Annotated in this window: 233 protein-coding genes and 3 pseudogenes (2 of these 236 cut by a window edge); 108 read left to right on the top strand and 128 right to left on the bottom strand. The window is 60.5% G+C overall.

What is annotated here, in order from left to right; genetic code table 11:
* Positions 1-188, bottom strand: the 5' end (the start) of a protein-coding gene (locus tag GH665_RS22975) for an MFS transporter (protein WP_153139197.1). 226 nt of this gene lie to the left of the window's left edge; only the first 188 of its 414 coding nucleotides appear in the window; it begins with the start codon at positions 186-188; its stop codon lies off the left edge, out of view.
* 375 nt (positions 189-563) lie between these two features.
* On the opposite strand from GH665_RS22975, the gene GH665_RS22970 reads away from it, so the two are divergent.
* Positions 564-1,043 (top strand): Lrp/AsnC family transcriptional regulator, encoded by a 480-nt coding sequence (locus GH665_RS22970; protein ID WP_153139195.1) that lies wholly within the window; start codon positions 564-566, stop codon positions 1,041-1,043.
* Between the two features lie 109 nt (positions 1,044-1,152).
* Positions 1,153-2,352, top strand: a complete 1,200-nt coding sequence (locus tag GH665_RS22965; RefSeq protein WP_343038760.1) for a methyl-accepting chemotaxis protein — start codon at positions 1,153-1,155, stop codon at positions 2,350-2,352.
* Between the two features lie 177 nt (positions 2,353-2,529).
* Here the strand turns inward: GH665_RS22965 and GH665_RS22960 are convergent, their stop codons facing one another.
* A complete protein-coding gene (locus GH665_RS22960; protein WP_246216327.1) occupies positions 2,530-2,988 on the bottom strand; it encodes a GNAT family N-acetyltransferase in 459 nt (152 codons plus the stop codon).
* 278 nt (positions 2,989-3,266) lie between these two features.
* Between GH665_RS22960 and cqsA the strand changes: the two genes are divergently transcribed.
* Positions 3,267-4,556: an alpha-hydroxyketone-type quorum-sensing autoinducer synthase gene (cqsA, locus tag GH665_RS22955; protein WP_153139191.1), complete on the top strand. Its 1,290-nt coding sequence runs from the start codon at positions 3,267-3,269 to the stop codon at positions 4,554-4,556.
* 19 nt (positions 4,557-4,575) lie between these two features.
* On the opposite strand, the gene GH665_RS22950 is transcribed toward cqsA, so the two are convergent.
* Positions 4,576-5,604 (bottom strand): response regulator, encoded by a 1,029-nt coding sequence (locus GH665_RS22950; protein ID WP_246216326.1) that lies wholly within the window; start codon positions 5,602-5,604, stop codon positions 4,576-4,578.
* Entirely contained in the window at positions 5,601-6,947 is a 1,347-nt protein-coding gene (locus tag GH665_RS22945) for a sensor histidine kinase (RefSeq protein ID WP_246216325.1), read from the bottom strand. The genes GH665_RS22950 and GH665_RS22945 overlap by 4 nt, the downstream gene beginning before the upstream one ends.
* A 434-nt stretch (positions 6,948-7,381) precedes the next feature.
* On the opposite strand from GH665_RS22945, the gene GH665_RS22940 reads away from it, so the two are divergent.
* Positions 7,382-8,056: a hypothetical protein gene (locus tag GH665_RS22940; protein ID WP_153139189.1), complete on the top strand. Its 675-nt coding sequence runs from the start codon at positions 7,382-7,384 to the stop codon at positions 8,054-8,056.
* 91 nt (positions 8,057-8,147) lie between these two features.
* Here the strand turns inward: GH665_RS22940 and GH665_RS22935 are convergent, their stop codons facing one another.
* A complete protein-coding gene (locus tag GH665_RS22935; protein ID WP_153139187.1) occupies positions 8,148-9,068 on the bottom strand; it encodes a LysR family transcriptional regulator in 921 nt (306 codons plus the stop codon).
* Between the two features lie 132 nt (positions 9,069-9,200).
* Between GH665_RS22935 and GH665_RS22930 the strand changes: the two genes are divergently transcribed.
* Positions 9,201-9,974, top strand: coding sequence for an SDR family oxidoreductase (locus GH665_RS22930; protein ID WP_153139185.1), 774 nt, complete (start codon positions 9,201-9,203; stop codon positions 9,972-9,974).
* A 106-nt stretch (positions 9,975-10,080) separates the two neighbouring features.
* Here the strand turns inward: GH665_RS22930 and GH665_RS22925 are convergent, their stop codons facing one another.
* The 4 genes and pseudogenes from GH665_RS22925 to GH665_RS22915 form a co-directional block, all read right to left on the bottom strand.
* On the bottom strand, positions 10,081-10,464 hold the full coding sequence (locus GH665_RS22925; protein WP_153139183.1) for a nuclear transport factor 2 family protein: 384 nt from the start codon (positions 10,462-10,464) through the stop codon (positions 10,081-10,083).
* Between the two features lie 29 nt (positions 10,465-10,493).
* A pseudogene (locus GH665_RS39150) lies at positions 10,494-10,598 on the bottom strand (aldo/keto reductase); the annotation flags it as partial.
* Between the two features lie 86 nt (positions 10,599-10,684).
* Positions 10,685-11,071 (bottom strand): ester cyclase, encoded by a 387-nt coding sequence (locus GH665_RS22920; protein WP_153139180.1) that lies wholly within the window; start codon positions 11,069-11,071, stop codon positions 10,685-10,687.
* Between the two features lie 129 nt (positions 11,072-11,200).
* Positions 11,201-12,628 carry a cytochrome P450 gene (locus GH665_RS22915; protein ID WP_153139178.1) on the bottom strand — a complete coding sequence of 476 codons (1,428 nt, stop codon included), beginning with the start codon at positions 12,626-12,628 and terminating at the stop codon, positions 11,201-11,203.
* Positions 12,629-12,710: 82 nt separating this feature from the next.
* On the opposite strand from GH665_RS22915, the gene GH665_RS22910 reads away from it, so the two are divergent.
* Positions 12,711-13,649: a helix-turn-helix domain-containing protein gene (locus tag GH665_RS22910; RefSeq protein WP_153142244.1), complete on the top strand. Its 939-nt coding sequence runs from the start codon at positions 12,711-12,713 to the stop codon at positions 13,647-13,649.
* 30 nt (positions 13,650-13,679) lie between these two features.
* On the opposite strand, the gene GH665_RS22905 is transcribed toward GH665_RS22910, so the two are convergent.
* Both GH665_RS22905 and GH665_RS22900 read right to left on the bottom strand, forming a co-directional pair.
* On the bottom strand, positions 13,680-13,910 hold the full coding sequence (locus GH665_RS22905) for a hypothetical protein (protein ID WP_153139176.1): 231 nt from the start codon (positions 13,908-13,910) through the stop codon (positions 13,680-13,682).
* A 107-nt stretch (positions 13,911-14,017) separates the two neighbouring features.
* A complete protein-coding gene (locus GH665_RS22900) occupies positions 14,018-14,266 on the bottom strand; it encodes a hypothetical protein (protein WP_153139174.1) in 249 nt (82 codons plus the stop codon).
* A gap of 560 nt (positions 14,267-14,826) precedes the next feature.
* Here GH665_RS22900 and GH665_RS22895 point away from each other — a divergent pair.
* The gene (locus GH665_RS22895; protein ID WP_153139172.1) at positions 14,827-15,228 is read left to right on the top strand and encodes a hypothetical protein; all 402 of its coding nucleotides are present in this window, start codon (positions 14,827-14,829) and stop codon (positions 15,226-15,228) included.
* A 21-nt stretch (positions 15,229-15,249) separates the two neighbouring features.
* Here GH665_RS22895 and GH665_RS22890 read toward each other — a convergent pair whose 3' ends face one another.
* From GH665_RS22890 to GH665_RS22855, 8 genes are all read right to left on the bottom strand, one after another.
* Positions 15,250-15,852: a TetR/AcrR family transcriptional regulator gene (locus GH665_RS22890; protein WP_153139170.1), complete on the bottom strand. Its 603-nt coding sequence runs from the start codon at positions 15,850-15,852 to the stop codon at positions 15,250-15,252.
* Positions 15,853-15,973: 121 nt separating this feature from the next.
* Entirely contained in the window at positions 15,974-17,221 is a 1,248-nt protein-coding gene (locus GH665_RS22885; protein ID WP_153139168.1) for an MFS transporter, read from the bottom strand.
* 97 nt (positions 17,222-17,318) lie between these two features.
* Positions 17,319-17,765, bottom strand: coding sequence for a MaoC family dehydratase (locus GH665_RS22880; protein WP_153139166.1), 447 nt, complete (start codon positions 17,763-17,765; stop codon positions 17,319-17,321).
* 16 nt (positions 17,766-17,781) lie between these two features.
* Positions 17,782-18,954, bottom strand: a complete 1,173-nt coding sequence (locus tag GH665_RS22875; RefSeq protein ID WP_153139164.1) for a thiolase family protein — start codon at positions 18,952-18,954, stop codon at positions 17,782-17,784.
* On the bottom strand, positions 18,951-19,406 hold the full coding sequence (locus GH665_RS22870) for a Zn-ribbon domain-containing OB-fold protein (protein ID WP_153139162.1): 456 nt from the start codon (positions 19,404-19,406) through the stop codon (positions 18,951-18,953). Before GH665_RS22870 ends, GH665_RS22875 begins: the two co-directional genes overlap by 4 nt.
* Positions 19,403-20,560 (bottom strand): thiolase family protein, encoded by a 1,158-nt coding sequence (locus tag GH665_RS22865; RefSeq protein ID WP_153139160.1) that lies wholly within the window; start codon positions 20,558-20,560, stop codon positions 19,403-19,405. The genes GH665_RS22870 and GH665_RS22865 overlap by 4 nt, the downstream gene beginning before the upstream one ends.
* Positions 20,557-22,521 (bottom strand): acetoacetate--CoA ligase, encoded by a 1,965-nt coding sequence (locus tag GH665_RS22860; RefSeq protein ID WP_153139158.1) that lies wholly within the window; start codon positions 22,519-22,521, stop codon positions 20,557-20,559. Before GH665_RS22860 ends, GH665_RS22865 begins: the two co-directional genes overlap by 4 nt.
* Before the next feature lie 232 nt (positions 22,522-22,753).
* The gene (locus GH665_RS22855; protein WP_153139156.1) at positions 22,754-23,545 is read right to left on the bottom strand and encodes a GntR family transcriptional regulator; all 792 of its coding nucleotides are present in this window, start codon (positions 23,543-23,545) and stop codon (positions 22,754-22,756) included.
* A 318-nt stretch (positions 23,546-23,863) separates the two neighbouring features.
* Here GH665_RS22855 and GH665_RS22850 point away from each other — a divergent pair, with 318 nt between their 5' ends.
* From GH665_RS22850 to GH665_RS22805, 10 genes are all read left to right on the top strand, one after another.
* A complete protein-coding gene (locus GH665_RS22850; protein WP_153139154.1) occupies positions 23,864-24,691 on the top strand; it encodes an SDR family NAD(P)-dependent oxidoreductase in 828 nt (275 codons plus the stop codon).
* A gap of 22 nt (positions 24,692-24,713) precedes the next feature.
* Positions 24,714-25,358 carry an L-fuculose-phosphate aldolase gene (locus GH665_RS22845; RefSeq protein ID WP_153139152.1) on the top strand — a complete coding sequence of 215 codons (645 nt, stop codon included), beginning with the start codon at positions 24,714-24,716 and terminating at the stop codon, positions 25,356-25,358.
* Between the two features lie 123 nt (positions 25,359-25,481).
* Positions 25,482-26,501 carry a sugar ABC transporter substrate-binding protein gene (locus GH665_RS22840; protein WP_153139150.1) on the top strand — a complete coding sequence of 340 codons (1,020 nt, stop codon included), beginning with the start codon at positions 25,482-25,484 and terminating at the stop codon, positions 26,499-26,501.
* A 111-nt stretch (positions 26,502-26,612) separates the two neighbouring features.
* Positions 26,613-28,136, top strand: a complete 1,524-nt coding sequence (locus tag GH665_RS22835; RefSeq protein ID WP_217361900.1) for a sugar ABC transporter ATP-binding protein — start codon at positions 26,613-26,615, stop codon at positions 28,134-28,136.
* Positions 28,133-29,185, top strand: a complete 1,053-nt coding sequence (locus tag GH665_RS22830; protein ID WP_153139148.1) for an ABC transporter permease — start codon at positions 28,133-28,135, stop codon at positions 29,183-29,185. The genes GH665_RS22835 and GH665_RS22830 overlap by 4 nt, the downstream gene beginning before the upstream one ends.
* A gap of 38 nt (positions 29,186-29,223) precedes the next feature.
* Positions 29,224-30,180: an ABC transporter permease gene (locus GH665_RS22825; RefSeq protein ID WP_217361942.1), complete on the top strand. Its 957-nt coding sequence runs from the start codon at positions 29,224-29,226 to the stop codon at positions 30,178-30,180.
* Between the two features lie 17 nt (positions 30,181-30,197).
* Positions 30,198-31,172: a carbohydrate kinase family protein gene (locus GH665_RS22820; protein ID WP_153139143.1), complete on the top strand. Its 975-nt coding sequence runs from the start codon at positions 30,198-30,200 to the stop codon at positions 31,170-31,172.
* Between the two features lie 16 nt (positions 31,173-31,188).
* On the top strand, positions 31,189-31,950 hold the full coding sequence (locus tag GH665_RS22815) for an SDR family NAD(P)-dependent oxidoreductase (RefSeq protein ID WP_153139141.1): 762 nt from the start codon (positions 31,189-31,191) through the stop codon (positions 31,948-31,950).
* A 51-nt stretch (positions 31,951-32,001) separates the two neighbouring features.
* The gene (locus GH665_RS22810; protein ID WP_153139139.1) at positions 32,002-33,423 is read left to right on the top strand and encodes an aldehyde dehydrogenase family protein; all 1,422 of its coding nucleotides are present in this window, start codon (positions 32,002-32,004) and stop codon (positions 33,421-33,423) included.
* Positions 33,424-33,454: 31 nt separating this feature from the next.
* Positions 33,455-33,703 (top strand): hypothetical protein, encoded by a 249-nt coding sequence (locus tag GH665_RS22805; protein WP_153139137.1) that lies wholly within the window; start codon positions 33,455-33,457, stop codon positions 33,701-33,703.
* A 23-nt stretch (positions 33,704-33,726) separates the two neighbouring features.
* Here GH665_RS22805 and GH665_RS22800 read toward each other — a convergent pair whose 3' ends face one another.
* Positions 33,727-34,644: a LysR substrate-binding domain-containing protein gene (locus tag GH665_RS22800; protein WP_153139135.1), complete on the bottom strand. Its 918-nt coding sequence runs from the start codon at positions 34,642-34,644 to the stop codon at positions 33,727-33,729.
* A 178-nt stretch (positions 34,645-34,822) separates the two neighbouring features.
* Between GH665_RS22800 and GH665_RS22795 the strand changes: the two genes are divergently transcribed.
* From GH665_RS22795 to GH665_RS22785, 3 genes are all read left to right on the top strand, one after another.
* Positions 34,823-35,521, top strand: coding sequence for a pirin family protein (locus GH665_RS22795; RefSeq protein ID WP_153139133.1), 699 nt, complete (start codon positions 34,823-34,825; stop codon positions 35,519-35,521).
* Positions 35,522-35,569: 48 nt separating this feature from the next.
* Positions 35,570-35,992 (top strand): DoxX family protein, encoded by a 423-nt coding sequence (locus GH665_RS22790; RefSeq protein WP_153139132.1) that lies wholly within the window; start codon positions 35,570-35,572, stop codon positions 35,990-35,992.
* A 251-nt stretch (positions 35,993-36,243) separates the two neighbouring features.
* Positions 36,244-37,011, top strand: a complete 768-nt coding sequence (locus GH665_RS22785; protein ID WP_343038759.1) for a pirin family protein — start codon at positions 36,244-36,246, stop codon at positions 37,009-37,011.
* 122 nt (positions 37,012-37,133) lie between these two features.
* On the opposite strand, the gene leuD is transcribed toward GH665_RS22785, so the two are convergent.
* From leuD to GH665_RS22770, 3 genes are read right to left on the bottom strand one after another with little or no spacing between them, the layout of a single operon-like run.
* Positions 37,134-37,748, bottom strand: coding sequence for a 3-isopropylmalate dehydratase small subunit (leuD, locus tag GH665_RS22780; RefSeq protein ID WP_153139129.1), 615 nt, complete (start codon positions 37,746-37,748; stop codon positions 37,134-37,136).
* On the bottom strand, positions 37,745-39,163 hold the full coding sequence (gene leuC, locus GH665_RS22775) for a 3-isopropylmalate dehydratase large subunit (RefSeq protein WP_153139127.1): 1,419 nt from the start codon (positions 39,161-39,163) through the stop codon (positions 37,745-37,747). Before leuC ends, leuD begins: the two co-directional genes overlap by 4 nt.
* A gap of 36 nt (positions 39,164-39,199) precedes the next feature.
* On the bottom strand, positions 39,200-40,093 hold the full coding sequence (locus GH665_RS22770; protein ID WP_153139125.1) for an alpha/beta fold hydrolase: 894 nt from the start codon (positions 40,091-40,093) through the stop codon (positions 39,200-39,202).
* 116 nt (positions 40,094-40,209) lie between these two features.
* Between GH665_RS22770 and GH665_RS22765 the strand changes: the two genes are divergently transcribed.
* The 3 genes from GH665_RS22765 to GH665_RS22755 all read left to right on the top strand — a co-directional run bounded on the left by GH665_RS22765 (position 40,210) and on the right by GH665_RS22755 (position 43,317).
* A complete protein-coding gene (locus tag GH665_RS22765; RefSeq protein WP_153139123.1) occupies positions 40,210-41,100 on the top strand; it encodes a LysR family transcriptional regulator in 891 nt (296 codons plus the stop codon).
* A gap of 141 nt (positions 41,101-41,241) precedes the next feature.
* The gene (locus tag GH665_RS22760) at positions 41,242-42,201 is read left to right on the top strand and encodes an MBL fold metallo-hydrolase (RefSeq protein ID WP_153142241.1); all 960 of its coding nucleotides are present in this window, start codon (positions 41,242-41,244) and stop codon (positions 42,199-42,201) included.
* Between the two features lie 18 nt (positions 42,202-42,219).
* Positions 42,220-43,317: a CobW family GTP-binding protein gene (locus GH665_RS22755; RefSeq protein ID WP_153139121.1), complete on the top strand. Its 1,098-nt coding sequence runs from the start codon at positions 42,220-42,222 to the stop codon at positions 43,315-43,317.
* Here GH665_RS22755 and GH665_RS22750 read toward each other — a convergent pair.
* Together GH665_RS22750 and GH665_RS39145 are read right to left on the bottom strand one after the other, a co-directional pair.
* Positions 43,305-43,763, bottom strand: coding sequence for a cupin domain-containing protein (locus GH665_RS22750; RefSeq protein WP_153139119.1), 459 nt, complete (start codon positions 43,761-43,763; stop codon positions 43,305-43,307). The two genes, GH665_RS22755 and GH665_RS22750, sit on opposite strands and share 13 nt — an antisense overlap.
* 103 nt (positions 43,764-43,866) lie before the next feature.
* Positions 43,867-44,070, bottom strand: a complete 204-nt coding sequence (locus GH665_RS39145) for a DUF6434 domain-containing protein (RefSeq protein ID WP_167530994.1) — start codon at positions 44,068-44,070, stop codon at positions 43,867-43,869.
* Between the two features lie 245 nt (positions 44,071-44,315).
* On the opposite strand from GH665_RS39145, the gene GH665_RS22745 reads away from it, so the two are divergent.
* Positions 44,316-44,744: a shikimate kinase gene (locus GH665_RS22745; RefSeq protein WP_153139117.1), complete on the top strand. Its 429-nt coding sequence runs from the start codon at positions 44,316-44,318 to the stop codon at positions 44,742-44,744.
* A 1-nt stretch (position 44,745) separates the two neighbouring features.
* Here the strand turns inward: GH665_RS22745 and GH665_RS22740 are convergent.
* Positions 44,746-44,970, bottom strand: a pseudogene (locus tag GH665_RS22740) (helix-turn-helix domain-containing protein); the annotation flags it as partial.
* 199 nt (positions 44,971-45,169) lie between these two features.
* On the opposite strand from GH665_RS22740, the gene GH665_RS22735 reads away from it, so the two are divergent.
* Positions 45,170-46,141 (top strand): LysR family transcriptional regulator, encoded by a 972-nt coding sequence (locus GH665_RS22735; RefSeq protein WP_167530993.1) that lies wholly within the window; start codon positions 45,170-45,172, stop codon positions 46,139-46,141.
* 2 nt (positions 46,142-46,143) lie between these two features.
* Here the strand turns inward: GH665_RS22735 and GH665_RS22730 are convergent, their stop codons facing one another.
* The 7 genes from GH665_RS22730 to GH665_RS22700 all read right to left on the bottom strand — a co-directional run bounded on the left by GH665_RS22730 (position 46,144) and on the right by GH665_RS22700 (position 54,147).
* The gene (locus GH665_RS22730; protein WP_153139113.1) at positions 46,144-47,622 is read right to left on the bottom strand and encodes a M81 family metallopeptidase; all 1,479 of its coding nucleotides are present in this window, start codon (positions 47,620-47,622) and stop codon (positions 46,144-46,146) included.
* A 36-nt stretch (positions 47,623-47,658) separates the two neighbouring features.
* Entirely contained in the window at positions 47,659-48,822 is a 1,164-nt protein-coding gene (locus GH665_RS22725) for an iron-containing alcohol dehydrogenase (RefSeq protein WP_153139112.1), read from the bottom strand.
* Between the two features lie 23 nt (positions 48,823-48,845).
* Positions 48,846-50,237 (bottom strand): aldehyde dehydrogenase family protein, encoded by a 1,392-nt coding sequence (locus GH665_RS22720; RefSeq protein WP_153142240.1) that lies wholly within the window; start codon positions 50,235-50,237, stop codon positions 48,846-48,848.
* Between the two features lie 24 nt (positions 50,238-50,261).
* The gene (locus GH665_RS22715) at positions 50,262-51,659 is read right to left on the bottom strand and encodes a glutamine synthetase family protein (protein WP_153139110.1); all 1,398 of its coding nucleotides are present in this window, start codon (positions 51,657-51,659) and stop codon (positions 50,262-50,264) included.
* A 320-nt stretch (positions 51,660-51,979) separates the two neighbouring features.
* Positions 51,980-52,912 carry an alpha/beta hydrolase gene (locus tag GH665_RS22710; RefSeq protein WP_425496068.1) on the bottom strand — a complete coding sequence of 311 codons (933 nt, stop codon included), beginning with the start codon at positions 52,910-52,912 and terminating at the stop codon, positions 51,980-51,982.
* Positions 52,913-53,058: 146 nt separating this feature from the next.
* Positions 53,059-53,691, bottom strand: coding sequence for a glutathione transferase (yfcF, locus tag GH665_RS22705; protein WP_153139108.1), 633 nt, complete (start codon positions 53,689-53,691; stop codon positions 53,059-53,061).
* A gap of 141 nt (positions 53,692-53,832) precedes the next feature.
* Positions 53,833-54,147, bottom strand: coding sequence for a monooxygenase (locus tag GH665_RS22700; RefSeq protein ID WP_153139106.1), 315 nt, complete (start codon positions 54,145-54,147; stop codon positions 53,833-53,835).
* Between the two features lie 175 nt (positions 54,148-54,322).
* Between GH665_RS22700 and GH665_RS22695 the strand changes: the two genes are divergently transcribed.
* The gene (locus GH665_RS22695) at positions 54,323-54,901 is read left to right on the top strand and encodes a TetR/AcrR family transcriptional regulator (protein WP_153139104.1); all 579 of its coding nucleotides are present in this window, start codon (positions 54,323-54,325) and stop codon (positions 54,899-54,901) included.
* 91 nt (positions 54,902-54,992) lie between these two features.
* Here the strand turns inward: GH665_RS22695 and GH665_RS22690 are convergent, their stop codons facing one another.
* Complete coding sequence (locus tag GH665_RS22690; protein ID WP_153139102.1) at positions 54,993-55,916, bottom strand: LysR family transcriptional regulator; 924 nt, start codon at positions 55,914-55,916, stop codon at positions 54,993-54,995.
* 113 nt (positions 55,917-56,029) lie between these two features.
* On the opposite strand from GH665_RS22690, the gene GH665_RS22685 reads away from it, so the two are divergent.
* The 3 genes from GH665_RS22685 (at position 56,030) to GH665_RS22675 (ending at position 58,624) form a co-directional block, all read left to right on the top strand.
* Complete coding sequence (locus GH665_RS22685) at positions 56,030-57,280, top strand: MFS transporter (RefSeq protein ID WP_153139100.1); 1,251 nt, start codon at positions 56,030-56,032, stop codon at positions 57,278-57,280.
* A gap of 330 nt (positions 57,281-57,610) precedes the next feature.
* Positions 57,611-58,189: a cysteine hydrolase family protein gene (locus tag GH665_RS22680; RefSeq protein ID WP_153139098.1), complete on the top strand. Its 579-nt coding sequence runs from the start codon at positions 57,611-57,613 to the stop codon at positions 58,187-58,189.
* Positions 58,190-58,315: 126 nt separating this feature from the next.
* Entirely contained in the window at positions 58,316-58,624 is a 309-nt protein-coding gene (locus tag GH665_RS22675) for a DUF4148 domain-containing protein (protein WP_153139096.1), read from the top strand.
* Positions 58,625-58,697: 73 nt separating this feature from the next.
* Here GH665_RS22675 and GH665_RS22670 read toward each other — a convergent pair whose 3' ends face one another.
* Positions 58,698-59,150, bottom strand: coding sequence for a GNAT family N-acetyltransferase (locus GH665_RS22670; RefSeq protein ID WP_153139094.1), 453 nt, complete (start codon positions 59,148-59,150; stop codon positions 58,698-58,700).
* 137 nt (positions 59,151-59,287) lie between these two features.
* Between GH665_RS22670 and GH665_RS22665 the strand changes: the two genes are divergently transcribed.
* Entirely contained in the window at positions 59,288-59,722 is a 435-nt protein-coding gene (locus GH665_RS22665; protein WP_153139092.1) for a RidA family protein, read from the top strand.
* Between the two features lie 39 nt (positions 59,723-59,761).
* On the opposite strand, the gene GH665_RS22660 is transcribed toward GH665_RS22665, so the two are convergent.
* Positions 59,762-60,118 carry a cupin domain-containing protein gene (locus tag GH665_RS22660; RefSeq protein ID WP_153139090.1) on the bottom strand — a complete coding sequence of 119 codons (357 nt, stop codon included), beginning with the start codon at positions 60,116-60,118 and terminating at the stop codon, positions 59,762-59,764.
* A gap of 162 nt (positions 60,119-60,280) precedes the next feature.
* Positions 60,281-60,838, bottom strand: coding sequence for a sugar O-acetyltransferase (locus GH665_RS22655; RefSeq protein ID WP_153139088.1), 558 nt, complete (start codon positions 60,836-60,838; stop codon positions 60,281-60,283).
* Between the two features lie 86 nt (positions 60,839-60,924).
* Between GH665_RS22655 and GH665_RS22650 the strand changes: the two genes are divergently transcribed.
* Positions 60,925-61,566 (top strand): MAPEG family protein, encoded by a 642-nt coding sequence (locus GH665_RS22650; protein ID WP_153139086.1) that lies wholly within the window; start codon positions 60,925-60,927, stop codon positions 61,564-61,566.
* A 46-nt stretch (positions 61,567-61,612) separates the two neighbouring features.
* On the opposite strand, the gene GH665_RS22645 is transcribed toward GH665_RS22650, so the two are convergent.
* The gene (locus GH665_RS22645; protein WP_153139084.1) at positions 61,613-62,917 is read right to left on the bottom strand and encodes an adenylosuccinate synthase; all 1,305 of its coding nucleotides are present in this window, start codon (positions 62,915-62,917) and stop codon (positions 61,613-61,615) included.
* A gap of 142 nt (positions 62,918-63,059) precedes the next feature.
* Here GH665_RS22645 and gcvA point away from each other — a divergent pair, with 142 nt between their 5' ends.
* Positions 63,060-63,959: a transcriptional regulator GcvA gene (gene gcvA / locus GH665_RS22640; protein ID WP_153139081.1), complete on the top strand. Its 900-nt coding sequence runs from the start codon at positions 63,060-63,062 to the stop codon at positions 63,957-63,959.
* A gap of 245 nt (positions 63,960-64,204) precedes the next feature.
* Positions 64,205-65,536 (top strand): carotenoid oxygenase family protein, encoded by a 1,332-nt coding sequence (locus tag GH665_RS22635; protein ID WP_153139080.1) that lies wholly within the window; start codon positions 64,205-64,207, stop codon positions 65,534-65,536.
* Positions 65,537-65,613: 77 nt separating this feature from the next.
* Here the strand turns inward: GH665_RS22635 and GH665_RS22630 are convergent, their stop codons facing one another.
* The gene (locus GH665_RS22630) at positions 65,614-66,498 is read right to left on the bottom strand and encodes a LysR family transcriptional regulator (protein ID WP_153139078.1); all 885 of its coding nucleotides are present in this window, start codon (positions 66,496-66,498) and stop codon (positions 65,614-65,616) included.
* 127 nt (positions 66,499-66,625) lie between these two features.
* On the opposite strand from GH665_RS22630, the gene argC reads away from it, so the two are divergent.
* On the top strand, positions 66,626-67,561 hold the full coding sequence (argC, locus tag GH665_RS22625; RefSeq protein ID WP_153139076.1) for an N-acetyl-gamma-glutamyl-phosphate reductase: 936 nt from the start codon (positions 66,626-66,628) through the stop codon (positions 67,559-67,561).
* A gap of 97 nt (positions 67,562-67,658) precedes the next feature.
* On the opposite strand, the gene GH665_RS22620 is transcribed toward argC, so the two are convergent.
* On the bottom strand, positions 67,659-68,777 hold the full coding sequence (locus tag GH665_RS22620) for a saccharopine dehydrogenase family protein (protein WP_153139074.1): 1,119 nt from the start codon (positions 68,775-68,777) through the stop codon (positions 67,659-67,661).
* A gap of 188 nt (positions 68,778-68,965) precedes the next feature.
* On the bottom strand, positions 68,966-69,454 hold the full coding sequence (locus tag GH665_RS22615; RefSeq protein WP_153139072.1) for an NUDIX domain-containing protein: 489 nt from the start codon (positions 69,452-69,454) through the stop codon (positions 68,966-68,968).
* 198 nt (positions 69,455-69,652) lie between these two features.
* On the opposite strand from GH665_RS22615, the gene GH665_RS22610 reads away from it, so the two are divergent.
* The 3 genes from GH665_RS22610 (at position 69,653) to GH665_RS22600 (ending at position 71,546) form a co-directional block, all read left to right on the top strand.
* Positions 69,653-70,552: a DapH/DapD/GlmU-related protein gene (locus GH665_RS22610; protein WP_153139070.1), complete on the top strand. Its 900-nt coding sequence runs from the start codon at positions 69,653-69,655 to the stop codon at positions 70,550-70,552.
* An 83-nt stretch (positions 70,553-70,635) separates the two neighbouring features.
* Positions 70,636-70,854, top strand: coding sequence for a DUF7661 family protein (locus tag GH665_RS22605; RefSeq protein WP_153139068.1), 219 nt, complete (start codon positions 70,636-70,638; stop codon positions 70,852-70,854).
* A gap of 128 nt (positions 70,855-70,982) precedes the next feature.
* On the top strand, positions 70,983-71,546 hold the full coding sequence (locus GH665_RS22600) for a cysteine hydrolase family protein (protein ID WP_153139066.1): 564 nt from the start codon (positions 70,983-70,985) through the stop codon (positions 71,544-71,546).
* A gap of 89 nt (positions 71,547-71,635) precedes the next feature.
* Here the strand turns inward: GH665_RS22600 and GH665_RS22595 are convergent, their stop codons facing one another.
* Complete coding sequence (locus GH665_RS22595; protein WP_153139064.1) at positions 71,636-72,397, bottom strand: SDR family oxidoreductase; 762 nt, start codon at positions 72,395-72,397, stop codon at positions 71,636-71,638.
* 79 nt (positions 72,398-72,476) lie between these two features.
* A complete protein-coding gene (locus GH665_RS22590; protein ID WP_153139062.1) occupies positions 72,477-73,691 on the bottom strand; it encodes an MFS transporter in 1,215 nt (404 codons plus the stop codon).
* A gap of 135 nt (positions 73,692-73,826) precedes the next feature.
* Here GH665_RS22590 and GH665_RS22585 point away from each other — a divergent pair, with 135 nt between their 5' ends.
* Entirely contained in the window at positions 73,827-74,828 is a 1,002-nt protein-coding gene (locus GH665_RS22585; protein WP_153139060.1) for a LysR substrate-binding domain-containing protein, read from the top strand.
* Positions 74,829-74,856: 28 nt separating this feature from the next.
* Here the strand turns inward: GH665_RS22585 and GH665_RS22580 are convergent, their stop codons facing one another.
* The gene (locus tag GH665_RS22580; protein ID WP_153139059.1) at positions 74,857-75,690 is read right to left on the bottom strand and encodes an oxidoreductase; all 834 of its coding nucleotides are present in this window, start codon (positions 75,688-75,690) and stop codon (positions 74,857-74,859) included.
* A gap of 94 nt (positions 75,691-75,784) precedes the next feature.
* On the opposite strand from GH665_RS22580, the gene GH665_RS22575 reads away from it, so the two are divergent.
* Complete coding sequence (locus tag GH665_RS22575; protein WP_153139057.1) at positions 75,785-76,756, top strand: AraC family transcriptional regulator; 972 nt, start codon at positions 75,785-75,787, stop codon at positions 76,754-76,756.
* Here the strand turns inward: GH665_RS22575 and GH665_RS22570 are convergent.
* The 7 genes from GH665_RS22570 to GH665_RS22540 form a co-directional block, all read right to left on the bottom strand.
* Positions 76,748-77,281 (bottom strand): P-loop nucleotide/nucleoside kinase family protein, encoded by a 534-nt coding sequence (locus GH665_RS22570; RefSeq protein ID WP_153139056.1) that lies wholly within the window; start codon positions 77,279-77,281, stop codon positions 76,748-76,750. The two genes, GH665_RS22575 and GH665_RS22570, sit on opposite strands and share 9 nt — an antisense overlap.
* A 99-nt stretch (positions 77,282-77,380) precedes the next feature.
* A complete protein-coding gene (locus tag GH665_RS22565; RefSeq protein ID WP_153139054.1) occupies positions 77,381-79,612 on the bottom strand; it encodes a TonB-dependent receptor in 2,232 nt (743 codons plus the stop codon).
* A gap of 272 nt (positions 79,613-79,884) precedes the next feature.
* Positions 79,885-80,415 carry an AAA family ATPase gene (locus tag GH665_RS22560; protein WP_153139052.1) on the bottom strand — a complete coding sequence of 177 codons (531 nt, stop codon included), beginning with the start codon at positions 80,413-80,415 and terminating at the stop codon, positions 79,885-79,887.
* Between the two features lie 100 nt (positions 80,416-80,515).
* Positions 80,516-81,886, bottom strand: a complete 1,371-nt coding sequence (locus tag GH665_RS22555) for an MFS transporter (protein ID WP_153139050.1) — start codon at positions 81,884-81,886, stop codon at positions 80,516-80,518.
* A 156-nt stretch (positions 81,887-82,042) separates the two neighbouring features.
* The gene (locus tag GH665_RS22550; protein WP_174771748.1) at positions 82,043-82,654 is read right to left on the bottom strand and encodes a pyridoxamine 5'-phosphate oxidase family protein; all 612 of its coding nucleotides are present in this window, start codon (positions 82,652-82,654) and stop codon (positions 82,043-82,045) included.
* Positions 82,655-82,821: 167 nt separating this feature from the next.
* Positions 82,822-83,286, bottom strand: a complete 465-nt coding sequence (locus GH665_RS22545; RefSeq protein ID WP_153139047.1) for a RidA family protein — start codon at positions 83,284-83,286, stop codon at positions 82,822-82,824.
* 142 nt (positions 83,287-83,428) lie between these two features.
* Positions 83,429-84,214, bottom strand: a complete 786-nt coding sequence (locus tag GH665_RS22540) for an AraC family transcriptional regulator (protein WP_153139046.1) — start codon at positions 84,212-84,214, stop codon at positions 83,429-83,431.
* 128 nt (positions 84,215-84,342) lie between these two features.
* Between GH665_RS22540 and GH665_RS22535 the strand changes: the two genes are divergently transcribed.
* Both GH665_RS22535 and GH665_RS22530 read left to right on the top strand, forming a co-directional pair.
* On the top strand, positions 84,343-85,197 hold the full coding sequence (locus GH665_RS22535; protein WP_153139044.1) for an alpha/beta hydrolase: 855 nt from the start codon (positions 84,343-84,345) through the stop codon (positions 85,195-85,197).
* 470 nt (positions 85,198-85,667) lie between these two features.
* Positions 85,668-85,895 carry a hypothetical protein gene (locus GH665_RS22530; RefSeq protein ID WP_153139042.1) on the top strand — a complete coding sequence of 76 codons (228 nt, stop codon included), beginning with the start codon at positions 85,668-85,670 and terminating at the stop codon, positions 85,893-85,895.
* A gap of 127 nt (positions 85,896-86,022) precedes the next feature.
* On the opposite strand, the gene GH665_RS22525 is transcribed toward GH665_RS22530, so the two are convergent.
* Together GH665_RS22525 and GH665_RS22520 are read right to left on the bottom strand one after the other, a co-directional pair.
* Positions 86,023-86,490, bottom strand: coding sequence for a response regulator (locus tag GH665_RS22525; protein ID WP_153139040.1), 468 nt, complete (start codon positions 86,488-86,490; stop codon positions 86,023-86,025).
* A gap of 220 nt (positions 86,491-86,710) precedes the next feature.
* Positions 86,711-87,832 (bottom strand): sensor histidine kinase, encoded by a 1,122-nt coding sequence (locus GH665_RS22520; RefSeq protein WP_153139038.1) that lies wholly within the window; start codon positions 87,830-87,832, stop codon positions 86,711-86,713.
* Positions 87,833-87,960: 128 nt separating this feature from the next.
* Here GH665_RS22520 and GH665_RS22515 point away from each other — a divergent pair, with 128 nt between their 5' ends.
* Positions 87,961-88,341, top strand: coding sequence for a response regulator (locus GH665_RS22515; RefSeq protein ID WP_153139036.1), 381 nt, complete (start codon positions 87,961-87,963; stop codon positions 88,339-88,341).
* A 2-nt stretch (positions 88,342-88,343) separates the two neighbouring features.
* On the opposite strand, the gene GH665_RS22510 is transcribed toward GH665_RS22515, so the two are convergent.
* Positions 88,344-88,850, bottom strand: coding sequence for a GNAT family N-acetyltransferase (locus tag GH665_RS22510; protein ID WP_153139034.1), 507 nt, complete (start codon positions 88,848-88,850; stop codon positions 88,344-88,346).
* Between the two features lie 264 nt (positions 88,851-89,114).
* Between GH665_RS22510 and GH665_RS22505 the strand changes: the two genes are divergently transcribed.
* From GH665_RS22505 to GH665_RS22490, 4 genes are all read left to right on the top strand, one after another.
* Positions 89,115-89,684 (top strand): cysteine hydrolase family protein, encoded by a 570-nt coding sequence (locus GH665_RS22505; RefSeq protein WP_153139032.1) that lies wholly within the window; start codon positions 89,115-89,117, stop codon positions 89,682-89,684.
* Positions 89,685-89,949: 265 nt separating this feature from the next.
* Positions 89,950-90,615, top strand: coding sequence for a glutathione S-transferase family protein (locus tag GH665_RS22500; RefSeq protein WP_153139030.1), 666 nt, complete (start codon positions 89,950-89,952; stop codon positions 90,613-90,615).
* 166 nt (positions 90,616-90,781) lie between these two features.
* The gene (locus GH665_RS22495) at positions 90,782-92,026 is read left to right on the top strand and encodes an MFS transporter (protein WP_153139028.1); all 1,245 of its coding nucleotides are present in this window, start codon (positions 90,782-90,784) and stop codon (positions 92,024-92,026) included.
* Positions 92,027-92,063: 37 nt separating this feature from the next.
* Entirely contained in the window at positions 92,064-92,795 is a 732-nt protein-coding gene (locus tag GH665_RS22490; RefSeq protein ID WP_153139026.1) for a class I SAM-dependent methyltransferase, read from the top strand.
* Between the two features lie 114 nt (positions 92,796-92,909).
* Here GH665_RS22490 and GH665_RS22485 read toward each other — a convergent pair whose 3' ends face one another.
* Positions 92,910-93,815: a LysR substrate-binding domain-containing protein gene (locus GH665_RS22485; protein ID WP_153139025.1), complete on the bottom strand. Its 906-nt coding sequence runs from the start codon at positions 93,813-93,815 to the stop codon at positions 92,910-92,912.
* Positions 93,816-93,980: 165 nt separating this feature from the next.
* Between GH665_RS22485 and GH665_RS22480 the strand changes: the two genes are divergently transcribed.
* The 4 genes from GH665_RS22480 (at position 93,981) to GH665_RS22465 (ending at position 96,293) form a co-directional block, all read left to right on the top strand.
* A complete protein-coding gene (locus tag GH665_RS22480; protein WP_153139023.1) occupies positions 93,981-94,520 on the top strand; it encodes a sugar ABC transporter in 540 nt (179 codons plus the stop codon).
* A gap of 13 nt (positions 94,521-94,533) precedes the next feature.
* Positions 94,534-94,860, top strand: a complete 327-nt coding sequence (locus GH665_RS22475) for a hypothetical protein (RefSeq protein WP_153139021.1) — start codon at positions 94,534-94,536, stop codon at positions 94,858-94,860.
* A gap of 21 nt (positions 94,861-94,881) precedes the next feature.
* Complete coding sequence (locus tag GH665_RS22470) at positions 94,882-95,727, top strand: MBL fold metallo-hydrolase (protein WP_153139003.1); 846 nt, start codon at positions 94,882-94,884, stop codon at positions 95,725-95,727.
* Between the two features lie 158 nt (positions 95,728-95,885).
* A complete protein-coding gene (locus tag GH665_RS22465) occupies positions 95,886-96,293 on the top strand; it encodes a GFA family protein (protein WP_153139001.1) in 408 nt (135 codons plus the stop codon).
* Positions 96,294-96,503: 210 nt separating this feature from the next.
* On the opposite strand, the gene GH665_RS22460 is transcribed toward GH665_RS22465, so the two are convergent.
* Both GH665_RS22460 and GH665_RS22455 read right to left on the bottom strand, forming a co-directional pair.
* Entirely contained in the window at positions 96,504-96,797 is a 294-nt protein-coding gene (locus tag GH665_RS22460) for a hypothetical protein (protein WP_153138999.1), read from the bottom strand.
* Positions 96,798-97,094: 297 nt separating this feature from the next.
* Positions 97,095-97,736 (bottom strand): TetR/AcrR family transcriptional regulator, encoded by a 642-nt coding sequence (locus GH665_RS22455; protein WP_246216322.1) that lies wholly within the window; start codon positions 97,734-97,736, stop codon positions 97,095-97,097.
* A 265-nt stretch (positions 97,737-98,001) separates the two neighbouring features.
* On the opposite strand from GH665_RS22455, the gene GH665_RS22450 reads away from it, so the two are divergent.
* Positions 98,002-98,871 (top strand): SDR family NAD(P)-dependent oxidoreductase, encoded by an 870-nt coding sequence (locus GH665_RS22450; RefSeq protein ID WP_153138997.1) that lies wholly within the window; start codon positions 98,002-98,004, stop codon positions 98,869-98,871.
* A gap of 176 nt (positions 98,872-99,047) precedes the next feature.
* Here GH665_RS22450 and GH665_RS22445 read toward each other — a convergent pair whose 3' ends face one another.
* Positions 99,048-99,956 (bottom strand): PDZ domain-containing protein, encoded by a 909-nt coding sequence (locus GH665_RS22445; protein WP_153138995.1) that lies wholly within the window; start codon positions 99,954-99,956, stop codon positions 99,048-99,050.
* A gap of 871 nt (positions 99,957-100,827) precedes the next feature.
* Here GH665_RS22445 and GH665_RS22435 point away from each other — a divergent pair.
* Positions 100,828-101,271: a MerR family transcriptional regulator gene (locus GH665_RS22435; protein ID WP_153138992.1), complete on the top strand. Its 444-nt coding sequence runs from the start codon at positions 100,828-100,830 to the stop codon at positions 101,269-101,271.
* 8 nt (positions 101,272-101,279) lie between these two features.
* On the opposite strand, the gene GH665_RS22430 is transcribed toward GH665_RS22435, so the two are convergent.
* Positions 101,280-101,699, bottom strand: a complete 420-nt coding sequence (locus GH665_RS22430) for a nuclear transport factor 2 family protein (protein WP_153138991.1) — start codon at positions 101,697-101,699, stop codon at positions 101,280-101,282.
* Between the two features lie 680 nt (positions 101,700-102,379).
* Between GH665_RS22430 and GH665_RS22425 the strand changes: the two genes are divergently transcribed.
* Positions 102,380-103,297, top strand: a complete 918-nt coding sequence (locus GH665_RS22425) for a DMT family transporter (RefSeq protein ID WP_153142236.1) — start codon at positions 102,380-102,382, stop codon at positions 103,295-103,297.
* Positions 103,298-103,427: 130 nt separating this feature from the next.
* On the opposite strand, the gene GH665_RS22420 is transcribed toward GH665_RS22425, so the two are convergent.
* From GH665_RS22420 to GH665_RS22405, 4 genes are all read right to left on the bottom strand, one after another.
* On the bottom strand, positions 103,428-104,303 hold the full coding sequence (locus GH665_RS22420; protein WP_153138989.1) for a class I SAM-dependent methyltransferase: 876 nt from the start codon (positions 104,301-104,303) through the stop codon (positions 103,428-103,430).
* Positions 104,304-104,370: 67 nt separating this feature from the next.
* A complete protein-coding gene (locus tag GH665_RS22415; protein WP_153138987.1) occupies positions 104,371-104,745 on the bottom strand; it encodes a VOC family protein in 375 nt (124 codons plus the stop codon).
* A gap of 32 nt (positions 104,746-104,777) precedes the next feature.
* On the bottom strand, positions 104,778-105,500 hold the full coding sequence (locus GH665_RS22410) for a helix-turn-helix transcriptional regulator (protein ID WP_153138985.1): 723 nt from the start codon (positions 105,498-105,500) through the stop codon (positions 104,778-104,780).
* 203 nt (positions 105,501-105,703) lie between these two features.
* Positions 105,704-107,173 (bottom strand): MFS transporter, encoded by a 1,470-nt coding sequence (locus tag GH665_RS22405; RefSeq protein ID WP_153138984.1) that lies wholly within the window; start codon positions 107,171-107,173, stop codon positions 105,704-105,706.
* A gap of 142 nt (positions 107,174-107,315) precedes the next feature.
* Here GH665_RS22405 and GH665_RS22400 point away from each other — a divergent pair, with 142 nt between their 5' ends.
* On the top strand, positions 107,316-108,170 hold the full coding sequence (locus GH665_RS22400; RefSeq protein WP_153138982.1) for a LysR family transcriptional regulator: 855 nt from the start codon (positions 107,316-107,318) through the stop codon (positions 108,168-108,170).
* On the opposite strand, the gene GH665_RS22395 is transcribed toward GH665_RS22400, so the two are convergent.
* On the bottom strand, positions 108,158-109,042 hold the full coding sequence (locus GH665_RS22395; protein ID WP_153138980.1) for an SDR family oxidoreductase: 885 nt from the start codon (positions 109,040-109,042) through the stop codon (positions 108,158-108,160). The two genes, GH665_RS22400 and GH665_RS22395, sit on opposite strands and share 13 nt — an antisense overlap.
* A 105-nt stretch (positions 109,043-109,147) precedes the next feature.
* Between GH665_RS22395 and GH665_RS22390 the strand changes: the two genes are divergently transcribed.
* The gene (locus GH665_RS22390; protein ID WP_153142235.1) at positions 109,148-109,567 is read left to right on the top strand and encodes a winged helix-turn-helix transcriptional regulator; all 420 of its coding nucleotides are present in this window, start codon (positions 109,148-109,150) and stop codon (positions 109,565-109,567) included.
* On the opposite strand, the gene GH665_RS22385 is transcribed toward GH665_RS22390, so the two are convergent.
* A complete protein-coding gene (locus GH665_RS22385; RefSeq protein WP_153138978.1) occupies positions 109,521-110,360 on the bottom strand; it encodes a helix-turn-helix transcriptional regulator in 840 nt (279 codons plus the stop codon). The genes GH665_RS22390 and GH665_RS22385 overlap by 47 nt on opposite strands.
* Before the next feature lie 115 nt (positions 110,361-110,475).
* On the opposite strand from GH665_RS22385, the gene GH665_RS22380 reads away from it, so the two are divergent.
* The gene (locus GH665_RS22380; RefSeq protein ID WP_153138976.1) at positions 110,476-111,555 is read left to right on the top strand and encodes an alcohol dehydrogenase catalytic domain-containing protein; all 1,080 of its coding nucleotides are present in this window, start codon (positions 110,476-110,478) and stop codon (positions 111,553-111,555) included.
* A 139-nt stretch (positions 111,556-111,694) separates the two neighbouring features.
* On the opposite strand, the gene GH665_RS22375 is transcribed toward GH665_RS22380, so the two are convergent.
* From GH665_RS22375 to GH665_RS22360, 4 genes are all read right to left on the bottom strand, one after another.
* On the bottom strand, positions 111,695-112,384 hold the full coding sequence (locus GH665_RS22375) for a type 1 glutamine amidotransferase domain-containing protein (protein WP_153138974.1): 690 nt from the start codon (positions 112,382-112,384) through the stop codon (positions 111,695-111,697).
* A 65-nt stretch (positions 112,385-112,449) separates the two neighbouring features.
* The gene (locus GH665_RS22370; RefSeq protein ID WP_153138972.1) at positions 112,450-112,917 is read right to left on the bottom strand and encodes a MerR family transcriptional regulator; all 468 of its coding nucleotides are present in this window, start codon (positions 112,915-112,917) and stop codon (positions 112,450-112,452) included.
* A gap of 83 nt (positions 112,918-113,000) precedes the next feature.
* Positions 113,001-113,900 (bottom strand): acetoacetate decarboxylase family protein, encoded by a 900-nt coding sequence (locus GH665_RS22365; protein ID WP_153138970.1) that lies wholly within the window; start codon positions 113,898-113,900, stop codon positions 113,001-113,003.
* A 177-nt stretch (positions 113,901-114,077) separates the two neighbouring features.
* A complete protein-coding gene (locus tag GH665_RS22360; protein ID WP_153138968.1) occupies positions 114,078-114,515 on the bottom strand; it encodes a MerR family transcriptional regulator in 438 nt (145 codons plus the stop codon).
* Between the two features lie 175 nt (positions 114,516-114,690).
* Here GH665_RS22360 and GH665_RS22355 point away from each other — a divergent pair, with 175 nt between their 5' ends.
* The 7 genes from GH665_RS22355 (at position 114,691) to GH665_RS22325 (ending at position 119,985) form a co-directional block, all read left to right on the top strand.
* A complete protein-coding gene (locus tag GH665_RS22355; protein WP_153138966.1) occupies positions 114,691-115,524 on the top strand; it encodes an alpha/beta fold hydrolase in 834 nt (277 codons plus the stop codon).
* Positions 115,525-115,688: 164 nt separating this feature from the next.
* Positions 115,689-116,921 carry an NADH:flavin oxidoreductase/NADH oxidase family protein gene (locus GH665_RS22350; protein ID WP_153138964.1) on the top strand — a complete coding sequence of 411 codons (1,233 nt, stop codon included), beginning with the start codon at positions 115,689-115,691 and terminating at the stop codon, positions 116,919-116,921.
* 168 nt (positions 116,922-117,089) lie between these two features.
* The gene (locus GH665_RS22345) at positions 117,090-117,641 is read left to right on the top strand and encodes a dihydrofolate reductase family protein (protein WP_153138962.1); all 552 of its coding nucleotides are present in this window, start codon (positions 117,090-117,092) and stop codon (positions 117,639-117,641) included.
* Positions 117,628-118,161: an SRPBCC family protein gene (locus GH665_RS22340; RefSeq protein ID WP_153138961.1), complete on the top strand. Its 534-nt coding sequence runs from the start codon at positions 117,628-117,630 to the stop codon at positions 118,159-118,161. Before GH665_RS22345 ends, GH665_RS22340 begins: the two co-directional genes overlap by 14 nt.
* Positions 118,139-118,477, top strand: coding sequence for an ArsR/SmtB family transcription factor (locus GH665_RS22335; RefSeq protein ID WP_153138959.1), 339 nt, complete (start codon positions 118,139-118,141; stop codon positions 118,475-118,477). Before GH665_RS22340 ends, GH665_RS22335 begins: the two co-directional genes overlap by 23 nt.
* A 151-nt stretch (positions 118,478-118,628) precedes the next feature.
* On the top strand, positions 118,629-118,757 hold the full coding sequence (locus GH665_RS39470; protein WP_281357283.1) for a type 2 periplasmic-binding domain-containing protein: 129 nt from the start codon (positions 118,629-118,631) through the stop codon (positions 118,755-118,757).
* 340 nt (positions 118,758-119,097) lie between these two features.
* A complete protein-coding gene (locus GH665_RS22325) occupies positions 119,098-119,985 on the top strand; it encodes an SDR family oxidoreductase (RefSeq protein ID WP_153138956.1) in 888 nt (295 codons plus the stop codon).
* 209 nt (positions 119,986-120,194) lie between these two features.
* Here GH665_RS22325 and GH665_RS22320 read toward each other — a convergent pair whose 3' ends face one another.
* From GH665_RS22320 to GH665_RS39465, 5 genes are all read right to left on the bottom strand, one after another.
* Entirely contained in the window at positions 120,195-120,704 is a 510-nt protein-coding gene (locus GH665_RS22320) for a DUF2867 domain-containing protein (RefSeq protein WP_153138954.1), read from the bottom strand.
* A 39-nt stretch (positions 120,705-120,743) separates the two neighbouring features.
* Positions 120,744-121,232 (bottom strand): DJ-1/PfpI family protein, encoded by a 489-nt coding sequence (locus tag GH665_RS22315; RefSeq protein WP_153142234.1) that lies wholly within the window; start codon positions 121,230-121,232, stop codon positions 120,744-120,746.
* Positions 121,233-121,967: 735 nt separating this feature from the next.
* Entirely contained in the window at positions 121,968-122,603 is a 636-nt protein-coding gene (locus GH665_RS22310; RefSeq protein WP_153138952.1) for a bleomycin resistance protein, read from the bottom strand.
* Positions 122,604-123,131: 528 nt separating this feature from the next.
* Complete coding sequence (locus tag GH665_RS22305) at positions 123,132-124,370, bottom strand: FAD-dependent monooxygenase (protein ID WP_281357405.1); 1,239 nt, start codon at positions 124,368-124,370, stop codon at positions 123,132-123,134.
* Between the two features lie 35 nt (positions 124,371-124,405).
* Positions 124,406-124,618, bottom strand: a complete 213-nt coding sequence (locus GH665_RS39465; protein WP_281357404.1) for an FAD-dependent oxidoreductase — start codon at positions 124,616-124,618, stop codon at positions 124,406-124,408.
* Positions 124,619-124,929: 311 nt separating this feature from the next.
* Here GH665_RS39465 and GH665_RS22300 point away from each other — a divergent pair, with 311 nt between their 5' ends.
* Positions 124,930-125,364, top strand: a complete 435-nt coding sequence (locus GH665_RS22300; protein WP_153138950.1) for a hypothetical protein — start codon at positions 124,930-124,932, stop codon at positions 125,362-125,364.
* 373 nt (positions 125,365-125,737) lie between these two features.
* Here GH665_RS22300 and GH665_RS22295 read toward each other — a convergent pair whose 3' ends face one another.
* The 3 genes from GH665_RS22295 to GH665_RS22285 form a co-directional block, all read right to left on the bottom strand.
* A complete protein-coding gene (locus tag GH665_RS22295) occupies positions 125,738-126,460 on the bottom strand; it encodes a transporter substrate-binding domain-containing protein (RefSeq protein ID WP_153142233.1) in 723 nt (240 codons plus the stop codon).
* Positions 126,461-126,620: 160 nt separating this feature from the next.
* The gene (locus GH665_RS22290) at positions 126,621-126,965 is read right to left on the bottom strand and encodes a DoxX family protein (RefSeq protein WP_153138948.1); all 345 of its coding nucleotides are present in this window, start codon (positions 126,963-126,965) and stop codon (positions 126,621-126,623) included.
* A 2-nt stretch (positions 126,966-126,967) separates the two neighbouring features.
* Positions 126,968-127,891, bottom strand: coding sequence for an NAD-dependent epimerase/dehydratase family protein (locus tag GH665_RS22285; RefSeq protein ID WP_153138945.1), 924 nt, complete (start codon positions 127,889-127,891; stop codon positions 126,968-126,970).
* 129 nt (positions 127,892-128,020) lie between these two features.
* Between GH665_RS22285 and GH665_RS22280 the strand changes: the two genes are divergently transcribed.
* Both GH665_RS22280 and GH665_RS22275 read left to right on the top strand, forming a co-directional pair.
* The gene (locus tag GH665_RS22280; RefSeq protein WP_153138944.1) at positions 128,021-128,626 is read left to right on the top strand and encodes a TetR/AcrR family transcriptional regulator; all 606 of its coding nucleotides are present in this window, start codon (positions 128,021-128,023) and stop codon (positions 128,624-128,626) included.
* A 128-nt stretch (positions 128,627-128,754) separates the two neighbouring features.
* A complete protein-coding gene (locus GH665_RS22275; RefSeq protein WP_167530992.1) occupies positions 128,755-129,600 on the top strand; it encodes an MBL fold metallo-hydrolase in 846 nt (281 codons plus the stop codon).
* 60 nt (positions 129,601-129,660) lie between these two features.
* Here GH665_RS22275 and GH665_RS22270 read toward each other — a convergent pair whose 3' ends face one another.
* Complete coding sequence (locus GH665_RS22270) at positions 129,661-130,560, bottom strand: LysR family transcriptional regulator (protein WP_246216320.1); 900 nt, start codon at positions 130,558-130,560, stop codon at positions 129,661-129,663.
* A gap of 233 nt (positions 130,561-130,793) precedes the next feature.
* Here GH665_RS22270 and GH665_RS22265 point away from each other — a divergent pair, with 233 nt between their 5' ends.
* Both GH665_RS22265 and GH665_RS22260 read left to right on the top strand, forming a co-directional pair.
* Complete coding sequence (locus GH665_RS22265) at positions 130,794-131,558, top strand: SDR family oxidoreductase (protein ID WP_153138938.1); 765 nt, start codon at positions 130,794-130,796, stop codon at positions 131,556-131,558.
* A gap of 73 nt (positions 131,559-131,631) precedes the next feature.
* Positions 131,632-132,423, top strand: a complete 792-nt coding sequence (locus tag GH665_RS22260) for an SDR family NAD(P)-dependent oxidoreductase (protein WP_153142232.1) — start codon at positions 131,632-131,634, stop codon at positions 132,421-132,423.
* A 132-nt stretch (positions 132,424-132,555) separates the two neighbouring features.
* Here the strand turns inward: GH665_RS22260 and GH665_RS22255 are convergent, their stop codons facing one another.
* On the bottom strand, positions 132,556-133,296 hold the full coding sequence (locus GH665_RS22255) for an SDR family NAD(P)-dependent oxidoreductase (protein WP_153138937.1): 741 nt from the start codon (positions 133,294-133,296) through the stop codon (positions 132,556-132,558).
* Between the two features lie 122 nt (positions 133,297-133,418).
* Between GH665_RS22255 and GH665_RS22250 the strand changes: the two genes are divergently transcribed.
* Together GH665_RS22250 and GH665_RS22245 are read left to right on the top strand one after the other, a co-directional pair.
* Positions 133,419-134,309, top strand: a complete 891-nt coding sequence (locus tag GH665_RS22250) for a LysR family transcriptional regulator (protein WP_153138935.1) — start codon at positions 133,419-133,421, stop codon at positions 134,307-134,309.
* 40 nt (positions 134,310-134,349) lie between these two features.
* Positions 134,350-134,625: pseudogene (locus GH665_RS22245) on the top strand (SDR family NAD(P)-dependent oxidoreductase); the annotation flags it as partial.
* 114 nt (positions 134,626-134,739) lie between these two features.
* Here GH665_RS22245 and GH665_RS22240 read toward each other — a convergent pair.
* Both GH665_RS22240 and GH665_RS22235 read right to left on the bottom strand, forming a co-directional pair.
* On the bottom strand, positions 134,740-135,225 hold the full coding sequence (locus GH665_RS22240) for a hypothetical protein (RefSeq protein WP_153138931.1): 486 nt from the start codon (positions 135,223-135,225) through the stop codon (positions 134,740-134,742).
* Between the two features lie 219 nt (positions 135,226-135,444).
* Positions 135,445-135,819, bottom strand: coding sequence for a nuclear transport factor 2 family protein (locus GH665_RS22235; RefSeq protein WP_153138929.1), 375 nt, complete (start codon positions 135,817-135,819; stop codon positions 135,445-135,447).
* Between the two features lie 103 nt (positions 135,820-135,922).
* On the opposite strand from GH665_RS22235, the gene GH665_RS22230 reads away from it, so the two are divergent.
* Positions 135,923-136,861, top strand: coding sequence for a LysR family transcriptional regulator (locus GH665_RS22230; protein ID WP_153138927.1), 939 nt, complete (start codon positions 135,923-135,925; stop codon positions 136,859-136,861).
* 59 nt (positions 136,862-136,920) lie between these two features.
* Here GH665_RS22230 and GH665_RS22225 read toward each other — a convergent pair whose 3' ends face one another.
* Together GH665_RS22225 and GH665_RS22220 are read right to left on the bottom strand one after the other, a co-directional pair.
* A complete protein-coding gene (locus tag GH665_RS22225; RefSeq protein ID WP_153138925.1) occupies positions 136,921-137,139 on the bottom strand; it encodes a hypothetical protein in 219 nt (72 codons plus the stop codon).
* 605 nt (positions 137,140-137,744) lie between these two features.
* On the bottom strand, positions 137,745-138,215 hold the full coding sequence (locus GH665_RS22220; RefSeq protein WP_153138924.1) for a hypothetical protein: 471 nt from the start codon (positions 138,213-138,215) through the stop codon (positions 137,745-137,747).
* Between the two features lie 1,235 nt (positions 138,216-139,450).
* Here GH665_RS22220 and GH665_RS22215 point away from each other — a divergent pair.
* The gene (locus GH665_RS22215) at positions 139,451-140,701 is read left to right on the top strand and encodes an IS256 family transposase (RefSeq protein WP_153134964.1); all 1,251 of its coding nucleotides are present in this window, start codon (positions 139,451-139,453) and stop codon (positions 140,699-140,701) included.
* Between the two features lie 226 nt (positions 140,702-140,927).
* On the opposite strand, the gene GH665_RS22210 is transcribed toward GH665_RS22215, so the two are convergent.
* Both GH665_RS22210 and GH665_RS22205 read right to left on the bottom strand, forming a co-directional pair.
* Entirely contained in the window at positions 140,928-143,201 is a 2,274-nt protein-coding gene (locus tag GH665_RS22210; RefSeq protein ID WP_153138922.1) for a xanthine dehydrogenase family protein molybdopterin-binding subunit, read from the bottom strand.
* A 1-nt stretch (position 143,202) separates the two neighbouring features.
* The gene (locus GH665_RS22205) at positions 143,203-143,751 is read right to left on the bottom strand and encodes a (2Fe-2S)-binding protein (protein WP_246216319.1); all 549 of its coding nucleotides are present in this window, start codon (positions 143,749-143,751) and stop codon (positions 143,203-143,205) included.
* A gap of 150 nt (positions 143,752-143,901) precedes the next feature.
* On the opposite strand from GH665_RS22205, the gene GH665_RS22200 reads away from it, so the two are divergent.
* A complete protein-coding gene (locus tag GH665_RS22200; protein WP_153138920.1) occupies positions 143,902-144,798 on the top strand; it encodes a LysR substrate-binding domain-containing protein in 897 nt (298 codons plus the stop codon).
* Between the two features lie 8 nt (positions 144,799-144,806).
* Here the strand turns inward: GH665_RS22200 and GH665_RS22195 are convergent, their stop codons facing one another.
* Positions 144,807-145,712 carry a LysR substrate-binding domain-containing protein gene (locus GH665_RS22195; protein ID WP_153138918.1) on the bottom strand — a complete coding sequence of 302 codons (906 nt, stop codon included), beginning with the start codon at positions 145,710-145,712 and terminating at the stop codon, positions 144,807-144,809.
* A 242-nt stretch (positions 145,713-145,954) separates the two neighbouring features.
* On the opposite strand from GH665_RS22195, the gene GH665_RS22190 reads away from it, so the two are divergent.
* From GH665_RS22190 to GH665_RS22155, 8 genes are all read left to right on the top strand, one after another.
* Positions 145,955-146,920 carry an amidohydrolase family protein gene (locus tag GH665_RS22190; protein WP_153138916.1) on the top strand — a complete coding sequence of 322 codons (966 nt, stop codon included), beginning with the start codon at positions 145,955-145,957 and terminating at the stop codon, positions 146,918-146,920.
* Positions 146,920-147,846, top strand: a complete 927-nt coding sequence (locus GH665_RS22185; protein WP_028195848.1) for an amidohydrolase family protein — start codon at positions 146,920-146,922, stop codon at positions 147,844-147,846. Before GH665_RS22190 ends, GH665_RS22185 begins: the two co-directional genes overlap by 1 nt.
* A gap of 91 nt (positions 147,847-147,937) precedes the next feature.
* Complete coding sequence (locus tag GH665_RS22180; protein WP_153138914.1) at positions 147,938-149,335, top strand: UbiD family decarboxylase; 1,398 nt, start codon at positions 147,938-147,940, stop codon at positions 149,333-149,335.
* Complete coding sequence (locus GH665_RS22175) at positions 149,332-149,946, top strand: UbiX family flavin prenyltransferase (protein WP_153138911.1); 615 nt, start codon at positions 149,332-149,334, stop codon at positions 149,944-149,946. The genes GH665_RS22180 and GH665_RS22175 overlap by 4 nt, the downstream gene beginning before the upstream one ends.
* 50 nt (positions 149,947-149,996) lie before the next feature.
* The gene (locus tag GH665_RS22170; protein ID WP_153138909.1) at positions 149,997-151,106 is read left to right on the top strand and encodes a CobW family GTP-binding protein; all 1,110 of its coding nucleotides are present in this window, start codon (positions 149,997-149,999) and stop codon (positions 151,104-151,106) included.
* Positions 151,107-151,195: 89 nt separating this feature from the next.
* Entirely contained in the window at positions 151,196-152,542 is a 1,347-nt protein-coding gene (locus GH665_RS22165; protein ID WP_153138907.1) for a nucleobase:cation symporter-2 family protein, read from the top strand.
* A gap of 90 nt (positions 152,543-152,632) precedes the next feature.
* A complete protein-coding gene (locus GH665_RS22160; protein ID WP_408270176.1) occupies positions 152,633-154,012 on the top strand; it encodes an isoxanthopterin deaminase in 1,380 nt (459 codons plus the stop codon).
* A gap of 42 nt (positions 154,013-154,054) precedes the next feature.
* Complete coding sequence (locus GH665_RS22155) at positions 154,055-154,786, top strand: maleate cis-trans isomerase family protein (protein ID WP_153138903.1); 732 nt, start codon at positions 154,055-154,057, stop codon at positions 154,784-154,786.
* Positions 154,787-154,894: 108 nt separating this feature from the next.
* Here GH665_RS22155 and cyoD read toward each other — a convergent pair whose 3' ends face one another.
* The 7 genes from cyoD to GH665_RS22120 form a co-directional block, all read right to left on the bottom strand.
* Complete coding sequence (gene cyoD / locus GH665_RS22150) at positions 154,895-155,227, bottom strand: cytochrome o ubiquinol oxidase subunit IV (protein ID WP_153138902.1); 333 nt, start codon at positions 155,225-155,227, stop codon at positions 154,895-154,897.
* Positions 155,228-155,836 (bottom strand): cytochrome o ubiquinol oxidase subunit III, encoded by a 609-nt coding sequence (cyoC, locus tag GH665_RS22145; RefSeq protein ID WP_046572161.1) that lies wholly within the window; start codon positions 155,834-155,836, stop codon positions 155,228-155,230.
* Positions 155,836-157,845, bottom strand: coding sequence for a cytochrome o ubiquinol oxidase subunit I (cyoB, locus tag GH665_RS22140; RefSeq protein WP_153138900.1), 2,010 nt, complete (start codon positions 157,843-157,845; stop codon positions 155,836-155,838). The genes cyoC and cyoB overlap by 1 nt, the downstream gene beginning before the upstream one ends.
* A gap of 3 nt (positions 157,846-157,848) precedes the next feature.
* Positions 157,849-158,742 carry a ubiquinol oxidase subunit II gene (gene cyoA, locus GH665_RS22135; protein ID WP_153138898.1) on the bottom strand — a complete coding sequence of 298 codons (894 nt, stop codon included), beginning with the start codon at positions 158,740-158,742 and terminating at the stop codon, positions 157,849-157,851.
* Between the two features lie 306 nt (positions 158,743-159,048).
* Positions 159,049-159,495: a PPC domain-containing DNA-binding protein gene (locus GH665_RS22130; protein ID WP_153138897.1), complete on the bottom strand. Its 447-nt coding sequence runs from the start codon at positions 159,493-159,495 to the stop codon at positions 159,049-159,051.
* Positions 159,492-160,025, bottom strand: a complete 534-nt coding sequence (locus GH665_RS22125) for a hypothetical protein (protein ID WP_144193063.1) — start codon at positions 160,023-160,025, stop codon at positions 159,492-159,494. The genes GH665_RS22130 and GH665_RS22125 overlap by 4 nt, the downstream gene beginning before the upstream one ends.
* A gap of 184 nt (positions 160,026-160,209) precedes the next feature.
* Positions 160,210-161,109 (bottom strand): LysR family transcriptional regulator, encoded by a 900-nt coding sequence (locus GH665_RS22120; protein WP_028195858.1) that lies wholly within the window; start codon positions 161,107-161,109, stop codon positions 160,210-160,212.
* Positions 161,110-161,301: 192 nt separating this feature from the next.
* Between GH665_RS22120 and GH665_RS22115 the strand changes: the two genes are divergently transcribed.
* A complete protein-coding gene (locus GH665_RS22115; protein ID WP_153138895.1) occupies positions 161,302-162,444 on the top strand; it encodes a sigma-54-dependent Fis family transcriptional regulator in 1,143 nt (380 codons plus the stop codon).
* A 72-nt stretch (positions 162,445-162,516) separates the two neighbouring features.
* Here the strand turns inward: GH665_RS22115 and GH665_RS22110 are convergent, their stop codons facing one another.
* On the bottom strand, positions 162,517-163,422 hold the full coding sequence (locus tag GH665_RS22110; protein WP_153138893.1) for a DMT family transporter: 906 nt from the start codon (positions 163,420-163,422) through the stop codon (positions 162,517-162,519).
* A gap of 144 nt (positions 163,423-163,566) precedes the next feature.
* Here GH665_RS22110 and GH665_RS22105 point away from each other — a divergent pair, with 144 nt between their 5' ends.
* Positions 163,567-164,379 (top strand): AraC family transcriptional regulator, encoded by an 813-nt coding sequence (locus GH665_RS22105; RefSeq protein WP_425496052.1) that lies wholly within the window; start codon positions 163,567-163,569, stop codon positions 164,377-164,379.
* 75 nt (positions 164,380-164,454) lie between these two features.
* Here the strand turns inward: GH665_RS22105 and GH665_RS22100 are convergent, their stop codons facing one another.
* Positions 164,455-166,041, bottom strand: coding sequence for an acyl-CoA synthetase (locus GH665_RS22100; protein ID WP_153138891.1), 1,587 nt, complete (start codon positions 166,039-166,041; stop codon positions 164,455-164,457).
* Between the two features lie 67 nt (positions 166,042-166,108).
* Entirely contained in the window at positions 166,109-167,275 is a 1,167-nt protein-coding gene (locus GH665_RS22095) for an acetyl-CoA acetyltransferase (RefSeq protein WP_174771747.1), read from the bottom strand.
* Positions 167,276-167,668: 393 nt separating this feature from the next.
* Here GH665_RS22095 and GH665_RS22090 point away from each other — a divergent pair, with 393 nt between their 5' ends.
* The 3 genes from GH665_RS22090 to GH665_RS22080 all read left to right on the top strand — a co-directional run bounded on the left by GH665_RS22090 (position 167,669) and on the right by GH665_RS22080 (position 171,468).
* The gene (locus tag GH665_RS22090) at positions 167,669-168,688 is read left to right on the top strand and encodes a TRAP transporter substrate-binding protein (RefSeq protein WP_153138887.1); all 1,020 of its coding nucleotides are present in this window, start codon (positions 167,669-167,671) and stop codon (positions 168,686-168,688) included.
* 6 nt (positions 168,689-168,694) lie between these two features.
* Positions 168,695-170,575 carry a TRAP transporter large permease gene (locus GH665_RS22085; RefSeq protein ID WP_153138884.1) on the top strand — a complete coding sequence of 627 codons (1,881 nt, stop codon included), beginning with the start codon at positions 168,695-168,697 and terminating at the stop codon, positions 170,573-170,575.
* A 92-nt stretch (positions 170,576-170,667) separates the two neighbouring features.
* A complete protein-coding gene (locus GH665_RS22080; RefSeq protein WP_246216317.1) occupies positions 170,668-171,468 on the top strand; it encodes an SDR family NAD(P)-dependent oxidoreductase in 801 nt (266 codons plus the stop codon).
* 64 nt (positions 171,469-171,532) lie between these two features.
* Here GH665_RS22080 and thrS read toward each other — a convergent pair whose 3' ends face one another.
* From thrS to GH665_RS22050, 6 genes are all read right to left on the bottom strand, one after another.
* On the bottom strand, positions 171,533-172,738 hold the full coding sequence (gene thrS / locus GH665_RS22075) for a threonine--tRNA ligase (protein WP_153138882.1): 1,206 nt from the start codon (positions 172,736-172,738) through the stop codon (positions 171,533-171,535).
* Between the two features lie 246 nt (positions 172,739-172,984).
* Positions 172,985-173,935, bottom strand: coding sequence for a DMT family transporter (locus GH665_RS22070; RefSeq protein ID WP_153138880.1), 951 nt, complete (start codon positions 173,933-173,935; stop codon positions 172,985-172,987).
* On the bottom strand, positions 173,935-174,426 hold the full coding sequence (locus GH665_RS22065) for a putative molybdenum carrier protein (protein WP_153138878.1): 492 nt from the start codon (positions 174,424-174,426) through the stop codon (positions 173,935-173,937). Before GH665_RS22065 ends, GH665_RS22070 begins: the two co-directional genes overlap by 1 nt.
* Positions 174,427-174,522: 96 nt before the next feature.
* Positions 174,523-176,067: a glutamine-hydrolyzing GMP synthase gene (guaA, locus tag GH665_RS22060; protein ID WP_153138876.1), complete on the bottom strand. Its 1,545-nt coding sequence runs from the start codon at positions 176,065-176,067 to the stop codon at positions 174,523-174,525.
* 1 nt (position 176,068) lies between these two features.
* A complete protein-coding gene (locus GH665_RS22055) occupies positions 176,069-176,698 on the bottom strand; it encodes a phosphoribosyltransferase family protein (protein WP_153138875.1) in 630 nt (209 codons plus the stop codon).
* A 196-nt stretch (positions 176,699-176,894) separates the two neighbouring features.
* Entirely contained in the window at positions 176,895-177,335 is a 441-nt protein-coding gene (locus GH665_RS22050) for a DMT family transporter (RefSeq protein WP_153138873.1), read from the bottom strand.
* 202 nt (positions 177,336-177,537) lie between these two features.
* Here GH665_RS22050 and punR point away from each other — a divergent pair, with 202 nt between their 5' ends.
* The 3 genes from punR (at position 177,538) to GH665_RS22035 (ending at position 179,420) form a co-directional block, all read left to right on the top strand.
* Positions 177,538-178,440: a DNA-binding transcriptional activator PunR gene (gene punR, locus GH665_RS22045; protein ID WP_153138871.1), complete on the top strand. Its 903-nt coding sequence runs from the start codon at positions 177,538-177,540 to the stop codon at positions 178,438-178,440.
* A 124-nt stretch (positions 178,441-178,564) separates the two neighbouring features.
* Positions 178,565-179,050: a GNAT family N-acetyltransferase gene (locus tag GH665_RS22040; protein ID WP_153138868.1), complete on the top strand. Its 486-nt coding sequence runs from the start codon at positions 178,565-178,567 to the stop codon at positions 179,048-179,050.
* Between the two features lie 43 nt (positions 179,051-179,093).
* On the top strand, positions 179,094-179,420 hold the full coding sequence (locus GH665_RS22035; protein ID WP_153138867.1) for a low molecular weight protein tyrosine phosphatase family protein: 327 nt from the start codon (positions 179,094-179,096) through the stop codon (positions 179,418-179,420).
* A 34-nt stretch (positions 179,421-179,454) separates the two neighbouring features.
* Here the strand turns inward: GH665_RS22035 and GH665_RS22030 are convergent, their stop codons facing one another.
* Positions 179,455-180,039 (bottom strand): flavin reductase family protein, encoded by a 585-nt coding sequence (locus tag GH665_RS22030; RefSeq protein ID WP_153138864.1) that lies wholly within the window; start codon positions 180,037-180,039, stop codon positions 179,455-179,457.
* A 188-nt stretch (positions 180,040-180,227) separates the two neighbouring features.
* Between GH665_RS22030 and GH665_RS22025 the strand changes: the two genes are divergently transcribed.
* Together GH665_RS22025 and GH665_RS22020 are read left to right on the top strand one after the other, a co-directional pair.
* On the top strand, positions 180,228-180,884 hold the full coding sequence (locus GH665_RS22025) for an aspartate/glutamate racemase family protein (protein WP_153142229.1): 657 nt from the start codon (positions 180,228-180,230) through the stop codon (positions 180,882-180,884).
* Between the two features lie 6 nt (positions 180,885-180,890).
* Complete coding sequence (locus tag GH665_RS22020; RefSeq protein ID WP_153138862.1) at positions 180,891-181,700, top strand: aminoglycoside phosphotransferase family protein; 810 nt, start codon at positions 180,891-180,893, stop codon at positions 181,698-181,700.
* 31 nt (positions 181,701-181,731) lie between these two features.
* Here the strand turns inward: GH665_RS22020 and GH665_RS22015 are convergent, their stop codons facing one another.
* The 3 genes from GH665_RS22015 to pdxR are packed head-to-tail and all read right to left on the bottom strand — an operon-like array spanning position 181,732 to position 183,834.
* Positions 181,732-182,061, bottom strand: a complete 330-nt coding sequence (locus GH665_RS22015) for a hypothetical protein (protein ID WP_153138861.1) — start codon at positions 182,059-182,061, stop codon at positions 181,732-181,734.
* Entirely contained in the window at positions 182,030-182,239 is a 210-nt protein-coding gene (locus GH665_RS22010) for a hypothetical protein (RefSeq protein ID WP_153138859.1), read from the bottom strand. The genes GH665_RS22015 and GH665_RS22010 overlap by 32 nt, the downstream gene beginning before the upstream one ends.
* Positions 182,240-182,286: 47 nt before the next feature.
* Positions 182,287-183,834 carry a MocR-like pyridoxine biosynthesis transcription factor PdxR gene (gene pdxR / locus GH665_RS22005; RefSeq protein ID WP_153138856.1) on the bottom strand — a complete coding sequence of 516 codons (1,548 nt, stop codon included), beginning with the start codon at positions 183,832-183,834 and terminating at the stop codon, positions 182,287-182,289.
* A 107-nt stretch (positions 183,835-183,941) separates the two neighbouring features.
* Between pdxR and GH665_RS22000 the strand changes: the two genes are divergently transcribed.
* Positions 183,942-184,682: a GNAT family N-acetyltransferase gene (locus GH665_RS22000; protein WP_153138854.1), complete on the top strand. Its 741-nt coding sequence runs from the start codon at positions 183,942-183,944 to the stop codon at positions 184,680-184,682.
* Between the two features lie 99 nt (positions 184,683-184,781).
* Here the strand turns inward: GH665_RS22000 and GH665_RS21995 are convergent, their stop codons facing one another.
* Together GH665_RS21995 and GH665_RS21990 are read right to left on the bottom strand one after the other, a co-directional pair.
* Positions 184,782-185,318 carry a GNAT family N-acetyltransferase gene (locus GH665_RS21995; RefSeq protein ID WP_153138853.1) on the bottom strand — a complete coding sequence of 179 codons (537 nt, stop codon included), beginning with the start codon at positions 185,316-185,318 and terminating at the stop codon, positions 184,782-184,784.
* A 144-nt stretch (positions 185,319-185,462) separates the two neighbouring features.
* A complete protein-coding gene (locus tag GH665_RS21990) occupies positions 185,463-186,329 on the bottom strand; it encodes a LysR family transcriptional regulator (RefSeq protein ID WP_153138850.1) in 867 nt (288 codons plus the stop codon).
* 124 nt (positions 186,330-186,453) lie between these two features.
* Here GH665_RS21990 and GH665_RS21985 point away from each other — a divergent pair, with 124 nt between their 5' ends.
* From GH665_RS21985 to GH665_RS21965, 5 genes are all read left to right on the top strand, one after another.
* A complete protein-coding gene (locus GH665_RS21985; protein WP_153138848.1) occupies positions 186,454-187,401 on the top strand; it encodes an AEC family transporter in 948 nt (315 codons plus the stop codon).
* A gap of 117 nt (positions 187,402-187,518) precedes the next feature.
* Entirely contained in the window at positions 187,519-188,367 is an 849-nt protein-coding gene (locus GH665_RS21980; RefSeq protein WP_153138846.1) for an AraC family transcriptional regulator, read from the top strand.
* A 166-nt stretch (positions 188,368-188,533) separates the two neighbouring features.
* Positions 188,534-189,499, top strand: a complete 966-nt coding sequence (locus GH665_RS21975) for a quinone oxidoreductase family protein (RefSeq protein WP_153138845.1) — start codon at positions 188,534-188,536, stop codon at positions 189,497-189,499.
* 55 nt (positions 189,500-189,554) lie between these two features.
* Complete coding sequence (locus GH665_RS21970; protein ID WP_046573155.1) at positions 189,555-189,731, top strand: DUF1427 family protein; 177 nt, start codon at positions 189,555-189,557, stop codon at positions 189,729-189,731.
* Between the two features lie 220 nt (positions 189,732-189,951).
* Positions 189,952-190,530, top strand: coding sequence for a DUF4337 domain-containing protein (locus tag GH665_RS21965; protein WP_153138843.1), 579 nt, complete (start codon positions 189,952-189,954; stop codon positions 190,528-190,530).
* 57 nt (positions 190,531-190,587) lie between these two features.
* Here GH665_RS21965 and GH665_RS21960 read toward each other — a convergent pair whose 3' ends face one another.
* The 5 genes from GH665_RS21960 to GH665_RS21940 all read right to left on the bottom strand — a co-directional run bounded on the left by GH665_RS21960 (position 190,588) and on the right by GH665_RS21940 (position 193,866).
* Positions 190,588-191,865 carry an RNA polymerase sigma factor gene (locus GH665_RS21960; RefSeq protein WP_153138841.1) on the bottom strand — a complete coding sequence of 426 codons (1,278 nt, stop codon included), beginning with the start codon at positions 191,863-191,865 and terminating at the stop codon, positions 190,588-190,590.
* Positions 191,866-191,869: 4 nt separating this feature from the next.
* On the bottom strand, positions 191,870-192,277 hold the full coding sequence (locus GH665_RS21955; RefSeq protein ID WP_153138839.1) for a VOC family protein: 408 nt from the start codon (positions 192,275-192,277) through the stop codon (positions 191,870-191,872).
* Positions 192,278-192,331: 54 nt separating this feature from the next.
* The gene (locus GH665_RS21950) at positions 192,332-192,859 is read right to left on the bottom strand and encodes an SRPBCC family protein (RefSeq protein WP_153138838.1); all 528 of its coding nucleotides are present in this window, start codon (positions 192,857-192,859) and stop codon (positions 192,332-192,334) included.
* 86 nt (positions 192,860-192,945) lie between these two features.
* On the bottom strand, positions 192,946-193,362 hold the full coding sequence (locus tag GH665_RS21945) for a YciI family protein (RefSeq protein ID WP_028195881.1): 417 nt from the start codon (positions 193,360-193,362) through the stop codon (positions 192,946-192,948).
* Between the two features lie 156 nt (positions 193,363-193,518).
* Positions 193,519-193,866: a YciI family protein gene (locus GH665_RS21940; protein WP_153138836.1), complete on the bottom strand. Its 348-nt coding sequence runs from the start codon at positions 193,864-193,866 to the stop codon at positions 193,519-193,521.
* Positions 193,867-194,129: 263 nt separating this feature from the next.
* Between GH665_RS21940 and GH665_RS21935 the strand changes: the two genes are divergently transcribed.
* The 6 genes from GH665_RS21935 to aspA all read left to right on the top strand — a co-directional run bounded on the left by GH665_RS21935 (position 194,130) and on the right by aspA (position 202,107).
* Positions 194,130-194,285 carry a glycine zipper 2TM domain-containing protein gene (locus GH665_RS21935; protein ID WP_408273819.1) on the top strand — a complete coding sequence of 52 codons (156 nt, stop codon included), beginning with the start codon at positions 194,130-194,132 and terminating at the stop codon, positions 194,283-194,285.
* A gap of 244 nt (positions 194,286-194,529) precedes the next feature.
* The gene (locus tag GH665_RS21930) at positions 194,530-196,488 is read left to right on the top strand and encodes a hypothetical protein (protein ID WP_153138832.1); all 1,959 of its coding nucleotides are present in this window, start codon (positions 194,530-194,532) and stop codon (positions 196,486-196,488) included.
* Positions 196,489-196,749: 261 nt separating this feature from the next.
* Positions 196,750-197,661 carry a LysR substrate-binding domain-containing protein gene (locus GH665_RS21925; RefSeq protein WP_153138830.1) on the top strand — a complete coding sequence of 304 codons (912 nt, stop codon included), beginning with the start codon at positions 196,750-196,752 and terminating at the stop codon, positions 197,659-197,661.
* A 178-nt stretch (positions 197,662-197,839) separates the two neighbouring features.
* Positions 197,840-199,129 carry a dicarboxylate/amino acid:cation symporter gene (locus GH665_RS21920; RefSeq protein ID WP_153138828.1) on the top strand — a complete coding sequence of 430 codons (1,290 nt, stop codon included), beginning with the start codon at positions 197,840-197,842 and terminating at the stop codon, positions 199,127-199,129.
* The gene (gene cuyB / locus GH665_RS21915) at positions 199,126-200,595 is read left to right on the top strand and encodes a cysteate racemase (protein ID WP_153138826.1); all 1,470 of its coding nucleotides are present in this window, start codon (positions 199,126-199,128) and stop codon (positions 200,593-200,595) included. The genes GH665_RS21920 and cuyB overlap by 4 nt, the downstream gene beginning before the upstream one ends.
* Positions 200,596-200,688: 93 nt before the next feature.
* Complete coding sequence (gene aspA, locus GH665_RS21910) at positions 200,689-202,107, top strand: aspartate ammonia-lyase (RefSeq protein ID WP_153138824.1); 1,419 nt, start codon at positions 200,689-200,691, stop codon at positions 202,105-202,107.
* A 59-nt stretch (positions 202,108-202,166) separates the two neighbouring features.
* On the opposite strand, the gene GH665_RS21905 is transcribed toward aspA, so the two are convergent.
* The 4 genes from GH665_RS21905 to GH665_RS21890 form a co-directional block, all read right to left on the bottom strand.
* Positions 202,167-203,879, bottom strand: a complete 1,713-nt coding sequence (locus GH665_RS21905; protein ID WP_153138822.1) for a hybrid sensor histidine kinase/response regulator — start codon at positions 203,877-203,879, stop codon at positions 202,167-202,169.
* Between the two features lie 199 nt (positions 203,880-204,078).
* Positions 204,079-204,297 carry a hypothetical protein gene (locus GH665_RS21900; RefSeq protein WP_153138820.1) on the bottom strand — a complete coding sequence of 73 codons (219 nt, stop codon included), beginning with the start codon at positions 204,295-204,297 and terminating at the stop codon, positions 204,079-204,081.
* A complete protein-coding gene (locus tag GH665_RS21895; protein ID WP_153138818.1) occupies positions 204,297-204,647 on the bottom strand; it encodes a hypothetical protein in 351 nt (116 codons plus the stop codon). The genes GH665_RS21900 and GH665_RS21895 overlap by 1 nt, the downstream gene beginning before the upstream one ends.
* Positions 204,644-204,958: a hypothetical protein gene (locus GH665_RS21890; protein WP_030099364.1), complete on the bottom strand. Its 315-nt coding sequence runs from the start codon at positions 204,956-204,958 to the stop codon at positions 204,644-204,646. Before GH665_RS21890 ends, GH665_RS21895 begins: the two co-directional genes overlap by 4 nt.
* A gap of 330 nt (positions 204,959-205,288) precedes the next feature.
* On the opposite strand from GH665_RS21890, the gene GH665_RS21885 reads away from it, so the two are divergent.
* Together GH665_RS21885 and phoU are read left to right on the top strand one after the other, a co-directional pair.
* Positions 205,289-206,206, top strand: coding sequence for a CHAD domain-containing protein (locus GH665_RS21885; protein WP_153138816.1), 918 nt, complete (start codon positions 205,289-205,291; stop codon positions 206,204-206,206).
* A gap of 363 nt (positions 206,207-206,569) precedes the next feature.
* On the top strand, positions 206,570-207,268 hold the full coding sequence (gene phoU, locus GH665_RS21880; RefSeq protein ID WP_153142228.1) for a phosphate signaling complex protein PhoU: 699 nt from the start codon (positions 206,570-206,572) through the stop codon (positions 207,266-207,268).
* A 57-nt stretch (positions 207,269-207,325) separates the two neighbouring features.
* On the opposite strand, the gene GH665_RS21875 is transcribed toward phoU, so the two are convergent.
* The 6 genes from GH665_RS21875 to GH665_RS21850 all read right to left on the bottom strand — a co-directional run bounded on the left by GH665_RS21875 (position 207,326) and on the right by GH665_RS21850 (position 214,821).
* Positions 207,326-207,685, bottom strand: a complete 360-nt coding sequence (locus GH665_RS21875; RefSeq protein ID WP_153138814.1) for a copper-binding protein — start codon at positions 207,683-207,685, stop codon at positions 207,326-207,328.
* Positions 207,685-210,888 (bottom strand): efflux RND transporter permease subunit, encoded by a 3,204-nt coding sequence (locus GH665_RS21870; protein WP_153138812.1) that lies wholly within the window; start codon positions 210,886-210,888, stop codon positions 207,685-207,687. Before GH665_RS21870 ends, GH665_RS21875 begins: the two co-directional genes overlap by 1 nt.
* A complete protein-coding gene (locus GH665_RS21865) occupies positions 210,885-212,426 on the bottom strand; it encodes an efflux RND transporter periplasmic adaptor subunit (RefSeq protein ID WP_153138809.1) in 1,542 nt (513 codons plus the stop codon). Before GH665_RS21865 ends, GH665_RS21870 begins: the two co-directional genes overlap by 4 nt.
* An 11-nt stretch (positions 212,427-212,437) precedes the next feature.
* The gene (locus GH665_RS21860) at positions 212,438-213,733 is read right to left on the bottom strand and encodes a TolC family protein (protein WP_153138807.1); all 1,296 of its coding nucleotides are present in this window, start codon (positions 213,731-213,733) and stop codon (positions 212,438-212,440) included.
* 92 nt (positions 213,734-213,825) lie between these two features.
* Positions 213,826-214,188, bottom strand: coding sequence for a hypothetical protein (locus GH665_RS39140; RefSeq protein WP_153138805.1), 363 nt, complete (start codon positions 214,186-214,188; stop codon positions 213,826-213,828).
* A gap of 159 nt (positions 214,189-214,347) precedes the next feature.
* On the bottom strand, positions 214,348-214,821 hold the full coding sequence (locus tag GH665_RS21850; protein WP_153138802.1) for a hypothetical protein: 474 nt from the start codon (positions 214,819-214,821) through the stop codon (positions 214,348-214,350).
* A gap of 894 nt (positions 214,822-215,715) precedes the next feature.
* On the opposite strand from GH665_RS21850, the gene GH665_RS21845 reads away from it, so the two are divergent.
* Together GH665_RS21845 and GH665_RS21840 are read left to right on the top strand one after the other, a co-directional pair.
* Positions 215,716-216,189, top strand: a complete 474-nt coding sequence (locus GH665_RS21845; protein ID WP_153142227.1) for a GNAT family N-acetyltransferase — start codon at positions 215,716-215,718, stop codon at positions 216,187-216,189.
* Between the two features lie 36 nt (positions 216,190-216,225).
* Positions 216,226-216,576 carry a DOPA 4,5-dioxygenase family protein gene (locus tag GH665_RS21840; RefSeq protein ID WP_106356221.1) on the top strand — a complete coding sequence of 117 codons (351 nt, stop codon included), beginning with the start codon at positions 216,226-216,228 and terminating at the stop codon, positions 216,574-216,576.
* A 39-nt stretch (positions 216,577-216,615) separates the two neighbouring features.
* Here the strand turns inward: GH665_RS21840 and GH665_RS21835 are convergent, their stop codons facing one another.
* From GH665_RS21835 to GH665_RS21815, 5 genes are all read right to left on the bottom strand, one after another.
* Entirely contained in the window at positions 216,616-216,927 is a 312-nt protein-coding gene (locus tag GH665_RS21835; RefSeq protein WP_028195892.1) for a high-potential iron-sulfur protein, read from the bottom strand.
* Between the two features lie 39 nt (positions 216,928-216,966).
* Positions 216,967-217,656 (bottom strand): nitroreductase, encoded by a 690-nt coding sequence (locus GH665_RS21830; RefSeq protein ID WP_153138801.1) that lies wholly within the window; start codon positions 217,654-217,656, stop codon positions 216,967-216,969.
* A gap of 121 nt (positions 217,657-217,777) precedes the next feature.
* Complete coding sequence (locus GH665_RS21825) at positions 217,778-218,500, bottom strand: PepSY-associated TM helix domain-containing protein (RefSeq protein ID WP_153138799.1); 723 nt, start codon at positions 218,498-218,500, stop codon at positions 217,778-217,780.
* Entirely contained in the window at positions 218,497-219,180 is a 684-nt protein-coding gene (locus GH665_RS21820) for a Fe2+-dependent dioxygenase (protein ID WP_030099359.1), read from the bottom strand. Before GH665_RS21820 ends, GH665_RS21825 begins: the two co-directional genes overlap by 4 nt.
* 77 nt (positions 219,181-219,257) lie before the next feature.
* Positions 219,258-221,450 carry a TonB-dependent receptor gene (locus GH665_RS21815; protein WP_153138797.1) on the bottom strand — a complete coding sequence of 731 codons (2,193 nt, stop codon included), beginning with the start codon at positions 221,448-221,450 and terminating at the stop codon, positions 219,258-219,260.
* 450 nt (positions 221,451-221,900) lie between these two features.
* Here GH665_RS21815 and GH665_RS21810 point away from each other — a divergent pair, with 450 nt between their 5' ends.
* On the top strand, positions 221,901-222,722 hold the 5' portion of the coding sequence (locus GH665_RS21810) for an aldo/keto reductase (RefSeq protein WP_153138795.1). 174 nt of this gene lie beyond the right edge of the window; only the first 822 of its 996 coding nucleotides appear in the window; its start codon is at positions 221,901-221,903; its stop codon lies beyond the right edge, outside the window.

The following is a 222,722-nucleotide window of genomic DNA, read 5'->3' as shown; positions in this document are numbered from 1 at the left end:
CCTCGCCACACGATCTGTATCGGGGAAGACATTGATTTTTCGACGTGCACGGCACCACGCGGCGATTCACCTACACTGCGACGCAACCAGAAACCGAAAATGCCGATGATTGCAGTACCTGGTACAAACGGCACACGCCATCCCCAATCCGGGCCGTCGAAGGTGAATTGCGATGTGTTGGAACTCATAGAAAAGACGTTTGACAAGGGGAACGGAAACCTCGATCGCTTGAACAGATATCGACTCGCTAGTCACACCGCAATGCGGCCTGAAACGCTGCACTCCTCAGTGAATCAACCGATCGCTGCTATCGCCGCAATGAGCTTGTGTAGCGGTAATCAAGTCGGCGAGGCTGACCGGAATCGTGTCGTCTGCATACGCTGGCGAGACCAGCGTACATAGCCTCCCGATGGATAGAAGGCGCCCGGTTCACATGCTCTGTTTCGCGCTTTCCGTATCGATGATTGATGCTACGATTGTATGGACGCACCGAGAAATCCAAAAAAACTATCCGGGCCGATAAGCGTCGAAGAATTTCTTCGTCTCGCTTTTTGAGAAATCCAATGACTACTCAAGCTAATTCGCTGGATGATTTCGATTTGCGGATCCTTGCGATCCTCCAGCGTAACAATCAGATCAGCAACCAGTTGCTTGCCGCGGAAATCGGATTGAGTCCACCCGCGTGTATGCGACGAGTCAAACGGTTGCGAGACGAGAAGTACATTCAGCAGGACGTGTCGGTCGTCGATCCGAATAAGGTCGGCTTGCCGCTGATGATGCTGGTGATGGTTCAGGTTGAACGGGAGCGTGTTGATCTGCTCGATGAATTCAAGCGCTTTCTCAAGTCATTGCCTGAAGTTATGCAGTGTTACGTCGTCACCGGGCGGGCGGACTTTGTCATCATGATCTCGATGCGTGACATCGATCACTATGAAGAATTCTCGACGCGTGTGTTTAGACAGAACCCAAATATTCGCCACTTCGAAACCATGGTCGTGATGTCGAAGGTCAAGGTTGGACTATCGCTGCCGCTTGATATCTAACAACGGCCAGGCGACGTGGCCGGAAAGCTTCACGCCAATGACATGACTAGTTCCAGTTTGGTGTATCCCCACTTCTGGCACCGCTGCCCTCCCTCCCGGCGATGCACGTATGCGGTGCGTCGCCCGCCATCGCCGATTGTGTCTGCACCATGACATGCATCGTCAAACGTTTGCGAGGTGCATGCCCACGGCCGTAACGCCCGTGGAATCAACCCGGCCCGATGCTTGCTTTTATGTAGGCACAACAATCTTCAGCCACGGGGGCCATGCCATGTCGAATCCACTCGAAATCGTCGAGCTGACGCATCACGTCAGGAAACTCGCGACGGGAAAAATCTCCGATATCAACGACATCAATCGCGAGACCACCTTTCTCGCCCTCAACGCCTTGATCGAGGCGGCGCGCGCCGGCAATGCGGGCCGCGGCTTCGCGGTCGTGGCGAATCAGGTCAAGCATGTGTCGGCGCGAATCGGCGAAATCACCACGGTGCTCAATCGCGAACTCGCCGGCTCGCTGACCAGGCTGACCGATCTCGGCGACAGCATGATCGAACGGCTACGTTCGCACGAAGGTCAGCGTTGCGCCGACCTCGCGCTGAATATGATCGACGTGATCGACCGCAATCTGTACGAGCGCTCGTGCGACGTGCGCTGGTGGGCCACCGATTCCGCGGTGGTCGATTGCCTCGCCAATACGAGTGTCGACACGCGGGCGTACGCCTCACGCCGTTTGTCGGTGATTCTCGACAGTTATACCGTGTACCGTGATTTATGGATCATCGACGCGGCGGGCAACGTCGTCGCGAATGGCCGGCCCGATACGTACGCGGTGCACGGCCGCAACGTGGCCGAAGCCGGCTGGTTCCGCGACGCAATGAAAACGCCTTCGGGCGCGGACTTTGTTGCGGGCGATATCGAAGAACTCGCGCTTCTGAAGCACGCACACGTCGCGACCTACGCGACGGCAATCCGCGAAAACGGTGCGGTCAATGGCGCGCCGCTCGGTGCGCTGGTGATCTTTTTCGATTGGGCGCCCCAGGCGTCGGCCGTCGTCAAAGGCGTGCGGCTCACGGATGAGGAATGGCGGCGCACGCGCTGCATGATCGTCAACGCACAGCATCGCGTGATCGCGAGTTCGGACGACAAGGGTGTGCTCGACGAACAGTTCCGTCTGAATACCGGCGGCCGTCCTGCGGGCTTTTATCAGCTAACTGATGGGCGTACCGTATCGTTCGCCGCCACTCCAGGCTACGAGAGCTATCGTGGCTTGGGGTGGTATGGCGTGATCGTGCAGTCGCCGCCGGCTTGAGCCGTTGTCACGCACGCGCAACCGATGCGCTGCCGTGGGATCGCCCCGACAATCAGCGCGCGTAGCTGATCGGTGTACCCCCGCACGGATGCGGGACGATGCCCATCGGTATGCCCTGGATGTGCTCAAGCGTATTCGGGCGCATCAGTTCGGCGGAAATCGTCAGATGCCCGGTTGTCAGAAATCCCGGCTATCGCGCGCTTCGGGATTTCTAAGGTAGTAAATATCCCACTCCGTTTCTTCAATCTTCAGGAAACCATGCCGCTGATAAAAGCGGTTTGAGTCGCTATTGCGAAGCGCACCGACCTTGACCGGAATCGATCGGGAATCGGCGCTGGCAAAGATGGAATCGAGTACTGCCGAGCCGATTCCCCTGCCCTGATATTCCGGGCGGATATAGAGGTGCTCGAGTGTCAGATGATGGTCGGCGGGTTTCGCTACGACAAAGCCCACCGATACGCCATCGACAATAACGAACCTGCAGAACACGGGATCGAACGACGACAGGAATCGATCTCTCGCCCGCTGCGGATCGAAGCGGCCGATACGCTCCAGACTCTCCCGCATGGCCTCGATGCGTATCTGTACCAGCGCCTCGGCATCGCTGTGCGTTGTACCCGCGAATGTCACATTCACTTTCCTGTCCTTATCAGCGGTATGTCGGCTTATGCCGTCTCAATCTAAAAACGCCCGTGATTACCAGCGATTCCGGCATAAGCATCGCCCGATCGATTCTGGCCGGACACGGTTTTATGCTGAATGAATAAAAAGTCCACCGCAGGTTGCGTCGATTCACCGGGCCGCTGCTGAATTACTCGCAGATGCAGCAGTGACATGACACACGCGGAAAAACGAGTGGCTCACTATGGGTCTGCTGTCCGCTATGGGCAGTAGCTAACCTTTAAGGAGCCAAAATGAAAGCCGTTTTTGACCGCTTGGGAAAGAACCAACCCTCACCATCGCTCCCGGCCTTTGTGGCGTCGCGCGTCGAGCAATATTACAGCGAGCGGGTAACGGATACGTGGGGAGGCGGCCACATCATGCGTGGCCGCATTCCCGGACCGGATGCGTTGCATCTGTCGAGTAACGACTATCTCGCGATCGCGCGCCACCCCGACATCATCCGCAGTATGAGCCGGACATTGCGCTCAGACGGCAACGGACTATTGATGTCGGGCATCTTCCTGCACGGCGATTGCCCGCAACTGAAGTTCGAGAACCGGCTGGCGGCGTTCATGCATGCAGAGGCGGGCGTACTGTGTCAGTCCGGCTATGCGGCGAACATCGGGCTGATCCAGTCGATCGCTTCGGCACGAACACCGGTCTACGTAGACATGATGGCGCACATGTCGTTGTGGGAAGGCATCCGCTGTGCGGGCGCGGTTCCGGTCCCGTTCAGGCATAACGACGCGGCGCATCTCGAACAGCAGATCGTGCGGTACGGGCAAGGCGTCGTGCTGGTCGATTCGATTTACAGCACGAACGGTAGCGTATGCCCGCTTGTCACGTTCGCGGAGGTGTGTGACCGGCATGAGTGTGTGTTCGTGGTCGACGAGTCGCATTCGCTCGGCACGCATGGTCCGCGTGGCGCGGGACTGGTTGTCGAACTTGGACTCGAGTCTCGCGTCGCGTTCCGCACCGCAAGTCTTGCCAAGGCGTTTGCCGGCCGCGCCGGATTCATCAGTTGTCCGGTCCGTTTCCAGGAGTACTTCAAGTTCGAATCGAATCCTGCGATCTTCAGCTCCACGCTGTTGCCTCACGAGATTAGCGGACTGGACGCGACATTGTCGGTGATTGAAGGCGCCGATCGGCGGCGCAGGAGACTCGCCTCGAATGCCGCGTGGCTGCGGGAACGGTTGACGTCGCTTGGATATAACCTGAATGCCAGTGAGAGCCAGATCATCGCGCTCGAAGCAGGTACGGAACAACGCACGATCCTGTTACGCGACGCATTGGAATCGCGGGGCATTTTCGGTTCCGTGTTTTGCGCACCGGCAACGGCGCGCAATCGTGCACTGATCCGCTTGTCGATCCACGCTGCGCTGACCGACGCCCAGATCGAAAGGCTTGTGAGCGTTTGCCGTGACATTCGCAGCGAGGTTGAGCTCGACAGTTGGCCCTCCAGCCGTCGTCTCGGCGAGCGGCCGTCGTCCCGCAAACATAGCCACGAGCAAAGCACCGCGGATAGTGCATTAGCAGTCTGATAGCGGCATGACATGGAGTTTACGTGAGTGAACTCCATGTCTTCTGTATGTCGCGGTCCAGCCACTCGAGGTAACGGTCGTAACTCAGCACGTGGCCCAGATCAAACCCGGGCGGGTTGGGAATCACGGCATAAACGTAAGGCCGTTGCCCCGTAAACTGTGTTGCCGGGTGCATATAGCTTTCCCACGCAATGCCGTCCGTGGGGAAGTACCCGCTGGTTTGCCAGAAGTACGGCAAGCTCCGGCCGCTGTCCAGGGCTTCGAAAAAAGCCGCTGGCGCGCCTTGTACGTCGGCTATTTCTCGCACACCCCGCAGCGTTTCGTTCGTGTGGACAATCAGCAGATAGGACTTGCCGGCGCTGTCGAACATGAGCAGCCCGTTTGGCGAGTAGGAAAGGTAATGCTCGACAATACCGAGCGATTCAAAGAGTTCTTTTACCCGCGCACCCAGCGCTTCGTCACGCAAGAACGTATATTCCGACGTCACCAGCGTGTCGAGAATGGACTGGCACCGGTTGTCGAAGTACGCATGCTGCATATCCCGCACCGCGCGATTTAAGGCGCTGATGGCCGATGTGTCCTGCTTGCGAATGAAACGATGAATGATGCCTTCGTTGAAGCTCTCCACCGCGATACGCTCGTCCGCCTTTCCGGTCAGCATGATCTTGCGTACTGCGGGGTCCGTTATGCGACGGCAGAATTCGAGACCATTCAGCCCTGGCATGTCGTAATCCACGACGACAACCGACGCCGCCTGAAACCGGTCGTTATCGAACACCTGATTGCGGACGGCGTCGACACTCATTGCGATGACCTGATGAGCCTCGTCCTCGTCGGTTCGGTCCCGGTACGGCGCGAAGATCTGTTCCTCAGGCGCACCGTGACGAGGGCGTTCATTCACGAAGTGCAGCGCTTCCCTGGACGAACTGAAGAGCCGGAAGGCAAGGTTCGGTTCGAGTTGCAGACACAGATTCGACAGGAATGCCGAACTGTCGTCGACGAACGTGACCGTCGTCGGAAAGTAGAATGGTTTGATCGTATCCATCATGATGGCTTGGGAAAGGTCAACACAAACTCGGTATACACAGACTCGACAGACGTACAGTCGATGGAGCCGCCCATTACACGCATGACGTCGCGACAGAATGCGAGGCCGATGCCGGTGCCGACGGAGGCGTCATCCGCTTCGGCCGACGACGTATAGAAGCGCGTGAAGATGTGAGGAAGTACATGGGGCGCAATGCCTACACCGGTATCGCGAAAGAGGAGCCGGTTCGCACGCGCGCCAGGTGCAAGCCGGATCGAGATCAGCGCGCTATCGACATCTGCCATGCCGCGGAACGCATTTTTCAGCAGGTTGAAAAGCACATGGACCACCAGCATGCTCGAACCTTCGAACGTGAAGTCATTGATGAGATCCGTGAGTACCTGTTGCTGCTCTCCCTCGCGAAACGGATAGCGGGCGAGCGCGGTCTCCACGCATTGTCTGATCGAGCAGTCTGTGATCTGTTGGGAGTGCCCATCGGTAAACCGCGCGTTCGCGAGCAGCATGTCAATAATGGTATTGGAATGAACCGCCTCCTGCTCAATACGGGAGAGTACGCCGTCCATGGAATGAAGGTGAACGGAGCGGATCCTGGGCACGCGCAGCCCGCTGTCCTGAGCGATCCCGTATGTTTCGAGCAGCAACGGCAGGTAGCTTCCGAGGCCGGCGGCGCCGGCGCGAATGGCGAGTAGCGGCGTACGCAGTTCATGAGCAATGCTGCCGGCGGTCGCCAGCATGGCCCGTTCCTGTTCGACCCGGATGCGCTCCGTGTCATAGTTTGCGATGGCGCCGATCGCTATCGCAAACGAGAAAATCGCCAGATGAACAAGGTACGACGTGTTCATACTGACAACGTCGGTTGTTGCCCAATAGGCGAGGTACGCAAGCGCAATGCCGAGCAGGAAGTTGAGCAGCAGCATGAGCCAGTCGAGCAGCAACACCATCACGAATGCAGCGATCAGCGCACTTTCGACCCACACGTTCGAGCCATTGTTTTTCAACAGCATGAACGTGAAAAAGAATGGCAGTGAGTAAAAGATTGTCGCGTACCAGTAGTACGGCATGAGCTTTTTCGCCCACGACGGCCAGCGGTCGGAAAATACAATGGGAATAAACAGCGCGGAGCCGATCAGCCGCAGCGGCAGGTTTTCGTACGGCTGCGGAAAAAGATCGTGCCAGATGTAGTAATAAAGCGGGAAACCGACGATCGCAATGATCGAGAACGGGCGCATCCGGCGGCTCACGTATTGCAGGTTTCGCAAGGCAGGAGCGAACACCTGGGCAACGAATAGACGGATCGGCACCAACGTGCGGGCGCCCCGCGGGGGATTTCTCGTTGCGTGCATTATTTCCAGAATAAAAGATTTACCGCGTCTCTCAGGCAAGGTTCCGGCGTTGAAACTTTTGATGCTTCACGCCGCATCATCTGGATTATGCAGCGCGCGCATTTGTCTGCCCCAATTTACCAACCTGTCGAAGTCAATTGCCACGGCCGAAGCACAAATCTTGACCTAAGGCGACGCCGATGTCACGGCAAATAATTGCCTCCAGGCGCTTTGCGAACCGTCGCCCGGGTGATCGTCTTGTGACCATGGGACGAATGATCCGGCATCTATGCGCATTGAATCGGTTGATGGTTCGCTCGTTATGGAGGCTGGCATCACCCGGTAGTTTCATCGCTATATGACGCGATCCATTCACCTCGGAACGGTTGATTGCGCAGATGGTCGAATTCGATTCGCGTCTGTTCAACCCGTATCCGTACATAGGAGGGGTAGGCATGAAAGCAATCGAAAGCAGGCGTTCGTCCGTGCATTTCGGCTCCCTGGCGACCGTCTGCCTGCTGGCGGCAGGGTTTGCCGCTTCAACCGGTTCCGCGGCCGCTGCGGAGTCCGCCCTTCTGCCTCAGGATGCGCCTCACTACAGGCCCGGGGACAACTGGACCTATCAGTGGTCCGACCTGCTATCCCGAACGAGCAGAACCACCACGCAAACCGTGACGTCCGTCCATGCCGATGGGAGCGCCTCTCTTCAGATAGGGCCCGGAGGCAGGCAACTGGAACTGACCCCAGAAGCCAACGTAATTCCCAACGGGGCCGCGCCGAACGCCTGCGGTATCGCGCTTCATTTTCCGCTGCGAGCCGGAACGCACTATGAGGCGGACTGCCAGGCAGTCGGTGCAGCCGGCGCGACGGTGCTGCGGCGAGCCCAGTGCGAAGTGGAAGGTGTGGAGGAGATCAAGACAAGAGCAGGCTCGTTCTCCGCGATCAGGATCAGAATGAAGGGCGTCTGGACGCCGCAATCTGGCGCCGGAGGTGGGCCGATGGAAGAGACGCTGTGGTACGCCCCAAGCGCCAAGCGCGTCGTCCGCGAGGAGTTTCAAGGCCGCATGGGTGGAAAGGGTGTGCCCGCAACCACCGCAACCGAACTGGTGCGTTACGCGGTAAAACCGTAGCACGCGTCCTTCCATGTGACCACTCGCTCGACCCGCGATATGAGTGCGGCCCGGGCGGCGCGGGGCTAGCCCGCTACTGCAATCGGCGGCTTCATTTTCTTCCACCCGAATCGCCAACGAGCTGAGCTTTCAACAGCGCGTCGAGCCAGTCGGCGAACACCTGAACCCGGCGCGACAGATGTTGCCGATGCGGATAGAGCAGGTTCATGGGCATGGGCGCGGCCCGGTATTCAGGCATCACCTCGATCAGTTCGCCCGCACGCAGATGCTGCTGCACGTCGTAGGCAGGAATCTGGATCAAACCGAGTCCTGCAAGACAGCACGCGATATACGCCTCCGCGCTGTTGACGCTCACGCGGCCTCGCGTGGCCACCGTCCTTGCGGTCTCGCCGTCGAGCCATTCCCACTGCGCAATGCGTCCGCTCGAAGGCGACGCGTACTGAACGATCTGGTGAGCCGTCATATCGCCGGGCGTGGAAGGCGTGCCGTGATGGGACAGGTAAAGCGGACTCGCCACATTGATCAGCGGCAGATTGCCAATGGGACGCGCGATCAGGCCGGAATCGTGCGGCTTACCTACGCGCAGCGCGCAGTCGACGCCTTCTTCAACGAGATCTATCGTGCGATCGGTCAGGCTGAGTGTGATGTCGATCTTCGGATAGGCGCCGAGGAATTCCGGCAGCGCCGGTGCGATGATCAACCGGCCTATACGGCCCGGCACATCGATGCGCAGCATGCCGCCCGGCCCTACCGAGGTCTGCCGGAACAGGTTCTCGGTCTCCTCGACATCGGCGATCAGGCGCAGGCAGCGCTCATAGAGCGCGGCGCCGTCCTGTGTCGGCGACACCTTACGCGTGGTCCGGTGCAGCAGGCGTGCGCCGATCCGTCCTTCCAGTTCCTGGATCGCCGCGGATACCGACGAGCGAGGCAAACCTAATGTGTCCGCCGCGCGCGTGAAATTCGCACATTCGACAACGCGTGCGAAGACGCGAAACAGGTCAATACGATCCACGCTCGCTCCCACCACTGTTCGACTTTTCTGACCAGTGATGTCAGAAACAGTAGGTTTAAATGAATTTCCTGGAATATATCATCCAACAGGATGAGAGGCTGCATCGGGCGGCTTCGGCACTGGGGATGAACCATGGCAGACCACAGCATCAAAGGCAAAACCGTCGTCATTGCGGGCGGGGCGAAGAATCTCGGTGGCTTGATTGCGCGGGATCTTGCTGCCCAGGGCGCCAAGGCGGTCGCGATCCACTACAACAGCGCGAGTTCGAAGGCGGCAGCGGACGAAACACTTGCCGCGATCAAATCGGCAGGTGCCACGGCCGTCGCTTTCCAGGCCGATCTGAGTTCGGCCGGCGCGGTCGAGAAGCTGTTTGCGGATGTTGTCGCCGCGGTCGGCCGCCCTGATATCGCAATCAATACGGTAGGCAAGGTGTTGAAGAAGCCGTTCGTCGACATCACCGAGGCCGAGTACGATGAAATGACGGCGGTGAATTCCAAGTCTGCGTTTTTCTTTCTCAAGGAAGCCGGCAAGCACGTCAACGACAATGGCAAGATCGTCACGCTCGTCACGTCGCTGCTTGGTGCATTCACGCCGTTTTACGCGGCCTACGCGGGCACCAAGGCGCCGGTTGAACATTTCACGCGCGCGGCAGCCAAGGAGTTCGGCGCGCGCGGCATCTCCGTGACGGCCATCGGCCCGGGGCCTATGGACACGCCGTTCTTCTATCCCGCCGAAGGCGCGGACGCGGTGGCGTACCACAAGACCGCCGCCGCGCTCTCGCCGTTCTCCACGACAGGTTTGACCGACATCGAGGACGTGGTGCCCTTCATCCGCCATCTGGTCAGCGACGGATGGTGGATTACGGGGCAGACCATTCTGATCAACGGCGGTTATACGACCAAGTAGGCGAGCGAGCCGACACGCGCTTGCGATAGAGGAGCCGCGCTGGTTCTGCAGCAAGCGCTAGCGATGTCGTGGCCGGCAAGCATGTTGTTAATTGCCGGCCTCCACTTCACACGATTTTCTGGACCCACTGGCTGCGCCAGGCCGGCGCTTCGAAGGGATCGGAAAAGTACTGGGTCTCGTGAACGACCTTGCCGTCACGGAACTCCATGATGCTCACCGTGTAGGCCGCTCGCCCCTGATAGGTGATGCTGTATTCCGTGACCCAGAGATTGCCTTCTCCTTGAATTCGCCTGACCTCGAAACCGGACGGCTTGTCTGGATGATGACCCCGCAGCGCCTGCAAATTCACTCGCCCAACGATTCGCTCACCTGATTGTGGATAGTCACAGATGGCGTCGTCATCGTAGATATCGTGTTCCGCGTCGAGATCGCCGGCCGCCGATGCCTGCCAGTGTGCATTCAGCGCTTCACGTACGGTTTCTTCGTGCATGGCATGCCTCCGATATCGGTCACGTCAAGCTATTGCGGACGTCGCGGAATAAACCCGGGGCTGCCGGTCTTGACGACTTCGTTGAACCTCTGCCGCGTCTCAATCCGGTTAATCTCGTCGAACGCGTCGGCCGGGAATTTCTTGCCTTGCGACGAAGGACCAACGCTTGGGCCTGTTGGCCCCCGTTACCGCCGATAACCCATTAACTGGCGGACCCTGATTACAGTTGTGCTTCGATCGCGCTTTTGTCGAGCACCGACCATACCTCTGCGATCTTTTCGCCGCGAAATCTGTAGAACACGTTCTCCGCAAAAGTGACTCGCTTGCCGCCGACGTGCAATCCGAGGAAAGTATCCTGGGGTGAGCAGTCGAACCGCAGACGGCTCGCGACGAAAGGCGGCTCGGTCACCAGCAGTTCGATGTCGAAGCGCAAGTCCGGTATCTCGCTGACGTCCCGCTCCAGCATTTCGCGGTAGCCCGACAAGCCGAACGGTCGACCGTTGTGGCTGACGTTGTCATCGACGAACTGGCCGAGCGACGCCCAATCCCGCCGGTTCAGGCAATCCAGGTAGTTGCGGTAGAGCACGCTCAGATCCGGTTCGCTCACGATGGCCTCCTTATCGCCTGATGGCTCAGACCAGTCACGATCGTAGACCAAAAAGGCGTGAAGGGTCCGTTGCCCGCGTGGGCGGCACCGATCGCGATGCCGGCAAAGGACAACGTCGAATGCCTCAGATCAGCTTGCCCCAGCAGCAGCCGGTGCGAGTGCCAGGTGCACCGGCTGATCTGCCCGCAGGGTAACGTTCATGACGGGGCTCGGATGCGCCATGCCATCGGGAACGGACAGGGTAAAGCGCTGCAGGATCATGGCCGCGATAACCGTCATCTCGGCCATCGCAAGGTGTTGCCCAAGGCAAACGCGTGGACCCGCACCGAACGGCAGATAGGCGCCGCGCGGAATTCGCGCTGCATCGGCCGCAAAGCGCTCCGGTTGGAAAGCCGCGGGCTCCGGGAACCATCGCGGGTCGTGATGCAATAGTTGAACCGGCAGCATGAACAACGTGGCGGCGGGGAAATGCCAATCACCCAAAGCGATCGGCCCCGACGCGCGACGGCTGATCAGTACGGGTGCGGCGGGGTAAAGGCGCAGCGTTTCCTCAAGGGTTTGCGTCAGATAACGCAGTGCTGGCAGCGTGTCCGTCGTTGGCGTGCCGCCGCACAGCGCCGTCTCGACTTCGTGACGCGCGGCAGCCTGTACCGCCGGGTTCGACGCCATGCACCACGCCCACCAGATCAACGTCCGCGCCGTGGTCTCGTGTCCGGCGAGAAACGTCGTCATGCATTCGTCACGCACCGCCTGCAACGGCCATTTCTGAGGATCGTCCCGATGCAGGCGCAGAAGACGGGACAGCAGATCGTCGGGCCACGCGTCCTCCGGTGAACTCACGCGAGCCTGCAGATGACGATCGATCAAGCCCTTGAGCACCGCAAGGCTTTGTCGCTTGCCGCGTTTCCAGGGTACCCAGTCAGGCGAACTCACGGGCCAATAGAACTCGGCGTTGGCTGCCTCGCTGGTGGTGCGCATCGCCTGGTCCACATCTCGCGCCTCCTCGCCGATTTCATCCGAGAACGTCATCCGCAAGATGACGTCCATCGTCAGAGACGTCAGCGCGCTTTCGATGGGCCAGTGGCGGTCGTGAACCGGCCACTGCGCAAGTGCGTTACCGGTCGCGGCGGCGATGGTCGAAACAAACGTCTGCACGGCCTTCGGGGTGAAGCTCGGCTGCAGCGCGTGCCGCTTGTCGCGCCACGCGTCGCCTTCGGCGATCAGCACGCTGTGCCCGTGCAGTTGCGCAAATACATGCGTGGCCCGCTCCCAGCGACGCAGCGAATCGTGGTGCGTCACCAGCAACTCGCGCACGAGTTGCGGATCGGCGACCATGACCGCATGCTCCGGCCAGAGACGCAGATGCACCACGTCGCCAAACGCCTGTCGCCATTCGGCGAGCGCACCCAGCAAATCGCGCGACATGCGGCGCAAAAGCCCCCAGCCGGTCAAGGCCGCACGCGGCCCGGGCGGCCATACGCCGAGTGGGTGTCGTACAGGCGCGGGGGGCTGCGCGTCCGCGTGGAATGGGCAAGGGGATGAAGGTCGGGTATCCATGTGCGGCATTGTCCATGCGGGCGGCAGGTACGTCTTGAACGCAAACGACATCGACAGACATCCCACGCTATACTTTCCGGCCATGTCCGCCAATCCGATACCCACATTGCCGCCGTGCCCCGCCCTGGCCGACCGTGCCACCCGAGTGTTCGACGACGGCAAGAGCCCTCATTCACGGCTATATCTCCCACCCGCCGCCCTGCAAGACGCCATCGTGGCAATCATCTGCCGGGACACGCTTGGTTTCGAACTGAATGATGCCCAGCGTTTAAGCCATTTTCCAGCGTCGCAGCTCGTATGCCTCTCGTGGTACCGGGATCTCGATGCAGGGCTTGTGGAGCAGACCCCGGACGGCTCACTGTGGCGCCCGTTCGGTACAGCACTCACACTTTCGGGCAGTCAGTCCACGCCGACTGCAAGCTGGGCGCCGACAACCGGACATGGCGGCATGGTGTGTTTCAGCGCAGACGCGGCCCAGGCGTTACTCGGCGTCGAACTATCCGCCGTCAACGATCGTTTTCTTTCTGCTCCCGACCTGCTGGGCGATACCTGGCGGCCCTTCCTTGATGCGTTGCTCAACGCCAACGACGACGCCGCTACGCTGGCAGTGCTGGAACAGCATCTCGCGCCGCGCTGGCTAACGGTTCGCGGACGAGGTTCCGCGATTGCCTCGCTACGTCAGGCCGGCCGTCACTGGGTCGGGCGTCTCGCGAGGCAAGCCAGTGAATGGCGGCAAACGCATAGTCCGCGTCAGGTAGAACGCCGCATCAAATCGTACAGTGGGCGATCGTTGCGCGAGTGGCAATCGCTTGTGAAAACAGAAGGCGTGTTCTTCGCTGCACGGGAGAAGTACGAGACAGGACAAGCTTTCGATTGGGCCGCGATCGCTCAGGACGAAGGCTTTGCCGACCAGGCTCACCTGAGCCGTGCAGTGAAGCGCATCACCGGCTTCTCACCGAGCGAATTCGCGCAACGTTTTATCGAAGACGAATCGTTCTGGATGTATCGGTTGTGGGTATAACCTGGGCGGGCCTGACATGACGGGATCGCATCAAACAACCTGGTCAGTAATCCGAACGTGAGCATCGGTAATATGGAACCCATGCTTCTCGATGTCGTCGAGACACTCGCCCGCGCGGACACCCGGGGTCGGTTCGTCCCGGCTCAGCTCCACTGACTTGAATGCAACCCACGGAGCGAACTTGTCCGGCAGATTCGCCGCCGTGGCGTCTGCCGTAAAACCGAACACCCGACCGGGTCCTCGAAAAATATGCACAAGCATGTCGCTCACTCCTGCGATGGACGAATACGTTTGTCAAATTGGGTAGGTGTGTGGCGGCGAATCAACCTGGTGCGATCTACTTGTGCTCATTCGGAGACCGCGAGGATTCAGTCTTTGCCCCACCGCCAGCGAGGCGGCTCCCCCTTGAGCCAGCATACGGCCAGAAGGGCAGCACTCAATAGCACGACAAACAACGCGAAAATGAAAGGCTCCTGGTCCGGACGAAAGAAGCGGGCATCCAGACACATCAGCACAATGTACACGACCAGCACGACCCATCCTTGCCAGCGCGACGGGAAGCCCCAACCCCAACCGTAGCGTTTCGCTGGAAACCAGTACCTATTCGCAGCTGACATTGAGTGATCCTCCATCCCGGACGTTGGAAAAATTCTATTCCGCGCGAGGTTTGCTGTCATTTCGCCGACGCCCGGACCCATTGCGAGATGGAGGCCGAGCACCGATGGGGCTGATAGCGGTGCCCCCGCTCTTGTGCCGCTCAGCAAACCAGGCGATACCGGCCTGCATGCGATCGACCCACGAGATCGGCCGAAATCCTTGTTCCGTCAGCAGACAGTGCATTTGATCCGCTGTGACAAGAAAACTCGTTTCGGCCTCGCGAGCCCACGGAACGGGACAATGCTGCGGGGCATCGGATGCCGCGATGACATCGAAGATCGTCAACTGGCCTCCCGGGCGCAACATGAAAGAGGCAGTCTAATGCCGGAACACGACAGACTATGGCGCCATAGACGACAACCGGCGCGAAACGTCTTTTGCTGTATTCGAATCGCGCTTCGAACCTGGCAATTGTCTGGCAACGTCAGGTCCGGCAACGTCAGCCTGGCTTCGCTTTCTGACCTCCTGGGCAAGATGCCATTACAATCCAGCACTTCTAGCCGAAACGGTAATTTGCGCCATGAGACTCCTTCGTGCATCGACATTCGCAGTGGTTATCGCGGCCGCCAGTACGGCCGCGATAGCCCAGACATCCGGAAGCACCGCTACCCCCAAATTGCAGTGCGCCATTGGGTATGTCACCGGTATCGGGGGCGCGGAACAGAGCTTCCGCGAATACATTGCGACGCCGGATCGAGACAAATATCGTTACCTCGCCGACAACCCGATTCAATGCAAGGTCTCCGACGAAGGCCGCGCATCGGGCTGTACCGGCGTCACCAATCTGCGGAATGAAAAGGTCAGCGTGTACGATGATATCGACAACGAGACGATGGCCGTGGTGGCGCGCGTGGAACTCGACCACGGGACATATCCGGTGATTATCGATGTGCGAAGGAAGGATGTGCGCTGCGAGGAATGAATGGCCTCATCGCGTTAAGACCTACGCGACAGGCCCCTGAATGTCGAGCATCCTCAGCGCCATTTCATTAAGACGCTCTGCAATGCTAGCCGGTGTCAGACGGCCATCCGGTTTCATCCAGAGATAGCTGTAGAAATACATGCCCAGCACGCCTTTCAGCACGATCGGATCGTACGGGCGGAACAGGCCGAGATCCGCGCCATCCACCATTGCGTCGCGCCACACTTTCTCGTACTTGCCGTGCAGTGCCAGCACTTCCGAGCGGCGAGGTTCCGTCAGCGACTGGATCTCGCGAAAACACACCGTCAGTTCAGCCTGATGTGAAGCGATCTTCAGGACGAGCTGCTTGCCGAGCATGCGCACCCGCTGCGCGGGGTCCGGCTCCCCGCGCGCGACTCGCTCCCCGAAATCCGCCAGGTCGGCGATGTATTCCTTCGAGATGTCGTAAAGCAGATCTTCTTTACTCTTGATGTGGTGATACAGCGCGCCGCGGCCAAGTTGAACCGCATCGCCGAGTTCGCTGATGCCGATAGCGTGATAGCCGCGCTCCGCAAACAGACGCGCGGCGACTTGCAGGATGCGTTCGCGTTGCGACTGACCAGCCGACCGTTCAACGGTATCCATGTTCTGTTCTCCCCTCCCTTCTGCCCAGCGCACGTTGCGCCTCCGTTGCGCCTCTTTTGAACTCACCGCAGGCGTAAGTCCAAGCTTCGAACGTTCAAGCTTCGAACTTCGATTGTACCGGTCAGTCCAGCGACCTGCCAGTCCGCCTGAGCGCGGGCCAGAATCCCCACAAACCCAATAGCGGACCGGGCAGCAGCAGCCATGCGGAATCGAGGCCGAGACGTTCGAACAGCGCCGTGGCGAGCGCAATCGATACCACGGTGAGCGCGAAACCGATCGAATTCTGGATGGCGAGCGCACTGCCCACCCACTCTCGCGGACACGCCTTCACCGAGAGCGCCGAAAACTGCGGCGAGTCGGCAATGACCGCCGCCCCCCAGACAAGCAGTACGGTGAGCAGCGCGCCCGCAGGCAGCGTGCGCCATCCGCACACGAACACCACACTGCACAAGCCCGACAACGCCAGTGCGCCCGCCGCCACGCGAGCGCTGCCGATACGGCGCGAGAGCGCGCCGCCGAGAATACAGCCCAGTGCACCGCAACCGATGATCAGAAACGACAATCCCGGCACGCCGCCGACATGAAAGTGCTGCGCGAGCGCGGCTTTCGCGACATAGAGCGGCACCACGGTCCAGAACGCGTACAACTCCCACATGTGACCGAAATAGCCGAAAGCCGCCGCACGGAACTGTGGCAGGCGAAACGCGGACAACACGCCCCGGCCACCGTCGTGCGTTTGCTCGCGCGCGGCCGCGAGCGTCTTCAGATGCGGACCGTCGCCAAGGAGATAAATCAGCGCAGCACCGCCCAGCGCGAGGACCGACGAAGCGAGAATGACCTCCTGCCACGGCAGGTTTGTACCGATGAGCCGCAGGCCATGCGGTAACGCGGTGCCGAGCGTCAGCATGCCGACCAGTTGAGCGAGCGCGGCGCCCGCACGCTCGGGTGCCCAGCTTAGGATCAGTTTCATTCCCAACGGGTAAATGCCGGCGAGCGAAACGCCAACCAGAAAGCGGAATATGACCGCCGAAACCAACCCGGAGGAGAGCCAGGCGAATCCCGCGTTGAACGCAGCGCCCGCGATCGCGCTGCACACGAAGATCGTGCTTGCGCGAAAACGGTCCGCGCATCCGGTCAGCGACAGGGTCAACGTGCCGAGAATAAAACCAAGTTGCACTGCACTTGTCAGCAACCCGATATCCGATGCGCTGATATGCCATGCCCGCATCAGATCGGCGGCGGCACTGTTAGCGCTGAACCACAGCGACGTGCCAAACAGTTGGGCGAGCGAGATCGTCGCCACGGGTCCAGGCCATCGAGTCAGCACATGATGAAGCGATCGCCCGCTGACTGGTTTTGACAGGTTCATTATTGGCGTAGGTACCTGCTAAAGCAAAAGATAGCGATCCGCACACACGGGCGCCGGAGCCGATTCGGCTGATGCCGGTTAGCGCGGCGCGTGCTCGCTAGTCTTTCAGAAGCGCAGTGGTATACGTGGTCGCGGTACCGCTGACGCAGACATCGCCCTTCTGATTCCTGATCGATATCTCGATCGTACAGATCGGCTTATCCTCGCGAACCGTGTTGAGCTCGACGCGCCCAGTAATGGTATCGCCAACATACACCGCTTTCGAGAATTTCAACTCCATGCCGAGAAAAACGGTACCGGGCCCCGGCAGATCTTCGGCGACGAGCGCATTCAGAATGCCGGTCGTCACGCCGCCCTGCACGATCAAGCCGCCGAACATCGAGTCACGCGCCAGCGCTTCGTCGTAATGCAGCGGGTTGCGATCGCCCGAAATCTCGGTGAACAGTTCAATGTCGCGCATGCTCATCGTCTTGTTGCGCTCCGCTACCGCGCCCACGGCGGGCATGCCGCGAATCGTGCCGGTCCATCCATTCCTGTCGCTCATTTCCGCTCCTTCGTGTTCATTGAAAATCGGTGTTCTCGATCAACACCGCCAGACCTTGCCCGCCGCCTCCGCATAGCGAAGCGATGCCACGCCGCGCACCGCGCCGCCTGAGTTCCAGCGCCAGCGTAAGCAACAGGCGAAAACCGGATGCGCCGAGTGGATGACCAATCGCGATCGCGCCACCGTTCACATTCACGACGTCCGTCGATAAACCCAGTTCGCGCGCCGATGCAATCGCCACCGCCGCAAACGCTTCGTTGATCTCGTAGAGATCGATATCCGATGCACGCAGGTTCTGTTTTTTCAGCAGCAATCGGATCGCCGCCGCCGGCTTCAGATGCAAGGTCGCATCTGGCCCAGCCACCCAGCCCCAGTCGACGATACGGGCAAGCGGTTCGCGTCCTTGCCGGGCGACGACCGCGCCGCTCACTACAATGCCGGCGCTCGCACCATCGGACATCTGCGAAGCGTTGGCCGCCGTGATCGTGCCGTCAGGAGAAAAAGCGGGTTTCAGCGCGGACATTCCGGCTAACGAGACATCGCCGCGAATGCCCTGGTCCGATGACACGAGCACGCCGCCGCTCGATATCGGCACCAGCTCGTTTTCCTCGCGAAACGCCATGCTCCTCGCCGCGCGCTGCTGTGACAGCATGGCCCATTCATCCTGTTCCTGCCGGCCAATACAGAGCGCCCGGTTGCACTGCTCGGATAAGTCGCCCATCGAAAGACCAGAGATCGCGCAACTCAGGCCGTCGTTATGCAACGCACTGCGCAGCGGCGCGTCCGGTGGATCGAATTCGCCCGGCGCGAGCCGCGCGGCGCGGGACATCGAATCGAATCCGCCCACCAGGTAATGGTTTCCTTCTCCGCCGCGTATCCGGCGTGTTGCGTCGCACACTGCCTCAAGACTCGCGAGACACACGCTGTTGAGCGTGAGTGCGGGTGTCGACGGATCGACGCCGCCCCGCACCGCCGCAATGCGTGCCGGATTCTGCCCGAGCCCCGCCTGCACGACCACGCCGAACAGCGCCGCATCGGGCCGTGCGGCCAAAGGATGGCGCGCGACCATTTCACCGATCACATGCTGTCCAAGTTGCAACGAATCGAGCGCGGCCAATGCGCCACGATACTTTCCAAACGGGGTACGCACGCCGTCCAGCAGATAGGCCTCTCGCGCATCACAGCTCATGCTTCGTTGCTCCCGGCTGTCGATCCGATGGACCCAGTTTGCAGGCGGAAGAACGGCAGGATGTGCTGGCCAACCTGCGTACAACTCACCTGCACGAATTGGCCGACCTGAACTGTTTCAATGCCTACACCGGCCATCTGACTCAGCATCGTCGGTCCCTCCTTAAGCTCGATCAGCGCGATCACGTACGGCGCGGCCTCGGTCCACGCAAAATGGCCCGGCCGATGAATGATCGAGAAACTCTTGATAACGCCTTCACCACTGGCGCGTCGCCATGTGGTTCGCTCACTCCAGCAATGCGGGCAAAAGGCACGCGGATAAAAGAAGTATTGCGCGCACGCGTCACACTGCTGCAACGCCAGTTCTCCTTCGCGTGCCGCAGCCCAGAACGGTGCACTGATATGGGTTGTTATCGGGCCGGGAACGACCAGGCCGTCATAGGATTCGATCACGAGTCAGCTCCCAGAACGAGTGCGGTCGCTTCACTGACAGTCGCGCCGTTGCCGGTAACAAGCGCCGTCTGCGCATTGGCGATCTGCCTCGCGCCTGCCTCGTGACGCAGTTGCCGGACCGCCTCGACAATATGCGTCATGCCGCCCGCCAGATCCGCCTGTCCGCAGCCAAGCTGGCCGCCGTGCGTGTTCAACGGAAAGTCGCCGGCGTGGCCGAACGTATGCTCGTCCATCCAGTGGCCGAACTGTCCCGGTGCGCAGAGGCCGGCGTCCTCGATCGTCAGTGCGACCATGATCGTGTAGCAATCGTAGAACGACAGCAGGCTCATATCGGCGGCGCTCAGTCCGGCACGTGCCAACGCGTGTTGCATCGCGGGTTTCAACGGCCCCGAGGTCAGTGAAGGTGCCTGACTGATCGCGCGATGCGTGAGCTTTTCGCCGGCGCCCAACAGATGCACGGGGGGATGCTTCAGCGCTTTCGCGCGCTCCGCACTGACCACCACGACCGCCGCGCCGCCTGCCACCGGCATCACGATCTCAAACAGATGCAACGGACTGGCGATCACCGGCGACGCCAGCACCTCCTCGACGCTAGCCGGCTGGCCGTAGAAAATCGCATCGGGATTGAGCTGCGCATTCTGTCGAGCGAGCGACGCAATGCGCGCGAACTGCCGCGGCGTCGAGCCAAATTCAGCCATGTGCCGCTGCATGGGCAACGCGTAGGAAATGTTGGCGCCAGACGCGCCGAACGGCACATCAAACTCACGGATTGGATTGCGATTCGGCGAACGCGGCTGTTCCGCTTCGCGCACATTCGCGAGAACGCAAACCACTGCGTCGCACATGCCGGCGGCAATCGCAGCCGCCGCACGCCATACCATGCCCGCACCACTGGCGCCGCCCAGGTCCACCACGTTCGACATACGCGGCTGCAAGCCGAGATATTCGGCAACGGTGGCCGGCACATGCTGCGGCGTTTCACCAACCTGCGGACCGACCAGCAGGCCGTCGATCGCGTCCTTGTCCAGACCGGCATCGGCAACGGCAAGCCGGACTGCTTGCGCAATGAATTCGAGCGTCGTGGCGCCTTCGGTGCGCCGCATCGGCTTCAACTCACCGATGCCGGCGATTGCGCCCATCGATCGACGGTTCATGCGTGCTCCTCGATACGCAGCGCGGCATACTCGTCGAGACAGTCGGGGTTGGCAAGCGAACCGAGGTTCTTCACGGGCTTGCCGGCGACGATCGAGCGCGCCGCCCCTTCGACCCGCTTACCGTTGATCGTATAAGGCACGGCGCTCACCTGATACACATGACGTGGTACGTGACGCGGCGACGCCTTCTGGCGTACTTCGCTGCGCAGTCTGGCGATGAACCCATCATCCATCGCGTAGCCGTCCTTCATCACTACGCAAAGCACGACTTCTTCGTCGTCGGGAATCGCGCGGCCGAACACGATGCAGTCCTGAATCTCCGGCTGCGCCTCGACGACACGATAGATCTCCGCCGTGCCGATCCGCACGCCGCCGGGCTTGAGCGTCGTGTCCGTACGCCCGTAGATGATCACCGAGTCGCGCGCCGTCTGCTCGGCCAGATCGCCATGCGTCCAGATACCTGGGCGTGCTTCATAGTAGGCGGCGTGGAAACGCGCGTTACCGTTTTCACCCCAGAAGGTCAACGGTGCGCTCGGGAATGGCTCCGTGCAAACGAGATCGCCCTTGCGCCCGATCACCGACGCCCCGCGTTCGTCGAGCACGTCGACCGCCATGCCGAGTCCCTTGCACGCAATTTCGCCGCGCCGTACCGGATGCAGCGGCGACCCAAGCACGAAGCAACCGATGATCTCCGTGCCGCCCGAAATCGACGCGAACATCATGTCCTTGCTGACCGCCCGATAAAGCCAGTCGAACTGTTCCGCCGACACCGGCGCGCCGGCCGACAACACGCTGCGCAACCCGCTCAGATCATGCAGCCGACCCGGCTCGTACTGCGCTTCGGCAAGCGACGCAAGATAGCGCGGGCTTGTGCCGAAGTGCGTGACCCCGGCTTTTTCGGCGACACGCCACAACACGCCATGGTCGAGGCCGTCGTCCCGTTTGACGATCGGCGCACCGTCGTACAGCACCACGGCCGCATGACTCGCCAGGCCCGAAATTACCCAGTGATACATCATCCAGGCCGTATTCGTGTACCAGCTCATCACGTCGCCGGGACGCACGTCGCAATGGAGCATGTGCTCCTTGCGATGTTGCAGCAGCACCCCTCCCGTTGTGTGCACGATGCCCTTCGGCAATCCGGTCGTGCCCGAGGTGAACATCACGTACAGTGGGTGCGCGAACGGTACGCGTTCGAATGTGAGCGTCGCGCCGGCGTTATCGCACATGGCCTTCCAGGTCTGGCAGTTCACGCCGCAGGCCGCCAGCGGACCGGGTTCGTCGGCGGTCACGACCAGATGCTCGAGACCGCCGAGTCCCTTCATCACCAGCGCGAGATTTTCGTCGAGTGAAAAACGCTTGCCGTTGTAGACGTATGAGCGCGCGGCGATCAGCACCTTCGGATTCACCTGGCCCGCGCGGTCGATAATGCCGGGCGCGCCGAAGTCCGGTGAACAGGACGCCCACACTGCACCGAGCGAAGCTGTAGCGAGCAACGCGACCAGCGCGTCCACATTGTTCGGCAAAATGCCCGCGACACAATCGCCGCGCGCCACGCCTAGCCGTCTCAACCCGGACTGCGCCCGTGCAACGAGCGCGCGCAGTTCACCCATCGTGACGCGTCGTAAGTCGCCGTCTTCGCCTGCTTCGATCACGGCCAGACGCGTGTCGTCGCCACACAGCAGATTCTCGGCAAAATTGAGCGACGCCTGCGGATACCAACGCGCACCGAACATCTCGCTCTCGCCCGCACGCTCGAGCGCAATGTCTCCGCGCTCGCCGATCACACCGGTGAAGTCCCAAACCGCGTTCCAGAAAGCGTCGAGTTCGCTGATCGACCAGCGATGCAGCGTGGCGTAGTCGGCCGGATCGAAACCATACGCAGTCGCGAAGCGCGCGAGGTTCGAGCGCGTCAGTTCGTCATGCCCTGGTTGCCAGAGCGGCGCGGTATCGCTGTTCATACGTCTCCAATGAATGTCTGCGACGGCTTGAATCGTGGGCACGGCGTTGATCGGCACATCACAGTCTTTCGGCCAAATATGGACCGACTGATCGGTACAGTAAATCGCGCGCTTCGCCCTGTCAAAACATTTTGCGCCCGGGTTTACGACAAGCTGCCGTGCGGATTACCGAATTGCCTGGCTCACCACGACGCATGCGCCGTCGCGAGCCAGGCGCCGGAACCGCGGACGGCTACGCCCCGGCGCGAGCGTGCGCCGTCACGTGGATCCTGCTGTATGCGGTGCTGTAGAGGCACTTGTAGTACTCGAGCGGCAAGCGGTCGCCCGTGCGGCCAATCGACTCGATCGCGACAACCGCCTGACCGTCCGACAGTTGCAGCAGCGCCGCCTGCTCCGCGGTGGGAACGGCCGCCTCGAACCAGCGCTCGGAAAAATCGATGCGCAAGCCGTAGCGCTCGGACATCACGTCATAGGCGGAGACGTTATCGGCGATCAGCGCCTCGAGACCCGGCACGCGATGTCCGGCCAGCACCAGCCATGACAATGCGGTGGGCACGTCGTCGACCGAGTACAGCCGGTAGAGCCGCAGAACGTCCGCGCCCGGCGGCAACGCAAGCACCTCGCGCTCGTGCTGCGTCGGCTTGTCGCGCGACAGGGACAGCACGTGCGTCGTAACCCGGTGCCCACGGCTGATTTCGCCGAACAGGCTCTCGTTCATCGAAGCGAACTCCACGTCCGTTTTTCGGGGCGTGACGTAAATGCCCTGCCGCGGCACTTTGGTGATGAGACCGGTTTTGACCATGGCGTCGAGCGCGAGCCGAACGATCGGCCGCGAGACGCCTAGCAATTCGCACAGGTTCTGTTCCGACGGCACGCGCGCGTTCGGGCCAATGCCCGGATGGCCGATGGCGGCCTCGAGGGTGTTCTTGACCTGCACCCAAAGCGGCAACGGGCTGTCGCGATCGAGTGCGTGCGCTTCGCGCAACAGGTCGTGGAGATCGATGTTTTCAGAGGTAACTGACATGACTGACCAAGATGGATTCGCTTCGATTATCCGGCATACGGAACAACCCTGAGCCTTGCAAAACCCGAAAAAAGCGTCTTGACTTTGCTCCGGCCACCGACCATTATTCTGGTTATAACCAGCTGGTACTAACCACGTCAAGCACTGAATTCGGTAGTCTCACCCCGTCGTCATCCAGTAGATCGAAAGCGTCCCGTTGCCATGGCATGACCGGCATTCAAGCGCAAACTGGCGACCTAATCTGTACCGTTCGGTCGGTACAGAAATTAGGGCGAATCATCGAGGAGCGAGACCCGTCGGCATCGATACGAGGAGATCATGAGCAGCAGGCAAGTTGAAACCGGACAAGTCGTCAGCATCGAAAACCATGCCACCAGCTACCGGAGCCGATTCGCTCTCGACGGGCTGATCGCGGTTGTAACAGGCGGCGCCAGCGGGATCGGCCTCGAATCCGCCCGGGCACTGGCGCAATGCGGCGCACGCGTCGTCCTGCTCGACCGCGATACCCAATCATTGGACCGCGCCGTTCAGACCTTGCGCGACGAACAACTTGCGGCATCGGCGCATGCCGTCGATGTCACCGACCCGGCCGCGCTGCAAAGCGTGGCTGACCGGGTGGTCAGCGAGCACGGACAGGTCGATGTGCTGGTGAACAGCGCAGGCATTGCCCGCCTCAACGCAGCCCTCGATACGCCGGATGAAGAATGGCGGCAGGTGATGGACATCAATGTGAACGGTCTTTTCTGGGCCTCGCGTGCGTTCGGCAGGCACATGGTTGCGCGCCGCTCGGGCAGCATCGTGAACCTCGGCTCCATGTCCGGACTGATCGTCAACCGGCCGCAAACCGCGGCCTCCTATATGACCAGCAAGGGTGCCGTTCACATGCTGACCAAGGCGCTGGCCACCGAGTGGGCGCGCGACAACGTCCGCGTGAATGCACTGGCGCCCGGCTATATCGGCACCGAAATGACGCTTGCCATGCGCGCACGGCCCGAACTCTTCGACGTGTGGATGGACATGACGCCGATGGGCCGCTGCGGTGAGCCCGGCGAAGTGGCTGCGGCGGTCGTCTTTCTCGCCTCTCCCGCGTCCTCGTATATGACGGGTTCCATCGTCCCGGTAGACGGTGGCTACACCTCCTGGTAATTCCGGCTAACAGGCTCACTCCATGAACCACAACGACATCCAGAAACGCCAGGCGATCATCGACGCGTGCCGCCGCATGAACGCACTTGGCATCAACCAGGGCACGTCGGGCAACATCAGCGTACGCGAACCCGACGGCATGCTCATCACGCCGACCAGCATGCCCTACGACGCGATGACGCCCGAGGACATCGTGTATATGACGCTGGACGGCGAATGCCAAGGCACGCGCCAGCCATCGAGCGAATGGCGTTTCCATCTGGACATTCTGCTCGCGCGCCCCGACGTCAACGCGGTCGTGCACGCGCACCCGCCGTATAGCACGTCGCTGTCGATCCTCGAGCAACGCATTCCGCCGATCCACTACATGGTGGCCGTCGCGGGCGGCAGCGACATTCGCTGCGCCCCCTATGCGACGTTCGGCACAGACGAACTGTCGGCCAACGCGGTCGCCGCGCTGCAGGACCGTAAGGCTTGTCTACTCGCGCACCACGGCATGATCGCCACCGGCACCTCGCTCGAGAAGGCCATGTGGCTGGCGGTTGAAGTGGAAACACTCGCGCGTCAGTATTTGACCTGCCTGCAGATCACCGAACCGCCGCTGCTGTCCGAGCAGGAAATCGAGCGGGTTATTTCGCGGATGGCGAACTATGGTCATCAGGATTAGCTGTTGAAATAAAGCAGAAATAAAGCACCGCGTCACACGTCAGGAAAAGGATGTCTAACCAAGGCCTCGCTTCATTCTCAAGCAGGCCACAACACCAGACACGTTCACAATCAGGAGACAGGCATGAAAACTATTAAGGCCGCCGCACGACGCACGCCGGGTGCCTTGCGCATCGCTTCATTCGCGACACTGCTCGCGCTCGCGTCCGGCTTGCTCGCTCAGGCAGCCCACGCGGAGCCGTCGCTCGCGGGCAAGCGCATTGGCGTATCGATTACGGGCACCGATCACTACTGGGACCTGATGGCATTTCGCGGCGTGCAGGACGAGATCAAACGTCTGGGCGGCACGGCCATCGCGCTCGATGCCGGCCGCAAGGATCAGACGCAGATCGCACAACTGCAAACCCTGATCGCGCAGAAGCCGGATGCGATCGTGGAGATTCTCGGCAACGTCAGCGTGCTGAATCCATGGCTCGCGAAGATCCGCGCGGCGAACATCCCGCTCTTTACCGTCGACACCGCTACGCCGTATTCGCTGAACGTCACCACCTCGAACAACTATTCGCTGGGTTCGGAAGTCGCGCTACAAATGGTTTCGGACATGGGTGGCAAGGGCAACGTGCTGGTGTTCAACGGCTTCTATAGCGTGCCGGTCTGCAAAATCCGCTATGACCAGATGAAGTACGTGCTGAGCGCCTACCCCGATGTGAAGATCATCGAGCCCGAGTTGCGCGACGTGATTCCGAACACGGTTCAAAGCGCGTATTCGAACGTCACCGACATGCTGACCAAGTATCCGGCGAAGGGCTCGATCAACGCGATCTGGGCGTGCTGGGACGTGCCGCAGATCGGCGCGACGCAGGCGGTTCAGGCGGCCAAACGCAACGAGGTGCGCACCTACGCGATCGACGGCAGCCCGGATGTGATCAAGATGGTCGCCGACCCGAATTCTCCGGCCGGCGCGGTAGGCGCACAACGTCCGTATGAAATCGGCCGCGCGTCGGCCATGAATGTCGCTAAATATCTGTCGGGCCAGAAGGTGCCGCCGTTCACGTTCGTGCCGTCCGTTCTCGTCAGCAAGGAGAATGCAGCCACAACGTCCAGGCCGCTGCTCGACGACGCCGCCAAGGTCGGTGCGAAGTAACCGCAGGAGCCCGCGCCGGACGTCATGCATGCGTTCGCGTCCTATCACGGCGCGCAAGCATGGCAGAGATCCGGCGTCGCCCTCGCGGCCACGCGATTTAAGGAGGGAAGTATGCGCACAGGCGAACAGCGCATTGCCATTTCAATGAAAAACATCGGGAAACGGTTCGGCGCCGTGCAGGCACTCGCCGACGCGAATCTCGAAGTGGCGTGCGGCACGGTTCACGGTTTGGTGGGCCAGAACGGCGCCGGCAAGTCGACGATCATCAAGGTACTGGCCGGCATCGTCACGCCGGACAGCGGCAGTATCGAGATCATGGGCGAGCCGGTCGGCCGCCTGAATCCGGCGAGCGTCGAACGGCTCGGAGTCCACTTCATCCATCAGGACCGCTTGCTGGTGCCCACGGCCACCATTGGCGAGGCCGTTTTCCTGTGTCATGAGCCACGCGCCGGCATCTTCATCAGCCGGCGCACGATGGACCGCCGCGCCGCCGAATTGCTGAAGACGTACTTCGATCTGGAACTCGATCCGGGTCTGCTCGTGCAGGACCTGACCACAGCCCAGCAAAAGATCGTTCAGATCACCCGCGCACTCGCCCAGAAGGCTCGCGTGCTGGTGCTCGACGAACCCACGGCGGCGCTCGTCAAGAAAGAAGTGGACAGTCTCTTCACGGTGCTGCGCCGCTTGCGCGACGACGGCATCGCGGTGATTTTCATTTCGCACTACATGCAGGAAATCGAATCGCTGTGCGACACCGTCACCGTGATGCGCAACGGCACGGACGTCGGCGTCGTCTCGCCGAAACAGACGCCGATGGACGACATCATTTCGATGATGATCGCGCGCGACGTCGGCGAAATGTTCCCGCCCCGCGAGTGCGAGATTGGCGCGCCGATGCTCGAGGTTGCGAACCTCACGCGCGAGGGCAGTTTTGCCGACATCAGCCTGACCGTGCGGCGCGGCGAGATCGTCGGCCTGACCGGCCTGCTCGGCTCCGGCGCGAAGGATATCGTGCAGTGCCTGTTCGGCCTCAAACAGCCGGATAGCGGCACGATTAGCGTGGCAGGCCAACCTGTCACCCTCGCCTCGCCGATGCAGGCCGTAAGCCACGGCATCGCCATGCTGCCCGAGGACCGCCGCGCGCACGGCGTCGCGCTCGGCCTTTCGGTACGGGAGAACGTCAGTCTCGCGAGCCTCGGCCGCTACAGCCAGCTTGGCTTCATGCGGCGCGGCAGCGAACGCTCCATTGTCACGGATCTGATTCGCGAACTATCGATCAAAACACCCGGCGGCGAAACGCTGGTGCGCAATCTGTCGGGCGGCAACCAGCAGAAGGTGGCGATCGCCAAATGGCTGAGCTGCCAGTCCAAAGTCTATGTGCTGGACGAGCCCACCGTCGCGGTGGATGTCGCCGCGAAAGTCGAAATCTACACGCTGCTGAACCGGCTCGCCGGGGAAGGCGCGGCCATCCTGATGCTGTCGTCCGACCTGCTGGAGCTCTCCGATTTCTGCGACCGCGTGCTCGTGGTGTATCGCGGCGCGCTCGTCGGCGAGTACAGCGGCGCGCGGCTCGATAGCGATCATCTGCTGGCGGCATCGTCGGGCGCGCAGCTCAATGAAGGAGCCACCGTATGACCGCCATTCAGCGTCCTCTCGTGCATGATCCGGCAGACGCCGGCGCCGACGGTAGCGCCGGCGTGGCCACGCCGCGCCGCGCACGCCGCCGGTCGATAGGCGCATTCGCGATCCGTATCGGCGCGGTCGCGACTTTCGCCCTGATCCTGCTTTACTTCGCCGTGCTGGCGCCGGGCTTTCTGATGCCCGGCAATCTGATCAACATCGTCGAGCAGTCCGCGATTCTCGGTGTGATGGCATTCGGCATGTCAGTCGTCATCATTGCGGGCGGCTCGAACGTCACCGAGGGCGGCATTGACCTCTCTATCGCTGCGAACATGGGTGTCTGCGCAGCCGTGTTCGCCAAGCTCCTGACGCTCGGCTATTCGGACGGTACCGCCTTGATCGCGGTCGCGGCGGTAGGCCTTGCGATCGGCGCGCTCAATGCCGTGGCGGTGGTATGGCTCGGCATCCTGCCGTTGCTCGCCACACTCGCGGTCATGAACATCGCGGCGGGCGTCGAGTTGACCGTCACGCAGAACACCGTGCTGAGCGTGACGTCGCCGTTGATCACCGTCATGAGCTCGTGGTCGCTATTCGGCATCTCCGCGCTCGCGTGGATTCTCATCGCCGTCTCGCTGTTCATGATTGCGCTCGTCCACTTCACCAGCTTCGGCTTACGTCTCTACGCGGTGGGCGGACATCCGGAGGCGGCACGCGCGGCGGGCATCGGCGTATCACGCTACGTGATGTTCTCCTACCTGTTCAGCGGACTGAGCGCGGCGATCGCCAGCGTCCTGATGGTTTCGCGGCTGAGTTCGAGCACACCCGGATCAGGTGACATGCTGCTGAGCGTGCTCGCCGCCGCGCTGCTCGGCACGGTGTTCTCGCGCCGTTTCGTGCCGACTATCGGTGGCACGATCCTGAGCGTGCTGTTCATCGGCTGCCTCGCGAACGGCTTCCAGCTGCTCAACGTCTCGAGCTACTGGGTCAACGGTTTTCAGGGCGCGTTGATCCTGCTGGTGGTCGCCACGACCTCTTTCGCCCGCAAACCGGAGAGTGGACGATGAGCACAACGCCTACCCCAGCGGACATCCCGTCCCGCCACATGCAGCAAGTGCGCAGCCTGCTCGGCAATTACGCGCTGCTGTTCGTGTTTATCGGGATCTGCATCGTATTTTCGATTGTCACGCCGACCTTCCTCGCGCCGGCGAACCTGTTCAATGTGCTGGTGAACAATGTCGTGCTGCTCGCGATCGTCGCGCTCGGCCTGACCCTTGTCGTATCGTCCGGCGGGATCGACCTGTCGGTCGGCGTTGCAGTCGACCTGTCGAGCATGGTGTTCGTGATGCTGCTCGCCGCAGGTTACGGCAGCGTCGTCGGCGTCGCGGCTGGTCTCGGCGCGGCGGCCATGGTCGGGCTGATCAATGCGGTGCTTATCACGCGCTTCAAGATCAGCCCGTTTCTCGCCACGCTCGGCATGCTGTTCATCGGCCAAAGCACACAACAGCTCGCCACGGCGGGCGGCCAGCCAATCTACCTGATCACTGGCGAACCCGCGCACCAGTTCGATCAGATCGCGCGCACGGCGCTGCTGCATGTGCCGACTCCGGCCTGGGTACTGCTAGCCTGCTCGGTCGTCGTCTTTCTCGTTCTGCACCGTTCGGTGTTCGGACGGCAAATCGTCGCGCTCGGTGTGCAACCTGGCGTCGCGCGGTATTCGGGCATTCGCGTCGCCCGTCAGCTTTCATGGGTCTACGTGGCCTGCGCGCTGCTCGCGGGCATCACCGGCATCCTGCTGTCGGCTACCGTCAAATCGTATGTGCCGCTGTCCGGCAACGCGTTCCTGCTCGACGCTATCGGCGCGACCTTTATCGGCACGACACTGAGCCAGGAACGCCGTCCGAGCGTGATCGGCACTCTGCTCGGCGTGCTGATGCTGGCCGCCATGAAGAACGGCTTGCTGCTGGTGGGATGGAACTTCTACTGGCAACAGGTTGGAATCGGCATTCTGGTTTTCGTCGTGCTCGCGGCCAGTTTCGCAATGCGCCGCCGCTCACACTAAATATAAGAGGATAGACAGTGACTACTTTCGATGTCAGTTCAATCGGCTTTCACGTCCTCGACGTGCTTGGCCGCCCTGTCACCGCGATTCCGCCGGGCGGCCGCGCGGCGTTCATCGACGAAATCTGCATGACGGTGGCCGGCACCGCCGGCGCCACCGCGGTTGCGTGCGCGATCCTCGGCATCAAGACACGCTCGGTGACCACCGTGGGCGACGACGACATGGGCGACTTCCTCGTGTCGAAGATGCGGAACTATGGTGTCGACTGCTCGCTCGTCAAACGCACGTCGTCGGTGCAAACATCCGCGACAATCCTGCCGGTACGCCCCAATGGCGAGCGGCCCGCGCTTCACGTACCGGGCAGTGCGACGGTGTTCGAAGTCGCGCCAGACGATCTCGACACCGCGCTTGATGCACGCATCATTCATGTGGGCGGCACCGGCCTGCTGAAAGCGTTCGACGGTGAGCCGACCGTTGCATTGCTGCGTCGTGCGAAGGAGCTGGGGCGGATCACCACGTTCGACCTGATTCAGGCGAATCCGGAGACGATCGCGTTGGTCGAACCATGCCTACCCTACCTCGATTATTTTGTGCCGAGTATCGACGAAGCCTCCGAGATGGCCGGCACGAGCAGCGTGCCCGCGGTCGCCGATTTCTTCCTCTCGCGCGGCGTCAAGAACTGCATCCTGACCTTGGGCGCAAACGGCGTCTACGTGGCGTCCGAGCGCGGCCGCGTGTTCCATCTGCCGGCCTTCGAGGTGCCCGTCTCCGATACGACAGGGTGCGGCGACAGTTTTACCGCGGGGATCATCGTCGGGATCATCAAAGGATGGTCGCTCGAAGAGTCCGCGCGATTCGCTTCGGCCGTCGCGGCCAGGGTCGCGATGGGCCTCGGCTCGCAAGGCAAGCTCAAATCGTTCGACGACACCGTTGCGGCCATGACCTCGCTGCCCGTGCGCCAGGACACGCTCACAGCAACTCATCAACTCTGATCGATAGAGACAACCCATGCAAAATACCCAGCAACGCCGTGTCGCATTTGTCACCGGCGCAAGCCGCGGAATCGGCCAGGCCGTCGCCGTTGGTCTGGCACAAGCCGGCTACGACGTGGTGATTACCGACCTCGCACGTCAGGAGGCCGATCTGCGCAAAACCGCCGGCCTGATTACCGCTCTCGATCGCAAGGCCTATACGTACCTTGCCGACGTCAGCAAAAAAGACGAGGTCGACGCCACGGTGCAAGCCGCATTGCGCGACGCGGGGCGTATTGACGTGCTCGTGAACAACGCCGGCATCCTCAAGCTGTCCCTGCTCCAGGACCTCGATGAAGCAACGTGGGACGCCCATTTCGATGTCAACGTAAAAGGCGTGCTGCTGATGTGCCAGGCGGTCGTGCCGCACATGCGGGCACGCAAGTCGGGGCGCGTGATCAACATCGCGTCGATCGCCGGGCGCCAGGGCGTGGCCAACCAGGGTCATTACGCTGCCACCAAATCGGCCGTCATCACGCTCACCCGCGTGCTCGCGCAGGAGGCAGGCATGGACGGCATCACCGTGAATGCGATCTGTCCAGGCATCATCCTGACTGAAATGGGCCGCAACAATCTGGGTAGCGACGAAGCCGTCCGGCACTGGGAAGAGGTCGCTGCATTGAAACGCCTTGGCACGCCCGAGGACATCGTCGGACCGGTGTGCTTTTTCGCCTCCGAGCAGTCGGCATTTGTCACCGGCCAGGCGCTCAACGTCTGCGGCGGCATCTATTTTCACTGATCGTTCAGCGCGCGACCCGTGCGGCGCGCGTCTCGAACCTGGAGGCATCGCATGAACAGGGCAGACAGTTTCTATATCAATGGCGAGTGGGTCGCCCCGCTGGGGGACGGCCGTTTTCAGTTGATCAATCCAGCCACGGAACAGCCGATTGGCAGCCTGGCAATGGGCAACGTTGAAGACGCCCATCGCGCGGTTGCCGCGGCCAGAGCAGCGTTCGGCGGCTGGGCCGCGACTTCGCGCGAAGAACGCAAGCGCTTGCTGACCCGCCTGCTCGAACTCTACAACGCGGCATCCGACGAGATGGCCGCGCTGATGACCACGGAAATGGGCGTAGCCAGCAGCTTTTCCCGCAACGCGCAGATCGCACTCGGTCGCGCGCATCTGGAAACGGCGATCCGCGTACTCGGCGATTTCGCGTTTACCGAACAGCGCGGCGAGACCTTGTTGAGCCGCGAGCCGATTGGGGTCTGCGCGCTCATCACGCCGTGGAACTGGCCGATGAACCAGCTCGTCGTCAAGGTTGCGCCGGCGCTCGCGGCCGGCTGCACGATGGTCGTCAAACCCAGTGAATTCTCGCCACTCAGCGCATTGCGCTTTACACAGATGGTGCACGAAGCCGGTTTCCCGCCCGGCGTCTTCAACGTGCTGAATGGCGATGGCGCAATCGTCGGCGACGCGCTCGCAAGACATCCGGAGGTCGACATGGTGTCGATCACGGGCTCGACGCGCGCCGGCGTGGCGGTGGCGAAAGCGGCGGCCGATACGGTGAAACGCGTGCATCAGGAGCTCGGCGGCAAGTCGGCCAACATCATCTTCGCGGACGCCGATTTCGAACGCGCTGTCGCGCATGGTGTGCGTGCGAGCTATCTGAACTGCGGCCAGTCGTGCAGCGCACCGACCCGCATGCTCGTCCCCAAGGACATGATGCAGCACGCGGCGCGAATAGCGGCTCGCGAAGCCGAATCGATTCGTACCGGCGCGCCCGAGCTGCCGGATACAGAACTGGGACCCGTGGTCAACGCGCGCCAGTATCAGCATATCCAAGGCTTGATCGAAAGCGGCATCGAGGAGGGAGCGACGCTCGTCGCGGGCGGACCAGGCCGCCCTGCCGGTCTCCAGCAAGGCTATTTCGTGCGGCCGACCGTATTCGCCGACGTGCTGCCGACCATGCGCATAGCGCGCGAGGAAATCTTCGGCCCGGTGCTGTCCATCATCGGCTTCAGCGATGAAGAAGACGCGATCCGCATCGCCAACGACAGCATCTATGGACTGGCCGGCTATGTGCAGACCGCCGACAAGGAAAAGGCCCGTCGTGTTGCCGCGCGGTTGCGCGTAGGGAACGTCTATATCAACGAGGCGCCCTGGGACGCCGGCGCGCCTTTCGGTGGCTACAAGCAGTCCGGCAATGGTCGCGAGCATGCGGAGTTCGGGCTGAGCGACTATCTGGAGTTGAAGGCGACTGCAGGGTACTAGTCCATCGCAGACCACCACGAGCAGCGTTTACATGAATATGCCGACACAGATTCGCGGGAAGATGTCTCGCACAGTACAGAACCATGACGAACTGTGCGCCCGCGACAGGGCCTTGCTGGTTGACGCCCTGGAGGCTCTGTTGCGGGAGCGCTTACGCGCTGTCGAGACCATTCGCGACGTCGGCAGCGATCGCACCCGCGGCGCCTTTATTCATGACGACTTCGGAGTTGCCGACATTCTGCGCCTGGCACGCATGCTCGACCGGCATGCGAGGCTTTAAGTAACCCGGAGCAGGTGGCCAAGCTAGCGCTGCCAGTTCGAATCTTCGCATCCCGAAACAAGTGCATCGAGCAGGTGACGCACGGCGGGAACCATGCCACGGCGCGTGGGAAAAATCGCATGGACGAGGCCGGGCGCGGTAGCCAGACCTGGCAGCAGGTGCTGCAACCGACCCGCCTGAATATCGGCCTCAACCAGCTCTCTCGGCAGCAGTGCCACGCCAACACCCGATATGGCCGCGACCCGAAGGCTGGCCAGGTCGTCGGTGGCGAGGCGCGGCTGATGCGCCCACGATGTCACCTCTCCCTCGGCGTCGAGCAGGTTCCAGACAAATCGCTCGCTGCTGCTGGCCATGGAGAGCGTGGGCCATCCCTTCACGGATTCGATCGAGCCCGGCGCCGGATGGCGCGCCGCCAGTTCGGGACTCGCAACCAGAATATGGATCGACAAACCCAACTGACGCACCGCGAGATCGGTGTTCTCCAACGGCGGAAGCCTGACCCGGATGGCGAAGTCCAGGCCTTCCTCGACGACATCCACACGACGGTTGGTTGCATCCAGCAGAACCTGGACATCCGGGTTGTCTTCAACGTATCGCGCGATGACTGCGGAGATGCCGGACTCCAGTAAGGCCACGGGGCAGGCGATGCGAACGGTGCCCTGCGGCTTGGAGCGCGTGCGGTCCACGATATCTCTGGCAGCCTTCGCTTCCGCTACGAGGGCAAGGCAATGCTGATGAAATTGCCGCCCGGTTTCCGTCAACGACAGACTCCGGCTCGTGCGATTCAGCAGGCGAACACCAAGTTCCTCTTCCAGCGCGCGAATGCGCCGGCTGAGCTTGGACGTCTGCAAGCCGAGGCTGCGCGCGGCCGCCGTGTAGCTGCCATGCTCGACCACCTCTGAGAAGAGCCGGAGATCGTTGAGGTCAGTGATTGTGTTCATGGCAGGCTTCACTCCTTCCAATCGTTCTATCCATGACAACGATGCGTTCTAATCCAGCATCTATGCGCACGTTCATTGCAAATATAGCATTCGTCTCACGGCCTGCACCAGAGCCGAATTCGGCAGATAGCACAGGTAACAAGCGTCGCATTGGCGATGGCGGAAAACGGAGGCGGACATGCTCACACACAGGCGTTGGGAATCGTTGGATCGGGGAAATCTCGGCTGGCTGCGCGCGAAACACCATTTCGCGGTCAGCGCCGATGGCAATCCCGCGCACGCCGCCCTCGGTCCCCTGATTGTCTGGAACGACGACGAGATCGCCGTCGGCAGCGGGTTCCCCATGCACGGGCACCGTGACATGGAAATCATCACCTATGTGCGCCAGGGCCTGCTCGGACATCGGGACACTTTGGGCTCCGAGGGAACGATCCACACGGGCGACGTCCAGGTCATGAGTGCCGGCACGGGCATACGCCACGCCGAGTTCAACCGCGGCGAGGAACCGCTCAAGCTTTACCAGATCTGGCTCCTGCCGCGTGAAGCCGGCGGCGAACCTGCATGGGATACCAAGCCGTTTCCCAAAAGCGACCGGTCCGGGCGGTTCGTTGTCCTTGCCAGCGGATTCGACGGCGATGAAGGCGCCCTGCCTATTCGCGCCGATGCACGTGTGCTCGGCGCAATGCTGAAGGCAGGTGAAAGCGTTCAACACGAACTGGGTTCAGCGCGCAGCGCCTACCTCGTCGTGGCATCGGGACGCATCGAAGTAAACGGCGAGCCCGTTGGCCCGCTAGACGGCGTGGCGATCACGAAGGTCGCTGCCGCACGGATTTCCGCTCTTGAAGATTCTGAGCTGGTGATGGTGGACGCCGGCTAATTCCCTTTCTTGTCATCCACCTCCGTCAATTCATTTCTGGAGATTGTCATGGAACGTTTTAAATTTCTTCCGTTGTTAGGCCGCATTCTGATCGGTGCGCCGTTTGTCATGAGCGGGCTGGGCAAGCTCGCAGCGTATGGGGCGACGGTTGGCTATATCGCCGCCATGGGGCTGCCTGTTCCGCCACTGGCGTTCGTTCTCGCCGTGCTGACCGAGTTGGGCGGCGGCCTGCTGCTGATCTCTGGCTACAGGGCGCGCGCCGTGTCGCTGGGGATGGCGGTGTTCTGTGTGGTCACTGCAATGTTCTTTCACCACAACTTCGCCGATCAGAACCAGATGATTCACTTCCTCAAGAACGTGATGATGGCCGGCGGCCTCCTGCAAATCACCTGGTTCGGCGCCGGCGCTTTCAGCCTGGACGCGCGTTCCGGCCGGGTCGCTTTGCGTGTTTCGCCCCTGAAGGCGAGCTAGGAAAATGGACGCGTCGAGGCGGCGCTTACCCGATACAGTGGGCGCTCGTCTCGCTGTGATGTTTCTCTGTTGTCGGTGTACCCGTGGGAGTCAACACCATGTCTTTCGAAACGATCCCGTCGAGCGCCCCATCGCAAGGTTCTGCAGAAGATGGCGCGTTGCTCGATATGAAACCTGTTGCTCATACTTCGAGCGTTCCGCGGCGCGGACGATCGATAGTCACACGAACCGCGGGTCGCCAACACGGCCCCGTGAAGCGTCTTGTCAGCCCGTCCGACCTTGGCGAGGTGCTGAAACCCTTCGTCTTTCTCGACTATTTCGATAGCTCGGTGGAAGCCGGAATGCGCTTTTCCATGCACCCCCATTCGGGGCTTGCCACGACGACCGTGCTTCTGGAAGGGGAAGTCGACTATGAAGACACCACGGGCGCATCGGGCATCATGCCCGCCGGCAGCGTCGAATGGATGAATGCGGGCCAAGGCGTGTGGCACGACGGCCGGGCGAGAGGCAATGGGCCGGTGCGGGGCTATCAGTTGTGGGTCGCGTTGCCGCCCGAACTCGAACTGGGCACACCCTTCAGCCAGTATTTATCCGTGAGCGAGGTCCCGCAAACGGGTCCAGCGCGCGTTATCCTGGGTCGTTACGAAAACACCGAAAGCCCGGTGCCCTCACCCGCAGGCATCAACTATCTGCTTGTGCGGCTTTCGGCTGGCGAGCAGTGGCAGTACACGCCGCCGGCCGGCCACACCGTCGCGTGGTTGGGTATCCAACGTGGTGCCCTGCGCGTCGCCGATGAATCGGTTTCCAACGAACTTGTCGTGTTTGACGAGTCCGAAAACGTCCTGACGTTCACCGCCAACGGAGATTCGGAGTTCGTCCTCGGCTCCGCGGTCGCGCATCCGCACGAACTTGTGCTTGGCTATTACTCGGTACATACGTCGGCAGAGGCGTTGCGTGCGGGGGAAGCCAGGATCGCGGAGATTGGGACACAACTGCATCGCCGTGGCCGCATCGGCTAGTTCCGCGAACTGGCTTCGACACGCTACGAATAACTCGCCCCGCTGTGGGACGGTGAGTGAAGCCGCCGTAAACAAGGCCACGCTCTGCACTTCAGTGTTTCGTATGACAGCGCGGCGGCCCGTTACATCACCTGTGCCCAAGGATGCCGGACGAAATGCCCGCGTTCGAATGCCTCGATCTCGGCGACGGAAGCCAGGGTGAGATCGACGGTGTCCATACCTTCGATCACCATGCGTTTGTGACGCGCGCCGATGGGATACGCATACACGTGCCCCGACGCGGACGTCACCGTTTGTCGTTCGAGATCGATCGCGAGCGATGTGCCGGGAGCGTCGATCGCGTCGCGCAGCAATGCATCGACAACGCCGCGCTCGAGTTGCACGAGCAGCAGCCTGTTGTTCATCGCATTCGAATAGAAAATCTCCGCGAAGCTCGGCGCGATCACCGCCTGAACGCCGTACTGCTGCAAGCCCCATACCGCATGTTCGCGGCTCGATCCGCAACCGAAATTGGAGCCGCCAAGCAGGACACGCGCATTCGCGTAGCGGGGCTGGTTGAGTACGCAGTCGGCGCGCGGCGCGCCGTGTTCGTTAAAACGCAGGTCGTATAGCAGGCCATCCGCGAGACCCGCCTTGTCGATGATGCGCAGAAACTGCTTGGGCATGATCTGGTCGGTGTCGAGGTTGTCGATCGGCAGCGGCACAGCGCTGCCCTCGATGATCGTGAGTCGCGTCATGGTGCTTGTGTCTCCAGAGTGCGGACATCGGTGATGCAGCCGGTCAATGCCGCCGCGGCCGCCATCGCCGGGCTCATCAGGTGCGTGCGGCCACCGCGTCCCTGGCGGCCTTCGAAATTGCGGTTGGTTGTCGAAGCACAGCGTTCGCCGGCTTCGAGCACGTCGTCGTTCATCGCGAGACACATCGAGCAGCCCGGCTCACGCCATTCGAAGCCTGCATCGATCAGCGTCTGCGCAATGCCTTCCTGTTCGGCGACGCGGCGCACGCTGCCCGAGCCCGGCACAACCATCGCGCGCACGCCGTCAGCAACGTGCTTGCCTCGCACGAGCGCGGCGACCGTGCGCAAATCTTCAATACGCCCGTTGGTGCACGAGCCGATGAACACGCGGTCGATGTGCGTACCCGCAAGCGCTTGCCGCGCGGACAGCCCCATGTAGTCGAGCGCGCGGCGCAGCGATGCGGCGGCTTCGGGTGTCGCTTGCATCGATTCGTCGGGAATAGGCTGATCGATCGCGACGGCCTGATCGGGGCTCGTGCCCCAGGTGACAAACGGCGCGATGTCGTGCGCGTCGAAGCGGTACTCGGCGTCGAAGCTGGCATCGGCATCGGAATACAGGTTGCGCCAGTCGTCGAGTGCGTTTTGCCAGGCCGCCTGATCGAGCGAGGGCGTATGGGCGCGCACGTAGTCGAAGGTGGTCTGATCAGGTGCGATCAGCGCGGCGCGTGCGCCCGCTTCAACGGTCATGTTGCACAACGTCATGCGCGCCTCGGCGGAGAGCGATGCAATGGTCGACCCGCTGAACTCGACTGCATAGCCGCGCGCACCCTGGGCGCCGATCTGGCTGATCAGCCAGATGACCACATCCTTCGACGACGTGCCGTACGGCAATGCGCCGTCGACCGTGATACGCATGGTCAGCGCCACCCGGTAGACAAGCGTTTGCGTCGCCAGCACATGCTCGACCTCCGAGGTGCCGATGCCGAACCCCAGCGCGCCAAGCGCGCCATACGTCGTGGTGTGGCTGTCGCCGCACAGCACGACCATGCCCGGGCGGATCAGTCCGAGTTCCGGCGCGACGATGTGCTCGATGCCCTGCAGCGGGTCGTCCGCCGCGAACAGCCGGATGCCGGCGCGCTCGCAGTTGCGTGCGAGGTTTTGCGCTTGCAGCAGCGACGCGGCGTCGCGAATCACCCGCGGCGATTCGGCGTGCGTGGGAATGATGTGGCTCACGACGGCCATCTGCTGACGCGGCCGGCGCACGCTCCGCCCGCGCGCGTCGAGCGCGCTGAACGCTTGCGGACTGGTGTACTCGTTCATCAGATGGAGATCGACGTACAGCAGCACGTTCTGTTCATCGATTCGCGATACGAGGTGCGAATCGACAAGCTTCTGATAGAGGGTTCGTTTCGACATGGTGTTCATCCTGAGGCCGGTTGCGAGCCAGCGCGCTCAGGCCGTGATTGCCTGGGTGGTGAGGAAGGGCAGCAGGTGGTCCAGCAGGAGCTGCGGCGCTTCTTCGGCGATGTAGTGACCGCAAGACAGCGCCTGGCCTTGCACGTGCGGCGCATACGCCCGCCATTCCGCGAGCGGATCGAAGCATTGCTCGATCACGCCGTCTGCGCCCCATAGCGCCATAAACGGGCAGGCGATCTGCTGTTGCGCATCCAGCGTTGCGCGGTCGTGCTCGAGATCGATCGTCACGCTCGCGCGGTAGTCCTCGCAGATGCCGTGCGCGGTGTCGGGATCGGACACGCAGCGCAGATATTCCGCGTAAGCCGCCGCGGTGAACGGCGCAAGACCCGCGCTGCGCGCGCCCATCGTCTGCTTGAGGTACAGGTCAGGATCCGCGCGAATCAGTGTTTCCGGGAACGGCGCGGGGCGTATCAGCATGAACCAGTGCCAGTAGGCGCGCGCGAACTCGAACGAGGTCTTCTCATACATCGCCAGCGTCGGCGCGACGTCGAGCGTGACGAGGCACGTCACAGCGTCCGGGTGATCGAGCGCCATGCGCGCGGCGACACGTCCGCCTCGGTCATGACCGATCACCGCGAACGAGGCGAAGCCAAGGCTACGCATGAGTTCGACCTGGTCGAGCGCCATGCGGCGCTTCGAGTAGTTGGCATGGTCGGCGGTGCCTCGCGGCTTGCCGCTGTCGCCGTAGCCGCGCAAATCGGCAGCAATCACAGTGAAATGCCCGGCGAGCGCGGGCGCAACCTTGTGCCAGATTGCGTGCGTTTGCGGATGGCCGTGCAACAGCAAAAGCGCGGGGCCGCTTCCGCCCTTGATTGCGTGAATCCTGATGCCGTCGACATAGGTCGACGCATCCGTAAAACCTTCGAACATGGTTGCCTCCCGACGTTGCTTGAAGTCTAATTCATGAAATAGACGATTGGGTTTCCGAAAAAGCAATCCGGTCGTAACTTTCAGGAACGAATCAAGCAATACGAGGGAGTAGTGCAATGGATGGCTTCTCAGATCTGAACCTGTTCGCGCTCGTGGCGCGGCATCGCAATCTTGCCGCTGCGGCGCGCGAACTGGGTGTGACGCCGCCTGCGGTCAGCAAGCGGCTCGCGCAACTGGAGCGGCGCCTTGGCGTGCGGCTGATGAATCGCACCACGCGACGCCTCTCCCTCACGCCGGAGGGCGAGCTTTACCTCTCGAACGGCTCGCGCATCCTCGACGAACTGTCGGAGCTGGAACAACTGGTGATGCGCAGCCGGGCCGAGCCGACCGGGCTGCTGCGCGTGAATGCGTCGTTCGGGTTTGGGCGGGCACGCATTGCGCCGGCGGTGTCGGATTTCGTCGCGCGCTTTCCCGCGATGAAAATCCAGTTGCATCTGACCGACCGGCCAATGAGCCTGCAGGATGAAGGTTTCGATGTGGGCATCCGCTTCGGCGAGGTGCCCGACGCGCGTATCAATGCGCGTTTGCTGCTGAAGAACCGGCGCATCGTGTGCGCTTCGCCGGCTTATCTCGAGCAGTATGGCAAGCCCTCAGTACCGCACGATCTGACTCGCCACGCGTGCATCGTGCTGCGCGAGAACGACTCGGCCTACGGCACATGGCACCTCTCACGCGGCAAGCGAACGGAAGCGGTCAAGGTCGACGGGGCACTGTCGAGCAACGACGGGGGTGCGGTGCTCCACTGGGCACTCGAAGGACGCGGCATTGTCGTGCGCTCCCAGTGGGAGATCGATGGTTATCTCGCACGCGGAGAGCTCGTGCCCTTGCTGGACGATTGGGCGTTGCCGGACGCCAATATCCATGCGATCTATCTGGAACGGAACCAGCTCTCGGTGAAGCTCAGGACGTTCGTCGACTTCCTGGGCAAGTATCTTCAAACGTCCTGAAAGGCGGGATGATGATTTAAGCTTCGTTAAAGCGCTCAAGCAGATGCAGCACCCGGCGCTAGAATCGGGCACCCCATCAAAGATCTCAGGAGACACAGCCCCATGAATGATCAGCCGTTCGGCCGCTCCCGTCGTGATTTCATGCGTATCGCCGTTACAGCAGGCACCACCGCCGCGCTGCCGTGGATGCAGGACGCCCATGCGCAGTCACCGGCCAACGCCGCAAGCACAGCGCCCGTCGCGGGTCATTCGGCAAAAGGCACCCAGTTGATCCTGCTCGGCACCAAGGGCGGCCCGACACCGTCCGACCTGCGCGCCGCGCCGGCGAACGTGCTGGTGGTCGACGGCCAGCCCTATGTGGTCGATTGCGGCAACGGCGTCGCGCTGCAACTGACCAAGGCGGGCATCAAGCTGCCGGGCATCCGCGACATCTTCCTGACTCACCATCATTCGGATCACAACGCCGACCTCGGCAACCTCGTATTTCTCGCCTGGGCCACCGGTCTGCGCACGCCCGTCAATCTGTACGGGCCGCCGCGCATGACAAAGATGATCGACGACTTTGTCGATATGAACGCGATCGATCTCGACGTACGCATGCGCGAAGAAGGCCGCCCGCCATTCCGGCCACTGATCAACATCCATGAATTCGACGGCCCGCGCCTCGTGATGGAAGACGAGCGTGTACGTGTCACCTCGACACTGGTCGATCACTACACGATCAAGCCGGCCTTCGCCTACCGCTTCGAGACCAAGGACCGCACCGTCGTCTTTTCTGGCGACACGACCTACTACCCGGCGCTGGCCGAGTTCGCGAAAGGCGCTGACGTACTGGTGCACGAAGTGATGTACCTGCCCGCGCTCGAAAAACTGATGAAGACCGTCGACAACGCGCCGACGCTGCTCGATCACCTCATGAAGAGCCACACCACCACGGAACAGGTCGGCAGGATCGCCGCGGCGGCGGGCGTCAAGACGCTGGTGCTGAGCCATTTCGTGCCGGGTGGCGATCCCGCGATCACAGACGAGATGTGGGCGGCCGATGCGCGCAAGCATTTCGACGGACAGATCATCGTCGGAAAAGATCTGCAGGTTATCTGAGTGCCGGAACAAGCCACCATGCAATTCGCCGCGATTCCCCTGACATTGCTGACCGGCTTTCTCGGTTCGGGTAAGACCACGTTGCTCAATCGCCTGCTGCCGCAACCGGCGCTGGGCCGTTGTGCCGTGGTGATCAACGAACTGGGCGCGATCGGTCTCGATCATCTGTTCGTCAGCACCTCGCGCGACGAGACCATCGCGCTGCTGGAAAACGGCTGTCTGTGTTGCGGCGTGCGCGACGAACTGGCTGCGACCGTGGCCGATCTGCTGGAGCGCCGCACGCGCGGCGAGATTCCCGCCTTCGAGCGGATTCTGATCGAGACCACGGGCCTTGCGCGGCCCGGCCCGGTGATCTCGCTGCTGCTCGGCGACCCGGCGCTTGAAGGTCGTTTGCAGCTCGACGGCATCGTGACGACCGTGGATGCGAAACACGGCGCCGCGCAACTTGCCCGGCATGAAGAGTCGCGTCAGCAGGTGGCGGTCGCGGACCGGCTGTTGCTGACAAAGGCTGAGCTGGTCGATGCGCCCGCGCTAGCCGAACTCGAAGCGGCGCTTGAAGCGCTGAATCCGGGTGCGACGCGCATCCCGGTGCACAACGGCGAGATTGAAGCACAGCAACTGCTCGATATTCTGACGCCGCGTGCGTTGCGGCCCTGGTTGCGCGCCGAGCCTTCGCCACGCAAGTTGCTGATGCGTGGCGCAGCGGCGTCACGTGCGGCTCATCCGGACATCGACAGTTTCTGCCTGACCTACTCGCAGGCATTGCCCATGCAGCCGTTCGAAACCGCGTTGACGGTATTGCTCGGCTATCACGGCGAACACATCCTGCGGGTCAAGGGGATCGGCAATTTCATCGGCGAATCGCGGCCTGTTGTGTTCCATGGCGTGCAGCAGTTGCTGCATGAACCGATACGGCTTGAAGCATGGCCTGACGACGATCACACAACACGGCTCGTGTTCATCGTGCAAGGGCTCGCCAGGTCGGTGATCGAAGAAACGATCGCGCATTTTCTGCGCGAAGCGGGAGTGAACGAACCGGCGGAAGATGATGCGGCGCTTTCCGATGGACCGACTCTCGCCGCCATAGATCGCGCACCAGGTTATCACTTGGGATAAGGCGTACCGTCTTTATGCACAAACCGGCCGTCGGCGTTGGAACTCATCATGTCGACATCGGAACAGGTGGTGAGATCATTCGGGTTGCGCGACCCCACCTCCAGATAAACGACCATTGCAGAGGAGTGATTGATCAGGTGATGGCCATTGCCGGTGCCTTGCGGAAACGCCGCGCAATCGCCCGCGCGCAATAGTGTTTGGCCGCCGTCTTCCACAAGTGTCACTTCGCCCTCGAGTACATAGACGAACTCGTCCTCATGACTGTGCCAGTGGCGCTGGCTGGACCAGTTGCCCGGCGGCAAGGTCATCAGATTAAGGCCGAAATCGCGAAGTCCACCCGCCTCTCCGAGACGCCGCCGTGTTCGCGCGGTACAGGGCGCGTCGAACGGAGACGGATAGCCCGAACCGTTACGCACGGGCACAGCGGCGATGTCGATCTTGGGCATGCACGGCTCCCTGGTGAGATGTGCCCCCGGCGTCACGCTGAATGCGTATTCACGTTACGCGGCAGTCGGAGTCCCGATAATACCCGAGCCTATCCTCGCGCTTTCAGCGCCGACGGGACCATTCATCGGCGACGTCCCCCATGGTTTTGTGCGTCCCGTTGCGAATCCATGCCATGAAATCACGGTCGAATTTGAATTCGGGCCCACACTCGAGCGTCAGAAAACGACGTACATTCTGGGTATTTCTGTAGGTCTTGTCGACCAGTGTAGTCCGCGTTATATGCCCGGAATGCCAATCGAAGTTCATCTGGATTCTCCATTCGGTGTTGCTGCATGACTACGAGAAATCGTCATGACAGGTAGGCTTCCAGCAAGATTTCGTAGTAGAAGATAATCCGGCACAGGACGTCAATGCCTGTCAATGCGCGCCGGATAAACGGCAACAACTTTAGCGATTCCGTTCGATAGTTACAGGAGCTAGCCTTGGATATCGTATGTATCAACGGCCCTATCAATTCCGGAAAATCGACGGTCGGACGATGTCTATGCGAGTTGCTGCCAGAAGCGCAATTCGTTGAAGGCGACGACCATGACGCTCCCGAATACGCCGATCTCGATACCCGGATCAGCGTCTCTCTCGCTCGCATCGAGGCGTTGATCATCAACGCCAATACAGATCTTGTGGTCGCCTATCCGCTGCGCGCGGAAGATTATGCACGCATTGTCGCCGCTGCCGCCCGGCGCGGCGCCGGCGTGTTCGTCGCGACCCTGTCTCCGCCGTTGGCTGAAAGTTTGAGGAATCGCGGCACGCGAGCGCTGTCTCAAGCGGAATGCACGCGAATCGTGGAAATGTACGAGGAAGGTTATGCCGACCGACGCTTCACGAATTTCCTTCTTGATAACGCGACACTCACACCGATACAGACGGCCAGTGCGATCAAGGCGGCGCTCATGGCCTGGCGTGCCGGTGAAACGCGTTGAACTACTGAATCACCAGCGCTTCGCGCAAGGACTCCGAAGGGCGCTTGCCAAAGAGCTTGCGATAATCCGTCGCGAACTGGCTCAAATGCCAGAAGCCCCAATCGGCCGCCACGCTTTGCACCGTTCTTGGCGCCCCTCCCTGGGTCGACACCAGATCGCGCCGTACACCATTGAGCCAGATTGCTCGCAGATAGGACCCGGGTGTTGACGCTAAAACCGTTGGGAATCTCCGGCGCCGTGGAGCCCGAAAACGGTACGTCATAAGCCGCGTCAGGCTCTGAAGCAGCAGACGGGAAAGTCATAGGCTTGTCTATCCGATTCTGATGTCGCTTTTTTGTAGCGAAGCCAACAGTGGGTACACTACTCCGAGATATCGCACCCTCGCGCTCCCGGCCACTTGCCGTCGCGGTCAATCAGGCGGTCTTATGCAGAATGGCATTCATTTCGATCTGAAGGCGCTCGAAGTCTTCGTGCTTGTCGTCGAATCCGGCGGCATGACGGCGGCAGGTCAACGGCTCAGCATCACGCAATCCTCAGTCTCTCAAACGCTGTCGAACCTGGAACAGGCACTCAATCTCCAGCTGCTGGATCGCTCGCAACGGCCTCCGTTGCTGACACCCGCGGGCCGCCAGTTTTACAACCGCGCCTGCACGCTGCTGGATGACGCCCGGCACTTGAGTCAGGAATTCCACAAGCCTCCCGGCGAACCGCTCAAACACATTCGCATTGCACTGGTCGACTCCATGGCCACCAGCATCGGCGCTGAACTGTTGAGCGCGATACGGGAACGCACCACGAACTGGTCGATGGTGACCGGCCAGTCGCATCAGCATGCCGAAGCATTGCTGTCCAGGCGGGTGGACATCATCGTTTCCGACGATCTGGTGTTGAAAAACCCTTTGCTGTACCGCCAGCGCATCTTGCGTGAACCATTTGTGCTGGTTTTGCCCGGCGACTTCAAAGGACCCGTTCCCTCTCTGCGCAGCCTGCTCGTCAGAGATGATTTCATTCGCTACAGCAATTCCACCGTGATCGGCCGGAGCATTGAAACCCAGTTGGAAAAATGGGGCGTTCAACCGCCTCTGCGCCTGCAACTCGACAATTCGTTTGCGATCATGCAACTAGTGATGGCCAATGCCGGCTGGACCATCACGACGCCGTTGTGCCTGTTGCAATCCGGACTGACCCCGGACAACAAGTTTTCTCAGGCGTTTCGCCTGGTCCCGATTCCCGGCGAGGAGTTCTTTCGCGAACTCACCATGGTCGCCCGTCAGGACGATCTCGGCTTGCTGCCACAGCAACTCGCCGAAGACAGCGTGCGCTTGCTGAGGAATCGCTTCCTGCCCATCATCGAAGCGAATGCCCCCTGGTTGCTGCCGTCCATCGTGTTGGGCTGATTTCAAAGCAGTTTGACGCCGGGTCGCAATTTTTCGTAACGCAACTGGTGCAGATCGGCCACATTGATGCCGGGCGCCGCCACCACCAGAATTTCACTCGCCAACGCGGCAAAGTCGGCCCGGAAATGCACCGAGCTCTTGAGTACCAGGATGCGGTAGTCGGACGGGTTGGCGCCGACGTGCCGGAACATCGCCTGATCGGCAGCCTGCTGCTTGCGGCTCGATACGACGATCTCCACACCGAGTGGGCCGCCACACCGCACGCGGGCCATGGGCCCGATATCCATCTGGCAGCCGAGATAAAACGGTCCCGTGCCGGTGAAACGGCCAGTTCCGAGCCCAAGCACTTCGAATGGCACGTGCAGCGGGCCGGCCCCCATGCCGCTAACGCCACCCAGCGGTATATGAATAACGGCGCCGACGCCCGCGCGCGCTGCCGCTTCGACAAATTCCGCATCACACAGCACACCGGCGCATACGCGTTGCGCTTTTTGCCGTAGCAACTCGTGCAGGAGGTCGGTTGTGTCACCGCCGCCGCCACCGCCTGGATTGTCCTGCGTATCGGCCAGGATGACCCTGCCGCCGCCCGGCCGCAGCGCTCGCTCGAGCGCGTGCGCGACGGCATCGGCCGGTGCGTGAAGGCGTCCGCCGAAATCAGACTGTCGGGCCAGAACCGCTTGCGTCAAAGCGTCGACCGCTGCGTCGACCGCGATCGGATCAGCGCCGTAGGCAATCACGCTGGGGCCACTGTGATGAATATCGGCAAGCGGAAAACCCGGCACAAATTCGGCGGCAAAAACCTGTTCCGATGCGAGAGACTCACCAAGCGCCATCAAGCCGCGCATCGGCTCGGTCAAGGTGCTCTGCCACGGCATGGGAATCAGAAAGGGAAGCTGGCGATAGCCCTTGCACATCGTCGCGCCGGCGAGCAACTTATCCAGCAGCACCTGAGCGCGCCGCCCGGTCTGCATCATGTCGACATGCGGATAGCTGCGATACGCCAGCAGCCCACTCGCATGGTCGATCATGGCCGGCGTGATGTTGGCGTGAAAATCGAGCGCCGCCACGATCGGCATCGTGGCGCCGACTCTGTGCCGCAAGCGCCGGAGCAACTCTCCCTCGCCGTCCTCCAGATGCTCGCTCACCATCGCGCCGTGTAGATCGAGGAACAGCGCGTCGAGCGGACCGGCATCGCGAATCATCCGGTTGAGCATGAAAGCAATCGCTTCGAACGCGTCCTGCGTGACCGGACCGCTCGGGTTAGCCGACGCCCACAGCAACGGGACTAACTGGTGTGCTGGCCGCGCAGCCTGGATAAAACCGTCGATCGCCAGATTGACGCCCGAGACCGCACCGAAAATTTCCTCGCCAACCAGCAAGCCCGGCCACGCATCCGCTTCGACGAACGTAGCGAAACTCGCCCGGCTGGCGGCGAACGTATTGGTCTCATGCAGAAAACCAGCGATCCCGATTCTTGCCACAACATTCCCTCGATCACTCTGACTGACGCCCTGGCGTTACAGCAGGCCTTCTACCGCGGTCGTGAAAATGCGGTTGTACTCGGCGGCGTTGAACGGTATCGGATTGGTGCCGGCGGATCCATCGGCCACGGCCATTTCACCGATCTTCACCGCGTCGCGCGCATCGATGCCGATGTCCTGCAGCGTATGAGGAATACCCAGCGACTCGCGCATCGTCAGAACCCATTCGAGGAACGATGCGAACGACGGCTGCGCCAGTTCCAGATAGCGCGCCAGCAATTCGATCCGGTCCTTGATGGCCGATTCGTTCGCCTTGAGCACATACGGCATCAGAATCGCGTTGAGCATGCCGTGATGGGCGTCGTACAGCGCGCCCAACGGATGGGCCAAGGCATGCATTGCACCGAGACCACGCTGAAATGCCGTAGCGCCCATGCTCGATGCCACCAGCATTTGCAGGCGCGCGTCGAGATCGTGGCCGTCCTTGACGGCGCGCGGCAGAAACTGCTTGATCAGGCGAATCCCCTCGACTGCGATGCCGGTCGCCATTGGGTGATAAAACGGCGAACAATAGGCTTCAAGGTTATGCGACAGAGCGTCCATGCCGGTCGCCGCCGTCAGTTTTGCCGGCAAGCCCACCGTCAGCTCAGGATCGAGGATGACCACCGCGGGCAGCATCTTCGCGTGAAAGATGATCCGCTTCACGTGGGATTCGTCGTCGGTGATCACCGATGCGCGTCCGACTTCCGAACCGGTTCCCGCCGTGGTCGGCACAGCGACGACGGGCGCCATGCCGGCCACATTGACACGCAGATAGTTGTCGCCGACATCTTCGAAGTCCCACAACGGACGATCCTGCCCGACCATCAGCGCGACGGCTTTGGCCGCATCGAGAGCCGAGCCGCCACCGAAGGCGATCACGCCGTCATGGTCGCCGGCCTTGAATATCGCCACGCCGTCGTCGACATTCTTGCCGGTCGGGTTGCCCTTGATATCGTGAAACAGTCCGCACTCCAGGCCCGCGGACCTGCACTGATCCACAGCGCTGCCGATCAACGGCAACGCGGCCAGACCCGGGTCGGTAATCAATAGCGGCCGACGCATGCCCAGACTTTTGCACCATTGAGCCAATTCGCCAATGCGGCCTGCACCGACTTTGACGGCGGTCGGATAATTCCAGTTTGCGGTGGGGAGTGACATGCGAGTTCCTTCGAGAGTCCCGTTCAAAGACGGGTTTTCAGATGAAAAGACTTGGGTCGCGTCAGATGCTCGTAACCAATTGCCGACAGGGTCGCACCACGTCCGGTATTCTTCACGCCGGTCCAGGCCAGCGCGGGGTCGAGATAATCGCAGCGGTTCATGAAGAACGTGCCGGTTTCGACACGCCGGCCGATCGATAGCGCCGCGTCCTCGTCGCTTGTGAACACGCTGGCCGTCAGACCGTAGGGGCTGTCGTTCATGAGCTCGATTGCCTGTTCATCGCCGGACACGGGCATGATGCCGACCGTCGGCCCGAAGCATTCGTCGTTCATCAGCGTCATGCCGTGGTCGACATTCACGAAGATGCCCGGTGCAACATAAGGCGTGCCAACGCGCGACAGCGCAAACTGGCTTTCGTCGATCAGATTCTTCGCGCCCTTGGCGAGTGCATCGGCAATCACGGCGCGCACGCCGTCGGCTGCCGCGGTACGCACGACCGGCCCCAAGGTGGTTTGTGCATCGAGCGGATTGCCGAGTACGTACTGGTTGGTCAGCGCCACCGCACGTTCGACAAAGTCCTTGTACAGAGGCTGAGCCACATAAATCCGCTGGATACCGCAGCACGACTGGCCCGAGTTGAAAAATGCGCCGTCCACCAGCGTTTCCACGGCATGGTCGAGATTGGCGTCGCCTCGCACGTAGGCCGGATCATTACCACCCAACTCCAGTCCAACCCCGATAAAACGGCCTGCGGCGGCTTCCTCGACGATACGGCCTCCCCCCACCGAACCGGTAAAGCAGACAAAACCGATTTCCTTTGCCTGAATCAGTCGACGCACGCGCTCGTGATCCACATGCAGGTACTGAAACACGCCCTCAGGCAAGTCGGCCTGAACAAATGCCTGATGGATGAGTTCGGCGCATAGCGGCGTCTGATCGGAATGCTTGAGAATGACCGTATTACCTGCCAACAGCGCCGGCACGATGCTATTGACGGCGGTCAGCAACGGGTAATTCCACGGCGCGATGGTCAACACCACGCCGACCGGTTCACGCGAAATAAAGCGGGTAAAGCCGTCTTGCGGCGCCACTTGCACGGGCTTCAACGAGTCTTCAGCAATCGCCATCATATGGCGCGCGCGTGCCGCAAAACCGTCCACCTCGCCGCCGGTGTAGCGCAGCGGGCGCCCCATCTGGCGCGTAATCGCCTCGGCGATATTGGCCTTGTTTTCGACAAAGTGTTCGACGGCACGGCCAACCAACGCCACGCGCTCCGACAGCGGTTTTGCGGCCCATGCTTTCTGGGCGGTATGCGCACGGCGCAGCGTCTGCTCGATATGTGAATCGCTCGCATAAGGCCGGCGCACGAACTCGCTGCCGTCGATCGGGCTAATCGTAATCAGTTCTTGTTTCATCATGGTGGGCTTGGACTCTTGGACTCAGATAATTTCGAAATACCGGGCCAATTCCCAATCGGTCACATGCCGACGGAACTGCCGTTCTTCCCATTCACGCGTCGCCACAAAGTGCTCGACAAACGGTTCGCCAAACAGGGTCTTCGCTGCTTCGGAATCGCGGAGTCGCTGAGCGGCTTCCCACAAGGTGCATGGCAATTTCAGGTGGGCCGGAAACTCCTGCGTATAGGCGTTCCCCTGAACGATCGGGCCCGGTTCGAGGCCCTGTTCGATACCGTGCAAACCGGCGCCCAGGGCAGCCGCTAATGCAATGTAGGGATTCGCGTCGGCCGACCCGATGCGAACTTCCACGCGCTGGGACTTTGCGGAACCCGGGATCAGGCGCAAGGCCGTGGTTCGATTCTCGACGCCCCATGTTGCATCGAGCGGGGCCCAGTAGCCGGGCACCAGACGGGAATAGCTGTTGACGGTCTGCGCGAACATCGACATGAATTCGGGCAGGTAGCGTTGCACCCCTGCCATGAAACTGGCTTGCCTCGCGCTCATATTGTAGGGACGGCTGTCGTCGTAGAACACCGATTTTCCGGTACGCGCCTCACGCAGGGACACATGGATATGACCGCTTTGTCCCGGGTGGTCGTGCGACCATTTCGCCATGAAGGTCGCCATCAGATTGTTCTTCTGGGCCAGCGCCTTGGTGAAGGTTTTGAACAGCATGGCCTTGTCCGCCATCTCGGCCGCGCCATCGACCGCAAGCGCAGCCTCCAGCACACCCGGACCGGTTTCGGTATGCAGGCCTTCGATCGGCATGTCCATCTGCTCGCACATATCGAGCAACTGCCGGTAGAAATCCCCTTCGACCGTACTGCGCAGCACCGAATAACCGAAGTTGCCGGGTGTCCAGTTTTTCAGGTCGCGATAATTCTTCTCGCGCACCGAATGCGGCGTTTCGTCGAACATGAAGAACTCATATTCAAGCGCGGCCAGGGCCTCGAATCCCATCTCGTCGGCGCGCTTCAGTACGCGTTGCAACAAACCACGCGGACAAATTGCTGCGGCATCCTCAACGAACTCGGCAAGGAAGAACAGCATGTCCTCGCCGTCGCTCTGCTCAAGCGGCAAACGGCGGCAGCTCTCCGGCACGATGCGCACCATGGCATCCGGGTAGGCGGTATGCCAGCCGGTGTACTTCGTATTGTCGTACATCTGGTCGTTAGAATCCCAACCCAATACGACGTTGCAGAAAGCGAACCCGGCGCGCAATGCACCAAGGAATTTATCCTTGCGTAAATATTTTCCGCGCAGAATGCCGTCGACATCGGACACACCGACTTTGATATGCGTCAGGCGGCTTGCCTCTACCAGGGCAATTGCGTCCTCTACCGTTTTGATCGCCCGTTCGGGCTTCGCATGCGCATCCATATTCAGTGTCTCCGCGTTACCGGTTTTCTACAGTTGGGCCATCTTAGAAACGAGAAAAATCGAGATCAACAACAATCGGATTTCATTATGTTGAGGATCGGCTGAGGTAATACTCGTCGTCCTGAGCCTGGCGGCCATGCCGATACGGCGGTTGGCCACCGTGCCTGCGACGGGTCAGCCAGACTTCGGCTCCAGCCTGCCGCTTCTCAACTACGACGAGCCGGTCCAACGCGTTATGAATAAACGCCATGCTTTGAAACCGATCGTCTATTTTTGTCGCCCTGTACTTAATGTCACGCTATCGGGCGAGGTAATCGAACCTAACGGTGCTCCGCATCCGGCTTCTTCACGAACGTCGCAATCGCTTCGACAACATGGTCGGCCAGCGGGAGATCTGGGTCCGAGTAAGTGGCAAGATTCCCTGCCCGGTCCCGCGTTCGCACCGCTTTGAGAACGTGATTGGCATTGGCGACAAGCACGAGTTTGGCTTGCGGATTCGCATGCTTTAGCAATTGCGCATCCTGCTGACTGACCTGAAGGTCTTGCAACCCCTGCACGATGAGCACCGGCTTTTTGTAACCTGCCAGAAGAGTAGTTGGGGAAGCCGCCAATTCGCTCATGAGAAAGCGCTGCACTTGCGGTCTGAACAATGGCATCAGGCCAGGATCGATCTTTGTCGCGTCCACCGGCTGCCCCGCTTCGAGATCGTTGAGCACCGACATTGCGTTATTCAGCAGAGGGCTGTTTGCGAGGTTTGATTGCAATTGCTCCCTCAGTACCTGTCCGAGTGGACGTCCGGCCGTGGAGACCAGGATCAGACCGCAAATATCGGCCGTATGCTGCGCGGCAACCAGCGATACCAATCCGCCCTCGCTGTGCCCCAACACCCATACGCAGGGGGTGCCCGTCCGCTGCCTGATGGCCGTCACCCACGAGTGCACGTCGGTCGCGTAGTCGTCGAGTGTGACGTTATCTGCGTCGGGTATTGCCGACGCGCTGCCGAACATGCCTCGCTTGTCGATTCGAACCGATGCGATACCACGACTGAGCAGCCCCTCAGCAATCAGCCTGTATGTCGATGCATGAGTATATGGGCCATTGCCATCCCGGTCCGTTGGGCCCGAACCCGGTACGATCAGGACCACCGGGACGTCATGAGCGGCAGGCGATAGCAGCGTGCCTCGCAACGGTCCTGCAGGACCCGGCGCGTCAATGTCCGCCCGTACCACGTGGAGCGGGATTCCAGATTGCATGGCTGCAGCCATTGCAATAGTCGCGAGAATACTCATTCACGTCGCTTCCAGTATGCGAGCAAGGCCGTCAACAAGGTACAAGCCAACCGTTCGGCTTGTGCTTGCCGTTCGCAAGATCGTGGCTCGCCGCTACATCTTTCGCCCGTTCAAAGGGGAGGACGATCCAACTTAACCCATCGTTGCACGGACGCTCTTTCCCATTGACGCTTAGCGTAATCAACTAACCTGGCAGGCACCGCATCGCCATTCATGATGAGGCGATTCAGCATTAACGCCAGATCGGTATCCGCGATGCTCCACGCCCCGAAGAGATTCTCCGCACCTCGGGGAAGCAAGATTTCAGCCGCATAAAACAGCTTCCGTGCCGCAGCCTCGGCTGCAGGAGTAAGCGCTGCACCCTGTGCCCCATAGAACACAACCTCCGTCGAACGCTCCTGCCGGATGGGCATCAGGTCACTGCGAAGCCACGCTTGCACCTGGCGTGCCCTGGCCCGAAGAAATTTATCTTGTGGATAGACGGGTGTTTCCGGAAATGCATCGTCGAGGTATTCAGTGATTGCCGACGACTCCGACAAGCTAAAGTCGCCATGCACCAACGTGGGAACGCGCTGCGTCAGGGATTGGGCTGCATAACCCGCCTCATGATTGGCATCAGTGCCGAGATCTACTGTAAATAGATCAAACGGCAATCGCTTTTCGGCAAGCGCAACGAAAACCGACATGGCGTAGGGACTTGCAAACTGAGTATCGGTATATAGGCAAAGACGATTTTCCTGCAAGACGCTCTCCTGCGTGTTCAGGTTCGTACGGAGCCTTGATGATATACGCTGAATGACGACTTTCGGCTGCCAGGGTTCAAGGACCGCTCCTCGCCGGGGTTCCGTGTTGTTGCTGCGAGCAGCAGACCTTAAAGATCCAGGCTACTCATCCGAGAGAATTTCGTGCGTGACGTTGTCAACCACGACGGGGCTTTCAAAGTACGTGACCGAAGGATCGGCACCATATTTCTCCCGCGCCAAAGTCCTCCAATTCTCGGTGTACATGGCCTCAGCTTCAGCACGGGAGTTCCAGAGGTAGATTCCGCCACCAGCGCTCCCGTCTTCCGACAAGATATAGCACTTACGGAGCAGACCGGTTACGCCCCGATACTTCGGCGCAGTGCTCAGAAAAAGGCTTCGTGCCTCTTCCCGTGTAATCGGCTTTGGCAACTGAAACGATGTGATGACGGTGATCATTGAAACGCTCCCTTCGTTGTGAAGACGTTAGAGATCCTGCCCTGTGCGCGACACGCGTCCATTCGGTCGTCGCGGATAGATTCCGCACTCCTCCAATCGACGCTATGCACCCCTTCCTTGACACTATCGTCAATCTTGACAATAGTGTCAAGAATAGACATAAGGAGCAAATCGAATGGTAGGCGCACGCCAGTTTGACGAGGAAGAGGTGATCGCCATCGCATTGGATGTGTTCTGGCGGAAAGGTCTCCACGACGCGACCATGCAGGACCTTGCCACGGCGACAGGCGTTCAGCGCGGCAGTCTTTACAACGCCTACGGCAACAAGGAAGCAATTTTTCTGCGAGCCTTCGACCAGTACGCCGGGCAATTCCTGGAAACGGCCGGCAACGCGTTGGCACAAGGCGACACAGCGGCCAGGCTGCAGAATTTATTCGACGTAATCATTGCAAATATGACGCGCGGATCGCCGGCGCGGGGTTGCCTGTCAACACGCACCGCGCTCGACGCGACTATTTCGAGTAAAGCGGTGCGCCAGCGCGTGCAAAGTATGCTTAGCCGACTTGAGCAGCTGATAGGCGAAGCAATCCGTTGCGCCCCCAGCAGATTGACAGTGATCGATGCAAATCGACTTGCTCGTGTGGTTGTAACCTTCACGAGAGGACTCGCTGTGATGGAACGCGCTGGATATAACCGTGAGCAGCTTAAAGAATCTGCGGCGACCTTTGTCGATGCCCTGGTTCGCGGTGCGTGAAGCGAGGTCTGCTTATCGGTCGCAAGCTGGCAGCTTGCGACCTGAAACGCCCAACCTCCACTAACGTCTTCAACTCACGGATGAAGATCGCCTACCGATTTACCGTAGTGTCGTTGAGATCAAGCTTACCGAGCACTGCAGGCAAGGCCTTTTCCAGTATCGTCATGATCGCACGCACCCTGGAAGGAATGGGGCGCGCAAGCAACGCATTCAGGTCGAAGCCCGGCACGGTGTACTGAGGCAGCAGCCGAATCAAATCACCGCGTTCCATGGCCTGGGCACACATGGGCTCCTGGAGCACGCCAATGCCCCCACCCGCAATGAGCAACTCATACACCGGCCGCCAATGGCTCAGGCTGATTGTGGCCGTGACCGGTGCCGCTACCAACGACTCGCGTTCATCAAGCAGCCTTAGCATGCCGTCGCCGAACAGATTCATCACGCGGATAAACGAATGCGCGACCAGATCGTTCGGGTGATCCGGCACACCGTACCGTTCCAGATAGCTGGGCGCGGCAACCAGCACGCGCCGAACATGACCTAGCGGACGGGCGATAAAGTTGCCTGCACTCAACTCTCCCAGGCGCAACGAGATATCAACCCCCTCAGTAATGGGATCGACGATATGGTCGTTCAATATCAGATCAATATTGAGCTGCGGATGCTGCTCACGGATACCCAGCAGGATACGCGGCAGAACGACTTCGCCGAGACCCTGAGGCGCAGCAATACGTAACAGGCCTCGCAGGGTGCGATCGTCTTGCGAGACGGCGGCGCAGGCATCATCCGCCGCGTCGATTACCTGCTTGCTGCGTTCATAAAAGAGATTGCCCTCGTCCGTACACGATACGACGCGCGTACTACGGCGCAGCAGTTTTACCCCGAGATGTTGCTCAAGCCGCTCAATACGCTCGCTGACCGCAGGCTGGCCTATTCCGAGGTCGCGCGCGGCCCTCGACATGTTGCCGCGCTCAACCACCCGCACATAGATTCGCATCGCCGCCAAGAGATCCATGCGCCGTATCGTATCAGTTTCGCCAATAGATGTTATCGGCGCAAGCCGCCTACCGCGAGGCCATTGCAGGACGCTACTGTAACGAGCACTACGTCTTCGCCTGCAAAGCACCCATGTCCAAACTCAACCTCAAACTTCTCGGCCCTTGCCTGCTCGCTATCGCTATCGACGCAATGGGATTCGGTCTGGTTTATCCAATGATGTCAGCGATATTCAACGATCCGCAGGCCGGGATTCTGGCTGCCAATACCAGTCCTCAGCTCCGTACCTTCTACCTCGGACTTGGCTACGGCATCTATCCGTTCTGCATGTTCTTTGGTTCATCGCTGATGGGCGAGCTTTCGGATGGATACGGTCGCCGGAAAATTCTGCTTTTGTGCGCTTCAGGCCTGTCCGTAAGTTATTTCCTGATGGCGTTCGGCGCGCTTTGGCCGAGCCTGTGGCTATTGTTGATCGGACGTGGCTTGAGTGGCCTGATGGCCGGCTGTCAGGGCATCGCACAGGCCGCGATCACGGACATGAGTACACCCGAAAACAAGGCTTACAACATGAGCATCATGTCGCTTGCGTTCAGCGCCGGCGTGATTGTCGGCCCTGTAATCGGCGGCGTTACGTCGGACCGGACGATTGCGCCAGCCTTCAACTACGGCACACCGTTTCTACTCGTGGGCAGCCTATCGGCAATCTGCGCAATCTGGACTGCGTATTCCTACCGGAACACAATTCCGGCATCGGGAAATTCCCGCGTCGACCTTATGCTACCGCTGCGCATCATCTATCAGGCCGCAACGCACAAGGAAGTCGCCTTCCTGTCAGTCGTCTTCTTTCTGATGCAGGTCGGTTATGGGCTTTATCTGCAAACGATCATGCTTCTGCTGGAGACGAGACTCCACTATACGAGCGCGCAACTTGGACTATTCAGCGGCTTGATCGGTCTCTGCTTTGCCTTCGGCCTGCTGTTCGTCGTGCGGTTCATGCTCCGCATCTGGAGTGTGATGGACATTGCGAAGACTGGGCTACTGGTTGCCGGCGTGTGCCAGATACTCTCCGCGCTGTTTCCGCACGAAATTGCGTTGTGGTGTCTCGCGATGCTGGTCGGCTGTTTCGACATGGTTGCCTACACCACGATGTACACCGCCTTTTCCGATGCGGTGAGTGAAGAGCGCCAGGGGTGGGCGCTCGGCGTTGCCGGATCAGTGATGGCAGTCGCATGGGTCGTTACGGGCTTCCTGACCAATCTGCTTCCGACGCTTGGAGAAATCGGCTTGCTTCTTGTTGGCGGCTTCAGCTTTTTGATCAGCTTCATGTTGATGCACGCATATGGCCGGTCCCGCGTCACAGCTCAGGCGTGTACCGGTTCGTAAGTTCGCACTGCTGCATCGCGGCTGCAATCTCGCCTTGCAGCAAAACAAAATGCTTCTCCGGCGATGCTTTGCATAAAGTCCGCCGGGCAGTGATTGAGTAGACTCCTCGAAATCCGCTGAATAGCGATCCCGATGCCGTCAATGGTCCGCATTGCTCCCTAACAGAATGGGAGCATCCCGCGCGCTTGTTTCTGGTCGGCTCACCGGCGTGACGACATGAAGTATTATTTCCACGGCAGCGAAGCGTCGTTTTGACCATAGATGCTTCGCTACGCTCAGCGCTCTCTGGTTGAGAATATGAATCGCGTGTCGAAGAAAGGAGACGGTTAAATGGAGGCAGCGTTGCCAACGGCAATCACGCCGGCGCACACCGCGCTTATCGTCATGCATTATCAGACCGACATTCTCGGGCTCTTTCCATCGGTCGCACCCGCGTTGCTCGCCAATACGCGCAAACTATGCGACGCCGCGCGGGCCAAAGGTGTCAGCGTCTATTTCGCCAACCTCCGGTTCAGCCCGGGCTATCCGGAAGTCAGCCCATTGAACAAGAATGGGCAGGGAATCAGGCAACTCGGCCTCTTCGTCGACGACCTGATCTCGCCGGAGTTGGGTCGGCAGGCCCATGAACCGGTCATCATCGCGCATCGCGCCAGTGTGTTCTTCGGCACCGACCTGCAGGTACGGCTTTCCGCACAAGGTATCGATTCGTTGATCATGGTTGGGATTGCGTCGACCGGCGTCATGCTGTCGTCGGTGGCTTATGCGAGCGACGCAGACTTCCGCCTGTACACGGTCAAGGATTGCTGCTACGACCCGGATCAGGTGGTGCATGAACATCTGTTTTCCACCGCATTCGATTCGCGCACCACGGTGCTGTCGCTCGCGGATGCTTTGCAGTTGCTCGCCTAGACGCTCGACGTCTGCTCCGGAGCAAACCTGGGCTCGTTGAGTGACCTAGGGTTCGCTGGTTCAGCAGACCGCTTCTGACCGTTTGCCGCTGTTGTTTTGTGTCGCTTGAATGGAGTGAGACGTAATATGAAGAACCAACCGCGAAAGTGGCTGAGGCTTTCTCCGTTGCTTATATTGCTCGCTGGCTGCGCGGCGGGTGGCGTGCCGCAAAGCACGGCGCATTTGAGTACATTGCAATGCCACGACCTGGCCGCACTCAGGAACAATGCGCCTCCGACCCCGGAGCGAAATCGCAGCGAACTGGCGGCTTTAAGGCAAGCGGGCTATGACCCGTCAAGATGGTACGACCCATACTATCCGGGGGATCTGCAGGCGGCACAGCGCCAGGTCGACCGCTGGTTCCAGGCGGAATGCCAGCAGGTGCCACCGGCTTGACGTTAAGCTCGCCGGATCACGAACACAAACCGGACGCCTGGTCACGCCGAACGCCGGCAGACATCAGCAGCGATCAGTCTAGATGCTTAACCATGAAGACCCGTTTCAAGCCTTTCTCCTCGGCCCGATGCGTCTCGGTATAGCCGATGCGAGAGTACAGCGCGATATTTTCCGTCATGGTCTCGTGGGTGTAGAGCCGGATGACACGGTAACCTGCCGCTCTCGCTGAGCGCTCGGCAAACTCCAGCAGGCGGCGCCCTATTCCTGTCCCCTTGGCGGAAGGTGCCACGGCTACGTTGTCCAGCAGCATCGCATCCTGTTCCGGAATGAGCACAACAATGCCTTGTATCGTGCCCTCCTGATCGACAACATAGACGCTGCCCTTGTCGATCAGGAATTCATAGTCATCCAGCATCGGTCCCGGCGGCCGTCCAATACGACGGATATAAGGCGAGTAGGCATCTCGAACGATTTCCTCGATAGCTTGACAGTCGGCCAGAATGGCAGGGCGGGGATCGGGATGCATAGGGTGTCTCGCATGTATTCGGCTGAAGGCATGGCCGCGAATATAGTAGCGCTAAACTGCCGCCATCGCGGCCAATCGGCGCTCGCATCCTGGGTGGGGCATAATTTCTACGGACAACTAGCCATAGGAGTTCGGCAATGGTAAATGCAGTGAACCCGACTAATGTCTGGTCGCCGTTCGGCGCATTCTCAATGGCCGTCATCCAGGGCGATGGCCAGATCGTCCACCTGAAGGGGCAGGTGTCACTCGATCGCCACGGGCAAGTCGTCGGGCAAAACGACATGCGGGCGCAGGTGCGCAAGGTTCTGGAGAATATTCGTGACGTTCTGGCGTCGATGGGCGGGCAAATGGCGGATGTGATTTCGCTGGTTCACTATGCAACGGACATCGAGGCATTCATGACCACAGGAGACATCCGGCAAGAGTTTTTTGCCGCGCCCTATCCAGTCACAACGACCGTCCAGATCGAACGTCTATACCGGCATGAACTGATGATCGAGATCGCGGCAATCGCTGAAATTCCTCGCTCGCGGTTTCGTCACCCCGAGCAGGACCGACCAGGCGCTACGTGAGCAGCCGCTTTGAGCGGTCGCTACTAGCCGAGGCCCAACTCAGGACGATCCTGGCCAACCCCGCGGGGCTTCGCACCTGACGGTAGTCGCATCGGTCTTCTCGACCGTCAGATTAACCGAGCGTGCACCGTGCGGCCGCGTGCGATGGCGCATACCTGCAGGCACAGTAAGCAACTGGCCGGACAACAGGCCGACCGACCCATCGTCGAAGTCGATAGTGAGCACGCCTTCGATAACCAGAAATGTTTCGTCCGAATCGGGATGCAGGTGCCAGAAATATGGGCCGTCCATGACGCTCAAATGAACGTCGTGGTCGTTCACGCTCGTCAGAATCTGATTTGAATAGCCTTGGAGCGTGCCACCCGCGACCGCACCAACATCGACCGGTTGGATCATGCCGTCTCCCTGAAGTCAGGTTGGACCAACGCTACACAGCGCGAGCGCGCCCTACCCCAAGCATAGTCCCGTGTTAAAGCGTTCACCAAGCCAGAAATTCTCGCGAGTATGTGAGCCAAATTAACCGGTCGTTTCGCATAGTGCGCCTCAACAGACGCCCCCTTAGCCAGCAATCGAACGAATGACCCGCGCCGGATTGCCCCCAACAAGCGTATTCGGGGGAACGTCTTTGGTGACGACCGACCCGGCCGCGACGACCGAATTCTCGCCGACCGTTACGCCACCGATAATGGTCGCACCCGCCGCGATCCACACACCTTTCCCGATCACAATGGGCGCTCCGATGGTGACGGAGCGCCGCTGCGAGGGTTCAAGGGGATGACCCGTCGTGATGATGCTTACGTTCGGCCCGATCATCACATCGTCTGCAATGTCGAGGCCGCCAAGGTCATAGAAAGTGCAGTTCTGATTGATGAAGACATTCCGGCCGACGCGGATTTCGTCTCCGCCGGCCGTATAAAACGGCGGGATCAGCAAAAAGCTCTCGTCGACCTTTTTACCAATCAGTTCACTGAACAAGGCCCGGACTTCGTCCGCCTCGTTGAACGTCAAACGGTTAAGTCTGGCGGTGAGCGCCGTTGCCCGTTTGACGTTTGCCACCATGGCCGCCGATTCCGGCGTCCTGCCGTAAATTATCCTGGTGCGATCGTCTTTCTGCATTCGTTAGTTTCCTTGGGTTGCAGCCGTATCATCGGCCACGACAATGACACAATATCGCTGCACGAAAACGCCTGGAGGAAACATCCATGACCGCCCCGGTTCATCCCGCGTCCGACTTTCGCCGGCAGCGTACCGTCGGCATTGCCGGCATCGCGATCGCCTCGCTGTTTGCCTCTGGGCTCTGGCTCGCTGTCGATCATTTTATGTCGCCGCTGCCGGGCATGGAGACCCTCGGCGCGCGGATGCTGCTGACGCTGAAATGCTGCTGTGCCGCAGTGTTGTTCTGTCTGGTGACAGGTGTTGAAGCCGTGGCGCACGAACGATTGACCTCGCCCGCGTTCGATCCGCTGGTGGGCTTCGAGACACGCAGGTTACGCATCAATCAACGGTACCTGCAGAACACCGTGGAGCAGATCATCGTGTTTGCGGCGGCGCTGTTCGGCCTGGCCGCCTACTGCCCCGACGGCTCATCCATGCGCGCGGTCGTGGCAACGACCGTGCTGTGGATCGTCTCGCGCGGCGCGTTCTGGATCGGCTATCACCACAGCGCTGCGCTGCGCGGGCTTGGGGCTCCGGGCATGGCGATCAGCATGATCGTGCTGCTTTATGTGACGAGCCGGTTTGGGTATGAGATCGCGGGGACGGCAGGGGCGATTGCGCCACTCGTTGTATTTTTCGCGATCGAGGCGGTGTTGTTCTGGGGCACTCGACCGCTGAAAGAAAGTTGATTCAATAGAGTCCGTCAACCGGATCGAAATCGCCGGCGTGAGTCGATCAGATTGCCATGCCGTCCGTTTCCGCGAATGGGGATCGCAAGACAATCGCGTCGTCACGCTCCGGGCCCGTGGTGACCACTGACACCGGAATGCCAACCTCCTGCTGAATCGCTTCAATCAGCGCCGCGGCCTGACGCGGCAGATCGCCATAAGAGCGGATACCCCGGGTCGAACCGTCCCAACCATCAAAACGCTTGAGAACCGGCTGCAGGCGTTGCTGCCCGGCGTTGGTGAACGGCATGTAGTCGATGCGCTTCCCGTCGAGCTCGTAGCCTACGCACACGTAGATCGAATCGAAGCCATCGAGCACATCGAGCTTGGTCAGCGCCAGCAGGTTGATGCCGGCGACCTTGCAGCTCTGCCGCAGTTGCACTGTGTCCAGCCAACCGCAGCGACGCGGGCGGCCGGTGTTGACGCCATACTCGCCGCCGCGCTGCCGGAGCACCTCGCCGAGTGTTCCGTCGACTTCAGACGTGAACGGGCCTTCGCCAACACGCGTTGCATAGACCTTGCTAACGCCAAGTACCTGCCCAAGGTGAGAAGGGGCGATACCGGTGCCACTGGCCGCGCCAGCGGCGACAGTGCTCGACGACGTCACATACGGATAGCTGCCCCAATCCACGTCGAGCATCACGGCTTGCGAGCCCTCGAACAGCGTGCGCTTGCCCGAGGCATGCGCGTTGTCGAGTTGCTCCCAGACGCGTCCCATGAAGGGCAAGATTCTTGGCGCCATGGCAAGCAGATCGCTCAACATTGGATCCCGCTGGAAAGGCTCCAGACCGAGGCCGCGGAACCACGCGTTATGGTGCTCAAGCAATGCATCGAGCTTTTCGGCGAACAGTTCGGGTTCTGCAAGATCGCAAACGCGCAAGCCTCGGCGCCCAACCTTGTCTTCGTATGCCGGACCGATACCGCGTAGCGTGGTGCCGATCGGCTTGGCGCGCAAGCGTTCCTGAGCGGCGTCGATCGCACGATGAAGCGGCAGCACAAGCGTGGCCGTTTCAGCGATCTGCAACACCTCGGGCGTTACGCGAATGCCCAGCGCGGCCATGCGGTCGATCTCCGCGAGCAGCGCCTCCGGGTCAAGGGCAACACCGTTGCCGATCAGACCCGGCTTGCCGCGCACGATACCGCTGGGAAGCAGCGCCAGTTTGTACGTCTGACCGTCGACCACAAGCGTATGGCCGGCGTTGTGGCCGCCGTTGTAGCGGGCAACGATGTCCGCCTTCTCGGCAAGCCAATCCACAATCCGGCCTTTCCCCTCATCGCCCCACTGCGCGCCAACCACAACAACATTCGACATTCGGTAGTCTTCCTGGTGACTTAATTGAACAGATCGAGAACCCGATCTGCTGCCAACCAGGTGAATATAGGGGACTATAGTGCTCACGAAAATGCATATAAACTCATCACGCTTGTCAGGAAAAATCACATAGAGATTGGCCATGCCACGTCGCCTGCCACCGTTAAACGCACTGCGCGTGTTCGAAGCCGCCGCCAGGTTCGAGAGCTTTTCAGCCGCCGCCGACGAGCTGTGCGTCACGCACGGGGCCGTTAGCCGGCAAGTGGGGCAACTGGAAGCCTGGCTCGGACACAACCTGTTTGAACGCCGCGGCCGAAGGGTCGTACTGACCGCACCGGGACGCACTTATCTGTCAGAGATATCGGCGGCGCTCGACCGCATCGCGCTGGCCACCAATGAACAGCTCCGGGTCACGCGGCAGCAGATCATCAGGGTCAATGCGCCGACTACTTTCGCGTTGCGATGGCTATTGCCGCAGCTTTCCAACTTCCAGTTGATCAATCCGTCGGTGGAAGTCCGGCTGACTACTTCGGCTGAACCGATCGAAAGGCTACGCGACGAATGCGATGTGGCGATTCGCGGCGGCGAGCAGAAACCGGCAGGGTACGTAGTTAGCGAATTTCTGTCGGAAGTCCGCTTGCCGGTGTGCTCGCCCAAGGTGTTGGAGTCTCATCCGATACGTCATGTCTCAGACCTGGCGCATCACACCCTGCTGCACACGGCAACCTATCCCGGCCTTTGGGCCGAATGGCTTGCGGCGTGCGGCAACCCTCAGCTTGCCGCACGTCATTCGCAGCAACTGGATCACTTTTATTTGACCCTGCAGGCCGCCATTGACGGCTTAGGTATTGCGATGGGCCCGACCGCGCTTGTAGCGCTCGATGTCGAGGAGGGCCGTCTCGTGTTTCCGTTCGACGGGCCGGCCTTGCCTGCATGGCGCTACTGCAGCTACGTCCACAATGCACGCCTTGAGGACCCCGCCATCAATACCTTTCTGACATGGCTGCGCGAACTGGGGCAGCGTTTCTCACGCAATGCGTAGTTGTCGCCAAACAGATCCAGTGTCGAAATCTGCTGGCCTTCTCTTCGGATCCAGGCGTGCGGGAAGCGCGCCCTGGTCTGCGCCGCCGGGTGGCCATCGGCGGTCGCGAATAAACCGCCACGGCGGCCGCATGACGTGCGGCACACAACCCTCGGTCCGATGTTGGATATTATTTATACCCGGATAATATTGACAATAATTTTACCCGGATATAAATTGTCGCTTTCGACTTCGGACCGATTGCGATGACAGCCCTTGACCTGAATGCCGGCGCAATTGCGCCGGTCGCACATGAAATTGATCTCGTCGAACTCAGCGTGACGGGTACCGTGCCGGACGATCTCGACGGCGTGCTCGTGCGCAACGGCCCCAATCCGGTGTCGGGACATTTCGAGGGTAGCGGCGTGCTTTCATGGTGGCCAGAGGCCGCGATGCTTCACGGAATCACCTTCGAGCGCGGCCGCGCGACCGGCTATCGCAACCGCTGGCTGCGCACGCAACGATGGGCACGCGCGCACGTGCCGGAGAGTGCGACGTCATGGCCGGATACCAATCCGAACGTCAACGTGATCCGGCATGCAAACGAAATACTCGCGCTGGCCGAAGGTGGAGCGCCACTTGCAATCACGCCAACGCTCGATACGCTCGGACCGGCGCGCCGGCATCCGGGCATTACAGGCGGCATGACCGCCCACCCAAAAATCGATCCGCGCACCGGCGAGCTTGTGCTGTTCCGCGCCGACTGGAATGCGCCATTCCTGCGCTATGGCGTGGCCGATGCAACGGGCAAGCCGATCGTCGATGTCGAGATTGCGCTGCAGTCTCCGTCGATGATGCACGACCTGGCGATTACCGCCACGCACAGCATCCTGTTCGATCTGAACGTTGCCTACGACTTCTCGATGCTTGCGCGCGGACACCGGATGCCGTTGCGCTGGCATGACGAACGCGACGCGCGGCTCGGCGTGATCCCGCGCCACGGCGGCCAGATGCGCTGGTTCACGATTGCGCCGTGCTTCATTCAACATGTCGTCAACGCGTACGACATGGATGAGACGACGATCGTCCTCGATGTCGTCCGGTATCCGTGGTTTCTGCGGCTCACCCCGGACGGAACCGCGTTCGAAGAAAATCCGCTCGGGATGCTGTGGCGATACCGGATTGATCTGAGCTCGGGGGTGGTGCACGAAGGGCAAGCCGGTGACAGCGGTATCGAGCTGCCGCGGATCAACGAGCAGTCGACCGGTCAGCCATATCGGTACCTGTACGCGGCCGCGCAGCCGACGCCTTTCGAGATCCGTGGAATCGTGCGGCATGACTGGCACAGCGGCAAGCTCGAACGATATGAGCCGCCATCAGGGGATCAGAACAGCGAACCGGTTTTTGTGCCGCGGCGTGAGGCGACGCAGGAAGACGATGGCTGGTTGCTGTGTTGCGTGTATCGGCATGCGACGGATACCAGCGATGTAGTCGTACTCGATGCGTGTGACGTCGCCGCAGGACCGGTCGCAACGGTACATCTGCCGACGCGGATTCCAGCCGGGTTTCATGGTGTGTGGCTGGCGAGGGAAGATTGAGATGTCGCGTGGGCGTGCAATGAGGCCACTGTCCCAGCATCGGCGAAGCGAAGCTGGACAGCGGCAAATGGCAACGCCTACGCCAATCGCAGACTCCACAACACATCCAGCACGTGTTGCGTGGACCGCTCAACGTGTCCTGCACGATGCGCAATGCCGAGCCGACGCCACAACGCCGGGCGCAGCGGACGCATGACAATGCGCTTGTCGGGCAATGGCGTCGTAGCCTCGTGTGGCAACAGCGCTGCGCCGTAACCTGCCGCTACCAGACTCTTGATCGCGTCGTTGTAGTTGAGCTGAATGCGCGGCGCAGGATGGTGCCCGCCGGTCGCGAACCACTCCGTTGTCAGACGCGAGAGGCGCGTGGTCGCGTCATTGAGAATGAGAGGCTGGGCGGCGAGCCATTCAGGCGTGACGCGGGCGGGACAGCGCCAATGCGCCGGCACAAAGGCCATTACCGGGTCGCGGCGCCAAGGCTTTATTACGAGTCCGGCCACCGGGGGCTGAGGCAGCGCGACCAGCCCAACATCCAGCGTTCCGTCCGCCAGTCGGGACAGCGTTTCATGCGACGTGAGTACCGCAATCTGAATGTCGATAGCGGGATGGTGCTGGCGCAGCACCTCAAGCGCTTGTGGCAACAGATGCGCGATCACACCGGTCGACGCACCGAGCCGCGCGCGCCCTTCGAGCCCCTCCACCTGCCGTTGAATATCGTCTAACGCCTGCTCCGCATCCGCCAGCAGCCGACGCGCGCGCTCGACCAGCACCTCTCCTATCGCCGACGGCTTTACATGTCCGCGCTTGCGTGACAGGAGTGGAGCCCCAATGCGGTCTTCGAGTTCAGCGATGTGGAGGCTGACGGTTGGCGGCGCCAGATGCAATGCACGCGCCGCATCGGCAAATGAGCCATGGTCGGTAATGGCGACCAGGGTTCGCAAGCGGTCCAGACTGATCTCTCGCATGTCGGCGTCCAGATTCAGAAAAACTGAATGTCCACGTTGTGAAATTCAACTTTCTCTATTCTAACCGTGCATGGAACATAGGGGCTCGCGCTACTTACTACAACCTAGTCACCGAAGGATTTCACGCATGAGCTCACCCGTTGTTTTCATCGACGGCGACCAAGGCACCACCGGGTTGCAAATCCACGAACGGCTGCGCAACCGGACCGATCTGAAACTGGTCACGCTTCCCGCCGCGGAACGCAAAGATCCGCGGCGTCGCGCAGAGGCCATCAACGCCTGCGACATCGCCATCCTCTGCTTGCCTGACGCCGCCGCGCGCGAGGCGGTGGACGCCATCGTTAATCCTGCCGTGAGAGTCATCGACGCAAGTTCCGCCCACCGCACGCAGCCGGGCTGGACATACGGCTTTCCGGAAATGGCGGCGGGACAGGCTGAGCGCATTGCGAACGCACGCCGGGTTACCAATCCCGGTTGCTATCCGACCGGTGCAATTGGCTTGCTGCGTCCGCTGTTGCAGGCCGGGCTCATTCCTGACAACTACCCTGTCAGCATTCATGCGGTGTCCGGCTACTCCGGACGTGGGCGTGCCGGCGTGGAAGAGCATGAGGGGCACGGTGCCGGCAACGCGTCTTCCTACCTGGTATATGGCCTGGAACTCGCGCATAAGCACACCCCGGAGATCCAGCAGCACGCCGGGCTCGCGCAGCGTCCCATCTTCGTCCCTGCGTATGGCTCGTTCCGCCAGGGCATCGTGCTGACAGTGCCCCTGGCGTTACGGCTGCTGGCCCCCGGCGTGGATGGCGCTACGTTACACGCGTGCCTTGCACGCCACTATGCCGAGGCGGCCCACGTACATGTCTTGCCGCTGCACGAATCGTGCGTCTTGAAGCAACTGGATCCGCAAGTGCTGAACGGTACTAACGATATGCGCCTAAGCGTGTTTCCTAACATGGAGCACGGGCACGTCCTGTTGTCCGCGGTTTTCGATAATCTTGGCAAAGGCGCATCCGGCGCAGCGGTTCAGAACCTGAATCTGATGCTCACGCAGCAATCTCGATGAGTTTGAATCCGCCGGTGTTAACTACGATCTTGCAGCGCACACCGCATACATCGAGTTTTTTGCCTCGAGGTCAAAAAATAGCCTGACTGAGGAGCGCTCATTCACCGGAGGCGCTCCGCTCGACAAGCTCGGTTCGGATGCCCCAACGATCGAACTCGGGCTCAAACTCTCTGAGTTGTAGCAGACCGATGCAGGACAACGCGCCTGCGGGAAATGCTTCGCCGCGAGCGAGCTTGCGCGCAAGCAAAATGGCGGGCATGCAAGGGATTTCTGGACCGTGGTTGTTATCTGCGCTTAGGTGCCATTCCAGTTGCAGTGGCTTGCCTTCCGGCGAAACACCGGTAAGGCGAACAAACATACCCCCAAGCCCGGAGCCAAAGCGGTCAAACCACGGTCCTGTGCGATGCAGCCATCGAGCGAGCGTGGCTGTGTCATTTAACAGGCGCCACCTTCGCACCACAGCGAGAAGTCCGAACATGCGCTGCGTTAGTGCGACTTCAAGCGCCGCCCGAAAGATCACGTTTTGTGTGACGTCATAGCGCTGAGGAAACAGCTCCAGGTCCGGAACATCGCACAGCGCACCCAGCCGCGAAGGCATGTGAGCGAAATGCACCGGCGTCGGTTTTGCCCAGCCAATCAACTGCTGCCATTGACCTTCGCGCCACACGGACACGCCTTCGCCACAATAAGAGAGAACTGCGGCAAGGGTGGCCTCGCCGCGGGGCGCCTGTTGGCCCGGCGCGATACATACGTCGATTGAATGAAGGTCGGCGAAGCGGCCTCGCAGTTCGTCGACAACCGCTGACGAAAGCGCCGGCAAGGTGCTGGCGCCGCTTATGCCGATGCGCCCCGCAGCTTTGAACGGGGCGTCGAGGGTGCGAGCGAAATCGCACACGAACCGGCGGCCGTCTGCGAGATCGATATAGTGCGCTCCAGATCGTGCGGCGGCCTGAGCGACCTCATAGCCTTGCCCCTGAAATGGACCCGCAGTATGAATCACCAGTTGGGCACCCACGGCATCCAGACGCTCGGAGAATTCTGCTGCACATGTATCCAGCCGAACTGCGCGGGAGCTCCCCGGCAACGTGGCAGCGAATCCCCTTGCACGCTCTTCGTCTCGAGCGGCGACGATGAGCTCAATGTCTGAGTCGCCGGCCAGCGCACGGCAGATGCGAGCACCAAAGTTTCCATACCCTCCTAGCACAACGACTCTCATAGTTCTCCTGTTTGCTAACAGCCTTACCTGCGGTCCACTTGAATGATCAACGCAGAGCATGGGCGCCGGCTCTGCTCTGATAAGGACTGTACCTGCCCGGTCGCTATCGTACCTGGAACAGGTGTCCACGGCAGTGCGCATACGCTTACCGTGCACGACAAAGACAAGGGTGACAGGAACAGGGCCAACTAACAGCAGAGATCTTTGCGGAGATACGCCGCGACCGGCTCAGTCAGCGCGATGCCGTGCAATTCCTCCGGCGATGCCAGACGCGCGGCGACAATCTCACGATTATCGAGCCGCAGCTCGGGCATGCAATCGAGGTGCAGTTCAAAGAAGTGCACCCGGTCTCTTCTCCCGTCCCAGATGCCGCAGACGCTGCCCGCGGGGCGTAATGGGTGCGACGGGAGACCAATCTCCTCCTCCATTTCGCGCTGCGCGGCGGCATCGGGTGTCTCACCGGGCCGGACACTGCCGCCGGGCAAATTCCATTCGGCCCGGTACGATGACTTCACCAGCAACAGCGCCCGCCCGACGTAGATTGCTACTAGCGCTCCCTCATGGCGAGGCCGCCGGAGGTGCCACCAGGCGCGAGCGAGCCGGAATCCGAGGCGAAGCACCACGCGCCAGACATAGTCGACAAGCGTAGCCGGCTGCACTCGCTCAGGGCTCGGCATGAGGTCTCTCCTTTCTTTCATGGTCAGAGATGGTCAGGGGTCTTTCGGGGGCCGCGCCAAAGCGGCCGTTCACACTATGTCACCCGCCGGCACCGGGCGAACGTTCAGCTATGATGCTCCGAGCCTCCGGTTGCAAACTATAGTCTCCGCAGCCGGTGTTTCCAGATCAATCGCCACATTTCGAAAGAGGAATCTTCGATGGCTATTCAACGAACCGGCCACAGGTATCGCGACACGGCTACAGGCAAGACCATTGACGTCTGGTTCCCCGCTACTGGCGCCGGAAAGAAGCGCGGTTGCCTCGCCGAAAAAGTCGGCGTCATTTCGGGTGATTTCGTCGATGTCGTGATCGAATCGCTCGAAACCCCTCCGGTCTCGACCGAGGAAGCCTATCTGCGTTTGCATCTGCTCTCCGAGAGATCGGTTAAACCTAACGAAATCAATCTCGACGGCATTTTTGGCCTCTTGCCGAATGTGGCCTGGACCTCCGCAGGCGCCGTTTTTCCTGCGAATCTCGATGACCTCCGGGACCGGCTGGCATCCGAGCACCACCATCTGACGGTGACCTCGGTAGATAAATTCCCCCGGATGACGGACTACGTCGTACCCGAGGGCGTGCGGGTAGCCGATGCGGATCGCGTGAGGCTCGGTGCCCACCTGGCGAGTGGCACCACGGTGATGCATGAGGGTTTCGTCAACTTCAATGCGGGCACGCTTGGCGAGTCGATGGTTGAGGGCCGCGTGACGCCGGGCGTTACGGTTGGCAAAAATTCGGACGTCGGCGCAGGCTCATCGATCATGGGAACGCTATCGGGCGGCGGTAAAAGCAAGAACGTCATCGGCGAGCGCAGCCTGCTGGGAGCGAACGCTGGAATCGGCATTTCACTGGGAGACGAATGTATCGTCGAAGCCGGTCTTTACGTCACGGCCGGTACCAAGGTGAAGATGCCCGATGGCACTGTCGTGTCGGCAAGACAGCTGTCCGGTCAGTCCGGCCTGCTATTTCGTCGAAACAGTCAGACCGGTGCAGTCGAGGTACTGCCAACCGATTCCTCCCGCTGGGGCGGGTTGAATACGAGCCTGCATAGCAACGACTGAGTAGCATCAATCGCCGCCAGTCCTTCGCCACTCCCTTGCTTGATAGCGTGTTGTCACATATACGCGATCGGAGAGCCCTCGACATGCCCGACGAATATCTTTTCGATGTTTTTGGCCGGATCATTGCAGTCGCCATGAACAATGATGGCTGGGTGGCATTCCAGCTTGGCCAGGAGGGTAAGCGCCGTCGTGCTGAGTTCGAGATACCTTCGTTCGTCGCAGCGGATGAACTGGCACAGTATCTCGACGATCTGTTTCATGAAGATGCCACTCCGTCACGTCCGTGCGTCACGCAACTTTGAGCAAGCCGGGATTATCAGACCGTGATCCGCCGGTGTTGATGATTGCGCCTGCGATTTTCCAGGCGGCCTGTCGTGTTACCGGCAGCAGATCCGGCTAAGATACGTTTTTTGCTGAAAGGTACCTGTTCATGACTACGTTAGCCGATCGCTCCAACACCGCGCTTGTCGTTATCGACCTTCAGAATGAAGTCGTCGCGAACGCCTATCGGCGCGATGAGGTGCTCGACACAGTCAACACGCTCATTGCGCGGGCGCGCAGCGCCAAGGTGCCGGTCGTCTGGATCCGTCACGCCGACGAAGATCTGAAAGCCGGTAGCGAAGGGTGGCAGATCGTTGCCGAACTCGTTCCGGCAGCGGGGGAATCGATCGTTGAAAAAAGTTATCGCGATGCGTTTGAAGCCACCGATCTCGAACAGGTGTTATCGAGCCTGAGCGTGGGCAAACTCATCGTGACGGGTGCACAGACGGACATGTGCGTTCGCTCGACACTGCATGGCGCACTCGTACGCGGCTATGACGCGCTTCTCGTCGGCGATGCCCATACGACGGAAGACCTGACGCAATGGGGCGCGCCGCCGCCGGATGCCGTCATCAGGCACACTAATCTGTACTGGAGCAATCAACGGGCACCGGGCCGCACTGGCGGAGTCATCGAGAGTAAGGACGTCGATTTCGCACCCGGTGGTTGCTAAGGGCGAATGATGACGCCGTAGATCGCGGGTGCGTTCACGCACAGTGTCCGCGACAGCGTTTCGGGAAATCCGCCTCCGCCCCCTATTGCTCACTTACCGCCAGTGACATCGAGGAAGGTGCCGGTGATGAAGGACGCCTCGGCGCTTGCCAACCATAGAATCGCCCGCGCAACCTCTTCAGGTTGACCGCCTCGTCCCATCGGTATCGAGTCTTTGACGCGATCCACCCGTCCCGGCTCTCCGCCGCTAGCATGCATGTCCGTGTAGATGTGCCCAGGGCGAATGCAGTTGACGCGTATGCCATCCCGCGCGACTTCCTTGGCGAAGCCGATAGTGAATGTCTCCAGCGCGCCCTTCGAGGCAGCATAGTCGACATATTCGTTTGGACTGCCAAGCCGTGCCGATGCCGACGAGATGTTGATTACCGCGCCGCCGCGGCCATTGTAACGACGCGACATCCGCTTCACCGCCTGCTGTGCACAGAGGATAGGACCTATCGAGTTGACCGCGAAGACACGCTGCATCCGCTCGAATTCGAGATCCTCCAGCCGGGACTGCCGCGCAATTATCGCGGCGTTATTCACGAGTACATCGATCCGGCCGAACTTCTGGTCGATCGCGGCGAATAGCTGAGCGACCTGCCCGGGATCTGCGCTGTCTGCGCGCATCGGTAAAGCCCGGCGCCCGGCAGCTTCCACATCGGCCGCCACCGCAAGGGCAGCGGACTCGTCGGAAACGAAGCTTATCGCTACGTCGTAACCCTGTGCGGCAGCAAGCCGCGCAGTCGCCGCCCCTACGCCCCGGCCTCCACCCGTTATCAGAATCAACGGCGCCTGCGGAACAGTGTTCATCTGGTGAGTCTCCACGTGATGGTGAAAAAAATGCATCCTGCCCGGGCCGAATAACAGCGGGGGTGCGTCCCTGGCAAGCTCACGTCGTGCGCAGATGAGGACGAAGGGCAAGCGCCAGAGGGAAGATGGTCAGCGCTGTGATCGCCGTCGCAATAGTGGCGCCATGTACGCCGATTCGGTCACCCAGAAAACCGTAAACAATCGGCGAGAGTGCGCCCGAAGCGATGGTACCGGTATAAAAGAGCGCAAACGCTCGCTCGGTACGCTCGACCGAAGTCAGTTCAGGCACCGTGCCATAAAGAACAGACGATGTGCCGTTGAGCATCACGCCAAGCAGCGGCAACAAGATCATGGCGGGCGCCAGTGGCAGGCAAATCACGGCAAGGATCAACGCTGCCGTGCCGCCTTCGGTTGCGAGCACAGTTCCGATTACCCCCACGCGCGTGCCGAGCCAGCCACAAACGAACTTGCCGGCGGCGCCACCGATGAAGACGAGTGCGAGCGCCGTGCCCATCATCGGTTGCGAGATGCCTTTCGTTTTCAGGAGGAATGGCAGGAAGGTCAATAACCCCATGCGCACGGCTGTGTCGAGTACGCCGATCGTCAACAGCAGTGAGAAGCCCGATCGCGAACCGTTGCTGTTCTGGCTCGACGTTTCCTCCAGGGAATACTCGTCCCTCGGTATCGATGGGAGAAAAAGTGCAATCACGACTGCGACTAAAACGCCAATCGTCGACACGGCCCAAAGCGCATGGCGCCACGGCATGATGGTAATGAGAAGCGAGATAGCCGCCGGAAGCGCGGATTTGCCGAGGTCGCCTGAAAAATTGTAGATGCTGAGCGGCCCTCGAGCGTTGCGTCCATATGCTCGTGAGACCGCGCCTGAAGCCAGGGGATGTTGCGTACTCGAGCCGCTTCCCGAGATGGCGAGCGCGACGCATAAGCCCAGCAGGCTTCCAGACAGGCCTGCGACGGCATAGCCCAGCGCGGCCAGAAAGGTGCCGAACGCAAGCGTCGCGCGCGTGCCCAATGTGCGTGCGAGGCGTCCAGCGGGTAATTGCAGCGTCGCCATCGTGCCCGCATAGATGCCGCGCAACATGGCCAGGGCACCGAAACTGAGTCCAAAGTCCGCCTGCCAAACGGGAAGCAACGCGTAGATCATGTCGGTGTACCCGTCGTGCAGCGCGTGCGCCGTACACGAGAGCCACAATACGCGCGTGCGTGAGACGGAGGTCGACTGACCGGGTCCGTCGGCTACGCCTGTCGTTGGGGAGGAGAAGGAGAAAAGTCTCATGGTTCGACTGAATCGCAGAAGCGCAGGCCTTGACGACAGCTTGAGCATTTGTTGCGGGACACCCATAGTCTAGGTTCGTCAAGAACACGCCACAACTGACGTAAAATTGAGTCAGCCGGGAGAAAAAGTCACCATATGGACACAGACAAACGAGCGGGGAAAGACGCGGAAAAGTTGCCCCCCTTAAATGCGTTGCGGCACTTTGAGGCGGTCGCCCGCCTGGGGAGTTTCGCGGCTGCGGCGAGCGACCTGCACGTCACGCACTGGGCGGTCGGCAAACAGATTCGTTTGCTGGAAGACTGGTTCGGCGTTCCGCTTTTTGAGCGCCGTTCACGCGGCGTCGTTCCTACTGACGAAGGCGCTGCTCTGCTCAATGACGTCAAAGGCGCATTTGCGCGCCTGAGCAGTTCGGTTACCCGGCTGCGCCAGGAATCCATTACGCGTCGTATCACGGGCGTCGTGCGCGTAAATGCGCTGGCGAGCTTCTCTTTGTGCTGGCTAATACCGCGCCTGGCGGATTTCCGGGCTCGCTACCCGGACATTGATGTGCGGCTCTCCACAACCTCACGCAAGTTGCGCTATGTCGGCGGTGCATTCGACGTCGGCGTGCGATCGGGACCCGAGGACGCGACAGGCCTCATGTCAACGACGCTGATGCCCGACTTGCGCCTGCCCGCCTGCAATCCAGCGGTGCTGCTAAGCCACCCGATCAGGACGGTCGCCGATTTACGAAATCACACGCTCCTTCACTCCACAAGTACGCGCACAGCCTGGTCCGACTGGTTACGGGGGGCCGGTGCGCCAGGCCTGCAGGGTACCCATCATCTCGACTTCGATCACGTTTTCCTCCAACTGGGCGCAGCGGCCGAAGGCCTCGGCGTGACGTTAGCGTCGCTGCCACTTATTGAGCGCGAGATCGCAACCGGGCGTCTCGTGTGTCCGCTATCGGAGCCGGTGTTGCGCGGACCGGACTACACATTGGTCGTGAACACCGATCGCGCGGACGATGACGCCGTCATTGCATTTAAAGACTGGATCATGGCAACGGCGGCGCAAAATCCGGTAGAGCCGGCTCGCAGCGAACCTGCACAAAAAATTCGCCGAGCCAAACCGCACACCACACGATCGCAGCGCTAGTTGCGATTGCGCTCGGCTCCAGCGATCTTCAGCCATCGGTTGAGACCGTGACAGACTCCCAGTCGCGAATCTCATTTTCCAATGCGGACAACTTACCTCTCACGAGCCCGAGTGCATCGCTGCCGAGTAAAAGATGCGTGGGCGGGAAATCCGCGGCGATTGCTGCGAGCATCGCGCGTGCCGCCTTTTGAGGATCGCCCAGTTGCTTGCCGCTCTTCTCCTCACGCGCTGTGCGAATGGGGTCGAAGATAGCGTCGTAATCCGCAATCGAACGGGCTGTTCGCGTCATCGAGCGACCCGCCCAGTCGGTGCGGAACGAGCCAGGCGCGACGGCTGTGACGGCGATGCCGAAAGGCTTGACCTCTTTGCCAAGCGCCTCGGAAATGCCCTCCAGCGCGAATTTGCTTCCGCAGTAGTACGTGATGCCCGGCATGGTGATATAGCCGCCCATCGACGTGATATTCAGAATGTGGCCACGTCTGCGCTCACGCATGAAGGGCAGCACGGCTTTCATCATGGCGACAGCGCCGAACACATTCACATCGAACTGTCTGCGCATCTCGGACAAAGGCGATTCTTCCATGATGCCTTCGTGTCCGTAACCGGCGTTGTTGACCAGAACGTCAACCGGTCCGACGGTCGCCTCAATCTCCGCCACGATGCCGCCAACGGCATCGAAGTCGGTCACGTCAAGTACACGTCCCAAAGCCGCGTTCGCAGAAAGCGCCTCGAAATCATGCTTTGCCTGCTCGCTTCTCACTGTACCGACGACTTTATGTCCCGCCGCCAACGCCTCGCCTGCAAGCGCACGGCCGAAGCCGCTGCTGACGCCAGTGATAAGTAGAGTTTTGCCGGATGCCATTTAAACCTCTCCCGAATGTTGTCTGGAGAGTGCATACTAGTCTTAATGACGGGGCTGTCTAAGCCATATTTCGCTATTTTTCTTGCCTAAAACTATGAGCACGAAGCAGGCCGCTACGGACAATCCGGATCTTTCCGCGGCAACCCGGAAGCGCATGATTGCGCTGCTCCGCGCGTTGGCACCCGATGAGGGCTACAACCTCACGGCGCTGCCGGGCGTCCGCATCTTGCGGTCAAACCGGCCTCTGTCACGCACACCGGTTCTCTACGACCCCGGTATCGTGATCGTTTGCCAAGGCCGCAAGCGAGGTTATTTCGGCAACGATCTCTATCTCTACGACGAGCATCACTACCTGGCCGTAGCCGCGCCTGTTCCGTTCAACATGGAAACCGAGGCCACGCAGCAGCGCCCGCTGCTCGCGCTGTACCTCCACCTCGATTTCACCTTGGCTGCCGAACTGGCCGGGCAGATCGACCGTGAAGGCGTAACGGAACACGTGCAGGCGCCTCAAAGCATGATGTCGACGCCGATGGATGACGCGATGCAGGCGTCCGTGCTGCGTTTCCTTGAGGCGATGCATCGCCCGCTTGAAGCCGCTGTATTGGGCCCGGGCCTGCTACGCGAACTTTATTTTCGTGTGCTCACCGGAAAGCAGGGAAGCTCGATGCGCGAAGCTTTGGCGATGCGAGGCCAGTTCGGCCGGATAGGCAGATCGCTACGCCTCATCCATGCCGGCTACGCGCAGCCGCTGGACGTGTTGCAGTTGGCAGAAGAAGCGGGAATGAGCGTTCCGAGCTTCCATAGCCACTTCAAGGCAATCACACACGTTTCTCCGATGCAGTACGTGAAGTCAACCCGCTTGCATCAGGCTCGCCTACTGATGATCCGCGAGGAGTTGACTGCGGACGCCGCGAGCCACGCCGTGGGTTACACGAGCGCGTCCCAGTTCAGCCGAGAGTTCAAGCGGCTTTTTGGCTTGACGCCAGCGGCGGAGACGAAGCGTATGCGCGAGAGCTTCGCCATTCCGGCAGCGTTCGACGATGCGACGTACGTTTCGTCACACTGAGCGTGACACGCTTTGCTCCGGGGGTAACACCGACAGTTGACGAGCGATAGTTTCGACGACCTGCTCAACCGAAACGTTAGCTGTGTCGACCACAAGATGCTCGGATTCCCACGCATCATATTGGCGTTCAAGCACGCTCCGCCATGTCGGCAGCTTGTGATCGGGGATATCTGCCCGTCGCCCCTCGACCCTATGACGGTGCGCCGTCGCATCAGAACAAATCAGCTCGATCTCGACGATGCGCACACCGGCTTCGAGCGCCACACGTCTCCAGGCGTCGCGCGTCACATGCAATGCGTTGACCGAGTCCGCGACAACGGTCAACCCGAGGCATAAATTGTCTTTCGCAACGGCATAGGCGGCCAGGTAGCCGGCAGGTCCGATATCCGCGCCGCCGCTCCCGGATGCGATCAACGCCTGCTCCAACGTATCAATGCGCAGATAAACGGCAGCGAGCTTGCGAGCGAGCATTCGGGCTACCGTTGTCTTTCCGGTGCCGGGTAGCCCTCCGAACGCAATCAACATGTTCAACACTCCCTGAATGCTCGGCCTGCAATAAAATCGTGCCGCCATCGATCCGCGTTTCGATCTCCGCATACGCCCGTTGCATATCTGCCGCCAGGATCAGAAATCGATCTGCGCCGACAGAAGCACTGTTCGCGGCGCGGCGGTCGTCAGATAGGTGCCTTGCTGGATCCAGTAGCGACTGCCGAAGAGGTTCTCGACATTCGCGCGGAACACCACGTCTTTGCTCGCGATCTTCGCGCTGTACCGGACACCAACGTCATAGCGCGTCCACGACGGCAGACGTAGCGTATTGGCGGCGTCATAGTACTGCGCACCAGTGTGGATGATCCGGCCGTTTACCGCCAGACCCGGTAGCCAAGGCAAGTCATAGTCCGCACCGAGGTTGAGCGCGTAGTGCGGGATGCCCACCGGCTCGTTGCCGTCGGTGGTGCCACCCGCCGTGCCCTCCAGCCTGGCGTCATAGATCGTCGCGCTCGCCATCAGGCGCAGATGACGGAACGCTTCTCCATAGGCAGCCAGTTCGAGACCGCGCACCTTCGAGCGGCCGTCGTACGCATAGATGTTGGTCGCCGGATTCGTGACGCCGTTCGGCTGCGAGATCTGGAAAACCGACACCGTTGTCATCACGCGGCCCCAGTCGGCTTTCACGCCGGCCTCGTACTGATTCGACTTGTAAGGCGCGAAGGCTTGTCCGGCGTTGGCCGTGCCGACTGGCGCCGTACCGCCGTCCGACAGACCGGACGTGAAATTGCCGTAGACGGAAATGTTCGATAGCGGTTTGAACACGATGCCTGCAAGCGGCGTGATTGCCTGCTTCACGTAAGTGCTCGTCTGGGCACCGGAGGTCGGATCGTAGTTGTCTGCACCGATCGTCTGACGACGCAAGCCGCCGGTCAGCAGCAGGCGGTTGTTCCAGAGGGACATCGTATCGATCAACTGCTGGCTGTTCAGACGCAGATGGCTGGAGCGTTGCGGCTCGCCACGGGGCGCCGTCATCATCGGAAGCGGCGACGGATTGTAGAGGTTGGACGGCGCCGTCGTGTCGGACAACGCATAGAAGTAGCCTTGCTCCTGGTTCAACGTGGTCAGCCCGGCAACCAGTGTGTGGTGAATGCCGAACGTATCGAAATGCGAGCGCACGCCGAGGTCGACGGTTTTGGTGCGGTTATAGGCGTCGTAGTAGCCGTTGTAGACCGAGAAGTCGCCGGCAGAGGTCATGCCGAACGCGTACGGGAAATTCTGCCTGGACGTGCCGTAGTGCTCGCCCGCTGCCGCGTACACGGTGAAGTACTGGTTGATGTCGTACTCGAGCCGCGTAGTGAGCGCCGAGTCACGCAGTTTCAGCTTCGAGCCAGGATAGAAATTGGTGTAGCCGGATGGGACGGCCGGAACGGACGTGGCCGTGCCCAGACCGATTTGCGGCCGGAACTCGTCGGTATTTTCCGAGATGTTGTACGCGTCGAACGACCACCGCAGTTTCTTGCCGCGGTAATCCAGTCCGATGGAGCCGTCGCCCTGACTCTGATTGCCGTGGGCAATGCCCGTCTGGCCGTCCTTGTACATTCCGTTGACCCGGATGCCCCATTGGCCTTCATCGCCAAAGCGGCGGCCGACGTCGGCCTGCACGCCGAACTGGCCCTTCGACTGATACAACGCGGTCAGACGGGTCAGCGGCTCGTCATCGGCGCGCTTGGTGACGATATTGATCGCTCCGCCAATGCTGCCGTTTGGCCCCATGCCGTACATCAGGGTGCCCGGACCTTGAAGCACTTCAACGCGCTCCAGCAGGTTGACGGGCATCCTGCTCGCCGACACCATGCCGTAGAGGCCGTTTAGCGCAACATCCGTAGCCTGGACCGGGAAACCACGAATCTGAAAGACGTCGGCGAAACCGCCGCTGCTCTGCTGGGTGCGCACCGATGCGTTGTTGACGACGACGTCGGCAAGCGTGCGCGCCTGCCCGTCTTCCATTGCCTGCCCGGTGTAATTCGTTGTGGCAAACGGCTGATCCATCACCTTGCCCGTGCCCAGCACGCCGATGCCGCCCCCGGTGGCGATTTGTCCACCCGCGTACGGCGCGGGCAACTCGCCGGGCAGCGCCGTCGCCTTGATGGACACAGTCGGCAACACGGTCGATTGCGCTTGAGTGCCGGTGGTCATGCCCGCTTCCCCGTCCGGGGGCATGGCAGCCGGCGGTGGTTCGACAGTTTGTGCAAAGACGATCGTCGGCACGACGGCCGTGGCAACCAGCGACACCAGAAGTCGCTGAACGGCCAGCGAAACCGCTGTGCGTGGACCGAAATTCGAATGATTTTCCCGAGGAAACATGAAGGTAAGGTTCGTTCTATGAGTGAGCGGATCCGCGCGATATTGCGAATGCATATAAGAATCATTCGCAATTGTAATTAGAATATCGATATCGCGTGAGGAAAGATCGACTCATGTGGCGAAAACCGCACCGCAGCAGGGTGCCCTGAGCAAGAGGACAAGCGTTGTGGCTTCGCAAATGCTCGCGGGGGGTTTCAGGGTGATCTCTTCGTGGCCGGACATTGCTTGCCGTCGACCGGTTGCGCGCGACCCTGAGGCAACTAACGAGATCGTCAGTTGCCTAGCGTCTCCAGGACGAAGTCTGCGCGCTCCGTCACACCGACCTTCGGCAATAAGGAAAGGTCATATCCCAATGCCGGATAGGCTTCCAGAAGTCGCAAGTATTCCGACGTGGCACTGTCGATGCCGTGACGCCGCTCCGGGTCCTGAACATAGATTTCGGGCCAGGGCGGCGTCAGGAAAACGCGCGGGTGATAGCGGTGGGCATGTCCGAGCGTCGCCAGCATCGGCTCGCCGGTAAGGTGCTGGAGAGTGGCCGCGGCGTCGACAATGCCCCGGTCGAAGAAGACCCAATCATCCGATGTGCGAACGGCATCTCTGTCTGCGAGCGCCATCGCAATGACCTGGCGTAAGAACGCAGGCAGATCTACCCAAGGTAGAGCAGTGCCATTGTTCTCCGTCTCTGCACGTACGATCCGTCTGCCGGGCTCTTCCACAACGGCATACCCCCGTTGAGCAAGTTCGGCGAGAAGCGTTGACTTGCCGCCGCCCGAGCACCCGGAAATCACGACAAACCGGTTCATCGGTCATTCCCTTCCTGTTATGACGTTCCAATCAGAGCGATGATAATCGAGTCGAATAAGTAGACTTGGAACGATGAAGCCGGAAGCGTTCAATGGTTTGCTAACCGGACACGTTCTCCAGCGTGCTGCCGCGAGTTTCAATCCCGAAGCGCGTCACCACGAGTGCCGCCACAAGAAAACAGAGGGCACCGAAAACGAATACGCCGTTGTTCTTCCAGACTGGAAGGATCAGGCCGACCACCGTCGGTCCAATCAGCGCACCAAGCCGTCCAATGAATGAGGCAAAGCCGCACCCCGAAGCCCTCGCTCTCGACGGGTACAACTCGGGCGTGTAGGTGTAGAGCACGGCCCACATGCCAAACGTGAAGAATTGCATCAGTGCGCCGACTGCGATCAGCGCAGACGGGCCCGGACTGAGATGCGAGATGCGGCCAAACGCGAAGATCATCACCGCGGCGCCCACCAGGGTGATGACGCATGTCAGTTTGCGTCCCCATCGCTCGACCGCCCAAGCGGCCCATAGAAAGCCGGGCACGCCGCCTAGCGATATATAGACGGTGAACAGAACCGATTTCGTCACGGCGAGTCCGGATTGTTGAAGGAGCGCGCCCAGCCAGGTGTTCAATCCATAAAACCCAAGAAGGGAGAAGAACCACAGCGAACCGACCGTCAGCGTTCTGCTCCGATAAGCCTTCGACCACAACACCTTGAGACCCTGCTCGTCGCGCAACTCGATAGCGACCGGATTAGTCGCCGGCAAACTTTTCAATTGCAGGCGCGACATCACGGATTGCTCGATTCGTTCGACGATTTCCGCCGCCTCCACGTGCCGTCCTCGCGATTCAAGCCAGCGCGGCGATTCGGGAACATAGCGGCGAACCACGAATAGAAAGACCGCCGGCATCGATTCGATCAGGAACAAGGTTCTCCAGCCGTGCGCGCCCAGTACATAGTATGAAAGCAGCCCGGCACAGATAAACGCCAGCGGCCAGTTTCCATCCATCATTGCGAGGTAGCGGCCCCGGGACTTTGCCGGAATGAATTCCGATAGCATGGTCTGCGCAAGCGGAAGCTCCATTCCCATTCCAACGCCGAGAACCAGCCGGAAGATACCCAATGAGGTCGCATCCGTAGCGGTCGAGCACAGATAGCTGCCGACGCCCCACACGATCATGCTGATCTGAAACACCGGCTTGCGGCCGAACCGGTCGGCGGCGGCTCCCGAACACAATGCACCCAGCGCCATCCCGGCGAAGCTCGCGCTACCCAGCATTCCAGCCTGCGCGCTGCTCAGGCCAAACTCGTTCTTGATGGACCCGAGAACAAAGGTCATCGTGGCGAGGTCGACGTTGTCGAAGAAAAATGCCAGCGCGATGACTACGAACAGCATGCGGTGGTAGCCGCAAACAGGTAACCGTTCCAGCCGGCTGGCCGCGTTGCCGCCTACCACTTCCATCCCTGTCATCTTCATGCGTGTCTCCTGTTCTCATGGGTCGAATCGAAAAGTACGGACACCGCATCGAACGGTGTCTGCAAAATCACTATCGGACTCCAAAAGAACAGCGGCTCACGTGAAGATGCCGTCGGTTATCGCGTCTACGCCAACTTGGGAACGGCCGTGACCGGCTTACTTGAAGCGGTTCTTGTCGAACGCGTCTGCGGGCAAACCAGACAGGGTCGCGCCCGCGGCAAACGGGTACCGGACATAGGGAGCTTCCGGTTGACCGGGCGGCGAATATTGACCGTCCGCGAGAATGCGTTTCTTGGCCGTCATCTCGTCGATCACGCATCGCATCGCGATGATCTGATTGGCCGCGCCGTCCTCAATCGGCGTGTAGTCTTTCTCCGGCCGAAATTTGTCGAGCGCCTGGTTCTGGTGCGCGATCACGTCTTTCGTCAGATGCGTGATTTGCGCCCGGCAGCGAGCGATCACACTGTAGTACTCGAGACTGGTGTTTTGTCCTTTGGGTGCTTTAAGGAGCGCCACCGGTCGATCGATTTCAATAATCAGATGCGGGTTGGCATGGATCGCTGCAGAAAATTTTCCGAATCGCGAGCAGTGAATCAGGAACGCATCGCCGACGAACGTAAAGCTTTGCGCCGTGATGTACGGATACGGCGTGTCGTGAACCGCGGCGCGGCAGATCAGTTCGTCTTTCAGAAATTTTTCGATGGCGGGCCAGTCAGTCCACGCGAGGTCGGTCCGGCGCATGTCGGCGCACAAGTAGGTGGGAGTCATGTCGACGTATAAGTGAAGGAGTGAATTGAATGTTGTCGGCGCGACCCGGGCCAACCTCGGCGCCGACTCGAGACACGACGGTTATCTTCGTCTGACAGGATGGCGCGCAACTGCATGGCGGTGCGCGCTCCCCTGCGCATACGGGCAGTCCGCCCGTCGCGCCCATTTCATCCCGCCAGCGCAAACGTCGCTTCGACTTCCACCGGTGCATTGAGGGGCAGGCTTGCCACGCCTATCGCGATTCTTGCGTGCGAGCCTCGCTCACCGAAAATCTGGGTGACAAGCTCGGACGCCGCATTGATAACGGCAGGGGCATCGGCGAAACCGTCCGACGTCGCGACAAAGCCGCCGAGTCGCAATACCTTCCTGATCCGGTTCAGATCGCCTTCCGTAGCATGGTGTGCCCACGCCAGGATGTTGACCACGCACAGTCGCGCTGCACTCTGAGCATCGGCTACCGACACCACGTCAGGCACTTTGCCGGTAAACAGTGCCTTTCCGTCGCGCACCGGCAATTGTCCCGAAACGATCAGTTGATTATCTAAAAGAACGTAGGGACGGAATGCAGTGGCGGGAATAGCAAGTGTCGGAAGCGTTATTCCCGCTTCGCGAATGCGATCGTAAATTGTCATTACAGCTCCTGTGTTTGCCGCCCACGCGGCATTCACGATCACTATGAACAATTAGCGCACAGCGGACGCTCGCGATAGTGCCAGGATTCGTCGCGTTGACGCCATTCTGGCGATGAATAAAAGGCGGGATAAGCGACACGCCTCAGTCGGTGTCGGTACGCCGGAAATACTCCGTGGGGCTACTGCCCAACGCCTTGCGGAACATCGCGCTGAACGCGCTAGGACTGTCGTAACCGAGCTCCGTGGCGATTTCGGTGACAGGGCGGTCGTTAGCGAGCATCTGCACGGCCGCGAGCAAACGGGCCTGCTGCCTCCAGCGCGTGAACGTCATGCCGGTTTCTTCGGGGAACAATCTGATGATCGTGCGTTCACTCGCGCCAACCACCTTGCTCCAGGAGGTAACCGACGTCTCCTCGGCCGGATTCGCGACGATCCAGCGGCAAATACGTGCGATGCGTGCATCGTTCGGCATCGGCAGATGCAGCGGCTCGATCTGCAGCGGTTTGATCTCCTGAAACAGCAGCTCGACCACGAGACCGTCGCGCCCGTGTTCGTCGTAGTCAACCGGCATCTTGACGACAGACGCGATCAACTCGCGCAGCAGCGGCGATATGGAAACCACGCAACATGCGGTCGAGGCGAGTGGTGTGTGTCCCGGATCGAAGTAGAGGGTGCGCATTTCAATACGCCCAATTGCCTGCATGCAATGGCGTACCCGAGGCGGAACCCACACGGCGCGCAGCGGCGGCACGACCCACGAGCCGCCCTCAGCAGTGACAAGAATGGACCCCGCGTACGCGTAAATCAGCTGGCCGCGCCGATGTTCGTGATAGTCGATGAAGAACCTGTCGGGTAGATCGCGGGCCATCCCCCCGACTCGCTGCTGGATGAGTTGGTAGTCGTCCCGGTTTTCGCTCTTGCCGAACATGGCGTGTCCTCAATCAATGTTGTCACTTGCGCGCGAGCGTGCCAGCCCACAGCACCTGTAATTTACGGAGTGACGCGGACGCCCGAATGTTCGCTTACTCCTTTAACGCACTTTCAATGAGGTACAGGATGCCGGTTTACCGTTCGTTTAATCAAGAGGCTTTGGATCAACAATACAATGTCCGCGCCGGAATCCCGGACCATCTGGAGATATTCGCCCGCTGGTCGCAAACGAGCGCCCAGTTTCGTCGCGACCACACGGTGAACGAAAATGTGCGCTATGGCGCGGACGAAAAACAAATGCTCGATTTCTTCCCCGCGAAGGACAAAGGGCGTCCGGTCCTCATCTTCATTCATGGCGGCTACTGGCAATCGCTCGATAAATCCGACTTCAGCACAGTGGCGCTTCCCTATCTGGAAGCGAACATCAACGTGGCAGTCGTGAACTATCGACTCGCGCCCTCAGTGCGAATGGGGGACATCGTTCTGGACAACATCCAGGCGATCGCCCATCTTTATCGAAACGCACAAACGCTCGGCCTCGACCGCGACGCAATCTACGTGTCCGGAAGCTCGGCAGGCGGCCACTTGACCGCGATTCTAGCCGGCACCGACTGGACGAAGCATGATCTCCCCGCAAACGTCGTGAAGGGTGCTTGCGCGATCAGCGGTCTTTACGACCTGGAACCGATCCGGCTGTGCTATCTCAACAACGCCGTCAAACTCAATGAGCGGGAGGTGGCTGATTTCAGCCCGAAGTTCCATCTGCCATCGACGGTTCTGCCGTTCATCCTGACCGTCGGCGGAGACGAGTCCGATGAGTTCCACAGGTTGCAGGCGGAATACCAGACGCTCCTGAATAACCACGGTCTCGACGTGCGGATCGTGCGTCAACGGGACGGGCACCATTTCGATGCCGTCGACAGGCTTGGAGAGGTGGGCGGAGCACTGTCGCAAGCCGTCATCGATATGATCCGTGCCTGATCTGGAGAATCTTGCATGGCCAGACCCACGCCGGCGACGACTGGTCGACATCTAAAAATATTTCGGAAACCTGAATTACGAGGTTTTTAGAAAAGAAAGACATCAGTACCGCCCAAAGGGTATACAGTGGGCAGGCCGGTCGCTAATGATGGGCCTCTTACTTCGGAGCCTCATCGTGCGATCGCCGCTCAAACGTCGATTCAACCGCCAGTAAGTAGCGCTACTCGGCGGTATGCGAGCAAAGCTGATCGCGGTGCTTCAGTTTCCAAACCCCAGCCGTGGCTACGATGCCTCCCAACATTGCGTGTGTTCCGGGGGTACGGCGATTCGCGTTCTGCCAGACATTTCCGCCCTGCCAGCCGCGTGACCAGTAACGTGAAACACGATTCGACATGCAGTCGTCTCGCCGTACCGCCCGCGTACGGACAGAAAGCCAGTACGCGCACCGATTCTCAAAGTGGGAGAGCAGCATGATTGATGACCAAGTGGACAAGGAAGAAATTGAGGAAAACAGGAAACGTAGGGAGACTGCGGCGCTTGCACAGGAGCACAGCGAAGCGATCGCACCCACGCAGGATTCGAAGGACATGAACGCGGAAGTGCCGCCGAAACCGAAGCCTTGGGGAAAGCGTGTCTGGACGTCGCTAGGAGTATGGAACGCCCGTACGCGTGTTCGTCACCCAGGCACGCCTGGTTAAGTCCTTGCAGGCGTGCAGGAACAGAACGACCGGCTCAGCGCCGGTTTTTTTGTTGCCAATCGATAAGGTGGCCCTTTTCGGATCCAACCGGGACGGCAACTACGTCTAAACCCAAGTTCTTTCTCTTCTACGGTTGGCCGCGACGTTTGACCGTTTCGACGAAGTGTCCGTCCAGCAGATCGACAATGCGCCAAAGCGAGCATGGTCTTCGGCAATGCCCGTCGAAGCCCGCTTTTCGCAAGGCCAGCACCGAATCAAGCGGCCAGATATTACTCATCGCAAGAATCAGCACATTTGCGGTAGCTGCGTCCGCCCGGATTGTCTGAATGAATTGATAGTCGGACGCGGCGTCAAGTCTTGTGTCCAGCAGCAATGCATGGGGTGCCCAGCACCTAAGGTATAGCCGGGCTTGCGCAGTATCACGTGCATATACCGCCTCATAGCCTTTAAGAGACAGCAAAATGCAAAGTGACTCGCCGATTGCCTTGTCCTTGTGCCCAACAAGAACACGCCGGAGGGACTTTGCTTCGGCCTCCTGCTCTGTTTTCCAGAACGCGAACTCATGCTCATCGTCCAGAGGTATGCGCCTTGTCACGGTTTGCTCCGGTGACCTGCTACTGATGCGGTAGGAGGCTTACATCGTCACGCGGTGCATCCCGCGGCATTACCTTCGAGAACGAACTGCTGGAAACTTCTGGCACGACTTAACTATAGTCGTCCGATAATTCCGGCGCAGCAAGGAATATGGCGCGTCGTTACGTGTTTTAAACGTATGCATACGCGCTGACGGCCGGTCTGTGGACATAGCACGAACGCTATGAAAGACGAGGCAGGCGCACAGCGAACACGGTTTCTGCCTCGTCGGACCGCGCCTCGATCTCGCCTCCATGAGCCTTGGCGATTTCACGCGCGATATAGAGTCCGAGCCCCAGGTTGCCGTCGTTGTTATATGAGTCTTTCTGATTCAGGCCACGCTGAAGCGGATCAAATATCCGTTGCAGAGTCGTTTGATCGATGGCCGGTCCCTGATTCCGGACCTCGAAACGAACGTTCTGCTCTTCGCCGGTCATTACCACCCGCACGGGGGCATCCGGCGCGCCGTACTTGATCGCATTCAACACCAGGTTGCCGAGCAGCTGCTGCAGACGGCGACCGTCCCAAACTCCCCGACAGTCCCCTTTCACTTCCAGATCGATCTGACAGGCCGGGTGCGCTGCCCGCAACTGGTCGAGTTCGTCGGCAAGCAGTTTCTCCAGGTCGCCATCTGTCGACACGATATTGATCCCCAAACCGAGCCTGGTTCGATTGAAATCAAGCATATCGTTCAGAAGGGCCTGCATGCGAGCGCCGCTTCTTATCAAACGGGATGCGGCTACGGATACCTGCTCCCCAGCGTTGAGTGCCGACAGATACTGGGCCGTCATCTGGATGGTCTGGAGTGGGCTGCGCATGTCATGCCCGAGCATGCCAAGCAGGAGATTGCGCGCCTGATCGACCTGGACGCTGAAATTCCTGACCGACTCGGCAAGTGCCTGATCGATGGCCTCATTGAACCGGATGACATCGTCCGGATGCGGAGCTTCTGGCTGACATTCGTCCATCCAGAGGCGCAGGACGCTCGCGCGCAAGGCGCGGTACTCTGCGGCCAACTGGTTGATGTCGAACCCGCCGCGCGCCCGCAAAAGGGCGTGCGTCTGCGCAGCTGTCTCTGGCGCCCCGATCAGTACGGGAGCTCGCCCCATCGACTTTTCGGCTTGCGCTTTCCTTGTCTGGGCCGTCGACAGATCCTTCGCTACGGCTTGCAGAATCTGTTGTGCGTGGTCTCGCAGAGCAAGCGATTTCATGTCCCCGGCTGCCGGCAGCAGAGTAGCGGCGAACGTCTCCCACTGCATCAGAATCGTTTCCATGTCGCGCAGGATGAAGTCAGCCAGTCGCATGTTTACCCTCAAGGAAGCGGAAAGACTCAGTATGGCGCATTACGTGAATCCATATTACGCACAAATGGCTGTTCTGACTCTACCGGGCCCATATATTGCGTGACGAGAGGGCAACCCAAAGGAATCAAGTGTCCACTGCGAAAGCCGAGCGCTTACTCATCGCGGACGACGACCCGGATCTGGTCGATGCTTACGTGCTGTTCTTCGAGGCTTACGGCTACACCATCCAGACGGCTGTAGACGGGGTCAGCGCGCTCGCCGCTTACCACGCCTGGCGTCCTGACGTGGTGATGCTCGATATCCAGATGCCCCGAATGGACGGTCACGCGGTGGCGAGAGAAATCCGGCGTATGAGCGTCGTCCCCCGTCCGTTGCTGCTGGCGGTAACCGCACTGCGTGCGCCCGCTGAAAGGGTCGAATCGTTCAAGGCGGGTTTCGATCACCATTTTGTAAAACCGGCCCAGTTGCCGGTCATTCTGGCGGCAATAGCATCCCGCACAATCATTTGAAGTTAGTCAGCCGATTTCTCGTATAGCGACCAGACGTAGCCATCGGGTTCGGGTTCCGGGTACAGGCCTACGCGGATAAAGCCGAGCGACTCGTAGTAAGCGCATAGCTTCCCGTTGTGGACGGCGCAGTCGAGTCGAACAAAACGCCGGTTCAGGCCGCTCACCTTGTTAGCGCACCAATCAAGCATAAAACTCCCGAGTCCGCGTCCGTTAAAACCTTTCCGCACAGAAAGGCCATGCACATAACCAGCAATAGGTTCTTGAGGTCCCCAGTGCCTTTCATCGTCCAGATCGAATGAGAACGTTCCAGCCGGCATGCCATCCAGTTCAACGACATACACTTCCTTCTGGGAGACATTGTTTCGTACCCACCGCTCGGAAAATCCGTCTCCCTCCTTACCCCACGCATAGTCGCTATGAGCCACCTTCTTTGCATGCGCATCGTTCCGGATCTGTGTAAGAACTGCCACGTCCTCTGCGGTTGCTCTGCGGATGCTTTTCGAGGTCATCGTTCGTATCTCCGTTGAAGAGTCTCCGTGAAGACAAAACCGCTCATTTCTGTTCACGGGCCAGGTTGTTAGAGGAGAGAGGTGCGCAGAATACATCCATCCCGCGCACTCATGGGATGTTGACGATCCAGGCGCCTTAGTCAAGTGTCTCGTCCTGGCCGCATCAAGCCGAGCAACTGCCGCGAGTGCGGGCTTGCGGCTGACTTGCGATAAAGTCCTGAATCGAATCGCTTCGCGACAACGTCCGCTTACGCAGGATCAAAAATGACTGCCTTGCCACGCCCGGCCCGCGCCGTGCTTATGCTCGTGGATCTTCAGAAAGCCATAGACCACCCAAGCTGGGGGCGCAGAAACAACCCGCTTGCCGAGATTCAGATTGCACGTTTGCTCGACCACTGGCGGCGGCATGGCTGGCCGGTATGGCACATTCGGCACGACTCGACCGAACCCGGCTCGCATTATCGACCGGGCCAAAGCGGACACGACTTCAAACCTGAGGCCGCACCTGTCGCCGGCGAGCCGGTCATTCCGAAACGGACCAACAATGCTTTTATAGGTACGAATCTGGAAGCTCAACTCCGCGCCCAAGGCCATGACACATTGGTGGTCGCCGGCGTCATCACCAATAACTCTGTCGAAGCGACGGTCCGCATGGCCGGCAACCTGGGTTTCACAACCTACCTCGTAGCCGATTGCTGTTTTACGTTTGATCGAAAAGATTGGAACGGCAACCTGCGAAGCGCGGAAGACGTGCACGCAATGTCGCTTGCCAATCTGGACCTGGAATACTGCACCGTCATCACCGCTGAGACCTTGCTGGATACCGACAAGTGAGCTGACCCGCTTCGGATGGTACCTGGGAATTCAGGCAAATTCTGGCCCGCATGCATACGATCCGAATTCGTACCCGGGGCTTTCAACAAAATGGCGAAGACCGGTCTCGTGCCCGGATGATGTCGTTCTGGACACCGATTGACCCAATCCCTGAGAAAAATTAGTTCGAGGATGTCGATTTAGCCCTATCGCGAACGTCTGGTAGATAAGCGCCGGAGTCACGTGTCCGGCACTCAACGAGACATCCAGCAAAGGAGAAGTCACCATGCCCCCGCAACCGATCCCCGTTATCACCGTCTTTGAACGGTCGCCCGATCGCGGCAAGGGACTGGCGCGTGACATGCGGGTTCGCTGGGCGCTTGAAGAAGCCGGCCAAGCTTACGAGGTTCGCCTTGTTTCGTTCAGCGCAATGAAGGAACCCGCGCATCGAGCACTTCATCCCTTTGGGCAGATCCCGACCTATGAACAAGGCGCGCTGACCCTGTTCGAATCGGGAGCCATCGTGTTCCATATCGCAGAGCATCATGCAGGCCTGCTACCTGACGATGCGAATGCCCGGGCACGCGCGATCACATGGATGTTTGCGGCGCTCAACACAATTGAGCCGCCGATCCTCGATCTCCAGACCACCAGGTTTCAGGAGGCGGACAAGACCTGGTACGAGCAGCGCCTGCCTATCGTCGAAGATCGCATCCGAGACCGGTTGCGTGAGCTTTCCGATCGCCTTGGCAACGCCGACTGGCTCGATGGTGCGTTCAGCGCGGGCGACCTGATGATGGTGTCGGTGCTGCTCAGGCTGAAAGCATCGGGTTTGCTGGGCGAATACCCGAACCTCTCCGCCTATGTCGCCCGCGGCGAAGCGCGGCCCACCTACAAACGCGCTTTCGACGCTCAATTGGCGGTTTTCACCGGCAAGCCGCCGACCGGCTGATGAAGATAAGCGCTGGCTCGAACTGGGCCGCTCGTCATCACGCTGAGTCCGGCCGAAACCGTGTGAAAATACAAAAGTACCCGGTTTTCGGGTGTCGCTTCACCCTTCCCAAGTTGCTGCCAGGCCAATACGGCGCGTCAAGAACATAACCGAGGGGCGTTTCACGATGCCTGACCAAAGCGGTAGTCAAGCTGTCATGAGGTCTGACGGTGCCGGTAGCCAATCTGCATTGCGTCAAGTCGCGGCGTCGAGGCTTTTTCTCGGCGCAACGATTGCGATGTTTCTGTCGGGTCTCGGCGCATCGGCGGCTGCACCACAGATCGTTCTGTTCCTGGTGAAGGAACTCGGCGCCTCGCTGCCGTTGGCGGGATTCTATTACTTGACCAGCCTTGCAGCGCCAGTCGCGGGGTATTTCGTCGGCCGATACTCCGATCACACAGGAAATCGCCTCGGTCTTTTTCGCCTGTGTGCCGCCGCGGGCTTTGTGGGCTGGGCGGGGCTAGCCCTCTCTACTTCGGTCTGGATGCCCTTCATCATCGCCATCGCTTTACTGGCCGTTTCTGGCGCCACCGCCTCGCAAATTTTTGCGGCTGTTCACGACGAACTCAGCGACAAGCCCGGCGACGCAAATGAAAGTGTCGTTGCCATCATCCGCATGGCGCTGACCGGTGGATGGATCGTCGGGCCTGTGCTGGGAGCATGGGTGGCGGCTGCCTATGGCCTGCGCCCCATGCTTTGGATGACCGCCATCTGCATGCTTTTACAGATCGCACCGCTCGGAACGCTGAACCCAACCGCCAAGCTCAAGCCGGAGTCGGCAAGCGAGCCCGCTCGCCACGCCAGCCTACGTGCCATGCTTCCCCTGCTGGCGTTCACAGGGCTCTTCGTCATGCTCTACGCAGGGGAGCCGGTGAAGTACGGATTCCTGCTGATCTACATGGAAGAACACCTCAGGCTAAGCCCCGTCGTACGGGGAGCGGTCATCGGGATACAGCCATTCATCGAGCTACTCATCATGCCCTTCAGCATCGGACTGGGCCGCAAGCTTGGCAACGTATGGTTGATGTGCATCGCGGCCGCCATGGGGGTGTTTGCCAATCTTTGCTTTGCGTTCTGGTCGTCCGCGGCGGGCATGTTCGCCGGACAGATCCTCATGGGTGGTGTTTGGGGCGTATTTATGGTTCTCGGCATCATCGTCGCTCAACGCCTGCTTCCCAACGCGGTAGCAACGGCGTCGGCAATCTTTATGAGCTCCACGGCTCTCGCCTCAGCGTTAGGAGGCGTCGCGAGCGGTTTCGGGGTCGCACTGCTGGGGCTTCCCCATGTCTTCCTGCTGCCAGCGCTCTTCGCGGGTATTGCCGTTATTGGACTGGCCTTGATCGCACGCACCGAAAGCTTCAAGACGTCTTGATCGCGACCAGTGACGTCGAAACCAACGCGCAATAAACATGAACGAATCCAGACAGTCCATCGGACGTGCAGCGTATTCCGAGTTTGCAGAACGCTACGCGGCAGCCGTTACGACAAAGCCGCACAACGCGCTCTACGAACGCCCCGCGACGATGTCGCTTGTTGGCGATGTCAACGGCTTGCATGTTCTCGATGCGGGATGTGGACCAGGCATTTGCAGCGAACAGCTCGCTCGAAGCGGCGCAACGGTCCACGCGTTCGATGTAACACCACAGATGGTCGAACTCACACGCCATCGCTGCGCCCAACTTCCGGTCGAAGTGATGACCGGCGATCTTGCTGCTCCGCTCGACTGGCTTCCTGCCGAATCGTTCGACAAGATCCTGTGTTCGCTCGCCTTCGACTACCTGGAAGATCTTAAACCGGTTTTCAGCGAGTTCCGACGAGTCGCGCGACGCGGCGCGACCCTGGTATTTTCTATGGCGCATCCTATGCGCGACTGGATGGATGAACGAACCCGTGGCGAAGGGACATACTTCGCGACCTCTCGCTTCGGGCTGTACTGGTCAGGCTTCGGTGAGCCGAAACCTTACGTGCAGGCTTACCGCCGGCCTCTTTCCGACATCCTCAACGGATTGACTGAAAGCGGCTGGCTATTGGATCGCTTTGTCGAACCTCAGCCGCTCGCCGAGATGCAAGCGGTGTCGGAAGCTCTGCACGCGGAGCTATCACACGCCCCCGCATTCATTTGTGTGCGGGCACGCTGCTAGCAAGCGCCGGCGCATCGGCACCGAGGTCGGCCAGAGCGCGACCTCCGGGCAGGTAAGCAGAATCGTCGGCCATCGCGAGGAAAACGGCGGAGGCCTGGCTGTTTTTGATGATCGTCAGGCGCTACTTTGAGCCGCTAAGCCCCGGGCTTCGTGAAGCATCCATTTCGCAAATGCCTGTAGTGGCGCTTCACTCAACTCGATCGGCTCAGGAAGAACGAGGCAGAAGTTTTTGGCAATCGCTTTGCCGTCCGGCCAGGGCGCAACCAAACGGCCTTGTTCAAGTTCTGCCCCCACGTAAAGACGCGGCACCAACGCAACCCCCAGGCCGGCTAGCGCCGCCTCGATCAGCATGGAATGGAGATCGTAACGTGCGCCGACCGCCGAGTTGGTCAGCACGATGCCGGCCTCCTGTGCGTATAGCTGCCATGCGTCCGGGTTCTGACGCCGGTGAAGGCGTGGCAGTTCATCGAGCGAAAGGTTCGCACCGGCGTCCGCGAGCAGCGCCGGACTACAGACCGGCACCAGCACCTCTTCCAGCAGCCGATGTAAATGCATACCCGCCCACGCTGGATGCTCAAAATGGATCGCTGCGTCGAAACCGCTACCGGCAAGAATGAAGGGGTCCATACGTTCGGCAATATGCACGGTAATGTTCGGATGCTGATCTTGAAAGCGTTTCAGCCGAGGGATCAGCCAACGGGTGGCAAAGGTCGGAATCGCGGCGATATCAATGCTCGCGCCCTCGATAGGCTGTCCCATCAGATATAGGCTGTCCCGTTCCAGCCGATCCAGAAGCTCGCGAACCTGCACCGCGTATCGCGTGCCGTTGGGCGCAAGCCGTACCCGGTTTCCAACGCGCTCGAACAGCGCGACGCCCAAAAACGCCTCCAGTCGACCGATCTGACGACTGACCGCGCCCTCAGTCAGCGCTAACTCCTCGGCCGCGCGAGCGAAGCTGCCATGTCGAGCCGCGGCCTCAAAAGCCATGAGCGCGGAATTGCTTGGAATCTTACGTCGCATTGGGGTCTCGTCGATTGATATACACCGACGCCAGCTTGAGCAAATGTCACTGAAGGCTGACTATATATCGATATAAATGCGGAAAATCACAGGTTAGCATTACGTTACTGCAATGAACATGGATCGTTCGCTGCAACATGCTCCCCCGTCACGAAGGATAGTCTGATGATCTACACCGTGGAATGCAGCTTCGCCGATCCCAACAGCGAAGCCGAATGGAACGACTTCTACAGCTTCGAAAAACTGCCCGCCCTCATCTCGGTCACTGGCTTCCACACGTCGCAGCGCTTCAAGTCGTTAAGCGATGGTTGCCCGGTCTACCTCGCCGTCCACACGATTGACAGTCTCGATGTCCTGACGGGAGAGGAATATCGCCAGAAAGGCGGTGGCAATTTTGCAAGGTGGCAGCAACACATCACCGACTGGCACCGAAATCTCTACAGCGATATCGGCCTTGCGCCGGCAGTCAATGCCGATGAACTCCTGGTGCTTTGCGCAGGCGGCCCCGAACCTCTGATTCAGATGGGCCTCACACCGTTGGCGATGCAAGCAGTCGCGCTGGAGAAGTTTCCGGACCGCCGCTGGCTCGCAAAAGTGCCCCGGCGAAACGCTCAGTTTGTCGAAAGCATGTCGGCAGGCATTCATCTTTACTCGCCGATGACAGAACAACTGACGCGTTCCCATACCGTTTCGACTGAACAGTAAAAACAGGTCCGCGATGCCCAATGTCACTTTCTATATTGCTGCGGGGCAAATGCCGTCTGATGAGACGCTTGCCGAACTTTCCAGCGACTGCATCGAACTCTGTACGAGTGTCCTGGGAGCCGCACTCAAAAACGTTCATGTCATCTATGTCGACGTTCGGCATGGGCACGGACATCCCGTTTTCGCGGAAATCCAATATCGCCTTGAGACATTTCGCACGCCCCCGGTAATGAACCAGTTCATGGAAGCGCTGGACGACGCCATCGCACGCCATACGGGTCTCACGGCGCGCATCCGTTGTTTTGGGTATGCCGCATCGACCATTCACGCCCGAAATTAGAAAGTCTTCCGGAGAAGAACTGTGTCCACCTTTAGCTTTCCAAGCCAACGAGTCGGGGATTTCACGATCACCGCAATCAGCGACGGCTACCTCACCGCCAGCCTCGACTTTCTCTCGAACATCGATCCGTCCGAGGCCTCCAGAATGCAAAGTAATGCAGGGCAGAAGGAGCCTTCCGCCGTCCATATCAACTGCTACGTAGTGCGCGGAGCGGGCCGCACGATTCTCATCGACGGCGGGGCTGGAGGCATCAAACAATGGGGCGGTCGACTGAGAACCAATTTATCGCTTGCTGGCGTCGAACCGTCCGAGATCGACACGATCCTGCTCACACACGCCCATCCCGATCACGTCGGCGGGCTAGTGGACACAGCCGGACACATTAGCTTTCCGAATGCGGAGCTTATTGCTCATCAGCAAGAGGTCAGGTTCTGGCAGGACGACGGAAATCTAAGTCGCGCCAGCGAGCGTGCCCGCGGTAACTTCCTGATAGCGCGTCAAGTGTTCGACGGCTACCGCGACAGGCTTCGCACGTTCAATGAGGGAGAAGTACTTCCCGGTATCCGGGCGATGCCGCTACCGGGACACACAGATGGACACTCCGGATATCTTCTCGAATCCCACGATCAGGGCCTGCTTGTTTGGGGCGATATTGTTCATTTTCCTCACATCCAGATCAAACGGCCAGCCGTATCGATTGCCTTCGATCAAGACCCTTCCCTGGCCGCCGCCACACGATCACGGCTCCTGGATTTGGCCAGTTCGGAGGGACTGTTGATCGCCGGGATGCATTTGGGGGAACTCGGCTTCGCACGCATAAAACGAACGAGCGGGAGCTACGGTCTGCTTTACGAGGCCGAAGCATGAGGCCGCGTCGCCCGGGTTGATCCCACTTGGTGCGATGTGATGCGCAGCTTTGCGTGTGCCGGATCGAAATGCTAGCCTTGAGCAGTGCTCGATATTGATTAGCCCTGGCTGACAAACCCGAATCATGACGAGCACATCTCAATCCATAGGAGCGCTCAATGCTGCGGACATATCGAGGAGGTTGCCATTGCCAATCCGTGAGGTTCGAAGCTCAGATCGATTTCAGCGAGGGCACAGTGAAATGCAACTGCACCTTCTGCAGCAAAGCGCGGCTCTGGCTCGTCAATGTTCGTCCGGAAGCGTTCCGCCTTCTTACCGATGAAAATGCACTGACGGTCTATCGGGGCAAAAATCCGGTTGCTCATCATCCGTTCTGCAAGCAGTGCGGCGTCCATGTATTTGATCGCGTTGACATGCCAAACGAAACTGGATTCCCATACATCAATATCAACATCATGTGCGTCGATGACCTTAACGTTGACGAAGCGTTGAGTGCACCGATTGTCTACGTGAACGGCCTGCAAAACGATTGGAGCAACCCGCCATTGGAAACCCGGCATCTTTGATTCTGTCGATCGTCAACGATCTCGGCCGCAGTATCGAACCACCGAAGCTGGCAGACCGGCGCCAGGCGGCGAGCGTCCCAGTTCGGCCCATTCCAGGGGGAAACAAAAAAGCCGCTATCCGTGAGGACAGCGGCTTTTCTTATGACGGCTGGCGAATGAGAGGCGCTTGTTTGCTGTGCGCTTACGCCTGGTGATCGTCATTAAGTGCCGTTATTTGGCAGCCGGCGACATCGTGGTCGGGGTTGCCAGCGTGTTATTGGTTCCATAAGCCGGCGTGTCGGATGTCGAGCTATTGTTCGTGCTCTTCTGCGGGCGCGAGTTCAGCGAACCGGTGCCCATGCCGCTGTCCGAGTTGGTGGCGCCAGGCGTGCCGTAGCCGCTCGTTGCATTGGCGGCCGGCGACACAGTGGTCGGGGTCGCCAGCGTGTTGTTCTGTGCATAAACACCGCCCGACAGCGCGAGTGCGGCGGCGGCCGCGATTGATGTGCTGATTACCTTGTTCATGATCCGTCTCTCCTTGATTGGACTGGAATATCGACACAGACGATCGCCCCTGCCTAACCACGAATTGCGTAATCATCGAATTTCACGAGATCGTGATAATTGGCGGCTATGGCGACATGTCCGCTTCGATACCGAGAACAGTGTAAAACATCTAATCAAACGATGTTTTGAAGCTGCCCAGTTGGTTGTCGAAGCACTCGGGCCATGGCGAACAGGTGTCGGATTATTTTCTTGTGGCGGTCGCAAGGGGAAAAACGGCACGTTCATAAAGCGGTGCCTGTAAGTATCGGAGCAGATCTACCGATCAGCCCGTGTATAAAGAGCCAGCATCGCTGTGACAGTCTGGTCAATGACGGCCTCGACGTCCGCGTCGGTACCGCCGCTTCCCGGCAGAACGAGTTCCGGCCAGAAAACCTGACCGGCAATCGTCGCAAAGAAATTCCGTGACGCGGCCGGAACATCCGGCACGGCCAGAACCCCGGCCTTGATCTCGGCGTTGAGATAGCCCTTCAACCAGTCAACGAAGTGGCCCTCGCCCTTGTCAAACAGCATCTTGCCCAAACCCGGGAAACGGGGCGTCTCCGCGATGATCAGGCGGTAGATGGCGATCATCTCCGGCGCGCGAAGACGCTGGGCGTAAGCCGTCCCGAGCCCCTTCAGGATGACGCGGGGGTTGCCAAACGGCACTTCCTCCTCGCGCGTATCCCTGACTTCCCAGAATTCCTCGACGATCGCCTCAAGCAGCGCCGCCTTGGTGGGATAGCGTTTGAAAAGCGTTGCCGTGGAGACTTCGGCCCGCTTCGCGACCTGCTGCAATGAGGTGCGTTCGTACCCCTGCTCGAGGAAGAGATCCGTCGCCGCCTGCACGGCCGCCTGCCTCTTTTCCTCTTTGACCCGCTGGTGATAGGTCCCGTCGCACATCTCCGTCGTCATCGTCATCTTGCCTTGTCGGCAATCCCTGGTTCGTAACACACGGTCAAATATAAGGTAAGTCGCTCGACTTGACAAATTCACGCCCGCATCATAAGTTAACGCGAGTCACTCAACTTATCATTTGCGGCATAGCTTCTGGCGATGCCGGCGTGAGGCAGGCAACCGACACCCCGGCCGTGTTTCTTGCTGACCCATTTTCAAACTGGACCAGTGTCATTGCGCATCGACTGTGGAGGCGCTCACTGGACCATTCACTCAAGGAATCATCAAAATGTCGAAAATCTGGCTTATTACGGGCGCGGCCCGCGGTCTCGGTCGTTCCATCGTCGAAGCAGCTCTGGCCGCGGGCGACCGTGTCGTTGCCACCGCACGGAACCCGGAACGGCTCGCCGATCTGGAGAAGGCGCACGGAGGCAATCTGCGCACTTTCGCGCTCGACGTAACGGATGCAGATGCTGCCAGGGCCGCGATTGACTTCACGGTTCGGACCTTCAGCGGCCTGGATGTCCTGGTCAACAATGCGGGCTTCGGCCAGGCCTCCCCATTCGAGCAAATCAGCCTTGCGGATTTCCGCGCTCAGATCGACGTCAATTTCTACGGTGTGGTCAACCTCACGCACGCCGCTCTGCCGGTGCTGCGCAAGCAGCGCTCCGGCTACATCATCAACATCTCATCTTCCGCGGGACGCGCGGCAATTCCGGCGATGACTGCCTACACTGCGGCAAAGTGGGCTGTGGGTGGCTTTACAGAGGCGTTGTCAATGGAAGTCGAGGCGCTCGGAATCAAGGTGACAGCGGTCGAGCCGGGCGGATTGCGCACCGAGTGGAGCTCAATCGCCAGCAGCGACATGCCCGAACTGCTGCCTGAATATCAGGAGAGCGTCGGCAACATTCTGGACGCGCTCAAGAACAACGCTGGTCATGAGATCGGCGATCCTGCGCGTGTGGCCAAGGTTGTGGTCGATCTCGCCGGTCGCGATGTAGTCCCGAAACATCTCTTGCTAGGCAGCGATGCCTTGCGTTGGGTCAGTCTGACCGAGGGCGCGCGGCAGAAGTCCGACGCCGAATGGAAGGCGGTGAGCATCTCGACTGACCTGTCCGCGAATGTCGACCTGTCCCATTTTGACGGTTTCAAGGGGTAATTAATCCTGGCGTTGAGCACGGCGACAGCGAGGCCTGGCAATGTTCATGCAGTTGGCTGATCGAACGTCACCTATCGTGCATCTTGCAGGCAGAACCGCCCTGCCGCGCCGGCAAACGATAAGCGATCCATGGTTCACGGATCAGATCGCGGCCAGGCTCGTGGTCCCTGCTCTGCTTAAAACTGCGCCTGTAACCGGACTTCCCTGGCATCTCGCCAAACCGTGAGAGGAACCGTCGCGCCTTTGGATACCGCATGGACGGCATCGCTCAAGTCTTGCGTCTGCTTCAGCGGCTGATCGCCGAAGCGCAGCAGGACGTCGAAATTTTTCAATCCGGCGCGATCCGCGATCTTGCCCGGAAGAATCCCCATAACCCTCATGGCGTCGCCAGGGATCTTCATCTCTGCCTTCGCGGATTCATTCAGAACGGCATACTGGACGCCGAAGGTCGAGGGGCTATTCGACAGTGATTGAGGAACCAGGCGGCGGTCATTCGGGATGCTGGCGAGAAAGCTCGATAGAAAGGCGGCCGGAATCCGTACCTTGAAGACTTTATCGACGGCGTTGTAATCCGAAAGAGTGAGTACGAAGTCAGTGCCGCTGATCTCGTACGCCTTGAGATAAATGCGGTCAAGCATGACGAAGACGCCGCCTTTCATGGGCCACGCTTTCCCGCCATCGGCAAGCGGGCTCCAGTCGTCAGGATTGCCATAGCCATCGCCATTCAGCGTGGGGATCAAGACCGGGACCTGGTTCTGCTCATAGCGGATTCCAAATTTTCCATAGTCCCGGGCGGTGTTGAAGTTCCATTTGCCCTCGGTATAGAAAGCCACGGCCAATCCCAGCGCTTCGTCCTCTCCCTGAGGAGATTGAAAGAGCGTCAATTGCGCTTTGACGATGCCTTGCCCTGCGGCCAGTCCCGAGTCGCGAATGGTCAATATGGGCGAGTCATAACGGACGTCACCTGTATGGAGATGCGGCACAGAGGTATACAGAGGCCGGACGGCCGGCTCTTGCGCGAACCCCTCTCTTGCAGCAAACAGTGACATCCAAAGAATAGCGACGAGCAAGAACCCACGTTTCATTCAGAACAACTCCAATTCCATAAGTTACCGAGATGTCCAAGGCAAACCCTCGCCTGTAGCGAAACCTGCCGCCGGAAAACAATACCCGCCCGCTTTAGTCGCTCGTCTGGGTCCCGCGTCGAATCTAAAGGTCTGAAACGGCTGCGCCTGGGAGGTGCGTGCGCAAAATTTCCAGGCATTTTTCCTGTTCGGATCGTCGCATTTCATAGAACGACAACTGGGCACGACGCGGTTTGGCACGTGCTTCATTCGGTCGGTTATACCGGATAGTCAAAAGGAATCGCCCTCGATTTACGCTGACGATGTTCTGGTAAAAAATCACAGTGCGGCCCACTCGGCACCGATCGTCAAAAAATACGGCACGAGTCGTGAAATTCATGCTTATTAGTGCCACCAGAGGAACGGCAAAAAGCATAAAAACATCGCCAAATCCAAAAAATGGATTCGACTGTGCGAACAAGAGATAGCACACCACAATTACAAGCATAACTACCACGAGAAACGGCATGACAAAACGACTACCACGCACGATGAGTACCGGCTGGTTAGTCTGAGGTAGGCTGTTCATGTTTAGAGTAAATATTTGAACTGGTAGTAAACATAACCCGGGTGTTGCCGCGCTTCTATGCCTGGATGCACCCGAGATCGGTATTGCTGACGAGCACCGATGAGCGTGCGAGCGTATTTTGCACGAAGGTCTATAAATTGTGGCGAAAAACCGCGACACTAATCCAATCAGCATTTATTCAGATTTCAATGCCGATGCTCCCGGATAGCCGCTCTGTATCTCCGGATCATTGGATGGTGGGATGATTGCTATGTTTCGAAGATCACAGGTGGAGTACAGACGTCGACCTTGGGAGCCCAGGCCATGCCAAACAATCTGCTTATTGGAGACGTCGCTCGCCGCACCGGCCGCAGTGTTCATGCCATCCGGTGGTACGAGTCTCAGGGATTATTACCCGGCGTCGTGCGCGACGATGGCGGTCGAAGACTCTACAGTCAGTACCACGTTAGCTGGCTCGACCTCATGGACCGTCTGCGGCGTACAGGCATGTCGATCGCACAGATGCGCGACTATACGGCACTCGTCGAACAGGGCAGCGCGACCCTGAAGCAGCGCCGGGCGCTGCTTGCTTCACACCGGGCTCGCGTGCGGGAAACCATCGAGACATGGAACGATGCGCTGGCCCTGATCGATGCCAAGGTCGAGTTTTATGATGAGTGGGTCACCATCGGCCACCGGCCCGCGGTCGAGCCACATCGACGTCTCCGAACGCCGATGCCGGCCACCGGACAAACGCGCGGGGCATGAGCGAATGGCTACGCTAGAGCGGTGCCTGGCGGAGCGGACAGCACGCGGTCGATGAGCGCCGTGTCGCAGTATTCGGTGAGCTCACGCAACATACCGTCCTCGACGCGAATCACGAAACAGTACGTGTTCGCGTACCGCTCACCGGACAAGGTCGTGGCGTCGCCCTCACACTCTACGACTACATAATCTCCGTCTGCGAGAATCCGGCTGGGGGTGATGCGCGACGGCGCTGTGAATTGCGCATAGAGCGGCGCCAACAGGCGCTCCATGACAGCGGCCTTACCATTGTAAGTGCCCGACCAAGCGGTTTTCCCGATGATGCGCCAGACAAAGTCGTCCGCCATGGCCGCGCGGAAAGCCCCATGATCGCCTTGCGCGCGTGCCTCCATGATCCTTTGCACAAGGGCTTTATTTTCAACGGTAGTCATTGCTGTTCCTCCAAAACGGGCATAGCACATACGCTACAACCTCGAGTGCGCTCCAGGTCAAGGTGCGGATTGGATAGGAAGTGAAAAACCGCCGTCTGGAGTGGTTGTAACGTCCCGCTTTGTCTGCAAACCGAGCAAGCCGATAGGGACGCAAGTTTCACAAATATCTGAGATCATTCCGGATCGTCAAACGTGAAATAAAAGTAAAAAGCGGACAGATGGACAATCTACACAAGGAAGTACAGCAGGAAGCGCTTGAGGATCAGGGGATTCGCACGTTCAGCAGGAACCGTAATGCCCCTAAACGCAAAAAGCGCAGGGCGACGCTCACTGAGCGTATCTGCTATTTCCTGGCTTTCCTGTGCGCGCTGGGACTAATCGGAATAGTGGCAGTCCACTTCATGCCGGATCCTCCTGCCGATATCCAGTAGGTCGCATCAGGGGGAGTCGTGGCCAATCACATCACAAACAACTATCCCGACCGTACCGGGCACGCGGCCAGGATCAAACGGATATCTCCCTCGTCGTAACAGAACGGGAGACGGTTAGTGCGAGCACGCATCCACATTTCGCTCCACACTGAAACGTTCGCCTCCAGGGTACTTGCATAATGCACTCCAGCGAGCCGCCACGAACGGCGCCGATCCTTATCCAGTCAAGGCGCAGACGAATTGTCCCAAATACGAGCAACGACTACGAGCGGACCAAACGCCGCCCTGGACCTGATTCTGCTCCTGACGCTTTCGACACTGTGGGGAGCGTCTTACACCTTCATCAGAATTGGCGTTGCTACCATTCCCCCGCTTACACTTATCGCAGCCAGAACGCTAATCGCCGGATCAGCGCTGCTGCTCTGGATGAGCGTACAGCGCGTTCGCATGCCGCGCGATCCAGCAGTGTGGCGCCGCTTCTTCGTGCAGGCGTTGTTGAACAGCGTGGTTCCTTTCACGCTTATAGCGTGGGCGGAGCGTTCGGTTGAAGCAGGTTTGGCAACCATCCTCAATTCCGCTTCACCCGTTCTTGCATTTCTCGGAACATGGCTTATCACCCGGCATGAACAAATAGCGCCTCGCAAATTGTTCGGTGTCGTCGCGGGACTTGCCGGTATATGCCTGGTAGTTGGCATGAGCGCATTCGAAGGACTTGGGCGGCAGCTTGTTCCTCAACTGGCGATTGTCATGGCGACGGTTTGCTACGCCGCGGCGGCAATCTATGGACGATCCTTCAAAGGACTCTCGCCAGCCGCTCCCGCTGCGGGCTCGCTGATTGTCGGCGCGATCTTGCTGGTTCCCGTCAGTCTGGTGATCGATCGTCCGTGGACACTCCATCCTTCGTTGCAATCGCTCGCGGCGCTTACGGCGCTCGCGATCTTTTCGACAGCAATGGCGTTCGTTATTTACTTTCGACTTGTACAAACGCTCGGTTCGGTTGGTACAACGGCGCAAGCTTATCTGCGGGTTCCCATTGGCGTTGCGATAAGCATCGTCTTTCTCGGGGAATCACTGTCTACGTCCGCCTGGCTGGGAATGGGATGTGTCGTCGCTGGCGTCGCCGCAATGACTATTCCGTCACGGAAAATCCAGAAACGGAACGCCTGACAACGATTGCGGCGATTCTGGCCGATGCCCTCGAGGTTGACCTGGCAGCATTCGAGAGGACGTGGCGTTGCGCCACCCAATGCTGTTAGCGATTACCGACGATCTTCTGGCAAGCTTCGAACGTTGCTGACTAGACGAACTTCGTCGCTGCGAACAATACGTGCCCGCCACCGGAACGTGGTTCGCCACTGACATCGGTTGATCGTGCAGCTGTAGTTGCCGGTTCAAGGAAACTTGAAACCAGGCGGCGACCCATAACATCGTCGATCTCCGAGAATCCCAGCTTGCGTAATTTTTCGTGTAATGCCGGTGGATCGAAATAGCTCAGAAATGGTTCGCCAACGGCTGCCACACGCGCCGCCCTTGCCTCGTGCAACGCTAACAGGTCCGCGGAGAACGAAGCTGGAGGATCGCTGTAGTCGAACACCACCTCGGCGCCGCCAGCGAGACTGGCAATCGTGCCCAGCGTCAGGTCAATCGCTTTCTCCGTCAAATAAGGAACGACACCGAGCCAGATGAAAAAGCTTCGTTGAGTGGATTCGAAGCCGGCTGCATTGAGCCCATCCAGCAGCGTATCGCTTTCAAAATCGACCGGCGCATAGATCAGCGAATCCGGATGCTCTATGCCAGCTTGCTCAAGCCGCCGCCGTTTCCATGCTTGTGTAGCCGGATGATCGACTTCGAAAATGCGAAGATTGCCGGAGAGCCGGTGACGGTGCGCAAACGTATCCAGACCCGCACCAAGTATCACAATCTGTCGTACGCCACGCTGCTCGACGGCACGCTCAAGAGCCACTTCGGCGTAGCGCGATCGAGCCGCGATGAACAATCGAATCCCACGTCTGGACGTTTGCAATTCAACATCATGCTGAACGTCCTCGGCCTTCATTCCCACTATCGTGAGGGCGAGCGGGTCGCTAAAAATTTTTCCCTTCTCCACCACCTGATGGACGGCACGATGGGTTGCTGCGGCAAATGCTGTACGGCTGGGTTCCTGTTCTCTCATGTCACTCCCGATGGCTTTCAGGCATCACTGGCTCGTCAGGCAAGGGGCCTTGCCGGCGCCGCCCCGGTCAGCGCCTGGGTCGAGAAAATAGGTTGACGAGATTCCCGTCCGGATCGCGCAGCAACAGCGAGCGATTGCCCCATGGCATCAACGTCGCCGGCATAACGATGTCGGTCCCCAACGCATTCATCCGTTCGAACACTGCATCAACGTCCTCCACTTCAAACTCGAGAATCGCCGACCGATTCGCGGCCGCAGTGGCGGCGCCGGCATTGAAAAGCTTGACCAGGTGCTCAGACGAAATTGCCAGCACCGCCCCTTCAAATTGTATTTCCGCAAACCCATCAGCCGGCCGCGCAGCCTCGAGACCAGAAAGCTTCTGGTAAAACTCGACCAGACCTTCGATATGCTGGGTAACAACACGAACAGACGCAAACCTCATTTTGAGCTCCTGGCCAAGAAAGGAAGCTCAGTCTACGAGAGCATACTGTCAGATTCTGGCAGTATCGTTCGGCTAGCCAGATGATTTACTTTGCGCCATTCACGAAGCAGCGTTGAGCGTCTCCTGGGGTAGCGCTCCTCCATTTCCTCGACTTTCAGGATGCGGTCCGAGCGGAAATTCCGGAAATCTGCGCGAAACTCACACCAACACATCAGCACTCGGGCCTGGTCGAAATACACCAGCGCAAATGGCCAAACTATGCGCTGCGATTCAGCACCACTGGCGTCCACATAAGTAATATTGAGCTTTCGCTCTGACCGGACTGCCGCACGTAGAAGGTCCGACGAGACTTTGTAGGCGTGCCTCTTCAACGGCGCACCGACTAGCAGCGACGATTCCTCCAGTTCGCGACGCAGTTCCGCCGGCAATACGGCCGCTATCTTCGCAAGCGCGCTCAGCGCACCGTCCGATAGCGTCTTGTCGCAGCGATCAGCCACCCAGCGCATGCCAAGAACCAAAGCGTCGAGTTCTTCGGAGCGAAACATCATGGGCGGCAGCATGAAACCCGGTTTCATCATGTAACCAACGCCCGGCTCCCCCTCGATCATTGCTCCTTGCGCCTGCAAACTGGCGATGTCGCGGTATAGCGTGCGGATGCTCACACCGAGCTCCTCGGCCAAGGCTTGACCGCGCACGGGACGTCGGTACCGCCGCAGCACTTGCAGGAGACTAAGAAGACGTTCAGAGCGAGCCATACGTTGATCCTGATATCGGCACTCAAGTAAATCGACGACGCTGTCGGTTACTTCGAGCTGAATGCAAAAGGTTGCTTCCAGCTAGATATCGCATTGTTGACGATCTGTGTGGCTCTGTCGAACGTATCAACTTGCCCGAATCCGCAAGCTCATGTGAAAAACCTAATGAGGGTTCGTAGCCGATAAGACCACACGGGACGAACCTAGCCGCGGCTTGCTCCAGCGGAGGCCGCTTTTGCAAGAGCGTGCCGTTGATCGGGCAGGAACAATGAAAGCACGCCGCCGACCACCAGCAACGCCACGTTGCAGCCGAGCGCGACGGCAAATGCATGACCGAATGCAGCTGTTCCGCGACCGGCTCCCAACTCGGCATAGAACACGCCGCCGATGATTGCGACGCCAAGCGCCGAGGCAATCTGAAATGTCGAAATGACAATTCCAGACGCCAGGCCGGCATGCTTCGGCGCCACCCCGCCGATCACCGCCTTGATGACCGACGGCATGACCGTGCCAAACCCCAGCCCGGCGATCGCGAGACCGATGGGAAGACTGTCCGCCAGCGTTCCCGCCGCCGCAAGCAGCGCAACGCTGAAGCCAATCACCTGCAGGGCAAAGCCGACCGTCAGCGCGAACTTGCCGAGCCGCTGCATGACGTAAGCGGAGGCAAGCGAGGCCAGGAAATAGGCGACGGCGTACGGCAACGTCGCCAGACCTGCCTGGAGCGGCGAGAGATGCAAGCCTCCTTGCAGGTACACGGAGAACGTCAAATAGAACGACGAAAGCATATACAACGCAAATGCCATGGCAACGCCGACCGCGAAGCCCGCTTCGCGGAACAGCGCGAATTCGACAAGGGGAGAGCCCCCCTTCGCGGCGAGACGTGTTTCGAAGCGCACGAACAGCGCGAACGCGAATGGCGCTGCGACGAGCATCGCGATGATCCACGTCGGCCAGCCGCTTTCCCGCCCTTCGACAAGGGGATAAACCAGAAGACCTAGCGCGACCGAAAGCAGCACAACGCCGCCCATGTCGAGACGTTGCGCATGCTCGGCCCGCGAGTCTCGCAGAAACGCAAGACCGCCGACGAGGGCCACGAGACCGATAGGCACGTTGATCAGGAAGATCGCCTGCCAGGTGAATCCCAACGGATGGAGCGACACCAGCGCGCCGCCCAGCACCTGGCCACAGATGTTCGCGAAGCCGAACGTTGCGCCATAGAGCGCGAGTGCGCGTCCCTGTTCTGCGGGGGGAAACAATACGCGGATGGAAGCCAGTACCTGAGGCGCCATGACGGTCGCGGTCAGACCCTGCAGGATGCGCGCCGCGACGAGTACCGTGGCGCTCGGCGCGAATCCGCACAATGCCGACGCGAGTGTAAAGCCGGCAACACCGGTTACGAACATCCTCTTGCGGCCGAACAGATCGCCGAGCCGTCCGCCGGTGATCAGGAATACTGCGTAGGTTGCCGCATACGCCGAGATGATGAATTCGATCTCACCCGACGTGGCGCCGAGATTTTGCCGGATCGACGGGAGTGCAAGATTGACGACGTTGAAGTCGAGGATCGGCAGGAAGGCCCCCGTCAACAGAACGGGCAGCGCGAGCCAGCGCCGCGGGTCAGCTGCGTGCGTGTCGAGCGAAGAATGCGGGCGCGCGTTGTCGAGTGTGCTCATGGGTGTGATCGTTCGTCGAATGGAGATGTCGGCGCGAGGATTGACCGGACCGGTGGTCGGTGAAGAGCACTATGCGATACCACTTGCCATAACTCAATGGGATGAGTGAATATATCAGTGATAACGTTTGGAGATGGTCATCATGGCAACCCTCGATGTCGACGCGGTACGCGCCTTCACACTCGTCGCGGACTTTCAGAGCTTCACGCGCGCAGCAGAGGCGATGGACACGACACAGGCCGCGATCAGCATGAAGCTGAAGCGGCTGGAGGACAGGCTCGGGCACAAGCTCATCGAACGCACGCCGCGGCTGGTGCGGCTGTCCGCGCGTGGAGCCGCGTTTCTGGATGCTGCGCGCGATTTCGTCGCGGCGCATGAGCGTGCACTCGCCGACCTATCGGGTGCCACGCGGCGCCTCGCACTCGGAATCAGCGACCATGTTGCGGGTCCGGATCTGCCGGTCCTGCTCACGCGGCTGCACGCCTACGATCCCAGTTTGCTGATCGAAGTACAGATCGAGTCGTCCCGCGCACTGCTCGACGCGTTCGAACTCGGCAAGCTCGACGCTGCGATCCTGCGTCGCGAGGACGACCGCCGCAACGGGGAAGTGCTCGCGCTGGAGCCGCTGGGCTGGTTTGCATCGCCCGGCTTCGTGCATCGGGAAGGGGGGCCGCTGCGGCTCGCGTCGCTCTCGGCATCGTGTGGAATACGCAGTGTGGCGACGCGCAAGTTGGACGCAGCGGGGATTGCCTGGGTCGATGTGTTCATCGGCGGCGGTACAGCGGCCGTTACTGCTGCCGTGCTGGCCGGACTGGCCGTCGGAGCGTTCGCGCATCGGGTCGCGCCGCCCGGTCTCGTCGAAGTCGGCGCGCTGCTGGGCCTGCCCGCGCTTCCTGCGTCAGAAATTGTGCTGCATTCGAGTCTCTCGGATACGAAGTCGCGCGAGGCCTTGCGTACGGTTGCGGCCGCATTTCGGGAACATCGTCAAACCGCGTAGCTCGCCTTGGCCTCTTGCAGATAATCCGCAAGCCGCTTCGGCGTGCGGCCGATGAGCGATTCGAGATGGTCCGTGACGATGGAAAGATTGCCAGCCCGAACCTCCGCCTCAATCGACACCAACAGCGAAACAAAACCATCAGGAACACCGGCCGCTTTCAGCCCCGTCGCGAATTGCTCGTCAGTCACATGGACGACGGCAAGAGGCTTGCCTGTAGCACGGCGAGCGAGGTCGGCGATTTCTTCGCTGGACAGCGCCTCAGTGCCCGTGAGCGTGTAGGTCCGGCTATCGGAGGTCGACGTGGCCAGCGCTGCGGCAATCGCTTCAGCCATCTCCTCCCGTCCGGCGCTCGACGTTCTCCCATCTGCAGTTGCCGAATGCCATTGGCCGCTTTTCAGCGCGTCAGGGAGCGACCTGAGCAGATTTTCGTGATACCAGCCGTTTCGGAAAATCACGTGCGGCAAACCTGTCGCCTGGATGGTTCGCTCAGTTTCCAGATGGTCCGGTGCGAAGGTCAGAAGCGAGCTGGCCGGATTGGGCATCGACGTATAGGCGAGTCGCTTGATACCTGCCTCAGCGGCCGACAGCACCGCATTGCGATGCTGCTTCAATCGTCTGTCGGCCCCACCTACGGCATCGGTTGAAATGATGAGGGCAGTACCGACGCCTTTGAAAGCTTCGGCCAGACGGTGCGGGTCTTCGAAGTCCGCCTGGCGAACCTCGATGCCTGCTGCCGCAAGGTCAGCCAGCTTTTCTGGGCTGCGGGTGCCGGCGATGATACGGTTCGGCGTCACGCCTCGTGCAAGCAGATGCTTGATAACAAGTTGACCGAGTTGACCGGATGCACCGGTGACGAAAATGGTGTCGCTCATGGACTAGCCTCATTCTGAGTGTTACTCTCGTTTTGAGAGCACCTCGATATTCGGATGTCCGCGCTCTTCCGTAAAGAAGGCAGTTTTTCAGGAGATAGTTACCAGATGGGAACCACCAAGGTATTGCCTGGCGCGCTCAAAACGAGGCTTGACGAGGCCCGGGCAAAATACGGTGCGTTTACGAATTGCCCGGTACGCGACGTCATGGATGTCATCGGCGGGCGGTGGAGTTCGTTGCTAATGATGGCGCTGGCCGAGCGCCCACATCGATTCGGTGAGCTTCGCCGGTTGGTATCGGACATTTCGCAGCGCATGCTCACGCAGACACTTCATGAGTTACAACGCGACGGCTACGTACATCGTGAAGTCTTTCCTACGAAGCCACCGGGCGTCGAATACAGCCTGACCGACCTCGGTCGTTCGATGTTCGACGCGTTGAACGTCCTGATTCAGTGGGCCGACGAAAATCATGCCGCGGTCACAGCGGCTCGCCTGCACTTTGATGGCGAGAGGGAATCTGCGTAAGCGGCGTCGCGGCATCGGCGCTAACCCGCGTATAGATCGCGAGTTTTAGCGCGGGATCGTCATTCGACTGAAACGTCGCGTACTCGTAGCGCTGCGTCGCGTGCTGCGCATGCACGAATACTTTCTGCCCCGACATGCCGCTGCGCACGTCGTGCGTGCTCCACCACTGCGCGAACTCGCCGCTGTTCGCGCGCAGACGCTCCACTAGTGCGACGAACGCAGGGTCGCCCGCATACAGATCGTGGCTCACGCGAAACAGGGCGATCATGCGGCGCGCCTCGTCGGACCAGCTTTCGGCAAAGAGCCGGCGCGCTTCGGGCTCGACGAACATGTAGATCAGGATGTTGCGGTCCGCTTCGGCGAGGCGATCGAAGCCGAACAGGTCCGCCGCGGCGGCATTCCACGCGAGGAGATCCCAGCGCCGGCCGGTCACATAAGCCGGCAGGTCGAGACTTGCAATGAGTCGTTCGACGGTGGGCGGCACGCTCTCCCGCACGAACTCGCGTGGTTCGTCGCGCCGCGCGAGTGCGCGCAGGTGGGCCGCTTCGGCCTTGTCGAGCCGCAACGCCTGCGCAAGCGCATCGAGCGTCGACTCCGAAGGGCTGACGACGCGCCCCTGCTCCATCCGCACATACCAATCGACGCCGATGCCGGCCAGTTCCGCGACCTCTTCGCGCCGCAGGCCGGGCGTGCGGCGGCGGCGCCCGTTGTTCAGGCCTGCCGCATCCGGTGTCAGCTTCTTGCGCCGGGAGCGCAGAAAATCGCCGAACTGAGTTCGAGTCGTGGCGGTCATCGCTTGTGTTTCATGCAGGGTGGTATCGGGCAATCCTGGGAGTGGAGCGGGCCTTGTTGCCAATTTTACGCCTGCCAGAATCGTCCCGTTCCTCACCCATCGGACGGAAAACACCATGAAAGCTGCAATTCTGAAGACGCTCGGTATGCCGCTCGAGATCGAGACAATCGCGGATCCTTCGGTCGGCACTGGAGAGGTCATCGTGGACGTCGTCGCGACGCCGGTTTTGTCCTATGCGCAGGAAGTGTTCAGCGGCGAGCGCCGCTATCCGATTGAGCTGCCGATCGTGCCCGGCTGCGGCGCGATTGGTCGCGTCAGGACGAGCGGTCCGGACGCGACGCGGCTACAGCCGGGTGACTGGGTATTCTGCGATCCGACCGTGCGTTCGCGCGACGATGCACTGATGCCCGACATCGTGCTGCAAGGCTGGAGTTCGCGCGGCGAGGGTGGCAAGCAATTGCAGCGCTACTTTCACGATGGTCCGTTCGCCGAGCGGTTGCGCGTGCCGACCGAGAACGCGGTGCGCATCGGCGACCTTGAGCCGGCCGACGCAGCCCGCTGGTGTGCGCTCAACACGCTCCTCGTGCCGTATGGCGGGCTGCTCGCGTCCGATCTGCGCGCGGGCGAGATCCTGCTCGTGAGCGGCGCGACCGGCAACTTCGGCAGCGCGTGCACCGCGGTGGCGCTGGCGATGGGCGCGCGGTGCGTGGTCGCGCCGGGCCGCAACGCAAAGGCGCTCGCGGATCTCAAGCGCCGCTTCGGCGAACGCGTGCGCACCGTGGCACTGACCGGCGACGAAGCCACGGATCGCGAACACATGCAGCAAGCGGCACCAGGACCGATCGATTGCGTGATGGATCTGATGCCGCCGTCGGTGTCCGCGACAGCGGTGCGCGCCGCGGTGATGGCCGTTCGTCCATATGGGCGCGTGGTGCTGATGGGCGGAGTCGGCATGTTGGGCGGTCCGGGACTCGAACTGCCCTATCCGTGGATCATGCGCAACGACATCACGCTACGCGGCAAGTGGATGTATCCGAAGGAAGCGGTGACGTTGATGACGGGTCTCATCCGCGGTGGGCTGCTGGATCTGGGGCATTTCGATGTGACGACTTTTGCGCTCGACGACGCGAACGAGGCCGTCGCGCATGCTGCGGCAAACGGCGGACCGTTCAGGATGACCGTGATCGCGCCATAGCCTGGATGCTTCATTTCAGGCGGCGATTCCGGAGATTTTCCAGGCGCGAACTCCCCGCACGGCCCAACGGCTGACGCTCCAGGAGAGCCTGCGCGTTGGCGCCGTGAACGGGTTCCAGATAGAGGTCGAAGTCGTGACTTCAGTTATCAAGAAGCGCTGCAACCCGGCTTGCCGTCGCCTTGGCCGATTGCGGATTCTGACCGGTCACGAGGCGGCCGTCGGTGATCACTTTCGAGACGAACGGCAGCAACGCCTTCTCGTACAAGGCGCCGCGGCGGATCATTTCCTGCTCAGCGTTGTAGGGCACCTTGCTGGCCACTCCCGCGAGTACTTCTTCGACCCAGGAATAGCCGGTAAGCCGGCGTCCGGCGACCAGCAGCGCGCCGTTTGAAAGCCTGGTGTTCAGCAGACCGCAATAGCCATGACAGACCGACGAGACGATTCCGCCACGCTCGTAGATGTCGCGCGTGATTCGCTGCAGAGGCTCGTCGTCCGGAAAGTCCCACATGACGGCGTGGCCGCCCGTGAAATAGATCGCATCGAAGTCCGCCGGATCGATCTGGTCGGGACGGCTGGTTGCCGAAAGCAGCGCCTGCAGGCTTCCGTCATTGAGCCATTCTTTCACCGAAGCATCGGCGAGGGGCCACTTAAGCGAGCGCGGTTCGAGCGGCGAAACACCGCCTTTCGGACTGACGATCTGCTGCTCGTAGCCCTTTTCGCCGAAGACGTGCCACGCATGCGTCAACTCCGACAGCCACAAGCCAGTAGGCTCGGCCTGGTCGGCATAATTGGCGACGTTGCTGACGACGTGCAGTATGCGTTTTGTCATGTTCAACATCCTTTTATTGTTCCCGTGCGGACACCGCAGACGCTGACCTGGCGGGACCTTACCGGTCACCGGCGATTCGCCTTCCCTAGCGCCTTGACATCGCCGGACGCGAGGACGGGGCTTGCCATTTCGCCCCGGCGCATTCGCGACAGCACTCTCTTCGCGTTAGTCGTGCAATCGATCTCGGCCGGTTTGGCTTCGATCTCCGCGATCAGCGAGACGAGATGCGTTTTGCTCTGCGCCAGTCGCGCTTCCAACGCTTCGATGTCCTGCACCTTGAGGCGGAGCGTTTCAAGCAACTTGCCGTGTTGCCACTGCGTCGGATCGGGCGGCAGCAGCATGCCAATTTCATCGAGGCTGAAGCCGGCCTTCTGCGCGGTCGCAACCAGATCGAGCACCAGCATGGCCTCGGCGGGATAGGTCCGATACCCGTTGGGCTGGCGTTGGACGGTCTTCAGCAGTCCAATGCGCTCGTAGAAGCGGATACGTGACGGGGTCAGTCCGGTGCGCTCCGAAAGTTCTCCGATCTTCATAGACTCGATACTCCACGTTATTTCGGACTCCGCGCCTGCGTGACGCTCGCGGCGGATCCGCAGACCTGCATATTGCTTCCAGCTCAATCAAAGGCCGTCAGACGCGTGGGCAGATTCAGAACCACTTGCGCGTCCTTGACCACGTCGAAGCGAACAATTGTCGAGACGCCCAGTCCATCGAGAAGCTGGCTCAACGGGCCACCGCTACGCACCAGCTTTACTTTCCGGGGGAGAATGCGTTGAGCGAACGATAACGTGTTGGTCTGAACCGAAGTCTGATGCCATTGACCGTCGATAACGTGCACCATTGTCGACGTCCCCATCTGAGATTGCGGCACAGCGCTGTGTAGCACGGGTAGCGGCGCGCTCAGCGCCAGGTCCGGCCTTCCGTCGAGGGACGATATACCTGCCTTGACGCCCGCACCGAGATCAACGGTGATTGCGGCGAGCCATTTGGGTAACTGGTAGCCATACACCCCACGCACTCTCGCTATTTCGGTGGAAACCGGGAGCGCAAGGACGTGCGCGAAAAAGCTTCGACGCCGCATTGAATCGAGCAGTTCGGCCAGATGGGACCCGCGCGCGCCAGGCCAGCGGATAACGACGGCAACCGAGACCTCGTCGTACGGATCGTTATCGCAGACGGCGTACGAAAAGAATGTCAGCGCCACCAAGCCGTAGCCAGGCAATGCGCGCAACGGCTCAAGAGGCGCCGGCAGCGCGGCGCGCAATCGCTCCAACGGGGCTAGCATCAGGACCTGGACACTGCTGGTGCGGTAGTAGAAATTCGGCGCCCATATCGGGCCGCCCCGTGACTCGGCCTGATGCTTCGGTATTCTGCGGAAAAAGTCGATGTTCCCGACAGCAGGGTCCCGCGCCACCTCGTCGAGATTCGGATTCATGCGGAAACGGTCGTAGTATCCGCCCTCGATAACTTCAACCTTGTGTGATCCAAACTCGACCTGTGTGAACCGCCTGTCCATATCCGTTGACCTTTCTAGATGGTTGACCTGCAGGCCGCCGTAACAAACTGATCGCCTCCTGCAGGACATACTCTAAGATTCAACTCAACTTCAAGGTCAAGCATTTCAGCACAGCTAATTCACCACAACCTCATGAAAGCCGACAATCATCAGATGGTGAAACTTCACGCCCGTAGATCAGCGCGAGCCTTTCTTCCGTTCCGGCACAACCCCGTTTTCGCGGAGACGGCCCAACACCCACTCTTTTCTGTCTGAACAATCCAGATTTGCCGGTCTGTTTTCGATGCTCTCAATGGCTACGAGTAGTTGCGCCCGATTCTGATTCAAGCGCTCCTGCATCTCTTCGATTTCGGTCACTTTCTGCTTCAGCGCTTCGACTAACGATTCATGTTGCCACGAACCCTGATCCGTTGGCAGCAGATGCCGGATCTGTTCAAGAGAGAAACCTGCGCGCTGGGCACTGGCAATGATCTCGAGTATCGTCAACGCCTCCGAAGGGTAGTCGCGATAGCCGTTCGCCGTCCGCTCGACCGCCTTGATCACGCCGCTCGCTTCATAGAAGCGGATGCGAGACGCGCTCAGGCCGCTGAGTTCCGCCAGTTTTCCGATCTTCATATGGCACTTTTAAAAAGTGTTGACCTTGAAGTTCACTTTAATCCTACAGTTAAAAGACGGTCAAGCAAGGCGTCCACAGGCTCCATCAGGCAGAAAGAGCAGTACGTTAGCCTGACCGGCCGCGACCAGGCGCACGACACCGATTGACTGCGAACTCATCACCGGAGAAGCAAAAATGGGATTTGTCACAACGAAGGATGGCGTCGATATTTTCTATAAGGACTGGGGCCCGCGTGACGCGCAGGTCATTTTCTTTCATCACGGATGGCCGCTCAGTGCAGATGATTGGGATGCCCAGATGCTCTTCTTTCTGGCCAAGGGTTTCCGGGTCGTCGCGCACGACCGGCGCGGACATGGACGGTCGAGTCAGGTGTGGGACGGCCATGATATGGACCATTACGCCGACGACGTTGCAGCGGTCGTGAACCATCTCGGTGTGCAGAAGGCGGTACACGTGGGCCATTCCACGGGCGGCGGCGAGGTCATCCACTATGTCGCTCGCCACGGTGAAGATCGCGTTTCCAAGGCGGTACTCATCAGCGCAGTGCCGCCGATCATGGTTAAGACCGAGAGTAATCCGGGCGGCCTGCCCAAGCAGGTATTCGACGATCTTCAGGCGCAGCTCGCGGCAAACCGGGCGCAGTTTTACTACGACGTTCCCGCCGGCCCGTTCTACGGCTACAACCGGCCCAATGCGAAGCCTTCTGAGGGCACCATCTGGAACTGGTGGCGGCAGGGCATGATGGGTAGCGCGAAGGCCCACTACGACGGCATCGTCGCGTTCTCGCAGACGGATTTCACCGAAGACCTGAAAAGCACCACCATTCCCGTTCTGGTCATGCATGGCGACGACGACCAGATTGTTCCCTATGCGGATTCGGGACCGCTCTCGGCGAAGCTGGCGAGGAACGGTACGCTGAAGACCTACCCAGGTTTTCCTCACGGCATGCCGACGACCAACGCTGACACGATCAATGCCGATCTGCTCGCGTTCATCGAACAGTCATAACGCCGTCGACCGCGCGCGATCGCGCCGCTGCTGACGCTTGCAGGCAAGCCAACGAGCTACCCACGGGTGGCTCGTTCTGTTTTGATCCCATCGTCAAAAAAAACGCTTGACCTTGAACTTAACTTCAAACTTAGAGTTGCAACACGATCAATTGAGGTGCTCCTATGAACGTGTTCGACAAGCTGACTCTCCCTAACGGTTCGATCATCCCCAACCGTATCGCCAAAGCCGCCATGGAAGAAAACATGGCGGATGCCAGCCAGGGTCCATCAGAGAAATTGATGCGGCTCTACGAGGCGTGGGCAAACGGCGGCGCCGGCCTGCTGATAACGGGCAATGTGATGGTCGACAGCCGCGCCATGACGGGACCCAGCGGCGTGGTCCTGGAGAACGACACGCAGCTGGCGAAATTCGCGCGCTGGGCGCAGATCGGCCGATCCAAAGGTGCACAGGTCTGGCTGCAGATCAATCATCCGGGGCGTCAGATGCAAGCCAATCTTGGCCAGCCGACATGGGCGCCTTCTGCGATACCGCTCGACCTGGGCAAGTTGTCCAAACGCTTCAATACGCCGCTCGCCATGACGCAGGAAATCATCGACGACGTGATCGTGCGATTTGCCCGTACCGCGCAACTCGCAGAGCAGGCGGGATTCACGGGCGTAGAAATTCACGCGGCCCATGGCTATCTGTTGAGCCAGTTTCTTTCGCCGCTCACGAACCGGAGAACGGATGAATGGGGAGGATCGCCTGCGAACCGCGCGCGTCTACTATTGGAGGTTGTCAAAGCGGTTCGTGCCGTGGTTTCTCCGCAGTTCTCCGTTGCCGTCAAGCTGAACTCAGCCGACTTCCAGCGCGGCGGCTTCACTGCCGACGACGCCCGGCAAGTCGTCAAACTGCTCAACGGTTTGAAAGTGGATCTGGTTGAACTGTCCGGCGGCAGCTACGAAGCACCCGCCATGCAGGGCGAAGCTCGTGACGGTCGCACGTTGGCGCGCGAAGCCTATTTCGTGGAGTTCGCACGCGACATCCGGAAGGTGGCGGAGATGCCGGTCATGGTCACCGGAGGAATCCGCCGTCGGCAGGTCGCCGAACAGGTGGTCAAGAGCGGTGTAGACATGGTCGGCGTGGGCACCGCTCTCGCGATCGAACCCAATTTGCCCCGGGCCTGGCAAGGCGGAAAAGACACTGCGCCGCAACTTTCGCCGATCACCTGGAAGAACAAGACGCTGGCGTCGCTCGCGAACATGGCTACCGTCAAGTTCCAGTTGCGCAAGCTAAGCCTGGGCATGAAAACCGATCCGAAGGTGTCACCGCTGCGCGCGTTGATTCTGCAGCAAACAACTGATGCATGCCGAACTCGCAAGTACAAACGTCTGATGGCGCAACGGACAACGTGACCGGGCGTGGCTGGGCGTGGCTGGGCCTATTGATACCCGTGTACTGCGTAGACCGGACAAGCGGTCCATCCAACCACTCCTGCCCTACTTGACGATCAACCGCGCAATGGTGATTGACATTAAAGATAAAACTTAAATATACTAAGCTCACCATCGCAAGGAGATGACATGAGAACGCTCCGGGTATTCGAGTCAATTTCCATTGACGGATTTTTCACTGGTGTCGGCGATGACATGTCCTGGGCACACGCGGGTAGCCAGGATGCCGAGTTTGCTGATTGGGTCAGTGGCAACGCGGGTTCGGGCGGCGAACTGCTGTTTGGCCGCAAGACTTATCAGATGATGGAGGCCTTCTGGCCGACACCCATTGCGGCACAGCAGATGCCGCTTGTGGCGAAGGGCATGAATGCGGCCCGGAAATACGTGGCATCCAAGACGATCACGCCCACGTGGAACAACACGACGCTGCTTACGGGCGATCTCGTCGAGGCCATACGTTCCCTCAAAGCAGGCGATGGCCCTGACATCACGGTGCTAGGCAGCGGGAGTGTGGCGGCGCAACTCGTCGCGGCAGACCTGGTAGATCAATTTCAGTTCGTTATCCTTCCAATTGCGCTCGGTGCGGGGCGATCGGTGTTTCCAAAGCGATGCGAGTTGCGGCTCGTCGGCGAACGTGTATTTCGTAACGGCAATGTAGTCGTAACTTATGCAGCAAGATAAAGGTACGCTCGTCGAGGACGGCGAGTTCGCAACGTTGACATTCCGACGCGTTTATCGACATTCACCGGCGCGTGTGTGGGATGCAATTGCTACGCCGGATGGCCTGCGCGGCTGGCTGATGTGCACGCACGCAGTCATCGAGGGACGCGTGGGTGGGCGTATCGAGATGATCTCAGGGCCACCGGCTTATCACTCCACAGGAGAGATTCTGGTGTGGGACCCGCCCAAGGTGCTCGAATACGAATGGAATGTCTCCCCCGTCCCGGAGATGCCGCACGGTCAGCATGCGATCTTCCGATATGAACTGACGCAGGAAGGCGACGCCACGCATCTTGTGGTGACATACCAAAAGATAGGCAAGGAAGTAGCAGGCGGGTTCTTACCTGGGTTGCATGTATTTCTTGACCGCCTGGGGGCGCAACTGGACGGGCGCATCCTGCCAGACTGGATGCACCTCTTCAACGAGCGAATTAAGCAATACCCGGAGTGGCATGGTCATGCGACCGATTCAGGAAAATGACGTCTTTCACGCGATTGCACATCCGGCGCGCCGCGCGATTCTGATCACGCTCAAGGATGGCGAGCAATCAGTTGCCCAGCTTGCGGAGCCTTTCAAGATTACGTTTGCAGCGGTTTCGCAGCATCTGCGCGTGCTGGAAGAGGCGGAACTCGTTTCCGTACGCCGAGACGGTCGCCATCGGCTTTATCGCGTTCGCCCGGCACCATTGAAAGACGTCATGAGTTGGGTAGATGAATTCGCGGCCTTCTTCAGCCAGCGTCTTGATGCTCTTGGGGACTACCTGGATCGCACACATGGCGAAGAATCAGACCGTTGATCTGTAGGCATCAGGTGGACAGCAGTGAACGCAAATGGCTGGCACGTAATAGCAACGCGTAGCTGACGTGGCGCAGTTTGCGGTTGTTGCTTCGCCTACCTACTTCTCCTCACGTGGCCCCCTGAAGTGCCCCAGGACCGATCAGGCACTCATGGCCGACGCCGCCATTGACGGCATCGGCATCGCTTTCGTGCCGGGCCATCTTGTCCGGGACGCATTGCACGACGGCCACCTTGAGCGTGTCTTGACCGATTGGTGCCCGGCGCTGCCCGGGTTGTGAGGCAGGTAATGGCGGAGGTGGCCGAGGCCGCAGAGCCTTCAGGACCATGAAATGACCTGTCGGGGACGCAGTTCGAGAGAACATCATTGGCCGAACCGACTTTCCTTGCTATCGAAGTAGCTCCCGGCTCGTCGCTTCTGGCGCCGGAAGAACGCACGGCAACATCGTGACTACCGGGTTCTTGGTCTATTCGAGACAATTCGATACTTCGGGAAGTCTAGGTGGGCGTGTCGATCGGCCTAAGCAGCCTGTTAGTTATCTTAATATGATGATCTCACTACTTTAAACGCATGGAAAATGGCCGGATAGTTAGCCTCTGACTACCAGGGAGGCATTCAGAATGCGTATTTTTCTTACGGGCGCGACAGGATTCATCGGTTCGGCTCTCGTTCCTGAGCTCATTCAGGCAGGCCATCATGTAATCGGTATGACCCGCTCTGACGACGGAGCCCGAGCACTGGATGCCGTCGGGGTCGAGGTGCATCGCGGAACTCTTGAAGATCCCGAGAGCTTGTGCAGCGGCGCCGCTAAAGCAGACGGGGTCATCCACACGGCCTTTGACCACGATTTCTCGAGATTCGTCGAGAATTGCGAGAAGGACAAGCGCGCCATCGCCGCACTCGGTGCCGCACTCGCAGGCTCCGACCGGCCCTTGGTCATTACCTCGGGGACGGGAATGGGCAGCGGTCAACATGGCGAGCCGGCCACCGAAGACGTCTTCGATACCAGCCATCCGAATCCGCGCATCGCATCCGAACTGGCTGGGAATGCGCTGCTGGAGGCGGGTATCAACGTGTCCGTGGTGCGACTGCCGCAGGTGCACAACCCGTTCAAGCAGGGCCTGATTTCACCGCTGATCGAGTTCGCTCGCGAAAAAGGCGCCGTGGCCTATGTGGGAGAGGGCCGCAACCGCTGGCCGGCGGGTCACCTTTCCGACGTCGTGCGCCTCTACAGGCTCGCCGTGGAAGCGCGTGAACGAGGCGCACGTTACCACGCGGTTGGCGAAGAAGGCGTCAGCAGTCGGGACATCGCTGAGGCGCTTGGTCGAGGCCTGAACTTGCCTGTCGTTTCGATCGCCCCGGAGGACGCAGCGGCACATTACGGATGGATGGCGATGTTCGTCGGTCTCGATATGCCGGCTTCCAGCGCCCGCACCCAGGCGCGGTTGAACTGGCATCCCACGGGTCCGACGCTTATCGCCGACCTCAACGAAGCGCGTTACGTTTGATCATCTTCGCTGGCGCGGCGCCCGACTGGTGACTCGCCAGTGATCCGACTCGTTTGGGTTTGTACCATCGTCGGTCTGCAACGACAGATGCAAGGTTGAGTGCATTCGTTTGAATCCCGAAGCTGGGTATTGAAAGAGATCAGCCGCCAGCAACCGTGGAGTTCAGTAGTGCCCAGTCATGAGTCCACCCGTCGTGCCACTACGCATGCTCAAGTCCGCATTTCTCTGACCGCCCGTTCCAGATTCGCCCGCATGATCACGCGATGAAACGGCGCAATCGTCGCAAGATAGATACGTCCCAGTCTGTTATGGCAATGCACCACCGTCCCCGCGAGCAGCTCGCGCCCATTTGCCGTATCGGCGCGAAGCTGGATGGTGACGCGGAAGTCGAGATGCCGGTCATCCGCGCCCACGACCAACTCCGTCGCACTCTTCGACAGCAGCGGAAAGAAGCCGATAACTGGCCCACGCGCTGCTCCAGCAAGACCGACAGCGTGAGACGATTTGACGCTGACTGTCGCCATCACTACATCGCGGACACGCAAGAGTGCACGAATCCACCACGCCTGCCGCTCGAACACGATGCGTGCCAGCGCCTCCAGATCATCGCTGGCCTCTGCCGGCAGTCGAATTGCAAAGGCGTCTGAAAGGTCTGCGCCCGCGTAGAGCGGCGCAAGCACGCTGTCGCCAGGCATGGGCACGGCGCGCGCTTTGGTCATGGGTGCCTCACCTCAGTCCTTGTCCAACGCCCCAAAGAATCAACGGCCATGATATTGCGTGCCCCCTAGCTCGATGCTGGATACAACCAACCCTTCGTAGATACCATACTGCCCCGCAGGCAATACCGGCCGTAATGCCTCCAGCATTTTCTGTGTACCGAACAGGCGCTCGACAACCCAGCCGACCAGATAGAGTGCGGCAAGACATCCGCCAGCCGTCGCGACATTGCCACTGCTCGTGAACGGCCTCTCGTCCAATTCCACGCCTTCTGCCTGCAGGGCCGCTCGCGCATCAGGATGTGTTGTCGCTCGGCGTTCCGGAAGCAAGCCCAGCCGCGCAAGAATGAACGCGCCCGCACAAATAGAACCGATCAACTGACGGCTTGGATCCAGCTGGAACGCCCCCATGAAGGTCGCGTCCGAGATGGCAGCCGGCACACCCTCTTTACCGCTGGCGAATAACACAACATCGGCATGGTTGGCCTCTTCGAGTCGGCCGTGTGTGTGGATCAGCAGAACACACCGCATCCAATACCATGTCGGGCGTTCCGATCCGTCAGCGAATTTTGGCACGGCTGCTCACGATGCCTGGTCGGGGCCGGTTATCGGTCGCGAGGTTCATATGCACACGGCGCAGCGCGGGAATTTTCGGCGGTTCGGGCTTGCACCGCCAGTAAGCGGGCAGCCGCGTTCGACCGGTTCTGGCCGACAGCCCGCGTTCAACAGTCGGCCTTTTACGACGGCTCCGAGCCGAAGGAAGTCCAGACTTCGTTTGGCTTCCAGAGCCCACGCATCAGATCAAAGGCGCACACGACGTCCCAGCCCTGACGGACGACACGATATAGCCCGATGACAGCCGAAACCACGCATGGTTGACGCACAGTGAATCCACCGCTTCCTCTCGCGGTGCGAATCGATTGCTTCGAAGAACGCAAGCAGGTCCGCTTCCTTGGGCGCAGAGAACTGGACCGAGACCTGCACGTAAGTGAGGTTCAACGGGTCGACTGTGCCCGATTCGGTGGGCTCCCCGAAAGCGGCTGGTCGCGAACGGCATGCACAGGCTGAAATTCGCAAGCCGACGATCGGCAGCTCGCGACCCGAAAGAGACCTTAATATTTCGTGAAAGCGGCCATTTCCAGAAGCTGGATACCTCACCGCCGGACATAAGGTTCCGCGAACCAGCAAACAAAGAACCGTGTCCAACGGCTCTTTTTGACTTGCCGCCGAAATCGCCTGCACCGGTCGGTTGAACCCATTATTGCGTCAAGCCTTTCCTGCAAAGAGGATCAGGTTTCCGTCCGGGTCGCGAACAATAAACGTTCGTGCACCCCACGGCTCTGTACGAAGAGCCTGATGGAACGTGACGCCAGCCGCTTCATATTCGAGATAGAGAGGCTTGGCATCGTCAAGCGTGACCGACGCAGAAAGGAGATCCTCGCTGTCCCGCAGTTCCGAAGGGATAACCGATGTATGGACCCAGCGAAGGGCAAGCCGCGCGCCATCGCGAACTACCAGGCCATAGAACGGCGGATCGCCGTAGGCAAACGCAACGGTAAATCCGAGTTTCTTCGTATAGAAATCAGACGAGGTTTTAAAGTCGGTGATGAAAAGCTGAGGCTCGGCGTCCAGCAGGACGGACCGGGCGGACGGTTTTGAATCAGTGCCAGTCATGGATTGCACCTCTCTTCGAAGCGCCTCCCAACTCTCGAACGTCAATTTCCGCGCGATCAGGTCCTGAGCGTCGCTTAATTGGAAATTACTTGCCATCACCTGTTGATCCGTCAAATCCCGGTAGCTTGGCAACAGGGACCGGATTTGCGCGGCGACTGGATAATATCCCTCACGATGCCAGCGGAGATATTGCTTCGCTTGCTTCTTCAGGTTTTCGAGATTGGGCATGGGCGCATAACAGTTAATGTTATGTAGGCGGGCATGGCCCGTCCGACCCCAAAGGTCGATGCGCCCTACAGCACACACCAACTTTAGGTTCGAACCTGAGATACGTCAAGAATCTTGGATGTTCTCCCGCATCGACATTCCGGCAACGATGGCGCTCCCTTTTTGCCACGGCTGGCGCGGGGAGCGAGACCAGTGCTACGCGATGTCTACCGCCGATCATCTGGCCGTCGATGTCGACGACCGTTCGTGGCCAGGTGCTATTTCGTGCAATGGGCATACATAGCTCCAAACCCGTGAGCAGGCGATCGGCTGCACGCGATTGAGTTCTACCCTACAGCGCATTCCAGCATCGGCGAGGCGATGCGTCTCTGCGGTGTGGGTAACCAGATTGTTGCCGATTTGCGCTTATCCGTCGACCGGCGGTTCTTGGCCGGGCACCGCCGGATACCGAACGGCTCAGTTCGCTCGCTGCAGTCACGCGCCCCTCTTCAAAGCAGTCATTCGTTGCGCGGCACACATTTATTCGTCTCACGGTCCGAACCAGGTGTTCATCGCCTCGTGCAGACCATCCTGCGTTCCGTCGCCCACCCACGCCACATATCCATCAGGCCGGATTAATACTGCGGTGGGAGCGGAGACTGAGCCTAGCGCAGGCAGTTGCCATGCCCCGTCGTATTTTGCATAAACCAGCTTAGTGCGGTCTGACCATGGCGTGATGTCGAAGCTGCCAGGCGCGTCGAGATTCAAGAGCACGGGCCGCGCATTGTGGAGGAGCGTAAAGATACGCATAGGACCATCAGGCGTGACCAGATCGAGGTCGGGCATGCGGCGGCCGAGCAATGGATGTCCCTCGCCGAGGTCGTAATGGATCCCCAGGCCGGACATCTCGGCGGCGATCCGTTTGCGAGCTTCCTCGATGCCAAGCAGCTCCAATACAACTTCACGCAAGGCTTCAGTGCGCTCATCAGTACGCTGCAATGCAACTTGTGCCATTGTCGTGCGCAACACGCGGGCCGCAACCGGATGCCGCTCAGCGTGATAGGTGTCGAGCAAACTTTCCGGCGATGTTTCTTTCACCACCTGGGCCAACTTCCAACCCAGATTCACGGCGTCCTGCACACCAATATTGAGGCCTTTTCCGCCTACCGGAGAATGCACATGTGCGGCATCGCCAGCCAGCAGAACCCGGCCCTTTCGGTAAGCCGTCGCCTGCCGCGACATATCGGTGAACCTGGAAATCCAGGTTGGGCTATGGATGCCGTAATCTGTTCCACATATGGCAATGAGCGCTTCGCGGAGATCGTCCAGCGTCGGCTCGCCCCTCACGCCGACACTCTTTTCCGTCACCATGACGCCTATGGGACCTTCCGTGGCAAAGACTACTTTGCCGTCGCGAATTTCGTACTCTTCCCTACCGAAGGCATGCATACCAAGTGCTGTGCGATGGACGCCCAATGGCGGCTCCTGCGTCATCTCGGCCTCGGCCAGAATACTGCTGGTCGTCGCATCCCAACCTGGAAACTCAATACCGGCAGTCTTGCGGACCAGACTGCGGCCTCCGTCGCACCCGACGAGATAGCGTGCCCGCAGCGATGCACCATCGGACAGTTCGATGGTGACGCCGGTATCGTCCTGCGTGAAACCCATTAATTCGCGGCCGCGATAAATCGGCACCGCCAACTCGCTGACCCAACCAGCGAGAATGCGCTCAATATGCTTTTGCCTTAGCGCCAGCCCATAATTGTGCCGGGTCGGAAAATCGCTGATGTCTAAACGCGTGACCGCGAATCCCGTGACCTGGGCTATTTGTCCTCCGCGAGGAACCGGTCGACGATGCCGCGCTGATCGAAAATCTCGAGCGTGCGTGAAAGCAGACCACCGGCACGCGAACCGGCAAGTTCCTGGTTCGGACGGCGTTCGACAATGGCTACGTCGACGCCCGCCAACGCCAACTCGCCGGCTAGCATCAGGCCCGTTGGGCCCCCTCCGGCAATCACGACTGCATGTTCTGTCATCCACAAACTCCTCCTGGAAGTTTCGACCATCCCGACGCAATATCCCAGCGTTCTGAACAAACCTTGCTGAATTGCTTCCGGAACTCGTAATGTCTGGAATGCTTGGAATACAGCGGCAATATCTCCTAGTTAGCTGCTGGCAGCATCGCGCTAACGGGTAGATATCGACGATGATGCAATAGATGTTGAGCGCCTCTTCCTGGCCGGATACTGCGCCGTGCGATTCCCTATTTCTCGCTAGAAAAAGCTTTAAAGCGGTACTATGATCGGTCAACTGGGTGGCTCTAATCTGGAAATTTACGGAGGTTCTTTTGAGAGCGGAATCCAAGCTTATCTTTTTCCCCGGCAACAATACGCCCAACCTGGTTCGAGCCGCAGTCGCAATTTATTGGGCTGCGTTTTCGGTTTTTTTCGTCCGTATCGTTTTTGGAGTGGGTGTTCCGCCTTTCAGAACTCCCCAGGAAGTAGTGGCCGCGGTCACGTTGTTTGGGCTGCTCTCCGCACTTTTAATCTGCTATGCATTCACCATCATGCGCCTTTCGGCCGGAAAAATTTGGGCGAGAAACGTCGCGCTTTTTTTGACGGCACTCCTCATCATAACGAACCTCCATCATCTCTTTGCGGACGGACTATCCTCCGAACAGAACAACATCGTGGGTTTAATAAGCATTGCCGCGGAAACCGTCGCCGGGTTACTTTTGCTGACCTCGAAAAGTACCGGATGGTTCAAATCAAAGATTCACTAAACCGACATATTCAAGCGGGCCGGGACGGCTGATTTGGGGTGCGGAGTCGCTGGTTATCAGCAAATATCCCAGCAAACGTCCCGGCAAACGCCAGCACGACCAGCAGCAGATAGAACCACTGACCGCTGTAGTGAATTAGTCCCCACGCAGCACCCGCGCACACGATGGCAGCGAGCAGAAGTGCCGCCTTAAAGTGACTTTGAACGGCCCAGTTCACCCTGAAGGGACATTCGTTTCGTTCGAAAGAAGATGGGCAGGTCATTTGCTCGCACCCGGCTCGCATCGCGTCGACGCAAACCTGATCGCACCATACATGACGATCAACCGTCAAGCTACGACCTTTCGTGGTCAACATAGAAGCGGATTTCGCGCATTAATTCATGACCACACCATCAATCTCCGTATGCGTAAGGCCATACTTTTCCATACGGGCACGATGGTCGCTCGAACCGAGATACTCTCCTAATCGCTGGTTCACCGCCTGAACAAGACCGTGATTGGATTTGCTAAACGAGAACGCGCCGACAGGAACACATCCATCGCTGCTCCTGTCGTGCGCAACTGCTTCCAACGCCGCGTTATCCGCGCTTCCTGCAAGCACACGATTGCCAACCGCGGTGCTGGCATAAGCATCGATCTGTCCAGCGCGAAGAGCACTTATTGCCGTCGGCTGGTCCTTGAACAGGACGATCTGACTATCGAGCACGCCCGCCGACTTCGCTGAGTCGAACTGGACCTGTCCAGCAATTATGCCTAGCCGTGCATCGCTCCGCGCCGCCACGGCCTCGTAGCTCGTAAGCGCTTTCGGATTACCGCGATGAAGCAGGAATCCATCGCCTATCGACCAGACCGGCACACTGAAGGCGACGCATACCGCGCGTTCAGCCGTCACGAACAATGGCACGTTCATATCCCAGCGGCCTTCCTGCACGCCGGGCAGAAGCTCGTCGAACGTGGTCAGACAATGTTCGATACTGGATACACCGATAGCCCGAAGCACCACGTCGGCCAGTTCGATGTCCGCGCCTGTCGGAGCATGGTCCTGGCCGGTCCAGCCGAAAGGTGGCTCCTCAATGTATGCAATTCTCACCGTCATCGTTTCTCCACTTGTTCCAGATGGCCCGCGGCAACCAAGATGCAGATTAGCTGAATCGCGGATTTCAGTCGGATAAAGCTCGGGTGTATAGCCGTAAATTGCAGTCGAGCCCAATGCCGGACAGAAGAGCCTCACCTCCAAACGGTCACTCGTCCTTACCTCACCCGCGGAGCGCCACAGTAGCCACAACGAGAGCCGAGAAGACCAGCGCCGGGGCGAGATGCCCGAACGGCTCCCGGTTTCGCAGCAACGTGAAGAGCGCGCCGACCATGATTGCGCCGGCCAGCGTCAGACCAAAAACTCTGGTTTGTTGTCCAAAAAGAAGTGCCGCGGACAACAGTTCAAGCGCGCCGCAGAGCAAACGAAACCATGCCGGATAACCCCAGCGTGCGAAGTCGCGCTTCACGGCGCCGAGTCCGGCGAGATTGACCACGCCAGCAATCGCGAACAGAAGCGCTACGACCATCGCGAGAATCGACTCGAAAGATGCACTATTCCACGCCATGGTCATGCTCCGTTGATTGGCTGAAAGTGCTCTTTTGCAGACAGGTCTGCAATCAGGCCGGGGCCATGGGGCTGCCACGCAAGAACTCTCCGGGCATGCTGGCCGCTTATTGTCTGATCGAGCGCCAATGCGTCAGCGAACGGTCCAAGCGATTTGCGAGCATCGTCGAGCGGCCAGACTTCGACGCGATCGGCGCCGACCGAGGCCCGAATCGCTTCACCCATTTCGGCGACGGCAACGGCATCTTCCGCGACCACGTTGAAGATCTGTCCCGCGACCCGATCGTCCCCGCTTGCTGCCCGCTCCACCGCGCTCATGTAGGCCGTGGCGAGATCATCGACGTGAACGGCAGGCCAGTGGTTGCGACCATCGCCGACGATCCTCACACTGCCCGTCAGACGGACCATGCCGGCAAGCATGCCGAACACGCCGCCGCCGTAGCCGTGCACCATTGCCGGCCTGAGGATCACTGCCCCAATCGAGCGGCGTGCTGCTAGCGCCAGCACCTGTTGCTCCACTGCGGGCCGCCAGGCGATGAGTGGTGTCGGCTTCAGCGCCGATGCTTCAGTTGCGGGCTCCCCCGCCGTGTTGCCGTAGACCCAGGTGCCCGACGTATAGACAAACGCCGCGCCCGGGCGCAACTGCGAAAGCATCGCTACCGCCGCGGCCTCATCCGCGGCACCCGCGGAAGCATCGTTGGTCGATGCGGTGTGCACCACGCCATCAGCGGCACCGGCAGCCGCAGCGAAAGACTGTGGCTCGCGCAGGTCGCCGGAATGCAATGTCGCACCGAGACGTGCCAGCGCGCTGGCTGCAGCCGAGCTGTCGTCGCGCACCAGCGCCGTCACCTGATGGCCGAGGCTGATTGCCTTACGCGCGACCGCTTGCCCGATGAAGCCAGTCCCACCTGTAATGAACAGTTTCAAAGCGTTCTCCAAGAGATTGGATGCGAAGTTGAATAGTCACACAAACGAGACTCATCAGTCTCGTTTTGGCAAATCTAAACGAGACTACCCAGTCTTGTCAACTACTCGACGATCTGGTATTTATTTCGTATGGACACTTTTTCTCTTGCGGGCCTGAGCCCGCTGCAATGCCGCAAGCGGTCAGCCATCCTCGACGGCGCAAGAACCGTTTTCTTACGCGACGGCTTCGGTTTTGCAACGATGGACGATGTGGCCGCAGCCGCCGGCGTCGGCAAACAGACGGTCTACCGCCACTTCAAGTCGAAGGAGGCGCTCTTTGTCGGTCTGGTGAGCGTGATGTGCGCTCAGGTGGGCGCGCTGCTTGCCAGCGCTCAGAGCGAGCAATCCGATGGCGCACCCGAAGTCGAGTTGCGCGAATTGGGATGGGTGCTGGCACGAAGCCTCATCACGCCGGATAGTTTGGGGCTTTACCGGGCCATCGTTGCTGAGGCCGCGCGTTTTCCAGAACTCGGCGAGGTGTTTTACGAAAATGGGGCAAAGGTCGTGCGTGCCTTCGCCGCAAAAATTCTGCGAAGGCGATTTGACGAATCGACTGCTGCATTGCGCTCAGCGACATTCGTTCAGTTGGTGCTAGGCGACGCGCATCTGGAACTGACACTTGGCTACACGGTGCCCGATGTTGACGCACGCTTTGCGATGCAAATTGACGAGGCGGTAGGAGCGGCGCTTCGCTAAGGAGCGCTGCATAAGATGTCGAGCCAGAACGCGTGTCGTTGCGAGGGCAAACTAAACGCACCTCAATTCTCAATCGCGCAAAGATGCTATCTTTGAACCGTCTACCCAATATCAGCCGGGAGCGCGCTATGGCGGAGGACAAAGGTGACGTCGACGATCGTTGGCACGTAAGCGCAGCCTGCTTCAACTGCGGCGCGGTTCGAACGGCCGCGCCCAATCTGTTCATCGAACGAAACGGCGCTTCGGCGTTTGCTCACCAGCCTGCCAGTGAACAGGAAACGGAAGATGCGTGGCGCGGCGTCCTCATCTGTCCAGCGGCTGCTGTTCGGCCGCCGAAAGGATTGAAGATGCCGACAGGCCTCTTCCCGCAAGCCTTGGCTCCCGGCGTTTGGAGGCTCGGATATAACGCCCGCTCTTCGTACGGCGCTCACAGCTACATCACGCTTGCAGGCGGCCTGCGTCTGATGATCGACGGGCCGCGCTGGTCCAGCCACATCGAGCGCTGGATCGCGGAAGCCGGAGGATTGGATCATATCTTGCTGACCCACCGCGACGATGTCGCGGACGCAGGCATCTATGCGAAGCGCTTTGGCGCCCGCGTCTGGATACATGAAAACGACGCCGATGGCGCTCCGTTCGTCACCGACGTAATCACGGGTGATCTGGCGCATGAGCTGTTGCCGGGCGTTCGGGTCATTCCGATGGCGGGACATACACGGGGAAGCGTCATGTTCCTCATCGGCCACGCCCTTTTCTCTGGAGACTCACTGTGTTGGGATTTCCGCAGGCATGCTCTGCATGCCTTTCGAGACGCCTGCTGGTACGACTGGCCCACCCAACTTCGTTCCCTCGAACGGCTCGTTCACGAAACCTTCAGTGACGTGTTCGCCGGACATGGCGGGAGCATCGCTCTGGATGCAACGACCATGCAGCGCGAACTGCGAGCGTTTCTGGATACGGTAAAAACGGACTGAGTCGGTCGTCGTTGGACGAGGTTCGGCCGCTTTTGCCTTACCTCGTGTAATCCAGGAGCGTTAAGTCGCATCCCAGTATGGTGGGCTTCCAAACGCTTCGCGCAGCCAGTCCGCCAGCGCACGAAGCTTCATCGAAGGATGCTGGCCATCTGGGTGCGCGATGTAGATGAACTCCGTTTCCGCCTCGATGCCGATATCGATGGGTATAAGGACACCGGACCTGAGCGCATCGCCCACGATGAACGTCGGCAGCAATGCGATACCCAAGCCGGCAATGGCGGCATCACGCATCATGTCGCCGTTGTTCAGCACCAGGCCGAATCGACCGTGCACTACGGTAGTCCGTCCTTGTTGGACGAAGCGCCAATCCGCCCCTCCCCGGTTCATGTAAAAAATGCCGCGGTGTCCTTCCAGTTCGGCAGGAGAAGTCGGCAGTCCAAATTGGGCGACGTAGGAGGGAGCAGCCACCAGCACACGCCTGCTAGTCGCAAGTCGCCAGGCCACCAGGTAGGAATCGGGTATTGGCCCGTGCCGGATTACTGCATCGAAACCATCCGCGCTCGCATCCACCCGGCGGTCGTCAAGGTCCAAGGTGAGCCGTATCTCAGGATGGCGATCCAGGAATGGGTAGAGCGCCGGCCCCAGATGCATACGACCAAAGGTCACGGGCGCGGAAATTCGCAGCGGGCCTCTCAGGGACTCTCTGCGTTCGGCCAGATCGGCAGTTGCCTCCTCCACCTCCCGCATGATGCGGATCGCTCTTGCGAGGAAAGCCTTACCGTCTTCGGTCACCGTCAGCTTGCGAGTCGTCCGCTGCAACAGGCTGGCACCCAGCGTCCTCTCCAGCTCCATCAACCGTTCGCTGACCACAGACCGCGATACGCGCAGCCGACGTGCCGCCTCACTGAGTGAGCCGCTCTCCACCACCGACACAAAGGTCGCAATACCCTCGAGCTTCATGATTGTTCGGATTTTCCGAAATGCTGGTGTGGGAATTGAAGGCTACTCCGGCAAATTGCGCAAGCCCATACTTCTGGCATTCCCACGGGTAGCCAGCGATGGTCAGGTGGTCATCCCCCGCAGGGTCGTGCGCTCATCATGTTCAGGAAGCGCGCAGTCTTCTCAATAGCCTTGGCTCAGGCTTTGCCAGCAGCGGCCAAGGTCCAGCCCTTATTTTTAAATGGAGAATCATCATGGGACGTTTGACCAACAAAGTCGCGCTCGTCACCGGCGCCAGCTCGGGCATCGGTCGTGCCACCGCCAGGGTGTTCGCCGCTGAAGGCGCGAAGGTCGTAGTCGGCGCACGCCGCTCGAGCGAATTGGCCACACTCGTGGCAGAAATTGAAGCCGCGGGTGGTGAGGCAATCGCCCTGGCTGGCGATGTGCAATCCGAAGACTATGCTAAGGCGCTCGTCACGCTGGCCGCAGAGAAGTACGGCCGCCTCGACGTTGCCTACAACAACGCCGGTACGCTGGGCGAGATGGGCCCGACCACCGGTATTTCCGAAGCTGGCTGGAACGCCGCGCTTGCGACCAATCTGACGAGTGCCTTCCTGGGAGCGAAGCATCAGATTCCCGAAATGCTGAAGCACGGTGGTGGATCTATCATCTTCACGTCGACGTTCGTCGGCTACTCGTTCGCGTTTCCCGGCACTGCGGCCTACGCGGCGAGCAAGGCCGGGCTGATTGGTCTAACGCAGGCGCTCGCTGCCGAGTACGGCGCGCAAGGCGTGCGCGTCAACGCGGTGTTGCCGGGTGCGGTGGACACGGAGATGTATCGCGGCATGAACGACAGCAACGAATCGCAGACGTTCGTGATTGGGCTGCATGCGCTCAAGCGCGTCGCAAAACCAGAGGAATTGGCCCGTTCGGTGCTGTATCTCGCGTCGGACGATTCGTCCTTCGTGACCGGCACCGCATCGCTTGTCGATGGGGGCGCATCGATTACACGTACGTGAACCTCCTGTCGGCATCCGACGTACAGGATCCGGTGTCGCCATTTTTGCTTCATCCATTGAAAGGAAATCACTCATGGACCTGAATCTGACAGGCAAACTCGCGCTGGTGAGCGGCAGCACAGCCGGCATCGGTCTCGCTATCGCCAGCACGTTGGCGCAGGAGGGCGCTCGTGTGATCGTGAACGGCCGCTCCCAGTCATCCGTGGATGACGTGGTCACACGGATGAAAGCGGAGACAGGCGGCGACGTGCAGGGATTTGCGGGCGATCTGAGTACGGCCGCTTCAGCGGAAGAACTCGCGCGACGCTATCCGAACGTGGAAATTCTGGTCAACAACCTCGGCATCTTCGAGCCCAAGCCGTTTGAAGATATCTCCGACGCGGACTGGCAGCGGTTCTTCGACGTCAATGTCTTGAGCGGGGTACGCCTTGCTCGCCTGTTTTTGCCTGCTATGAGGCAGGCCAACTGGGGGCGCATCATTTTCATTTCGAGCGAAAGCGCGGTGCAGATTCCGGCTGAAATGATCCACTACGGGATGACGAAAACCGCGCAGCTGGCGGTCTCGCGCGGGCTCGCCGAAGCTGTTGCCGGCACCGGCATCACAGTCAACAGTGTGCTGCCGGGGCCAACGAAATCGCGAGGAGTGGGTGAATTCGTGGAGACCCTTGCAAAGGCTGACGGCAAATCGTTTGAAGCGTTTGAAAAGGAGTTCTTCGAGAAGGTCCGACCCACATCGCTCATCAAGCGATTTGAGTCGCCGCAGGAAATCGCGTCGCTCGTGGCCTATATCGCCAGCCCGCTTTCGTCGGCCACGACGGGCGCTGCGTTGCGAGCCGACGGAGGCGTTATAAAGAGCGCCTTCTAGGCCCACACGCCGGTCTTGGGCCGGCTTCTCCACATGCTTCCCCGCTTAAGGCACCTTGCCAAGCCCGATGATTGCGTAGCTCATTGAAATCTCCTTTGTCTATCGAAAGGCCTTGCTGGCAACCCTCGGGTCTCAGACCTGGGCGACACCACCGTCGACCATCAGATCCGCGCCGGTCATGTACGAACTCTGGTCCGAAGCCAGGAAGAGCGCCGCGCTGGCGATCTCCTCAGCCTGAGCGAGTCGGCCGAGCGGGATCATGCTCTGGTACATGTCCACCAGATCCTCACGTGTCATCGACTGACCGTCGAGAATCGGGGTGTCGGTTGCGCCAGGGCTGAGCAGGTTGACGCGAATGCCGCGATCCTTGAACTCCGCGGCCCAGGTGCGTGAATAAGAACGCAACGCCGCCTTGGTCGCCGCATAGGCGGTGTGGCCAGGAATGCCCATGACGTGCATGCCCGACGAGACCAGAATGATCGATCCACCCCCCGTCATCAACGGCAGTAGCTTCTGCACCAGGAATACGGGGCCGCGGGCCATGAGGTTGAATGCCTTGTCGAAATGCTCAGGCGTGAGGGTGTCGATTGAAGCCTGCTCCGTAAAGCCCGCATTCGACACGATGATGTCGACGACACCCTTTTTGTCCCTGACTGCCGCAGCAACCCGGTCGAGGTCGTCAAGGTTCGCGGCGTCAGCCTGAATGGCGGTGACGTCGCGTCCGATCAGTTTGGCGGCCTCGTCGAGCTGTGCCTGCCGACGGCCGAAGATAAAGACGTGAGCGCCTTCGGCGACAAACCGCTGGGCGATCGCTAAACCGATGCCGGTAGTGCCGCCGCTAATGACAGCAATCTTGCCTGCGAGAGTGGACATTGGGACCTTCTGCCTGTTCGTGAATGACAGGTTCATGGTAATTGCCGTCGCCAGGAATGATAATCCGCTGATTTCCCATAAGATCTATTCTTCGAGAGAATGGATCAAATGAGGGGACTGCAATGGATCGCTTTCAGGAGTTGAACGCTTTTATGGCTGTTGTTGAAGCAGGCGGCTTTTCTGCCGCGGCGCGCAGAAGCGGCGATTCACAGTCCGCCATCAGTAAGGCCGTGGGCGCGCTGGAAAATCGCCTCGGCGTGAGGCTATTCAACCGAAGCACGCGCAGCGTGACCCTGACGGACCAGGGCCAGAAATACTACGACCGGACAAAACCGCTTGTCGAGGAGATGGATGAAGCCGACAGCGAACTGACAAGCAGCACGCTTAATGCATCTGGTCTGATCCGGATCGCCGCATCCGCTACTTTTGGCCGCCTTCACATCCTCCCACTCATACCCGAGCTCCTGTCACTCAATCCCGGCCTTCAGATCGACCTTGTTCTTTCGGACTTCGTACGAAATATGGTGGAAGATCGGATCGATCTGGCGATCCGGGTGGGTCCCGTCGACGATCCGGATGCGGTTGTCAGGCGCGTGGCTAGTACCCCGCTCGTATGCGTCGGCTCCCGCAGTTACTTCGAGAAACACGGAATACCCAAAACCCCCGCCGAACTCGTCGATCACAATTGCCTTCTGTATGACGGCCTGATTGAGTCGGCGAATTGGCCGTTTGTAGGACCAGAAGGGCGATTCAGCGTGCCCGTTCGCGGAAATCTTTCGTCCAACAGTGTCGAAACGATCCGGGCTGGTGTTCTGGCCGGCGTTGGAATTGGCCTGTTCGCCAAGGTCTCTCTTGCCGATGAACTCCGACATCCGGACGTGATAACGGTCCTCGACGAATTTATAAGCGAGGCCAGAGACGTCAGCCTCATCTGGCCAAAACGTCGGTTTGTACCGGCACGCGTGCGCCGCGCCACGGACTTTTTTGCTACTGCCCTTCCGCAACGTGTTTAGGCAAACGGAATCATTCGGCGCACGAGGCATCGTTTTCGTGGCGATCGAAGAGCGCGAGGATGCCGAGATCCGCGCGCAGTTCGACACTAACGTGCACGGCGTCATCGCCTTGATGCAAGCCGTGCTTCCGGGGATGCGGCAGCGTGGCAAAGGGCATATCGTCAACGTGAGCTCGATCGGCGGACTCACCACGTTTCCGAACGTCGGCTACTACCATGCGAGTAAGTACGCGCTCGAAGGGTTATCCGGGGCACTCGCGAAGGAGATGGCGCCGTTCGGCATCGGTGTGACCGTAGTCGAACCCGGCGAAAGGCGCGCTTGCCGCCATGCTTAAGGATTTTGACCTGTGGGAGACGCTAACGCGAAGTACTGCATTTGACGAAGCGGCGTAGGCATTCCAGTACATCGAAAAGACACTTGATTTCAAGACTCAAGCCACCGTATCCCGATACACCGCCAACTGCGGCGACATCGTCAAGTCCGGCCGCAAAGCAACGACTTGCGCAACGAAGGCATGGAGAAAAGCCCGCTCATCGTCGTTCGATCCAGTAACGGAGCTGACGACACAGGTCGAGTCTTTGAAATATAGCCTTAGGCCCGTTTTCGTTTGAGATATGCCACCCACCTCAAATTCATAGGCCACGAAATCCAAATGAAACTCGCCGTAGCGCCGGGTAGACAGATCCTCAAACCGCATCGCATTCACCGGGTCGCTGAACGTCGCGACCGGAGTGCGCACCTGCGCCACCGTAGGCAAATAAAACGCGTGCGCAGATACCCACATCCCTTGGCGCAAGAACGCGATGGCGCGCACCGTACTGTAAATTCCAAGCACGGAGAGCGCCAGCACCTCAAAGCCGGTGGGATTGTCGACCCTGTCGTCGGTCGACTTCCAGAGGGGCCTATTGCCAAGCAAGGTCGCTCCGATAAACGCGCAGCACAGCACAAGGGCGAGACAGGACCAAATGTAGACCCTGACATAGCGTCTAAGCGTGTTTTGCCTATATAGTTTTTTTTCGTCCCGGTGCATGGTTAAAGTTTGGCGTTCGGATGTGTCTGAATATATCACCCAGCCAACGCGCTCACGGCCGTCGATAACGGTCCAATCCTGAACCCTTCGCCGATGGCGATGTCTTCAGTCGAACGTATGCACCAGGGAAGATGCTTTGACTGTTATCAGCCATCTTCCGTCCACCTTATGCATGACGAAGTGATCGTTGAACAGCTTCTTTCCAATCCGCACTCTCACTGTTGCCGTTGAAAGGCTGTCCGAGATGTTCTCCATGGAGAGAATCGCCTCATCTCTGGGTGCGCCAGTCGATTGAGGACTCGGCCGCCCGTTGATGAGTGCCGCATAGTCAAGCGACGATATGGTGTCCAGGTGGCCATCATGAAGCCACTGAACAATACAGCTCGGGTGGAAGACCTTATTGAATTCCCGGCTCTTCGGCTCATAAGCCAACTCGAAATAATCCTCAATCAAAGCGACTACGGCATGGGTCTGGGTCATCGCTAGCTTTCCTCAATAGTTGAAAGACTCGTATAGTGAAACATTCACTCATCGTCTGCTACGGCGAAACGGTAATCGCTGCCATTACAGGAACGCATAGATCATGGAAGACCTCGACGGAGGACTTGTAAGCGGCTTGCTTGCCCTCGCAGCCGTAGTCGAACTCAAGAGCTTTGGACGTGCTGCGTCCCGGCTAGGCAAGACTCAGCCTGCCGTGAGTCGCGCTATTCAACGATTGGAGGACCGCCTGCATGCGAAGCTCGTGCATCGCACCAGCCGACACGTTGAAGTAACGGACACTGGGCATGAGCTATTGTCAAAAGTGCTGCCGTTTCTCCAGGGGATTGAAGAGGCGACTATCGGCGCCGCAGAGCAGGCCTCAGTCGTCAACGGCACACTTCGTGTAGCGTGCGATGCTGTGTTCGCCCGCCTTGTCCTGGCTCCGGAGTTGGCCCAGTTCCTAAAGGACCACCCTGCTCTTCAACTGAAGCTGGAGACCAGGAACGACATCTCAGACCTGGTGAGCGATGGATTTGATCTCGCCATCCGGTTTGGGCCGCCATCGGTCTCAACTTTGGTTTGTCGCAGGCTATACAGTCCACGCATCCTGACTGTGGCCGCGCCTTCCTACCTGGAACAACGCGGTCGGCCGAAGTCACCGAAAGATCTGCTCGATGATGGCCACGAATGCATCCAGGCCATCGATCCGGCTACCGGCAGACCGTTCGAATGGGAATTCTGGCGTGGCAATGAGAAGGTGAAGGTGGCCGTTAGCGGGAACCTGACGGTGACGGATGCGGGGACCAAAATTGGAGCCTGCGTTGCAGGCTACGGGATCGCCCAGGTGATCGACCTCGGAATCGCCGCCCACCTGCGTGCGGGCACGCTGGAGCCAGTTCTGACGGACTGGTCTGACGAGACGTTCCCCCTTTACGTCTATTACCCCAGTCGAAACCACGTTCCGGCCAAGGTAAGAGCGTTCATCGACTTTGTTGCGAGCATGATGCCCAGGGTGCAATCGGAGGGCCGTGGCGCTTCCTAGCGATTTTCCGATGAAGATAACCACACCATATCGACTCGGCAATGGGGACGCCTCGTCACTCAGTGCGACCCAATGGCCGCCGCTTTGGGTGCGGACACGTGGCGAGTGAAAATGTCGATGTACTTCACGCAACTGCCGTCGTCGGTAAATGCGATCATCGCGAGATTCTTGCTCGTCGCAAGGCCGGCGTACTTGCCTTTGACGTCAGCGAGCCGGTCGACTTGATCACCAAACGCTTGCCTGAACCCGTCGTACGTCAGGCAGAAATCGTGGCTCATGTGCAAACTCACGTCAGCCGACACGGTCGAATGTCTGCTAAAAGAATCTTTCCAGGTTTGCCGGTAAGTGGAATCAACGGAAAAGGCGTTACTTCTTTTCTGAAACCCTCGGTACGTAATGTAGAGAGTGCCTCCGAATGTGGTGTTGCGCGCGGTTTCGTACAGGGGCGCGTCGAAAACCTTCGATACAGAATCGAAGCTATCTACATCGCCGTCCGACATGAAATGCGAAATCGCCGCGATAGCCCGTGCTCGCTCATCAGGCGCCAGCGTATTCGATTGGGGCGTAGGCGGCATTGCGCAGGCGCCGAGGCAGAGTGCAGCGGCGGTAACGGCAAATGCGCGCTCCAGAGAAGTGAACGACATGGGTCAAGAGCCTTGAGCAGTTAAACACTGTCTTACGGCAGGCCTGTAGCAAACTTGATGGGGAGAGGTGAGTTATTCCGTGACGAGCCAGACGCCGACGAGAATCATCGCCGTGCCGATCGCCTGCGAAGGCTTCAGCGCGTGCGCGTGCAATGAGACGGGCTCAAACCGCCTCATTGCATGAATCGCAGAACGATTCTGATCTGTGCCCTTACCACTCGCCCGTCTCTCTTGATCGTCTAGGCTGGTGCGGAAACCGATTGTTGTGCGGTGTCCTCGATGCTCAATGCCGCGGTGTTTTCCGATGGCGACCTTTTGCGCTGAGGCGCAGGTGCAGTAGTTGGGGATTCTCCTGTTCGCTGCAATAGTTCCTCCGCAAGCAGGTTTGCAGCGTTGCGTGCGGTGATACGGCTTTGTGGAACGCCCTTCGCGTCTAGCGCAATCACCTCATACAACTCGCGGTCGCATTCGAGTTCCTGCTGATATCGCTCAGACGTGTCCACCAGCAATTCAAGAAGCGTCTGACGACGTCGTCTTTCTTCAAGCGTAATGGGAGGATTCCTACATATTGAGGACGCAAGTGTGATCAAGGTATTCAGTTGATCCAGATGCCGGTTACATAAATCGAATGCCGACAGCGCAAGTTTTTCGTACTGGAGTGCGTCGACAGGCGGACGTGAAGCCGGTTGGTTTTTTGTGGATTTGCTCATGGTGCGATCTCCCTGTTTCTTCCTGGATCGCCCGACACTCGCTGGAAACGTGGGTGAGCGGGCACGAAGTAGGGTTAGCAGACCGGCGTTCCAACGAACCGGCGAGCCTTGCGGCTCCCCTACCAAGGCCCGCCCATTGAAATATAGACGTGCAGAGGTAGACGCACGACCCGCGTGAGCGGGTGTGCGGTTGGAACGTCAGGCTGCTAAACCTGGTCACCGGGTGTATCCCGACGACTTGTTAATTATAAGGCAGGCAACGTACGTTGCCTTCAACCTTGTAGGCTAAATGTTTGATTTAGCCGAACGGATAAGGGGGAATAGGACAAAACTGGATGGCGCTCTGCCGGGACAAGCAACGTATTGCGATAAAGTCGGCACCGACACGCCGCGCGATTTGCCCAAAATACTGTTATCGCATCGGCAAGCTGCATCGCGCGGATTGGCACGCGACCAATTCGACGCTCTACCTCTCGCGCCTATCAAACACACCGGGCGCACTAGGACTTACAGGAACTCGTCGACCTAAGCGGATACGGTACGGTGGAGGTGCCACTTACGCTTGAAACAAGTTCGCGCGCAAAGATCTCGTCAGGGCCATCATTGTGTTGGACCAAGATCTCGTAGTCATGCCCATGCACGGGCACGAAGGTGCTCGCTTTCGCCGCGTCGGTCACCCTGTATCGCTTCCCGTTGATAAATTGTTCGGTCGAAATCTGCGCATGGACCGTCATTGGCTGGCCAGCCGGGACAATGTACTCGTGAAAATACCGAGCCGCGTCGGGTGGCACGGGCATGCCGACCGTCTTGTTAGACAGGCTCGACAAGCCAGGTTTCGACGCGACGAAGTGCTTAGCCTCACCTGTAACGCACGCGGTGTTTAAGTAAAAGGTCACATTCGCCCCCCAATAGACACGCACGCGGGCTTCTGTTAACGGGTGATAGTCTGCCGCAGTCTGAGACGGCGCCCCCGCGCAGGCGCACAGCAGCACTGAGCTCACAACTGAAACGAACAGGGTGGAAGTATGACGTGTCATTGGGTGTGTAATCGGGAGAATGCAGGTGAGCGCTTGAAGCGATATAACCAGCGCGACTGAGTATCGAAAGTTCGCGTTATCTATATCGGCTTTGAGTCAAAAAACTTAAATTCGAATTGGTCACAAGCATGCATTCGTCGAGGCCGGGCCTGTCAGTAATTTCGTGTTTGAGGCATAACATGTCGCCAAGGAGTGACTATGCCTCGCAAACCGAAAGCCAAGCCGGTAGACCTGCCGGCAATTCCTGCCGAGCTGCTTGAACAGTTCGGCAACGGCCCGATGACGGCCGAAGCCATCAATGCCGCCACGATGGCGCTCAAGAAGGCCCTGATCGAGCGTGCGCTGGGTGGCGAGATGAACCACCATCTCGGCTATCCGTCGGGCGCCGCCAGGCCGGCCCACGCCACGAACCAGCGCAATGGCCGTGGTGCCAAGACGGTTCTGACCGAAGACGGTCCAATCCGCATCGAGGTGCCCCGCGACCGTGATGGCAGCTTCGAGCCGATATTGATCCCCAAGCATGAACGCCGCTTCACCGGCTTCGACGACAGGATCGTGGCCATGTACGCGCGTGGCATGACGGTCCGGGAGATTCAGGGTTTCCTGCAAGAGCAGTACGGCACCGAGGTCTCGCCTGATTTCATCAGCTCGGTGACCGACGAGGTGATGGCCGAAGTGAGCGCCTGGCAAACCCGGCCGCTCGAGCCCATGTATCCGGTCGTGTTCTTCGATGCCTTGCGCGTCAAGATCCGCGAAGACGCCGTGGTACGCAACAAGGCGGTCTATCTGGCACTGGGCGTGCTGCCGGACGGCACACGCGACATTCTCGGACTCTGGATCGAAGGCACCGAAGGCGCCAAGTTCTGGATGAAGGTCTTCAATGATCTGAAGACGCGCGGCGTCAACGACATCCTGATCGCCGTCACGGATGGTCTCAAGGGCATGCCCGAAGCACTGGCCGCCGTGTTCCCGGCCACCACGCTGCAGACCTGCATCGTCCATCTGATCCGTAATAGCCTGGATTATTCGAGCTGGAAAGATCGTCGGGCACTGGCCGCAGCGATCCGTCCGATCTACACGGCACCCAGCGCGGAAGCGGCCGAAGCTGAACTCGACGCGTTTGCCGATGGGCCATGGGGCCAGAAACTCCCGATGATTGGCATGGCCTGGCGCAGTGCCTGGGACCGCGTGATCCCGTTCTTTGCGTTTCCCCCCGCGATACGCAAGATTATTTACACCACAAATGCCATTGAGAGCATCAATGCCCAGTTGCGCAAGATCATCAAGACCCGCGGCCACTTCCCGAGTGCCGAGGCCGCCACCAAGCTCATCTGGCTGGCCTTGCGAAATATCACGGCGAACTGGGGACATGCCGCTCACGACTGGAAGACGGCCATGAACCAATTCGCTATCCTCTATCAGGATCGCTTCATCAGATCACCCGTGTAATTCTCCAAACGCCTTAAACACGGAAATTCTGACACCCCCTCGAGGCCAGTACCAGCCGCTCTTCGATGGATCTGATCGAACGGCCGTTCTGCATTCGCGAGCAGTCGTGTCAAGGCAACTCGCTAATGTCCGCAAAGACTGACCTGCAAACTCCCAATACTCAACCCCAAGACCCAACGCCACCGCGTCCCGGGACGGCCGGCGAGACCGCCCCGTCCCCACTCACTCACCCCCTCCCCTTCCCACCACCCCTCCCCTCCACCGCCACCTTATCAAGTTCAAACGGCGTCTCCCTAACCCTCCTCCCCGTCAACCTGAACACCGCATTAGCCACCGCAGGCGCCACCGAAGGACTCGACAACTCGCCAACACCTCCAGGCTTAGCCATATCCCCTTGCACGATCAAAATATCAACCTCCGGCATATCACTCATCCGCATCACGCGATACGAATCAAAATTCTTCTGCTCCACCTGCCCATGCCGAATATCGATGCGATCCGCCGTCGCGTGCCCTAGCCCCCACATCAGCCCGCCATACAACTGTTCTTCAACCCCACCCGGCGACACAGCCAGCCCGCAATCCGCCACACAGGTCAGCTTCTCAACCACAACCGCATCGCCCTTCCGCACAACCCGCGCCACCACCGCAACGTAGCTGCTATACGCCTGATTCGTCGCGACACCCAACGCCGTACCCGCAGGCAACGCTTTCCCCCAGCCGGCCCGCTCCGCCGCCTCGCGCAACACCGCCTTGTGCCGCGGGTCCTTCATATACGCGAGCCGGAACTCAATCGGATCGCGCTGCGCGGCATGCGCGGCCTCATCCATGAAAGACTCCACCGCGAACACGTTCGGGATATAACTCACTGCGCGATACCAGCCGGTCGGCACACCGGTCTCATGACGCACCCAACCAATGTCGACGTGCGGCGCATCGTAAGCGAACTCGTACTTGCTGATCGCTTCGGTGGTGCTGTAGTCCATCCGATCAGGACGATCGAAATACCCCGGCTCCCATTGTTCCGGCGAAGCGGGCATCACGGCGCGCAACTGCAACGTCGTGAGATTGCCATGCGCATCAAACGCAGCTTTGGCACGGTGATAACTTGCCGAGTGATAAAAGAGCGCGCGCATTTCATCTTCGCGACTATTCATCAGCTTGACCGGCTTACCGACTTTCAACGCAAGCCACGTCACTTCGAACAGCCAGTACTTCGATTCACGCGAACCGAAGCTGCCACCCGACACAAGCTCATGCAGCACGACGCGCTCAGCAGGAATGCCGCCGATCACCTCGGCCGCTTCCTGCACCGTAGAAGGCACCTGCAAGCCGCCCCAATACTCAATGCGCCCGTCCTTCGCCCACGCAGTGACATTGATCGGCTCAAGCGCGTTTTGCGCCTTATAGGGCATCGAATACGACGCCTCGATCACCTTTGCACCATGGGGCCATGCAGTCTTCGCGTCGCCGGTCTGAATCGTCGGCACGACATGCGCGACAGGATCATCGAGCCACGCAGCCTGACGTGCAGCGAGCGTACTGCTGTCGAAAGTTTCCAGCGGACTATCTTCCCACTCAACCTTCAGCGCCGCCTGGCCTTGATGCGCCGACCAATAGTCATCAGCCAGCACAGCCACGCCCGCCTGATTCCCGCCGAGAAGATCGGGCCGGCCGGCAATCTGCAATACCTGCCGCACACCCGGCACCGCCAACGCGGCTTTCGCATCCACGCTCCGCACGCGCGCATCGATCACCGGCGCACGCGTGACAACCGCGACCAGCATGCCCGGCAACGACACGTCGATACTGTACGGAAACGCCCCTCGCGCCTTCAGATCGGCACCGCGTTTCTTCTGCAGCTTGCCGATGTACTTGAACTGCGACGGGTCTTTCAACGCGACATCTTTCGGCGCGGGCAATTGCGCGGCCACGCTCGCCAACGAGCCGTAGTTCGCACGTTTGCCGCTTGCCTTATCGACAACAAACCCGTTCTCCGTCGAGAGCGCAGACGGCGACACATTCCATTGTTTCGCGGCAGCGGCAATCAACATCGCACGCGCAGTCGCACCGGCACGCCGCAAGCGCTCATACTCAAGCGACACGCTCGTACTGCCGCCCGTCGAAAACACCTTCCACAGCGGATGAATATAGTCACCGAAGAACGGATTCTCCGGCGTAATTACCTCCACGCGAAACGGATCGACATCGAGTTCTTCGGCGACCACAGCAGCCAACGCGGTGCGCGTCCCCGTCCCCGAGTCGTGTTTATGAACCACGAGCTTGATCGTATCGTCGGGCAGCACACGCACCCATGCGTTTGGTTCGAACTCGCCGGGTTGTGGTTTCGGATCGCCGCTTGCGTTCGCCTCGGCCGCGAATGCTTCAGGTAACTGAAAACCGATTGCGAGACCCGATGCCAACAAGGCCGAGCTTTGTTTGATGAAACGCCGACGCGCGGTGCCGTGTGCGTCTTTCAGCGCTTGCTTGTCGTTATGCATGTCAAGCCTCCTCGTTAGCAGAGGCACAGGCAGGAACGGAGGCAGAGACCGCGGCACAGACCGCCGCGCACGACGGCGCAACCGAAGCCAGCGCCGCATCACCCGAAGCCGCGCGTTTGATCGCCTTCCTGATCCGCGAGTAGGTTCCGCAGCGACAGATGTTGCCGGACATCGCCGTGGCAATCGTTTGGTCGTTGACGGTCGGCTTATCCTTAAGAAACGACGCCGCCTGCATCAACTGACCAGACTGACAGTAGCCGCATTGCGGCACGTCCTCGGCCACCCACGCGAGTTGCAGCGGGTGCGTGCCGTCTTTCGACAATCCTTCGATCGTCGTGATGTGCTTGCCGGCCACCGCGGCAATCGGCAACAAACAGGAGCGCACGGCCTCGCCTTCCAGATGCACCGTACACGCGCCGCAAAACCCGCCGCCACAGCCGAATTTCGTACCGGTCAATTTGAGCCGGTCGCGCAACACCCACAACAGCGGCATGTCTTCCGGTACATTGTCGAGCGAGTGCCGCGTGTCGTTGACCACGATCTCGATCATGCGTGTCTCCTGAATGTTGTTGTGCAGCGCGGCGTGAAGTGCAGTGAAATGCCTGCCACCAAGGCCGCGTGCTTGCGGTCATTATTGAAAGCCGTTAAGCACAACGCCAGCGACGATTTCTTCCATCACCCGTAAGTCCGGCTAACACCCATGCTGAAGCGCTATCCTTCCATCCAGTCGATGCAAGCCTTTCTGCAAGCGGCGCGCGTCGGCAGCTTTTCGAGCGCGGCACGCCAGTTGTCGCTCACGCATAGCGCAATCAGCCAGCAGATCCGCACGCTAGAAGAGTTCGTCGGGCAGCCCTTGTTCGTGCGCGAAAGCGGCCGCGTGGTGCTGACGGACTCGGGCGTGCTGTTCGCGAACCAACTCGCGGATGGCTTCGAGCAGATCGATCGCGCGTTGTCGTCGGTGAAAGAGCGCACGGTCAAGCAGTCGATCACGCTCGACGTCGATCCCGAGCTTGCGCAGAGTTGGCTGGTGGGGCGTTTGCCTGCGTTGCTCGGTGCATTGAGCGGCACGTCGCTCACCGTGTTGTCCACGCCGCGCTACGAGCGCAGCGCGTTCGACCGCGTGGATATTGCGTTGCGGTATGGGTATGGAGAATGGGACGGCTTCGAGAACGCGCTGATCTGCGGCGACCGGTTGACTGCCGTGGGTTCGCCCGCGCTTCTTGAGGCACGCGGGCTGAGCCTGCCGCTCACGCCTGAACAGGTGCTCGATTTACCCTTGCTCGGCTATACGAAACGCTCGTGGATTCCGTGGCTCACCGCGGCAGGCCTACCCGCCGTCGAGCCGGATGCCGTCGCCGTGTTCGATAACGCCGCCGGACTGATTGCAGCCGCGAGCGCAGGCGTGGGAGCCGGTTTGGCACGCGGTCTGCTCGCAGTGGACGCGCGACGCGCCGGGAAGCTGGTCGAACTTACGCAAGTCGAGATCCCGACGCATTACAACCTGTATGCCGTCTGGCCGCGCGAGAAAGCTGAACGCGTCGCGCCGTTGATCGACGTGATTCGCGAACTGGTCGCGCAGGCGGTCGTCGCGGGTTAGCGTTACGGTCAGTCGCTCTGTGCATTCACGCCCATGCTAGCGGCCACCTCGCGCACGGTGTCGAGAAACAGCGCAAGTACCGGCGACGCGTCCTCCGCACGATAGCGCGCGTGCAGCGACACCTCAGGACGCGGCGCCGCAAGCGACACGAAAGCAACACCACCGGTCGTCAATTGCCGCGCCGACGAAGGCAGCAGCGCCACGCCCAGGCCTTCACGCACCAGACAAAGCAGCGTGTGCACCTCGACCACCTCCTGCTCGATCTGCGGTGTAAACCCTGCCTCCACACAACAGTCCTGCAGAAAGCGCGCAAGCTGCGACTGCCGCAAACCAAACGACACAAACCGCTCGGTCTCCAACTCGCGCAACGCGATCTCCTCACGCGCAGCAAGCCGATGCCCTAACGGCAGCGCCACCACCGCCGATTCGCGCATCACCACTTCGCTGCGAATCTCCGGGTCCTCGTGCGACACGCGGAAGAAACACACATCCAGGCGCCGCTCCTTGAGCGCGAGAATCTGCGCGGCAGGCGTCATCTCATGCAGCGTCCACTGCACTTGCGGATGCTTCTCCGCAAATACCCGTAGTGCGTGCGGAATCGGCTCGACCATCGCCGAGCTGATGATGCCGATCTCGAGACTGCCCACTTCGCCACGTCCCGCGCAACGCGTCAGATCGATCGCGCGTTCGAACTGCGCGAAGATCAACGGCACCTGCTCCTTAAGTGTTTTCCCTGCCTCAGTGAGTTCGACACGGTGCTGCGAGCGCATGAACAACGCGGTGCCCATCTCCTCTTCGAGGATGCGAATCTGCTGGCTGAGAGGCGGCTGCGAAATGTGCAGCCGTGCGGCTGCCCGGCCGAAATGCAGTTCGTCGGCAAGTACCGCGAAGTAACGCAACAGCCGGATGTCCATATCGGGAACGTATCAAGATCGTGGTTAAAAAATATTGTACAGAGCGTTTTTATCTTGTGAGACTGCATCGCAAGCAGCAGTGCACATCAGTGTGACACTCGATGCCGGCGAGGGGAAGGCGCACAAAAATGGCGCCTTGCAAAGGGCCGCATGGGCAAGCCTGTCTGGGCTCCGTTCCATCGATGCGCCTGCCCGCGATCCGGCAACTGGATACACCAGTTCCTCTCAAGGAGATCGAGTACATGATCATCGACACCAGCTGTTATCCGACCAATCTGGTCGACCTCGCCTGGCGCCACGACGGCGAGCCATTTACCGGCGAGCGTCTGATCGCAACAATGGACGGCCCGTACCTCATCAACGGCAAGCCGCGCCGCATCGACAAGGCATTCATCCAGCCGCCGCAAGGCAACACGATCTATACGTGGACCGACGGCAATCGCTCGGGCCGCGAGTCGATCGACGACTACATGGCGTACACCGTCGAAATGACGCAAAAGTACCCGGACCGTCTGATCGGTTGCTTCGTCTACAACCCGCGTTGCGGCCCGGAGAACGGCGCCGAAGCAATCGAGTTCTACGCGAAGGAACACGGCTTCAAGATGGTGCAGTTACAGGCCAACATGCATGCGTATCGTCCCGACCGCGCGCTCGACTGGCTGCGTCCCGCATTGCGTAAGTGCGCCGACCTGGGCCTGCTCGTGAAGCTGCACACCGGCGACGGTCCGTACAGCATTCCGAGCGAATGGTATCCGTTGATTCGCGAATTCCCGTCGGTGAATTTCATCATGGCGCACTTCGGTGTGCAGACGGGTGGCGTGTATTGCTTCGAGCCGTATCAAATGGCGCTCGATACGCCGAACGTGTATTGCGAATCGAGTTGGTGTCTGCAATCGCGGATCGTCGAATTCGCGAAGGTGCTGCCGACGCACAAGATTCTCTACGGCTCGGATACGCCGCCGAACGAACCGGGCATGTGGCTGCGTTTGCTCGAAGTGTTGTGCCACGAGCCGCCGCAAGGCCTGAATCTCGACGAAGACACGCTCGAGGATTACCTCGGCAACAACCTCGCACGCATGATCGGCATCGAGCCGAGCGCGCCGCCGCGAAGCGTCGAAGAAGCGCAAGCCTATCTGAAACACCATGCCGCCGCGTCGCAGAAGCACGCCGCCCAGGCATCTCAAGCAGCCTACGCAGGAGCCCGCTGATGATCATCGATACCCATCTGCACCCGACCAATCTCGTCGACGAAGCGTGGCGCCATACCGGCGAGCCGTTCACCGGTGAACGCCTGCTGAAGATGATGGACGGTCCGTACATCATCAACGGTAAGCCCCGCCGTATCGACATGGGCTTCATTCAGCCGCCGCCCGGCAACACCGGCTATCGCGACGGCAATCGCCGCGGCCGTGAAGGCATTCGCGATTACATGTCGTATATCGCCGAGCTGACGCAGAAGTACCCCGATCGCTTTATCGGCAACTTCACGTACAACCCGCGTTGGGGTCCGGAAAACGGCGCGGCCGAACTCGAATTCCACGTGAAGGAGTACGGCTTCAAGATGCTCAAGCTGCACGCGAACATGCACGGCTATCGGCCGGATCGCGCGCTCGACTGGCTGCGTCCGGCAATGAAGAAGTGCGCGGAGCTTGGCGTGGTGGTGCTGATTCACACCGGCGACGGACCGTACACGATTCCGACGCAGTTCTATCCGATCATCCGCGAATTCCCGATGGTGAACTTCATCATCGGTCACTTCGGGATTCAAACGGGTGGCAATTACTCGTTCGAAGCCTTCTGGATGGCGATGGATACGCCGAACGTGTACTGCGAATCGGGTTGGTGCTATCAGTCGCGCATCGTCGAATTCGCTCGTGAACTGCCGCGCAACAAGATCGTGTTCGGCACCGATTCACCGCCGAACGAGCCGGGTATGTGGCTGCGCGAACTCGAAATGTTGTGCGGGCCTGCGCCGCAAGGCATGGATCTGGATGAGGACGGTCTCGAAGACTATATGGGCAACAACATCGCCCGTCTGGTCGGTATCGAGCCGACCAAGCCGCCGAAGGATCTGGCTGAAGCAGAGAAGCGTTTGAAAGCGACCTACGTGAATGACGTAACGCAGCCTGCTTAACGCGCTCAATACGTTTAGCGCTTGCTGCACGGCAGGCGCGGTTCACCCCGCGCCTGCCACTCCAAACATTCCGCTTTCGACGGAGTTCACTATGGCGGATAACCTCTTCCGCGCCACGCAGGATTTTCATCGCTTCGCACAAGCGTATCGCGAGCAGTTTCCCGACGACGTACTGACTATCAAGCAACCATTGGCGGCGGATCAGGACGTCACCGCTATCGTCGCTGAATTGGCCGCGCGCGGGCGGCACGACATGTTGATCTGTGAGAAAGTCGACGGTATCGCGACGCCGCTGGTCACCAACTTCTTCGCTTCACGCACACGCATTGGCCGTTTGTTCGACGTCGATGCGTCGGGCTTATTCGACGCGTACCAGCAGCGTGCGAACGCTCCTATCGCACCGGTTTATGTTCCGACCGGTCCCATTCTCGATCAGGTTATCGAAGGCGATGCCGTCGATCTCGCGCAACTGCCGATGATCCGCCACTTCGATACCGATCGTGGCCCATATATCACCAACGCGGTGATCATCGCCGAAGATCCGGTAACGGGCGTCGCGAACCTGAGCTATCACCGTTCGATGCGCCATGCCCGCAATGCGCTGGCAACAAGCCTGCATTCGCGCGGCCACCTCTGGCGCATGCTGCAAACCGCCAAAGCGCGCGGCGACACATTGAAAGTTGCGATGGTGATCGGCGCCCATCCGTTGTTCATGCTGGCCGCCGCGGCGCGCGTGCCTTTCGGCACGGATGAACGCACGATTGCAGGGGGATTGTTCGGTGCGCCGCTGGAACTGGTCCGCACGCCACGCTATGGAATCGGCGTTCCCGCTTCAGCCGAATTTGTTCTGGAAGGCACGATCGATCCCGACGCTCATGCGGAAGAAGGTCCGTTCGGCGAATTCACCGGCTATTCATCAGACCGCTCGACCAACAATGTGCTGCGCGTCGACACGATGATGCGGCGCAACGATGCATGGCTCGTCGATGTCGTAGGCGGCCCGTACGCCGAGCATCTGACGCTGGCCCGTTTGCCGCGCGAAGCGGAAATGAGCGAGAAACTGAAGGCGCGCTTTCCTTCGGTCACTGCGCTGCATTATCCAAACTCGGGCACGCATTTTCACTGCTATGTCGCGCTGAATCAGACGCGCGATGGCGAAGCACGCCAGATCATGCTCGCGTTGCTCGGCTGGGACCCGTATCTGAAGAATGTAGTGGCGGTGGATAGCGATATCGACATCACCAACGATTCTCAAGTGCTGTGGGCCATTGCCACACATTTCCAGCCGCATCAGGACGTGTTTATCGTCGACGGTCTGCCGGGCAGTCCGCTCGATCCGTCATCGTCCGCGGCGGGCACCACGTCGCGCATGGGTATCGACGCGACACGCGGCTCTCATTTCGACGGCATTCGCGCGAAGATCAGCGAGCGCGCCGCGCAACACGCGGTTGAGATTCTGGCCCATGCCACCGCCGGAGCCCAAAAATGACCCCGCGGCGACTCGTAGTCGGCATCAGCGGCGCGTCCGGTTTCACATACGGCGTGCGCCTGCTGCAACTGCTGCGTGAACTCGGCATCGAAACGCATCTGACCGTCTCGCGCAGCGCGCTGCTAACGATGACGCATGAAACCGACTACAAGTTCGCCGAAGTCAGCGCCCTCGCCAGCTTCACCTACCGCTGCGACGACATGGCCGCGGCGATTTCCAGCGGTTCGTTCCGCTCGCTGGGCATGATCGTCGCGCCTTGTTCGATGAAGACGCTGGCCGAAATTGCCAACGGCATGTCGTCGAGCCTGATCTCGCGCGCCGCCGACGTCACATTGAAAGAGCGCCGCCCTTTGGTGCTGCTGGCACGCGAAACGCCTTACACCTTGGCGCATCTGCGCAACATGATCGCCGTTACTGAAATGGGCGCGATCGTCGCGCCGCCTGTGCCGGCGTTTTACGCGCGCCCTGTTTCGCTCGACCAGATGATCGACCACACGCTGGGCCGCGTACTCGATCTGTTCGGTCTCGAAGCGGGCACCGTCAAACGCTGGCGGGAGCAGGACATAACAACCGAAGTAGAAACGCAAACACACGCACCGCATATCGCCTGACCAGTTGAACAGCACGAACCGCAGTACGACCGAAGAAATGGAGACGAGTCATGAATCACATTCACACCACCCACAACGAAATCGAGAAAATCCCCGTCACGGTGCTGACCGGCTTTCTCGGCGCCGGCAAAACGACGCTGCTCAACTACATTCTTCGTGAGAAGCATGGCCGCAAGATCGCGGTGATCGAAAACGAGTTCGGCGAAATCGGTATCGACGGTGGTCTCGTACTCGAATCGACCGAAGAGATCTATGAGATGACCAACGGCTGCGTGTGCTGCGTCGGTGCAGTGCGCGAGGACCTGGTTCGGATCGTGCGTATGCTGGTGGAAAGGCCGGACCGGCTCGATCACATCATCGTTGAAACAAGTGGTCTGGCCGATCCGTATCCGGTCGCACAGACTTTCTTCCTCGACGATCCCATCGCGAAGCAGGTGACGCTGGATGCGGTCGTCACGATGGTGGATGCCAAACACATCGCCGCGCATCTGGACGATCTGGTGCTCGACGGCAGCGACAACCAGGCGGTCGATCAGATTGTTTGCGCGGACCGTATCGTGATCAACAAAGTCGATCTGGTGACGGTGGACGATATCGCTTCGCTGACGCAGCGCATTCGCGGCTTGAACGCCACGGCGGAGATCGTCGAATCGAGCTACGCCCGGATCGACCTCGACAAGATTCTCGGCATCGGCGCGAATGAGTTCTCACAGATTCTCGTGGAGGCAGACGGGCTGCATGAAGAAGAACACAGCCACGATCACGCGCATCACCACGACGAGCATGACGAACACGAAGCGCATCACGATCAGGCCCACCTCGACGACGACCACACCGACCATCAGCACGACGAAAGCGTCTCCTCGGTCGGCATCGAAGTCGACGCGGACATCGATCTCAACGCGCTGCAAGCCTGGCTCACCGAACTGCGCGAGTCCGACGCCGCCAATCTGTTCCGTATGAAAGGCATTCTCGCTGTGCAAGGCCAGTCGCACCGCTACGTGCTGCAAGGCGTGCACAACGTCATCGAGCTTCGCGCGGCACAAGTGTGGGGCACAGAACCACGCTCATGCCGCATTGTATTCATCGGACGCGATCTCGATCGCGCCGCGCTGACCGACCGCTTCCATGCCTGTCTTGCCGTGCCGGTTGCGGCCTGACGGGAGATCCGGCCGGCGCGCGAAGTGATGCTGCACGGCGAAACCGTGCGGCGAGCTCCGGCCAGAAAACGATATTCAGGAGACACGTCATGAACACCGCCATACATCCCGTCGATCGGATTCTGCCGAAGCGCCAGATGATCACGCTCGGTTTGCAGCACATGCTAGTGGCTTACATCGGCGCAATTGCCGTTCCGCTGATCGTCGCGTCGGCGCTGAAGATGTCCCCGGCCGACACCACCGTGCTCATCAGCACTGCGCTGTTTTGCTCGGGTATCTCGACGATCTTGCAAACCGTCGGCGTCTGGAAGTTTGGTGTGCGTCTGCCGATTCTGCAAGGCGTCGCGTTCAGCAGCGTCGGACCGGTCATCGCGATCGGCCTGAGCCCGGGTGTCGGCTTCGCCGGCGTGTGTGGCGCGGTAATTGGCGCGGGTCTCTTCACGATGTTCGCAGCACCCCTGGTTGGACGCTTGCGAAGATTCTTTCCACCGGTGGTGACCGGCTGCATCGTGACCGTGATTGGCTTGCAACTGTTCCCCGTTGCGTATCAATGGGTCGGCGGTGGCGAGGCGGCGCAGCAGCAGTTCGGTGCGTTGCCGTTCCTGGGCGTCACATTCTTCGTCGCGATCGTGATTCTTGGGATCAACCGCTTTGCCGGTCCGTTCCTGCGCAACCTGGCCGTACTGATCGGCTTGGTCGCGGGCGCCATCCTGGCGTGCGTGCTCGGCATGGGCAACTTCTCGAGCGTGGGCGCCGCGCCGTGGTTCACGCTGCCGATGCCGTTCCACTTCGGCACACCGGTGTTTTCGGTGGTGCCCGTGTTGACGATGATCGTCGTGATGGTGGTGCAGATGGTCGAATCGATGGGGCTGTTCGTCGCCATCGGTGACATCGTCGACAAGAACGTGAGCGAGGAAGACGTGGTGCGCGGCATGCGTGCGAATGGTCTGGCGAGCGCAATTGCGGGCATGTTCGCGGCGTTCCCCTTTATCGCCTTCATGGAAAACGTCGGCCTTGTGATCCTGACCGGTGTGCGCAGTCGCTGGGTTGTGGCGATCAGCGGCCTGCTGATGTGCGCGGTAGCACTGGTGCCGAAGATCGGCGCGGTGGTCGCCGCAACGCCCGCGGCGGCACTGGGCGGCGCCGGTATCGCGATGTTCGGCGTGGTGGTGGCAGCAGGCGTGCAAACGCTGGCGAAGGTGGACTTCGAACGCAATCGCTACAACGTGCTGATTGTCGGCTTCACGATCGCCATCGCGCTGATTCCGGTGATGGCGCCGCAAGTCTTCAAACACATGCCCGACTGGACACAGCCGTTCCTGCATAGCGGCGTGGTGCTGGCGTGTTTGGTGTCGGTCGTACTGAACGCGGTGCTGAACGGCGCGCCCGAAGACGAAAAGATCGTCGAGACCCACAACAACCTGGTGCGTGAATAAGCGGCCGAGGCAATAAGACGAGCGCGGCCGTCGCGCTTCCTGGGACCGGCGGCCGCTTCGAAGGATCTGAGAGGACATTGAATCGTGAGCATGCAAACTGAAGCGTTGCTGATCAAGAACCCTGTTGCGGTCATGAGTGGCCTGAGCGGCGACGCGGCGCGGCTAGGCAAAGTCGATTTGCGGATTCGCAACGGCCGTATCGAGGCCATTGCGCCGAACCTGGAACCACGCGCGGATGAGCGCGTAATCGATGCGCGTTCATGCGTTGTTTATCCGGGCTGGGTGAACACCCATCACCACCTGTTCCAGAACCTGCTGAAGGCGGTGCCGTCCGGCATTAACGCCGACTTGCAGGAATGGCTGGCCGCCGTGCCGTATCCTCGGCTCGCGCGCTTTACGCCGGAGCTGGCGCGGGTCGCCGCGCGACTGGGTATGGCCGAGCTATTGCTGTCCGGCGTGACGACCTGCGCCGATCATCACTACCTGTATCACGCCGACGGCAACACCGAAACAGGCGATCTGCTCTTCGACGAAGCCGCCGCGTTCGGCATGCGCTTCGTCCTGTGCCGTGGCGGCGCATTGCAGGCGGCGGGCGATCATCCGGGCTTTTCCAAAGTCGCGCTCAAGCCGGAAACGCTTGATCAGATGCTCGCGGATATCGAACGCCTGAAATCGCGCTATCACGATGCGGGCGACGCTTCGATGCGTCGCGTTGTGGTCGCGCCGACTACCCCGACGTTTTCACTGCCACCGGAGTTGCTACCTGAAGTCGCACGCGCGGCGCGTCGGATGGGCTTGAGGTTACACACACACCTTTCCGAAACGACTCGCTACGTCGACTTCTGCAAAGAGCGCTTCAACAAACTGCCGGTGGAATTCGTCGCCGATCACGAATGGCTCGGGCCGGACGTGTGGTTTGCTCACCTCGTACATCTGCAGCCGAGCGAGATCGCGATGCTGGCGGAAACCGGCAGCGGCTGCTCGCATTGTCCGGTGAGCAATGCGCGCCTCGGCAGCGGAATTGCGCCGGCCCCGCAAATGGCGGCAGCGGGTGTGCCGATGTCGCTGGCCGTGGACGGCGTCGCCTCAAACGAATCCGGCAGCATGACCAATGAAGCGCACTTCGCGTGGCTGGTGCATCGCGCGGCGCAAGGGGCGTCGGCGACCACCGTCGAAGAAGTCATTCGCTGGGGCAGCGCGGGTGGCGCAGGCGTACTCGGCCTGGATGCGGTCGGCACGCTTGAGGTCGGCAAGGCCGCGGATTTCGTGCTTTACGACGTCAGTGATCTGCGCTTCAACGGCTTCCATGACGTGGCGGTGGCGCCGGTAACGGCGGGTGAACCTGCCCGGGTTCGCTACAACGTGGTGAACGGCCGCGTCGTGGTGGATAACGGCGTGATTCCGGGCCTCGATCTCGAGCAGCTTCGCCATGAAGCGGCCGAGGGCGTGAAGCAACTGCTCGCCGACTAGACCGCTTACGCATACAAGCAAGCACCAAAGGGGTACGTCGCGATGCAGCATAGAAGAATCCGGCTCGGCATTCTCACGCCTTCGTCAAACACGGCGTTAGAGCCCATGACCGCGGCGATACTAAGCGAGCTGCCGCACGTCAGCGCGCATTTTGCGCGCTTCACGGTCACCGAGATCGCGTTATCGGAGCAGGCGCTCGGTCAGTTCGACGCGAGCCGGATTCTGGCGGCCGCACGTCATCTGGCCGATGCGCGTGTGGACGTGATCGGCTGGAGCGGCACATCGGCCGGATGGCTGGGCTTTGAGCGCGATCAGGCGTTGTGCCGCCATATCACCGAAGCGACCGGTATCCCCGCGACAACCTCGGTGCTGGCGCTCAACGAAATTCTCGTCAAAACCGGTGTGCGGCGCCTGGGTCTGGTATCGCCGTACCTCGACGACGTTCAGCAGCGGATCGTGCGCAACTACGAGAAGCTGGGGATCGAATGTGTTTCGGAACGGCACCTTGGCTTGCAGGACAACTTCAGCTTTGCCGAAGTGCCGGATACGCAGTTGGCGATCATGATGCGTGAAGCCGCATTTGCAAGACCCGATGCGGTGACGACATTCTGCACGAATCTGCACGCCGCGCATCTGGTGCGGGCGTTTGAGATGGCTACCGATATTCCCGCTTACGACACGGTAGCCACTGTGGTTTGGAAGGCTTTGAGAATGCTGGGGGTAGATACGACGCCACTCGCAAGTTGGGGCAAGCTGTTTACCGACGTGGTGTAGCACTGCGGTATCACGCGGCACGTCTCGCCGTGGCACAGCGCGCGGTGGCCGGTGCGCGCGGCGGCCTATCGGTTTCCGCGCGCACCGGCCACCTCTCCCGCGTGTGAATTACCGCGACATCATATTCATACTCACGTTGTGCATCACCCACACCGTGCCGCCGATCAGAATGATCGCAGCGACCGCGGTATAGCACAGCGCCATCACATTCCACCGTTGGCCGGAAGACGTGTTCAGATGCAGGAAGAACACTAGGTGAACAACAATCTGCACAAGCGCAAGCACGGCCAGCACAACCATGGCGGAGCGTGCTTCGAGCATGCCGTTCATCACCAGCCCGAACGACGCCGCAGTTAGTACCACAGCCAGTACGAATCCGACGATATAGCCCGAGAGACTCCCGTGCCCCTCTTCCTCATGAAGTGATCGCGTATGAGCCATTTAAAGCACGCTCCCAAGATAGACAAACGAAAACACGCAGATCCACACGATGTCTAGAAAGTGCCAGAAGAGACTCAGACAAGTCAGGCGCGTAATCTCGCGCTCGGACATTTCCGGCTTGAGCACGATCTGCACGGCGAGCACGACCATCCAGATGAGCCCCACGGTTACGTGCAAGCCGTGCGTGCCGACGAGGGTAAAGAACGATGAAAAGAACGCGCTGCGGCCAGGACCCGCACCTTCGGCGATCAGGTGCGAAAACTCCTGCACCTCGAACCAGAGAAACGCGAGGCCCAGCACAAACGTGATCGCCAGCCACCCGAGCACGACACCTGACTTGCGCTTGTGCGCACCGAGCATCGCGAAACCGTAGGTGATACTGCTCAGCAGCAACAGCGCGGTTTCCAGCGCGACGCCCGGAATATCGAACAGATCCTTACCGGTCGGGCCGCCTGCAAACTGGTGCGACATCACGGCAAACACCGCGAATAACGACGCGAACAGCACGCAGTCGGTCATCAGATAGAGCCAGAATCCGAATACCGAATGGGACGGCGCGTGCTCGCTTTCCAGCTCGCCCAGCGCGGCAAAATTGGTTTTCTGCAACATCAGTTGACCTCCGCAGCAGCAAGCCGCTCGTGACGCTTCGTTTCGCCTGCCTTGCCGCCCTTCTCTTCGGTCTTCCGGACCGTCTCAGCCGAAATGTAATAGCCGTCGTTATCGCCGAAGCTGCGTCCGATCACCGTCGCCATGATGGCAACCAGCGCTGCCACCGCGAGCCACGTGATGTGCCAGACCCCGGCGAAGCCCAGCAGCAGGCTAAAGATGCCGATAAAGAACCCCGCGCTGGTATTCGACGGCATATGAATCTCGCGGTACGCCACCTCTTTACCGAGGCCCTGCCCCGTTTCCTTCATGTGGGTGAACGCGTCGAGTTCATGCACCACCGGGATAGTGGCAAAGTTGTAAACCGGCGGCGGCGACGATGTGGCCCATTCGAGCGTGCGGCCGTCCCATGGATCGCCCGTGACGTCGCGGTACGCCGGCAGCTTGCGGTTACGCACGCTGACAACCACCTGCAGAACCTGACAAACCACGCCGAGCGCGATGAACACCACACCGCACGCCGCAACAATCAGCAATGGGTGCCACGCCGGGTTGTCATAGTGATTCAGGCGCCGCGTCATGCCCATGAAGCCCAGCACATAGAGCGGCATGAACGACACATAGAAGCCGACGAACCAGAGCCAGAATGCGGCCTTGCCGAGCTTCTCGTTCAACTTGATGCCGAACACCTTCGGGAACCAGTAGTGCACGCCAGCCAGATAGCCGAACACCACCCCGCCGATAATGGCGTTATGGAAATGGGCAATCAGAAACAGGCTGTTGTGCAGGACAAAATCGGCGCCGGGAATCGCCATCATCACACCGGTCATGCCGCCGATCGTGAAGGTAATCATGAAACCGATCGTCCACAGCACCGGGGTGGTGAATTCGAGCCGGCCACGATAAATCGTGAATAGCCAGTTGAATATCTTCACACCGGTTGGAATGGCAATGACCATGGTCATAATGCCGAAGAACGCATTGACGTCCGCGCCGGACCCCATCGTGAAGAAGTGATGCAGCCAGACGAGGAACGCCAGCACCGTAATCACGCAGGTGGCGTAGACCATGGTCTTGTAGCCGAACAGCGGTTTCTTCGCGAAGGTCGCGATCACTTCGGAGTAGATGCCGAACGCCGGTAGAATCAGAATGTAGACCTCGGGGTGGCCCCACGCCCAGATCAGGTTCAGATACATCATGGCGTTGCCGCCACCGTCGTTCGTGAAGAAGTGCATGCCCAGGTAACGGTCCAGACCAAGCAGCGCGAGCGCAATGGTCAGGATCGGGAACGTCGCCATGATCAGCACGTTCGAGCACAGCGCGGTCCACGTGAACACCGGCATCTTCATCAGCGACATGCCGGGTGCGCGCATCCGGACAATGGTGACGAAGAAGTTGATCGCGGTAATCAGCGTACCCACGCCTGATAACTGCAGGCTCCAGATGTAATAGTCCACCCCGACACCCGGACTGAACTGCAATTCCGAGAGCGGCGGATACGCAAGCCAGCCGACTTGCGCGAACTCGCCGATCACGAGCGACAGATTCATCAGAATGGCGCTAATCGCGGTCATCCAGAAGCTGAGGGAGTTCAGGAACGGGAACGCTACGTCGCGCGCACCGATCTGCAACGGTACGATCAGGTTGAAGAGCCCCACCATCAACGCCATCGCCATGAAGAAGATCATGATGACGCCGTGCGCGGTAAAGATCTGGTCGTAGTGATGCGGCGGTAGATAGCCCGGCGAGTCGAAGGCGAGTGCCAGTTGCAGGCGCATCATGACCGCGTCGGCAAAGCCGCGCAGCAGCATCAGGACCGCGACCACGATATACATCACGCCGATCTTCTTATGATCGACGCTGGTAAGCCATTCGCTCCAAAGCCATTTCCACTTGCCGAACCACGTCAACGCACCGAACGTGGCCAGGACGATGATCGCCATCAGGACGCCTGCGCCCATGATGATAGGCTGATCGAACGGAATCGCCGAAAGTGTCAGTTTTCCGAACATGTGTTACCCCTTCGTACTGCAATTGCTGTTCCGCAGATCGAGAACGTGGCCGTTGTTGTACTTCGCAATGATGTTGTAGAACAGCTTCGGATCGACCGATGAGAAGTAGCGCACCGGCGCCTTCTCGCTCGGCTGCGACACCGTGCTGTATTCGTTCATGTCGAGCCGGTCTGACGACGCCTTGACCTTTTCCACCCACGCGTTGAACTGCTCCGGGTTGGTGGCGAGCGCACGGAACTTCATGTCGGAAAAGCCCCTGCCGCTGTAATTGGCCGACACACCCGCGAAGTCGCCGGCTTCGTCCGCGATGAGGTGTAGCTGCGTTTGCATGCCGGCCATCGCGTAGATCTGGCTGCCCAGTTGCGGAATGAAGAACGAGTTCATGACCGAGTCGGACGTGATCATGAAATTAACCGGCGTGCCCACCGGAAAAGCCAATTGATTAACCGATGCAATGCCGAGATCCGGATAAATGAAGAGCCATTTCCAGTCGAGCGCCACTACTTCGACATTGATCGGTTTCACAGCCGACTCAATGGGCTTGTAGGGGTCGAGTTCGTGCGTGGTCTTCCACGTCAGAATTCCAAGGCACAGAATGATGATGGACGGCACGGTCCAGATGACGACTTCGATCGCCGTTGAGTGCGCCCATTTCGGTGCGTACTTCGCGTGGCGGTTGCTTGCGCGATAACGCCATGCAAACCACAGCGTCATCAGAATAACCGGCACCACCACAATCAACATCGTGAATGTTGCCGTGCCTATCAGCGACTTTTCGGCGAGACCGATGCTGCCCTTCGGGTCGAGCACATCGAGATTTCCACACCCGGAAAGACACGTAGTTAGCGCTGCCGCGATAGGTATCGACGCCCGGCTATGGGCTCCCTTTGTTTTCATATTTCCCGGCTTCTCATAGAACTTTCGCCTAAATTCGCTGCGCCCATAGCAACATGGGACACGCACTCAGAATGCGCATGCCGCAGGATTCTACGAAAGACCGAGGATGCGAAAGTTGATCCTAGGTAAGAGAACCGCACAGAAGTCGTAGTTTTCGGCAAAGAATTGTCAACACCCCAAAAGGCGGCTTTCTATGGGGTGTCGCCAGGTTCAATCTCGACGTATCTGAATCGGAAATTTCTGTCAGATCACAGAAGAAAACGGGCGTTGTTTCGCCATACGAATTTTTTTACTTTTGATTATTCGTCAAGCATGTTTCGCCAGTTCCTCCGCATCCGCGAGCCACTCCTGCAACGTCACCTCCACCGTGATGAACGACAGATTCATCCCGCGCACCACGCGGCCGGCAAACACCTGACTGTCCGTGCCGGACAGAATCGCGGTGAGCTCCGTCGTGCCTGTCTCGTCACGACCCGGCACGGCACACGCGAGCTCACCGAACAGTCCCACGATCTCGACGCCCGGCCCTTTGACAATCTGCGTGGCCTGCACGGCGCCCGCGCCGCTTGTCAGATGTCCGTCGATCAGACTGCCGACCGCGCTGCGCACCACCGCGCGGTCGATGCCGTATTGCGCACACAGGCGCTCAAGCGATTCGACGATGTCCTCATTCGGCTTCAGGCGTGCAATCAGGGTGCGCCCGTAGCAGCCGGCTTCGAGTTTGACCTCGGACGAGTTGGATTGCGCACTCATGCGGCATCCTCCACCGTCGGTCCAAACAACGTATAGCGAGTTTCCTCGTCGACATATTGCGTGAAGCCGCCGTGCGCGAACGCGCAGAGCCGCAACACCAGCGGTTCGCGGCCCACCTCGAGGCGATCGAGGATCACGTGGCCACCGTGCAGCCGGCCATCGCCGCCGACGAACGCACCGTGACAATGCAGCGCGACGCTGCCCGCACGGTCCTTACCGATCGTTACCGCGCCGTGCAGCAACGCGACTTCGTCATTCTCCATGTTAGGGGTGCCGTAGATGTAAGGCCGCTCGCCTTGCGCCGCCTTGATGACGACGTGGTATTGCAACGCGCGCGCCGAACCGCTGCAGATCCGGCCGGTTGCGCCGCAAAAGCCGTGGTGCATCATCAGGTCGCGCAGCACCGTGCCGGCGTTGCATCCGCTGGGTATTTCAACGCGCAGTTCGCGCGGCTCCCGCACTACCGTGGCCAGCACCCGCGGGTGAGCGGCTGCGCCAGGATGGCGGAAAGCTTCTGTCTTTAACGTCATGGGAGGGTCAGGTAGATTGCGACACCCCTTAATAGCAACTTCAATGCCATTTGAACGCGAGGCGCGAGGCACGCGGTGCGGCAGGCCTCAGCCCGCATGAACAGCGCCGCCTGCGCAGCAACATCTGTCGCGCGCCGTGCTACAGGTGTCGTGTGCGTGTCATATGGTGAAGCGAGGCGACTCGCTAGCTGCCCGAGCGAGTACCAACCAGGCCCAGTTGCGCGGCAATGTCGACGAACCGTGCCACGCAGGGATTCAACGTATCGGGGCTCCACACCAGCGCGACGTCGACGTAAGGCGCGTGCTGCAAGGGCACGAACCTGACGTTATCCGCGTGGGTACTGCGCATCGAACTATGCACGAGCGCAACACCGAGTTGCTGCGCGACGAGGTTCACGATGGTCTGCTGAAAATTGGTTTCGAGGCGGATACGTGGCGTAAACCCCGAGCGCCGGCAATGCTCGACGATCGTGTTGTAGATGAACGGCGAGGCCGCATGTGGGGAAATGATGAACCACTCGTCGCGCAACTCGGCAATGGAAATTGCCGCCCTTGTCGCCAGCCGGTGCCCTTCGGGGAGCACGGCTACCAACTGCTCGCTGAAGATCGTGCGGGTCTCCAGTTCGACCGCCGAATCCGACGGATACATGATGCCGACATCGGCCTTGCCGGCGCGAATGTCGGCCACGAGCAAGGTGGGAATGCTTTCGCTGAGCTTCAGTTCGACCCGCGGAAAGGCCGATGCGTACTCACGCGTCAGCACCGGCACGATGCTGTACGCGGCGGCGAACATGAAGCCCGCCATCAGCGTGCCCTCCTCGCCAAGGTCGGCGGCACGTGCATGACCGCGCGCCTGGTCGACGGTGGCCATCACCGTCTTGGCATCGCGATAGAAGCGATGGCCGGCTGCCGAGAGCCGCACGCTGCGGCGTGTGCGATCCAGCAGCACGACGCCTAGTTCCGCTTCGAGCAATGCGATCTGCCGCGACAGCGGTGGCTGGGAGATATTGAGCAGCGCCGCCGCCCGCCCAAAGTGCAGGGTCTCCGCAAGTACGACGAAGTAGCGTAATTGCCTCAGCTCCATGCCCGCCCCAAGTCCGCAAATAGGAATCCGACTTATACCTAATCGGTATCAGTCGTCGCATCATAATGTATTGGAGACTATTAATGAATCGCACTATGCTTGGTTTCGGAGACAAACCGCTGGCAGCTTTTTCGATCCGCCGGGCCACAAGCCGGGCCGATCCTGCCAATCAGATACATAAAGAGAGATGCCATGACCGCCCACGACCCGCTGGACCGCGCCCGTGCAGACTCATCTCGCTCATCGGGGCTACCTATTAGCCGACTATGTGGCGACGATCCTACGATGCTGGCCACGCTATCGCGTGCCCGCCTGCTCATCGACCGGCAGCTTCCCATTCTGATTCTCGGCGAGACCGGTACCGGCAAGGAATATCTCGCGCGTGCGCTGCACGACTACAGCAACCGCCGGCACGCGGCGATGGTGTCGGTGAATTGCGGCTCGATTCCTGAGAACCTTATCGAAAGCGAACTGTTCGGCTATACGCGCGGCGCATTCTCCGGCGCGCTCTCCACCGGCATGAAAGGCAAGGTCGTGCTCGCGCATCGCGGCACGCTATTCCTCGATGAGATCGGCGATATGCCCGCAGCGCAACAAACCCGCTTGCTGCGCGCACTGTCCGAGCGCGAGGTGACGCCGATAGGTTCGGCCGAACCTATCGCGGTCGATCTCCAACTGATCTGTGCGACGCATCAGAACATCGAATCGCACGTCGAAGCGGGAACGTTCCGTGAAGATCTCTATTACCGGATCGCCGTGGGCATCGTGCATTTGCCGCCGGTACGCGAGCGGCACGACCGCGCATGGCTGCTGCAATCGATCCTCGAACGCGAAGCACCGGGTATGACGCTCGAGGCCAACGTCGATAGCGAGGCGCGCGAGATTCTGCTGCACTGCAAATGGCCGGGCAATCTGCGGCAGATGCGTGCGGCACTTCAGTACGCATGCGCGGTGAAGAACGGCGACATGATTCGCGCGGGTGACCTGCCAGCCAATGTTCAGCCCGGTAAAGGCATGGTCGGGCGAATCGGTCTACACCCGACCTATCACCCCGCGTTTCAGGCAGCGCCGCAGCCGTACGCCGCGTCACGTGACAGCGGCGGCCACGCCGCATCGCATGCCGCGCGTTTCGCAGACGCGGCCCGTTTGCCGGTCGCGCCGCCGAGCGAACGCGACAACATTCTGCGTGCGCTGTCCGCGAGTCGCTGGAATATCTCGGCCGCGTCCCGCGAACTCGGTATTTGCCGCGCGTCGCTCTATCGCAAGCTCAGGCAGTTTCGCATTCCGCACGTGCGTGACCTTGGCAGCGATATGCTAATGGCGGATCACGGCTGAACGCGTGCATGCAACAACGGGGCGACGTGTTTGCCGAAACACGCGGCCCCGTCAGATGTCCCTCGTTGTGGCTTAGTCTCGCGCCGTGGCCGCTTGCGCCGCGGGCCGTTTGAACATTTGCGCAACAATCACGCCGACCAGCGCCGTACCGCCGCCGAGCACGTGATACATGTGCAAGGTTTCGCCGAGCATGGTGATGGCGATGAGCGCAGTCGCAATCGGCAACACGTTCATGAAGAGCGCGCAACGATTCGGACCGAGATGCTTGACCCCCTGCATCCAGAGAAACGGCAGCACCACCGAGGCCAGCACACCGGCATACAGGATCAGCGGCACGCTCGCGCGCGTCGGCATGGCTTCGGCTGCCGGCAGACGCAGCAGCATCGGCAGCATGAACACCAGCGCGAAAAGCGCCTGCAGGTAGGTGGATTGCCACGACGGCAGCCCCACGTGCCAGCGTTTGAGCAACACGCCGTACAGCGCATACGCGAGCGCCGCGAAAATCATCAGCAGATCGCCAAGATGCGCGCCGTTGGCGAGCAGCATCGCCGGCTTGCCTTGCGTGATCAGATAAACCACGCCGGCCAGCGACAGGACCCCGCCACCCACCATTCCCGTGGTCGGCGCTTCGCCGAGCAGCAGCGTGCTGGCCACCATCGTCATCAGCGGTACGAGCGCGGTGATGATCGACATATTGGTCGCCGTGGTGGTCCTGGCCGCTTCATACGAGAGGCTCTGGAACAATGCCATTGCCAGAAAGCCGAGCACGGCGAGCTTCGGGAGTTGCGGCACGATCGCCGCGCGATTGCGCCAGGCCGGCTTCAGCGTGAACAGGCTCATCAGCGCGACCGCCAGTAACAGGCGGTAGAACGTGATGGCCGAAGGGTCGATGGTGCGGGCGGACAGCTTCGACACGATGACATTGCCGGCCCACAACAGGATTGCCACAAAGGGAAACAGGAAATAGGATTTCTTCATGTCACGCTCTAACTGATTGTCGATAGGAATCGGGGGCTCCGAAGTGACATGAATTCTTGCGCTCGCATGCAAGGTCCGTCTCACGCCAAAAGGTCTTTATCTGTCGTGAAACGGTCAACCATCCGATGAAGGGCAACACCACGAATGAACGCGCGAACTCCAATGCCCGCGGCACGCCACACCGAAACGCCCACCGCGCCGGGCGCGCACGTGCCGTTCGAGAGCACGCCCATGCCGGTCTCGGCGATGGCCGCGTGGTATCCGCACGGCACCGTGATTGCGCCGCACCGCCATCGGCGCGCGCAATTGCTCTATGCGATCGAAGGCGTGATGTTGATCGAATCGGCAACCGGCTCGTGGGTCGTGCCGCCCACGCGGGGCGTGTGGCTCGAACCCGAGGTCGATCATTCGGTGCAGATGAGCGGCGACGTGAAGATGCGCACGGTGTTTGTCGAACCCGGCGCGGCCGCGCATTTGCCCACCCGCAGTTGCGTGGTCGAGGTCCATCCACTGTTGCGCGAGTTGATCCTCGCGGCGATCGACGTGCCGCCGGATTACACCGACGGCTCGCGCCACGATCATCTGATGCGCTTGCTGCTGGCGGAATTGAATGCGGTGCCGTCGCTGCCGCTTTATCTGCCGTGGCCGACCGATCAGCGTCTACGCGAGGTATGCAATAGCCTGTTCGCCGCCCCCGACGACAACCGCACCATCGGCGCATGGGCCAGCACGCTCGATGTATCCGAAAAGACATTCCACCGCTGGTTTCAGCGCGAAACCGGTTTGACGTTCGGCCGCTGGCGCCAGCAGGCGCGCTTGCTGCTCGCGCTCAAACGGCTCGCGCACGGCGAGAAGATCATCGCGGTCGCGCTGGATCATGGTTACACCAGCCAAAGCGCTTTCGCGGCCATGTTCAAGCGGCATTTCGGCGTGGTGCCGTCGGCGTTTTACGCGTAGCGGCTCGAGCGGTTCAACTTCCCTGCCCGGCGCGCGGCTAATCCAGCACGCGGCTGCGCCGGGCAAGCTGAAGCGCTAGCGCTCCGCCGTCGCGGCTTCCAGAGGCGTGGCGAGCAACGCCTTGATATCTTTCTTGACGATCTTGCCGTAGGCGGATTTGGGCAACGCGTCCCAGAACACGCAGCGCTTCGGCCATTTGTAGCGTGCGAGATGTGGTTCGAGATGCGCCAGCAAGGCTTCCTCCTCGAGTGCCCAGCCTTCGCGCCGCACCACCACCGCGACGCCGACTTCCCCCCACTTGGGATCGGGCATGCCGACTACCGCGACCTCCTGCACGGCCTTATGCGTAAGAATCGCTTCTTCGACTTCGCGCGGATAAACGTTCGAGCCACCGGAGATGTACATGTCCGATGAACGTCCGGTGATGTACAGGAAGCCCTGTTCATCGAGGTGGCCCAGGTCTCCGGTATGAAACCAGCCATGACGGAAGGCCTTCTCGTTCGCGTCCGCATTGTTGTAATAACCGATGAACACCGCCGGCCCGCGCACGCAAATTTCGCCGCTCGCGCCTGCTGCGAGGCGATGGCCTTCATCATCGAGAATGCCGATTTCAATGCCGGTGCGGGCATAGCCACAGGTGCCGACACGGCTGCCCGCGGCATGGTCGTCGGCGGTGTGCAACGAAGGCGGCAGCACCGTGATATTGCCGGTCACTTCGCCGAGGCCGTAATACTGCACCAGCACCTTGCCCAGCTTGCGCAGCGCATGCTTCTGATCCTCGCGATACATCGGCGCCCCGGCATAGATCACATACTTCAGCGAACTGTGATCGTAACGGTCCACCGATTCATGCTCGGTCAGCATCTTGACGATGGTGGGCACGGTGAACATATTGTCCACGCGGTGTTTTTCTACCAGCGCCCAAGCCTCTTCGGCATCGAGTTTCTCCGACGCCGGCAGAATGCTGGCCGCCGCGCGCGCAACGTTGACCATTGCATGAATGCCCGCGCCGTGCGAGAGCGGCGCCACCACGAGCGAGCGCGACTCGTGCGTCAAACCGGGCATCAGATCGGCAATGTGATTGGTCAGCACAAAAGCCATCTGTCCGTGCGTAAGCACGCCCGCTTTCGGGCGCCCTGTCGTGCCGGACGTATAGAAAAACCACAGCGGATCGTCACGGTCCACATCCACCGCGGCGAACGGCGGTGCGTCCATCTGCTGCGCGAGTGTCTCGTAAGCGAGTTCACCCGCCCGCGGCGTGCCGATTGCGATCACATGCTGCAAGGCCGGCGACGCCGCGCGCACCGCGTCAACGTGGGCGTCGAAACCGGCTTCGTAGATCATCGCTACCGCACCGCTCGATTCGCCGAGATACGCCGCTTCCGCTGCGGTAATCCGGCAGTTGGTCGGCACCCACACGGCACCGAGTTTGAACGCGACCCATGCGCTTTCGAAGAGCGCCAGGTTGTTGCGCGAATGCACGAGAATCTTGTCGCCCTTGCCGATGCCGAGCCGGCTCAAACCGTGCGCGACCGCGTCGACGCGCGCGTTAATGTCGTGCCAGCTCACGCTGCGTTCGGCGTGAATGAAGCCGGGTTGATCGGCGTGGCGTCGGGCTGCGTCGGTCAGCAGATTCCCGAGGTTCATGACGGTGGTCAGCATAAGCCAGTGCTTTGAAGAAAGAGAGGTTGAGAGGCGCGCATACCTGGTCCAGATGATCGAATGCCTTTCAGCGGCGCGCTTCGAGAATGCTCAGATAATTGGTCACGGCCGCGCCGCCCATGTTGAACACCCCGGCCGTGCGTGCATTCGGAATCTGCATCGCGCCGGCCTGGCCGCTGACCTGCATCGCCGCCATCACGTGCATTGACACGCCCGTCGCGCCGACTGGATGCCCCTTCGCCTTCAATCCGCCCGACGCATTGACCGGCAGGCGCCCCTCTTTCGTGGTCACGCCTTCGAGAATCACGCGGGCGCCCTGTCCCGGTTCGGCCAGACCCATCGCCTCGTATTCGATCAGTTCGGCAATCGTGAAGCAGTCGTGGGTTTCGACCAGCGACAGATCGTCGAGTGTCATGCCGGCTTGCGCCAGGCCTTGTTTCCACGCGAGCCGCGCGCCTTCGAACGCGATCGGATCGCGCCGCGACAGCGGCAGGTAGTCGCTCACCTGCACCGTCGCGCGAAACTCGACCGCGTGACGCGCGCGCCGCGCGATGTCCGGTGACGCGATGATCAGCGCGGCCGCGCCGTCGGAGATCATCGAGCAGTCGGTACGCTTCAACGGCCCGGCAACGAACGGGTTTTTCTCCGACGGCGTGCGGCAAAAGTCATAGCCGAAATCGCGCCGCATATGCGCATACGGGTTCGACACGCCGTTGTGATGATTCTTCGCGGCAATCGCCGCCAGCGCATCCGACTGGTCGCCATAGCGATCGAAATACGTTTGTGCAAGCTGGCCGAAAATGCCCGCGAATCCGCCCGGCACGTCCGCTTCTTCGCTCGCATACGAGCACTTCTGCAACACCTTGCCGACTTCGGCGGTCGGCAGGCTTGTCATCTTCTCGTAGCCGATCACCAGCGCGCACGCGGAGCGGCCCGAGCGCACCGCATCGAGCGCGGAGTACACCGCGGCCGAGCCGGTCGAGCACGCGTTTTCACAACGCACGGTCGAGGTGAAGCGCATTTCGGGAATCGCGTTGAAGACGAGTGCCGACGGAAAGTCCTGATAGACGAACCCGCCGTTAAAAGTGCCCACGTGAATCGAATCGATCTGACCGGCTTCGACGCCGGCATGCTCGAGCGCACCGAGTGCGCTGTCGGCAATCATGCGTTCGATGTCCAACGCGTCGAGCTTGCCGAACGGGATATGGCTCCATCCGATGATGGTCGGTTGCATTGCGAATAACTCCTTGGCTTGGGGATGGGAATGACGGCTCTTCATGCAAAAGCCAGGCCAGCCAGGCCGATCGTTTCATGATCGCGACCCCGGCCGGCACGGCGCGCATGAAGCGAGCGCCGTGCCGATGCGGGCCGCGCGCCGCGAAACCCTCCAATCCTGCTTTCGCGCCACGCATGAATCCGCAGTCCACCCCCCGGCTCGCGTGCGACACAAAGCATGCGACAGGTGTCGCATTTGCTCGACACCTGCACGGCGTGCCCGCCCTGGCAATAACCCGGGGTTGCCGGCTTAACGCCAATAGCCACGCGGCTCCCGCCAAATGGCATCCAATTTGCTTTTAGCTAGCCGCCGGCCTTCGAAGCGGCAAACATAAAACTCAGGAGACAGACGATGAGCGTTACCACCCGGCGCGACTTTCTCAAATGCGCTTCTCTTGCCGCCGCGGCGTCGTTCGCCGGTCTGCACGGCCGCTCCGCGCACGCTGCCGAATTCACCCTCAAGTACGCGAACAACCTGCCTGCCACCCATCCGATGAACATCCGCGCGAAGGAAGCCGCGGCGCGCATTGCTTCAGAGAGTAAGGGGCGGGTCGACTTCCAGGTGTATTCGAACAACCAGTTGGGCAGCGATACCGACATGCTGTCGCAGGTCCGCTCCGGTGCGATCGATTACTTCACGCTCTCGCCGCTGATTCTCGGCACCCTCGTGCCCGCCGCGCAGATCACCGGCGTCGGTTTCGCGTTCAAGGACTACGACCAGGTGTGGGCCGCGCTCGACGGCGCACTCGGTGCGCGCGTGCGCCAGGAGATTGCGAAGACCTCGGTGTTCGCGTTCGACAAGATCTGGGACAACGGCTACCGCCAAACCACCACCAGCACCAAGCCGATCCACCTGCCGGGCGACCTGAAAGGCATCAAGCTGCGCGTGCCGATGAGCCCGATCTGGACCTCGATGTTCCAGGCGCTCGGCGCCTCGCCGGCCAGCATCAATTTCTCCGAGGTGTATTCGTCGCTGCAAACGCGGGTTGTGGAAGGTCAGGAGAATCCGCTCGCCACCATCACCGCGGCCAAGCTTTACGAAGTGCAGAAGTATTGCTCGATGACCAATCACATGTGGGACGGCTTCTGGTTCCTCGCGAACAAACAGTCGTTCGCGCGTCTGCCGAAGGATCTGCAAACCATCGTGCAGAACGCCGTCAACGATGCGGCCATGCAGGAACGCACCGACGTCGCCAAATTGAACGCGTCGCTGATGCCGGAGCTGAAAGCAAAGGGCCTCCAGTTCAACGATGTCGATATCAATGCGTTCCGCAGCCAGTTGACCTCAACGGGTTTCTACGCCGACTGGCACAAGAAGTTCGGCGACGACGCGTGGACCGCCCTCGAAAAATACACCGGCAAACTCGCCTGACGCGCCATGCATCTGACCTTGACGAAGAAACTGGAAAACGACGGCTGGCTCGCGCGCGGCCTGACGACGGCCGTCGATTGGGTGATGCACGGCGTAGGCGCAGTGGCGGCCTTCCTGGTGGTCGCCGAGACGGTGATCTTGCTATGCGGCGTGATCTTTCGTTATGGGCTGGACCAGCCGCTAATCTGGTCCGACGAACTCGCGTCGATCCTGTTTAGCTGGCTGGCCATGCTCGGCGCGGTGCTCGCCTTGCATCGCGGCGCGCATATGCGTCTCACCGCGATCGTCACGCGTTTGCCGGAGAAATGGCGCGGCTGGCTCGAAGCGGTCAGCGCGCTCACCGTCTGTACCTTCGTCGCGCTGATCATCACGCCGGCCATCGAGCATATGAACCTGCAGATGCCGGTCAGTACGCCTGCGTTGCAGTTGCCGGACGGCTGGCGTTGCGCCGCGTTGCCGGTCGGCGCGGCGTTGATGCTGATGGCGGCGCTTGCCCGCATCGCGCGTGAAGTGAGCCCGGGGCAGTTCGCCGGTGCGTTGCTCACCGCGGGCGTGATCGCTGCCGCGTTATGGATCGCGCAACCCTATCTGCTCGCGCTCGGCAATCTGAACCTGATCGTGTTCTTCGTCGTGCTGGTGGGTTTGTGCGTGGCGGGTGGCGTGCCGATCGCCTTCAGCTTCGGCACGGCAACACTCGCCTATCTGGTGCTGATGACACATGCGCCGCTCGGCATTGTCGTGAGCCGGATGGATGAGGGGATGGCGAATCTGGTGCTGCTGTCGGTGCCGTTGTTCGTGTTGCTTGGTGCATTGCTGGAGTTGAGCGGGCTCGCGCGCTGCCTGATCGACTTCATGGCCGCGTTGCTTGGCCACGTGCGCGGTGGTCTGCAATACGTACTGCTCGGTGCGATGTTTCTGGTGTCGGGCATCTCCGGCGCAAAGGCCGCCGACATGGCAGCGATTGCACCCGCGCTGTTCCCCGAAATGCAGCGGCGCGGCGCGAAACCCGAGGAGCTGGTCGCGTTGTTGTCCTCAACCGGCGCGATGACGGAAACGATTCCACCGAGCCTTGTGCTGATCACGATCGGTGCGGTGTGCGGCGTATCGATCACCGCGCTGTTCGTCGGCGGAATCATGCCGGCGGTGGTTGCGACAATCGCGATCGGTTTCGTCTGCTGGCGGCGCGCACGGCACGAGCCGGCGAGCAACAGCACGCGCGCCCCCTTGCGCACGATTCTGCGGACCTTTGTGATCGCGCTGCCCGCACTCGCGCTGCCGATGCTGATTCGCGTGGTGGTCATCGAAGGCGCAGCCACTGCCACCGAAGTGTCGACCATCGGTATCGCGTACACGCTGATTGCGGGCGTGCTGCTGCATCTGTGCGGACGGCGGATCGAATGGCGCCGCCTCTACTCGCTGCTGCTCGATACCGCCAGTCTGTCCGGCGCAATTCTGCTGATCATCGGTCTCGCCACCGCGATGGCGTGGGCGCTCACGCAATCGGGCTTCTCCGCGTCGCTGGTGGCAGCGATGGAACAGATACCGGGCGGTCCGCGCGCGTTTTTGTGCGTATCGATCGTGTTGTTCGTGGTGCTCGGCAGCGTGCTCGAAGGAATTCCCGCGATCGTGCTGTTTGGCCCGCTGCTGTTTCCGGTGGCTCGCGCGCTCGGGATTCACGACGTTCACTACGCGATGGTCGTGATTCTGTCGATGGGGCTCGGCCTGTTCGCGCCGCCAATGGGCGTGGGTTTCTATGCCGCGTGCGCAATCGGCAAGGTGTCGCCGGACCGGGTCGTGAGCCGCGTGTGGGGTTATCTCGGCGCGCTGTTCATCGCGCTGCTGGTGGTCGCATTCGTGCCGTGGCTGTCGATCGGTTTCTTGAAGTGAATGCGCGTTGATGTTCGTGCTTTGACATCCAGTTTCAAGCCCTTTTTAAGCCGATTTTTTTTCCGCTGTTTCCGATCATTCGAGAGTTCGCTGTGAATCTGAATACTGAAACTTCCCGCCGTACCCCGTCTTCCCTCACTCATCCGCGCGTCGCGCTCGTCACCGGCGGTGGTGCGGGTATCGGCGCGGCTATCTCGCAGCAGCTTGCCGAAGCCGGGCACATCGTCTTCATCGGCGACATCAACGCACATACCGCGAACGATCTTGCCGGTTCGCTGTGCGCAGCCGGTCACGAAGCGTATGCCGTGCAGCTCGACGTGTCGGCGCCGGCTTCGATCGATGCCGCATTCAACACCATCGAGAACCAGTTCGGCCGCTGCGACATCCTGGTGAACAACGCCGGCATCGCCAAGACATTTCCGTTTCTCGACTATCCGGTCGAGCACTGGCGCAAAGTCTTCGACGTGAACGTCACCGGACCCATGCTGTGCGGCCAGCACGCTGCGCGGCTGATGCGCAAGAACGGCTGGGGGCGGATCGTGAACATCGCCTCGGTCAGCGGACTCCGCGCGAGTTCGGGCCGCACCGCCTACGGCACGTCGAAGGCCGCCGTGGTCGGACTGACGCGACAGATGGCGATCGAGCTCGCCGAATACGGCATCACGACCAACGGCGTGGCGCCAGGGCCGATCGACACCCCAATGACGCTCGATCTGCATTCGCAGGTCGCGCGCGACAACTACACGCGCGCGGTGCCGGCGAAGCGCTACGGCGTCCCCGCGGAAATCGCCGCGGTAGTCCAGTTCCTGTGTTCCGAACAGGCGTCGTATGTGAACGGGCAGACGGTGCCAGTGGATGGCGGCTTCATGGCCGCAGGCGTGCTGGAGATTTAGGAGGACGGCGCCCGCGCGCTATGCCGGGCGCCGCCTCCGGTGCTCAAGCCGTTTGTGGCAGACATCAGCGCGTGGCGGGCGGCAGCGCAGCCAGCCGCAAACGCTCGATACCGTCCGCGAGCGCAAGCGTCGACTGCTGCCCATCACGCATGCGAATGCTGATCGTCCGGTCGCGCTCGTCGCGCGAACCGACCGCGACAAAAATCGGCACCTGCTTTTCACGTGCGTCGACGATCTTCTTTTCGAGCCGCTCCGGCCGGCCATCGAGCAGCGCCCGGATGCCGGCGTCTTCAAGCGCTTGCATCACTTCTTGCGCGTAGGCCGCATTCGCGTCGCTGATCGTCGCGACCACGACCTGTTCCGGCGCGAGCCATACCGGCAGCCATCCTTCATGATGTTCGAGCAGCATCGCGATAAAACGCTCCATGCTGCCGAGTACCGCGTGATGAATCATCACCGGCCGCTCACGTTCGTTGCGCTCATTGACGAACTCCGCGTCGAGTCGTTCGGGCAGCACGAAATCGAGCTGAATCGTGCCGCATTGCCAGCTGCGTTCACGGCTGTCCGTCAGATGAAACTCCAGTTTCGGGCCGTAAAATGCACCCTCTCCTTCGAGCACGTCGAATTCGAGGCCCGCTGCACGCGCCGCATTGGCGAGCGCCTCTTCCGCGCGATCCCACGTTTGATCGTTGCCCGCCCGCATCGCGGGCCGCGTGGCTAGCGCGACTTTGAAGGCGGGGAAACCAAGGTCCGCATAAACCGCACGCAAAAGCGCACAGAAGCGGCCGACTTCGGCTTCGATATGCGCCTCCGTGCAGAACACATGGGCGTCGTCCTGCACGAATGCACGCGTACGCTTGAGGCCTTCGAGCGAGCCCGAAGGTTCGTCACGATGACACGCGCCGAACTCGCTGTAACGAACCGGCAACTCGCGATACGAGCGCACGCGCTGATTGAACACCTGCACGTGACACGGACAACTCATCGGCTTCAGACACAGCGCGCGCCCTTCTTCCGCGTCGGCGAGCGAATACATCGCCGCGCCGAACTTCTCCCAATGGCCGCTTTTTTCCCACAACGAGCGCGCCAGCAATTGCGGCGTACGGATCTCGCGAAAGCCCGCGCGCCGCATGCGGGCGCGAATGTAGTCTTCCAGCACGCGGTATAGCTCCCAGCCGCGCGGGTGCCAGAAAACCATGCCGGCGCCCTCTTCCTGCTGATGGAAGAGGTCGAGTTTGTTGCCGAGCACACGATGGTCGATGTCGTTCATGATGACGCTCCATTGGGTTTGATGTTGCAGTTACTGCAGATCGGTACCGCAAACGGAGGTCAAGAAACGCCAAAGGCCCCGTCCGTTTCCGGCGGGGCCTTTGGTGGTTTGCCACAGCTTCCTGCTTCTAGCGTGCGCAACCTCCAGACGACCCGCCTGTAAAGGTGGTCGTCGTGGTGGTGACAGCAGCGAAGGGAATCGAGTGGAAGTCCATGGATCGACAGTAAACGATTTTGTGGGGGGACGTCAATCGCAATCCTGGCGGGCGCCACCCGCCTGAATCGCTACACCATGCGATGTATCTCCGCCGGCGCGACGGCGCCGCGGCGCAAGGCTCGAGCGCGAGGCCAACATTGAGATGTTAAATGCCAGTGCGCTCAGGACAACCGCGCCGCCGATCAGGCAGAACGCCGAAGGACGTTCGCCCAGGACCAGCCAGATCCATACCGGACCGAGCACGGTTTCGAGCAACAGGATCAGGCTAAGCTGAGGCGCGGCCAGAAAGCGCGTACTCCATCCGATCAGACCGAACGCGATCGGTACCACCACAGCGGCTTCAATACCCATGTAGTGCCATTGCGATGCTTCAACAAACCCCACGCGATCGAGCAACGGTAAAACCGCGCATGCGCTCAACAGGCCGCCGGCGGCAGGCGCCAGCGCCATGTTTGCCGCGCTCTTGCGGGATACGACAAAGGCGGCGCTCATCGCCAATGCGCTCGCCAGCGCCATCGCATTGCCCGAAGTTTGCACCGCATTGATGCTGCCATGCTGAACCAGGCCGATGCCGCCGAGCGCGACCAGCATCGCCAGCCACGTCGCCGCGGGCGTCCGTTCGTTCAACACCACACGGGAAAGCAGCGTCGCAAACAACGGCGCAGCGGAGATGATGAACAGCACACTTGCAGCGTCGGTAAGACGCAGCGCGTACACAAAGAATAGCGAAGCGGTCCCATAGCAAAGCGACGCCATCCAGAACAGGCGTTGCTTGATGGAGTTCGCCAGCAGGGTTTTGCCGCGAGCAAAACAACTACATGCCGCCACGCTGGCGGCGAACATGAGCACGCCGCGCCAGAAGGCAATCTGAAGCGGATCCACGGGCCCAACCAGACGAACGAGCAAGGTGTCCGCGCTCAGAACCAGCACACCGGAGCATGCGTATAAAACACTGCGCTTACCGTCATTGCCCACGCGCATCACTTTAGAAACGGCGTGACGTAGCGCTCCAGCATTAGCGTGACAGCCTCACGAGCGTATTGCTGTGCCTGCGACGCCTTGCTGGCTCGCGGCCCCGCCACGTTCAGCGTTTCGATGTTATATCGTTCGACGAACCTTCCGATCTCTTCAGCCGCCGCGGCCTGCAGCGTTGTGGCAGCGTCGATGATCTTCACCGGCTTGCCGCGCGCCACACACCATTCGCAGGTTTCTAGCGTGCCGCCGCTCAAACTGCCGAAGTGAATCACCACAGTACCGTCGCTATCGAGCAGATTCTGTAGCGTCCGCTCTTCATAGCCTGCGTTCGGAAGTTCGGTCAATGGATACCGGTCCGGTATCGATCCGTCTTCTGCCAGCCTTCCCGCCGGGCACCACCCTCCGCAAGAAAACTGCATATCCAGTGCGGCGTCCAGTGCGCCACGGTCGACGCCGGTTTGTCCGCCAGAAACGATCCGTTTCAACAGGCTCACCATGATTGCTCCCCTCTCTTTCCAACGCTCTCTAACGACGCTCCACCCAATCCAGTGGAGCGTCCGGTCTCCATCGCGCGCCCGTTCGGCGCGCCGTTCTTATTGCCACTCGATCGTTGCAGGCGGTTTGTCCGTGATGTCGTAGACGACCCGGCCAATCTCCATCTGGTCGGTTATCTTCTTTGATATTTCGGCCAGGTAGGGGAATACCTTTCGCGAGAAATTCGCGGTCATTGAGTTGGTCGACTCCACCGCACGAATCACGATAGCCTGTTCGTTCTTAACGTGTTTGTCGCCCTTCACGCCGAGGCTCGGCACATCGACGAGAATACTGAACGCCATCCACACGTCTCGCGACACGGGCGAGTTGTTGATCACATCCTCGACAATCTCAGTGGATTGCCGAACTAGCGCGACCCGCTCACGTGTCACCTCACCTTGCACGCGAATTGCAAAGCCCGGACCCGGGAATACTTTCTTATGGACGACGTAGTCGGGCAAATCGAAGTACGCGCCGATCTTGCGCACCTGATCCTTGAACAGATAGCGAAGCGGTTCCATCATGTCGAAATTCAGCCGTTCGGGCAGTCCGCCGACATTGTGATGCGGTTTGATCTGCGAAGAGAACTTCGTGACACCGCTTTCCACCACGTCCGACCAGATCGTGCCTTGCGCGAACACCTCGGCACGCTGCTGTTTCGCGACCACTTCAAATGCATCGATGAATGCCTTCCCGATCACCCTGCACTTCTGGAACGACTCGGTTACACCCGTCAGATCGCCGAAGAATCGATCGGCCTCGCGAATGACCTGCAGATGGATATCGTTGTCGGCGCAGAATCGCTCGACTTCGAATTCAGTCTGAGTGGGCATCAAGCCGCTATCGACGTAAATCGCAATCAGTTGATCTTTATCGACGCTGCGCCGGATCAGCTTCGTCATCACATAAGAATCGACGCCGCCCGATAAGCCCACGATGATTCGGCGATCCTTGACGAATGCTTTGATCTCGGGAATCTTCTGCTCGACGAACGCCTGCGGTGTCCACTTTTGCGCGGGCTGCGCACCACAGATGCGAAATGCGAAGTTAGTGAGCATCGCCGTGCCGGATTCGGTGTGCGACACCTCTGGGTGGAACTGCAAGCTGTACAAGCGCCGTTTGGGATCTTCGAGCGCGGCAATCGCGCCGCTCGCGCTGCGCGCAATCACGCGGAACGCGTCGGGCACGGACAACACCGAATCGTTGTGGCTCATCCACACGGTAATCTGGCGTTGCTGCACGCCCGCGAACAATTCGCCGGTTTCGAGCACGTCCACTTTGGTGTCGCCGAACTCCGACTGCTCCTTGCCGACGCTGCCGCCGTACAGACTCGCAAGCAGCTGATGACCATAACAGAGCCCCAGCACCGGCAAACCGGTTTCGAGCCAATCACGGTCGAACGCAATCTCGTTCAGCTTCACCGAAGACGCGCCGCCCGAGAACACCACGCCCTTCAACTGCCGCCCACCGTCGCGAACGTAGTCGCGATACTTCAGGTCCGCAGGCACGATTTCCGTGGGAACGCCGATCGAGTCAAACGCTACCTTGATCAAGTGCGTGTATTGGCTACCGAAATCGAGTACAACAATCATGTCCTGGCTCATATCAATTTACTCCGCTTTCCTTTGCCTGTTTTTCAATAAACCGTTCGATCTCTTCGGCATCCTGCAAGCCGAATTTGCCGTTCTCAACAGCGGCGCGCACGAGGCAGCCAATCTGCGCAATCGATGTGATTTTCGTCACCCTCAAACGGTGCTTGATAAGCGCGTCGAGGCCGTAACTCAGAATCGTGTACAAATGAATCTCGCCAGCAAACTGCCGCAGATAGTCGACCACCGGCTCGACAGTCCGCCCCGACACGAGCGTGTCGTCGACGATCGCGATCTTGCTGCCGTGTTTAGGATCGCTGCCCACCAACCGGCCGCCTTCCGCATGCCGCTTTTCGTCCTTCCGATAGAGCGACAACGGGGCGGCCAGATTGTCCGAACAACGCGACGCAAAATAACTGCCGCCGCTTTCCAGTCCACACACGTAAGTAATGCCGTCCTGCTCCATCTGCGCGGATAACAGATTAGCCAGCGTTTCCCTGACCGGCTTATGTGGCAGCGTATTTTTGAAGTTAATGTGAATGGGTGAACGTCGGCCGGGTTTTACTTCGATATAACGTTCGGCGCGATACGCAATGACATCTTCCGTGTTGAGGATCAGATCGATAGCCACGTCGCTAGGGGACATTTGGCCTCCTGCTTTCTTTTAGAGTTGAAGTCGTCGTGACCGGTCGTGCTTTTTCGGCGCCCGGCACGACGCCGCGCGTGCCACGGCAATGCGCCGCGCGGCACGTTCTGGTGTTCGTGAAAGATCGGGTTGGCTTCCGCGCCCGTTGCGAGACGCGGTTTCGGCGAGCGCGATGCGCTTGTTATCTACTGAGCATCTACTTTGAAGTGAGCCAGACGCCGAAAATAATCGCACCCACGCCAGTCAACCGCGTAAAGTCGGCCGGGCGCGCAGTCGCGCCAAGCCAGCCAAACTGGTCGAGCATGAGCGACACAATGAACTGCGTGCCCACAATGATCGTGAATGCCGTGGTCAGGCCGAGCCGCGAAGCCGTATAGCCGATTGATCCGGCAATCACGAGTCCGAGCGCACCGGCGGTCAACGCGTACCAGGGCACGGCCATCCACGCTTTCGTGCTCCCGTCGCGAAGCGTGAAAAGCAGCACGATCGCCAGCAAAGCACCGCTTACGTAATTGATGAAAATACCGCCGGTGGTGCCGACGCTCTTCTCCATCACGCCCATAAACTGACCCTGTAGGGCCACGGCGCACCCGCCCAGTACAGCAACCGCTGTTAATCCAATTACATTGCCGGACATAATATTCACACTCGAATCATCAGCATAAGTTGACAGGACGGAATTTTTATTCTTCCGCAGATGACGCGCGATTTATCGATTGCCAGGCCCGTATGCCTGTCGTATAAGCGAACCCGGCACAGTATCTACTTGTCCCGTTAAAACCTGAAACGCTATATTTTCACTTCTGCCGTTAAATCGTTTCACAGTGAGGAGCGTGCTTGTGCTGTCGATAGAATCGCTGCAACTGGTCGACCTGATTGCCAGAACCGGCAGCTTCACCGCTGCGGCGAAGGCATTACACCGGGTGCCGTCGGCGGTCAGCTACGCGGTCCGAAATATCGAAGAGGAACTCGGCGTCGAGCTGTTTCGCCGTCTGCACCGAACCGTCGTATTGACTGAGGCCGGCCATCATTTCGTCGATGAAGCGCGCGGCATGCTCAAGAAGATGGACGAAATCAAACGCGAGACGCTGCGGGTGGCCAACGGGTGGCAGCCGAGCCTGTCGATTGCGCTCGATAACATCGTGTGTGCCGACCGGATCAGCGCGTTAATGGCGGACTTCTACCGGCACTTCGACAATGTAGAACTCATCGTGAGAATCGAGGTATTCAACGGCGTATGGGAAGCGCTTGTCACCGGCCGCAGCGATATCGCGATTGGCGCGACCACGGCGGTGCCAGTTGGTGGAGATTTTCAGTTCAGGGACATGGGGTCGATCGAATGGGCGTTCCTGGTAAGCCGGAACCATCCGCTCGCCACCGCCACCACGCCTTTGAGTAATGAAGTGCTGGCCGCGTTTCCGTCGATCTGTCTTGAAGACACGTCACGCGATATTCCAAAGCGCACCACCTGGCTGCTGCCGAATCAACGCAGACTCGTGGTGCCGGACTGGCTGCGCGCGATCAATTGCTTCACCGAGGGCCTGGGCATCGGCTACATGCCGGTACATCTTGCGCGGCCCTATATCGAGTCCGGCGCACTGGTGGAAAAAACAGTCGAGCATCCGAAAGCGCCCGCGCCCTGTTGCGTCGCCTGGTATGGGGGCAAGACGCCGCCGGTGCTGGAATGGGTGCTCGATTATCTCGGCGACAGCGAGAAACTCCATCGCGAATGGATATCGTGAGTGACGCGGCAACCCGTGTCACTACCCGGAACTTTCAGTCCCACGTACTATAGCGAGTAGAAGATTGGCCGCCGCGCCTGGCGGCCCCTGCACTCCGCACTTCAGACCAACCGAGCCCTTCACCTTGACCATCCATATCCGCCCCGCCCACGCGCCCGACTCCGCGCTGATTCTTCGCTTTATCACCGAACTCGCGGTGTATGAAAAAGCGGAGCACGAGGTTGTCGCGACCGTTAAAGACATCGAAGCAAGCCTGTTCTCAGCGACCTCATCCGCGAAGGCGCTGATCTGCGAAATGAACGGCGAACCGATCGGCTTTAGCGTGTACTTCTTCTCTTATTCGACGTGGCTCGGCAAACAGGGGCTTTATCTGGAAGACCTGTACATATCGCCGGCCGCGCGCGGCAGCGGCGCGGGCAAACAGATGCTCCGCCACCTCGCCCAGATTGCGTGCGAGAGCGGCTGCGGCCGCTTCGAATGGAGCGTGCTGGACTGGAACGAGCCGGCGATCGGCTTCTATGAGTCGATCGGTGCGAGCGCACAAAGCGAATGGGTCCGCTACCGGCTGGCGGGCGACGCGCTCACGGCGTTTGCCGATGGCAACAGGTAAGGCAAGCTTGCCTGCGAACAGACACCTCGCCAGGTAGCGAGTCATGCGCGCCTTGTTTATCTGCAGCAAGAACCGCCTGCGCAGCCCGACGGCCGAGCAGGTGTTCGCCACGTGGCCAAATGTCGAAACCGATTCGGCCGGTCTGAGTGCGGATGCCGACGTAGCGCTCTCACCCGAGCAGGTGCGCTGGGCCGACATTGTCTTCGTGATGGAGAAAGCGCATCGCGCAAGACTGTCGGCAAAGTTCCGCGCGTGTCTGAACGGCAAGAAAGTGATTTGCCTCGATATCCCCGACGATTATGCGTTCATGCAGCCCGAGCTCGTCGCGCTGCTGGAGCAAAAGGCGGGCAAATTTCTGCGGCAAAGATAGCGCGCTGAGCCTTGCCCGCGCTGCTACGGACCGGTTAGTCTCCCGACCCGCTCGCCGCCGGTTCGACTTCAAATGCATCGCCCGTCGCGAAGAATGTGCCGCCGGCCACGTAATGGCATGTGCGCAGATTGGGATCGTCGCCGAAGTGCCAGCGGTTGTTCGAATAGACCCGGCTGTCCGCGTAGGCGGCGACCACTTCGCCGATAATCAGATCGTGCCGCTGGCTATCGTCCGGGATCACCTTGCATTCCATCCACGTGATGCAGCCGGCCAGCATCGGCACGTCGATTTCCTGTGCCGGGAAGGTCTCGAGGTCGAAGGCCGAGAACTTGTCGAGTTCGGTGCCCGCGTTCGTGCCCACCGCCAGCGTCTGCGCCGCAAATCCACGGCTCGGCAGTTGCAGTCCGAACACGCCGCTCGCTTCGATCAGTTGCCGGGTGAGCGTGCGGCTGTCCACCACTACTACGACTTTCGGCGGCGTGAAATCGAGCGGCATGGCCCACGATGCCGCCATCACATTCGAGCGGCCACCGTGCGCGCTGGTAATGATCGTGACGGGGCCATGGTTCAGCAACTGCGTGGCGCGCGACAAGGCGACGGGTTCCCGGGTGATTTTCATACGTGCTGTTCCGCGTCAAATGGATCAGGCAGATTGTAGCGGGGACGCGCAAAGCGAGTGGCGCAGCATCATGAGCGGCACGAGGGCGAACCACCGTACCGCCGGATCGGCGTCGTTTCCACATGCGAGCGCCATTTCCCGCCGATCCAGGCGAGAATGCAAACCTGCCACAGATCATTGGAGAGACCGTGCGTATCGTCTGCTTGCATACCGCCGACAGCAATATCGCCCTATTCGATGCGGCCGCCCGCGCCGCCGGATACGAGTCGCTCGAGCTTGTACATGTCGTCCGCGCGGACTTGCTCGCGGCCGCTGAGCGCGCCGGTGGATTGACCGACGAGATCGCGGCGCAAACCCGCGAGGTGCTCCTCACGCTCACGGACAACGCAGACGCCGTATTGCTCAACTGTTCGACGCTCGGCCCGTCAGTGGACGAAGCCCTCGCCGCGCAGGCTGCGCCGGTGCCCATTTTGCGGGCCGACGCCGCGTTGGCTCAACGCGCGGTGGAAGGCGGCGGCAAGGTTATCGTGCTGTGCACCGTATCCACCACGCTCGACCCAACCACCCACTTGTTCGCTCAATCCGCCACACGTACCGCCGCGAATGTCGAGGTTCAGTTGATTGGCGGCGCGTGGGAGCGTTTTAGAGCAGGCGACACGGCGGCTTATCTGTCCACCATCGCCGCCGCTACGGATGCCGCCTACGAAAATGGCGCGGATGTCGTGGCGTTCGCACAAACATCGATGGCGGGCGCAGCCTTGCTGGTCACGCACGGGACGAAACCGCTGACCACGCCGGCGATTGCCCTCGCCGCCGCGGTGCGCGCAGCCGCGCTAGCCGCCTGAAACGCGATGTTCGCCGAGTACATCGTCAAATGGAATTTGCAGCCGGACGGCGAGCCGATTCGTACGCATAGCAGCCAGCTCTTGCCGGTGCGGCAGCATGGCGTCGCCGCGATGCTGAAAGTTGCACAGGAACCCGAAGAGAAATTCGGCGCGCAATTGATGGTGTGGTGGGACGGCGACGGTGCGGCCCGGGTGCTCGCGCATGATGCCGACGCCTTGCTGCTGGAGCGTGCCGACAGCCATCACTCGTTAGTGGACCAGGTGCGCGCCGGCGGCAGCGAAGCGGACGACCACGCCATCGAAATCCTCTGCGCCGCCGCGGCACGACTTCACGCACCGCGAAATAAGCCGCTGCCCGAACTGATCGGTTTGCCGCGCTGGTTCCAGAGTCTTTGGCCCGCCGCTGAACAACACGACGGCTGGCTAGCCGGGAGTGCCGCCGCGGCGCAAGCCCTGCTCGCCGCGCCACAAGATCCGGTTGTGCTGCACGGCGACATTCATCATGGCAACGTGCTCGATTTCGGCGCGCGCGGCTGGCTGGCGATCGATCCGAAAGGTCTGTACGGTGAACGCGGTTTCGACTACGCGAACATCTTCTGCAATCCGGACCTGGTATCGGTGCTCGTGCCGGGACGGTTTGAGCGTCGCGTCGAGCGCGTGGCGCATATCGCCGGGCTCGACAGGCACCGGTTGCTGCAATGGATTCTCGCGTGGTCGGGGTTGTCCGCGGCGTGGATTCTCGAAACGGGCGAGACGCCGGACATCGACATAGAGATCGGCAGATTGGCGGCCGAAGCGTTGAGCGGCAGCCGCTAGACCGCCGCCCAAGCATTCCGTCAAGCAATGATCAATGTGCTTTGCCGTTAGGCATGGCGTCCAACGGTTTGTGCTGTTCTTCGCCGAGTCCCGGGAAAAACGCGTTCCATGCGGCGCGCACGCCCTGGGCCGCGGTGGCTTCGGCGCCGATCGATTCTGCCTCGCCGTCGGCCGCTTTCGACGGGTCGGCGGACAGGCCACGCCAGTGCGTGAACACCAGCAACGGTTTTTCGGTCCACACGCCGTCGCCATATTTCGCAAATGCCGTGTCTCCGCTCGTCAACTGCACCTCGTACCAGCCTTCGCGGACAGGTGCATGGGCAGCAAGCTCAAACCAGGCGGTCGGTTCGATTTCCTTCATGTTGTCTCCAGTCAGATAGATCGTCATAGATAAGCACAACAAAGGCATGCTTCATGCCCGAACCCGGCAGCGGCCCGGCCAGGCGGGCGCCGCGTGTCATGCGATATGGCAGGGCGGTGCGCTGGGCATGACCTGCGGGCAATTCGTCGACGTCGCGCACTTTCGAATCGCCGCGCATAAACGACACGATAGCGCGACATGGGGCGCGCGGACAAACGTAAAAACTTACACGGCGCGCCTGCGTGCTGTTCCGCTTGTCGCCCCGCCTGTCGATCCGCTTTCCGCCCTATTTGCCGACGCGCCGCTCGACTCGCCGGCCATCCCACGCGCGAGCCCGGCCAGAACCCGTACAGCGGGCGCCAGTTGCCCGGCCGGCGTGCTGCCATAGCCGATCACAAGTCCGTTTGCCTCGTCGCGCTGCTGCAACGCAAAACCCGACAGCGCGCGCGGATTGAGACGCTCGGCAAGCGCGCGTGCGGCGAGGGTCCGATCGGAAATAGACGGCGGCAAGCGCAGCGTCAGATGCATGCCGCAATTGCCGCCCAGAATCTGCGACGGCGCGAAGTGTTCGGCGAGCGCATCGCGCAGCGCCTGCTGGCGCTCCCGGTACAAACGCCGCATGCGGCCCAGATGCCGCCCGAATTCGCCGCTGTCGATGAAATGCGCCAGCGCCAGTTGCTCCAGACGATGCCCGCCACGCAATGTCTCCTGCAACGCCACGGCCGTGTGCGCGGCAATGGCGCGCGGCAGCACCACGAAGCCGATGCGCAAGGCCGGAAACATGGTTTTGCTGAACGACCCGACGTACAGAACCGGCGCGTCCTCGACCAAACCCTGCATGCTGGCGATCGGCTCGCCGGTATGGCGGAATTCGCCGTCGTAGTCGTCTTCGATCAGCCAGGCGCCGCAGCGGCGCGTCTGGGCGATTAACTCCAGCCGACGCGCCACCGACAACACCGCACCGGTCGGATACTGATGGGCGGGCGAGGTGTAGATCAGCCTGGGCGGATGTGTATGCCATGCGTCGGGCGGCACCGCGATGCCTTCCGGGTCCACCGGCATCGGCACCATGGTCAGATCGCCGAGGTTGAACGCTGCCTTGGCGCCGCGATAGCCCGGATCTTCCACCCACGCGATGTCGCCCGGATTGGTGAACAGGCGCACGCACAGGTTCAGCGCCTCCTGCGCGCCTTCGGTGATGATCACCTGTGAGCCCTCGCAGCGCACGCCGCGCGCCATCCGCACATGCGCGGCGATCGCGTCGCGCAGCACCGGTTCGCCGGCCGGGTTGCCGTAGCCGAGCGCAACTGGCAGCGCACGCTCCATCGACCGTTCCAGCGCGCGCCGCCAGGCGGCCACTGGAAAGCGATCCAGCGCGGGGGTGCCGGGGGTCATCGGCAAAGTGTTGTCGACGTGGGTACGCGTCGCCGTGAATTGCTCGACGCGTGCCGCGTAGGCGACGTCCGGCGCGGCCGGCAGGGTTTGCGGTTCACCGCGTGCCGCCGGACTGGAGAGCGGACTCACGCGTGTGCCCTTTTTGTCGGCCACCACATAGCCAACCGCGGCCAGATGCTCGTACGCGATCACCACGGTATTGCGCGACACGCCCATCTCCGCGGCCAGCAGGCGCGACGACGGCAGCAGCGACCCGGCCGGCAAGCGCCCGGCGAGGATGGCCTGCTGCAAACGCTCAATCAGTTGTTTTTGCAGGGGCACGGACTTTTCGACGCTGCCGGCGGCCGGATTGGCGAGCGGGCCAATGATCTCGATCATCGTGGCTGGACCTATCAAATGCTGTTCCGTTGGATCTTTTTAACATACCACGTTTGCCGTATCGTTCTCCATAAGCAACGATGATCCCTATCCACAGGAGAACACACATGGAACCCAGACATAACGCTTTCGAGCAGCCGATCGGCGCCCCCGTGCCGGGCTGGAAAGGCGCTCAGGCACCCGGCCGTGAGCCGCTGCTGGGCCAATACTGCCGGATCGAACCGGTGGACGTGGAGCGCCATGCGGCAGACCTGTACGAGGCGTATAGCTCGGCGGCCGACGCCCGCGACTGGACCTATCTGGCGGTCGGCCCGTTTGAGAGCCTTGCCGCGTATCGCGAGCATCTGACGCGCATGGCTGCATCGCCGGATCCGCTGCACTACGCGGTGATCGATCTCGCGTCCGGGAAGGCCGTCGGCACACTCGCGCTGATGCGTATCGACCGCACCAACGGCGTGATCGAAGTCGGGCACGTCACTTTTTCGCCGCGCCTGAAGCGCACGCGCGTTGCCACGGAAGCGATGTTCCTGCTCATGCGCCATGTGTTCGACGACCTCGGCTATCGCCGCTTCGAATGGAAGTGCGATTCGCTCAATGGGCCGTCGCGCACAGCGGCGTTGCGCTATGGCTTTACATTCGAAGGCATCTTCCGGCAGGCGATCGTGTATCACGAACGCAATCGCGACACCGCGTGGTTTTCGATTATCGACAGTGAATGGCCCGCGCTGCGCCCGAACTATGTACGCTGGCTCGACGCCGGCAACTTCGACGCCCAGGGCAAACAGGTTGAACGGCTAGTGGATCTGATCGCGCGGCAACGGGCGGCGGCCAGCGAAGGCGCTCAATAAGACGGTCAGTAAGGTGGTCAGTAAGGTGGTCAATAGGGCAGCCGGTTCGCGCGCCGGCTGCATGTCGGCGCGCGAACCGCGCATGCGCCGCGCGACGATTCAGGCAACGCCTGCCGCTCGCCGCAGCACAATAGTTGGTTTGCCTTTATACGTCGTGTGATGTTGCTCGCGATAACCGCACTTGTGCGCGACACGCAACGAGGGCTGGTTTTCCGGCGCGATGATGCAGACGGTCTCGCCGTCGGGCCACTGCGTGTCGGCCCACGCAAGTGCTGCACGCACCGCTTCGGTCGCGTAGCCGCGATTGTGGACGGCGGGGTCGAGTGCCCAACCGATCTCAGGTGTGTTCATCAACGAAGGTTCGATGTCGCGATGGTAGTCGGCAAAGCCGACTTCACCCAGGAACCGGCCGCTGTCCTTTTCCCGCACCACCCAGTAACCGTATCCCAGCATCGCCCAATGCCCGGCGTAGCGCAGCAGGCGCGCCCAGACCTCTTCGCGTGTGAACGGCTTGCCGCCGATGTAGCGGATCACCTCAGGATCGGACCACATCGCATAGCTCTCGAGGAAATCGTCGCGCGTGTGCGGACGCATGATCAGACGGTCGGTGGTGAGGAGCGTGGGGCGGGTGGGCATGGGTGGCTGGGGTTGAACGCTTTGAGGTTGAGAGGCGTTAAAGGGTGCCAAGGATGATCGCAGATTTCCTGCACGTCAGGGTCGCTGCAAAAGTCCCTGCGGCGTCGAAGCGGCACACGCACCGTCCCATCAAAACCTGCCCCCTCACGCCAACTCAAGAAACCGCGCCAGACACGGATTGCGATTAGCCGGCGACCACGCCAGCACCTGCTCGATCAGCGGCGCATCGACCAGCGGCCGGAACACCACGCCCGCGAGTTGCGCCTTACGCATCGAGGCCGGCACGAGCGCCACCCCCACCCCTTCATCGACGAGACTGAGCACGGTCTGCTGCAACTGCACCTCAAAGCGGATATCCGGTTCGAAGCCGCCCGAGCGGCAATGCTCGAGGATGGTTGCGCGCAAGCTCGGCGCGACTTCCGCCAAGGCCAGCACGAACGGCTCGCCCGCCAGTTGCGCGATCGTCAGTCGCCGCGCGCGCGCTCGCGGATGGCTGCGCGACAACGCCACGCACAAGGGCTCGCGCAGAATCGTCCGTGTCGCGATGCCCTTGTCGGGCACGCCAGGAAACATGATCGCCGCGTCGATCTGGCCGGACAGCACCTGCGCGGCCAGATCGTTCGACACGACTTCGCGTAGATTCAATGCGACCTCGGGAAACGCCGCGCCGAACGCGCGCGCATAGCCGGGCACGACGTTGTACGCGGCACACATCGTAAAGCCGATGGCCAGCTTGCCGGCGTCGCCGTGCGCCGCCGCATGGGCATTGCTGACCGCCTGCTCCACCGACGCAAGGATCGCCTTCGCATCAGCGTAAAAGCGCTCGCCCGCCGCGGTTAGCGTGACACTGCGCGGACTGCGCTCGAGCAGCGTCACACCGAGACTCGCCTCCAGCGCCGCCAGTTGCCGGCTCAACGGCGGCTGCGACAGATTCAGGCGCGCCGCCGCGCGGCCGAAATGGCGTGTCTCGGCGAGTGTCACAAAGTAGCGCAACGGCTTGATATCGATCACGACGCCCTCAAGCTGAATGACGATGCAGAAAAGGTATTATTGGAAGCAAAAAACAGTATTGGATTGTATCAACGCAAGCCACTACGCTGGCGCATCGTTCTCCGCGCCCCTACCTTTTGCACCGATGTTAGCCACTCTCGAGATTCTGCTTCCCGTATTCGGCCTGATTTTCGCGGGCTTTGCCTGCCGCCGGCGCGGCGTGCTCGGACCGAACAGCGCGTCCGAACTGAACCGCTTCGTTGTCTGGCTGGCACTGCCGGCGCTGCTGTTCGACACCATGGCGCATGCCACGTGGCAGCAGCTCTATCAACCGGCCTTCGTCGCGGCATTTTCGATCGGTTGCCTCGGCGCGTTTCTGCCGATTCTCGCCATCCGTATGTTCAGCGGCCGCCATCTGGCCGACGCGAGCGTCGACGCCATTGCGGCGTCGTATCCGAACACCGGCTACATCGGCTTTCCGCTCGGCATGATCGCGTTCGGCCCGGGCAGCCTGACGCCGACCACGATCGCCACGATCCTCGTCGCGTGCGTGCTGTTTGCGCTTGCCATCGTGCTGATCGAAGTCGGCTTACAGACCGAACGCACGCCGCACAAGCTGGGCCTGAAAGTGCTGGGCTCGCTGGCGCGCAATCCGTTGATCGTGTCGCCGATTGCAGGCGTGCTGCTGGCGAGCACTCACGTCGCATTGCCGCAAAGCGCGGAGACCTTTCTGAAGCTGCTGAGCGGCGCCGCCAGTCCGTGCGCGCTGGTCAGCCTTGGCTTGTTCCTCGCGGAAAAACGTCCGTCGTCCGAGACCGGCGCGAGCGGTATCCCGCTGCTGCTGAGCGGCGTCAAGCTGCTGGGACAGCCGGCGCTGACCTGGTGGCTCGCGGCGCGCGTGTTCGGGCTCCCGTCCGCGCTGGTCGAGATGGCCGTCGTGCTGGCCGCGCTGCCCACCGGCACCGGTCCATTCATGCTGGCCGAGTTCTACCGCCGCGAGGCGCACATCACCTCCCGCACGATTTTGCTGTCGACGGTGGGATCGGTGGCGACCTTGTCGTTGTTGCTGCTGGTGATGGGACATCGCACGTAGGCGAACCGCGCGGAATATCCATCCTTGCGCGCCTCGCGCTATGCTTCGCACACGGACCATCCGGGTCCACGCTCTTCATGCGCGAAGAGCGGACCGTGAACAGCGAAGCGAACCGCCGTGCCCAAAGCCCGCCCACCCGAACTTCACGACGACGCCGACGCCCGCTCCCTCGCGCGGCACTATCCGCGCGGGCTGCGCATCGACCCGCATTCGCATACGTGGGCGCAGGTGCTGTACGCGGTATCGGGCGTGATGTGGGTGGAAGTCGGCCGCGAGGCGCTGGTGGTGCCGCCGCAGCGGGCGGTCTGGCTGCCGGCCGGCACCGTTCACTCCATCCACATGATGAGCGAGGTGGAGATGCGCAATATCTATTTCCACGAGCGCAACGTCGGCCACCTGAGTCATCGCAGCGACGTGTTCGAAATCAACGGCCTGTTGCGTGAACTCATCACATCGATTGCGGAACACGAGCGCACCTATGCTCGCGACGAGACCTATCTCGACGCCGCCTATCGTCTCGCGATGCTGGAGCTGGGACACGCGCCTCGCTCGTCGCTGCGCATCGCACTGCCCGATGCGTCGGACCGGCGGCTCGACGCCTTGTGCCGCGCGGTAATCGACAACCCTTCGATCTCGATCAGCTTCGAACAGCATGCGGCGTCGGTCGGCGCCAGCGTGCGCACGCTGGCGCGCCTCTTCACCCGCGAGTTGGGCGTTGGTTTTGCCGAATGGCGGCGCCAGGTGCAACTGGCAGTGGCAGTGTCGGGTCTCGCCGAGGGACGCCCGGTCAGCAGCATCGCCCGCTCGCTGGGTTTCCAGCCGAGCAGCTTCAGCGACATGTTCCGGCGTGAGTTGGGCGCACCGCCGACCGGCTTCGATCCGCGCGCGACGCTGAGCGACGCGAACACGGCCAGTGCGCCAGAGCCCGCGCAAGACAGGCAGTCCACGAACGCCACGAACGCGTGAGCCCGGCGTGCTGGCCGCTCCACAGCCCAACAACGGCCGTCGGCAGGCCCACGCCATGTTTTGTCCGAAATTCGAAAGTCTTTGTCTCAACGCCTCCGTACCGGCCACCTAGACTACGCTCATCCGCTGCACGAGGCAGCGCAAGACCCGACAGGAGTGACAAGCGATGAAAGCGATTCAGTTCAAGACTTTTGGCGAACCCGGCGTTCTCGAAATCGTCGATCTGCCGACGCCGCAAGCCGACGCGGATAGTGCCGTGGTGCAAATCAAGGCGGCTTCGGTGAATCCGAGCGACGTCAAGAACGTGTCTGGCCATTTCGAGCACACGGTCCTGCCGCGCACGCCCGGACGCGACTTCAGCGGCGTCGTGGTGGATGGCCCGCAGGCCTGGCTCGGCGCGGAAGTCTGGGGCACGGGCGGCGATATCGGCTTCACACGCGACGGCACACATGCCGAGTTCATCAAGATTCCGCTCACCGCCTTGTCGCGCAAGCCCGCTACGCTCAGCCATGCGCAGGCATCCGCGATCGGCGTGAGCTTCGTGGTCGCGTGGCTCGGCACGGTCGAGTACGCCCATCTGCAGGCGGGCGAAACGATTACCGTGATCGGGGCAGGCGGCGCTGTCGGCGGCGCGGTGGTGCAAATCGCGAAAGCGCGGGGCGCCCGCGTGATCGGGGTCGATCGTCATCCGCTGTCCGCCGATACCCCGGCGGCCCGGCTGCTCGACGACTACGTACCGTTCGACGAAAACGTGACGGCGCGCCTGAAGGCGCTAACCGGCGGCGCCGGCGCGGACGTGGTGTACGACACCGTCGGCGGTGTCGCGTTTCAGACCGCACTCAGTCTCGTCAAACGCCGCGGCCGGGTGCTGGAGATCAGCGCCACGGGCCAACGTCGGGTGGAATTCGATCTGATCGACTTCTACCACAACGAAACGCAATTGCTCGGCGTGGACAGCGCCAAGCTGGGCGTCGCCGAATCGGCACCGCTGATGACCGCGCTGGTGGAAGGCTTCGAAAGCGGCAAGCTGCAAGGGCCGGCCATCGCGCAGGAATTCCCGCTTGAACGGACCCGCGAAGCCTATGAGGCAGTGGCCGCCGGCGCGCGCGGCCGGATCGTCATCACGATGTAATTGCCGAAGCGACCAGCGGGCGTGGCGGCCCGCATTTCAGATGGGTTTATCAAACATGAAAGCGTATTTGATCTCGCTTATTGCCGGCGTCGTGGTCGGTTTGCTCTACAGCATCATGCAGGTGAAATCGCCCGCGCCGCCGACGGTCGCGCTCGTCGGCCTGCTCGGCATGCTGGCCGGCGAACATATGATCCCGCTCGTGCGGACGTGGCTGGCGGCCGGTATTCACTGACGTTCGCCCTTCGGCCGCCTCTTCGTCCGCCGGTTGACGTTCCTCATCGACGTCCCTCATCGACATATCTTCGCGCCGATAGCTTTTCCATCACCGGGCGCCGCACGCTAAGATTGAGCCCGCCGGACCGGCGGGCAGCACTTGCAGCGTCGTCCGCGCATGGGCCACCGCCATGCGCGCCGCCCGGAGATCACAAGAAAAGCTTCGCTCGGAGAATCAGATGTCTGAAGAATATGAAGTGCATGGTCCGCACGACCATGCGGTTGAACACGCCGGCCACCACGACGAGGATCCCTTTGCGAGCCGCATGGCCGTGATGACGGCGATCCTCGCGACGATCGGCGCGCTGTGCGCCTACCAGAGCGGCAACAGCGAAAATCTGGCGCTCTACTACAAGAACGAAGCCGCCATTAAAAAGACCGAAGCGTCGAATCAATGGAACTACTACCAGGCCAAGGGCGAGAAAGAGAATCTCGCTGAACTCGGCGCGGCGCTATCGGCCGGCAATGCCGACGCGCATGCCAAATTCCTCGCCGACGTCGACAAGTACAAGCAGCAGAAGGAGCCGATCCGCGCGAAGGCTGAGGCGATCGAGAAGGAAGTCGTCGATAACGACGCGAAAAGTGAAGCACTGCTGCACGGCCATCATCGCTGGGCCCAGGCCACGACCCTGATTCAGGTAGCGATCGCCCTGTGCGCGATCACATTGCTGACCCGCAAGAAATGGCTGCGCAATCTGTCGTTCGGCATTGCCGCAGCGGGCGTGGTTACGGCCGCCGTGGCGTTCTTTTCGGCCTGATCGTCGCGCCGGGTGTGCGCCAGTTGATCCGGTAAGTTGCCTGGGTACGCTTCGGGTTCAATGCGTGCGGCCGCGCGCGGCACGCTCGAGCAACAGTTCGCGCTCGCGCGCATTGCGCGTCATGGCGGCAGCGCGTTCGAATTCGGCGCGCGCCTCATCCACGCGGCCGAGTTTCTCCAGCAGATCGCCACGCACGCTCGGCAACCAGTGATAGTTCGCAAGCGCCGCATCGGCTGCGAGCGCATCGACGATTTCCAGTCCGGCAGCCGGCCCGAACGCCATGCCGACTGCCACCGCCCGGTTCAACTCGACCACCGGCGAAGGCGCCACCTGCGCCAGCGCGTCGTACAACGCAACGATCTGCGCCCAATCGGTCTCGTCGGCGCGACGTGCGCGCGCATGACACGCGGCTAACGCGGCCTGCAACGCATACGGTCCGCTCGCGCCGCCCAACGCGTGCGCGGTGGCGAGCGCGGCCAGGCCGCGGCGGATCAGCAACGGGTCCCAGCGGCTGCGGTCCTGATCGAGCAGCAGCACCGGCTTACCCTCGGTATCGATACGCGCACGGGTACGGGATGCCTGGATTTCCATCAACGCGACGAGGCCGTGCACTTCGCCTTCGTCCGGCACGAGTCCGCTCAGCACGCGCCCCAGTCGCAGCGCTTCCTCGCACAACGCCGGTCGCATCCAGTCGTCGCCGGCAGTGGCCGAATAGCCTTCGTTGAAAATCAGATAGATCACCTGCAGCACCGAGGCGAGCCGCGGCGCACGCGCATCCGCCTGCGGCACTTCGAACGGCACCTTGGCCGCGGACAGCGTGCGCTTGGCCCGCACGATGCGCTGTGCGACGGTCGGCTCGGGCACGAGGAATGCCCGCGCGATTTCGTCGGTGGTGAGACCGCCGAGCAGGCGCAGCGTGAGCGCGACGCGGGCGTCGGTGGACAACACCGGGTGGCACGCGGTGAACACCAGCCGCAGCAGGTCGTCGCCGATATCATCGGCGCGTGCGGCATCGAGGCTATCGACGAAATCCGGCACGAGGTGCGCCTCCCTTGCGTCGAGATCGTGGCCCAACTCTTCGCGCTTGCGGGCATGCAGTGCTTCCTGGCGCAAGCGGTCGAGGGCACGGTTCTTCGCGGTTGCCATCAGCCACGCCCCCGGATTGTCGGGCACGCCCGCAGCCGGCCAATGTTCGAGTGCCGCCACCAGCGCGTCCTGCGCCAGCTCTTCAGCGAGTCCCACGTCGCGCACGATCCGTGCGACATGGGCGATGACCTTGGCGGATTCGATCCGCCAGACTGCCTCGATGGCACGATGGGTGGCCTGTGCTGTCACGGAATCAGCCCGCTGCCTTGGCGTTCGGGTCCATGTAGATCAACTCCCAGATATGGCCGTCGATATCTTCGAATCCATGTCCGTACATGAAGCCGTAGTCCTGCGGCGCGCGCGGCACCATGCCGCCGGCGGCAAGCGCCTTGGCGACCAGCGCATCTACTTCGCCCCGGCTCTCGCATGAGAGCCCTAACAACGCCTCGGTACTTTCCTTCGGATTGCAAAGCGACTTGCGTGTGAAGGACTTGAACAGGTCCTTGACCAGCAGCATCGCGTAGAGGTTCTCGCCGAGGACCAGACAGGCAGCCTGCTCGTTGGTGAATTGCGGATCGAAGGTAAAACCGAGCGCGCTGAAAAATGCCTTCGACCGTTCGAGATCGTCGACAGCGAGATTGACGTAGATCTGCTTATGCATGATGGAATCCATTGATTCTGCTATGTGCCCGCTCGCGCAGCACATCGCGCGTATTCAGTTCGCCTCGGCAAGCGTTTTCAGATTGCTCAGGCCGTCTTCGAAATCCTTGCCGACCATTCGGTCCATGCTGAAGAACACCTGCATCAGCTTCGACAGAAACGGCGCGGGTCCGTGCATCGCCCATGTGACCTGGGTTTCTCCCGCCTCCGGCTTCAACTCGAATTCGGCGATGTTGTGCGCTTCGAACGGCTTCAGAAAATCGAGCTTCATCGTCACGCTCGACGCCTCCGCCGTATCGACGATCTCCATCTGCCCCACGCCGATCTTCTCGCTTTGCCACGCATAGCGCGCCCCCTTGCCGTCCGGCGTGCCGCTGTAGGTGCCTTGCGTCGCGGGATCTTTGCGCAGGAACGGATTCCAGCGATTGAATTGATGCAGGTCGTCGATCAATCCATAGACCCGCTCGGGTGACGCCTTGATGCGCACGCTACGCTCGATGCGAAAGGTATCGGGCCGCGTTGCCGCGTAGATGAGCACAAGACCCACCACTGCAACGATGGCGATCAGAATGGTTTTGAGCATGATGAATCCCTTTCGATGTGGCCGGATCGGCGCCTCATGGGGCGCGCGGATTGGCATGGCGATCACTTGTATGGCGCGGTTAGTGTTTAACCGCGTTTAGCCGCGTCCAGTTCTTTGAAGCGCTCCAGTTCCGGGCTCGGCTCGAAGTCCTCGAGTTCATACAGTTGCCGAACTTCGATTTCGCCGTCGGCCTGCTCGCCGAACGGCGCCGGAAACCGCCGCGCCCACTCCATGGCTTCTTCGCGGGAGCGAACCTGAATCAGCGTATAGCCGGCAATCAGCTCCTTGGTTTCCGCGAACGGACCGTCGATCACCGTACGTTTGCCCGCGCTGTAGCGGATGCGCCAGCCTTTCGAACTCGGCTGCAGACCGGTTGCATCGAGCAGCACGCCGGCCTTGACCAGTTCTTCGTGGTACGCGCCCATCGCCGCCATCAGGGCTTCGTCCGGCGGCCCGCCGGCTTCGCTCAGGGCAGTGGCCTTCACTATGATCATGAATCGCATCGCAATCGCTCCTTGGGTGGCGTGTAGTAGATGGCGAGCCCTTACCTGTTGGCTGGCTCCTTACTTGCACGACGAGCGATGCGCGAGCGGATCGACATATTTGTCGTCGACCCAGGGGAAAACCCCAAGAAAATAATCGCGAACGGGCGAGCCGGCTTACAGGAAACAGGGTCCGGTTTTGCGGACTTCAACGCTGCACCACGACGCGGCCGGACAGGCTTGCGCGATCGCCACCGCTTCTTCACGGGTTTCACAATCGAGCAGGAAGAAGCCGCCGATCATTTCCTTGGCTTCGGCGAACGGGCCGTCGAGCAGTTTGGGCTGACCGTCGCGCATCTGCACGCGCACGGACTCGGAGGCCAGCGATTCGACTGCGAGCAGCTTGCCGCGCTCTTTGAGGTCGGCGGCAAAACGCACCATCTGGTCATAGACCTCGCGCCCCGCCTGCTCGCCGCGTTCGACACGTTGATCCGGGGGTTCGACAATAAGCAGCAGGTAGGACATGGCGTCTCCGATTGATTGCGTCGCGGACGTGAACGCCAGGCAGGCGCACGACGGCAAAAACGCGCTTGCAGTTGGGTGGCGAAGGGCAGTCTAGCAAGCGCGGAACACTCCAGCAAACCCGTTTGACCGACCGTACGCCAGTACATCGCGAACTCTACGGACACTCGTAATACGGACGCGGCATGGCAATTGCTGTCCCTTTTGCATCGACACACATCCGAGGTGACATCATGCGGAATCTATCTGGCCTGAGCACGCTTGCAATGGTATTGGCGCTGTTGACAGCAACGACCGGCTGCACCCTTGGAGGCGCGGCGGCGGGTGGGGTCATCGGTAACGAGGCGACCGATCACAGCGCAGTCGGCACGGTCGGCGGCGCGGTAGCCGGCGGGATTATCGGCCACGAGTTGGGCAAGTAAGAAAGAAACGCTGAACCTGAATGAGGGCTTCCCCGGCGCACGACACAAGAGCGCCGCTTTGCAGTATTCTCCGAACGCGCTAAAGCCCGTCAGGAATGTGCCGTTTATCGATTAATCGCAGGCGATTATCGGCATTCAATCCAGCGGCATTGCGCAGCAAACCTGGAACACCGTCAAGTTCACCGGCATGTCTGGCCTGCCGGGGTAGCAAGCGAATCATATAAACGAAGCATCGGGGAATTTCATGCATCGATCGTTAGTGCGCAGCGGCGTAGCGGCCGCCGTGGCCCTTGCCATGTTCCAACTGGGCGGTTGCGGCGGCGGCGGTTCCAGTTCAGCGTCATCATCGAGCACGCCGACGGTCACGGCCACCACGGTAAGCGGCACAGTTGCGCGAGGCACCGCCGTGGCGAGCGCGACCGTCACGCTAACCGATGCGACCGGTGCGCAGGCCAGCACAAGCACCAACGCCCAAGGCGCGTACACGATCTCGGTGAAGGGCATGAGCGCGCCGTTTCTGATCGTCGTCACCGACCCCACGGGCATCTCCGCCCCGCTCGTCTCCGTACTCGCCAAGCTGCCGGGCGGCACGGCGCCGGCTATCGCGAACGTCACCACGCTGACCACCGCGATTGCCGCCATGCTGACGGCCTCGGGTAATCCGGCCGACCTCGCATCAACCACGGCGCTGGCCAAGGTGACGCTGCCGTCCGTGCAGGTCGCCACCATCACGCTCGACGCGATACTGGCGAAAATTCTCACGCAGAACGGTATTCAGGCGGCGGGCTTCGATCCGGTCGGTACGGCCTTTACGCCGAATCACACCGGCGCCGATGCGGTGATCGACACGATCTCGCTGGTGTCGGCGGCCAACGGCGGCTTGTTGCTGGTGTCGAATGCGGCGCCGGGCACGACTGTCGCGCTCAACAACCAGACCACCCAGTCGGTCACGCTGGCAGCGCCGGCCGCGGCGGCTAACTATCTGGAGCCGCTTGCGTCCCTGCTGACCGCCTGCGCGGCGAATGGCACGCTCAACACGTCATGCTCGCCGGCCATCGACGCCACCTTCCTCGAAAACGGCTCGACCGATCTGGCCGTAGGCCACAACCAGGCCGATGCGACCTTCAGCGGCGCGGTGTTCGGTTCGCCGAAGACGCTCGCTTTCTTCACGCGCAACGGCAAGCAGCAGGCGCTTGTGCAGTTGCCGGTCACGCTGGCGAACGGTACGTCAGGCGGCGTGCTCTACACCATCGCACAACAGCTCGCCACGCCCATCACGCTCCCGAGCGGCGTGCAGCTCGGCTGGGATCTGATCGGCAATCAGTCACAATTTGCCGTGTCGATCATGTCGCAAATCCAGCGCCGTACCTTCCTCGATTCGAAGCTGGCGGACGTGAACCGTTACGAGTCGGGTCTCAAGATTGCGATTCCAACCGCCTCGAATCCGGCGGTGTATTCAGCTTCCGTCACGGGACCTGGCCTCGCTGCGCCGGTCTGGCTAACGCAGCGCAACGCGCTCGGCAGCAACTCGCTGGGTCTGTCGGATCTGCCGTTGAACGCAGCACCGGTTGCCCCTGCAATGACTAACAGCAATACAGAGCTTTATCGCTGGTCATGGCAATCGCTTTCATCGACCGCGAACTTCACGCCGGCTTCGAGCGGCTACTACGCGACGCAATCGATCGACGCGAGCGCCGTGCCGCTCTATGCGACCTACACCGTCACCTTCTACGACCAGCGCGGCGCGCAGCTCGGCCAGTCGTCGATCATCAATCCGGGCAGTCCGTTAAACGCTACGGCGGGCAGCACGGTCGCATGGCCGACGCTGTCGCCGGACGCGATTCCGTTCCTCACGCCAAGCGGGGCGCTGGCCGGCGTGCAGTACGCGATGAGCTTCACGTGGTCGAGCGTCGTGACTGGACCGAATCCCACCTATCCGGTGACGTCCGTGCAGGTCCAGGCCAGCCCTGGAACAGCCTCTGGCTCGACAACGTCAATCTACGGCTTCTCGATCGGCGCACCGAACAACACGACGGCCGGTCAGTATCAAAACACCGCATACGCGGGGATCAATTCCACCGGCGGGCAGACCTGCACGAACTGCCCGTTCCCGGCGTTAACGTCCGGTGGTTCGCGGCTCGTGCAGTTGGGTGGCGGGCAGAATGGAACCACGTACTACGATACGACGCAGTACAACAACTAGAACTGGACAAGCTGAAAACGCAAGATTCCCGGATTGCACAACGCCCCGCCAGGGGCGTTTTTTATGTGCGCCATTGCGTCGAGCCAATCCGTGCATTTGCTGATTCGGCATGACACTATGCGCACCGGGCAGCATGCAGAAAGTCTGTCACGCCCATGATGGGCGTACATCGGTCCCGGTGCACCGATGGATGGCCGGGGCAGCGCCCCGGCGTAGAATCTCCCGGTCTCGCAGGCGCTACGGCATGTCACAGGATCCGATATGGAAATCAAGTGGATTGAAGACTTCATCGCACTTGCCCGCTATCAAAGCTTTTCACGGGCAGCGGAATTCCGGAACGTGACGCAATCCGGCTTTAGCCGGCGAATCCAGTCGCTTGAGCAATGGGTGGGCGCCGATCTCATCGACCGCAGCAGTTTTCCTCCGACGCTGACGCCCGCCGGGCGACTCTTCCAGGAAGCAGCGGAAGACATTCTCGAGAAGCTCTTCGATACGCGCGCCATCATTCGCACCGAGCAACGGATGGCCGGCAAAGGCCTGCAGATTGCAGCCGGCCACACCATCGCGCTGAGTTTTCTGCCCGCATGGTTGAAGACGCTCACCGCCCACTTTGGCGAGGTGCGCGCGCGGGTCATTCCGACCAACGTGCACGATTCGATTCTGATGCTCGTCAACGGCAACTGCGAACTGATGTTTGCGTATCACCATCCGGAGTTGCCGCTGCATCTGGACCCCGCGCGATACCAGCATCTGACCGTGGGCGTCGACACGTTCATGCCGGTCTGCCGACCCAACGAACGCTCGGCACCCGCGTTCCGGTTGCCGGGCACGGCAAACCGTCCGCTACCGTTCATCTCCTATACGGAAACCAGCTATTTCGGCCGCTGCCTCGCACTACTTCTTGAACAGGCAACGGCTGCTCCGGCGCTGCAACTTCATTACGAGTCGGACATGGCGGAAGTACTGAAGAAACTCGTGATGGAAGGCGAAGGCGTCGCATGGCTGCCCAGGAGCTCCATCAATACCGAACTCGAATCGGGCGAACTGGTGCCAGCCGGGCGCTCCGAATGGCAACTCGAGGTCGAGTTGCGCGTGTACCGCGATGCGTCAAACCGCAGTGAGTTTCTGGAGAACCTCTGGGGACATATTCGCGCCGCCTCGCAGCCTTCCTGATAGGGTTTTCACGGGTTATGCGAAACTCGCATAACCACATGCAGTACTAGCATCGATATCTTTTTGTGGTTCCTTAACATCCGTCCGTACACAAAAACCTGCTGACCCAGCGAGTTTTTGCCACGCATGCGCACAGCGGTGCAGTCGACCGCCATACGCCTTCCCAGGACGGGTTCAAATGAAGAATCGCCTCACACTCTATATTTTTATCGGCATGGTGCTCGGCGTTATTGTCGGCTACGTCTGCCACCGGTCGGTCGCGGATGCCGCTGAAGCGAAAACCATCGCCGGATACTTTTCAATCATCACGGATATTTTTCTTCGTCTCGTGAAGATGATTATCGCGCCGCTGGTCTTCGCAACGCTGGTTTCCGGCCTTGCGGGCATGACCGGGACGAGCGACGTGCGTCGAATCGGATTCAGGTCGGTGGGCTGGTTCCTCAGCGCGTCGTTGCTGTCCCTCGCCCTGGGTCTGGTGCTCGCGAATCTGTTTCAACCCGGCGCGGGGCTTCATATGGTGCAGACCAGTGCCGATGTGACGACAGGCCTGAATACGGCCGGTCTGAACTTCAAAGACTTCGTGACGCATGCGTTTCCGGCCAGCATCATCGATGCAATGGCCCGCAATGACATCCTTCAGATTCTTGTCTTCTCGGTCCTGTTTGGCGTGGTGCTGAGCGTCATCAAGACCGACCCGCGCGTGACGCCGTTGATTGCCTGCGTAGACGCCCTCGTACCCGCCATGCTGAAGCTGACCGATTACGTGATGCGCCTCGCGCCCGTGGGTGTCTTTGGCGCACTCGCAGCGGCCATCACGGTCCACGGGCTGGATGTATTGACCACGTACGGCAAGCTCATCGGCAGCTTCTATGTCGGTCTGGTGCTTCTTTGGGCGCTGCTCATCGCCGTGGGTTATTGCTTTCTGGGCAAACAGATCTGGGCACTGTTGAAGGCGATTCGCGAGCCGGCAATGCTGGCGTTTTCTACCGCGAGCAGCGAGGCGGCTTACCCTCGCCTGACCGAAAAGCTCGAAGAGTTCGGGGTCGACAAAAAGGTGGTCGGCTTCACCTTGCCGCTCGGATACGCGTTCAATCTGGACGGCTCGATGATGTACCAGGCATTCGCCGCGATTTTCATCGCGCAGGCTTTCGGTATCGATATGCCACTGGGTAGCCAGATCATGATGCTGCTGGTACTCATGCTGAGCAGCAAAGGGATGGCAGGTGTCGCCCGAGGCTCGGTGGTCGTGGTTGCGGCTGTCGCACCGATGTTCCATCTGCCGCCGTCCGGCGTGGTGCTCATTCTCGCCATCGACCAGGTGCTCGATATGGGGCGAACCGCCACCAACGTGATTGGCAACAGCATCGCGACGGCCGTCATCGCGAAGTGGGAAGCCAAGCGTTCGGTCACGCAGGCGACGCGCGCCAGCGATGCGGTTTTCGCTCAACTGCCGGGTGAGACGGAATGAAGGACGTGCGGGAAAGGAACATGCACAAGTTTGGAATCGTGGGCGGTCTGGGGCCGTTGGCCAGCGCGGACGTATTCTTCAAGCTCGTCAAATCGACGCCTGCTGCCAGCGACGCGGAACACTTCGACATGGTGTTCGAGCAGCATCCGTTCGGCAGCTCGAGCGCCGGGACCGCGGCTACGACACAACGAAAGCTCTATATTTTCGACCTGATCAGCCGCTTCGAAAAGCAGGGGGTCACGACGGTTGTGCTGCCTTGCTTCCTCAGCCACACGTTTATCGATGAGTTGAAGGCGAACTCGCCGCTTCAGATTGTCGACATGGTCGAGGCCGTGCGCAGCCATGTCCGGCGGAAGTTTCCTTCCGTGCGTCGAATCGGCGTCCTTGCGTCCGACTACACGCGCCGGAAGGGCTTGTTCGAGAAGTATTTTTCAGCGCCTGAGTTTGAGGTTGTTTACCCCAGCGTGCGAGACAATCTCGACCTCGTTACGGAGGCCATCTACGGACCTGAGGGCGTCAAGAGCGGAAATCTGAACGGCCGGCCGGTGGAGCTTTTGCGCGAGGCGTGTGAGGACCTTATCGCGCAGGGTGTCAACCTCATCGTGCCGGGGCTGACCGAAATCGCCCTGGTAGCCGAAGAGATTGGCCCACTGCAAGTGCCGCTCATCGATTCAAACCTGGCGTACGCGCAATACGTCGTATCGGGTCAGTATTCTTCGCCCGAAACGCTGTTCAAGGTTGGCGTGGTCGGCGGGGTTGGACCCGCGGCAACCGTGGATTTCATCCACAAGATCGTCAGGAACACGCCGGCTATACGCGACCAGGACCACATCAAGTTGCTGGTCGAACAGAACCCGCAGATTCCAGACCGCACGGAAAGCCTGATTGGCGACGGACCCGACCCGACCATCTCCCTTTACGCGACCTGCAAGAAGCTCGAAGCCGGTGACGCGGACATCATTGCGATCCCATGTAACACCGCTCACGCATTCGTTGAACGTATCCAGCCCTATCTAAGCATACCGATCGTGAACATGTTGACGGTGACTGTCCGCTACCTTCGCGAGACCTTTCCCTCGCTGCGTTCAGTGGGGGTGCTGGCGACCTCGGGTACCGTCGAAAGCGGTGTCTATGAAAAAGCGCTAACCTCACAAGGATTGCTGCAGGTCGTTCCAGGACCGGCTTTGCAGGCGCGCGTGATGGAAGCGATTTATGGCAACGCAGGGGTGAAAGCCGGATTCACGACCGGCGAGTGTCAGACCGATATCGCCGCGGCGATCGACGGACTCATTGCCCAAGGCGTGGAAGTCGTCATCCTTGGCTGCACCGAGTTGCCGCTCCTGCTTCCGCAAACGGATTTCGTCGGCTCGAATGGCAAATCGGTCCGCCTGGTGGACCCTACAGACGTACTTGCCCGGCAGTGCGTCGCCTATGCAACCGCGGCAACGGAATCGCACCACCCATAGGCAGCCGGTCGAATCATTCTGCCCCCCGATCCGGGCTGTGCACGGATCCCGGGCCTCGCACTTCGTCCAGGTTTTTTCCTACCAAGGATCGCTATGCTCACGGCCATCGAACGCATCGAACACGACCTTCTCGGCGACCTCGCCGTACCGGCGGCAGCCTACTATGGCGTCCACACGCTGCGCGCACTCGAGAACTTTCCCATCACGGGCATCCCGATCTCGGTTTATCCGAATCTCATCAACGCGCTTGCGAGCGTTAAAGAAGCGGCGGCGCTGGCAAATTACGACCTGGGGCTTCTCAGCGAGCTCAAGATGTCGGCTATCGTGCAAGCCTGCAAGCAGGTTCGCTCCGGTGTCGCACATGACCACTTTGTCGTCGACGTGATTCAGGGCGGCGCCGGCACCTCAACCAACATGAACGCCAATGAGGTCATTGCCAATCTTGCGCTCGAGCACCTCGGTCACGAACGTGGCGAGTACCACATCCTTCATCCCAATGAGGACGTCAATCTCGGGCAAAGCACCAACGACGTCTATCCGACCGCGTTGAAAATCGCAACGTACGCGGGAATCATGCAACTGGTCGATGCCATGGCCGTGCTCCGGGCATCGTTCGAACGCAAGGCGGAAGAATTCAAGGACGACCTGAAGATGGGGCGCACGCAACTGCAGGATGCCGTGCCCATGACGTTGGGACAGGAGTTCAGCACGTTCGCCGTCATGCTCGGCGAAGACGAAGAGCGCCTCAGGGAAGCGTCAAGGCTGATTTGCGAGATCAACCTGGGCGCAACAGCCATTGGAACGGGCATCAACACGCATCCCGAGTACGCACAACTCGCATGCCGTCACCTCAGCGACGTAACGGGCATTCCATTAACGACCTCGCCCAACCTGGTCGAAGCGACGCAGGATGTCGGGTCATTTGTACAACTGTCCGGCGTGTTGAAGCGCGTCGCAGTGAAACTGTCGAAGACGTGCAATGACCTCCGGCTCCTTTCAAGCGGCCCCCGCGCAGGTCTTGGGGAAATCAACCTGCCGCCGGTGCAGGCCGGCTCCAGCATCATGCCGGGCAAGGTCAACCCGGTGATACCTGAAGTAGTCAATCAGATCGCGTTTGAGGTCATTGGTAATGACGTGACCGTCAGTTTTGCCGCCGAGGCCGGGCAGCTTCAACTCAACGCGTTCGAGCCCATCATCGCGCACAGCATCTTCAAGAGCGTGGCGCATCTGCGGGCTGGATGTTTGACGCTGGCGTCCCGGTGTGTCGACGGAATCACTGCCAATCGGGACCGGTTGCGCTCAATCGTAGAAAATTCGATCGGTATCGTGACCGCGCTGAACCCCTACATTGGGTATACGCATGCGACGGAGGTTGCACAGGAAGCCCTTGCATCCGGTCGAAGCGTCGCGGAGATCGTGATTAGCAAAGGGCTACTGAGTCAATCCCAGCTCGACGAGATATTGCAACCCGCCATGCTGACCCAGCCGAGAAAAGCCGCGCCCACTGCTTGAAGAATCGGCCGCCGGGGCGCAGGACGCGCTCCGGTCCAAGGGTTCAACTTCCAACGAACTTAGACAATACCTCGCAGCGTGCCGTCGGCACGATTTGCCAGGATGTATTGCAGCTTATCGAGCGAAAGCGGCTTGGTCAGATGGAAATCGAAGCCGGCCGCCAGCGCTCTCGACTTGTCGGATTCAGACGCATAGCCCGTGAGCGCAACGAGCACCATGTCGTCGAGTCGGTGATTAAGGCGCACCGTTCGCGCCACCTCGAAGCCGTCCATTTCCGGCATCCCTACGTCGACGATGGCCACCTCGGGGTGCTTTTCAGACATCAGCCGTATCGCATCACGCCCATTGTCCGACGTCGTTACCTCGTGCCCCTCGAGTTCGAGCAGGATGCTCAGCGCCCGAAGCGCATCCTGATTGTCGTCAACCAGCAACAGACGCGCCGGCTCGGGCGTCACGCTGGGTATCTTGCGGGCTGCGATGTCCGCGGTATCCATTGCTTTCTGGAGTATCGGCAAACGGAGCGTCACAACCGTGCCTTTGCCTGAACCTTCGCTCCTGAGCGAGATGGTTCCTTGATGCAACTCGACCATCCGCTTCGCTACCGCGAGCCCTATCCCCAACCCTCCTTCGGAGCGTGCTCGACCGCGGGCGGACTGGGCGAACAGGTCGAAGACATACGGCTGAATCGCGCTATCAATTCCCATGCCGTTGTCTGCGACGTCAATGACAAGCAGCCCGTCTGACTGGTCGCTCGAATTGTTTGCCTCGACGCGCACGTTAAGCTCGATAGTCCCTCCGACAGGCGTATATTTCGCCGCGTTCGACAGGAGGTTGCCCAGCACCTGGCTCAAGCGGACATGGTCGGCGCGCACGTAGACGGGCTCGTCCAGCCCGGTGATCCTGAGCGTGTGCCTGCGGGACAAGACGTGGTGCCTGATGGCTGTCACGGCATCAAACACAATCTCGCTGAGCGAAGTGTCACTGTGCTTGATCGCGAGCTTACCGTGCTTCAGCCGGGCGGCGTCGAGCAGGTCATCGACCAGCGTGCGCAGATGCCTCATCTGGCGTTGCGCGACCGTCAACATTTCCACGGCTCGTTCGTCTTCGACGCAAAGCCGTTTTGCCGCACTGATGGCGCCATCGATCGGCGTCATTGGATTGCGCAATTCGTGACTGAGCATCGCGATGAACTCGTTGTGCCGTCGGTCACTCTCTTCGCCGCTGTCGCGCGCGTTGACAATCGTCAGGCCAGAACCCGCGAAAACGGCGAGATTGGACAGCAGCCGGACGTCTTCGAGGTCGAATCTGCAATCTTGCGCATGCGACATGACCCAGATGGCGCCCAGCGCTCCGTTATCCGCCGGAATCGGAACGACAATGCCTTCAGGCACCTCCACGCCGGGAAACTGAAGACAAGGAAACCGGGCTTGCGGATTGATGAAAAGTTGCGGGGCGCCTGACTCCAATGTGACGCCGCACGGACACTCATTCCATGTGGTGGTTTTGCCGCGCAGGCCGGCGCAAAGTCCGGCAACCGCGAACCAGCGAAAGACCCGATTGTCGTCAGGTCCTTCGACCAGACTAATACCCGCGCTATCAGCATGACAAAGGGACAGAGCCGTATCCGCGATAGCCTGAAGGAACTCGGAACGCGGGCCGGCCTGAACACGGGCGAGTGCCACCAGCGCCCGGTTCTCGGCCGCGTAATCTGCGGCGCGAGCAGGCCTGCGGGCGAGCTCATCCGTTTGACTGGGCGCGCGATTGCTTTCCATGGCTGACAGAGCGATTGACGAAGTAGAGAAAGTTCGAAGGTCAGAATGCCGGGATGCTGCCAGCTCGACCGGCGGGCGCAGGAGCGATGCTCTTCACAGCGGCGAATTTCACACTACGGGAGGGGCGGCACAAAGTCAACGAGGGTTCGTACCCGCTTGCTTACCGGCAAAGGCGACCCCGGTTAGAAGGGGGCGGCTATCAACCGTGCGCGTCGACCCAGGCGCGTGCCCAATCCCGCCCGGCAAGTTGCGCTTCTTCCCCGGTATCGAAATAGCCGAGGATTCCCGACGCTTCAATCAGCTTCCCGCCTACCGTAATCGTCCCGCTGGCCGCGTAGCGTTCCGGCTGGAGAATGTCTTCCTGTTGCAGGATCGCGTGCCCCCACACGCTATAGCCGTTGTAGATCTCCGATTCCATCAACGCATGACCTCAGCCGACATGCCACGGGAATCAACCCGAAGCACGTTTCCCTCAGGCGTGATCTGGCGGGGAATTCCAGACATGTCCGGCTCGCTTGCCGGCGGGCTCTTTTGTATCGTGCTTTGCTTTGCGACCAGTTTCGGTGCCGGCGCCGGGGCGCGTCGCGCCTGAACGTTCACCGCACGAGGAGCGACGTGCGGACGAACTGCGAGCTTGTGCGCGGCACCGGCTCTGCGCGATGCGCTCGCCCGCGCCTCGGGTGGGTTCCAAACCTCGGTATAGCCGCCAGCCGCGTACACGGCCGGCGTGAGCGTCGCCATCAATACGGCCAATCCAATTCTTTTCACGAGTTCTCCTTGGCTGCTTTCCGTTGCAGCCACTCCTTGCAACCAACATCCTGCCCGACGCAGCCACCATCGCACCCGGCGCAATATTGCCTGTTCCGGATCGTGGAGTCGACAAGCCAGACGCTGCCGGTCGCGGAACTTGCTGTGCCAACCGAGTTGCCATTCTCGCAGGCATAGAAGGTTGGCTCGCCAGCTTTACCTCGTCTGACTGCCTCGTCAACCGTCTCGTCTCCGAAAGCAGAGCGCAGCTTGGCCATAAAGGCTGCCATCTCAGGCATTGGATGACCCGGCCTGCGAACGCGTGCATCCATGGCCAGCCTCCAATTAAAAGTGTCAGTTCGTGGTTGTGAAATTGCGCCCTGAATACTGTATAAATATACAGGTTTTTTCGGGCGTAGTGTCCACTGTTGTCGCGCATCGTCGTTGAGCACTGACAGGCATGACGGATTTTCCGGGGCCATCCAGGTACGGCCGGGAATGCGCGTTGGCGTTCGGGAATTCGCCGTTGTACGATCTCAATGAGTGGCCGATAGCTTTCGCAATCACGGCGCGTTGCGAATTCCCCGGCGAACAGTCATTCGCCGCTTATATCCGTCACTTGCTGCCCTGCTCATCCTGCCGTGCTCGAGGACGTCCCGGAAATGAACGCCCAGATTTTCGTACCCGCAAGCCCGGGAGCAGGAGCGTCCGCGTCGGCCACCAGCGACGACAGCGGGCGGCCGGATTCGATAACCCGGTCCATGTCGGCGGCAGACGGATTTGTATGTCTGGCAACGTCAATCTCCGCCGATGCCACTCAGCGTGCCCACGCATTGCATTTGAAAGCGGACCCCGAAGTACTGCACAAGCTGCGCGTCGCGCTGCGCCGTTTGCGTTCGCTCTGGTGGGCCTACGAACCCTTGCTCGACAAGAAAGACTCGGCGCTGCAGCGTGAGGAATTCAAGTCTCTCGCCAACGCAGCAGGCAAAACTCGCGACTGGGATATTTTGCGCGACCTGCTTGCGGCTGACCGGTCGGCGCAGCGCACATTCTCTGCACTTCTCGCGTCTGTGGACGAGCATCGCGCCGACGCTTTGTCGTTCAGTCGAAGAACCATCGGCAATGCCGATGTCGAGCGGATACTCCGGCACGCATTGACAGGCGCGCGACAGCAACTGGATTCGCGATCCACCTGTCCCACGCTTGCCTCATTTGCCGAGGGCCGCGTGGCATCCGCCGAGAAGGCTTTGAGGAAGCGCGTGAGGCAGGCGGCATCGGATAAACATTCAGGGTACGTGGCGCTGCATGAAGTCCGCATAGCAGGGAAGAAGTTGCGATATCTGCTGGAGTTCTTTTTGCCGGCGCTCGATGGCAGTCATCAGGCCGCGATTGACCGGTTGACGGCGGTGCAGGACGAGCTCGGGAAGCTCAACGACCTTGTCACGAGCGAAACCTTGCTGCGCGAGTATGCGTTCCAGCTCGGTGAGGCGAAGGTGCTCAAAGAGGCCGTTGCATACCTGCAAGAGCAGAAGAAGCATCATATGCACCACGCGCACGAGGCATTGCGCAAGGCGTGGTAGCCATTCAACCGCCGCTTGGCCCCAACCCGCGGGCTGCTCGGTATCGTGAAGCAATCTGATGGCCGCTGTGGCCATCCGTCCAATGCACGCACTCGGCGCGCCCCGTAAAAATCCAGTCATTTCATCAGCTTGCGACGCTTGCCCGTGGGTTGTCCACAGCCTTGCGAACAAAATCTGGGGATAACTTTATCCCGCGTCGTGAACGACGGCAGCGGCCTGTCTGCCGAAGCCACTGCAACAAGGCGGCCGCGTCAAACTATTCCTGAAATTGTCATAAACTGTATATACTGTTTATATCCTTTACTGATCGGGACATGCACCGCCGCTCATCGAGTCGCAGGCAAGTTTGTCCAAGGAGCGCAGATGTCGGATAAGCATCTTTCCAGCAGATTTGACTTCGACCTCGATCTGCTTTTGACCCGATTGCTCGAAATGGGCGGCTTGGTGGAGGCGCAGATTGCATGCGCAATCGAGACGTTGAACACGTTCGATCTGAGACTTGTTGAGCAGGTCCTTCAGGGCGAGCACCGGCTCAACGCGATGGAAATAGAAATCGACGAAGAAGTCAGCAACATCATCGTCCGCCGGCAGCCCACCGCTCGCGACCTGCGACTGCTGATGGCCGCCTCCAAGTGCATCACCAACCTCGAACGCGCGGGCGACGAGGCACGGAAGATTGCGAAGCGAACCCGTCGCATTGCGATGGGTTCGTCCACGCCGCAGGCCGTCAACATCTCCGAGATCAAAGCCGCCGGCAAACTGGCCGTGGATATTCTTCGTCACGCGCTGGATGCTTTCGCGCGAATGGATACCGTTGCTGCCGCACAGATCGTCAAGGACGACGAAGCCATCGATAACGAGTTCGTGGCGTTCATGCGCAGCCTCATCACGTCCATGACGCAAGATCCCCGGACCATCGCGACAGGGTTCGACTATCTGTCTATCGCGAAGGCCATCGAGCGTATCGGCGACCACGCCACCAACATTGCGGAACTGGTCGTCTACATTGTTAAAGGCACCGACGTCCGGCACGCGCCACGAGAGTTGATTGCGCGTTGCTAGCAACGTGCAGACTCGCAGGCTCAAACAACAGGCCCGCGAGTCCGCATCAACAACCCATCACGACGCTTTTTCCAGTTTCACGATAGTCAGCGTGCCGTCGACGTCCTCAATGCGGACCTTGACCTTGTCGCCTTCGTGAATCTGTTTGATCATCGAGGCATCCTTCGCCTTGAAGGCCATGGTCATGGCCGGCATCCCCACGTTGCGCAGCGCACCGTGTTTCAGCGTGACCATTCCGGAGGCCGGGTCGATCCTCCTCACCTCCGCGTCGGTCAACGCCGCGTTAGGCGACTCCACGGAAGCCGCCGGTTTCGTCGACATGTTCATGCCCGCCATATCGTCACCCGCAAATGCAGGTGACGCAGCAAGCGCGCCAACACTAGCAAGCGCCGCAAACGCAACGATCAATTTCTTCATCAAATTTCTCCAGTCTGAGTAGATGGCACGGTTGTGCCGGAAGGTACTGCGTGAGGAAGCCGCGCGTCGGGCAGACGCTTCGCGCGGCGGCGTTGCAGCAGAAACCACGCTGCGGGAATAACCAGCATCGAAAGAAGGGGGGCCGTGATCATCCCGCCGACCATCGGTGCAGCGATGCGCTGCATGACCTCCGAGCCGGCACCACGTCCGACCATGATGGGGACGAGACCCGCAAGCACAACGGCGACCGTCATCGCCTTGGGACGCACACGCTGCACCGCCCCCTCGCGGATCGCGTCGAGAAGCAACGCTTCGGTCAGCGGCTCGCCTGCGTCGAGTCGCCGATTCAATGCGCCCTTCAGGTAAAGCAGCATCACGACACCGAACTCCGCAGCCACACCCGCGAGCGCGATGAATCCGACAGCGGTCGCGACCGACACGGCATGGCCCAGCATCCAGATGAACCAGAAGCCGCCGACCAGCGCGAACGGCACCGTCGACATCAGCAGCAGCGCGTCGGCAACGGAGTTGAACGTCAGAAAGAGCAGCACAAAAATGACCACCAGCGTCACCGGGATCACCGTGCGCAACTTCGCCGCCGCGCGCTCCAGATATTCGAACTGGCCGGACCATGCAATCGAGTACCCCGCGGGAAGCGTCACCTTCTCAGCGACCGCGCGCTGCATGGCCTGCACCGCCGAATGCAGGTCCGTGTCGCGGATATCGACATACACGTAACCAGCAAGCCGGGCGTTCTCGCTGCGGATCATCGGCGGCCCATCGGCAATCGTGATGTGCGCCACGTCAGACAACCGGATTTGCGCGCCACGCTCCGTCACGACGGGCAACTCACGCAGCTTCTCGAGTGAATCGCGGACCTCGCGCGGATAGCGGATGTTGATCGGAAAACGCTCCCGCCCGGCAATGACCTCGCCGACGTTTTCGCCGCCGACCGCCGTGGACACGATCGACTGAATGTCGGCAACAGCCAGGCCGTAACGCGCCGCCGCCAGCCGGTCGATATCGACGTCGATATATCTGCCGCCGTTCAACCGTTCAGCCAGCGCCGACGTCACACCGGGCACGGTCTTGACCGCCGCTTCGACCTGCGCGGCAAGCTTGTCGATTTGCCCAAGGTCGGGACCCGAAATCTTGACGCCGACCGGCGTCTTGATACCCGTCGACAGCATGTCCAAGCGATTGCGAATCGGTGGAACCCACACGTTCGAGAGCCCCGGTACTTTGACGGTACGATCCAGTTCGTCGACCAGCTTCTCCGGCGTCATGCCGGGCCGCCATTCTTTGCGCGGCTTGAACTGGATCGTGGTCTCGAACATCTCGAGCGGCGCGGGGTCGGTTGCCGTGTCGGCGCGGCCGGACTTGCCGAACACGGTCTGCACTTCCGGGACAGTCTTGATGAGCCGGTCGGTCTGCTGCAGCAGCTCACTCGCCTTCTCCGCCGAGATGCCAGGCAGCGCCGTCGGCATATACAGCAGATCGCCTTCGTCGAGCGGCGGCATGAATTCGCCGCCGAGTTGCGACAGTGGAATCACGGACGCGGCGAGCGCAACCACCGCCAGACCGATCGCGAACCACGGGCGACGCAACGTCGCCTCCAGCAACGGCCGGTACAACCGGATCAGCACGCGATTGATAGGGTTCGCGCTCTCGTGCGGAATACGGCCGCGGATCAGCAACCCCATCAACACCGGCACCAGGGTCACCGACAACCCCGCCGCCGCGGCGATCGTGTAGGTCTTGGTGAAGGCCAGCGGAGAAAACAGCTTGCCCTCCTGGCCTTCGAGCGAGAACACCGGGATAAACGACAGCGTGATGACGAGCAGGGAGAAGAACAGCGCGGGCCCGACCTCGGCGGCCGATGTGGCAATGAGCTCCCAACGTTCAGCGGACGTCATCGTCCTGCCGGGATGCGCGTGCTCGAACGCTTCGAGATGTTTGTGCGCGTTCTCGATCATCACGATGGCCGCATCGATCATCGCGCCAATGGCAATTGCAATGCCGCCGAGCGACATGAGATTCGCGTTCACGCCCTGATAGCGCATCACGATGAACGCGGCGAGCACGCCCAATGGCAGCGACAGGATGGCGACGAACGCGCTGCGCAGATGAAATAGAAAGGCCGCGCACACAAGCCCGACGATAATGAATTCCTCGACGAGCTTGTCTTTCAGGTTGTCCACCGCGCGTTCGATCAGTTGCGAGCGGTCGTACGTCGTGACGATTTCGACGCCAGCGGGCAGCGAGCGCTTCAGTTCGGCGAGCTTCGCCTTCACCGCTTCGATCGTCGTCAGCGCGTTCTTGCCGGAGCGCATCACGATCACACCGCCCGCGACTTCGCCCTCGCCATTCAACTCCGCGATGCCGCGGCGCATCTCGGGTCCGATCTGAATACGCGCGACATCGCCTAGCAGGACGGGTGTGCCCGCTTCGTCCGTACGCAGGACGACATGACGGAAGTCGTCAAGCGTGTGCAGATAGCCGGACGAACGCACCATGTATTCGGACTCGGCCATCTCGACAACAGACCCGCCCGACTCCTGATTCGCCTTGCCTAATGCATCGGCCACCATCGCCTGCGTGATGCCATACGCGCGCAGCTTGTCCGGATCGAGCACAACCTGATATTGGCGCACCATGCCGCCAATACTCGCGACCTCGGATACATCGGCCACGGACTTCAGTTCGAACTTCAGGAACCAGTCGTTGAGCGCGCGAAGCTGTCCCAGGTCGTGCTGTCCGCTCCGGTCAACGAGTGCGTATTCGTAGACCCAGCCGACGCCGGTTGCATCGGGGCCGAGCGAAACCGTCGCGCCTGGTGGCAGCCTGCTTTGCACCTGGTTCAGATATTCGAGTACGCGCGAACGCGCCCAATACTGGTCGGTTTTGTCGTCGAACAGGACATAGACGAACGCATCGCCGAATGACGAATACGCGCGAATGGTTTTCGCGCCCGGCACGCCCAGCAGTGTGGTGGTGAGCGGATACGTCACCTGGTCCTCGACGACCTGTGGTGCTTTGCCCGGGTACGAGGCCTTGATAATGACCTGCGTGTCGGACAGGTCGGGCAGCGCATCGAGCGGCGTTTGGGTCAGCGAGTAGATGCCCCACACTGTCACGAGCACAGTGGCCAGCAGCACCAGAAAACGGTTGTGGATAGACCACCTGATCACACGCGCGATCATTTGGCGCCTCCTACCGGTTCGACCGTCGTCAGCTGGTAGCCGCTGTCCGTCTGCCGGAACGCGAAGTGCACCATCTCACCGGGCTTTGCGTCCGGGAAGGCCGTCGGCGATGGTTTGCCGAATGCCATTGTCATCTTGCCCCAGCCCAAAGCAGGGACCGGCTGATGAGAGAACGTGATGTCGTCGGCTGTCACCTTTTCGACCCTGCCGGTGGTCTCATAGGTTGGGGATGCATCGGTCGTGGCGGGGCCTGACGCGGGCGCAACCGGGTCCGCGTTTGTGCTCCCCTCCAGACGGGGAAGAACCGATTTCAGGCTGGCTTCCGAATCAATCAGAAACTGGCCGGATGCTACGACCCGATCGCCGTCGGTCAGACCGCTCAACACTTCGGTCTGTTCGCCGACATCTTTGCCGACCGTGACACTCACCGGCTGCAAACGCCCGTCCGCGTTTCTGACAATGACGACCGTGCGCTTGCCGGTCGCGATCACCGCCTCGGACGGGACAAGCAGGCGCGAAGCCGGTTTTTGCGCGGCGACCCGCACACGCATCAGCATGCCGGGCGTCAGCTTGAACGCGGCATTGTCGATCTCGAGACGAGCCTGCAAGGTGCGGCTGCTAGTGTTGATGCCCGGCAGGATTTCGCGAATCCGCCCTTTGAAATGCTGGGAGGGATCGCCCGCGAATGCGGCATCCGCGGTCATGCCGGGCTGCACGCTCAGCGCCAGAGATTCCGGTATCTCAACGATGAGCCATAACGTGGAGAGACCCGCGACCTTGGCGAGCGTCTGCCCAGGCGTCACCATCGCGCCATCGCGAACGTTCAACTCGCTGACCACGCCCGTTTCGGGTGAGCTCAGCACGACATGCGTCTGCGCGTTGCCGGTCCGGTCGAGATTCGCGACGACATCGTCGGGAATCGACATCGCCCGCATACGCGCGCGCGCGGCGTCGAGCATGCTGCTGTCCATACCGCTGCGTTTGAGCGTCAGGTACTCCTCCTGCGGCGCCAGCCAATCTGGCACAAAGAGCGATGCGATCGGCGCGCCTTTCGCAATGCGCTGCATCGGTGCGCTCGCATACAGGTGGTCGATGTAGCCGGTCACGCGCGACTGCACGACGTCAGCGCGCGATTCGTCGAATTGCGTGGTCCCGACGGCATCGAATCCTTCGGCGATGTCCTGCCGTCGCGCCGTGGCGTAGCGAATGCCGAGGCTCTGCTGCAAGCCGGGGTCGATCTTGATGCCGCTCACGCCCGCATCGTCGGCGAACACGGGTTCGAGTTGCATGTCCATGAAGGGCGACTTGCCCGGTTTGTCGAAATGCTGATTCGGGACCATCGGATCGTGCCAGTACAGCACTTTGCGCCCTGTCTTCGGATCGATCCTGTCGCCCGCTGCAGACGTCACGGACATCGCGGCAACGGAAGCTGAACCCGCCTTCGCGGCATGACGCGCGCCGGCCACGTAGCCTGCGCCTGACAAAACCACGGCGCCGAACGTAATGAGGACCGCGCGTACCCGTTGTTTCTTTTGCATGGTGTTCTCCTTCACTGGCTGACGGACATCGACGCGGGCACCACCTGGTATTCGAGCTGGGCCCATGTCTGGGACACCTCGCGCCGAAGATCAAGCAGCTGTAGCTGGGCGTCGAGTAGCGCACGCCGGGCGGCAAACGCGTCCGCGAGCGACCCGCTGCCCGTCCGATAGGCCGCCGCCGCAAGCTGAACGCGACGATCCGCTGCGGGCAGCAGGAAGTCGGTGAGCTGGGTGATGCGCTCGCGGCCGCTGGCGAGCGTTGCCGACTGCGTGCGGATATCCGCTTCGACTTGCCGCTGCGCGTCTTCGTACATCAGCCGCGCTTTGGTGCCGAGTTCCGCCTTCTCCGCGGCGTCGCGATCCTGGCGATTCTTGCGATTGATCGGCAAGGGAATGCTGACGCCGACCGAAACCATGTTCGAGTACTGGCCGCCGCGCTGCTGATACGAGACTTCCCACGTCCAGTTAGGACTGCGGTCGCTGTTAGCAACGGCCGTATCGCCGTCGGCAACTGCGATATCCCGTGACGCGGCAATGAGCACCGGTTGGACGTCGCGAAGCGCCTCAGGCGACAGGGACGCGACGTACGATTGCGGCGCGGGTGGATCGCCGCTCACATCGGCAACGGGTGTGGCAGTCCAGCGGGACAGGCCGATCAGAGCGGTCTGAAAGGTCTGCTGCGCTTTGAGCCGCTGATCCTGCGTCTGCGCGAGCATCGCCTGCGCCTGTACGACGTCGGCCGCCGTTGCCCTGGCTCCACGGTAGGAGGCTTTTGTCGCCTCCAGTTCATGCTCCATGTGGCGCAGCAAATCCTGCTGCAACGCGAGCGCCTGCCTGGCATAGACAGCGTTCAGCCATGCCGACGCCGTTTGCTGCCGCGTGTTCGCGAGTTGCACCAGATATCCGGCGCGCTCGCGGTCCACCACGTCGTTCGCGCGGGCCGAACTCTGGCGGCGCTTATCGGCGGATACCCATTCCTGTTCGATGCCGATGCGGCGCATCGTCATGAAGTCCTGGCCGATGGTGTACCGCTGCGCTCCGTTCACCGGCAGGTTGTCGATGCCTGCTTTGAGCATTGGGTCGGGCAACTGCCCGGCCCGCACCGCAGCGTCGGAACTGGCGCGCACGGATGCCTGTGCGGCACCCATGGCGGAAGAGCGGTCGGTTGCGGCCTGCAGCGCCGCATCGAGCGTGTAGCTTGTTTCCTGAGCGTGCGCCGCGCCGCTCGCGAGAATCAGTGCGGCGAAAAGCGAGCGCGCGCGCAGTGGTGCACGCCGGTTTGACGGCGTGCGAAAAATGAATGGCATGTTCTAACCCCAACGGCGAACTCCCAAAGGGAGTCCACGTCCTGGACGCAGGACGACCTCACCGCAAATGCGGTGAACCTGTCAGCAAGGGATTAGAGAGTGCGAGGAGGCCGCCACAAGCCGGACGGCTCACGGACCGGCAGCGACTGCGTGTAGTGGAAGACAACGGTACTCGATAACCCGGCAGGCCGGGTTATCCCGGTCGGAGAGACCGGGTGATACAGACTGCCAAGCTGGCATTGCGCCGTTACCTTGCAGAAAAAGTTCTTCACCTTTTCGCTCTGCGATGAATGCATGGACTCGCAGCCGGGCATGTCAGCCGACATCGAATCGCCCTCTCCGGCGTTCATGCTCATCTGCATTGGACAATCTCCCGTCAAGCCGCTGGCCGCCAGCCCACTAATGGGCAGCGCGGCGCACAGCAACAGGAGGAGCAAAGTCCGCAGAAATTTCATGACGGAGATTATAGCCGCGCCGCTTTAATCAGGTGCGTCGCGGATGCTGCGGATTTGCGGACAGCAAAACTTGCGCTGAAGTAGAAAAAACGCCCGTTTCCGGGCGTTTTTGTGTCCGCGTTAGTCACTGCGGCGCTGCGAGGTCAGGCTGATGCCCGCTTAAACCACTGCTTCGACAATCGCCTGCGCGCGAGCCGATCTCATCAGCCCTTCGACCATCTTCGCTTCCGCGTTCGCGATCTCGCTCAACGATGCGGCCGACAGTTGTCCATCAAGAATGGCCAGCGCCGTGCAGAGACGGGCGTATTCGCCGTCCTGCAACTTCCAGGCACCGTCCTGGTGCTCACGCGTGTCGAGCTGAACCATGGCCGCATGCGCGCTCTCGATATCGGCAAGAACGTCCTCGCCGAGACCCAGACGCGCCAATTCTTGCGACACCAGCAAATGCCGGCTCAAGGTCAGGTGCAAATCCCGCGAGCCCCGGCCGCGTTGGAACGCATCGAGAGCGGTGTAGCACTGCAGGAGCATCGCCGTGGTGACCGGTTCGTGGGCGGTGCGGCTAAAGGTTAGCGCGCGCAGCAGCGGGGACATCGCCGGCTGGGTGTGCTTGCGGACTCGCGATTTACTGGACATATCGATTCAACCTCCTTCGCTAACTCTCGGCTTTGCCACCGAATGATGTGGTCTCCGGTGGCAAACGCCGCCGATGCGCCGGCGGCTTGACAGGCCCTTAATGTGAGTCTGTGTAGCCATCATGGCAAGCAACTATTAAGACAGACTTAAACAACTTAAAGTCTCGATTGCGCGTGACATCTCGCCGCGCGCGAGCAGACTTCCCGCTACGGCCGCGCCGAAATGCAACGCTGCCATATAGGTTCGGACGGGCTAAATACAAGTCACATTTTCCGCACCGACGAAAAAAAACCCTGTTCCCGCGAAGGAACAGGGTCTGACAGGATGGAACAGTCGTGCAGGCGCGTGGATGCTTGCCGACCTAAACCCACCATAAACTAACAAAACAAAGCTGTTGCTGCTTACGCTGCTACTACATTGTTGCTCGCACTGCTGCTGCATTGTTACTTGCACTGCTACTGCGTTACAGCTCGGTCCCTCGCCATCAACATCACCTCGCTGCAACCCCCTGCTGATTCGCGCATGGATACTGCAACTGCGCGTTGTTTGCATTGCTTCGACTTCCTACTGCTTTACTGCCCTGCCACGTTAAACAACCGCGGCAAACTGCCATCAACGGTACGGTTCAAAACAACGCGGGGGAAGACCGCGTCGATGGGCGCGGTGACTTGTCGCTCCATGGAAAACAGTTTATGTGAGCGAGCACGAATGCAATTGCGCGAAACGAGGGGAAATGGCTGCCCAGTTTGCCGAATCGGCACAGCGCGCGATTTCTTCAGACGTGAACCACCATATTGAGGGGTCGAAACATCAATGCATGGCAAAAAAGCGCGGCTGGCGCGACAATTCACGACCGTTCCAATTCGCCACCCACGCGCCGGAGACGTCCTTCGCATGTCCGCTCAAGAACCCGTCCTTACCCTGCGCCCAGCGTTAGAAGCCGACGAGCACTTTCTCTTCGAACTGCGCAAGGCCACCATGACCGAGCATCTGGCGCAGGTCGGCGAGCCCATCGACGATGCCCAGCATCGCGCGCGCCTGCGCCACCGCTACGATGCGGCGCGCGTGATCTGCCTCGACAGCGCGCCGGTTGGTTTGCTGAAAGCGTATCGCACCGAGACCGAGTGGGTCGTCGTGCAGTTGCAGATTGCGCCGGCACATCAAGGGCGCGGCATCGGCGAGCGAGCGCTGCGGACAGTCTTGCTGGCCGCGCAGGCCGACGTATTGCCGGTCACGCTCAAGGTGCTCAAAGGCAATCCCGCGAGACGTCTCTATCAACGCCTCGGCTTCGACATTGTCAATGAAGACGAAATACAGTTTCACATGAGGTGCATGCCGCACGCGTCAGCGCAAACTCAAGCAGAATGAGTGTCTGATAAAAACGGAACCGCAACGGACCTGGTTATGACCTTTCGCGACACCTCAGCCATCCAGAGTTGGCACGCCCACGTTTACTTCGATTCAGGCAGCCGCGACGCCGCGTGGGCCTTTCGCGAACAGATCGAAGCGCACTGGAACGACAAGCTGCAATTAGGCCGATTTCACGAACGCCCGGTCGGGCCGCATCCCATGTGGTCGTATCAGCTCGCGTTCGCGCAAGACCAGTTCGCCGAACTCGTCGGCTGGCTCACACTGAATCACGGCGCGCTCGATATTTTTCTGCACCCGAATACGGGCGACGCCTTACGCGATCACCGCGACGCAGCGGTATGGATCGGTCATTCGCATGACCTGGTACTGAGCGCGCTGAACTAGAGTCAGCGCGTTTTTTAATCGCACCTACCGCTTGCGCGGTCACATATTCGAATACGAACTGCACCAGCCGTGCGCGGCGACCTGCTTGTCGCCGAACAGCGTGCAGCCACCATAGGCGTCCGTGGCTTTGCCCTGGAACAGCGAACAGTTAGCGCAGGTTTGTCCGGCGGCATAGCCAGGGAATTTCGCCTTATCGACCTTGGATGCGTCCTCGGTATAGCCGACGGCTTGTGCCTTCGGATCGGCTTCGCTCAATCTGTTCGCGGTGTCGGCGAATGCGACGCGGGACAGCATGAGCGATGAGCTCACGCCCACACTCAGCATCAGAAAATCGCGGCGTGAGGTTTTCATTGTGGTCCGATGAGAAGTGGGGATGCCCGTCAATCGGGATCAATCGAGGAATCGCGTGAACCGCTCAACCGGTTCGCGCTCGGTGCGCAGCGTATTGACCAGCGCGCTTTCGTCGGCGAAACCGAGCGACATGCCGCACACCAGTTGCTCTTCGGGCAGCAGGCCAAGATGCCCGGCAATCACGCTGTGAAACGGCGTAAATGCGGCCTGCGGACAGGTATCGAGACCACGCCCGCGCGCCGCCGTCATGATCGCTTGCAGGAACATGCCGTAGTCGAGCCAGCTGCCGCGCTCCATCACCCGCTCGATCGTAAAGAACAGGCCGACCGGCGCACCGAAGAAGCGGTAGTTCTGCGCATGCTGTTCATGCATGCGCGCCTTGTCGCCCTTTTCGATGCCGAGCAAGCCGTACAGATCCCAGCCGATCTTGCGACGGCGGTCGATATACGGCGACACCCATTGACGCGGGTAGTAGCGATACTCTTCCTGATACAGCGCATCGCGCTGGGGATCGTCATAAGCGGCTACCAGGGCCTGCGACAGTCGCGCAAGCGACTCGCCCGTCACCACATACACCTTCCACGGCTGGGTATTGGTGCCCGACGGCGCGCGGCTGGCCGCTTCGAGAATCGCTTCGATGTCGGCGCGCGCAACCGGCGTGGGCAGGAAGGCGCGGATCGAACGCCGCGAGATCAGCGCGGCGTCGACCTGATTGGGGGATATCGTCATTGGCAGAATTTCGGCAGGGCCAACAGTTTTGGTGGTCTGCGAAGATTCTAGCGCGAGTACCCGTTTTCTCGCTGGCGGGCGGGCAGGATGCTGGATGCGCGAGCGCCTGCCGCAGCGCCGTCTAGCTCAGCCCCATGCACACCGCGGCGACGATCGACCCGATCACCAGCACCGCGCCGACGGTTTTGCGTTTGTTCAACTCAGTCCAAAGCAGCACGCCGGTGAGCGACAGCAGAATGATGCTGCCCGCCAGCGTATCGATCAGCAGCACCCAGCCCACGCTCAAACCGACGCCCTTGTGCAGATTCGTGAGCGTCGCGAGAAACGAGTTCTCGCTGCGCTTGACCGTTACGTAGCCGTTGCCGACCCAATACTCGGCGGCGGTGTTTTCATGCGGCGACGCGAAGTTGAGCTGCCAGTGTTCGGGTTGCACCATGCTGCGTTCACCCCACGCGACGGGATGCGCGGGCTCTTTCTGCACGCGCCCTGGGTTGCCGGCCAGTTTCAGTTCCTGCTTGAGCCACTTGCCGAGTTCGCGCGGCGTTGGCGGCGCCGGTTGTGGCAACGGCACCTGCACGACCGACACCTGCGGCTCGCCAGTCGATACCCTGAGAGGGCCGCCGCGATGGTTCAGCAGAAAGCCCGTGGTGCCAAACAACAAGCCGAGCGCCGCGCCCCATAAACCGATCCAGCCATGCACTTTGCGCAGCCATTTGATGAAGGTGGCACGGCGCGAGCGTTGCTGCCGCGCTTTCCATTCGTCGCGGTCGAGCCGCTGCGGTTCGCTCGCCACAGCGCCGCTGGCCGCAGCCGGTTGGAAATCAATCACCTCCGGGACGCTCACGTTTCACTCCAGGTACGTAACAGGTTGTGGTAACAGCCGACCAGGCTGCGACGCGCGGTATCGTCGGCCTGGGTGGCGTTCAGACGTTGGATCGCCGTGTCCATATCGAATAGCAGCGCGCGCTGCGTGTCGCTGCGCACGAGGCTTTGCACCCAGAAGAAGCTGGCAAGGCGCGCGCCGCGCGTGACCGGCGTGACCTGATGCAGGCTGGTGGCCGGATAGACGATCATGTCGCCCGCCGGCAGTTTGACCTGCTGTACGCCATAGGTGTCTTCGATCACGAGTTCGCCGCCGTCGTACTCGCCGGGTTCGGAGAGGAACAACGTCACCGACACGTCCGTACGCAGCTTCACGCCGTTGGGCAACACCCGCACTGCGCCGTCCACGTGACTGCCGAATTGCATGCCGCCTTCGTAACGGTTGAAGAGCGGCGGATACACCTGGTTCGGCAACGCCGCGCTGATGAACAGCGGGTTGCGCTCGATCGACGCGAGAATCACATCGCCGAGCTCACGCGCGATCGGCGAATGCTCGGCGATCTGCTGGTTGCGTTTGACCGGCGCGCCCTGGTAGCCGGCGGTCGCACGGCCATCGACCCATGCGTCGCCGGCGCTATCGAGCCGTTCGCGCACAAGGCGCAGTTGCTCGGCGTTCAGTACATTCGGAATGTGCAGCAGCATCTTGAGTTTCCCTGGCCTCGTCACGTCGGCCTGCCGTTTGCGAAAGCGGCAAGCCTACCGTATCAATGAGGCATGCTTCAGAACCGGTAGTCGACCGTTGCCAGCAACGTGCGTCCGATACCCGGCACGGAACGGCCACCGTCCGACTGGATGAGCGCGTCGTAATACATCTTGTTGGTCAGGTTCAGCAGATTCAGCCGAACATCGTATTTCTTCGCGTGATACGCGGCGGTCGCGTCCCAACGGGTGTAGCCCGGGACCTGCACGTAGTTCGTGTTCGACGCGTAGCGCGGCGACATATAGGTCGGGCCGCCGCCGATTTCCCAGTGCGGCGTAATCGCGTAGGTGGACCAGAGCGTCAGCGTGTTGCGCGGCGTGTTGGCCGGTGTGTGCCCTTGCGTGCCGTCGAGCGCCTTCAGCACGATCGCGTCCATATACGTGTAGCCGCCAAAAATCTGCCACTTGTCGGTGATGTGACCCGTCACGCCGGCCTGGAATCCGTCGACGCGGATGTCACCGTCGAGTTCGTATTCGGTCGGCGAAACTTGCGTGCGGGCATTGGTCATCTCCTCGCGGAAGAACGCGGAGGTCACCGAGATATTGCCGCCCAGCAGGTCCCACTTGCCGCCGACTTCATACGATCTGGTCGACTCCGGCGCGAGGTTCTGCGTCAGGTTGGTCACCGTCAACGCTTCAAGCGACGGGTCGAATGACGTGCCATACGACACGTAGTACGACTGCCAGTCGGCCGGCTGGTAAATCACGCCGGCGCGCACACTGGTGAAGAAGTTGGTCTGACTCGCGTACAGCGGCGCGGTGATCGAGTTGTGAATCTGTGCCTGGAAGCGATCCCAGCGCAAACCTCCAATCACCTTCCAGTGTTGTCCGATCGACACCGTATCGTTCACGTAACCGGCGATCTCGTTCGAACCGGAATTCGCGTAGTTGCCGACCGTGGTGGTCACGCCCGCGGGCGACGACAGATACGCCGGATCCACCATCGAGACGACCGGCAAGTTATTCCGCGTGTACGCCTGGTTCGAATAGCTGTCGTGGCCGAGTTCGACGCCGGCGATCAGGTCGTGCCTGATCGGGCCGGTGTTGAATTTGTATTCGAGGGTCGTGTCGTTGTACAGCGAGTGGTTCTCGATCACACGGTCGTGGCTTTGCAACTTGATGAACAGTTGCGACGGCGACAACGTCGTGTAATTTCCGTTGGTCAGTGCGGTGCTGCTGGCAAGCGGCCCGGTCAGCACCGCTTGCGGCGCGGTTTCGCGTGCATCGGTCAGCGAGTGCGAGAACTGCGTCTGGTTCTGCAGCGTGAGGTCGTCCGAGAACTTGTGCTTGATACCGGCCGTGAAGGTCTGGACATCCTGAATCGTGCGGTCGGTGGTCAGGCCGTAGAAGGTATTTTTCGGCACCGGCGAAGGATGCCCGTTCAACGCCTGCACGCCGTAGTCGGGCATGTCGTAGTTGTGCTGGATCAGCGCGGAGATCGTCACTTCGGTCGGCGTGCCGATGCCGAAACGCACTTCCGGCGCGATACCGTAGTCCTTGTTCTTCATCTCGTCGCGCGTCGAGCCGAGACTTTGGCCGAAGGCATTCAGGCGGATCGCCGAGGTGTCGGTCAGCTTATGGTTCACGTCGACGGTGCTGCGGTAGCGATCGTCGGTGCCGATCATGCCCGTGACTTCCGCAGAGTCTTTCAGATTCGCTTTCTTGCTGACCTGGTTGATCACGCCGCCCGTCGATCCACGGCCGAACAACATTGACGACGGCCCATATAGCACCTCGAGTTCTTCGAGGTCGAAGGTGTCGCGGTAGTACTGGTTACGGTCGCGGAACCCGTCCAGATAGATGTCGTTCTGCGCGGTGAAGCCACGCAGATTGATGTTGTTGCCAATCTGACCGCCTTCAGCGCCGCCGATGGTCACGCCCGGCGCGTTGCGCAGCGCATCCTGGAACGACGTGGCGCCTTGCGAGGCGAGCACCGACTTATTGATCACCGTCACCGTCTGCGGAATATCGCGCAAGGCAGTAGGCGTCTTTGCGCCGACCGTCGAACGTTCTGCCTGGAAGTCCTGTTGTTCAGCTTGCGCCGCCACGCCGATGGTCGGCAAGGTCGCGTTATCGGCCACCGTATTCGCCGCTGCGTTTTGAGCCGACGGCTGCGATGCGGTTTGCGGCGCGGTCTGCGCGACTGCGGGCGTGGCGAATGGCACGGCAAAAGCTAGCGCTAACGCAGTCGCGAGCGGCGTGTGATTGAACATGGGGAAATCCGGTCAGAAGTGCGCTTGCCCGATCCGCATGCTCAGCATGGAATCAATGACAAAACCGCAATTGGCTGGCTGCCGGTCTCCTGCTCAGAGCAAAGACGACGCGATGGCTGGCTAGTGGTTAAATGAGAATCGATATCATTCCATACGCATAAAAACCCATCAATCGCGTCGAAGCTTACCTGGTGTAATCGAATTATTTCGTTTTATTACCTACGTATGGCATTCGTAATTTTCAATGTGACGTCGTCAGCTATTTATTACTCGCTTGTAATATCTGGCCTTTTATTACAAGGCGATGCTTGCAGTTCATCGGACGGTAAACTTTCGAAATACTGACGACTTATCACGCCCGCATGCGCGGGTGATCGAACGCGAAATCGCCACACCGTTTATCCTTTTTGCAACACTGCAACCCGCAACCGTCCTGCCTCGGAGTTGAACATGCAATACCGCAAATTCGGCCGCACTGGCCTGACCGTTTCGCGCCTGTGCCTCGGCACGATGACCTTTGGCCTGCAGACTGAAGAAGACGTCTCGCATCGCATTCTCGACACGGCGGCGGACGCCGGCGTGAACTTCATCGATACCGCCAACGTTTATCCGCTCGGCGGCGGCGAGAACATTGCCGGACGCACGGAGGAAATCGTCGGGCGCTGGCTGAAAGGCAAACGCGACCGCTTCATTCTGGCGACCAAGGCGGTGGGCAAGATGGGGCCATCGGCATGGGATCAAGGCGCGTCGCGCAAACATCTGCTGGATGCCATCGACGCATCGCTGCGGCGGCTCGGCACCGATTACGTGGACCTGTACCAGCTCCATTCCGACGACGCGGCTACGCCGCTCGACGAGACGCTGGAGGCGCTGGACATGATCGTACGATCGGGTAAGGCACGCTACATCGGCGTGTCGAATTTCCTGGCCTATCGGCTGGCGCGAGCGCTGGGTCGCGCCGATGTGTTGCGCGCAGCGCGGTTCGTATCGGTACAGCCGCGCTACAACCTGTTATTCCGGCAGATCGAGCGGGAGTTGCTGCCTTTGGCGGCCGAAGAACAATTGGCCGTGATGCCGTACAACCCGCTCGCAGGTGGTTTGCTGACAGGTAAGCATCGGGTGGATGCAGCGCCTGCTTCCGGTCGCTTTACTGAAACCGTCGGCAAAGCGGGGGCGATGTACCAGGAGCGCTACTGGCACAAACGCGAGTTCGACACGATCGAAAAACTGAAGGCGATTGCGGCACCGACGGGCGAGTCGTTGACCCGGGTT

This window comes from Paraburkholderia agricolaris (assembly GCF_009455635.1).
Taxonomy (GTDB): Bacteria; Pseudomonadota; Gammaproteobacteria; order Burkholderiales; family Burkholderiaceae; genus Paraburkholderia; species Paraburkholderia agricolaris.
Note: the sequence above shows the minus strand (reverse complement) of the source record. Positions and strands in the feature narration are given on the sequence as shown.

What these genes read in the sequence shown, in the direction of transcription:
- GH665_RS21975 (WP_153138845.1), top strand. Translation starts at nt 188,534, where the DNA reads ATGAAAGCGATTCAGTTCAAGACTTTTGGCGAACCCGGCGTTCTCGAA.
- GH665_RS22465 (WP_153139001.1), top strand. Translation starts at nt 95,886, where the DNA reads ATGCTGCGGACATATCGAGGAGGTTGCCATTGCCAATCCGTGAGGTTC.
- GH665_RS22765 (WP_153139123.1), top strand. Translation starts at nt 40,210, where the DNA reads ATGGATGGCTTCTCAGATCTGAACCTGTTCGCGCTCGTGGCGCGGCAT.
- GH665_RS22485 (WP_153139025.1), bottom strand. Translation starts at nt 93,815, where the DNA reads ATGCGACGTAAGATTCCAAGCAATTCCGCGCTCATGGCTTTTGAGGCC.
- GH665_RS22535 (WP_153139044.1), top strand. Translation starts at nt 84,343, where the DNA reads ATGCCGGTTTACCGTTCGTTTAATCAAGAGGCTTTGGATCAACAATAC.
- GH665_RS22390 (WP_153142235.1), top strand. Translation starts at nt 109,148, where the DNA reads ATGGGAACCACCAAGGTATTGCCTGGCGCGCTCAAAACGAGGCTTGAC.
- GH665_RS21835 (WP_028195892.1), bottom strand. Translation starts at nt 216,927, where the DNA reads ATGAAAACCTCACGCCGCGATTTTCTGATGCTGAGTGTGGGCGTGAGC.
- GH665_RS21955 (WP_153138839.1), bottom strand. Translation starts at nt 192,277, where the DNA reads ATGCATAAGCAGATCTACGTCAATCTCGCTGTCGACGATCTCGAACGG.
- GH665_RS22665 (WP_153139092.1), top strand. Translation starts at nt 59,288, where the DNA reads ATGGTAAATGCAGTGAACCCGACTAATGTCTGGTCGCCGTTCGGCGCA.
- GH665_RS22800 (WP_153139135.1), bottom strand. Translation starts at nt 34,644, where the DNA reads ATGAACACAATCACTGACCTCAACGATCTCCGGCTCTTCTCAGAGGTG.
- GH665_RS22395 (WP_153138980.1), bottom strand. Translation starts at nt 109,042, where the DNA reads ATGAGCGACACCATTTTCGTCACCGGTGCATCCGGTCAACTCGGTCAA.
- GH665_RS22575 (WP_153139057.1), top strand. Translation starts at nt 75,785, where the DNA reads ATGAGCACGAAGCAGGCCGCTACGGACAATCCGGATCTTTCCGCGGCA.
- GH665_RS39470 (WP_281357283.1), top strand. Translation starts at nt 118,629, where the DNA reads ATGGCCGACGCCGCCATTGACGGCATCGGCATCGCTTTCGTGCCGGGC.
- GH665_RS22865 (WP_153139160.1), bottom strand. Translation starts at nt 20,560, where the DNA reads ATGAACCGTCGATCGATGGGCGCAATCGCCGGCATCGGTGAGTTGAAG.
- GH665_RS39465 (WP_281357404.1), bottom strand. Translation starts at nt 124,618, where the DNA reads ATGACAGAACATGCAGTCGTGATTGCCGGAGGGGGCCCAACGGGCCTG.
- GH665_RS22270 (WP_246216320.1), bottom strand. Translation starts at nt 130,560, where the DNA reads ATGAAGCTCGAGGGTATTGCGACCTTTGTGTCGGTGGTGGAGAGCGGC.
- GH665_RS22715 (WP_153139110.1), bottom strand. Translation starts at nt 51,659, where the DNA reads ATGGATGCGCATGCGAAGCCCGAACGGGCGATCAAAACGGTAGAGGAC.
- GH665_RS22930 (WP_153139185.1), top strand. Translation starts at nt 9,201, where the DNA reads ATGGCAGACCACAGCATCAAAGGCAAAACCGTCGTCATTGCGGGCGGG.
- GH665_RS22160 (WP_408270176.1), top strand. Translation starts at nt 152,633, where the DNA reads ATGCAAACTGAAGCGTTGCTGATCAAGAACCCTGTTGCGGTCATGAGT.
- GH665_RS22725 (WP_153139112.1), bottom strand. Translation starts at nt 48,822, where the DNA reads ATGTCACTCCCCACCGCAAACTGGAATTATCCGACCGCCGTCAAAGTC.
- GH665_RS39145 (WP_167530994.1), bottom strand. Translation starts at nt 44,070, where the DNA reads ATGAACTTCGATTGGCATTCCGGGCATATAACGCGGACTACACTGGTC.
- GH665_RS22010 (WP_153138859.1), bottom strand. Translation starts at nt 182,239, where the DNA reads ATGCGCGGCGATTCGAAAGTGCGCGACGTCGACGAATTGCCCGCAGGT.
- GH665_RS22475 (WP_153139021.1), top strand. Translation starts at nt 94,534, where the DNA reads ATGCCCAATGTCACTTTCTATATTGCTGCGGGGCAAATGCCGTCTGAT.
- GH665_RS21890 (WP_030099364.1), bottom strand. Translation starts at nt 204,958, where the DNA reads ATGGATGCACGCGTTCGCAGGCCGGGTCATCCAATGCCTGAGATGGCA.
- GH665_RS22420 (WP_153138989.1), bottom strand. Translation starts at nt 104,303, where the DNA reads ATGAGAGAACAGGAACCCAGCCGTACAGCATTTGCCGCAGCAACCCAT.
- GH665_RS22450 (WP_153138997.1), top strand. Translation starts at nt 98,002, where the DNA reads ATGTCGAAAATCTGGCTTATTACGGGCGCGGCCCGCGGTCTCGGTCGT.
- GH665_RS22205 (WP_246216319.1), bottom strand. Translation starts at nt 143,751, where the DNA reads ATGATCGAGATCGTGGTCAACGACACGCGGCACTCGCTCGACAATGTA.
- GH665_RS22185 (WP_028195848.1), top strand. Translation starts at nt 146,920, where the DNA reads ATGATCATCGATACCCATCTGCACCCGACCAATCTCGTCGACGAAGCG.
- GH665_RS22090 (WP_153138887.1), top strand. Translation starts at nt 167,669, where the DNA reads ATGAGCGTTACCACCCGGCGCGACTTTCTCAAATGCGCTTCTCTTGCC.
- GH665_RS22125 (WP_144193063.1), bottom strand. Translation starts at nt 160,025, where the DNA reads ATGACGTTAAAGACAGAAGCTTTCCGCCATCCTGGCGCAGCCGCTCAC.
- cyoA (WP_153138898.1), bottom strand. Translation starts at nt 158,742, where the DNA reads ATGAAAACAAAGGGAGCCCATAGCCGGGCGTCGATACCTATCGCGGCA.
- GH665_RS21885 (WP_153138816.1), top strand. Translation starts at nt 205,289, where the DNA reads ATGAACGCCCAGATTTTCGTACCCGCAAGCCCGGGAGCAGGAGCGTCC.
- GH665_RS22415 (WP_153138987.1), bottom strand. Translation starts at nt 104,745, where the DNA reads ATGAGGTTTGCGTCTGTTCGTGTTGTTACCCAGCATATCGAAGGTCTG.
- GH665_RS22700 (WP_153139106.1), bottom strand. Translation starts at nt 54,147, where the DNA reads ATGATCACCGTCATCACATCGTTTCAGTTGCCAAAGCCGATTACACGG.
- GH665_RS21850 (WP_153138802.1), bottom strand. Translation starts at nt 214,821, where the DNA reads ATGTCCAGTAAATCGCGAGTCCGCAAGCACACCCAGCCGGCGATGTCC.
- GH665_RS22255 (WP_153138937.1), bottom strand. Translation starts at nt 133,296, where the DNA reads ATGTCCACTCTCGCAGGCAAGATTGCTGTCATTAGCGGCGGCACTACC.
- gcvA (WP_153139081.1), top strand. Translation starts at nt 63,060, where the DNA reads ATGCCACGTCGCCTGCCACCGTTAAACGCACTGCGCGTGTTCGAAGCC.
- GH665_RS22175 (WP_153138911.1), top strand. Translation starts at nt 149,332, where the DNA reads ATGACCCCGCGGCGACTCGTAGTCGGCATCAGCGGCGCGTCCGGTTTC.
- GH665_RS22180 (WP_153138914.1), top strand. Translation starts at nt 147,938, where the DNA reads ATGGCGGATAACCTCTTCCGCGCCACGCAGGATTTTCATCGCTTCGCA.
- GH665_RS22805 (WP_153139137.1), top strand. Translation starts at nt 33,455, where the DNA reads ATGAATATGCCGACACAGATTCGCGGGAAGATGTCTCGCACAGTACAG.
- GH665_RS22340 (WP_153138961.1), top strand. Translation starts at nt 117,628, where the DNA reads ATGCAGCAAGATAAAGGTACGCTCGTCGAGGACGGCGAGTTCGCAACG.
- GH665_RS22380 (WP_153138976.1), top strand. Translation starts at nt 110,476, where the DNA reads ATGAAAGCTGCAATTCTGAAGACGCTCGGTATGCCGCTCGAGATCGAG.
- GH665_RS22035 (WP_153138867.1), top strand. Translation starts at nt 179,094, where the DNA reads ATGCGCGCCTTGTTTATCTGCAGCAAGAACCGCCTGCGCAGCCCGACG.
- GH665_RS22825 (WP_217361942.1), top strand. Translation starts at nt 29,224, where the DNA reads ATGCAGCAAGTGCGCAGCCTGCTCGGCAATTACGCGCTGCTGTTCGTG.
- GH665_RS21920 (WP_153138828.1), top strand. Translation starts at nt 197,840, where the DNA reads ATGAAGAATCGCCTCACACTCTATATTTTTATCGGCATGGTGCTCGGC.
- GH665_RS22130 (WP_153138897.1), bottom strand. Translation starts at nt 159,495, where the DNA reads ATGAGTGCGCAATCCAACTCGTCCGAGGTCAAACTCGAAGCCGGCTGC.
- GH665_RS22580 (WP_153139059.1), bottom strand. Translation starts at nt 75,690, where the DNA reads ATGGCATCCGGCAAAACTCTACTTATCACTGGCGTCAGCAGCGGCTTC.
- GH665_RS22375 (WP_153138974.1), bottom strand. Translation starts at nt 112,384, where the DNA reads ATGACAAAACGCATACTGCACGTCGTCAGCAACGTCGCCAATTATGCC.
- GH665_RS22430 (WP_153138991.1), bottom strand. Translation starts at nt 101,699, where the DNA reads ATGACTACCGTTGAAAATAAAGCCCTTGTGCAAAGGATCATGGAGGCA.
- GH665_RS22810 (WP_153139139.1), top strand. Translation starts at nt 32,002, where the DNA reads ATGAACAGGGCAGACAGTTTCTATATCAATGGCGAGTGGGTCGCCCCG.
- thrS (WP_153138882.1), bottom strand. Translation starts at nt 172,738, where the DNA reads ATGAACGACATCGACCATCGTGTGCTCGGCAACAAACTCGACCTCTTC.
- GH665_RS22890 (WP_153139170.1), bottom strand. Translation starts at nt 15,852, where the DNA reads ATGGATACCGTTGAACGGTCGGCTGGTCAGTCGCAACGCGAACGCATC.
- GH665_RS22655 (WP_153139088.1), bottom strand. Translation starts at nt 60,838, where the DNA reads ATGCAGAAAGACGATCGCACCAGGATAATTTACGGCAGGACGCCGGAA.
- GH665_RS22345 (WP_153138962.1), top strand. Translation starts at nt 117,090, where the DNA reads ATGAGAACGCTCCGGGTATTCGAGTCAATTTCCATTGACGGATTTTTC.
- GH665_RS22455 (WP_246216322.1), bottom strand. Translation starts at nt 97,736, where the DNA reads ATGACGATGACGACGGAGATGTGCGACGGGACCTATCACCAGCGGGTC.
- GH665_RS21815 (WP_153138797.1), bottom strand. Translation starts at nt 221,450, where the DNA reads ATGTTCAATCACACGCCGCTCGCGACTGCGTTAGCGCTAGCTTTTGCC.
- GH665_RS22505 (WP_153139032.1), top strand. Translation starts at nt 89,115, where the DNA reads ATGACTGCCTTGCCACGCCCGGCCCGCGCCGTGCTTATGCTCGTGGAT.
- GH665_RS22360 (WP_153138968.1), bottom strand. Translation starts at nt 114,515, where the DNA reads ATGAAGATCGGAAAACTGGCGGAACTCAGCGGCCTGAGCGCGTCTCGC.
- GH665_RS22630 (WP_153139078.1), bottom strand. Translation starts at nt 66,498, where the DNA reads ATGCGAGAGATCAGTCTGGACCGCTTGCGAACCCTGGTCGCCATTACC.
- GH665_RS22405 (WP_153138984.1), bottom strand. Translation starts at nt 107,173, where the DNA reads ATGAGCACACTCGACAACGCGCGCCCGCATTCTTCGCTCGACACGCAC.
- GH665_RS22280 (WP_153138944.1), top strand. Translation starts at nt 128,021, where the DNA reads ATGGACACTTTTTCTCTTGCGGGCCTGAGCCCGCTGCAATGCCGCAAG.
- GH665_RS21900 (WP_153138820.1), bottom strand. Translation starts at nt 204,297, where the DNA reads ATGGAATCGGAGATCTACAACGGCTATAGCGTGTGGGGGCACGCGATC.
- GH665_RS21930 (WP_153138832.1), top strand. Translation starts at nt 194,530, where the DNA reads ATGCATCGATCGTTAGTGCGCAGCGGCGTAGCGGCCGCCGTGGCCCTT.
- GH665_RS21830 (WP_153138801.1), bottom strand. Translation starts at nt 217,656, where the DNA reads ATGACGATATCCCCCAATCAGGTCGACGCCGCGCTGATCTCGCGGCGT.
- GH665_RS22170 (WP_153138909.1), top strand. Translation starts at nt 149,997, where the DNA reads ATGAATCACATTCACACCACCCACAACGAAATCGAGAAAATCCCCGTC.
- GH665_RS22710 (WP_425496068.1), bottom strand. Translation starts at nt 52,912, where the DNA reads ATGCAATCTGGAATCCCGCTCCACGTGGTACGGGCGGACATTGACGCG.
- GH665_RS22445 (WP_153138995.1), bottom strand. Translation starts at nt 99,956, where the DNA reads ATGAAACGTGGGTTCTTGCTCGTCGCTATTCTTTGGATGTCACTGTTT.
- GH665_RS21905 (WP_153138822.1), bottom strand. Translation starts at nt 203,879, where the DNA reads ATGGAAAGCAATCGCGCGCCCAGTCAAACGGATGAGCTCGCCCGCAGG.
- GH665_RS22295 (WP_153142233.1), bottom strand. Translation starts at nt 126,460, where the DNA reads ATGACGGTGAGAATTGCATACATTGAGGAGCCACCTTTCGGCTGGACC.
- GH665_RS22720 (WP_153142240.1), bottom strand. Translation starts at nt 50,237, where the DNA reads ATGAAACAAGAACTGATTACGATTAGCCCGATCGACGGCAGCGAGTTC.
- GH665_RS22210 (WP_153138922.1), bottom strand. Translation starts at nt 143,201, where the DNA reads ATGCATAACGACAAGCAAGCGCTGAAAGACGCACACGGCACCGCGCGT.
- GH665_RS22315 (WP_153142234.1), bottom strand. Translation starts at nt 121,232, where the DNA reads ATGCGGTGTGTTCTGCTGATCCACACACACGGCCGACTCGAAGAGGCC.
- GH665_RS22940 (WP_153139189.1), top strand. Translation starts at nt 7,382, where the DNA reads ATGAAAGCAATCGAAAGCAGGCGTTCGTCCGTGCATTTCGGCTCCCTG.
- leuD (WP_153139129.1), bottom strand. Translation starts at nt 37,748, where the DNA reads ATGACGCGACTCACGATCATCGAGGGCAGCGCTGTGCCGCTGCCGATC.
- GH665_RS22790 (WP_153139132.1), top strand. Translation starts at nt 35,570, where the DNA reads ATGGAACGTTTTAAATTTCTTCCGTTGTTAGGCCGCATTCTGATCGGT.
- GH665_RS22230 (WP_153138927.1), top strand. Translation starts at nt 135,923, where the DNA reads ATGGAAGACCTCGACGGAGGACTTGTAAGCGGCTTGCTTGCCCTCGCA.
- GH665_RS22020 (WP_153138862.1), top strand. Translation starts at nt 180,891, where the DNA reads ATGTTCGCCGAGTACATCGTCAAATGGAATTTGCAGCCGGACGGCGAG.
- GH665_RS22850 (WP_153139154.1), top strand. Translation starts at nt 23,864, where the DNA reads ATGAGCAGCAGGCAAGTTGAAACCGGACAAGTCGTCAGCATCGAAAAC.
- GH665_RS22925 (WP_153139183.1), bottom strand. Translation starts at nt 10,464, where the DNA reads ATGCACGAAGAAACCGTACGTGAAGCGCTGAATGCACACTGGCAGGCA.
- GH665_RS22400 (WP_153138982.1), top strand. Translation starts at nt 107,316, where the DNA reads ATGGCAACCCTCGATGTCGACGCGGTACGCGCCTTCACACTCGTCGCG.
- GH665_RS22550 (WP_174771748.1), bottom strand. Translation starts at nt 82,654, where the DNA reads ATGACTCCCACCTACTTGTGCGCCGACATGCGCCGGACCGACCTCGCG.
- GH665_RS22105 (WP_425496052.1), top strand. Translation starts at nt 163,567, where the DNA reads ATGAACGCGCGAACTCCAATGCCCGCGGCACGCCACACCGAAACGCCC.
- GH665_RS22015 (WP_153138861.1), bottom strand. Translation starts at nt 182,061, where the DNA reads ATGAAGGAAATCGAACCGACCGCCTGGTTTGAGCTTGCTGCCCATGCA.
- GH665_RS22570 (WP_153139056.1), bottom strand. Translation starts at nt 77,281, where the DNA reads ATGTTGATTGCGTTCGGAGGGCTACCCGGCACCGGAAAGACAACGGTA.
- GH665_RS22885 (WP_153139168.1), bottom strand. Translation starts at nt 17,221, where the DNA reads ATGAACCTGTCAAAACCAGTCAGCGGGCGATCGCTTCATCATGTGCTG.
- GH665_RS22645 (WP_153139084.1), bottom strand. Translation starts at nt 62,917, where the DNA reads ATGTCGAATGTTGTTGTGGTTGGCGCGCAGTGGGGCGATGAGGGGAAA.
- pdxR (WP_153138856.1), bottom strand. Translation starts at nt 183,834, where the DNA reads ATGATCGAGATCATTGGCCCGCTCGCCAATCCGGCCGCCGGCAGCGTC.
- GH665_RS22855 (WP_153139156.1), bottom strand. Translation starts at nt 23,545, where the DNA reads ATGTCAGTTACCTCTGAAAACATCGATCTCCACGACCTGTTGCGCGAA.
- GH665_RS22585 (WP_153139060.1), top strand. Translation starts at nt 73,827, where the DNA reads ATGGACACAGACAAACGAGCGGGGAAAGACGCGGAAAAGTTGCCCCCC.
- GH665_RS22350 (WP_153138964.1), top strand. Translation starts at nt 115,689, where the DNA reads ATGAACGTGTTCGACAAGCTGACTCTCCCTAACGGTTCGATCATCCCC.
- GH665_RS22830 (WP_153139148.1), top strand. Translation starts at nt 28,133, where the DNA reads ATGACCGCCATTCAGCGTCCTCTCGTGCATGATCCGGCAGACGCCGGC.
- GH665_RS22660 (WP_153139090.1), bottom strand. Translation starts at nt 60,118, where the DNA reads ATGATCCAACCGGTCGATGTTGGTGCGGTCGCGGGTGGCACGCTCCAA.
- cyoC (WP_046572161.1), bottom strand. Translation starts at nt 155,836, where the DNA reads ATGTTGCAGAAAACCAATTTTGCCGCGCTGGGCGAGCTGGAAAGCGAG.
- GH665_RS22650 (WP_153139086.1), top strand. Translation starts at nt 60,925, where the DNA reads ATGACCGCCCCGGTTCATCCCGCGTCCGACTTTCGCCGGCAGCGTACC.
- aspA (WP_153138824.1), top strand. Translation starts at nt 200,689, where the DNA reads ATGCTCACGGCCATCGAACGCATCGAACACGACCTTCTCGGCGACCTC.
- GH665_RS22615 (WP_153139072.1), bottom strand. Translation starts at nt 69,454, where the DNA reads ATGCCGAGCCCTGAGCGAGTGCAGCCGGCTACGCTTGTCGACTATGTC.
- GH665_RS22220 (WP_153138924.1), bottom strand. Translation starts at nt 138,215, where the DNA reads ATGAGCAAATCCACAAAAAACCAACCGGCTTCACGTCCGCCTGTCGAC.
- GH665_RS22325 (WP_153138956.1), top strand. Translation starts at nt 119,098, where the DNA reads ATGCGTATTTTTCTTACGGGCGCGACAGGATTCATCGGTTCGGCTCTC.
- GH665_RS22560 (WP_153139052.1), bottom strand. Translation starts at nt 80,415, where the DNA reads ATGAACCGGTTTGTCGTGATTTCCGGGTGCTCGGGCGGCGGCAAGTCA.
- GH665_RS22235 (WP_153138929.1), bottom strand. Translation starts at nt 135,819, where the DNA reads ATGACCCAGACCCATGCCGTAGTCGCTTTGATTGAGGATTATTTCGAG.
- GH665_RS22695 (WP_153139104.1), top strand. Translation starts at nt 54,323, where the DNA reads ATGGTAGGCGCACGCCAGTTTGACGAGGAAGAGGTGATCGCCATCGCA.
- GH665_RS22165 (WP_153138907.1), top strand. Translation starts at nt 151,196, where the DNA reads ATGAACACCGCCATACATCCCGTCGATCGGATTCTGCCGAAGCGCCAG.
- GH665_RS22600 (WP_153139066.1), top strand. Translation starts at nt 70,983, where the DNA reads ATGACTACGTTAGCCGATCGCTCCAACACCGCGCTTGTCGTTATCGAC.
- GH665_RS21925 (WP_153138830.1), top strand. Translation starts at nt 196,750, where the DNA reads ATGGAAATCAAGTGGATTGAAGACTTCATCGCACTTGCCCGCTATCAA.
- GH665_RS21875 (WP_153138814.1), bottom strand. Translation starts at nt 207,685, where the DNA reads ATGAAGAAATTGATCGTTGCGTTTGCGGCGCTTGCTAGTGTTGGCGCG.
- GH665_RS22225 (WP_153138925.1), bottom strand. Translation starts at nt 137,139, where the DNA reads ATGAGCCACGATTTCTGCCTGACGTACGACGGGTTCAGGCAAGCGTTT.
- GH665_RS22750 (WP_153139119.1), bottom strand. Translation starts at nt 43,763, where the DNA reads ATGCCCAAGATCGACATCGCCGCTGTGCCCGTGCGTAACGGTTCGGGC.
- GH665_RS21865 (WP_153138809.1), bottom strand. Translation starts at nt 212,426, where the DNA reads ATGCAAAAGAAACAACGGGTACGCGCGGTCCTCATTACGTTCGGCGCC.
- GH665_RS22120 (WP_028195858.1), bottom strand. Translation starts at nt 161,109, where the DNA reads ATGGAGCTGAGGCAATTACGCTACTTCGTCGTACTTGCGGAGACCCTG.
- leuC (WP_153139127.1), bottom strand. Translation starts at nt 39,163, where the DNA reads ATGTCGAAACGAACCCTCTATCAGAAGCTTGTCGATTCGCACCTCGTA.
- cuyB (WP_153138826.1), top strand. Translation starts at nt 199,126, where the DNA reads ATGAAGGACGTGCGGGAAAGGAACATGCACAAGTTTGGAATCGTGGGC.
- GH665_RS21965 (WP_153138843.1), top strand. Translation starts at nt 189,952, where the DNA reads ATGTCTGAAGAATATGAAGTGCATGGTCCGCACGACCATGCGGTTGAA.
- GH665_RS22085 (WP_153138884.1), top strand. Translation starts at nt 168,695, where the DNA reads ATGCATCTGACCTTGACGAAGAAACTGGAAAACGACGGCTGGCTCGCG.
- GH665_RS22675 (WP_153139096.1), top strand. Translation starts at nt 58,316, where the DNA reads ATGAAGAACCAACCGCGAAAGTGGCTGAGGCTTTCTCCGTTGCTTATA.
- guaA (WP_153138876.1), bottom strand. Translation starts at nt 176,067, where the DNA reads ATGAGCCAGGACATGATTGTTGTACTCGATTTCGGTAGCCAATACACG.
- GH665_RS22095 (WP_174771747.1), bottom strand. Translation starts at nt 167,275, where the DNA reads ATGCAACCGACCATCATCGGATGGAGCCATATCCCGTTCGGCAAGCTC.
- argC (WP_153139076.1), top strand. Translation starts at nt 66,626, where the DNA reads ATGAGCTCACCCGTTGTTTTCATCGACGGCGACCAAGGCACCACCGGG.
- GH665_RS22755 (WP_153139121.1), top strand. Translation starts at nt 42,220, where the DNA reads ATGCAATTCGCCGCGATTCCCCTGACATTGCTGACCGGCTTTCTCGGT.
- GH665_RS21995 (WP_153138853.1), bottom strand. Translation starts at nt 185,318, where the DNA reads ATGCCCACCCGCCCCACGCTCCTCACCACCGACCGTCTGATCATGCGT.
- GH665_RS22970 (WP_153139195.1), top strand. Translation starts at nt 564, where the DNA reads ATGACTACTCAAGCTAATTCGCTGGATGATTTCGATTTGCGGATCCTT.
- GH665_RS22070 (WP_153138880.1), bottom strand. Translation starts at nt 173,935, where the DNA reads ATGCGCGTGGGCAATGACGGTAAGCGCAGTGTTTTATACGCATGCTCC.
- GH665_RS22355 (WP_153138966.1), top strand. Translation starts at nt 114,691, where the DNA reads ATGGGATTTGTCACAACGAAGGATGGCGTCGATATTTTCTATAAGGAC.
- GH665_RS22460 (WP_153138999.1), bottom strand. Translation starts at nt 96,797, where the DNA reads ATGAACAAGGTAATCAGCACATCAATCGCGGCCGCCGCCGCACTCGCG.
- GH665_RS22435 (WP_153138992.1), top strand. Translation starts at nt 100,828, where the DNA reads ATGCCAAACAATCTGCTTATTGGAGACGTCGCTCGCCGCACCGGCCGC.
- GH665_RS22190 (WP_153138916.1), top strand. Translation starts at nt 145,955, where the DNA reads ATGATCATCGACACCAGCTGTTATCCGACCAATCTGGTCGACCTCGCC.
- GH665_RS22495 (WP_153139028.1), top strand. Translation starts at nt 90,782, where the DNA reads ATGCCTGACCAAAGCGGTAGTCAAGCTGTCATGAGGTCTGACGGTGCC.
- GH665_RS22000 (WP_153138854.1), top strand. Translation starts at nt 183,942, where the DNA reads ATGGAACCCAGACATAACGCTTTCGAGCAGCCGATCGGCGCCCCCGTG.
- GH665_RS22595 (WP_153139064.1), bottom strand. Translation starts at nt 72,397, where the DNA reads ATGAACACTGTTCCGCAGGCGCCGTTGATTCTGATAACGGGTGGAGGC.
- GH665_RS22155 (WP_153138903.1), top strand. Translation starts at nt 154,055, where the DNA reads ATGCAGCATAGAAGAATCCGGCTCGGCATTCTCACGCCTTCGTCAAAC.
- GH665_RS22055 (WP_153138875.1), bottom strand. Translation starts at nt 176,698, where the DNA reads ATGTCCCCTAGCGACGTGGCTATCGATCTGATCCTCAACACGGAAGAT.
- GH665_RS22590 (WP_153139062.1), bottom strand. Translation starts at nt 73,691, where the DNA reads ATGAGACTTTTCTCCTTCTCCTCCCCAACGACAGGCGTAGCCGACGGA.
- GH665_RS22490 (WP_153139026.1), top strand. Translation starts at nt 92,064, where the DNA reads ATGAACGAATCCAGACAGTCCATCGGACGTGCAGCGTATTCCGAGTTT.
- GH665_RS22500 (WP_153139030.1), top strand. Translation starts at nt 89,950, where the DNA reads ATGCCCCCGCAACCGATCCCCGTTATCACCGTCTTTGAACGGTCGCCC.
- GH665_RS21845 (WP_153142227.1), top strand. Translation starts at nt 215,716, where the DNA reads ATGTCCGCTCAAGAACCCGTCCTTACCCTGCGCCCAGCGTTAGAAGCC.
- GH665_RS39140 (WP_153138805.1), bottom strand. Translation starts at nt 214,188, where the DNA reads ATGAAATTTCTGCGGACTTTGCTCCTCCTGTTGCTGTGCGCCGCGCTG.
- GH665_RS21820 (WP_030099359.1), bottom strand. Translation starts at nt 219,180, where the DNA reads ATGCTGCTGCACATTCCGAATGTACTGAACGCCGAGCAACTGCGCCTT.
- GH665_RS22520 (WP_153139038.1), bottom strand. Translation starts at nt 87,832, where the DNA reads ATGCGACTGGCTGACTTCATCCTGCGCGACATGGAAACGATTCTGATG.
- GH665_RS22770 (WP_153139125.1), bottom strand. Translation starts at nt 40,093, where the DNA reads ATGTTCGAAGGTTTTACGGATGCGTCGACCTATGTCGACGGCATCAGG.
- GH665_RS22370 (WP_153138972.1), bottom strand. Translation starts at nt 112,917, where the DNA reads ATGAAGATCGGAGAACTTTCGGAGCGCACCGGACTGACCCCGTCACGT.
- cyoB (WP_153138900.1), bottom strand. Translation starts at nt 157,845, where the DNA reads ATGTTCGGAAAACTGACACTTTCGGCGATTCCGTTCGATCAGCCTATC.
- GH665_RS22880 (WP_153139166.1), bottom strand. Translation starts at nt 17,765, where the DNA reads ATGAGCGACAGGAATGGATGGACCGGCACGATTCGCGGCATGCCCGCC.
- GH665_RS22335 (WP_153138959.1), top strand. Translation starts at nt 118,139, where the DNA reads ATGCGACCGATTCAGGAAAATGACGTCTTTCACGCGATTGCACATCCG.
- GH665_RS22905 (WP_153139176.1), bottom strand. Translation starts at nt 13,910, where the DNA reads ATGCTTGTGCATATTTTTCGAGGACCCGGTCGGGTGTTCGGTTTTACG.
- GH665_RS22620 (WP_153139074.1), bottom strand. Translation starts at nt 68,777, where the DNA reads ATGAGAGTCGTTGTGCTAGGAGGGTATGGAAACTTTGGTGCTCGCATC.
- GH665_RS22690 (WP_153139102.1), bottom strand. Translation starts at nt 55,916, where the DNA reads ATGGATCTCTTGGCGGCGATGCGAATCTATGTGCGGGTGGTTGAGCGC.
- GH665_RS22760 (WP_153142241.1), top strand. Translation starts at nt 41,242, where the DNA reads ATGCGTATCGCCGTTACAGCAGGCACCACCGCCGCGCTGCCGTGGATG.
- GH665_RS22915 (WP_153139178.1), bottom strand. Translation starts at nt 12,628, where the DNA reads ATGGATACCCGACCTTCATCCCCTTGCCCATTCCACGCGGACGCGCAG.
- GH665_RS22065 (WP_153138878.1), bottom strand. Translation starts at nt 174,426, where the DNA reads ATGGTGAGCCTGTTGAAACGGATCGTTTCTGGCGGACAAACCGGCGTC.
- GH665_RS22365 (WP_153138970.1), bottom strand. Translation starts at nt 113,900, where the DNA reads ATGGACAGGCGGTTCACACAGGTCGAGTTTGGATCACACAAGGTTGAA.
- GH665_RS22860 (WP_153139158.1), bottom strand. Translation starts at nt 22,521, where the DNA reads ATGAACAGCGATACCGCGCCGCTCTGGCAACCAGGGCATGACGAACTG.
- GH665_RS21950 (WP_153138838.1), bottom strand. Translation starts at nt 192,859, where the DNA reads ATGCTCAAAACCATTCTGATCGCCATCGTTGCAGTGGTGGGTCTTGTG.
- cyoD (WP_153138902.1), bottom strand. Translation starts at nt 155,227, where the DNA reads ATGGCTCATACGCGATCACTTCATGAGGAAGAGGGGCACGGGAGTCTC.
- GH665_RS22030 (WP_153138864.1), bottom strand. Translation starts at nt 180,039, where the DNA reads ATGAAAATCACCCGGGAACCCGTCGCCTTGTCGCGCGCCACGCAGTTG.
- GH665_RS22795 (WP_153139133.1), top strand. Translation starts at nt 34,823, where the DNA reads ATGCTCACACACAGGCGTTGGGAATCGTTGGATCGGGGAAATCTCGGC.
- GH665_RS22530 (WP_153139042.1), top strand. Translation starts at nt 85,668, where the DNA reads ATGATTGATGACCAAGTGGACAAGGAAGAAATTGAGGAAAACAGGAAA.
- GH665_RS22115 (WP_153138895.1), top strand. Translation starts at nt 161,302, where the DNA reads ATGACCGCCCACGACCCGCTGGACCGCGCCCGTGCAGACTCATCTCGC.
- GH665_RS22100 (WP_153138891.1), bottom strand. Translation starts at nt 166,041, where the DNA reads ATGCTGACCACCGTCATGAACCTCGGGAATCTGCTGACCGACGCAGCC.
- GH665_RS22545 (WP_153139047.1), bottom strand. Translation starts at nt 83,286, where the DNA reads ATGACAATTTACGATCGCATTCGCGAAGCGGGAATAACGCTTCCGACA.
- GH665_RS22265 (WP_153138938.1), top strand. Translation starts at nt 130,794, where the DNA reads ATGGGACGTTTGACCAACAAAGTCGCGCTCGTCACCGGCGCCAGCTCG.
- GH665_RS21985 (WP_153138848.1), top strand. Translation starts at nt 186,454, where the DNA reads ATGTTAGCCACTCTCGAGATTCTGCTTCCCGTATTCGGCCTGATTTTC.
- phoU (WP_153142228.1), top strand. Translation starts at nt 206,570, where the DNA reads ATGTCGGATAAGCATCTTTCCAGCAGATTTGACTTCGACCTCGATCTG.
- GH665_RS21870 (WP_153138812.1), bottom strand. Translation starts at nt 210,888, where the DNA reads ATGATCGCGCGTGTGATCAGGTGGTCTATCCACAACCGTTTTCTGGTG.
- GH665_RS22250 (WP_153138935.1), top strand. Translation starts at nt 133,419, where the DNA reads ATGGATCGCTTTCAGGAGTTGAACGCTTTTATGGCTGTTGTTGAAGCA.
- GH665_RS22195 (WP_153138918.1), bottom strand. Translation starts at nt 145,712, where the DNA reads ATGGACATCCGGCTGTTGCGTTACTTCGCGGTACTTGCCGACGAACTG.
- GH665_RS22840 (WP_153139150.1), top strand. Translation starts at nt 25,482, where the DNA reads ATGAAAACTATTAAGGCCGCCGCACGACGCACGCCGGGTGCCTTGCGC.
- GH665_RS22605 (WP_153139068.1), top strand. Translation starts at nt 70,636, where the DNA reads ATGCCCGACGAATATCTTTTCGATGTTTTTGGCCGGATCATTGCAGTC.
- GH665_RS22635 (WP_153139080.1), top strand. Translation starts at nt 64,205, where the DNA reads ATGACAGCCCTTGACCTGAATGCCGGCGCAATTGCGCCGGTCGCACAT.
- GH665_RS22320 (WP_153138954.1), bottom strand. Translation starts at nt 120,704, where the DNA reads ATGACCAAAGCGCGCGCCGTGCCCATGCCTGGCGACAGCGTGCTTGCG.
- GH665_RS22310 (WP_153138952.1), bottom strand. Translation starts at nt 122,603, where the DNA reads ATGCCCAATCTCGAAAACCTGAAGAAGCAAGCGAAGCAATATCTCCGC.
- GH665_RS22200 (WP_153138920.1), top strand. Translation starts at nt 143,902, where the DNA reads ATGCTGAAGCGCTATCCTTCCATCCAGTCGATGCAAGCCTTTCTGCAA.
- GH665_RS21945 (WP_028195881.1), bottom strand. Translation starts at nt 193,362, where the DNA reads ATGCGATTCATGATCATAGTGAAGGCCACTGCCCTGAGCGAAGCCGGC.
- GH665_RS22480 (WP_153139023.1), top strand. Translation starts at nt 93,981, where the DNA reads ATGATCTACACCGTGGAATGCAGCTTCGCCGATCCCAACAGCGAAGCC.
- GH665_RS22110 (WP_153138893.1), bottom strand. Translation starts at nt 163,422, where the DNA reads ATGAAGAAATCCTATTTCCTGTTTCCCTTTGTGGCAATCCTGTTGTGG.
- GH665_RS22900 (WP_153139174.1), bottom strand. Translation starts at nt 14,266, where the DNA reads ATGTCAGCTGCGAATAGGTACTGGTTTCCAGCGAAACGCTACGGTTGG.
- GH665_RS22875 (WP_153139164.1), bottom strand. Translation starts at nt 18,954, where the DNA reads ATGAGCTGTGATGCGCGAGAGGCCTATCTGCTGGACGGCGTGCGTACC.
- GH665_RS22215 (WP_153134964.1), top strand. Translation starts at nt 139,451, where the DNA reads ATGCCTCGCAAACCGAAAGCCAAGCCGGTAGACCTGCCGGCAATTCCT.
- GH665_RS22895 (WP_153139172.1), top strand. Translation starts at nt 14,827, where the DNA reads ATGAGACTCCTTCGTGCATCGACATTCGCAGTGGTTATCGCGGCCGCC.
- GH665_RS21860 (WP_153138807.1), bottom strand. Translation starts at nt 213,733, where the DNA reads ATGCCATTCATTTTTCGCACGCCGTCAAACCGGCGTGCACCACTGCGC.
- GH665_RS22845 (WP_153139152.1), top strand. Translation starts at nt 24,714, where the DNA reads ATGAACCACAACGACATCCAGAAACGCCAGGCGATCATCGACGCGTGC.
- GH665_RS22275 (WP_167530992.1), top strand. Translation starts at nt 128,755, where the DNA reads ATGGCGGAGGACAAAGGTGACGTCGACGATCGTTGGCACGTAAGCGCA.
- GH665_RS22050 (WP_153138873.1), bottom strand. Translation starts at nt 177,335, where the DNA reads ATGTCCGGCAATGTAATTGGATTAACAGCGGTTGCTGTACTGGGCGGG.
- GH665_RS22965 (WP_343038760.1), top strand. Translation starts at nt 1,153, where the DNA reads ATGCGGTGCGTCGCCCGCCATCGCCGATTGTGTCTGCACCATGACATG.
- GH665_RS22910 (WP_153142244.1), top strand. Translation starts at nt 12,711, where the DNA reads ATGTCCGCCAATCCGATACCCACATTGCCGCCGTGCCCCGCCCTGGCC.
- GH665_RS21935 (WP_408273819.1), top strand. Translation starts at nt 194,130, where the DNA reads ATGGTATTGGCGCTGTTGACAGCAACGACCGGCTGCACCCTTGGAGGC.
- GH665_RS21970 (WP_046573155.1), top strand. Translation starts at nt 189,555, where the DNA reads ATGAAAGCGTATTTGATCTCGCTTATTGCCGGCGTCGTGGTCGGTTTG.
- GH665_RS22565 (WP_153139054.1), bottom strand. Translation starts at nt 79,612, where the DNA reads ATGTTTCCTCGGGAAAATCATTCGAATTTCGGTCCACGCACAGCGGTT.
- GH665_RS22670 (WP_153139094.1), bottom strand. Translation starts at nt 59,150, where the DNA reads ATGCATCCCGATCCCCGCCCTGCCATTCTGGCCGACTGTCAAGCTATC.
- GH665_RS22685 (WP_153139100.1), top strand. Translation starts at nt 56,030, where the DNA reads ATGTCCAAACTCAACCTCAAACTTCTCGGCCCTTGCCTGCTCGCTATC.
- GH665_RS22290 (WP_153138948.1), bottom strand. Translation starts at nt 126,965, where the DNA reads ATGGCGTGGAATAGTGCATCTTTCGAGTCGATTCTCGCGATGGTCGTA.
- GH665_RS21840 (WP_106356221.1), top strand. Translation starts at nt 216,226, where the DNA reads ATGACCTTTCGCGACACCTCAGCCATCCAGAGTTGGCACGCCCACGTT.
- GH665_RS22735 (WP_167530993.1), top strand. Translation starts at nt 45,170, where the DNA reads ATGCAGAATGGCATTCATTTCGATCTGAAGGCGCTCGAAGTCTTCGTG.
- GH665_RS22610 (WP_153139070.1), top strand. Translation starts at nt 69,653, where the DNA reads ATGGCTATTCAACGAACCGGCCACAGGTATCGCGACACGGCTACAGGC.
- GH665_RS22410 (WP_153138985.1), bottom strand. Translation starts at nt 105,500, where the DNA reads ATGGCTCGCTCTGAACGTCTTCTTAGTCTCCTGCAAGTGCTGCGGCGG.
- GH665_RS22835 (WP_217361900.1), top strand. Translation starts at nt 26,613, where the DNA reads ATGCGCACAGGCGAACAGCGCATTGCCATTTCAATGAAAAACATCGGG.
- GH665_RS22950 (WP_246216326.1), bottom strand. Translation starts at nt 5,604, where the DNA reads ATGATGGATACGATCAAACCATTCTACTTTCCGACGACGGTCACGTTC.
- GH665_RS21940 (WP_153138836.1), bottom strand. Translation starts at nt 193,866, where the DNA reads ATGTCCTACCTGCTGCTTATTGTCGAACCCCCGGATCAACGTGTCGAA.
- GH665_RS22680 (WP_153139098.1), top strand. Translation starts at nt 57,611, where the DNA reads ATGGAGGCAGCGTTGCCAACGGCAATCACGCCGGCGCACACCGCGCTT.
- GH665_RS22540 (WP_153139046.1), bottom strand. Translation starts at nt 84,214, where the DNA reads ATGTTCGGCAAGAGCGAAAACCGGGACGACTACCAACTCATCCAGCAG.
- GH665_RS22945 (WP_246216325.1), bottom strand. Translation starts at nt 6,947, where the DNA reads ATGCACGCAACGAGAAATCCCCCGCGGGGCGCCCGCACGTTGGTGCCG.
- cqsA (WP_153139191.1), top strand. Translation starts at nt 3,267, where the DNA reads ATGAAAGCCGTTTTTGACCGCTTGGGAAAGAACCAACCCTCACCATCG.
- GH665_RS22385 (WP_153138978.1), bottom strand. Translation starts at nt 110,360, where the DNA reads ATGACCGCCACGACTCGAACTCAGTTCGGCGATTTTCTGCGCTCCCGG.
- GH665_RS22555 (WP_153139050.1), bottom strand. Translation starts at nt 81,886, where the DNA reads ATGAAGATGACAGGGATGGAAGTGGTAGGCGGCAACGCGGCCAGCCGG.
- GH665_RS22815 (WP_153139141.1), top strand. Translation starts at nt 31,189, where the DNA reads ATGCAAAATACCCAGCAACGCCGTGTCGCATTTGTCACCGGCGCAAGC.
- GH665_RS22260 (WP_153142232.1), top strand. Translation starts at nt 131,632, where the DNA reads ATGGACCTGAATCTGACAGGCAAACTCGCGCTGGTGAGCGGCAGCACA.
- GH665_RS22510 (WP_153139034.1), bottom strand. Translation starts at nt 88,850, where the DNA reads ATGACCTCGAAAAGCATCCGCAGAGCAACCGCAGAGGACGTGGCAGTT.